The sequence below is a fragment of the Afipia sp. GW822-FHT04G07 genome (assembly GCF_058800765.1).
The window spans coordinates 2757961-2983725 of record NZ_JBXAMP010000001.1 but is presented as its reverse complement, the minus strand read 5'-3'; the positions used below and the strand labels follow the sequence as shown (position 1 = coordinate 2983725).

The following is a 225765-nucleotide window of genomic DNA, read 5'->3' as shown; positions in this document are numbered from 1 at the left end:
CGGTACGCTCGTCGTGGAAGTATTCGTAGCTGAGCTTGACCTTGGTGTCATCGCCACGGATCGTGACGGTCGGGTTGATCCCGTAGCGCTCGATGTCCCCATAGTTCCGGAACGTGCCGGACTTCTCGTACACGGCATTGATTCGGCCGGCGACATTCGCGTCCACAGCACCGCCAGTGTCGATCGAAACCCGCTTGTTGTCGAACGAACCGCCCTGAACCGTGACTTCGCGAATCGGAACCCCGTCCGCTTCCTTCTGCACGCGATTGATAACGCCGCCACCACCGCCGCGACCGAAGATCATCGCATTCGGCCCCTTCAGCACTTCGATGCTCTGTATATTGTAGAGATCGCGATAGTACTGAACGTCGTCCCGGATACCGTTGATAAAGAAATCCGCCGACGAGCTTTGCCCGCGAATGACCACCTGATCGCGATTACCTTCACCCTGATGCGGTATCACGCCGGGAACGTAGCGGATGGCATCACCAATGCTCTGAAAATTCTGATCCTTGATGAATTCCTTGGTCAGAACACTAACCGACTGAGGGACATTGATCAGCGGCGTGTCGGTCTTCGTGGCACTGGACGTTCTCGTCGCAAGGTAACCAATGGTGCCGTTCTTGTCGCCACCTGCGCCTTCAACGTCGATTGTTGGCAACGCTTCCTGGGCAACCGCCCCCGATGCAATAGCCGCCGAAGCCAACATCAATGCCACATAACTCACTGAAAGCCATGCCGTGCGCCCGGAGCAAAGCCCGGCTTCGCGTGAAGCGACTCCCTTCAAGGCAATTCCTGCAACACCCCGCATACGCCCATTCCCCAACTGCTCAATTGTCGCGCGTTCACACGAACGGCGAATTCAAGGCAGCGTTTAGGAAAGTGCGCGGCAGCAGGGCAACCCTTTGAGATTAGAACGTCTGCAAACTGAGCCCGTTCGCGGCTTTGGCAATTGCAGGGATATGCGCACTGCGATTAAAGAAATCGAACAAACGCGCTGTGCTTACGCGAATTTAGAATCACTCAAGAGTATCGAGCTTAGAACGATTCCAGATGACAGCATCTTCTCCGGCACGCCGCAGCGGTTTCCTGAAACGGCTTTGGCGCAACGTTCATCTGTGGCTTGGCATCGGCCTGTTCGTTTTGCTCGTGCCGGTCGCGCTGTCCGGCGCGATCCTCGTCTATCACGACGACATCGACGCGTTCATGCGCACGCCGCGGGACGCGGTCGCGCCGCAGACTCCGACCGATCTTGCTCTTGCCGCCGCCAATGCGCGCAAGGCTGCGGGCGAAGGCTTCACGCCGCTGTTCATCGACATTCCGAATGACGGCCGCACGCCGCTGACGATTGCGCTTCGCGGCCCGGCGCGCCAGGGCGAACGGCCCGTGCGACTGACGGCTTCCATCGACCGCACCGATGCGCGCGTGCTGAGTATCGTCAATTTCCGCGAGACGTTCTTTGGCTTCATGCATGTGTTCCACGAGAACCTGACGATTCCGGATTACGGCCGCAGCACGGTCGGATGGGTCGGCGTCGCAATGCTCACACTGTCGCTGACGGGTCTATATCTGTGGTGGCCGCGGCGCGGCCAGTGGCACCGCGCCTTCGTGTGGCGGCGTGCACCCGCGACATCGTCCAATCTGCATTACATGACCGGCTTCTGGATCTGTTTTCCGCTGGCGCTGATTTCGCTGACCGGCATTTATCTCGCATGGCCCCAGCAGGGCCGCTCGGTGCTGTCGTCGATGGCGCCGATGACAGTGCAGCAGCGCGGAGGCGGCGGACCCGGCGGTCAGGTCATGGCCAGTCCGCAACGCTCGCCATCGGATATCTATGCGCTCGCAGCCGCGCGGCCGAATTCGGCGGTCGATGCGATCTTCTACCCGAACCCGCAAACCGGCACATGGCGCGTCCGCTTGCGTGAAGACGGCAAGGCCGAACCGGTGACCATCACCGTCAACGACCGCAGCGGTGCGGTGACGGTACTCGAGCCACTGCAAGGCGACCGGATCGCGTCATGGATCCGCTGGCTGCATGAAGGCAGCCACTCCGGCGAAATCTGGCGCTTCGTCGTGTTCCTGAGCGGCATCATGCCGGCGGTGCTCGGCGTCACCGGCATTCTGGTCTGGCTGCGCCAGCGCCGTCAGCGCGTGCTGATGAAGAGAGCCGGGCCGAGCAAGGCGTCGAACCCCCTCGGCGAAGCTGCCCCGGCGGAATAGCCGCAGTTCGCAATCTCAGCGTTTGCGCTGATGGATCATCTGCGACACGGCATCACGACGGCGACGGTGTGATGCTGCGAGTACAGTTGAGCCAGCGATCTTCCGGCCAAGCCACTTCTGAAAAACCCGTCCTTCTGAAAAACTCAGCCTTATCGGCGCATCAATCTCAAACTCTTATTGCGAATAGTTCGCATTTGCATTACTAACAACCCGTGAGTGGCGTGGGTTGAGGGCGAAATGCGTTTGAAATCATGGGTTTCGGCAGCCGGGATGGCCTGTGTGTCGGCTGGTTTGGGGAGTGTAGGCCAAAGCCAGTCCCAGGAGGTGCTGCCCGAAATCGCCGTATCGGCCCCGGCGGATGCCGCGCCGACCACATCAGGTGACGGCTTGCAGCGCGGCCCGGTCACCATCACCGACACCACCTTTCAATCGACCACCGCCATCACCGGACGCGAGATCGAACGCAGCAATGCAGCTTCCCTCGCCGATCTCCTCTCCGGATTGCCGGGCGTCGCTTCATCGACATTCGCGCCGGGCGCGAGCCGTCCGAACATCCGCGGCCTCGATGATTATCGCGTGCGTGTGCAGGAGAACGGCATCGGCACACAGGACGCATCCGATTTCAGTCAGGACCACGCGGTGCCGATCGATCCGCTCGCCGCCGACAAGATCGAAGTCATCCGCGGACCGGCGACATTGCGTTACGGATCGCAGGCCATCGGCGGCGTGGTGAGCGCCACCAACAACCGCATTCCGGAAGCGCTGACACCCGGCGGGTTCAGCGCGCGCTTCAAGGGCGGCGCGTCGTCGGTCGACAACGGCCTCGACGGCGCGACCAGCGTGGACGCCAGCGGCAACAATGTCGCGATCCATGCCGATGCCTATGCGCGGCGCGCGGGCGACTACCGGATTCCCGGCGGCGTGCAGGCCAACACGCGGTTGCAATCGGAAGGACAATCCGTCGGCGGTTCGTACTTTTTCGACGGTGGCTATATCGGCACCGCGATCCAGCACATCACCAGCCTCTATCACATTCCCGGCGTGATCGACGCGCGGGAGAAAACGCGCATCGATCTCGAACAAACCAAGTGGACCAGCAAGGGCGAGTGGCGCGCGCCGACCGACGGCATCGATGCCGTGCGCTTCACCTTCGGCGCCAGCGATTACAAGCACAATGAACTCGGCATCGGCGCGGACGGCATCGACGGCGTGCAGAACACCATCAAGAACCGCGAACTCGAAGGGCGCTTTGAGGTGGACCACGCCTCGGTTGCAACCGCGCTCGGCGCATTGACGGGCACATGGGGCGCGCAGGTCGGACACCGCGAACTCGGCACCGTGGGAAATCTCGGCGGCCTGCTGTCGCCGACCAAGACCGATACCGCCGCCATTTTCGCGTTCGAGCAGATCCAGTTCACCGACACACTGAAGCTGCAGGCAGCGGGCCGCATCGAGAACCATCTGGTCAAGGGTCTCGCGCCGTCATTCCCGGCTGACTTCCTGCCACCGCCCGTTACGTTCGGTGAAGAACCCGGGCGGCGATCGTTCGCGCCGAAGAGCGCGAGTCTTGGTCTCCTGAAAAACCTGCCATGGGACATGGTGGCGACGCTGACGGCGCAGCGGGTGCAGCGCGCGCCGGCCGCGCCCGAACTTTATTCACGCGGCTCCGACGATGCGTCCGGAACATTCGTCATCGGAAATCCGAACCTGAAAATCGAAACCGCGAACACCGCCGAGATCGGGCTCAAGCGCGCCAAGGGGCAACTGCGGTTCGAGACCAGCCTCTACTACACGCGCTATCAGGATTTCATCTTCAAGCAGGTGACCGGCAACTTCTGCGTCGATCAATTTTTCACCTGCGGCGCGGCCGGCCCGCTGATTCAGGTTGCCTATGGCCAGCGCGACGCGATTTTCCGGGGCGCGGAACTCGCAGCTCAACTCGATGTCACACCACTCGGCAACGGCGTGTTCGGCGTCGACGGTCAGTACGACATCGTGCGCGCGACCTTCACCGATGGAACCAACGTGCCACGCATCGCGCCGATGCGGCTCGGCGGCGGCGTGTGGTGGCGCAGCGCCGAATGGTACGCGCGGGTCGGGCTACTGCACGCCTTCACGCAAAACGACGTGTCGCTCAACGAGACCCCGACCGACGGCTACAATTTGCTCAAGGCAGAGGTGAGCTACACGCATACGTTCAACCGGACCGACAGCGGACCGCGCGAAATCACCGTCGGACTCGCCGGCGACAACCTGCTCAACGAAGCCATTCGCAATCATATTTCGTTCAAGAAAGCGGAAGTGCTGCAGCCGGGCCTCGGCGTCCGGCTGTTCACAAATGTGAGATTCTGAGGCCGCGGAAAGACTGGAATCGTTCCAGTTTTGGCCAAATCCAGCTAACCAAGGGCGACAACGTCAGCCGCGTGCATTAAAACGACCGGGCCTTCAGTCGAACAGCGACAGACGCAGCGCCACGCTGCGGATTTCTTCGCCGAAGGTCTGGAACGAAAAGCAGGCTCGGCCATCTGACGTTGATAGTTCTGACGTTGATCATGATGTCGGCTGCGAATGCGATTTGAAGAAGCGGAGAGCATATGACCCCTTTCAAGAAGGCCGCCGGATCTCTGGTCTCGCTCGCCGCTGCCATCATGCTGATCGTGCCGGCTTTTGCGCAGACACCCGGCACGCCAACGCCGGGCACGCAACAACCCGCTGTTCAAGCACAGCCCGCGCCGACGCCCGCTGTGCAGGCTCCTCCCGTTCAGTTGCCGGCCGCCGCGGCTCCTGCTGCTCAGTCACCCGCCGCTCAATCGCCTGTCGCCCAAACACCGGCCGTTCAGGGAACGACCGCGCCGGCGAGGAACCCTGCGCTGCCGCACAACCTGTCCCCGTGGGGCATGTTCATGGGCGCAGACATCGTCGTTAAGATCGTGATGATCGGGCTGGCTTTCGCCTCGTTCGTCACCTGGACGATCTGCGTCGCGAAGCTGCTCGAACTGCGCAGCGAAACCTCGCGCGCGAAAAATCGCATCGAAATACTCGGCAACGACATTTCGCTGGCTGAAGCCGAGCGCGACGCCCGCGACGGCGACGACGCGGTCGCGCTGCTGGTGCAATCCGCCGCCGCGGAAGCGAGACTGTCAGACACTATCAACGACGAGGGCTTCAAGGAACGCATTGAACTGCGGCTCAGCCGCGTCGAGGCTGCGATGTCGCGGCGCATCGCTCGCGGCACCGGCATGCTCGCCACCATCGGCGCCACCGCGCCATTCGTCGGCCTGTTCGGCACGGTGTGGGGCATCATGAATTCCTTCATCGGCATTTCCGAAGCGCACACCACCAACCTCGCAGTTGTCGCTCCGGGTATCGCCGAGGCACTGCTCGCCACCGCGATGGGATTGATCGCGGCCATTCCTGCGGTCGTGATCTACAACCACCTCGCCCGCATGGTTGCGGCCTATCGCGCGCTGCTCGGCGACGCCTCCGCGCAGGTGATGCTGCTCATCAGCCGCGATCAGGGCCGCCGCTCACTGCGCGTCGCGCGCGCCGCGGAGTAACGTCATGGGCGCGAAACTGGGCGGCAAAGTCGCCGGCGCGGATGACGATCTGGCCGAAACGCATGAAATCAACGTCACGCCGTTCATCGACGTGATGCTGGTGCTTCTCATCATCTTCATGGTTGCAGCGCCGCTGGCGACCGTCGATCTCGGCGTCGAACTTCCCGCCTCCACCGCGACACCTCCGCCGCGTCCGGACAAGCCGGTCTTCGTCACGGTGAAGCCGGATCTGACGCTTGCGATCGGCGAGGACATCGTTCCGCGTCCGACACTCGCGAGCGCGCTCGATACCGCCATGAACGGCAAGAAGACCGATCCTGTTTACCTGCGCGCCGACAAGAGCGTGCCTTACGGCGATCTGATGGACGTGATGAACCTGCTGCGCAACGCCGGCTATCTCAAGATCGCGCTCGTCGGACTCGACGCAAGAAACTGAACAGAGCGGCAAGCAGCTGAAATGAACACGCTCGTCCTGCACGGCCCGCCCGACCAAACCGACGTCCGCCGCTGGGCGCTGTCGGCGGCGCTGGTCGTGGCCGTTCACGTCGGAGCGATTGCCGCGGGCCTGAACTGGTACACGCCGCCCGACGTGGCCGGCACCGCATCCGAGCCGATCATGCTCGATCTGGAATCGGCGCCGCCGACGCCGGAGCCGCAACAGCTCGATCTCGCGCCTGGCCCGCAGATGCAGGAGGCCGAACCGCCGCCGCCCGAGCCCGAGAAGCCGCAGGAAATCGTCGAGGAACAGGTCCCTCCGACTCCCATGCAGGAGAAGGCCGAGGTCGTGGCTCCTCCGGAAAAGCCGAAGCCTGAGCCGAAGCCGATCGTCAAGCCGAAGCCCAAGCCAATCGAGCGGCCGAAGAAGCCGACCGAAGCGCCCGCGCCGCGCACCACGGCGACGCCGCAGGCGGCGCAGGCCGCGCGCGCGAATTACAACGGCATCCTGTCGGCGCACCTTCAGCGCTACAAGCAATATCCGTCCGGCGCGAAAGCCGCCGGTGAACAGGGTGTGGCGATGCTGAGCTTCACCGTCAGCCGCGGCGGACAGGTGACGAGCGCACGGCTGGCGAAATCCTCAGGCTCCTCTGCGCTGGACGGCGAGACCATGGCGATGATCCATCGCGCACAGCCGCTGCCATCATTCCCACCGGAAATGACGCAAAGCTCGGCGAGCTTCACCGTGCCGGTACGCTTCTTCCTGCGCTGATAGCGCAGGGATTATTGATCGGCTTCCGCACCAAGGACCAAACGCCGCAGGCTTGATCGGATTCGAGCCATGCAACATTGCGCGCCGTGACCATTATCAACCCGCCAGCGAGCGTGCTATAGCATCTCCGGATTGAGCATGCCGGAGGCCCGCAATGTTCGACGGTTTCGACGCCATCACCCTGGCGCGCCTGCAATTTTCGTTCACGATGAGCTTTCACATCGTGTTTCCGGCCTTCTCCATCGGCCTCGCAAGCTATCTCGCCGTTCTCGAAGCGCTCTGGCTGTGGACCGGCCGCGAGGTCTTCATCAACCTGTTCAATTACTGGCTGAAGATCTTTGCCATCGCCTTCGGCATGGGCGTCGTCTCCGGGATCGTGATGTCGTACCAGTTCGGCACCAACTGGTCGGTGTTCTCCGACAAAACCGGCCCCATTATCGGGCCGCTGATGGCCTACGAGGTGCTGACAGCGTTTTTCCTTGAAGCCGGATTCCTCGGCGTCATGCTGTTCGGGCTGAAGCGCGTCGGCCACAAATTGCATTTCCTCGCCACGCTGATGGTCGCCATCGGCACGCTGATTTCCGCATTCTGGATTCTGTCGGCGAACTCCTGGATGCAAACGCCCGCCGGCTTTGCGATGAATCCCGCGGGACAGTTCGTCGCCGCGGACTGGTGGAAGGTGATCTTCAATCCATCCTTCCCCTATCGCCTCGTGCACATGGTGCTGGCGGCCTATCTCACCACCGCCTTCGTGGTCGGCGCTGTCGGCGCCTATCACCTGCTGCGGAATTCGAAGCTTGAAGGCGCCCGCGTGATGTTCTCGATGGCGATGTGGATGGCGGCGCTGGTGGCCCCGATCCAGATCTTCGCCGGCGATCAGCACGGCCTCAACACGCTGGAGCATCAGCCGGTCAAGGTGATGGCGATGGAAGGCCACTTCCAGAGCCATCCCAACGGCGCGCCGCTGATCCTGTTCGGCTGGCCCGATCAGGACGAGGCGAAAGTGAAATACGCGATCGAGATTCCGAAAGCGTCGTCGTTGATCCTCAAGCATTCGCTGGATGCGCCGCTGAAGGGTCTCGATACCGTACCGCGCGAGAATTGGCCGAAAGTGCCGATCGTGTTCTGGTCGTTCCGCATCATGGTCGGCATCGGCTTCCTGATGCTCGGCATCGGCATTCTCAGTCTGTGGGCGCGCTGGCGCGGCACGCTTTATGACTCGCAATTTCTGCATCGCTTTGCGCTCGCGATGGGACCGGCGGGATTCATCGCGGTGCTGGCGGGCTGGGTGACCACCGAGGTCGGACGTCAGCCGTTCACGGTCTACGGTCTGTTGCGCACGGTGGATTCAGCATCACCGCTCGACGCGCCCGCCGTCGCCACGTCGCTGATCGCCTTCATCATCGTCTACTTCATCGTGTTCGGCATGGGCGTGTTCTACATCCTGCGGCTGATGCACGAGCCGCCGCACCATGGCGAGCAGGGTCCGCGCGAGGATGTGCCGAGCCGCGCCGCAGGCATTACGCCCGCGCAGTCCGTTTCCATCACGCATGGACAAGGGTGAACGCCATGGCCGGAGAATTCTTCCATATCGCGACGCTCTGGGCCTTCATCATCGCCTTCGCCGTTTTCATGTACATCGTGATGGACGGCTTCGACCTCGGACTCGGCATGTTGTTTCCGATGTTCCCGAAGAAGGAAGACCGCGATGTGATGATGAACACCGTCGCGCCGGTGTGGGACGGCAACGAAACCTGGCTGGTGCTCGGCGGCGGCGGACTGATGGCGGCTTTTCCGCTGGCCTATGCGGTGCTGATGCCGGCGATCTATACGCCGATCATCGCGATGCTGATCGGGCTGATATTTCGCGGCGTGGCATTTGAATTCCGCTGGCGCACCCAGAGCGAACGCAACCGCTGGGACATCGCATTCGCCGGCGGCTCGCTGATCGCAGCACTGGCGCAAGGCATCGCGCTCGGTGCGATCCTGCAAGGCGTGCATGTCGAAGGCCGCGCCTATGCCGGGGGCTGGTGGGACTGGCTGACGCCGTTCAGCATTCTGACTGGCCTTGCCGTCGTCGCCGGTTATGGATTGCTCGGCGCGACCTGGCTGGTCATGAAGACCACCGGCGAACTGCGCGACCATGCCTATCGCCTCAGCCTGTGGCTGCTGGTCGCGACCTTGATCGCCATTGTCGCCGTCAGCCTCGCGACGCCATTCCTTCAGGCCGACTACTGGCGGCGCTGGTTTGAATGGCCGAACATCATTTTCACCGCGCCGATCCCGATCGCGGTGGCTGTCGTCACGCTGCTGCTCCTGAGAAGTATTGCGAACAAGCAGGACTACCGGCCATTCGTGCTGTCGCTCGCATTGTTCGGCTTGTCCTATGCGGGACTGGGCGTCAGCATGTATCCCTACATCGTGCCACAAAGCATCACGATCTGGCAGGCCGCCGCCCCCGCCAACAGCCTGAACTTCATGATCTGGGGCGTCGCGATCCTGGTGCCGATCATCCTCGGCTACACCGCATGGGCCTATTATGTCTTCCGCGGCAAGGTCGACGCGTCGAGCGGCTATCACTAGTCATGGCACCGCCGCCCGAACCACCCCGTCCGCTCGGACGACGCCTGTTGTGGTTCGTGGCGTTATGGCTGCTGGGCACCGGCTCGGTCGCCACGCTCGCCTACGTTTTGCGGCTCTGGATCAAGCCGCACTGACCGCGAAACCATCGCTAATTTCAGAGATATTTTAAGGATTTGCGACGCATGGTGCGCGCCTTGACGCGCGTATCACTTGCCAGCCGTGCATGGCTCAGGTTTGATGCGCGCAGGCACGGACCAACGCGGGATTCTCGACATGAACATCTTCCGGCTTTTGTCTCTGGCGACTCTGATTAGCGTCAGCCTGTTGGGCGCGGCATCACACGCCTTCGCGCAGGGACGCGAGATGAACATCGGCGACCAGCCGGGCTACATCCCAGACGACGAAGAACTCGCGCCGGAATTCAAGCGCACTGCCGTTTTCTACCGGACCACCGAAGCACCCGGCACCATCGTCATCAGCACGTCCGAACGCTTCCTCTATCTGATCCAGGGCAACGGCCGCGCGCTGCGCTACGGCATCGGCGTCGGCCGCGAAGGCTTCCAGTGGCAGGGATTGCAGAAGATCACCCGCAAGCAGGAATGGCCGGACTGGACGCCACCGCCGGAAATGATCGCACGCCAGCCTTATCTGCCGCGCTTCATGGCGGGTGGCCCGGGCAATCCGATGGGCGCACGCGCGCTGTATCTCGGCGCAACGGTGTACCGCATTCACGGCACCAACCAGCCGCAGACCATCGGCAGCGCCGTGTCGTCGGGCTGCTTCCGTCTGGTCAATGCCGACGTGACCGATCTTTATGATCGTATCCCGGTCGGCACCAAGGTCATTATCCGTCAGCGGCCGGAAATCTAGATCCGGACAGTCCACCTTTTGCTTCCACGCACGCATCACAGGCGGGATTATTTCATGGCTTTCTTTCCACGGACATTTAACACCGGCCTGTTGTTCGGTGCAGTCATCGCGGTCGCCGTCGCGGCCGCCGCGATCACCTATGAGCGCTACGACACTCGGACCCTGAAACGTACCGTGAAGCGCGACGCAGTGCTGTGCGGCGTCAACACTGGCCTGCCGGGCTTCTCGTTGCCCGACGACAAGGGCAACTGGACCGGCTTCGATGTCGATATCTGCCGCGCCGTAGCCGCCGCGATCTTCAACGACCCGACCAAGGTGAAATTCGTTCCGCTCGACGCCAGCGAACGCTTCAAGGAATTGCGCAATCGCAAAGTCGACATCCTGTCGCGTAACTCGACATGGAGCATGTCCCGCGAAACCGAATACGGACTGAACTTCGCGGCCATCGCCTATTACGACGGCGAGGGCTTCATGGTGCGCAAGTCGCGCAACGTCGAATCCGGCCTGGAACTCGACGGCAGCAAGGTCTGCGTTCAGGCCAACACCACGACGCAGCTCAATCTCGCGGACTACTTCCGCGCCAACAACATCAAGTATCAGGAACTGAATTTCGCGAAACTGGATGACGTCCTCAAGGCGTATGACGAAGGCACTTGTGACGTCCTGACCACCGACGTGTCGCAGCTCTATGCGCTGCGGCTGAGGCTGACCAAGCCCGGCGAACACAACATTCTTCCCGACGTGATCTCGAAGGAGCCGTTGGCGCCAGTGGTGCGGCAGCGCGACGACGAGTGGCTGCTGATCGTGAAATGGACGATCTACGCGATGCTCAACGCGGAAGAGCTCGGCGTCACCTCCAAGAATATCGACGAGGCTTTAAAGTCGAAGAAGCCTGACGTCATGCGCTTGGTCGGCACCGAAGGCGCCTATGGCGAGGAAATGGACCTGACGAAGGACTGGGCCGCGCGCATCATCCGCCATGTCGGAAACTACGGCGAAGTCTACGACCGCAATGTCGGCGAAGGCTCGAAGCTCGCGATCCCGCGCGGGCTGAACCAGTTGTGGAACGCCGGCGGCATCCAGTACGCTCCGCCGATCAGGTAGCGCGCCAGATTCTATGAACGCAAATGGCCGGGCTTTAAGCCCGGCCATTTTTATTTGGGGAACATCGTCGCTCAGTATCCTTTTAGCCGCGCCAGCTGATCGGCATGAAACGACGCATCGCCGAACAATTCCTGACACACCCGCGCGCGCTTCATGAAGAAGCCGATGTCGAATTCATCGGTCATGCCGACGCCGCCGTGCATCTGCACCGCTTCCTGCACCGCCAGCGTTGCGGTCGTGCCCGCCTTCGCCTTGGCCACCGCAACCGCGGCACCGGCCTTGTCAAAATTCGAATCCAGCGCCTGCAATGCCTTCATCACCGCCGCGCGCGTGATCTCGATCTCGGTATAGAGATGCGCGGCGCGGTGCTGCAAGGCCTGAAACTCGCCGATCAACTTGCCGAACTGCTTGCGCTCTTTCAGGTAGGTTACCGTGCGCGTGAAGGCCTCCTCGCTGAGGCCGACCATCTCCGCGGCCACCGCCGCGCGGCCCACATTGAGAATGCCGTCCAGCAGCGGCCCACCCTGATCGACTTCGCCGAGTACACTGTCTGCCGTCACATCGACATCGTTGAACACGATTCGCGCCGCGTTGTGGTTATCGACCATCGCGGTGCGTTCGATCTCGATGCCCTTGGATTTCGGATTGACCAGAAACAGCGTCAGGCCGTCGCGCGAGCCGGGTTCGCCGGCGGTGCGGGCCGCCGCGATCAGCAGATCCGAAACGTGACCGTCGACCACGAAGGCTTTCGCGCCCTTCAGCTTGAAGCCGTTGCCGGATCGCGTCGCTTTCATCGCGGTCTTGTACGGACGGTGCTTGGCGCCCTCGTCCACCGCAAGCGACACGATCAGGTCGCCCTTGGCGAGCTTCGTCAGATATTCCGACTTCTGCGCGGCGCTGCCGCCGCGCGTCAGCGCGGTTGCCGCCACCACACCGGTCGACAGAAACGGCGACGGCATCAGCGTGCGGCCGATTTCCTCCATCACCACGCCTGCCTCGACCGCGCCCAGCGCGCTGCCGCCGAACTCCTCCGGCACCAGAAGACCCGCAAAGCCCATCTCGGCGAATGTTTTCCATAACTCGCGCGAGAAGCCGGTCGCATCCTTGGTGTCGCGCAGCTTGCGCAGATGCGCGACCGGCGCCTTGTCGCTGATGAGGCTGCGCGCGCTGTCGCGCAGCATTGACTGTTCTTCGTTGAGGACGAGAGCCATTTTATGGAATCCAATGCAATGTGAGTTATGGGCGCGGCGCGATTACGCGCCCGGCAGATCGAGAATGCGCTTGGCGACGATGCCAAGCATCACCTCGCTGGTGCCGCCTTCGATCGAGTTGGCCTTGGTGCGCAACCACGAGCGCGCCGCCGCGCCCTCGCGCGAGCGTTCGCTTTCCCATTCGAGCGTATCGACGCCACCGGCCGACATCAGGATTTCATGACGGCGCTTGTTCAACTCGGTGCCATAATATTTCAGCGCCGATGACCAGGCTGGATGGCCCTGCCCTGCCTTGGCGAGATCGACCGCGCGTTCGGACGCGCAGGCGAGCGCGGCCTCATCGACCTCGAACGCGGCGATCTGCCCGCGCAACACCGCGTCGTCGAGCTGTCCGTTCGCATCGGCGCCGATGGAATTCGCCGCCACCTGGCCGAGCGGCCGCCCGGCGCTGCGATCGCCGAGACCGCTGATCATGGAGCGCTCGTGCTGCAGCAGGTATTTCGCCACATCCCAGCCGCGGTTGACGGTGCCCACCACATGGGATCGCGGCACGCGGACGTTGTCGAAGAAGGTTTCGCAGAACGGCGACTTGCCGGAGATCAAGAGGATCGGCTTAGTCGATACGCCCTTCGAGGCCATGTCGAACAGGATGAAGCTGATGCCGTCATGCTTCTTGGCCGAGAAATCCGTCCGCACCAGACAAAAGATCCAGTCGGCGAAATTGGCGTAGGACGTCCAGATTTTCTGCCCGTTGATGATGTAGTCGTCGCCATCAACATCCGCGCGCGTCTGCAGGGACGCGAGGTCCGACCCCGCGTTGGGTTCGGAATAACCCTGACACCAGCGAATCAATCCGGCGGCAATTTTTGGCAGATGCTCGCGCTTCTGCGCATCGGTGCCGTATTTCAGCAGCGCCGGCCCCAACATCCAGATGCCGAAGCTCGACAGCGGCAGCCGCGCGCCGATCGCCGCCATTTCCTGACGCAGGATTTTCGTCTGTTCTGCATCGAGGCCGCCGCCGCCATACTCCTTGGGCCATTCCGGCACGGTCCAGCCCTTGTCGCGCATCCGCTCGAACCAGACCTTTTGCGGCTCGGATGCAAATTTGGTATTGCGGCCGCCCCAGAACACATCGTTTTCGCTCGCCACCGGCTTGCGCATCTCGGGCGGACAATTGGCTTCCAGCCAGGCGCGCGTCTCCGCGCGGAATTTTTCGGACTCTGCCATCGATATTTCCTCGACCAGTTCGGCCCATGACGCAATTTGCCCGGCCACGGTTGAATTTCTCGGCCGGACTGTACTGTCCGCTTGGCGAATTTCAATATCTCCCATCCACGAAAGCCGCGCGGTGTGCGATATGGTAGCCATGCACGGCCCATCGGCATTCTCACGCCGAGCGCCGCAACGATTGAAAGAACAAGGGAAACCGTTATGCGCCTGAAAGACCTTTCGCCTAGCGAAATGAGCGACGACCAGAAGAGCATTTATGCGGAAGCTTCCGCCGGCAAGCGCGGCACCGTGGTGCCGCCGCTGCGCGCATGGATTCATGCTCCGGAGATGGCGCGGCACGCGAGCCGGCTCGGCGAATTCCTGCGCTACAATACTTCGCTCGGGCCGCGGCTGTCGGAACTCGCGATTCTCGTCACCGCGCGGCACTGGAGCGCGCATTACGAATGGTACGCGCACAAGAAGATTGCGCTCGCCGCCGGGCTTGAGCCCAAGATCGTCGATGCCATCAATCATCGCCGCGTTCCGGATTTCGACGATCCGAAGGCGCAACTGGTTTACGAATTCAGCGAGTCGATGCACGAGAACCACACCGTACCCAAGCTGCTTTACGACAAGGCCGTCGCGATGTTCGGCGAGAGCGGCACTGTCGAGCTGGTCGGCGTGCTCGGCTACTATTCGCTGATCTCCATGACCCTTAACGCCTTCGAGGTGGGACTGCCCGAGGGTGAGGTCTCGGACCTGGTGCCGTGACCAGAGAGAACGTCATTGCGAGCGAAGCGAAGCAACCCAGATCTAGGAACTGGATTGCTTCGTCGCTAGCGCTTCTCGCAATGACGGAGCACATGGCCGCTTGATTAACTCCGTTCGCTATCCATCTCTCCTATTCAGTATGGAAATCGGAGATTGATATGACCGAGACTGCGTCATCGTCTTTCAGGCCCATCGCCGCGGGCACGCGGATCGGCCACGTCCATCTTAAAGTGGCGGACCTCGACCGCGCGCTGGGATTTTATCAGGACGTGCTCGGCTTTGAGCTGATGCAGCGTTATGGCGATCAGGCCGCGTTCATTTCGGCGGGTGGCTATCACCACCACATCGGTTTGAACACATGGGAAAGCAAGGGCGGCAAGCCGCCCGCGCCGGGCACCACCGGATTGTTTCACACTGCCATCCTTTATCCGACGCGCGCGGCGCTGGCGGATGCATTGCATCGGGTGCTGTCCGCCGGGATTACGCTCGACGGCGCGAGCGATCACGGCGTCAGCGAGGCACTTTACCTGCGTGACCCCGACGAGAATGGCGTGGAATTGTATCGCGATCGGCCCGAAGCCGAATGGCCGCGCCATCCCGATGGAAGTCTTGCGATGTTCACGCGCCGGCTCGATGTCGAAGCGCTGCTGCGGGAACGGGAAGGTTGATTAAATAACCTGCGGTGTCTTCGCTCTGATCAAAACGATCACCGCGGCGATCAATTCCAGCGCGGCGCAGGCATAGAACGGCACGGTGTAGCTGCCGAAGATATCTCGCAGCAGGCCGACGATCCCCGGTCCGAACGCATAGGTGAACTGGCAGATCGCCGTCACCAGACTGACCAGCACGCCGAATGCCGCCGTGCTGAACTCGCGCTGCACGATCATCGACGGCAGCGTGATCATGTTGCCGACGGAAAATCCGAACAGCGCGCTTGCGGCGAACAGGGCGAATTCGTTCCGCGTGTTGATGATGACGAGCAGTGCAATGGCCTGGCTGACCGCCGAGACGCTGGACGCGATGCGCTGATCCATCCGGTCGACCACGATGCCGAACAGCACGCGCCCGATCACAGCCATCGCCGTCATCAGTGCAACCGCGATCCCGGCGCGCTCGCGGCCGATGATCGGTTCGAGAAACGAAATCTGATGCACGATGAAACCGACCTGCGCCACCAGCAGCAGCGAGAACGGCACGGTGATGGTCCAGAACGGCAGGCTGCCGAACGCCGCGCGGCGCATCTGGGCCGCCGACTGCGCGACAGGCGCCGGCGCTGGATCGAATGCATCCAGCGGCGGCAACGTGCGTTTCGGCGGCCGGCCGACCCAGATCACGACAGCCGGCACCACCAGCGCGAGCATCACCAGCGCCGCTCCGATCGAGGTTGCGGGGAAGCCGAACCTGCCGATGGCGGCAACCAGCAGCGGCACGCCGAGAATGCCGCCGCAGCTTGCGCCATTCAGCGCGAGACTGATCGCCATGCCGCGCTTCTTGTCGAACCACAGGCCGAGTGTGTTGTTGATCGCGGCGAGACTGGTGCCCGCCCAGCCGGTCGCGATCAGCGCGTAAGCCACATAAAGCTGCCACGGCGACGTGATCTGCCCGACCAGCGCGGTGCCCGCCGCCATGCTGACGATGCCCGCGATCAGAAGACGGCGCGGCCCCAGCACTCGGATCGCCTCGCTAACGAACACCACAAGCACGGCGCTGAACAGGTAATAGCAGGTCGTCGCGGTCGAGATCAGTGAGTTAGGCCAGCCATGCAGCCGATGCAGTTCGGCGAGATAGACCCCTTGCCCGTAAAACCCGGCGCCCCATGCAAACGTCGCGACCAGAAAGCAGACCGCGACGATGGGCCAGCCTTCATAGCGGATCGACGTCTCGTCGATCGTTTTCTCATCCCCGGCGGAGCCGGTGTGAGGCGAATTCATGAACTGGCGCTTCCTCGTGAGAGCTGATGCTCTTCTCGTTTTCGTCTGGCCGGACATCTGTCAGGACGCCGGTCACGGCGTCAAGCGAGACCTCGTCATTGCTCACATGAGGCTTAGTCATGCGGCGTGCGCGGGGATTTTCAGCCCTTCGCCGCGTTGTAGAAGAACCGCTCGCGGAACACCTTGTCGCCACGCCATTCCTGCATCGCGATTTCATCGACATGGCGGGTCTTGCCGTCGCGGCCTACCAGATCGAAATTCCAATGTATCATGACGTGGTCGCCTTCAACCACCGAGACCAGCGCTTTGGAGTGAACCTCTTTCATCATCGCGAGGATGCCGCGTTCATGCGCCACCAGCACCTCGCGGCCGACGCGCGGCGGCGACGTGTTTTCCTGCATGCTGGCATCTTCGGTGTAATAGCGCTCGATGGCGCCGGCGTGATCGCCGCCTTCGACCACGGCAATGAATTCATCAACACGCGCGCGTGTGGGCATCTGTGCTTCCCCGGTGAATATCTCTCGGGGAACACATAGCAACAGGAAACCCGAACCGCCACGGGGCGGCCAGTGCCTACTCGTATAAATAGCCGACCGGCTTGCCTTCGGTCCGCAAGGGACGGATGTCCCTTTGGGTGATGATTTGACCGGCGAGGCCGTCGATCTCGTCACGCTGCGTCGGCGTCCAACTGCGAAGCTTCTCCATCCCCTTCAGGAGGCCGAGCCGCAGCACCTGCGTGTTTTCGCCCACGCCTGTGAGCGTGATCGTGTTCTTGCTCGCGGTCACCACATCGCCGGTCGCAAGTTCAAACGTCTTGCCCGTGCTGTCCCTGAATTCGGACGTGCCGCGAATGACGCGGTAAATGACGACTTCGCCTTTTGCGAAAGAGTCCTCGTTCACCGATGCCGAAGTGCTTTTCGGCAGGAGCGAGTGCCCGTTCGGATCGGTTGCGATGATGTGGCCGGTGACGAGATGGCCACTCGGGACTTCGATACCAATGTCGCGCACGTAAACCGGCACCGCCGATTTGACGGCACCGCCGGCCAGCGGCTTGAAGAGCGCGTCCAGCGCCAGCGGGTCTTGAAGCCAGAAGCCGGCATCGGCGGGGCGGTCATGCAGCGGATGGGTCCAGGCCACACGCGGCGTTTCGGCCTCGTTGATTTGATCCGGACCGACAATCGTCGGATTTGGGAAAGTCGTCGGATCGGTGATGAAGGCTTCAAGAAACTTGCCGGAGTAGCCCATGGACATCGCGTCCGGCACCACCGTCTGCGGCGTCTTCAGATTCTCTTCGGTCGACAACCCTGACCATGTGTAAAAAAGCTGGCGATGCACGATCGCGCTTTGCAGCATCACCGCGCCGGGACCCACATTGTAGAAGCGCCCATCGTAATCGAAAGTGAACATCCCCGACGTCACCAGCACGAGTTGGAAACCACCCGGTGGAAGGTGAAGGTGGAAATCGGTGGGGCCGGTATCCGGGAGATAAATCGGCAGATTTGTTGCGACCTCATGGAGAAGGAAAGCTTCGTTGTTGGCATGAAAGCCTTCGTTCGCGCGGCTGTAGAGCGCCTGCGGGCGATAGGTCGGCTCGTATGTCGTATCCTTGTGGCGATCGATCGCCACAAAACTCTGGGTGTTCAGGCGGATGGGATCACCGTTCGGGTGAGTCAGACCCGGCGATTTTGAATCGACCGTGGCATGCACATTCATGGCATTCTCCACTCCGGGCGGGGCACCCGGCCAGTTGCTTCTGCAAAGGATCATGCGAATTCCACGCCAGCGACCGCATTAGGAACGCGCGTGACCTGAGGAATTTTTACGCAGCAAAAGATGTGGCTGAATCCGTGGGAGATTGGAGCGCGCGGACGACATGCCATGCCGCGCAACGACTCGCGATCGACTTAAGAAGCTCTGGCATCCCAGTCAGGCACGGTCACAGATCCGCGCAAGTGATGATATTGGGCCCAGCGATCAGGCAATTGCGCTGCGCCGCTGCCTAATATTCCACCTCAAGCTCCTCGATATCGGCGGGCTCCAGCCGTGCCGCCTCGATCCATTCCTGCATTTCAGGAAGGCTGATGATCCGTTTTGCATAGCTCGCCAGTGTCGGGCCGATCTGCACATCGTAGGTCAGGAAGCGCGTCACCACCGGCGCGTACATCGCGTCCGCCATCGAACGATGCCCGAACAGGAACGGCCCGCCGGATTTTTCCAGGCAGTCGCTCCAGATCGCGCAGATCCGGTCGATGTCCGCCTGCGCCCGCGACCAGATCTTGAAGCCGGGAAAATGCCCCTTGATGTTGACCGGCAGCGACGAGCGCAGGGTCGCGAAGCCGGAATGAATCTCGCCGCAGATCGAGCGGCAGTGCGCGCGGGGAATGCGCTCGGACGGCAATAAACCCGCATCGGGCATGAGATCGTTGAGATATTCGCCGATCGCCAGCGTATCCCAGACCGTCGCCCCGTCATGCCGCAGACACGGCACCAGGATCGACGACGACAGCAGCAGGATTTCCGCACGCGCCGATTGATCATCGGCGGCGGTGACGATCTCGTCGAACTCCAGCCCCGAAAATTTGGTGAGCAGCCAGCCGCGCAGCGACCATGACGAATAGTTCTTGCTGCTGATTGTCAAAGTGGCCTTGGCCATGGTCGCCCTCCTTACGCCTGCACATCAAAGAAGCGGTGCCGACAGCCCGCCGTTCGCCGAGCCTGCCTGTTGTTTAAGCGCCTGCTCCTTTTACACACAGCAAACGACATGCCAGTTCCTAAGGCCAATTGACGGCGCTCTGGCGTCATTGTTGCATGACGACAAAGCAGGGGAATGACGTGGATGTCGCCGATGATGTATCAGGCCTATCAGAACACCATGGATTTCGCCGCGCCGTTGCGCTCGGGCGCAGCCACGGCGATGGCGTATCTCAGGATGTTTCCGGAGGGCGTCTCCGACAAGGTGTTCGGACGGCTCGCGGCCGCGTTCGAGATGATCTCGCGGACGTCGCTGACCTACAAGCGGCCCGACTATGACATCAAGCCTGTTCTGGTCGGCAACCGCAAATGCGAGGTCATCGAGGAAATCCCGTTCGCGACGCCGTTCGGCTCACTGCTGCATTTCAAGAAGGAAGGCGCACCGGCGCAGCCGAAGGTCCTGCTGGTCGCGCCGATGTCGGGACACTTCGCGACGCTGCTGCGCGGCACGGTGCAGACACTGCTGCAGGATCACGACGTCTACATCACCGACTGGCATAACCCGCGCGACATTCCGCTCAATCAAGGCAAGTTCGGCCTCGACGAATATACCGAACATCTCATCACGTTCATGGATCAGATCGGCCCGAAGTCGCACATGGTCGCGATCTGCCAGCCGTCAGTGTCGGCGCTCGCCGCCTGCGCGATCATGTCAGAGGACAATCACCCCGCGCGCCCGGCGAGCCTCACCTTGATGGCGGGGCCGATCGACACCCGCATCGCGCCCACCAAGGTCAACGACTTCGCAAAATCAAAACCCTTGAAGTGGTTCGAGGACACCCTGATCCAGTACGTCCCGATGCAGTGCAAGGGCGCGTTCCGCAAAGTCTATCCGGGCTTCATCCAGGTCACGGCATTCGTGTCGATGAATCTCGATCGCCACCTCAAGTCGCACAAGGATTTGCTCGAGCATCTGGCAAAAGGCGAGACTGAGAAAGCCGACACCATCAAGACGTTCTACGACGAATACTTCGCGGTGATGGATCTGCCGGCTGATTTCTACATCGACACCATCCGCGACGTGTTTCAGGAACATCTGCTGCCGCAGGGCAAGCTCACCTACCACGGCCGTCCGGTGAACTGCGCCTCGATCAAGAAGATGGGCCTGATGACCGTGGAGGGCGAGAAGGACGACATCTGTTCGATCGGGCAGACCCTCGCAGCGCAGGACCTCTGCACCGGCGTGCGCGCCTACCGCAAGGTGCATCATATGCAGGCCGGCGTGGGACACTATGGGGTGTTCAGCGGCCGCAAGTGGAACAACGAAATCTATCCGCTGCTGCGGGACTTCATTCACGTCAATTCGTGACGGCGGCTCGCGATCGGGTCAAAAAAAGAGGCCACCTGCGAACAGGCGGCCTTCAGTTTGAGGAAGAATGGCCGTCCGCCAAATGACGGGCGGACCACTCTCAGACGACTTTCAATTTCTCACGATCTCTCTTTCGGCGACGCCCTCTCGTCGGAGTCGCGTTCCGCTCACTCATCCGCGCGACGGCTTGCCGCGCACGGCGAGCACCGGGACAGCGACGGCGCTGTATGCCGGTTTCATCGACGCCTGCCCGCGCGCAAGGCGGTGCGCGAGCCACGCCAGAAAAACGCGCAGGAATGGGATGCGCTCTTGCTTTCCGGTCTGCATGGTTTTGATCCCTCCGTTCGCCGCGGCAATCCGGGTTGGGTCCGGACGCCGCGGCGTCTTCCTGGCAGGTTCGGGGTTCGGTCTGCCTCACGTCCGGTAAATCTAGGCCTCTCTACGATTTTGGCAAACGAGAAATCCGGAGGCTTCAAATCGATTTTGTCGATATGACGCGCGAAGCGTCATTTACGCCGCCAGCGCCTTCATCTCGGCATAGAGATCGGACTTGCCCTCGAAGCCGATGCCCGGCAGATCCGGCATGGTGATGTGGCCGTTCTCGACGCGCACGCCGTCGGGGAAACCGCCGTAAGGCTGGAACAGGTCCGGATAGCTTTCGTTGCCGCCGAGGCCGAGGCCCGCCGCGATGTTCAGCGACATCTGATGCCCGCCATGCGGCACGCAACGCGACGGCAACCAGCCGTGCGCTTTCAAAACCTCAAGCGTGCGCTGATACTCGCAGAGGCCATACGACAAAGCGCAGTCGAACTGCAGCCAGTCGCGATCGGGCCGCATGCCGCCGTGTCGAATAAGATTGCGTGCATCCTGATGGCTGAAAAGATTTTCGCCCGTCGCCATCGGTCCCGGATAGAAATCCGCCATCGTCGCCTGCAATGCGAAGTCCAGCGGATCGCCGATCTCTTCATACCAGAACAGCGGATACTGACGCAGCATCTTGGCGTAGGCGATGGCGGTCTCCAGATCGAAGCGGCCATTGGCGTCGACCGCGAGCTGCGCCTGCGAGCCGATTTCCTTCAGCACAGCCTCGATGCGCCCCTGATCCTCCTTGAGCGACGCGCCGCCGATTTTCATCTTCACGACGTTGTAGCCGCGATCGAGATAGCCGCGCATTTCCTTGCAAAGCGCGGTGTTGTCCTTGCCGGGATAATAGTATCCGCCGGCGGCATAGACGAACACGCGCGGATTGGCTTCGCGCTTGTGACGCTCCGCCAGCAGGCGAAACAGCGGTTTGCCTGCGATCTTCGCCATCGCATCCCACACCGCCATGTCGAGCGTACCGACCGCGACCGAGCGCTCGCCGTGGCCGCCGGGCTTTTCATTGGACATCATCGCAGCCCAGACCTTGTCGGGATCGATGTTGCCGCCGGTTTCATCGAGCAGCGACTTCGGCTCGGCTTCGAGAATGCGCGGCGCGAAGCGTTCGCGGATCAACCCGCCCTGCCCGTAACGTCCGTTGGAGTTGAAGCCGTAGCCGACCACGCGCTTGCCGTCGCGCACGACGTCGGTCACCACCGCAACAAGGCTCGTCGTCATCTTGGTGAAGTCGATATAGGCATTGCGGATCGGGGACGAGATTGGCTTGGTGATCTCGCGGACATCGACGATGCGAACGGACATGGCGGCTCCTGCTTGTTGTTCTGTAATGTTTCTGGCGTCATATACCGAGCAGCGATGTCGCCCAAGGGCGTGAAAAGTTCAAGCGAAACCGCGGGTTTTTTGCGGCATTCCGCCTCTTTTCCGCTCATTGCCGCCTGTGGTAAAGAGCGGGCCGGAAATCCAGGAGATGCTTCCCTTGCGCACCGTGCTGCGATTTTTCCTGATCCTGTTTGCGATGCTGTCCGTGGCGCAGTTGACCGCGACCGCCGCGCGCGCCGACAAGCGTGTCGCTCTGGTGCTCGGCATTTCCGCCTATCAGCATGTCGCCAAACTGCCTAACCCGTCGAACGACGCCGACGCGATGGCGAACCTGTTCCGGAAATCGGGATTCGATGTAGTCGAAACCCGGCGCGATGTCGGCATCGCCGATCTGCGCCGAGCGGTCGGCGATTTCTCGGACAAGGCACAGGACGCCGATGTCGCCGTGGTGTTCTTCGCCGGCCACGGCATCGAGGTCGACGGCACCAACTATCTGGTGCCGGCAGATGCGAAACTGGCGCGCGATTTCGACATCGAGGACGAAGCGCTGTCGCTCGACCGGCTGCTGAAGGCGATCGAGCCCGCCAAGCGCCTGCGTCTCGTGATGCTGGATGCCTGCCGCGATAATCCGTTCGCCAAGACCATGAAGCGCACGGTGGCGTCGCGCTCGGTCGGACGCGGTCTCGCCAAGATCGAGCCGACGGTGTCCGACACACTGATCGCGTTCGCCGCCAAGGCGGGCTCGGTGGCGCTCGACGGCGACAACAGCAACAGCCCCTTCACCACCGCGCTGCTCGAACACATCGCGACGCCGGGCGTCGATCTGCGCATCGCATTCGGGCGCGTGCGCGACTCGGTGCTCTCCTCCACGAGCCGCAAGCAGGAGCCATATGTGTATGGCTCGCTCGGCGGCAACACGGTCGCCATCGTGGATGCACAGGCCGCAACGGCCAAAGCCGAGTCGAAGAAAACCGAGGACAAGCCCGCGCAGGTCGCGTCAGTCGATCCGGCCGCATCGGCCGCCGCGCGCGTACCGGTCAATGCAGCGCCGTCGCCGTCGTCCAACGAGATCGCGGAAGCCTGGCGCGCGGTGTCCGCAACCACGAGCGCCACTGTGCTCGAAGCCTTCGTGCGGCGCTTCGGCGACAGCATCTATGGCGACCTTGCCCGCGCCCGCCTGCAAGACCTGAAAACACAGGACACCAGGGTCGCAAGCGCGAAGCCGGACGAACGCTCACTGCATCCCGCGCAAAAAGCCGGCGAGCCTGCATCGCCTTCCGCGGTCACTGCCGCGGTGACCCCGTCCGCCAGCACCGCGACCACTCCAGCGGCGAACGGCTATCTCGGATGCTTCAAGGATGACAGCAAGCGCGATCTTGACGGCTACACCTTCTACGACGGCAAGATGACGACGCAACTGTGCGTCTCTACCTGTCGTGACAAAGGCTTCAGTCACGCCGGAACGCAATATGGCGGTCACTGTTTCTGCGGCAACAAGTTCGGCAAGTTCGGCGCGGCCGACAACTGCAACGCCAAATGCACCGGCAACCGCGAGGAGACGTGCGGCGGCACCTGGGCCAATACGATCTACAAGACCAACTGATCGTTTGAACGGGCGCGGACAACCTTCCGATAGCTGCCGCTTCTGGCGGATCGATCAGCCTATTCGCAGAACCGCTGGCCGTTTGTGACAAAGCAGAACGGCGAACGATCGGTCCCGGCGGTGATTTCCCTGGCGACATTCCGGCGATTCCAGAGCGCACGCCGCTGATACTTCGACAGGCGCGGTGCCGGCGTTACGCAGCGGCTGCTCAGTTTCTCATCCGTGACCGTGGTCCATGTGGCCTTCGTGCCGTCAGATGTGCAGGTCTGCATCATCGCCTTCTGCACGCAGACGGTCGCGCCCTCGCTGTAGCTCCGGCTGTTGTAGATGCAGACGAGCGCGGCGGGCTTTTGTTCAACCGGAGACTTCTGCTCAGGCGAGGATTTTTGTTCGGCCGAAGGCTTCTGCTCCGGCGGCGCTTGGGCGGCGGCGGGCAGGCCAAGCAAAAGAAGAAGGCACAGCGGGAGAATGCGGTTCATTCGCCATCTTAGCGCGGCGCGGCCGCTTCAAGAAGGCGACCTGCGCAAAAATGCTTAAGGAAAACAGCTTCAAATATCGTCAATTGAAAATCACCCATCATCCGGCCCTGCACAGCGCCGGACCGGATGGCGGGGTTCGGTATTACTTCGTCAGCGGACAGCCCGACTCCTTGGCGGACGGGAACGCCTTGTCGCCCGGCACCACCGCAAGCTCCTTGTAGTAATCCCAGGGCTTCTTGGACTCGGACGGCTTCTTGACCTCGAACAGATAGAGGTCGTGCACCATGCGGCCGTTTTCGAGAACCTTGCCGCCCTGCGCGAAGTCGTCGTCGACCGGCAGTTCCTTGAGCTTCTTGGCAACCGCCTCGGTGTCCTTGGTGCCCGCGGCCTTGACGGCTTTCAGGTACTGCAAGGTCGCCGAGTAAGTGCCGGCCTGGATCATGTTGGGCATCCGGCCGGTGCGCTTGAAGAACTTCTCGCCGAGATTGCGCGACCGCGCGTCGCGATCCCAGTAATAGCCCTCGGTCAGCACGAGACCCTGCGCGGCTTCAAGACCGAGGCCGTGGACTTCAGCCGCCGTCAGCAGCAGTCCAGCGAGCTTCTGGCCACCCTTGACGATGCCGAATTCCGCCGCCTGCTTGATCGAGTTGGTGGTGTCGAGACCGGCATTGGCGAGACCGATGATCTTCGCTTTCGAGCTTTGTGCCTGCAGCAGGAACGAGGAGAAGTCGGCGGTGTTCAAGGGAATGCGAACCGCGCCCACGACCTTGCCGCCCTGCTGGGTGACGAAGTCGCCGGTGTCTTTCTCCAGCGCATGACCGAACGCGTAATCGGCGGTCATGAAGAACCATGTATCGCCGCCGGCCTTCACCAGTGCACCGCCGGTACCGTAGGCAAGCGCGCGGGTGTCATACGCCCAGTGAAAGCCATAAGGCTGACATGCATCGCCGCTCAGACGCGAGGTTGCCGCGCCAACCACGATATCGATCTTCTTCATCTGCTTGGAGAGATCGTGGACTGCGAGCGCGACTGACGACGTGGTCAGTTCGGTGATCATGTCGACGTTCTCGACCTCGTACCAGCGGCGCGCGATGCTAACGCCAAGGTCCGGCTTGTTCTGGTGATCGGCGGAGATCACTTCGATCTTCTGGCCGAGCACCGTGCCACCGAAATCCTCGACCGCCATCTTGGCCGCCTCGAAGGACCACTTGCCGCCGTAGTCAGCGTAAACGCCGGACTGATCGTTGAGAATTCCAATCTTGACGCCTTGCGCAGCCGCCGGCAGCGCCGTCGTCAGGCTGAACGCCGCGACCGCGGCAGCCAGAAATTTCGATGTCATGCAAATCTCCCTGTTTTTTATTTTAGGACATCCTTATAGCGAAAATCGCACATGAGCAGGGTATTGAACTTTCGCCGTAAAGCCGCGCAGTTCTTGCAAGATCATATTGCGGCGCACCAAGAACCGCCTGGTGGACACCGTTGGCAACCGGTCTGGTTTCGGCTTTGATGCGCGGCGCGCCCGCCGGCGCCTGAGGCGCAATTCATGAGACATCTCGGGTTTGCCATCGCCATCGGCGCTCTTCTTTTCTCGGCATCGCAGGCCCCGGCGCAAGATTTTCCCTCCCGTATGGTCAAGATCATCGTGCCGTTCGGCGCTGGCGGACCGGCCGATGTCAACGCACGGCTGATCGGCAAGACGCTCCAGGAACGGTTCGGACAGCCGGTCGTGGTGGAGAACCGGCCGGGCGCAGGCGCCGTCATTGGAACGCTGGAAGCCGCGAAGGCTGTACCCGACGGCTATACGCTGCTGATGATGTCGAACGCGCAGACCGCGAACGAGTCGCTGCTGCCCAATCGAAACTACGAGCTGATGCGCGACTTCGTTCCCATCGCGCCGGTCAACACCTCGGACCTTGTCATTGTCGTTCACCCCTCGGTGCGGGCGAAGACGCTGGCGGAATTCATTGCGCTGGCGCGCGCGCAGCCCGGCAAGCTCAACTATGCATCGTCCGGCCAGGGCACGCCCTACCACATGGCGGGCGAGCTTTTTAAATCGATGACGGGCACCAACATCGTTCATGTCCCGCATCGCGGAAGCGGCGAGGCGCGCAGCAATGTGATCGGCGGGCAGATCGAAATGATGATCGACGCCGTCACCACCATGATGCCGAACATCACCGCGGGTCAGGTGCGCGCGCTGGCGACCACGGGACAGACGAGATCAAGCGTGCTGCCCTATATTCCGACCGTGGCCGAAGCCGGCGTACCCGGCTATGACGCAACCATCTGGCTCGGCATCATGGCGCCGGCTGGTACGCCACCGGCCGTGGTCGCGCAATTGAATGCCGCGATCAGCGACGCCGTCCGGCGTCCGGAGATCGTCTCGCTCTGGGCCGGTCAGGGCGCGAGCCCGATGGCGATGACGCCCGCGCAGTTCGATGCGTTCCTGCGCGGCGATATCGTGAAATGGGCCGCCGTGGTCAAGGCGATCGAGAGCAAGGCGCAGTAACAATAACAAGAAGACATCCTTTATGACCAAACTGAGAATTCTCAGCGGCGGCGCCGCGCAGGGGCTTGCCGATGCGCTTGCGCCAACATTCAAACAAGTTACGAGCTGGACCGTCGAAGGCGAGTTCGGCGCGGTCGGCACCATGGCCAGTAAATTGCGGGCGGGCGCACCTGCCGATGTGGTGGTGCTCACAACTGCGGTTCTCAACGCGCTCGCCGAGCAAAACCTTATCGATCCCTCCACAACAAGGAATGTGGGGCTTGTCGAAACCGCGGTCGCCGTGCGAACCGGCGATCCTATCGTTTCCATCGGCAACGCAGATGAGCTGCGCGCCGCCCTGCTCACGTCCGACGCCATCTTCGTGCCCGACACCAAATCCTCGACCGCGGGAATTCACGTCGCAACAATGCTTGAGGGGTTGGGGATCGCAGCGGAGGTCGCGGATCGAATCCGGGAGTTTCCCAACGGGGCGACGGCGATGCGAAACCTCGCGGCATCGGATGCAAAACGCCCCATCGGCTGCACGCAGACCACCGAAATTCTCAACACGCGCGACCTGACACTGATCGGAGCGCTGCCGCGCGGTTACGATCTCGCCACCATGTATGCCGCCGCGCTGACCGCGACGACAAAACATGCCGGAATGGGACAGGCATTTATCGACCTGCTCACGGCGACCGAGCATCGCGCGCTTCGGCAGCGCGCGGGATTTGTCGATCAAATTTGATGCTAGCGCCGAAACCGTCCAGCGGTGAGCTTGCGAAAGCGCACGCCCTTGCCGTCGGCAAGCCGCGTCGCCTCATAGCCGCCATCGCGGATCGCGTCACGCTGCGGCCGCGCGTTCTCAGGATTTCGCTCTTTCTCCCACCACGACGCGCGCTGCGAGGCGCGCGGCAGCGCGAAGCCAAGCATGTCCTCGATTTCCTCGAAAGTCAGAACGAGTTCAGGCAAATGCTGGCGCGACAGATATTCGCGAAGCGGATCATAGTCGCCCAATCCGGCACTCCGTTGCATTGAAAGTTGGTCCGTGAGCCGATAGGTACGTCGCATCAAAGCTTTTGAACAGGGCTATTCGTGAATCTGTTTGTCTTCGGCCTCGGTTTCAGCGGGCGGACCATCGCGGAGCGGCGCATCGCGCGCGGCGACAGTGTGAGTGGAACCGTGCGGTCGCGCGACAAGGCGCAGGCCTTGTCCGCTGCCGGACTGTCGGCGCTCGTGTTCGGGCCGGACGGCCGCGACGACACGATCGAGGGCGACCTCGCCGCCTGCGAGGCGCTGCTGATCTCCGTGCCGCCCGGCAAAGGCGATCCGGTACTTGCGAGCTACGCAACGCAGATCGCCGCCGCGCCGAAGCTGCGGTGGATCGGCTATCTCTCGACCATCGGCGTGTACGGCGATCACGGCGGCGCGTGGGTCGACGAACAGACGCCGGCGGCACCAACCAATGCGCGCTCGCGCGAACGCGCTGACGCCGAGCAGGCGTGGCTGACCTTCGGGGCCGCGAACAACATCCCGGTGCATGTTTTCCGTCTCGCGGGCATCTACGGCCCCGGCCAGAGCCAGCTCGTGCAACTGGCACGAGGGACGGCGCGGCGGATCGTCAAGCCGGGCCAGGTGTTCAACCGCATCCATGTCGAGGACATTGCGCGCACGATCGATGCTTCGCTTGAGCGGCCGCGCGCCGGTGCGACCTATAACGTCACCGACAACGAGCCCGCACCGCCGCAGGATGTGGTGACCTTCGCGGCACAACTCTGCGGCATCGAGCCGCCGCCCGAAATCAGCCTTGAAGACGCTGGCCTCACCGAGATGGGCCGTTCGTTCTACGCCGAGAGCAAGCGGGTGCGGAACAATCTGCTGCGCACCGAGCTCGGCATCACGCTGGCCTATCCGACCTACCGCGAGGGCCTCACGGCGCTCCGTGCGGCAGGTGAAGGGCCGCGCTGAACGAAACGCATCACGCCGCCTTGTCGCTTTTGGCGGCGCGAATCGCTTCCCAGATTTTCACCGGCGTCAGCGGCGTCTGCAATCCGGAGATACCGAGATCGCTCAGCGCATCCATCACGCCGTTAACGATGCAGGGCGGTCCGCCGATCGCGCCGGATTCACCACAGCCCTTTGCGCCCAGCGGATTGGTCACGCATGGCGCGGATTCGTCCAGCGTCACAATGATATCATGCGGCATGTCGCTGGCGCGCGGGATGCAATAGTCCTGATAGCTCGCAGTCAGCAACTGCCCCGACGAATCGTAGACCACGCCTTCATACAGCGCCTGGCCGATGCCCTGCGCGACACCGCCGTGGATCTGACCCGTCACCAGCATCGGATTGATGGCGACGCCGACATCATCGACCGTCGTGTAGCGCGCCACCCTGGTGACGCCGGTCTCCGGGTCGATTTCGACTTCGCAGATGTGCGTGCCGTTCGGCCAGGTCGGCCCGTCCACATCGCCTTGACTGTCGACACTGAGGCGCGCGTCTTTCTCGCTCTTCGCCAGATCGAACAGGCTGACGCGGCGGTCGGTGCCGACCACTGTGAGAAAGCCGTCGCTGTATTCGATATCGCCGACTGAGGCTTCGAGCGCGTGCGAGGCCTTCTCGCGTGCCTTCTGAATGAGATCGCCGGCCGACACAACCGCAGCCGTGCCGCCGACGAACAGCGAACGCGAACCGACGCTGCCACCGCCCGTGGCTTTGTCCGTGTCGCCCTGAACGACGTCGATGCGATCGAGCGGAATGCCGAGCGCAGCGGCGACCATCTGCGAATAGCTGGTCTGAAGTCCCTGCCCCATCGCCTGCGTGCCGGAATGCAATTCCACCCGGCCTGCCGCCGTGGCCTGCAGCGTCACCTTCTCGGTGTGAACACGCCCGCCGGTCCATTCGATGTAGCTGGTGAGGCCGCGTCCATACAGCAGACCCTTCTTTTTCGCGGCCTTCTTGCGAGCGGCAAAGCCGTCCCAGTCCGCGAGCGTCGAGGCGCGATCGAGCATGTGCGCGAAGGCGCCGCTGTCGTAAACCTGACCGACGGCGTTGGTGTAGGGAATCTGCGCGGGCTTGATGTAGTTGACCTTGCGGATCTGACGCGGATCCATACCGATCTGGCGCGCTGCGGCATCCATCAAACGCTCGACGATGAACACCGCTTCCGGCCGTCCGGCCCCGCGATAAGGTCCGGTCGGCGCTGTATTCGTCAGCACCGCCTTGATGTCGAAATGGACCAGCGGCAGGTCATAGACGCCGGTCGCGACGAACGGCCCGAGCACCAGCGGAATGATGACGCCCGCGCCGGTCAGATACGCCCCGGTACCGCCCAGCGAACGCACGCGGAAAGCCAGCACGCGGCCTTTCTCGTCGAGCGCAAACTCACCCATCGACGTGAGATCGCGGCCATGCGAGCCGCCGATGAAATCGTCGATGCGGTCGCCGCGCCAGCGCACGGTCCGCTTCAGCTTTGTAGCCGCATAGGCAACGATGCCGTCTTCCGGATAGAGATTGGTCTTGTGGCCGAAGCCGCCGCCGATGTCGCCGACCAGCACGTGAACGCTGTCCTTCGGCCGCTTCAGCACAACGTCCGCGAGAACGTCGCGGGTCGCCGTCGGTGTCTGGGTCTGGACGTGCAACGTGAGACGTCCGGTCTTTTTATCCACCTCCGCCATGGTGCTGCGTGGCTCCATGGCCGACGGCACCAGCCGCTGGCTCGCAAGATCGAGCGAGACAACGTGCTTCGCCCTGGCGAACGCCGCTTCGGTCGCCGCCGCATCGCCATAACTCATGGCGGCGGCGATATTGTCCGGCGCGTCGGGCCAGACCGCGGGTGCTCCAGCCGCCAACGCCTCGGTCGGGCTCACCACCGCAGGCAGAACGTCGTAATCGATGGCGATGGCTTCGGCCGCGGTCTGTGCATCGGCGCGCGACGACGCCAGCACGACGGCGACCGGCTCACCCGCGAAGCGCACGATCTCATGCGCGAGCAGCCGCCGCGGTGGCGCCGCCATCGGCGACCCGTCGGGTCGCTTGAAAATCGGCAAGGTCGGAATGGTCCCGATATTGTCCGCGACAAGATCGGCGCCGGTGTAAACGGCGGCGACTCCCGGCATGGCCAGCGCGGCACTGGTATCGATCGCCGTAATCCTCGCGTGGGCGTGCGGAGAACGCAGCACGTAAAGCCACAGCCCGCCGTCCTGCGGCTTGTCATCGATGAAATGTCCCTGCCCTGTGAGAAGCCGCTGATCCTCGAGACGCTTGACGGACTGACCCGCGCCAAAGCGCAGATTGGAGGGCAGAATGTTCATCGATATTCCTTCAAACGATGTGACGCGCATGATGCGACCGGGCGGGCGCGATTCCCTGCCCCGATGCGGGTTCCGCTTAGCACATTCGCGCAGGCAAGGTTGAGTCCGCCGGATGACTTTCCGCCATGCGCAGAACTCGGGCCTCCCAAGCGGGCAGCCACGCGGCTTGCATGTCCGGCTGCGCGGGCTAAGGTCCGGGCAATGAACCAGATGCTCCGCCCCAAGACCGTGCCCGTTCGGGTCGCTGCGACCGTCTGCCCGCACGATTGCCCCTCAACCTGCGCGCTGGAAGTCGATGTGCTCGATGAGCACACCATCGGCCGGGTGCGCGGCGCACGTGACAACGGTTACACCGCCGGCGTGATCTGCGCCAAGGTGGCGCGTTATGCCGAGCGCATTCACCATCCCGATCGCCTGACACAGCCGCTGGTCCGCACCGGCGCGAAAGGCTCCGGCACATTCGCGCCGATTTCGTGGGACGATGCGCTGGATCTGGTCGCCCGGAAATTTCAGGAAGCCGAGGCGCGTTACGGTTCGGAAGCCGTCTGGCCCTATCAGTATGCAGGCACCATGGGCCTCGTGATGCGCGACGGCATCAATCGCCTGCGCCACGCAAAGAAGTATTCCGGCTTTCATTCCACGATCTGCGTCAATCCCGCCTGGACCGGATTCATCGCCGGCACCGGCAAGCTCGCCGGTCCCGATCCGCGCGAGATGGCAAAATCCGATTGCGTCGTGATCTGGGGCACCAACGCGGTGAGCACGCAGGTCAACGTCATGACCCACGCGACCCGCGCGCGCAAGGAACGCGGCGCGAAGATCGTCGCGGTCGACATCTACATGAACGGCACCATGGAGCAGGCCGATCTCGCCGTCCTGTTGCGGCCGGGCACCGACGGCGCATTCGCTTGCGCCGTGATGCATTGCCTGTTCCGTGACGGAAAGGCCGACCGCGATTTCCTCGCGCAGTACACCGACGTTCCAGCCGAACTCGAACAGCATCTGCGCAGCCGCGATCCGCAATGGGCCTCACGCATCACCGGCTGTCCGGTCGAGACCATCGAGGAATTCGCGGCGCTGGTGGGCAACACGCCACGCACCTATTTCCGGCTCGGCTACGGCTTCTCGCGCTCGCGCAACGGCGCGGCCAACATGCACGCCGCAAGCTGCATCGCCGCGGTGACCGGCGCATGGCGTCACAAAGGCGGCGGCGCGTTTCACAACAACGGCGCGATCTATCACTGGGATCGCACGCTGATCGAAGGAACCGACGTCGTCGATCCGTCGGTGCGCTCGCTCGACCAGTCGCGTATCGGCGCGATCCTCTGTGGCGACGCCGACGCACTCTTCAACGGCCCGCCGGTGACGGCGATGCTGATCCAGAACACCAATCCGGTGTCGGTCGCGCCGGACCAGACCCGCGTCAAGCAAGGTTTCGCGCGCGACGACCTGTTCGTCTGCGTGCACGAGCAATTCATGACCGAGACGGCGAAGGCCGCCGATCTGGTGCTGCCCGCCACAATGTTCATGGAGCATGACGACGTCTATCAGGGCGGCGGCCATCAATACATTATCGCGGGCCCCAAGCTGATCGAGCCGCCGGGCCAATGCCGCTCGAACCACGACGTGATTGCGGGTCTCGCCAAGCGGCTCGGCGCGGAGCATCGCGGCTTCGACATGTCGCCGCGCCAGATCATCGACGAGACGCTGCAAATGTCCGGCTGGGGCACGCTGGAAAATCTGGAGCGCGAACGCTGGATCGACTGCCAGCCGGATTTCGACACCGCGCATTATACGAAAGGCTTCGCTTGGCCGGGCGGCAAGTTCCGCTTCAAGCCGGAATGGCCGACCGTGCCATTCCGCAGTCCCTGGCATTCCGGCCCGATCGAAGGGCTCCCGGTGCTCCCGGATCACTGGGAGGTCATCGAAGAAGCCGACGACCAGCACCGGTTCCGCCTCGCCACCTCTCCGGCGCGCAACTTTCTCAATTCGACGTTCAGCGAAACCCCCACGTCGCTCGGGCGCGAACAACGTCCCACCGTGATGATTCATCCCGACGATGCCGCAGCGCTGTCAATCGCCGACGGCGGCAAGGTGATTCTCGGCAATCAGCGCGGCGAAGTGCGCATTCACGCCAAACTGTTCGAAGGCGTGCGCCACGGCGTGCTGATCGCGGAATCGATCTGGCCAAACGACGCCTACGAGGACGGCCGCGGCATCAACACCCTGACCGGCGCCGATCCCATCGCGCCCTACGGCGGCGCGGCATTCCACGACAACCGGGTGTGGATCAGGCCGGCGAGCTAGGACTGTTACGCCGCGCCCTTCTTTTCCCAATAGGGATCGCGCAGCTTGCGCTTGAAGATCTTGCCGCTAGCCTCGCGCGGCAACTGGTCGAGGAAATTGACGTCCTTCGGCACCTTGAAGTTCGCCAGCCGCTTACGCAGATAGTCCTGCACCGCTTTCGGCGTCAGCGCCACGCCCGTTTCCGGCTCGATGCAGGCGCACAGCCGCTCACCGAATTCCTCGTCCGGAATGCCGAACACCGCGCAGTCGCGCACGCCGTCCATGCCGATCAGCACGTTCTCGATCTCAGCGGGATAGATGTTCACGCCGCCGGAGATCACCATGTCGCGCTTGCGGTCGCACAGGAACAGATAGCCGTCTTCATCCAGATAACCGACATCGCCGACACTAATGAGACCGTCGCGTCCGGCTTCGGCGCGCGCGCCGGCCTTGTGGTGATAATCGAAATCCGAGATCGCAGTCTGCCTCATGAAGATCTCGCCGATCTCGTTGACGCCGCAAGGCTCGCCGTTCGGCCCGAAGATTTTCACGATGCCGCCTTCGATGGCGCGACCGACGGTGCCTGGCTTCGCCAGCGCTTCCTGCGCGGAATGCCAGATCGGAATTCCGGTTTCGGTCGATCCGAAGTATTCGTGGACCACCGGCCCCCACCAGTCGATCATCGCCCGCTTCACCGGCGCGGGACACGGCGCAGCGCCATGCACGATAAAGCGCAGCGACGACAGATCGTATCGGGATTTCACATCGTCCGGCAGCCGCAACAGGCGCACGAACATGGTCGGCACCATGTGCATGTGCGTGACCTTGTGCCGCTCGACGAGTTGCAACAGGTCTTCCGGATCGAAGCGCGGCTCCAGCACGATGGTGCAGCCGTGACGGAACGCCATCATGCCGTAGGAGTTTGGCGCCGAGTGATACATCGGGCCGTTCATGAGAATGACCTGATCCTCATTCGGCTTCAGACCGTAAGTAATTGCGCCGACGCGCTCGGCGGCAAGCATCTGCTCCGGCTGCATCGGCTGACGTTTCACGCCTTTCGGACGTCCCGTGGTCCCCGAAGTGTAGAACATCGGCGACGCCCGGCCCGGCACATCCCGCGACGGCGCATGGCCATCACGCCAGGTGTCCCAATCGATATGCCCGTCGGGCACGCGCGCGGCTTCGAGCGACACGCCGAACGCAGCGGCAATTTCCGGCGGCGTTGTCACCACCAGCAACGGAAGCCGCTTCGGCAGGCCGCCCTTGATCTGCGGCAACAGGTCGGCATGACAGACCAGCAGATGCGCGCCGCTGTCGGCCAGAATGTAGGCGACCTCTTCGGCCTTCAAATGCCAGTTGATCGGCACCACCGGCGATCCGAGCATCGCAGCGGCCGCCGACGCTTCAAAGAACGCGAAGTCGTTGCGCAGCATCAATCCAACCGGCGCACCATCGCGCAAGCCAAGCGCCTTGAAACCATTGGCTGCCCGCGCGATGCGCTCTTGAATTTCAGGCGTGCTGATCTGGCGGTCGCCGCTGATAATCATGCTGTCGTTCCGGCTGAAAGGGAGGACAGGCGCGCCGCGTCCATCGGCGGCACGCCCGGACTGTGCTTACTGATCGTCCAGCACTTCGCCGAAACCAACCCAGCTCTTGCCGTCGAAGCGGCGCAGCAGAAGCTGCTGGAATGGCAGATAGTCGTCAGCCGCAGTCGTTACCGTAATGCCGGGTAACAGCAGCGGCAACTGGACGTCCTTGAGCGATGCGGCCTGACGCTTGATGTTCTCACTGCTGAAATCATCCTTGCAGGCCCTGAGAACCATCGCCAGCAAACCGACATAGTGGTATCCGGCGGCATAGTTGGAATTGTTCAGATCCGCGTTGGGCATGTACTGCTTCATGAACGCGAAGAATTCCTTCACGCCGGGATCGTTGGCCCATTGAACGTCGTTGACGTCTTTCTGGTTGCTCGACGAAATCATACCGACGGCATTTTCCAGCCCGGCCGGCGCCAGAAATGAAATCGACGCCGCCGACGTCGGCAGGAACGTCATGTCCGGCTTCCAGCCCAGTTCGGCGATGCCCTTGATCAACTGCGACGTGAACTTTCCGAGCACAACGCCGAACAGCACATTCGCATTGGACGCCTTCAGGGTCGCAAGCTGCGAACTGATGGTCGGCGCGCTGGTTTCATAGCTTGCCTCGGACACGATCATCGTCGCGGCTTTGGCGCCAAGCGCGCGCTTGAATCCGGCGACATAGTCGCGGCCGAAATCATCGTTCTGCGCCAGAATGGCGATCTTCGCATCGGGTTTGGTTTGCAGAATGTACTTGGCGTAGATCACGCCCTCGGATTCGTAGGCCGCCATTCCCGGCATGGTGTACGGAAAATTCTTCGGGTCGGCCCATTTGGTCGCGCCGCTCAGCACGAACAACTGAGGAATTTTCTTGCCATTGAGATACCGATGCACCGCATTGTTGGTGGCGGTTCCGAGCGAACCGAACATTACCTGCACCTCGTCCTGCTCGACCAGCTTGCGGGTGTGCTCGACAGTCTTCGGCGGCGAGTAGGCGTCATCCATGCTGATGAACTTCACCTGGCGGCCGTTGATGCCGCCCTCGGCATTGATCTTGGCGAAATATGCCTCCTGCACCCGGCCAATCGCGCCGAATCCGGACAGCGGCCCGCTGTAAGGCAGCGTTTGTCCGATGCGGATCTCGCCTTTGGTATCCGCACGAGTCTGCGTGATTCCGCAGGCGGCGAGCGCAAGCATGGCGGTCGCTATACGCGAGATTCTCATGGCATTCTCCCTTGGGTTTGTTGTTTTAGTCAGGCCGCGCTTGTGCGCGTGCTTGTCTCTCAGGCGCTGGCCCGCATCAGGAAATCTCCCCGCGCTTCGTTGAACTCGACCTTGAGCCGCTCGACCAGTTCCGCGACCGGCGGCGCATCGGTGATCTGGCCGATGCCCTGACCCGAGCCCCAGATGTCGCGCCACGCCTTGACCTTCATGTTGCCGCCGGACCCGAAGTTCATCTTGGTTTTGTCAGCGACCGGCAGATTGTCTGGGTCGAGACCGGCGGCGGCGATCGATGGGCCGAGATAGTTGCCGTGAACGCCCGTGAACAGGTTCGTGTAGACGGTGTCGTGCGCGGCGTAATCGGTCAGCGCTTTCTTGTAGGCCGGATCGGCATTGGCCTCGACGGTGGCGATGAAGCGGGTGCCCATGTAGGCCATGTCCGCGCCGAGCGCGAGCGCCGACGCAATGCCCCAGCCGTCGGAGATCGCGCCCGACAGCAGAATGGTGCCCTTGAACCACTGCTTCACCTCGCGTACCAGCGCGAACGGCGACAACGTTCCGGCGTGACCGCCGGCGCCCGCACAAACGAGAATAAGGCCGTCAACGCCCTGCTCCGCCGCCTTGCGCGCGTGCTTCACATTGATGACGTCGTGAAACACCACGCCGCCATAGGAATGCGCGGCATCGACGATTTCCGACGGCGGGCGCAGCGATGTGATGATGATCGGCACCTTGTGCTTCGTGCAAGTCTCCATGTCCTGCATCAGCCGGTCGTTGGAGGCGTGACAGATCTGGTTGACCGCGTAGGGCGCGACCTTCTTGTCCGGATTTTTCGCCTTGTAGTCGCCGAGCTCATCCTCGATCCGGGTCAGCCATTCACTGAGCACCGCGACCGGCCGCGCGTTCAATGCCGGAAACGAGCCGACGATGCCGGCCTTGCATTGCGCGATCACGAGTTCGGGGCCCGACACGAGAAAGAGCGGCGAGCCGAGAACGGGCAGTTCGAGCGTGCCGGTGAGTGAGGCTGGAAGCGGCATCGGATGTTCCTGTTGTGAATGTGAGCAACGGTAACATCCCGGATGGGCTTCTGTATGTTCAAGTATGAACAATTCTATTATCAATAATGTACGGACGAATGGAGCGCGCCATGGACTGGGATCTTTGCCGAACTTTCATCGCGGTAGCGGAATCCGGCAGCTATCTCGGCGCGGCGCGCCGGCTGCGCTCCAGCCATCCCACAGTAGGGCGGGAGATTGCAGCGCTGGAGACCCAGCTCGGGACCAAGCTGTTCGTCCGCTCCAATGATGGACTGGTGTTGACGGTTCAGGGTCGCCGCTTCCGCGAACATGCCGGGGCGATGGAAGCCGCAGCGCTGCGGGCCGAAGCCGCCGTCTCGGCCAAAGGTGCGAAAGCGCGGGGACTGGTGAAATTTTCCATCGGCCCGACGCTGGCGGCTTACTGGCTGATGCCGCACATGGCATCCTTCATCGAAAGCCATCCCGACGTTCAGATCGAATTCGTCACGCATCCGTTTCCGGTCAGCGTGCGCAAGCGCGAGGCCGACATCGTTTTGCGCATCTATCAAAGCGGCGACGAAAATCTTGTCGGCCGCAAGATCGCGCGGCTGGGCGTCGGTTTCTATGCATCGCGCGACTACGCCGCCCGCCATCCGCTGCCCGAGCATCGCGACGACTGGGGTCATCACAGCATCGTCGGCTTCGCGGACCGCGCCTCCAATGCAGAACTCGGGCGCTGGAGCGATCATGTCGCCAAGCATGCCTCGGTGGTGATGCGCTGCTCGTCGCAGGCCGACATGCTGGCGGCTGTCCGTGCCGGGGTCGGCATCTGTGCGATGTCCTGCATTGTCGGCGACGCTCACGACGATCTCATCCGGGTGGCGCCGCAGAAATTGGCCGGCCTCTCCGACATCTGGCTGCTGGCGCATCCCGATCTGATCGAACTGCCGCCCGTACGAGCCGTCATCGATTTCGTCACCCGCCGCTCGCGCGCCGACCGCGAACTTCTCAGTGGCGCCACAAGGATTTAGACACCGGGTTCCGCGATCCGCGCCCACTCCGCTTTTTTGTTGCCCAAGCAACTAATCCGTGACAGCATCTCCGCGGGGAGCCCGACAGAGCAGCAAATGCCGCGCCCCGCAGGGAGAGAACGATGGCTGACCGCGCTGGCGGTGAACGGCTTTACCGGGCATGCGCAAACGTCTTGGGACCGCGCAAGACGACCCGCCGCGATTCCACGATATCTGTTGTTTCAGGAATCGGCCTGAGCGCTGACGGCGCCAAGGTTGCTGTGAATCCGGCGCAGCAGATCGATCAGAACTTCACGTTCCTTGTCGTCGAGGCAGGACAGCAGCCGGCGTTCGCGTTCCAGCGCCGCGACCAAAACCGCGTCATGGGTCGCCTTACCCTTCGGCGTCAGCGAGATCGAATGTGTGCGGCCATCACGCGGATCGGTCTTGATCACGATAAGACCGCGCTCCTGCATCAGAGTCAGCGTGCGGCTGACCGGCCCCTTGTCGAAGCCGATGACATGGCAAATCCGCGATGCAGGAATGCCAGGCTCGATGGCGAGCAGCGAAATAATCCGCCATTCCGTAACGTTCACACCGAACTGCTTTTGATAAAACACCGTGGCGCTGCGCGACAGTTTGTTGCCGATAAACGTGATGAACGCCGGAACGTATCGCTCGAGGTCGAGCGTCTGGTCCGCCTTCGCGCCTTTCGGTTTCGCGGAACGCGATGCGGCCGATCTCTTGGTGCTCATCCGATTGTGCCCATCCGAAAATTCCTGACCTGCAAAGACTTCATAGTCAAGAAGCCCGATCCATTGAAACACGCGCGCGAAAAATCACAAGCCGCGGTTTGATGACAACGAACTCAGGGAGGCTCCCATGACCGAAACAAGTTCAGCGCATCCCGTTCTAGCTTTTGCATCGGGTGCACTCGGCGTCGATGGCCGCGCGCAGCTTCGCCCGCCGGGCCTCGATGTCGATCCATTCGCGATGGAATTTTTCGCGGACCCGTATCCGACCCATGAGTTGTTGCGCGAGACCGCCCCCGTCGTGCATCTCGAAAAATGGAATGTCTATGGCGTCGCGCGTTATGCCGAGGTCCATGCGGTGCTCAACGATCCGGCGACGTTCTGCTCCAGCCGCGGCGCGGGGCTCAGCGATTTCGCCAAGGAGAAGCCGTGGCGGCCGCCGAGCCTCATTCTAGAGGCTGACCCTCCGGAACACACGCGCACGCGCGCTGTTCTCAGCAAGGTGCTGTCGCCGGCCGTGATGAAGCAGATCCGCGATGGCTTCGCAGCTGCCGCCGAAGCCAAGGTCGATGAGTTGCTGGCGCGGCGGAATTTCGATGCGATCGCCGATCTCGCGGAAGCCTATCCGCTATCGGTATTTCCCGATGCTATGGGCCTGAAGCAGGAAGGGCGCGAACATCTGCTGCCCTATGCCGGCGTGGTGTTCAATGCGTTCGGACCGCCGAATGAATTGCGCCAGACCGCTATCGAACGTTCGATACCGCACCAGGCCTACGTGCAGGAACAATGTCAGCGCGACAACCTCACGCCCGGTGGATTCGGTGCCTGTATCCATGCCCGCGTCGATACCGGCGACATCACCGCCGCGGAAGCACCGATGCTGGTCCGCTCATTGCTGAGCGCCGGTATCGACACCACGGTGAATGGAATCGGCGCCGCGATCTATTGCCTTGCGCGGTTTCCGGACGAATTCGCCCGGCTGCGCAGCGACGTCAGCCTTGCTCGTAATGCGTTCGAGGAAGCGATCCGCTTCGAGAGCCCGGTCCAGACATTTTTCCGCACCACGACGACGGAGGTCGAGATTAGCGGCCATCATGTCGGCGAAGGCGAAAAGATCCTGATGTTCCTCGGCTCGGCCAATCGCGACCCGCGGCGATGGGACAATCCGGAGCACTACGACATCACACGCAAGACCAGCGGCCATGTCGGCTTCGGCTCCGGCATCCACATGTGCGTGGGTCAGCTGGTGGCGCGGCTCGAGGGCGAGGTGATGCTAGCCGCGCTCGCGCGCAAGGTTCGTTCCATTGCCATCACCGGCGACGTCAAACGCCGCTTCAACAACACCCTGCGCGGGCTGGAAAGCCTGCCGGTCACTCTCACGCCTGCCTGAGCGATTATCCATGCCAAGCGTTACATTCATCCACCCGGATAACCGCACCGAGAGCGTCGATGCCAATGACGGCGACAGCGCCATGCTGACCGCGCTGCGCCACGGCATCGACGGCATCGTCGGGGAATGCGGCGGCGGCGCCGTCTGCGCCACCTGCCACGTCTATGTCGACGACAACTGGATCGGTCGGCTCACCGAAGTCGGCCTCGACGAGGACGAACTGCTGGAAGGCGTCGCCACCGAACGGCTGCCGAACAGCCGCCTGTCCTGTCAGATCAAGATCACACCGGAGCTCGATGGTCTCGTGCTGCGGGTGCCGGAACGACAAGTCTAGAAAACCAACGCGGCCCGGGACGCCGGGACCGTGCAAACAAATTCAGAGGGGAAACACAATGAAAAATCTCAAGGGCTATCTCGCCATCGCCGCGTCATGCATCACACTCAGCGCGGCGCAGGCGGAAATTTCCGACGACGTGGTGCGCGTCGGCGTGCTGAACGACATTTCAGGCGTGTTTCAGGACACCAACGGCATGGGATCGGTGGAAGCCGCACGCATGGCCGCCGAAGATTTCAACGGCGGCGGCAAGAACATCAAGGTCGATATCGTTTATGCCGACCATCAGAACAAGGCGGATGTCGGATCGGGAATCGCGCGCAAATGGCTCGACATCGAAAAGGTCGATGCCATCGTCGACGTGCCGAATTCGTCGGTCGGCCTCGCCATCAACAATATCGCGCGCAACACGAAGATGACGTTTCTGGCGTCCTCCACGGCCACCTCCGACCTCACCGGCAAGGACTGTTCGCCGAACACCATTCAGTGGGTCAACGACGCCTGGGCTACCGGCAACACCACGGCTGCGGCGATGATGCAGCGCGGCGGCACCGACTGGTATTTCCTGACGGTCAACTACGCGTTGGGTCAAGGCATCGAAGCCGAAGCCACCAACTACATCCAGAAGCACGGCGGCAAGGTGCTGGGTTCGTCGCGGCATCCGCTCGGCACGTCGGATTTCGCCTCGATGCTGCTGCAGGCGCAGAACTCCAAGGCCAAGGTCGTGGGCCTTGCCAATGCCGGCGCCGACACCATCAACGCCGTGAAGCAGGCCGGCGAATTCGGCCTGAAGGAAAGCGGGCAGTCCATGGTGGCCTTCCTGATTTTCATCAACGACGTTCACGGCATGGGGCTGAAGGTGGCGCAGGGGCTGCTGCTGACGGAATCATTTTACTGGGACATGGATGACGATACCCGCGCCTTCGCCAAGCGCTTCGCAGCCCGGCCGGGCATGAACGGCAAGATGCCGAGCGGCAATCAGGCCGGCGTCTATGCCTCGACGCTCGCGTACCTCAATGCAGTCGCCGCCACCGGCAGCGACGACGCCAAGGATGCTGTGCCGCAGATGAAGAAGTTCAAAGGCAAGGACAAGCTGTTCGGCGACGTCACCATTCGCGCGGATGGGCGCGTGATCCATCCGGTCTATCTGTTCGAGATCAAGAAGCCCGCGGAGTCCAAGTATCCGTATGATTACTACAAGCTGCTGACCACGATCCCCGCCGAGCAGGCCTTCAGGCCGATGGCCGATGGCGGCTGCCCGATGATCAAGTGACGTCAGGGCCCCGATAGAACGACAAAGAAAAAAGGCCCCGGTTTTCCGGGGCCTTTTCAATTCGTCTCTGGAAAGTCTCAGTACTTCGCGACGACCGGGCCGCCCCAGTTGAAGTGATAGTTCACGCCAACCTTCACAGTGTGGAGGTCGTCCTTATAGGACAGCGCGCCCACAGGGGTCACAACAGTCGTGTTGTCGAAGTTGTAGTACTGGTATTCGATCTTCGCCGACCAAGCGGGGGCGAACATGTATTCCAGACCACCACCGACGGTGTAACCGGTCGATTCGCGGTTGGTGACAGCCGGCAGGAAGCCAGCGGTCGCAGCGAGACCGCTGTCGTCACGGAATGCAACACCGCCCTTGGCGTAGATCAGGCCCGGACCCCAGGTGTAGCCAAGACGGCCGGTGACCGAAGCGAGCCAATCCGAACGATCGCGGAGAACAGAAGCGCCGTTCGTGAAGGTGCGGTCGTTGTTCGACAGCGCGCTGATCTGGCCTTCGATACCGACCAGCCAGTTCGGCGAGAACTGGTAGTCAGCACCGATCTGACCGCCGCCGAGGAAGGCTGCGTCACGGCTGGTGCCGGTGAGGCCAACAATGCTGGTTGCGAATGCGTCATCACCACCGAAGGCAGCGCCGATGTGCGCACCGACGTAGATGCCGGTCCAGTTATAGATCGGCGCGGGCGCGTAAACCGGTGCCTTGGTGTAAGAACGAGGGCCCATATCGGCGGCGAATGATGCGGTCGAAGCGAGCAAGGTCGCGGACAGTGCCAGAAGTGCGGAACGGATGCGCATTGTTTTTCCCCAATGTTTGCGTTGGACGGACCCTATCGGCCCCCCAGTTAACGAAAAATGGACAGGAGGCCTGATGGTTCCGGCCGAATGGGCCAGCCGTGGCTTTCTCTTCAAGAGTGACAAAATAGACACGTTATCGGTCGAAATCGAAAGGTCCTGTTAAGCATGATGCGCCCGCAAGGCTGCCGGCAGCCAACCTTGCCGCCAGAGGAAATGAGAGGCGAGCTACTCCGCCTTGCCCGTCACGTTGAAAACTCGGATTTCTTGGCTTCTATTATTTCTGCAGAGATCGCCGAAAGGGCTTCATAATCTTGGTCAACGTCGGGCTTATCGCGCTGATTTCCTGGAAATGAATTTTTGAAAGCTTCCGCAGCCGTCGTTCACCTTCCCTGGTTAACTTGACCAGGGCACGCCGGCCATCATCGCTGTCGACCATTCTGCTGAGAAGGCCGAGTTTTGTCATCCTGTCCACCAGCTCGACAGCGGTGTGGTGTCGGATCAGCAAAAACCCCGCCAGTTCACCGATCGAGACGGAGCCGTGGCTTGAGAAGCCCTTGATGGTGAGAAGCGCTTGATGCTGTTGCGGTGTAAGGCCCTCTTTGTGAGCTGCCGCTTCGCTGAACGCCTGAAATTTCCGAAGCTCGAAGCGAAACCGGGCGAGCGCCTCGTAGTCCACCGCTGGCGTCTTGTTGTGGATTTCTGGTCTTGCGCCGGCACGACTTACGGCGGAACGTGGCTTTCGCGTCGAAAGGGTCATTCTCTTGTCCTGCGCACAAGCGCTTTCATCTGTTCGATGATAGCGCTATTGGCGGCCCGAATATACGTTACCCACCCGCGGAATCGCACACGATCAGGCGGTTGTCCCAATGCGTTTCGCCATGTCGCCGAGCCTCGAACAGGTCCCGATCAATGCAACGGCTTGGCGATGACGCTCCGATTACTCGCAGGATGAACTGAGCAGGCTCAAAAGAATGACCTGCAGCGCCAAAGGGACCTTCGTGCTTCTTCGCCGCACGGATCTTTCAAGCGCTTCGGTGATCTCAACCTTGGTCAGTTTGCCTTCGGCGAATCTTGTCTCGAGTTCACGCCACATCGCCGTGAGCGATTTGCCGGCATGGCGAATCGGCGGAATGGTCACGCCGCGCGATGCGGCCCACTTGACGATCTCCTCGGAGGTCTGCGGGCCGCAATTCCGGGCAGTTGCAAGATTCTTCATCGTGATCTTGCGCAGAAACACATCCCCGGGAATCCAGTGTCCGCGCGGCGGAATCTCTCCCGTGAGCTCCGGCGCCAGTAATTTCAGAACGTTGATCGCACGGCCACTGAGTTCGCTGGATATGTCTGCAGCGGTTGCCGCAATGAGGCTGCTGCTTACCAGTTGCGGCCCGGCTTTACGCACCGTCCCGAAGCGCGGGTCCGCTGCAAGCAGCGCGTTGCCTTTGCGTCGCGACGATTCGCTGCGGCGAACCAGCGAAGGGGCAGCTTTGCTTTTCATGCTCATCGCACCTGCCACTCGCGACGCCACATGCGGTGCGCCACCAAGGGTCGCCGCATCCCCGATCGTGCGCCGATAACGGGACGGCCATCCTGAGCATGCGAACGACCCCGACCGCAGCGCAACATGATTTTCGAATATATCGTAAACCGATGCATCCTCGCATCCTAGTACGGTAAGTCATGCGACGAAAGTGACATTGACAGTCAAGTCTATCGTAATGCGATATGAAATCTCACGCGGACTGACAAGTGATCTGCCGTCGTGAAGGCGATGACGCTGGAAAATCAAAAAGGGAGCATGAACGATCGCGGGTCGTCATGACGTTCCGCGAAATGCTGTCGTCCAGACCGGGCGCCTTTGCGGCCAACTTGAAGCGCGTATCACAACAATAAAATGCATTTTGGAGGATGACTGATGAAGAAGGTAATTCAGAATTTCGACATTCCGCTGTCGCGGCGCGCGATGCTCCAGACCGCGGCGGGCCTCGCAGCCGGAGCCATGCTGCCCGCCGGTATGATCGTCCCGGCGCTCGCAGAAGATCATCCAGCGCTCGGAACCTATCCGGCCGGATCGTCCGGATCCTCGGTATTTGTCGGTATTTCGGTGCCTCGCACAGGAACATATGCCGCGCCGGGCGAAGATCTCATCAAGGGCTATGAGCTTGCGATCGAGCATCTCAACGCGGGCAATCCCCTGATGAGCAAGATTTCCCCCAACATCAAAAAGGGCGTGCTCGGCAAGCAGATCAAGCATGGCATCGCGGACTCGGAAGCCAAGCCGAATACCGCCGTACAGAATTTTTCGAAATTCATCAGTCAGGATAAGGCCGTCGTCGTCACCGGCTCTGTGTCGAGCGCTGAAGCGGTCGCCATGAACAAGACCGGAGACCGCGAGAAGGTCATCTACCTGCCCGGCATTTCCGGCTCCAACGACACGACCGGCAAGGACTGCGTGCGTTACAGCTTCCGCGAATGTTTCCACGCGCAGACCGCAGCCAAGGCGATTGCGCCGTTCCTGATCAAGAATCTCGGCAAGAACAAGAAGATCGCCTTTCTCACTCCGGATTACACCTACGGCCACACCACGCGGCAGTCGATGGAAGACTATCTCAAGGAGGGTGGCTGGACGGTTGTCACAAACCAGATTTCACCGCTCGGCACCACGGACTACAGCTCTTATCTTCTCAATGTTGCCAATAGCGGCGCGGACGTGCTGATCAACATCAACTTCGGCCGTGACGCCGTGCTGTCGATCTCGCAGGCCAAGCAGTTCGGCATTCTCGGCAAGATGACGCTGGTGGTTCCCTACAACACGCCGTTTCTCGCCAAGGAGGTCGGCGCCGCGAACATGCAGGGCGTGTTCGCTGCCACCGATTACTGGTGGACGATGGAAGACAAGTATCCGCTCGCCAAGATGTTCAATGAGGCATTTCGCGCCAAGCACAAGAGCAACCCGGAATGGGGCGCGTGCACAGCGTACATGCAGCTTGCGATGTGGGCCGATGCGGTTGAGCGGGCAAAATCGTTCTACCCGCCGGACGTCATCAAAGCCTACGAAGCTGGCGCCAAGGTGCAGTCGATGGTGGGCGAAGTGCAATTCCGCGGCGCGGATCATCAGTTGATCCGTCCCGTGGTCATCACGCGCGGCAAAAAGCCGGGCGACATGAATAACCCGGACGACTTCTACGAGGTGGTCGAGGTTGTCGGCGGCGAGGGACTGTTGCAGACGCCGGATCACTACGGCTGCAAGCTCGGCGGCTACACCTGACGTCCGTATAACGCGCGTATTCCGTCGAACTCACTCGCGAGTGCAGCCGGAATACGCACCCTTTTGTCATACTCGAGCATTTTCCGGCAGCAGCCAGAATTTTTTGCCGGACGATGCTCTATTGCTAAGTGAGGCGTTCCGTTGATCAACTGGGCTAATCTTGTTTCGCAGATGTTCAATGGCTTGGTGCTGGGCGCGTTGCTCGCGCTGATCAGTTCGGGCCTGACCATTATCTACGGCACGCTGGGCGTGCTTAACCTTGCGCATGGCGCGATGTTCATGGTCGGCGGTTACGCCGGGTACGTCGTCTACAGCTACACCGAATCCTATGCCGCGGCGGTGATCGGCGGCTCGTTGTTCGTGCTGCTGGCAGGCGTGGTCATCGAACGCGTCATCATTCGTCATTTTTACAGCCGCCCCGACGAAGATCAAATTCTGGTCACGTTCGGCCTCGGCATCTGCTTCGTCGAACTGATCCGATTCTTCTTCGGCAGCCTGTCGAAGTCGATGCCCTCCCCGCCGTGGGCCTCAGGCATCACATCGCTCGGCTTCATGTTTTACCCGACTTATCGCCTCGCGGTCGTCGGCATCGTGGCGATGGCGCTGCTTGGGTTGTACCTCGTCCTGTACCGCACCCGGCTCGGCATGATCGTGCGCGCCGGCATTGAAGATTCGGTAATGGTCGATTCGCTCGGCATCAACGTGTACCGCATCTTCATGGTCGTGTTCGGCATTGGCGCGATGGCGGCCGGCTTCGCCGGCATCGTCAACCTGCCGGTGGCGCCTATCACACCGGATATCGGCGACGCCATTCTGGTGCAGGCCTTCGTCGTTGTTGTGATCGGCGGCGTCGGATCGTTCCCCGGTGCGGTGCTAGGCGGACTGATCGCCGGCGAAATCCTCAGCATCACATCGATGATCAACCCCGGTTATTCCTACGCCATGCTGTTCGCCGTGATGACGCTCGTTCTCGTGCTGCGTCCGCATGGTCTGCTCGGCAGTCAAGGGCGGAACTGAACATGACGATGACTCCTTTTTCTCCGCCTGCTTCCGGGCGGTCTCCTTGGGCGCGCCGCGTCTGGCTGCCGGATATCATTCTTGCCGCCGCACTCATCGTCGCGCCCTTCGTGCTGCCGTCGCTGGGCTTCGTTCCGAACACCATGAGCCGGATTCTGGTGATGGGTCTGTTCGGCATCGGTTTCGATCTGTTGTTCGGCTACACCGGCCTGCTGTCGTTCGGGCAATCCGCCTTTTTCGGTACCGGCGGCTTTGTCGCGGCGTATCTGCTCACGCGCACCGGCCTTTCCAGTGTCATGCTCGGCCTGTTCATCGGCACCGTTGCCGCCGCGGTCACCGGCTATCTGGTCGGTCTGGTGGCGCTGCGCCGCACCGGTATCTATTTCGCGATGATCACGGTGGCGATCGCGGAGGTGTTTTTCTTCATGGAGAACTCGCCACTGTCCGATTTCACCGGTGGCGAGAACGGCCTGCCCGGTGTGCCGTCGCCTGTTTTCAATTTCGGTTTCACCACCGTTTCGGTCAGCAGCGGCTGGACGATGTATGGCTTCCTGGCCGTCTGCTATCTGATCGGCATCATCATCGCGCGCCGCATCGTTCACTCGCCTGTCGGCCGCATTCTGGTGGCGATCCGCGATAATCCGCTGCGTGCCGCCGCCGTCGGCCATAACGTCCACGGTTACAAACTGCTCGTGTTCGTCGTGGCCGCCGCTTACGGCGGTCTCGCCGGCGGCCTGCTCGGCGTGTTGCAAGGCTACATGCCGCCGGACGCCTTCACATTCGACACCTCCGGCCAACTCGTCATGCAGACGGTTATCGGCGGTCTCGGCACGCTTTACGGGCCGCTGGTCGGCGCAGCGGTCTGGCTCTATCTGCGCGACTTTCTGCAGGACACCGCCGGTCTAGGCGCGGCATGGAAGCTCGCGCTCGGCGTTGTCTTCGTCCTGCTGGTCTGCTTCCTCCGTCGTGGCATTATCGGCGGTCTCAGGGATCTTTATGAGCTGACTTTCGCTCGCAAGACACCTGCCTCTGAACCCGTCGAAGCTGCACCGACGCCCGGCCTCACCGCCGAAGAAGAACAGAAAGCCGCAGAAGCCGCAGTTGCAAGAGAGCCGGCGGCAGCGCCGATGCCGCCGCGCCGCCGCGCGCTCGACGGCTACAAGGGTCCCATCCTGCAAGCCACCGGCCTGACCAAGCGTTACGGCGGTCTCGTGGCCAACAGCGATATCGATTTCACCGTACAGCATGGCGAATTGCGCGGCGTGATCGGACCCAACGGTGCCGGCAAGTCGACATTCTTCAAGATGCTGACCTGCGAAGTGGTCCCGACATCCGGCAAAATCGTGTTCGAAGGCGCCGACATCACCGGCAAGACCGTCACCGATGTCTGCCAGCTCGGATTGACCAAGAGTTATCAGGTCAACCAGCTCTTCTCCCGGCTGACGGTGCGTGAGAATCTCATCATCGCCGTACTTGCGGAGCTACGCGGCAAATTCCGCTTCGACCTGCTGCGACGGACTTACAATATCCCCGGGCTGATTGAGCAGGTCGAGCACACGCTCGCCATGGTCAATCTGGTCGAGCGCGCCGACGTGGCAGTGTCCTCGCTGGCCTACGGCGAAAAGCGGCGGCTGGAGATCGGTTTGGCGCTCGCGAATTCGCCGAGCCTTCTGTTGCTCGACGAGCCACTGGCCGGCATGAGTCCGCGTGAGCGGGTGGAAACCGTCAAATTGCTTAGATCCATCGCCCAGGGGCGCACCATGATCATCATCGATCACGACATGGACGCCTTGTTCGAACTGGCGGAGCGTATCACCGTGTTGCAGGAAGGCCGTGTGCTGGTTGAAGGTACGCCGGATGAAATCAAGAACAATCCAATCGTGCAGGAAGCCTATCTCGGGGGAGTGCTCGAATGAGTTTGCTCGAGGTCAGTGGACTCAATTCATATTATGGGGATTCCCACATTCTCTTCGACGTCTCGATGCGCGTGGAGCGCAACGAGGTGGTAGCGCTGCTCGGCCGCAATGGCGCGGGCAAAAGCACAACGCTGAAGAGCCTGATGGGTGTGGTGGCGCCGCGCCACGGCAAGGTCATGTTCAACGGCAAGGATCTGGCCGGGCAGCAGAGCCACACCATCGCGCAGGCCGGTATCCAGCTCGTGCATGAAGACCGCCGGATTTTCGGCAGCCTCAACGTCGAGGAAAACCTCGTTCTGGCCGGGATCACCGCACCGAAGCGCTGGCCGCTCGACCGGATTTACGAGATGTTCCCCCGGCTGAAGGAACGGCGCGGCAATCGCGGCACCGATCTGTCAGGAGGCGAGCAACAGATGCTTGCCATCGCACGCGCGCTGATCCGCGACCCGGAAATCATTCTGCTCGATGAACCGTTTGAAGGGCTCGCGCCCGTGATCGTTCGCGATCTGGTAAACGCATGCCGCGCGCTTGCGGCAGCAGGACAGACAATCGTGCTGGTCGAGCAAAATCTCGCCGCGACGCTGGCACTCGCGCAGCGCGTCTACATCATCAATAACGGCCATATCGTCCACGAAGGACCGGCGCTGGAAATAAAGAAGCAACCGGACGTGCTGCAGCGCTATCTCGGCGTTTAGTGAGGCTGGGCGGCCCGGACACGACAACAGCAATCGCTGTCGCGTGGAGGGTGGTCGCCCGCCGCGGCGATGCGGTTCGCTGACTAAGCCGATTGCTCTTTGAGAGCGGCTATCAGCTTTGCCGCGTTCTGTTCGAGGACCCTCGGATCTTCCCGGCGCGTTTGAGCCGGCAACAGATCGATCCCCTCGGTCATGGGCATCACGTGCATATGCATGTGCAGCACGACCTGGCCGCTGGCCGGCTCGCTGAACTGCTGAATGATCACGCCGCCCGCATCGAACGCCCTGACCGCCGCGACCGCGATGGTTCTGGCGGTGCGCGCCACTTCCGCAAAAGCGTCGGCCGAAATGTCGAGGATACCCCGCACAGGCCCCTTCGGGATCACCAGCGTATGCCCTGGCGAGCGCGGCATGATGTCGAGAAACGCGAACGTATGTTCGTTCTCGTAAACCTTGTACGAGGGAATCTCGCCACGAAGGACTTTCGCGAAGATGTTCTGATTGTCGTAGGTCGCCATCTTGCTCCCTGCCGCCGGCGGGAGACCGCCGGATTTCAGCGTTTTGAATGCCCACGCACAGGCAAAGATTCGCTGGCGGAGGGAGTGGGACTTAGTACAAACCCTCTCCACGTAAGCCATAGTAGAGCACTGTACCGGATGGGCCTCAAGAGTGGAGAAGTTCCCGAAAGTTTGCCAGCCGATCTCGAGTATCAAATGCCGAGCACCTTCTCAACAGAAGCCAATCGCCCAGGGCACTGTTTTACGCGGCAAGCTACGATCTGAAACAGGAGCGCTAATATCCATGTTGGCAATCTCCGGCGCGCCATTCGCTTTAGTCCGGTCAGTCAGGTAGCTAACGATGGAGGCGCGGAAGCATCCGCTGCTTGCTGCCATACGCAATGGCCTTGAACCGCGCTCAGTCAGGCTCGCCCAGCAGCTTCCCCTTTGATCTGTGAATGAAATGCAGCCGCGTGCAGGCAGAGCACAAGACAGCCTTGTACACCTGCTTCGCTTCGGGCTGCTCATCATCAGGTATCCATGCCTGCACGTTTAGACCCGTCTGAGGGCACCGGTAAATCAAGTTTGCCATCTCAAAACTGTGGAACAGGCAATCCGGCCCAAGTTTGATCTATCTCAAGCCCAACACCACCGATCAAACCGTCGGTTCAAGCAGGCGACGGCTGATCTGCATCAAGATTGAGTTCAGATCCCGGCCTAGATTGGAGATATGTGGCAAGACATATCAACCGCGCCGTCAGAGCAGTATCTCGCAGTTGCAACCATTGACGAGGGGGTGCACGCGATGATTTTTCCGTGCGTCCTGACGAACGACGGATGGCTGAACGCCGAGACGATGAAGCGGCTTGAAATCTTGCCAACGCATTGGCGTAAGTGGCCCGCCATGACCTATTTCTGCTGTTGCGGGTAACAGCGCTACGGTGCCAGGACCATCACTGGTACTGGCTCGGGTTCAGTTAATTCCAAAGACCGAATCTGCGCCACGCGTCGGATAGCGCCGCTACCAGCATGTCGATATGTTCATCGGTATGAAGTGGCGTGGGCGTGATGCGCAGCCGCTCAGTTCCGCGTGGGACTGTCGGATAGTTGATCGGCTGGATGTAGATGCTAAAATCACTGAGCAGGTAATCGCTGACGGCTTTGCATATTCTAGCGTCCCCGACAGGAACGGGCACGATATGCGATCCGTTACGCAGCTGCGGAAGTCCATTTGCATCCAGCATCGACTTCAGACGCGCGACGCGGTTCTGGTGCCGTGCTCTTTCTCGCCCCGACACCTTTAGATGCCGGATGGCCGCCGTCGCGGCCGCGGAAACAGCCGGCGGCAAAGCGGTTGTGAAGATAAACCCCGGCGCATGGGAGCGGACCGCATCGACGAGTGCAGCGGAGCCAGCAATGTATCCGCCGAGGCAGCCAAACGCTTTCGCCAGCGTCCCCTCGATCACATCGACGCGGTCGGATAATCCCATCTGTTCGCTGATGCCCCCGCCGCGCGAGCCATACATCCCGACGGCATGGACCTCGTCGCAATACGTCATCGCACCATAGCGCCCGGCCAGATCGCATATCTCCTCGATGGGAGCGATGTCTCCGTCCATCGAATAGAGACTTTCGAACACGATGAGCTTCGGCCGTTGCCTGCCCGCCGCCCTCAGAAGCTGTTCGAGATGATCGAGGTCGTTGTGACGGAATATCTGCTTCTCGCAACTCGACTGGTGAATCCCCTCGATCATGGAGTTGTGGTTGGACGCATCCGACAGGATCAGACAGCCGGGCAGCAGTTTTCCAATGGTCGAGATCCCCGTCTGATTGGAAACATAGCCCGATGTAAATACCAGGGCCGCCCCCTTTCCGTGCAGGTCGGCCAGTTCCGCCTCGAGTTCGACAAGCGGATGATTGGTCCCGCCGATATTTCGGGTGCCTCCGGCTCCGGTGCCCATGCGCTTCGCTGTCTCAATCATCGCTCCGACGACAGAAGCATTCTGGCTCATCCCGAGATAGTCATTCGAACACCACAGAACGATCTTGCGAGGCCCCGTTGCTGAATGCCAGATGGCGTGAGGATATTCGCCTGCGACACGCTCGATGTCGGCAAACACCCGGTAACGCTGCTCCTCGCGAAGCCGATGGAGCGACGCGTTGAAGAGAGCTTCATAATCGATCCCGACCTGTCTGACGGCATCGCAAAATCTAACAGGCGGCTGCACCTGCGGCTTCAGTGCAAACGCTGAATTTGCGAGCGGCATCGTTGTGACCTCTCTTGTGCTGAAATACAGGATGCCGCAACCCGGAGCCTGCCTGCTTGATGCACATCAAGGCCTTTCGAAGCCAATCAGCTCAACCTCCAACAAGGCTGCTTGCCGCAGCCGATTGTCATGGAGGCTATCGTATGTCGCGCAACGTGGGTATGGCGGATCGAATGGTCCGTATCGTGGTGGGGCTTGCACTGATCGCGTTCGCGCTTCGCAACGGCCTTCCGATCAAAGGCTGGGATTGGGCCGGGCTGATCGGATTCGTGCCGTTGCTTACGGGACTTTTTGCGACCTGCCCGGCTTACAGCCTGATCGGCTATTCAAGCTGCGAAAAGCGCAGGTAGCCCTCGAGCGATCTCACGGCTAAACCCGCTAACCCTTTATGAGGGCGGCAGAGGCGCCTCGTCGTCGGCAATCGCGCGCCATCCAGCGCCGTCGAGATCATCGTACTGTCCGCTCCTGAGCGACCACAGGAAACTCAGGAGACCGATGAGGCCGAGCGCGAGAGCGAGCGGCACGAGATAAGCGAGAACTTCCATCACGTCATCTCCGGCGCGACGCGGCGCGCGCGCAGTGAGTTCAGCATGACCAGGATCGACGATCCCGACATGGCCGCCGCTGCGACCAGCGGCGTTGCATATCCCGCGATCGCAATCGGGACAGCCAGAGCATTGTAGCCGATCGCCAGCGTCAGATTTTCCCGCATCAGCCGCAGCGCCTTGCGTGAGAAATCGATGGCCGAGAGCACCGGAACCAGATCCTTGCCGAGAAAGATCATGTCCGCAGCCGCCTGGCTGAGATGGGTCGCGCTCACCGGCGACATTGAGACCGACGCAGCCGCAAGCGCCGGCGCATCGTTCAGGCCATCGCCGACCATCATGACGTTGCGGCCGCGCCGCTTCAGGTCTTCGATGTGAGCAATCTTGTCTGCTGGCGTAAGGCCAGCACGCCACACAATGATCCCCAAGGCCGCCGCGGCATGTTTCACGGCAGGCTCTCGATCGCCGGAGAGAATCTCGACTGCGACGCCGCGTTTGACGAGGGTGCGTATCGTGGCCGCCGCATCCGGCCGAAGCTGCTGCCTTACCGCAAAAACGTATCGTTCCTGCCCACTGCTGAACGCGACCGCGGATATCTCCGGGTCCGTACCCAGAATCTCGTTCGCCATCCGGTCTGCATTGCAGAACGACGGCCTGCCGAGCCTGAGTTCGACTCCATCGATCAGACCTCTCACGCCCTGCCCCGGTTCTTCCACGATTCCTTCCAGCGGAGACGTCGTTTTCGAGGCGCGAGCGACCGCTGCGGCGACCGGATGATGGCTGGCCAGGGCCAGCCGCCCCGCAAGTTGAAGGACGTCGGCGGGAATGGCCACCACATTCACCACATCGAGCTCAGGCAAGGTCAGCGTGCCCGTTTTGTCGAAGACGACCGTATCGACGTCAGCGGCGCGCTCCACCGCATCGCCGGAATTAAGCAGAACACCCGCGCGAAACAGCGCGCCGGCCACAATCGTTTGCACCGTCGGGATCGCCAGGCCGAGCGCACATGGACAGGTAATGATAAGAACCGCGATCGCGGTGACGATCGCATCGTGCCAACTCGCGCCGAACGCAACCCATCCCAGCATTGTGAGCAGCGCTGTCGCGTGTACCACCGGCGCATAAAGCCGTGACGCCCGGTCCGCAAGTTGTACATAGCGCGAACGCGCCTGTAGCGCGTTTTCAAGCAGCCGGGAAATCTCTGACAGCAGCGTTCCTTCCGCTGCCGCCCCGACCCGGACGCGCAGCGTGCCTGAAATATTCATCGTCCCCGCATAAACCGCAGTGCCGGCCTCCGCCGCGACATACCGCGTCTCGCCCGTGATGAGGCTCTGGTCGATCTCCGATCGCCCATCGATGACCTTGCCGTCGATGGCGCATCGTTCGCCCGGCCGCAGAAGCACGATGTCGCCGGGAACGATGGCCGCAACAGGTACTTCGCTGATTTCAGTCGGAGATACGAATTTGGTCGCGGTCTCGGCCTTCAGCGCCGCAAGATTTCCAGCGACGGCTCGCGTGCGGCGGCGCATGTTCTGATCGAGATAACGGCCCGCGAGCAGAAAGGTGAGAAGCATGATGGCCGCATCGAAATACGCATGCTCGGCATGATGAATCGTCTCGACGATCGACATGCCGAGCGCGAGTACCACGCCGATACTGATGGGAACATCCATATTGACGCCGCGCGAACCAAGCGCGGTGAATGCCGAGCGGAAGAACGGCTGCCCGGCATAGGCTGCGGCTGGCAAGGCGATCAGGGCCGACAGCCAGTGAAAGAAATCACGCTGCTCCGGAATCATATCGGTGACGTTGCCCGACCACACCGGAATCGACAGCATCATCACATTCATGGTGGCGAAGGCCGCCACGCCCAGGCAGCGCAGCAGAAATCGCGACTGCTCGGCCTCAACCACTTCCGCCCGAACCGGTTCGAACGGATAAGCCTTGTATCCGAGCGCAGCGAGACGATCGACAAACAGCGCCGGATCGAGTTCGCCGCCCTTCTTCCACTCCACCGCCAGACGCCGGTCGGTCAGGTTGACCCGCGCGAGGGTCACGTCCGGGATGGCCGACAGTCCGCGCTCGATCTCCATCATGCAGCCGGCGCAACTGACGCCCTCAACCGCGAGATCGAGATGGGCAAGACCTGAGCCAAGATCCTTGACGTAGTACGAGAAGTCCCGGTTGAGAGCCATGACGTCTCCTCAATCGCTCAGTATGACGTGATTTCGCGACCTGAATACGCGCTTGCCGCCCGCGTCGCCCTCAAGCACGAGATTCCATTGACCCGTGAGAACTCCTTCGGCGCTTCCTCTATAGATGCCGGTTTCAACTTCCGTCAGGGCTATGGACCGGTCTGCCCGCTTGGCGGCGGGGCGCTCCAGACGAGCGGAAAAATCCAGCCCGGTCAGCGGCGCGCCCTTGCTGTCGTGCGCCACGATCCGGACGCTGGCGCTATTGGCGGGTCCGCGCGCGACATGCGCTTCGACCCGCCAACGGCGCGTATCCTGCTCGTGCGCGGTCTGAATTTCGCGTTCATAGGCAAGGCTTGCACGATACGCGCTGTCCACATCGGTTCCGGACATTGTATCGATCGCGAACCGCATCATCAGCAAGTTGACCCCGATCACCACCCCGAAGAAAGCGACGAGCATGACAAGCACAGTACGTCCGGTGAGAGGCTTTCCGACTGTGGTCGAGCTGTTCACAAAGCCATCCATTCGCGATTCATGGCGTGACAAAATTGTCCGTCGCAGACGCCGCCTCACCGAGGCCGATATCGGTGACGCGGAATGTCAACGGCGTTGATTTTGGAAGCTCGCTGGCCGGTTTGGCTGTGACGAGAACACGCAGCTCAGTCGTCTGATCGCGCCCCAGCACGATCGCCGGCCTGTCCAGTGTGATCGAATCCACCCCGACCACATGCGCCACCGCGCCGCTCACGCCCTCGACATCGATCGCGATCGTCCGATCGAAGCCACGCTTGTTCAGCAGGCGCACAGTGTACGCATTGCGGATCGAACCATCGCTCAGCTTGACGGCGATGGGATTGCGATCATGCAGCACGTTGATGTCGAGCAGCGAGCGCGTCAGAAGCGCGTACAGCATGACACTTCCGACACCGGCGATCAGGGCGGCATAGACAATGGTCCGCGGCCGAATGAGCTTGAACATCTCGGACTTTCCCGCGAGCCGACGCTGGATGTTGATATCGTTGTCATAGCCGATCAGGCGGGCCGGCCTGCCGATTTTCGTCATCACGGTATCGCATGCGTCGATGCAAAGACCGCACTGGATGCAACCCAGTTGCGCGCCGTCCCGAATGTCGATTCCGGTCGGGCACACTGCGACGCACTGCCGGCAATCGATGCAATCGCCGACTGTTTCTCCATGAGCCCGCCGTTCCAGCGCTTTCTTCAGCGACGTCCGCTCCTCGCCCCGGTCGTATTTGTAGGTGACGTTGAGCGCCCATTCGTCGGTCAGGGCCGCCTGAATTCGCGGCCACGGGCACATGTAGACGCAGACCTGCTCGCGCATAAAACCGGCCAGCACATAAGTCGTGAATGTCAGGATGACGATCCAGACATAGGCCAGCATCGGCGCCTGAAAGGTCGCGAGTTCCTTCACAAGCGTGGGAGCATCGTTAAAGTACAGGACCCAGGCTCCGCCGGTCCACCACGCGATCATGATCCAGATCGAATGCTTCAGCACGATTTCGGAACAACGCTGGAGCGTATAGCCCTCGGCGTCCTTTTTCATACGCTCGCGGCGATCTCCCTCGATGAGACGCTCGACCGCGTAAAACAGATCGGTCCAGACCGTTTGCGGGCACAGATAGCCGCACCAGATGCGACCGCCCACCGCGTTCATCAGAAAAAGCGTCAGGGCGGCGAGGATCAGAAGACCCGTGAAGTAGTAGACCTCCTGCGGCCACAGCTCGATGAAAAAGAAATAGAAGCGGCTGTTCGGCAAATCCACCAGCACCGCCTGGCTCGGTGCGCCCACGCCACGACTCCAGCGGATGAACGGCAGAAAGTAATAGATGCCGAGGCAAACAGCCATCAGCTTCCATTTGATGCTGCGGAACGTTCCCGAGACGCTTTGCGGATAGACCTTCTTATGAGCCGCATACAGCGGCCCATAATCGTCGGCTTCCAGATCGTCAGGTGTTGTGATCTTGTTCATGAAGGGTTGATCTCGTGTTATCACTCAGGATAGCCGTGACCACTCCAACGCTATTGATCCAACTCAACCCGGAGCTGGGACAGCCACGATGCGGCCAGAACGAATCACTTTCCCCCGCCGAGCGAGTGGACATAGACCGCCAAGGCCTTGATCGTTGCCGGATCGAGACGGCCAGTCCATGCCGGCATGACACCAGCCCGGCCGTTGGTGATGGTTTCGATAATGGTTTGCTCATCCGAGCCATACAGCCAGATCTTGTCGGTGAGATCCGGAGCGCCCTGCTCGATGTTGCCCTTTGCGTTATCGCCGTGACACGCTGCGCAATTTTCGGCGAAAATTTTCTGTCCAGTGCCGCTATCAAAGCCCCTTGGCGTAGACAGGCCCGACAGAGACCTCACATAGTTTGCGACCGTGAATATCTGGTCCTGCTTCAGGATGCCATCCTTGCCAAAAGCGAGCATTGCCCCTTCGTGCGACTTGGAATGGCCGGACCGCACGCCGAACTCGATGGTTTTACTTATCTGATCGAGCGATCCCCCCCATAGCCATTCATCGTCGTTGAGATTGGGATAGCCCTTTGCGCCGGCGCCGCCGCTGCCGTGACAGGGCGCACAATTGTCACCAAAGACCGCCTTGCCCCGTGCACGCGCCAACGCAAGCAGCGCCGGGTCTTTCTCGATATCCGCCAAAGGCGTGGCATTGAACGTGACCATCTTGCCGCCGCGAAGCTTCTCGAGGTTCGCAAGCTCGACGGCGACATCCGCGCGCGACGAATACCGGATGACACCCGTGGTGTAACTCTGAACAAGCGGCCATGCCGGGTAAACGATCCAATAGGCAACGGCCCATACGATGGTCGCGTAAAATGTGATGATCCACCACCGCGGCAGCGGGGTGTTCAACTCCTTGATCCCGTCCCACTGATGGCCGGTTGTTGCGGTGCCGGTTACGGAATCAATCTCGTCCCTGTGGTCGGTCATGAGCCGTCAATCCTCTCGCAACGGAAGTCTCGACGCCGCATCGAACATCGCCTTGTTGCGAGGCCACAATGCGTAGACGACGATGGCGAAAAAGATGCCGACGAATATGGGCGTCCACCAGGTCACGACGAAACCCGAGACGGCGTTCTGGACGGTAAGGATCGCTTTCATATCCCGGCTTCCTAGCGAAGGTTTGCTTTTTCGTCGTACAGCTTGAAATCCACAAGCGTCCCAAGCATCTGCAAATAGGCCACCAGCGCATCCATCTCTGTTGGATTCCCCGGCTTGCCGTCGAAATTTCTGGCGATTGCCTTGGGATAACGTTTGACCAGTGCGTCGACGTCACCGTTATCCGGATCGGCCTGCGCCTTGAGATCCGCGGCCGCATTGGCGATCTGATCGTCCGAATACGGCACGCCCACCGTGCGGTTGGCACGGAGATGACCGGCAATGGTCCCCGCGTCGATCTCGGTCTCCGATAGAAACGGATAGCCGGGCATCACCGACTGCGGCACGATGGCGCGCGGATTCACCAGATGCGTGACGTGCCACTCATCGGAATACTTTGCACCGACGCGCGCGAGATCCGGACCAGTCCGCTTGGAGCCCCACTGAAACGGATGATCGTACATGCTCTCAGCCGCGAGCGAATAATGCCCGTAGCGCTCGACTTCATCGCGCAGCGGCCGGATCATCTGCGAGTGGCAGAGATAACAACCTTCGCGGACGTAGATATTGCGCCCGGCCAGTTCGAGAGGGGTGTATGGCCGCATGCCTTCGACCTTCTCGATCGTGCTTTTCAGGTAGAACAACGGCGTTATCTCAACAAGACCGCCGATCGCGATGACCGCCAGAATGCCGATGATGAGGACGACAGAATTCTTCTCGAAGATCTGATGACGTTTCCAAAGGGACATGCGCTCGCTCCTCACTCAGCAGGCTGAAGAGCAGGCGTCGGTGCGGCTTCCGAAGCCTCGCCAACACGCACCGTCATCCAGAGATTGTAGGCCATGATCAGCGAACCGATCAGGAACAAGGCGCCGCCCGCGGCCCGGATGATGTAGAACGGGTGCATCGCCTCGACGGTTTCGATGAAGGAATACTCAAGGAAGCCGAGCGACGTATAGGCGCGCCACATCAGACCCTGAAGGATGCCCGACACCCACATCGCGGAGATGTACAAAACGATGCCGATCGTCGCGATCCAGAAGTGCCAGTTGACGAGTTTGAGGCTGTAGAGTCCCTTGCGGTTCCACAGCCAGGGCACGAGGCAGTAAAGCGCGCCGAACGAAACGAATCCGACCCAGCCGAGCGCGCCCGAATGCACGTGGCCGATGGTCCAGTCGGTGTAGTGGCTGAGCGAATTCACGACCTTGATCGACATCAGCGGCCCCTCAAACGTGGCCATGCCGTAGAAGGCAACGGAAACCACCAGCATTCGCAGAACGGGATCCGTTCGCAGCTTGTCCCAGGCGCCGGACAGGGTCATCAGACCGTTGATCATGCCGCCCCACGACGGCATCCACAGCATGATGGAGAACGTCATGCCGAGCGTCTGCGCCCAATCCGGCAACGCCGTGTAATGCAGGTGATGCGGGCCAGCCCAGATGTAGAGAAAAATGATCGCCCAGAAGTGGATGATCGAAAGGCGGTAGGAATAGACCGGCCGCTCCGCCCGTTTCGGAATGAAATAGTACATGATGGCGAGGAAGCCGGCCGTCAGGAAGAACCCGACCGCGTTGTGGCCATACCACCACTGGAACATCGCATCCTGCACGCCGCCCCAGGCGATGTACGATTTCGAACCGAACCATGAGACCGGCACACCGGGATTGTTGCCGAGATGAAGCACGGCGATCGTGACGATGAAGGCGAGATAGAACCAGTTCGCAACGAAGATGTGCGGCTCCTTGCGCTTGACCAGCGTCGCGACAAACACCAGCAAGTAGGTTACCCACACGACCGTTAACAGAAGGTCGGCGTACCACTCGGGCTCGGCATACTCCTTTGACTGGGTCACGCCGAGGAGATAGCCGGTCCCGGCGATCAGAATGAAGAAGTTGTATCCGAGCACGACGCACCAGGGAGCCAGATCTCCCGCAAGACGCACGCGGCACGTCTTCTGAACCACGTAGAGAGACGTCGCGATTAGAACATTGCCGCCGAAGGCGAAGATGACCGCCGACGTGTGTAACGGCCGGAGTCTTCCGAACGTTGTCCAAGGCAGATCAAAGTTCAATGCCGGCCATGCGAGCTGCGAAGCGATGAGAACGCCGACGGCAAATCCAGCAATGCCCCAGAATACCGCCATAACCGACGCAAACTTGATCGGCCCAAGATTGTAGTTCGGTCGTCCGCCAATCTCCTGCGGAGGTAATGATGTCGGCCTGTCGAAGTAACGATTGAGAATCGCGAATGTGGCAATCAGACTCGCCGCCATACTCAGGCTAGCATGGAATGCAAATGCCGTGTCCTCGGCGTCGGCGGCCGCGAACAAACAGACGAATACGGATAACGCAAAAAAAGCAGCGAGGCTGCTTTCTCCATACGTCATCCACTTTATCTCTTTTTGCACATTCATGATTGACGCTTCTCTGTGACTGTCCGCTCATCAATCATGGCTTTCCGATGAAAGCTTTGATCGAGATCAATCCGCGCAATCTGTCACGGTTAGTTCGACGGTCGAAAATGTGACCCGGCGTTCACGTCGCCCCTCACGCGAAGACCCTCTAAGGTATCCGTGTTGGGGCAATATTCTGAATGGCCTAGCTTGTTCTGCAGAAAATCGTTCGCGCATCGCTTCGCCGAAACGCAACTGGCACAAACACGATTCAGATCACGGAACTCAGTCGGGTGTTTGTTACGCACAAGTTCTTCAGACATACCCATTTCGGCGAGCCGCTGCATAAGAAGCTCCTGAACGCCGGCGCCGCGTTTCGACAGCGTCAAAAGTTCTGGCACGGAGATTCCAAAATCTCTGGCAATCCTGTTGATCTCTTCCGGATCCAGCTTTTGCAGCTCGTTTGACTGGTCGAATCGCAACGAGAGCTTCTTTGCCCATGAAATAATATGGCCAATCATTGGAACACTTTCGAGACGTCCGGGTCGCCACTCCATTGAGACCTCCTGCAACCAAGTGAATTCGTTCGCGGGCCGCGACATTTTTCAAAGCCGCTGGAAATTCCGCTAACCGGCCGTTCAGAACGCTCTTCGCCGGCGCTTTGTGACTTCGGGCTTCAGACGATGGGGTCTAGTCTGAAAGTCTGCCCACATCAGGACGGCACCGAACGCCACGAACATCACCAGAATGATCACGGACAGAATTATTGCATTGGTGGGCATAACCGCTCTCCCATTTTTGGCTGGGCGCAGCATGCAGTATCGGCTTGAGTGCGTCTTTGATGCGGATCAAATCCGTACAGACTATCGACATACTTTGCATTCCTGCGGCCAACCAAGATTGCGGGAGATCAAGCTGCCGCCAACGCTTCGGCTCGTCTCGTATCCATCAGACGAACGCCACCAGGAACGATAACGAGGACACCGTCGCGCTCAAGCTTTGTCAGTGTCCGGCTGACAGTCTCGACGGTCAGGCCAAGATAGTCCGCGATGTCCTGCCTACTCATGGGGAGGTAGACCGTCTTGGCGGCTCGGCCGATCTTCTGCAGCCGGTTCCGCCACCCCACGAGGAATACCGCGACTTTTTCTTCGGCAGATCTTCGTCCGAGCGAGACCATGTGGTCTTGAGCCGATATGAGCTCCTGCCGCGCAAATTCATTCATCCGCTGCAACATGCTCGGCTTGCTCTCCACGAAACGGGCGAAAGACCCCTTCACAAGTCGACATACCGCAACCGGCCCGATCGCATTCGCTGAGCAGCCGTAACAAGCGCCGGGCGCAATTCCGATGAAATCACCGGGAAGCGCGAACGCAATGATTTGACGCCGGCCATCAGGCAGCAACTTGGAAAGGCGGACCGCTCCTTCAAACACGTTGTAGGTCGCATCGGAATGATCGCCCTCAGAGAATAGCAGCGCCTTAGAACTCAAACGCACGCGCTGTGACAGCCTTGCCAGCTCCTGCAGTTCCTTTTCATCGAGCGCACCGCAGATGCTAAGCGAACGTATGGTGCACAGAGGGCAGCCCGCGGGGCCACTATCCAGATAACTCGAAGATACGCGATGACACATCTGTAAATCGTGCTTTCGCAACAGGTGTTTCGCTGAAGCGCAAAGCGGTCCTTTCACGACAGCACCATACCGACTTTGACGGTGGTGGATTGATCCAAGTCAATGCGGAATGACGCGAGCGTCGCAAAATCAGCAGTGCATACGTACCCCACGCTTCATACCGAAATATCGAACATGCGCTACCTTTACGGTTGCCTCGCAATCGCAATACTGGCGACACCGATCCAAGCTGCATCCCTTGGCGAGCAGCGGGGGTTTGTTTTTGCGAAGGCAAACTGTGCGCGCTGTCACGCTATCGACCGGTTCAGTCCGAGCCCGCTGAAGATAGCTCCTCCGTTCCGCGACCTTCATCGACGCTATAAAGTGGACACGCTCGCAGAAGCCTTCGCGGAAGGGATCTATACCTGACATCCAACGATGCCTGTATTTCAACTCGATCCGGATCAGATCGGCGACCTTATCTCATTCATGAAAAGCCTTGAGTAGAAGGCGCTGCTCTTACTCATCACCGCATACTATTGGGACGACAGATAGAAAGACCCGCGTCATGAACCAACCAACGCCCCGACCAATTTTGAACTCAAGCTTGCCACCGAGCTTTCGCCAGATCAGACTCGAACTCGCGCGGGAGCCTGGACACCCCTTTGGCGATCCGGGAATAGCTTACGTATTCATCGCCCCACTTGATCCCGAGGGCTGGCTCGATTTCAAGATGTGGAGAAGGCATCGCGAGGCCTGCCGGGTCGCGCGATTCCGACCCGGGAAACCCGATGATCTCGGTCACCTCGTTCATCGCGCCGGCGACCACTGGGCATTCCATTACGACATTGCAGGCAACCATGACGACGAGGCGGGATATCACTTATCGGACGAAAAATTCGTACCGGGGGAGTACGTCTCAATAGCAGACGAAGGGCGCACACACACCTACCGCGTTGTATCGGCTGTTCCGCTTTAGAGCTGACAATCTAGTTGTCTACGCCGGTACATCGCTTCAGCGACCTCATAATATCTTCCCTTGAAACGATGCCGATTAGCCTCTCCGCATCAATCACGGGAACACTTCTCAAGCGATGCTCGACCATGAGCTGCAAAACACGCGTGAGCTTTGTTTCCGAGCTAACATAGATGAACGTCGGTTGCATGACATCGGCGACGACTTTGCTCATGAGATCGTCGTAACGCGGCACCATTTGCGCGGGCGTGAAAGCGAAGCATCTTAGAAAATCCAGCTTGGTCACCAGTCCTACAGCATGGGCGCCTTCGACAACCGGATAGGCATTGAAATCGTCCCGCTCGAACAGCAACAGTAACGCTCGCATCGTCAGATCGCGCGTCACCGCCTTTACGGAGCGTGTCATGCAGCCGGCAACAGTTCCCTGAAGAAATTTGTACAAAGGCGTATCCTGCAAATGAACGACCAGAGCGATCAGGCACGGCCTGCGCTACTATCGGACATTTGACCGCACATTTCGGGAACGTCATTTGATCGGGATCAATAGTACCGCTGACGAGGAGTCTAACTGGCGTGATTCAGATCAATACGGATCATCATGGCGCGAGTTAGCGTTTCTCCAGTTGGGAGAAACCGTATGCACATCTCAGACATTGTTTGCGAGTGTTCACAGCGCTGCATGAAGCTCGCGCAAAACTGCTCGGACGAGAAGGTCGCCGTTGAACTCAATGCGATGGCTGTACAGCTCATGGTCGCAGTCGTAAGAGACGCCGAATTGCTTGTCGATTCAGTTTCCACAAAAAGGTCCGACAGTGAGCAAGCCTCCCGGCGGGCGCTCTTGCCGACAGCAAACTTACTGCCGCTTGATTTGCACGCTGACCGTCAGTCCTTTCGAGAATGAGTATTCCACATGCAGAAACCAGAGATGCCCATCTACCGTCGAGAAGAAGCGTCTGATTCGCAGAAACTGAATGATGTTTCATCGCAGCTAACCGAGATTGCCAGCCGGGGAACGCGGCTGGCCCTCGGCACACAGAAACTAGCACTGTACGAGCTTATACAGGCCAACCAGGACGCCCTGGAGCTTGCACGCTCCGGGATGAGCGTTGCGCAGGAGTTCACGTCAAGGATCGTTCAGGCGCATTCGGTCAAAGACCTGGCTGCCGCACTCCGGGATTCCGGTCACGAGCAGATGGAGCGCTTCCATCGAAGCTACGAGCATCTGTTTACGCACGGTCACGAAATCCTTGAAGCCTCGTACGGTCTCGTTATGACCGCGATTCATGGGGAAGGTTCGAACAAGCCGATCGCTTAAGACGGGTCTCGCGGCTGAAAAGAATGCCAGCGTGAACCGGCTATCGTGCCTTCAAACCACCCGAATGAGGGTTCGGACTTGAGCAATGCCTCCAACTGGGCCAATACTCCGCTAATGGGTTCTTGCCGCGATATCTCCCTGCAAGGCATGAGACCCGGCCCCGGGATCTAGAGGCGACGGATCTTGACCAAAACCGATGAGGCACCGTCCGACGGGCCCTTTCGTGACGAACATTTGTGGCTTGGTATCGACGGGTCCGGTATCGGCACTTGGAATCTCGATCTTTCAACCCGAAAAATGATCTGGTCGGCCGCGGCACGAAACCTGCTCGGCGTTTCAGACGATCAGCCTGTCAGCTATGCGGCTTTTCTCTCGCTGCTTGAACCGCAGGATCGCGAGCGCACCGAACTCGCGGTGCAGCGATCTGTCGAGACCGGGTGCAACCTGGATATTCAGTATCGGGTGCGCGGAACGCACGACCGTAGTCACTGGGTTCGCACCCGTGGCAGCGTCATCAAAGGCAACGACGGCACACCTATTCATCTGAGCGGTATTATTCTCGACATCGACGATCAAAAGCAGGTTGAAGAAACATTGAGGACGCGAGAGGGGCACCTTAGGTCCATCCTAGAGACGATTCCCGATGCGATGATTGTCATTGACGGCCGCGGCATCATGCAATTCTTCAGCAGCGCCGCCGAAAGGCAATTCGGCTACACCGAACGGGAGGCTATCGGCCAGAACGTCAGTGTGCTGATGCCCAACCCCGACAGGCGGCGTCACGATGGATACCTTGCCCGTTATCAATCGACGGGCGAGCGGCATATCATCGGGATAGGCCGAATCGTAACCGGCCAACGCAAGGACGGAACTACATTTCCGATGCATCTCTCCATCGGCGAAATGGAATCCAGCGGACAACCGTATTTCACTGGATTCGTCCGTGATCTGACCGAATATCAGCAAACGCAGGCACGACTTCAAGAACTTCAATCCGAAATTGCTCACGTCTCGCGCCTGAGCGCGATGGGAGAGATGGCATCTGCGCTCGCGCACGAACTGAACCAACCGCTGGCAGCCATCAGCAACTACATGAAGGGTTCACGACGCTTGCTGGCCTCAAGCGAAGATCCTAACCTCGCAAAAATCGCCACCGCTATGGATCGCGCGGCGGAGCAAGCTCTCCGCGCAGGACAAATTATTCGGCGGCTCCGCGATTTCGTGGCGCGCGGGGAATCCGAAAAGCGCGTCGAGAGCCTGTCAAAATTGGTCGAAGAAGCCGGTGCACTTGGCCTGACAGGTGCCAGAGAGCAAGGTATCCTGCTGCGCTTCAATCTTGACCCCGACTGCGATCTGGTGCTCGTCGATCGAGTCCAGATCCAACAGGTTCTAGTCAATCTGTTCCGAAATGCGCTTGAAGCTATGGCTAACACCAACCGGCGAGAACTGGTGGTGACCAATGCCAAGGCCTCCGAAGATATGATCGAAGTCGAGGTGTCCGACACGGGCCATGGATTCAGCGATGACGTCCAGACAAAGCTATTTCAGACGTTCTTTACGACCAAAGAAACAGGGATGGGCGTGGGGCTTTCAATCAGTCGGACGATCATAGAAGCACATGGTGGCCGCATGTCCGTTGAAAGCAACCCATCGGGTGGCGCTACATTTCATTTTACCCTACCGGCCGCCTCATCAAGCGAAGGTCTGGAGTAATGCCTAAAGGCAATGTGTATGTTATCGACGATGATCCTGCGATGCGGGATTCGCTCGATTTTCTGCTTGGCTCGGCCGGCTTCAATGTGACGCTTTTCGATAGCGCGCTAAAATTTCTTGAGAACATGCCGAGCTTAGCGTTTGGCTGCGTGGTCTCCGATGTGCGGATGCCTGGCATGGACGGGATTGACCTGCTGCGGCAGCTCAAGAAGGAGCCGAAGACGCTCCCCATCGTCATCATGACCGGGCACGGCGATATTCCTCTCGCTGTGGAAGCAATGAAGCTCGGCGCGATAGATTTTCTTGAGAAGCCATTCGAGGACGAGCGTCTCGTCACCATGATCAGTTCCGCTCTAAGCCAGGCAACCGATAATTCGAGGAACGAATCTATTAACGTGGACATCAATTCGCGGATTGCGTCGCTCAGTCCGCGGGAGAGACAGGTGATGGACGGCCTTGTTGCGGGACTCTCCAACAAGCTGATCGCACGCGACTACAACATCAGTCCCCGGACCATCGAGGTTTATCGGGCAAACGTCATGACGAAGATGCAGGCCAGCAGCATCTCCGAACTGGTCCGGTTGGCGATGCGTGGCGGAATCCTGAAGGATTGAGGCAGGTCAAGACTGCCTTTCGGCGCACCGCTATGTTAGGGCATGCGTTACTCGTACTCGCCAGGGCCCTTCACAATGGCCTCACCTCTCACAAAATCGCGGATCTGCGTGGTCGATGACGACCTCGACGTCCTCAGTTCGCTCCGGTTTCTTCTTGAAACGGAAGGTTTCGATGTCCAGACCTTCAAGAGCGGCACTGCGATGCTGGACGCCGCATCCACTGAGCAGTTCGATTGCTACGTTCTCGATTTCAAGATGCCCAACATGACCGGCATAGCCGTCGCAACCGGCCTGCGGGAGCGAAATGTATCCGTTCCGATTATTCTGATTACGGGATACCCGGACGAAAATATCCAGGCAAAGGCGGCTGGCGCTGGAATAAATCTGGTTCTGCTCAAACCGTATGCAGAGGAGAATCTGGCCTCCAAGATTCGGACCGCAGTCCAGCGAAACCGCCACGACAACCTCCGGTGAACTACTTAGGGTGCAGCCCTTAAGATATCGAGCGAAATATCCTGAGGTGCATCACCTCTTGTAGAAACAGCCATCTGCCGCCGAAGGAGATGGCCATGCTCATCCAATCCACCGATACAATCGTCAACAGCCAAGCGATAATCCACAGGGTGCCTGCCACAGATCAGTTCGGCCTTGTTGCCGGGCACGCCAACCTTGTTGCGACCGAATTCTGCTACGGGCGAGACGAGGAAATCTACGGAGAAGACGAGCCGGCGGATTACGTTTATCAGGTCGTCAGCGGCGCCGTACGCAGCTACAAGTTGCTGTCCGACGGCCGGCGTCAAATCGGCGCATTTCACCTGCCGGGCGACGTTTTCGGGCTGGTAGCCGGCAGCATCCATCGCCTGACTGCGGAGGCCATTGTTGATACGACGGTGCGCCTCATCAAACGGCGCGGCCTTGAACAAGCGGCAGCCACCGATGTTCATGTCGCTCGCAATCTCTGGACTATGACGGCAAGCGACCTGCGCCACGCCGAGGATCATATGCTGCTGCTCGGCAGAAAGACCGCGCTCGAGCGCGTTGCGACCTTCCTTCTCGAGATGGACCGTCGCCTCGCGGTGATTGGCACGATGGCTCTTCCGATGTGCCGGAGGGACATCGCTGATTATCTGGGCCTGACCCTGGAGACGATATCCCGCGCGTTGTCACAACTTCATAGCGAAGGCGTGCTGGATTTTTCCGGCGCGCGCCAGATCATCCTGCGCAATCGCCGCAAGCTGCACAGCATCGATATGTGAACTCGGATGAGGTCATGGATCGCAAGCCCGCTTCAATGAAAAAAAAACGCGCCGCGGTCAGACGCAAGATCCATAAAGCCGGATCGATCGTTGTCGGTAGCCGTTCGGTCATCTGCACGGTTCACAATCTTTCGACGACTGGTGCCGCGCTCAGCCTCAAACATTCTTCAGACCTGCCAGACGCGTTTGTTTTGATTCTTGAAATGGAACACCGGCGGCGTCCATGCCGGGTCGTCTGGCGCCGAGAAGACCAGATCGGCGTGACCTTTGAGCGCTGATAGCCTTCGTCAAGCTCGTCTCAATAAGAGTAGCTCTCGCTGCTAACCAGCGATGGCCGCCCAAGCCAACCACGCCGCCATCAGCGCCAGTATCGCCGAAAGCGCGCGCCGGACGATACAGCGCATATGGTTATTGGCGATCCATCGACCCGATTGATCAGCCGCGATCACGATGGCCGAATGCACCAATGAAGCCACAGCAACGGCGAGCGTGCCGAGTATTGCCAACTGGCCGTCGACAGACCGCGCGCTGGCCGGATCGATGAAGCCCGGCACGACCGACAAAAAGAACAGAATCGATTTCGGATTAAAGACGTTCGAGAGAAATCCGCGCCAGAAAAGAGATCCGGCGAAACCCGGAACAAACGGTCCTTTGGACAGAGTTTCTGGCACTGGCTGCCAACCTTCCCAAGCCAGGAAGACAAGATATGCAATGCCGGCCCACCGAACCGATTCATACAGGACAGGATAGCTTTGAATAGCAGCTCCCCCACCGAGCGCTACAAGCACGGCATGGGTGGCAAGGCCGAGAGCAATCCCTGCGGTCGCAATCAGACCAGCAACACGGCCGCGCGTTAACGACAACGCAGCAAGGTAGGCCATGTTCGGCCCGGGCGTTAGTTCCAGCAACAGTACGGTGAATACGAATTTGAGCAAGGATTTGGCCGTGAATTAGGCTTTCTGTATTGGGTCCGCCTACGACGCTTTCACCTGCACGGAAGGGTTCTCCATCTCTTCCTCGGGCGAAAGAAGGTAGATGCCGGACATCGGGTCGACCCACGCCAGGTGATCATGGACCTGTTCGACACCTGGGACATTTTCCGTCGCAACTATGATGGCCTGACGCACGTCTTCGTCGGTTATGACACCGCACAGATCGACGGCGCCATTCCGGACGATCGCATTAATACCGATCGGAGCCCAGTGATGATTTTCTATGGTCGCAAGGATGCGGCTGCGGAGATTGGTGTCGTCCGGCGTCACATCTGTCAGCCCCCGCGACAGACTCGAAACAGCTTGTACGAAGTTTTGCCTACTGACCATGCCCACAATTTTCTTTCCGCGCAGAATGGGAACGCGTTTGATGTTATGCTTTTCCATGAGCAAAACGATCTCGGCCAACGGAGTTTCTTCAGCCGCGGTGTAGAGATTCCGCGTCATAATTTCGCGAACCTTGCGGCCTGCTGTCTTCACATAATCCTCGGCCATGCGGCCAGGGCCCAAGATGAATTCAAGCCAACGCGGCCTCTTCCGCTGGGTATCGAGTTCCTGCCTGCGAAGAAAATCTCGCTCTGTCACGATGCCGACAAGCTCGCCTTTTGCGTCAACGACGGGCAAGCCGCTGAAGTGGTTGGCGAGCATGAGCCGAGCGGCGTCAGCGAGCGTCGCATCGGGGCCGATTGTAATGACATGATGGGTCATGATGTGATGGGCCTTCATTCGCTCCTCCTGAGGCTCGACGCCAAGATTGGACTGCCCAACAGACTATTCTTCTTGGAAGCGAAGCCTCTGATCCAGATCAACACGATTCACAGCCTTCCCCAGCATGATGTGCGAAAGGGAGAATCCGCCATGGCCATTCGTGATGTCTTTTTTCCGCTCCTCAACTATCCGGAGCCGACCGACGCAGCCGCCATCGGCGCGGTCGTGGATCTGGCGGAGAATTTGTCAAAGCCTTGCGACACTATCGGAACCCGTCGACAAATTCGCACGCGCCTCTCGGCCCTCGTTATGGAAACGGAGATCGAACCGGGATTGTATTTCGAGGGCGCTGATGTCGGAGAATTTCTCGAAGCCGAAGCAAGAAAAAGTGCAGCGAACGCCAAGGATCTCGCGAACACCTTCCGGAAAATCGCGATGGACCGCTCTGTTCTGACGAAGTGCAAAATCGAAAAGCGAACCCTTTATGAAAGCCTCCATCTCCTAGTGGAGGAGGCTCGTATTCATCACTTAACCGTCCTCCCTGTTCGCCGGGACGACAGCCTTCATCAGGAGATCGCCGAACATCTGATTTTCGATTCCGGCCGCCCGGTTCTGATATTTCCAGAGCGTCCGGTTCGTCATCTGGCAACATCCTTTGCGAATATCGCGGTTGCGTGGGATGGCAGCCGGCCCGCGGCCCGGGCCATCGGCGATGCCATGCCGTTTCTGCGCCGCGCGTCTCACGTTCGGATATTCTCAGCAATGGACGATAAGTCTATGCCGTCAGCTCCCCGCGGACGCGAGATCGCACAACAGCTCAATTCCGAAGGCATCGACACCGTCTACGAGGAAGTGAAGAAGACTGACCAGCATACAATCGGAAACTTCATCGAGAACTATGTTGCTGATCACAATTCCAATCTCCTCGTGATGGGTGCCTACGGACACTCGAAGCTACGGGAATTCATTCTCGGTGGCGCGACACGCTCCGTTCTGACAAATCCTCCCTGCTGGATCATGCTGTCGCACTAACGCAACTGAGTTCCGGACGATGTCACCATGACTATAGCCACCCGAGAGAGTCGACGAATGCTTGCCGCGGGGATGGCGTTGCTCTTCGCTGTGCTTGCAAAGGCAGACGGTATTAGCATGCTGGAATTTTGTAAGCGCTCGAACCGCGACATCGTGATTTCTTACGTGTCAGGGGCTTTGGAACGCGCAGATTTGGACGTTGACACAATCGTCACAACCCTAGAAGGCGCACTTGAGCGTGGTGACCCTGAAAAAGTCGGCTTGAAGAAGCCTTGGATTGAGGTCCGCAAATACTGCAGTCCTGGTGGAGACATAGCTTATCAAGCTACGGATATTCTCTGCGACTACTTAATCCCGGGGAGCGAAGGAAGGCCACAATAGTCACGGTGCTACCACGTTGAGCAGAGCCTGTTTGTCCGCTGCACGGGCGTCAAACGCGCGGTTAGCGGCCCTTCCCCATGTAGGAAGAATGCTCTGTAACGGCAAAACTGGTTGGCTTGATGTGGGAATTGTAACGAGGTCTGCTCACCGCGCCTGCGACCATTGGCAGTAAAATCCCGCAAACATGGGCTTTTTACAGCTATAGTTTCGACTGGGGATAGCTAAGCGAGGGGATGCTGGCGGAGGGAGTGGGATTCGAACCCACGGTACGGTTTCCCGCACACACGCTTTCCAAGCGTGCGCCTTAAGCCACTCGGCCATCCCTCCGGATGCGCTGTCATGAAGGGGCACGCGCCGTTTTGCAAGAGAGCGCGGGCGCTAGCGGCAAATATTCCGTAAATATCTGAAGTTCTATCGTTATTTGGCGACCAACCAGACGGGAAAACCACCGGTCCGCGTGGTCCGCGCTCAGTGATAGAGCCTGCTGCCGGCGGTACGTAGCGGCCGGACAACGGCGGACGGCAGGTTTGGCCCCGTCGCCAAATGCGTGTTCTCCAGCGCATCGATGAAATCCGCGAACCAGCTATGAACCGTGCTGGCGCGCAGCTTGACCATCATCGCTTCCCAGCGCATCCGCCGCTCGGTGGCAGGCATAGACAATGCAACAGCGATGGCGCGTGCCATGCCGTCGATGTCATGCGGATTGACCAGCAACGCAGTGTCGAGTTCGTTTGCCGCGCCGGCGAATTTCGAGAGCACGAGGACGCCCGGATCGATCGGATTTTGGGCTGCGACATATTCCTTGGCGACCAGATTCATGCCGTCGTGCAACGGCGTGACCACGCCGACTTGCGCGGCACGGTAGAATCCGGCCAGCACGGTCTGGCTGAAGCCCTTGCTGAGATAGCGGATCGGCGTCCAATCCACCTCGCCATGACGCCCGTTGACCTCGGTCACCTGCTTCGACAATTCGTCCTGCAGATTGCAGTAGGCCTCGATGCCGCCGCGCGACGGCGTTGCGATCTGAAGCAGCGAGACCGAGCGTTTCAACGACGGCTGCATCTCGAATAGCCGGTCGAACGCGCTGATGCGATTGACCAGACCCTTGGAGTAATCCACGCGATCGACGCCGATCGCCAGACGCTCGCCGTGCAGGCTCTTGCGCAGGCGCGACACGTCCGGATGCGACGATGCACGCTGGGCTTGCGCGGCAAATCCGTCAACATCGATACCGATGGGGAATGCAGCAATGCGCGAGGTACCGAATTGCGACGTGACAATTCCTCCCCTGTCGACCTGAAGACCGAGATCGCTGCGCAGATAAGTCGCGAAATTCTCGCAATCGTCCTCGGTCTGGAACCCGATCAGATCATAGGCCAGCATCGCCTCGATCAGCTCGCGATGATGCGGCACGCCGGAAATAATCCGCCGGGCGGGCCATGGCGTATGCAGGAAGAAGCCGAGCGGATTGCGGATGCCGAGAGCGCGCATCTCCGCGCCGAGGGCGAGGAAATGGTAATCCTGAATCCAGAACGCCGCGTTCGGCTTTTGAAACCTCATCAGCGCGCGCGCCATGAAGGCGTTCACTTCACGATAGGATTGATAATCGTCTTGCGAGACTCGAATAAGATCGGTGCGGGAATGCAGCGCGGGCCACAATGCGGAATTTGCGAAGCCCTCATAGTAACCGCCGTAGTGCGCGGCGGGGAGATCGAGAAGAGCCAACGCGCCAGCGCCCAGCGATTCGATCTGGGCGAACGAATCCTTGGTAGCGTTGTCACGAACGCGGCCGGAGGAACCGACCCAGATCGCACCAGATTTTTCAACAACAGGCAGCAGTGCGGCTGCCAATCCACCGGTCATCGGCTCATTTGCTTTTGCGCGCGCGACACGATTGGAAACAACGACGAGATCCACAGGGGCCCTCCCTAGTTTCGCAAGCGCAAAACTAACACCTGTTCATCAATATGGTTCCTTGCCATCCTTCAGACTGATTGACGTCGAATTTGGCTGACAATGAATGGAACCGGGTTCCATTCACGAAGGGTGGCTGATTAAAAACGCTTTGCATAGTCTTGACACATACGGAATCTCGCGGCGCGCATCGATTCAAAATACCGCTGAAATATCGCATTAACTGCGCCAATAGCGATCTTCCCAGTTCCGCGACAGTTTCATGCCGGTGAGAATCAAACCCGCCATCGAATAGGTCTGCGGGAAGTTTCCAAACAGCGCGCCCGTTTTCGGATCGATGTCTTCCGACAGCAAGCCGTAGCGATTGCGATGCGACAGCGCATCGATGAACGCTTCGCGCGCTTCCACGCGCCGTCCCTGCTGCCACCACGCATCGATCAGCCAGAACCGGCAGATCAGGAACGCAGTCGCGGGCAGTCCGAAATCATCTTCCGCCGCATAGCGCATGACGTGCTTCTCGCGCAGCAATTCGCGCTCCATTGCCGCCACGGTTTTGACGAAACGCGGGTCGTCGACCTCGCAAACGCCGAGATCCGGCAACAGCAGCACACTGGCGTCGAGGTCGTCGGAACCGAATGCCGCGGTAAAGGCTTCGCGCTTCGGATTCCACGCCTTCTCGACAAGCTCGTGATGAATGGGATCGGCGATGGAGTTCCAGTAGGCCGCACGATCATGCAGGCCAAGCTTCGCAGCGATGGATGCGAGCCGATTGACACCCGCCCAACACATCGCCGCCGAATGCGTATGCACGCGCTGCCGCCCTCGGTACTCCCAGATGCCGGCGTCAGGTTTCAGCGCCACCTGCGCCGCCTTTTCGCCGAGACCTTCCAGCAAACGGAACAGCTTTTCTCCGCCGGGTGTCGGCAGACGTTGGTCGAAGAACAGCGGAAGGGCTGCGAGAATCACGCTACCATAAGTATCGTGCTGGCTCTGTTCGACCGCAGCGTTGCCGATGCGAACCGGACCATCTCCGCGATAACCGTTGAGATCGGTCGTGATCCATTCGTCGAGCGGCAGGTTCGGCACCACACTATAGACCGGTTTCAGCGGCCCATCGGTATTGGTGGCAATCGACAGCGTGAAGCCGATGAAATCCTCCATCGTCTGCGTCGCCCCGACGCGGTTCAGCGCCTTCACCACGAAGTAGGCATCGCGCAACCAGCAATAGCGGTAATCCCACGTGCGTCCCGAGCCTGGGGCTTCGGGAATCGATGTCGTATGCGCGGCGATGATCCCGCCGGTCTCCTCGAAATTCGACAGCTTCAGGGTGATCGCAGCGCGGATGATCGCTTCCTGGAAGTCATAGGAGATATAAAGACGCCGCACCCAGTGCAGCCAGTACGACTTGGTTTGCTCGGCGAACGAGGTGGCGGTGGCGGCAAGATCGCCGGGATACGGTTCGTCATGGCCGAACACCATGTGGACAGGCCGCGTCAGCACGAACGGCGACTCGTGCTCGATCATGGAGATCGGCGCATCAGTGGTGACGCGAACGGTCGTCTCATCCTCGAAATAGCGAATGTGATTGCTGCCCAAGGCCCGGCGCGCCAGCGGCTTGCCGTAGGAATGGGTCGGCCGAACGCGGATGGTGACGCGCGGCAAGCCCGCAATCGGCTCGATGATGCGGAACAATTGCGGTGGACGGAACATCCGGCCGTACTGCCGGAAGCGCGGCGCGAAATCGGTGATCCGAATCGCAGCGCCGTTCTTGTCGGTCAGGATGGTCTCGACGATCGCGGTGTTGCGGACATAGTTCGAGCGATACTCGACCATCCCGTCCAGCACGACGTCGCTGAAGCCCTTCTCTTCATCCCCTGCAAGCAGACGGGAAAATACGGGATCGGCGTCGAAGCGCGGAAAACACCACCACACCAGCCGCGATGTCGGATCGACCAGCGCTGCCGTCTTGCAGTTTCCGATCACGGCCAGATCGAGACCGTGATCGATTTTACCAGCTTCGACCTGCGATGCAGTAATAGTCTTGGAAATGTTCATCGTGCCGCCATGGTTTCTTCGTCGAGCAAATGCGTGAGCCACGCGCGAACGTCCGTCGGCGACCTGAACTGGCCATCGACGCCATGGGCGCGGCGGCCCACCGAGAAGGAGATGCCCTTGAATGCGGGCATGATGGCAAACACAGACTCGTCGGTCACGTCGTCGCCGATAAAAACGGGGTTGCGGCCGGAGAACGGCGCATGGTTCATCAATTCGCGAACACCGGTCGCCTTCGTGAAACCCGCATGCTTGATCTCGCAGACGAACTTTCCAGGAAGAACGTCGATCGGCGCCTGCGGCAGGTCCGCCCGGATCGCAGACACGGCTTCGTAAATAGTGCGCTCGAACTGCGGCGCCAGCCGGTAATGCAGCGCGACGGAATAGCCCTTGTCCTCGTACAGGATGCCGGGGCTGAGGTGCGAGATCGCGATGAAGCGCTTTTTCAGGTCGTTATCCATCGGCGGCGCATGGGCTGCGACCGCCTCATTCTCGATCGACAGCCGCATCTCCGCGCCGTGACCGCCAACCGCGGGAAACTGCAATGGCGCGAAGATCACGTCGATATCGGTCAGGGATCGGCCGCTCACCAGCGCGAGCGCGCCGTCGAGACGGTCGTGCAGCGCCTGAAGCGTCGCGCCCAGTTTCGGCGGTACTATAATGTCGCGCGGCGTCGGCGCGAGTTCGATCAACGTGCCGTCGATATCGAGCAGCAGCGCGGTCTGATCGAGATCCGGCACAATTCCCGCCGGAGCCTGCAAAGCGTCTCTCGCAATCGTTGCAGCGGGCTCTTCAATCACACGATGATCCATTAGCTACTCTTGCGCGGCCAGGGGCCGCGCAACCTCCTCCAGTGACTTGCATTCCGCGTCGATACAATATCGCCACGCGATCAGCGCCGCGGCGATCATCAAGGCCGATCCGAGCAGATAACCGGCGAACACGCTGTTGCGTGAGCCGGTGTCGATGAGAACTCCAAACAAGGCCGGACCGGCAATGCCGCCGATACCGGTGCCGATCGCATAGAACGATGCTATGGCCAGAGCGCGAACCTCGAGCGGAAATGTTTCGCTCACGGTGAGATACGCAGCACTGGCCGCCGGCGACGCAAAGAAGAAGATCACCATCCAGGTGATCGTCTGGGTCTGCGCACTGAGTACGCCGATCGAAAACAGATAACCCGACACGGCGAGCAGAATGCCCGACATGCTGTAGGTGAACGCGATCATGGTACGCCGCCCGACCGTGTCGAACAGTGCGCCGAGCAGCAACGGCCCGAGAAAATTCCCAGCGGCGAATGGCAGGATGTACCAGCCGACATGGCTTGATGCGATACCGAAGAAATCTGTCAAAACCAAAGCATAGGTGAAGAAAATCGCGTTATAAAAGAACGCCTGCGCCACCATCAGCGACAATCCCACCAGCGAGCGGCTGCGATAGGTCCGCAACAATGTATCGACGACCTCGCGCAGCGGCGTGTGGGTTCGCATCTTCAATCTGATCTTCGGCCGGGGGCGATCGGGTTCGCGTCGGTTGGGCGTCACTGAACGTTCAATGTCGGCGACGATCTTCAGAGCGCGCGCGGGCTGGCCGTGAATCATCAGCCAGCGCGGGCTTTCGGGAATCCATAACCGCATCACGAATACGACCAGACCAAGGCCCGCGCCGGTCAGGAACGCCAGACGCCATCCCAGTTCCGGATTGATCACGTCCGGATCGAGCAAAATGATGGCGCTGACCGCGCCCAGCGCGGCACCGATCCAGAAGCTGCCGTTGACGATCAGATCGGTGCGGCCGCGATAGCGTGCAGGCACCAGCTCCTGAATTGTCGAATTGATCGCGGTGTATTCGCCGCCGATGCCGGCGCCAGTGAGAAAACGGAACAATGCGAAACTGGCGAGATTCCACGAGAATGCCGTCGCAGCGGTCGCGGTGAGATAGACCGCGAGCGTCACAAAAAACAGCTTCTTGCGACCAATGCGATCGGTCAGCCATCCGAACCCAAGGGCGCCGAGCACCGCGCCAGCGATATAGGCGCTGGTGGCGAGTCCGACGTCGGTGTTGGTGAACTTGAGAACCGGACTGTCCTTCAGCGCGCCCGATAACGCACCCGCCAGTGTGACCTCAAGTCCGTCGAGTATCCATGTGATGCCGAGCGCGGCGATGACACGGGTATGAAAACCACTCCAAGGCAAGGAATCCAGACGCGCTGGAATATCGGTTTCAACGGTCTCACGCGGGAGGGAACCGGAAGCCTCAACACCGGTCGTCGGTGAGATGCGTGCCGAGGGCGTTTGGGCCGGGGACATCTGGATGTTTGTCAAAGCTGACATCCCGCCGTCTCTTTCACCGGCCGCACCCTCGACCTTCGATGGACGCCGCGACCGGCGAAACAGATAGCAGGAGTTTGGGAACCAGCCTGAGTCCCCAAACGGCGAGTATTATCAATGGGAAAGGCCTCCGAACAGTGAATCCGAAGCCTTCCGCCGACAGAGGGTACGTCCGCCTCCGCTTCCCATAACAACCTGATCGCGAAAGGAAGGTTCCATATGGAACCGGTCATCCGAAAAATGGCTTTCCCGGACTTTTTGGCTCACGATATCCGGGTGGAAGCTCGCGCCGTCAGGCCGCGCGCGCGGGCGGCATCATGTCCTTGTAGCCGGGTGCGAGCTGCAGCTTCGGCTCGGTCAGCGACTGCAGTTTCTCGAGCGTCATGCCCGGAATCATCTCAATCACCAGGAGCCCTGCGGGCGTGACGTCGATCACCGCGAGATTGGTGTAGATACGCTTGACCACGCCCGCCGCCGTCAACGGATAGGTGCAGCGGTTCTTGATGCGCGGCTGGCCCTTCTTGTCGGTATGTTCCATCAGCACACGGATGGCCTTGGCGCCCACTGCAAGATCCATCGCGCCACCAACGCCCGGCGGAAACTCGGGGTCTTCCGTGGTCCAGTTGGCGAGATCGCCGCTCCCCGAAACTTCAAAGGCGCCCAGCAGGCTGACATCGAGATGGCCGCCGCGGATCATCAAAAATGCATCCGCGTGATGGACATAACAGCCGCCCGTGACCAGCGTGGTCAGATTCTTGCCGGCATCGGTCAATTCTTCATCTTCTTCGCCGGGCTTCGGCGGACCGCCCATGCCAAGCACGCCGTTCTCGCTGTGAAAGATCACCTCGCGCGTTTTCGGCACGAAGCCCGATGTCAGCGTCGGAATTCCAATGCCGAGATTGACGTAAGCACCCTCCGGCAGATCCTGCGCCGCTCGCCATGCCATTTGCTGGCGCGTCAGTGGAGTGTATTCGGTCACGATTCAGCTCCCGATCTTGAGCGGTTCGGCGACCACGATGCGATCGACGAAAATTCCCGGCGTCACCACGGCTTCCGGGTCAAGTGTCCCGAGATCGACCATGGTCTCGACCTCGACGATGGTCAGGTCCGCTGCCATAGCGCAGACCGGATTGAAATTGCGGGCGGACTTGCGGTAGGTGAGATTGCCCCATCGGTCGGCTTTGGCCGCCTTGACCAACGCGATATCGCCCCTCAGCGGTTTCTCGAACACGTGCAGCCTGCCGTCGATCTCACGCTGCTCCTTGCCTTCGGCAAGCTTGGTGCCAGCGGAAACCGGTGAGAAAAATCCGCCCAGGCCCGCAGCGGCACAGCGCATCCGCTCGCTGATCGTGCCTTGCGGCACCAGTTCGAGTTCAAGGCTTTTGGCGCGGTAGGCTTTCAAAAATGCACTGTAATCGCCGGAGCGCGGATAGGAGCAGATCACCTTGCGCACCCGCCCCGAGTTGATGAGCCGCGCCAGCCCGTGATCGCCATTGCCCGAGTTGTTGGCAACGATTGTCAACTCGCGCGCGCCTTGATCATGCAGGGCCTCGAGCAAATTGTCCGCGATCCCGACGGCGCCAAATCCCGGCACCAGCACAACGGCTCCATCCCGGACATCGGCGACCGCTTCGGCCAGCGAGCCCACGCGCTTGTCGATCACTCTTTCTATACTCCCTTGGCGACGTTCATTTTTAGGCCGCTCCGGCAAGCGTAAGCAAAAACCCTCCAGCTATCAAACGGCCCGTCTGCATCTATGGAATGCAGAAAGCGCCCTGCTCTCGCACTTGCGAGATACATCCAGACGACGGTGAACGGCCCGCCGGCGGAGCGCGGCGCCTGCGTTCACATGCAGATGATCGCGCGATGACAGCTACAACGAAAATCGAGTTGCAAAGTTTTGCGCGCCGGTTGTTAATTGGAACAATTACAAAAAGCACTTTTGGAAATCATCTGGGGAGGTCCCTTTGTCTGCAATCAAGTTGACCGTCAACGGTAAAGCGGTGTCCGCCGATGTCGAGGATCGCACGCTGCTCGTCCATCTGCTACGCGATCATCTCGGTCTGACCGGCACGCATGTCGGATGCGACACCAGCCAGTGCGGCGCCTGCATCGTTCATATCGATGGCCGCGCCGTGAAATCCTGCACCACGCTGGTCGGACAGGCCAACGGCGCCAATGTCACCACCATCGAAGGCATCTCGAAAGGGGACACGCTGCATCCGATGCAGGCGGCGTTCCGGGACAATCATGGCCTCCAGTGCGGCTATTGCACACCGGGCATGATCATGTCGGCTATCGACATCGTGACCCGCCACGGCGGCAATCTCGACGAGGCCACGGTGCGCCACGAGCTGGAAGGCAACATCTGCCGCTGCACAGGATACCACAACATCGTCAAGTCGGTGCTGGACGCCGCCGGACGCATGAAGGTTTCAGTCGCCGCGGAATAGTCCGCGACGATAGCTCACCAATCGGATTTGCAGTTGCCCGCGCTGCTCGCGCGACCAAGGCAACCCTTATGGAAAGGCCAGCATTATGAGTGAAGGTATCGGCGAGAGGGTTCTGCGCAAGGAAGACAAGCGATTCATCACCGGCAAGGGCAAGTACACCGACGATGTGCGCCTTCACGGCATGACCTATGCGTCGTTCGTCCGCAGCCCGCACGCCCACGCAAAAATCAAAAGTATCGATACCGCCGCCGCCAAGGCCATGCCGGGCGTGGTGGATGTCCTGACCGGGCAGCAACTCGTCGACGACAAGATCGGCAATCTGATCTGCGGCTGGATGATCCACTCCAAGGACGGCACGCCGATGAAAATGGGCGCATGGCCGGCGATGGCGCCGGAGATCGTGCGTTTTGTCGGCAATGCCGTGGCGGTCGTCATCGCCGAAACCCGCAACCAGGCGCGCGATGCCGCCGAAGCGGTCGTGGTGGACTACGAGGAATTGCCCGTCGCCGCCGATATTCGCGCAGCCATCGCACCCGGCGCGCCGCAGCTACATCCCGAAGCGCCCGGCAACGTCATCTACGACTGGACCATTGGTGACGAAGCCGCCACCAATGACGCCTTCTCAAAGGCCGCGAATGTCGTGGCGCTCGACATCACCAACAATCGTCTGTCGCCGAACGCGATGGAGCCGCGCGCTGCGGTCGCGGAATACGATTCCGCCGAAGAGCATTTCACGCTCTACACCACCTCGCAGAATCCGCATGTGGCGCGCCTCGTGCTTTCGGCGTTCTATAACGTCGCACAGGAACACAAGCTGCGCGTGATCGCGCCGGACGTCGGCGGCGGCTTCGGCTCCAAGATTTTCATCTACCCCGAAGAAATGGTGGCGCTGTGGGCCTCCAAGCGCACCGGCCGCCCGGTGAAGTGGACATCGGACCGCACCGAGGCATTCCTCAGCGACGCCCATGGCCGCGACCATCTCACCAAGGCGGAGATGGCCTTCGACAAGGACAATAAAATTATCGGCCTGCGGGTGAAAACCCACGCCAATCTCGGCGCCTACATGTCGCTGTTCTCGTCGTCGGTGCCGACTTATCTCTACGCGACGCTGCTGTCGGGCCAGTACAACATTCCGGCGATCTTCGCCGAGGTCATCAGCGTCTACACCAACACCGCGCCGGTGGATGCGTATCGCGGTGCGGGCCGCCCGGAAGCCTCCTTCGTCATGGAGCGGCTGATGGAAACCGCTGCGCGGCAGCTCAAGGTCGATCCGGCCGAACTGCGGCGCAAGAATTTCATCACGCAGTTTCCGCACCAGACGCCGGTTATCATGGCCTACGACATCGGTGACTTCGGTGCTTCGCTCGACGCCGCGCTGAAAGCCGCCGACTATGCCGGCTTCCCTGCCCGCAAGGAAAAGGCAAAGAAGGAAGGCAAGCTGCGCGGCATCGGCTTCTCCTGCTACATCGAGGCCTGCGGCATCGCGCCGTCGAAAGCCGTCGGCAGTCTCGGCGCCGGCGTCGGTCTATGGGAATCCTGCGAGGTGCGGGTCAACCCCGTTGGCACCATCGAGATCCTCACCGGCTCGCACAGCCACGGCCAGGGCCACGAAACAACCTTTGCACAGGTGGTCGCCGACCGGCTCGGCATTCCGACCAGTCAGGTCTCCATTCTCCACGGCGACACCGATAAGGTGCAGTTCGGCATGGGCACTTACGGCTCGCGTTCCGGCGCGGTGGGCATGTCTGCCATCGTCAAGGCGATGGAGAAGGTCGAAACCAAGGCAAAGAAAATTGTCGCGCATCAGCTGGAGGCATCGGAGAACGATATCGTCATCGAGAACGGTGAATTCAAAGTCACCGGCACCGACAAGTCGATCGCGCTGCCGATGGTGGCGCTTGCCGCCTACACCGCCCACAACCTGCCAGACGGCATGGAGCCGGGCCTGAAGGAAACCGCGTTCTACGATCCGACCAACTTCACCTTCCCGGCCGGAACTTATATCTGCGAGGTCGAGGTCGATCCCGGCACCGGCAAGACGGAGTTCGTCAGCTTCGTCGCGGCCGATGACTTTGGACGTCTCATCAACCCGATGATCGTCGAAGGCCAGGTGCATGGCGGGCTCGCGCAAGGCATCGGTCAAGCGTTGCTTGAACATGCGGTCTACGACAAGAGCGGCCAGCTCATCACGGCGTCGTTCATGGATTACGCCATGCCGCGCGCGGACGATCTGCCGTCGTTCAAGCTGTCGCACACCACGACGCTCTGCCCCGGCAATCCGCTCGGCATCAAGGGCTGCGGCGAAGCCGGCGCGATCGGCTCGACGCCGGCGGTGATCAACGCCATCACCGACGCGATCGGGCACGACCGGCTTGAGATGCCGGCCTCGCCCGACCGGGTGTGGCACGCCATTCATCAGAAACAGGCCGCAGAGTAAGGACGGGGAGACAAAGCCATGTACGAGACAACCTACCATCGCCCCGCCAGCGTCGATGACGCCGTCGCCCTGTTCAAGAAGGGGTCGGATTCGAAATATCTCGCCGGTGGCCACACGCTGCTGCCGGTGATGAAGCAGCGCCTTGCGCAACCATCGGACGTGATCGACCTCGCGCGGATACCCGCGCTGGTCGGCGTGTCGGCCACCGCCGACGCGCTCGTTATCAAGGCGGCAACTACCTATTACGACATCCTCACAAGTAAGGACGCGGAGAAGGCGATCCCCGCCATCGTACATCTGACCTCGGTGCTCGGCGATCCTGCTGTGCGTTATCGCGGCACCATCGGCGGCTCGATCGCCAACAACGATCCGGCCGCGGACTATCCCGCCGCCGTGGTCGCGCTCGACGCCACGGTGAAAACCAACAAGCGCAGCATCAAGGGCGAGGATTTCTTCAAGGGCCTGTTCACCACCGCGCTCGAAGACGGCGAGATCATCACCGAGATCTCGTTCCCGATTCCGGCGAAGGCGGCCTACTCGAAAATGCGTCACCCGGCGTCACGTTTCGCGCTCACCGCCGTATTCGTCGCCAAGACCAAATCCGGCGACGTGCGCGTTGCCGCCACCGGGGCTTCGCAGAACGGCGTGATGCGCGTGCCGGCCATCGAAGCCGCACTGAAAGCCAACTGGTCGGCGGGCGCCATCGACGCGGTGAAAGTCTCCGCCGACGGTCTGATGGAGGACATCCACGGTTCGGCGGCATACCGCGCCAACCTCATCAAGGTGATGGCGCAGCGCGCGGTGATCGAGGCGGGCTGAATTCTCCGTAATGGAAAAAGAAAAGGCCGCCCCTGAAGGGCGGCCTTTTTAGTTTCATATGAGTAGAAAAGTTACTCGACGATCTGCACCACGCGACGGGTGCGCGGATCAACCAGAACCGTGCGGTCGTTCACCACGGTGTAGCGATAGTCGCGAACACCATATTCCTGCGGAACGTCGTAGTAGGTCACGCCGTCCTCAGGAAGGACAACACCTACCGCGAGTTCATTCTGATAACGGTAAGAAGGACGACGTTGTTCGACCACGTAGTTGCGAAAGCGCGGACGCTGATCGACGCCGAGAACGCCGGCCACGCCGCCGACAACGCCACCTACAGTGCCGCCAACGATCGCGCCGACCGGTCCGCCTGCACGCTCGCCTTCACGCGCACCACGTTCGATACCGCCCGGCACGCCTTGCGCAGACGCAACCACCGGAATGAGGGCGCCGGTAGAAATCATCGCCAAGGCAATCAAAGTCCGCTTCATATCTAAAACTCCCGTTTATGAACTCGGGAAACACAAGTAAGCGGCGGCGGAATGGTTCCTCAAATCGGCAAAAACCCTTAAAAAGGCGCTTTTGCCGAACATTTGCGACAGTATTCATTGGCTCTTTTGCCAAAACTCGCCTAAAGCACGTGCAAACTTCACCAATCTCGCGAAGCTGCTGAAAGCGTCCGTATCCGGGCGCTTGTCCAATCCATTTGATTGCACCGTGGCGACAACGCCAACCAAGGTCTGACCGTGAAAACCCTATCTGCAAGTGCACCACTCGCCCGCGCTCTGGCCGAGCGCAACTATAATGACGCGACCCCTGTCCAGAAGGCGGTGCTCGCAAACGATGCCGCCGGCCGCGACCTGCTGGTGTCGGCGCAAACCGGCTCCGGCAAGACTGTCGCTTACGGCCTCGCTATGGCCGCCGATCTGCTGGGCGAAGCCGAGCGGCTGAATCGGGCCGCAGCTCCGCTGGCGCTGATCGTCGCGCCGACACGTGAACTGGCGTTGCAGGTGCATCGCGAACTCGAATGGCTTTACAAGCAGGCCGGCGCGCGTGTCGTCTCCTGCGTCGGCGGCATGGACCCGCAGCGCGAAAAACGCGAACTCGAAGCCGGCGCGCATATTGTGGTCGGCACGCCGGGTCGGCTGTGCGATCATATCCGCCGCAAGCGTCTCGATGTAACTGAACTGAAGGTCGTGGTTCTCGATGAAGCCGACGAGATGCTTGATCTCGGCTTTCGCGAGGACATGGAGTTCATTCTCAAGACCACGCCGGACACACGGCGCACGCTGCTGTTTTCGGCGACCCTGCCGCGCACGATTATCTCCATCACCAAGCAATATCAGAACGACCCTTTTCGCATCGAAGTCACGAGCAGCGGAAGCGGTCACGCCGATATCGAATATCGTGCGATCCGGATCGCGCCCGGCGACGTCGAACATGCCGTGGTCAATGTTCTCCGATTCTTCGAGTCCCCGAGCGCCATCGTGTTCTGCAACACCCGCAACGCGGTCAACCATCTCCAGGCAGCACTTCTGGAGCGCGGGTTTTCCGTGGTGGCGCTGTCCGGCGAGCTGACCCAGAACGAGCGTACCAAGGCGCTGCAATCCTTGCGTGACGGCCGCGCGCGAATCTGCGTCGCCACCGATGTCGCGGCACGCGGCCTCGATCTGCCAAGTCTGGGCCTCGTGATTCACGCCGACCTGCCGAACGATCCGGAAGTGCTGCAGCATCGTTCAGGCCGCACCGGCCGCGCCGGCAAGAAGGGCGTCAGCGTCATGCTGGTGATCCCCGCGCGCAAGCGCCGCGCCGAGCTGCTGCTCAACCAGGCCGGCATTGATGCGGTCTGGGGCACCGCGCCGACCGTGGAGGAGATCCGCAAGCTCGACCAGCAGCGCATGTTGCAGGACGCGCTGTTCGGCGAAGAAAACACCGAGGACGATCTGGTGCTGGCGCGGGCATTGCTCGCCGAGCGGCCGCCTGAGGACATCGCGGCGGCGCTGGCGCGGCTCTATCGGTCGCGCCTTCCATCGCCCGAAGATATTCTCGATCCGGGTCAGGGGCGTTCGCGTGACGATCGCCGGGCGCGCGAAGACCGCGGCACAAAACGATTCGAGCGCGACACACCCGGTGAAGAGCGCGCGCCGAGATCGAAACCAGCACGCGGCGGCATGTCCGAGGGCAGTGTGTGGTTTCGCGCCGCCATCGGCCGCAACAAGAACGCCGAAGCGCGCTGGCTGCTGCCGATGATCTGCCGCCGTGGCGGAATCGGCAAAGGCGACATCGGCGCCATCCGCATTTTCGACGCCACCACCGAGTTCGAGATTTCGGCGTCCGCTGCCGAGGAGTTCGCCGCGAAGATCAAGCGCCCGGACAAGGAAGACAATATCCGCCTCGAAGCATTGCCGAACGGACCGCAAGGCGACGCCCCGCCTGTACAGCGCAACGGCAAGCCGGATTACAAAGGCAAGAACAACGGCAAGCCGGCCTATCGGGAAAAGCCCGCGTATCAAGGCAAGCCGTCGTTTGACAGCAAGCCGCGCTACGAGAAGAAGTCACACGAGGCGAAGCCACAGCGCGACGAACGGCCCCGGTTCGAGGATGCGCCGCCACGCGCGAAGAAGCCGAAACACGCCGGCGGACCGGATCGTCAGAGCTGGCCTGATGTCGACAAGACGGCCTTTGCCAAGAAACCGAAGAAGAAGAAGCACCGCAAGGGCACGTAAATCATCGCTTCAGACGATTGCGGTTGCGGGCTTCGCAGATAGCCTAGGTTACTTTTTCAACCGCCCCGTGGGCTTGGCGCCGACGAGGATCGCGGCCACGATGCAGGGTTCGGTGCCGCGCACGCTCCAGGAGTGATTGGTGCCGCGCTGAATCAGGATGTCACCCTGCTTCAGCAGCGTCTCCTCCGTGTCCATGATGGCATAGATCTCGCCCCTGAGAACGATGATGTAGTCCACGGTCGCCGTGGTGTGGGTCATCGGATCGTCTGACGCATGGTCCGGCGCGCCGTCGGCGCCGATCGAAGCAAACGCCTTCTTGGCATCCGCGCTCTGACGCCAGGCGGTATCCGGCGGAAACTCGACAATGCGCAGGATCGTGCCTTCTGATGGCGGTTCGAGCTTGATCTGACCTTCTGCGGCGTCCGCATTGCCCTCGTTCGACGCTGGTGACGTAGCCGTCCGCCACAAGTCGGTCAGCGCAACGCCCGGCATCGACGCCATCTCGAGGATGTTCGGTGCCAACCCATCCATGACGATTTTGGACTTGCCGTTCTGATCGTGGCCGGTGACGACGCGGCGAATGCGATGGACCATGTGTTCTCTCCCTTACTTGTTTCTTGTCAGTCGCGGCGTAGCACGCGGTTGCGCAACACTCCGATGCCCTCGACCCCGAGTTCGACCACGTCGCCCGATTTCAAGAAGCGCATCGTCTCGAGGCCACAGCCACCGCCCACGGTGCCGGAGCCGAAAAATTCACCCGGATAGAGCGTTTCTCCGCGCGAGACATGCGCGATGCAATCCTCGAACTTCCAGCGCATCTCGCCGGTGTTGCCGCGCGCCCACTCCTCGCCGTTGACGCGCGCGATCATGGTCTTGGCGTAGGGATCGCCGAATTCATCGGCAGTCACAAGGCAAGGTCCCATCGCGTTGCCGCCGTCGAAATCCTTGCCCTTGCCTGGGCCGAGTTGGCCCGGCATCTCCCTGGTCTGCTCGTCGCGCGCGGAGAAGTCGTTGAAGATGGTGTAACCGAAGATGTGCGCTCGCGCGCCTGACGCAGCGATGTCGTTGCCCGATTTTCCGATGTAGCAACCGAACTCCAGTTCGAAATCCATCAGCGACGAATAGGCCGGCCACACCACGTCGGTGTCCGTGCCGATGACGTTGAGACGATTCGGATGATAAAAAATCGGCCGCTCGTACCACGTCGCTGGAACTGACAGGATGCCCTTCTGCTCCATCTCGCGCATCGCTGCCTCCGGGTCCGGAGACTGCTGCGCGCGGACGCGGCGCGCTTGCTCGAAAGCCTGCACGAGATGCTTCTCAAAACACAAAAAGTCGCGCATCTGCGGGGGACGCGGAATCGGCGCGTCGAGCTTGATTTCGCTTCGCGCCCGCCGCGCTCCCGACGGCGGCAGCTTCAGAAGCTCGGTCACGACATCGAGGCCGTTGGCGCCGGCCTCGGCGATTTCGAGCACGGTGGCGACCGGACCGGTGCCGCTCCACTTCTGCTGATAGGCCGCCGCGAGATCGATGACAGCGGCACCGTCCTCGACCAAGATGCCACTGCGCGGCCGGTCATTGCCATGACGGAACGTGACGAGTTTCATCGACGTCTCCTATTGCAGTTCCTGTTTAAGCTTGCGCAACGCATCCATGATGATGGCCGCGTCCTCGCTGAGCGCGACCATCCGCACACCTTGCGCCGCCCAGCGCTTTGCCGCTGCGACATTCGGCGCGAACACCGCCGTGCCGATGCCGCGCGCGGACGCCGTCGTGACCGTGTTCTTGATCGCTTCAATCACCTTGGGATGTTCGGGTTGCCCGCCAACCCCGAGCGACTGAGCCATGTCGACCGGACCGAGAAAGATGCCGTCGAGGCCGGGAACCGCGAGAATGTCACCGAGCGCGTCAAGACCTTCACGGCCCTCGATCATCACCATGACACTGACGTCGCGATTGGCATCCTGAAACCAGGTCGGGCCCGCGCCGTAATCGGCGGCGCGCACCCAAGGGTTGGTGCCACGCGCACCGTGCGGAGCAAATCTCGCTGCCTTCACAACCTCCAGCGCTGCGGCAGCACTGGTGACCTGAGGCACCAGCACACCGGCCGCGCCGGCATCAAGCACCGCGCCAATCAGCGAGGGCTCGTTCGCCCGCACCCTGACGATCGGATACATGTCGCGCACCTGCGCGGCCAGAATCAGCGGAATCACAGAATCGATCGAAAACGGACCATGTTCCATATCGATAATGACGGCTTCGAATCCAGCGACCCCGATCATCTCGATGACATGCGTTGAAGGAATGATCGCGAACACGGCGGTAAGCGCACCGCCTTCGCGCAGCCGCTGATTAAGCGAAGGTCTCGTTATCATCGCGCTGTCCTTAAGTCGCGGTGCAATGCGGCGGCGGCATCATCAACCGCGCGCTGCGCCGTAGCGATCATGGTGTTGAAACGGACGAAGCCATGATTGACCCCGGGATAGACCTTCAGATCGTTGGCGACGCCGACCGCGTCCAGCCGCGCCTTCAGGGCCCGGGCATCGTCAAGCAGTGGGTCGAGCGAGCCAATAATCTGTTGCACCGGCGGAAGCCCTTGCAAGTCGCCCGCCAGCGGAGCGGCACGCCAGTCGTTGCGCTGCTCCGGGCGCTCCAGATAGGTCGACCACACCCACTCCATCTGCGCCTGCGACAAGCCATAGGCTCCGGTCCCGAGCGTCTTCCAGCTTTCGCTGGCGGAATCGCCCGACGAGACGCAGTAGAACAGCAACAGCGATTTCAAAGCCTGTTCGCCGCGATCGCGCAGCGTCATGGCCGCAGCCAGCGCCAGATTTGCGCCCGCTGAATCGCCACCCGCCGCCAGACGCGCTGGGTCAACGCCCCACGCCGCGCCAGATTGACGGACGTGCTGAATTGCCGCGAGGGCATCCGACAGGCCGGCCGGGAATTTGTGTTCGGGCGCGAGACGATAGTCGACGTTGAGCACGGCGATATGGGCGCGATGCACGAGTTCGCGCATCAGCCCGTCCCAGCCCCGCGCGCTGCCATAGGCAAACCCGCCGCCGTGAAAATAGACCAGCAATGGCGGCGGCGCGCCGAGATCCGGCACATACAGACGACACGGAATGAGACCGCCCGGCCCCTCGATAGTCAGGTCACGTTCGGTTGCGACCGGCGTCACTTTATCGGCGAGGAATTTGCCGAGGCGATCCTGCCCGGCGCGAACATCGGCCATCGCCGCCGTTCGCGGATCTGGCGCAACCAGTCCGTTGTCCTTGAGGAATGCGCCGGTTGCAATCAGTTCAGGATCGACCGGATCGATCGCTGGTGCTGCTTCGCCCATAAGTCACCTCACAAACCGAGATACAGTTTCTTGACGAGATCGTTATCGCTCAGTTCGGCGCTCGTTCCGGAAACCGCAATCTCGCCATGCACGATGACGTATCCGCGGTCGGCGATCCGGATCGATTGCGTGAAGTTCTGCTCAGCCATCAGAACCGTCAGTTCCTGCTTCCGTTTCAATTCGCCGATCTTTTCGATGGTGCGCTTGACCATGATCGGCGCGAGGCCGACCGACGGCTCGTCGATAATGAGAATCGACGGGAGCGACATCATCGCACGGCCGATGGCCAGCATTTGCTGCTCGCCGCCGCTCATGCTGCCGGCAAGCTGCCGCCGGCGCTCACGCAGCACGGGAAACAGATCGAAGCACAGCCCTATTGTCTCCTTGAGCCTGGCCCGCGCCGACTTGCGAAAGGCGCCGAGCAGCAGGTTTTCCTCGACCGACAGGTTCGGGAATAGCCGGCGGCCTTCCGGCACCAGCGTGACGCCGAGAAGCACCAGTTCCTCGGTCGAGAGTGTGGACACGTCATGTGACCTGCCATCGATATTGATCAGCACGCGCCCGGCGGAAGGGCGCAATATTCCCATGATGCATTTGATCAGCGTGCTTTTGCCGTTCCCGTTAGTGCCGAGCAGCGCCGCCGTCTCGCCACGACTGACTTCGAGCGAGACATTGTTGAGCACGCGGACGCCGCCGTAGCCCGCATGAACGTTCTCAACGACGATGCTATTCGCCAAGATACGCCCTTTCGACATTCGGATCGCGCAACACCTGTTCGGTCGGGCCGTCGGCAATCTTGTTGCCTGCCACCAGCACAATGACGCGCTGGGAGAACTTGGTCACGGCGCGCATGATGTGCTCGATCATGATGATCGCGATGTTGCGCTCGTTAAGCCGGAACAGCAGCTCGAGAATTTCATCGACCTCGGTGGTCGACAGCCCCGCCAGCGCCTCGTCGGCGATCAAGAGTTTAGGATTGGAGGCAATCGCCTTGGCGAGCTCGAGCTTGCGCAGCTCGACCTGCGTCAAAGCGGTGGTCGACTGCGCGGCCTGATGAGCCAGGCCGACGAGTTCAAGCAACGCCATCGCCTCTTTCGCGACCGTCGTTTCATGCGACTTGTGATGTCCGCAATAGTCGAGCGGGATACGAATGTTATCAAGAACGCTGACGCTGAAGAACGGCTTCGGAATCTGGAACGTTCGCGCGAGCCCGGCGCGGGTTCGCAAATGCGCCGGTTTGCCGCGCAAGCTTTCCCCCGACAGCAGCACGTCGCCACCGTCGCTGCGCAAAGTGCCGGTGATGCAGTTGACGAGCGTGCTCTTGCCGGACCCGTTCGGCCCCAGCACGCCGATCCGCTCGCCGGGCTGAACTGCCAGCGACACATCGTTCAGCGCAATAAAGCCGCCGAAGCGCTTGCTCAGCCCTTTGACCTCGAGAAGCGCCGTCATGCCGGCCGCTCCGAAGCAGGAGACCGGTTACGGCGGAACAAACCCATCAGACCGTTGGGGGCGACGATAACGAAAAGCACGAGCAGCACACCGACGATCAGCGAACTCCATTGCGAGAACGCGGTCACCCCCGTGCCGACCTGAACGAGACTGAGCAGGACCGCCCCGATCACGGGGCCGACCCAGTTCGACGTTCCCCCGATCAGCGGCATTGCGAGCGTGTTGACTGCGAGCGCCAGACTGAATGTCGAGTACGGATCGACATAGCCGACATAAAGCGGATATGACGCGCCCGCCGCGCCCATCAGTGCGCCACTGAGGGTGGTGGCCATCAGCTTCAGCCGCAGGGTCGCGACTCCGGCACATTCGGCAGCCTGCTCATCGTCGCGCAGCGCGGCGAGCCCCCTTCCCATCCAGGAATGCTCGATCCAGCGAGCCAGCCATATCGCGATGACGGCAAGCGTCGTCATCGCAAAAAACAGATACTGCGTGTAATTGGAAAACAGCGACGGCGTCGCCGGCCGGACCAGCGTGAAACCACGTGCGCCGCCAACGAAATCCCAGTTCAGCACGACGGTTTGCAACACGACCGCGAGGCCCAGCGTCGCGATCGAAAAGAACACGCCGCGCAGCCGTAATGTCAGATACCCGGTCGCAAGGCCGGCAAGACCGGCGATCACCGCGGCAATCACCACATAGAGCGGCAGTGGCAGCGAGACCAGCTGACTCAGCGCCACTGTCGAATAGACGCCGATGCCGAAAAATCCTGCGATGCCGAAATTGACATAACCGGCATAGCCACCGAGCACGTTCCAGGCTGTCGCGAGCACGATGTATTGCGCTACGATGTAGGCTGCGAAGAAAGCGTAATCGTTGAGACCAATGCGCGTCGAGAGCGCTGCGGCGATCAAGACGAGAACACAGAAGAAGGTGAAGCGACTTGCACTCATTTCAGCGTCCCATCAGGCCGGACGGTTTGATCGCGAGAGCGGCAAGCATGATGCCGAATGCGACAGCCGGCGCCCATGACGGGCCGAAAAACGTGCCCATGATGCTTTCTGCAAGCCCGAGGATCAGAGCACCAAGCACGGTGCCGACCACGCTGCCGAGACCGCCCAGAACGCAAACCGCGAACACCCGGCCGATCAACTCCTGCCCTGTCGGCGGTGTCACCGGCTGCATCATGATCAGCATCGCGCCGGCGATCGCCGCGGTCACGAACGAAACGCCGAACGCAATCTGCCGCACTCGCGTCGGGTTGACGCCCATCAGCCGCAGCGCCAGCTGATCCTGCGCGCCAGCGAGCACGGCACGGCCAAAGAATGTCTTTGTCAGCGACAGATAGATCGCGCCGATGGTGACGACCGAAATGGCGGCCGGCACCAGCAGACGATAAGGCACGACGAAGTCGCCGAGCAGAAGAATGCCGCTGGCGTAAGGCACCTGCACGCTCCGCAGATCCACCCCGAACGTCAGCACCAGCGAGATCTCGACAATGAACATCAAGCCGAAGAAGAACGTCAGGCCGCGGAGCGCGTCCTTGCCCCGCCGCTCGAAACTCACATGGTAGACCGTGTAAATCGCGCAACCGAGCGCGAAGAACGGAATTGTTAGCAGAAATCCGATGAGCAGCGGGTCGAGCCCGAATATCTGGTTCAGCCAGTAGACGAAGAAGGACGACAGCACGATAAAGGCCGGATGCGCGATGTTGACCACGTCGAGCATTCCGAAGGCAATCGACACGCCGATTGCCATGGCGGCATAGAACGCGCCCAGCAGGACGCCAGACACCAGGGCGTCTGCCAGAAGTTGCGCGGAAAAATCCATCATCAGGACTCGTTGTCGGATTCGGCCATTACTGACCGGGTCCCGCGTAAGGATAGATCAGCTTGCCGGACTTCAGCGACGGCGGGTGCATGATGGCCTGAGTTCCGGGTTTGTAGAACTGGTCAATGCCATTGCCCTTGATGCCCTGATACTGAACGAGCAGCGGACGGGGCTTGGCCCATTCGCCGTTTTCGCCAAACCGGATTTTTCCGACGATGGTATCGAATTCGTCCTGACGGATGTGTTCCGCGATTTTGGCCTGATCGAGCGAACCGGTCGACGTGATCGCATTCTGCATGACTTGCGCGGCCGCATAGACGTAAGGCGGCACGTAGAAACCGAGTTGATCGATGCCTTCGGATTTCGCGGTCGCCTGATAGCGCTTCAGGAATTCCTGGATGCCGGGGAAATCCATCGTCGACTCGGGAGCGTAGAGTTCGTAGTTCACCACGCCGTTCAGCAACGGGCCGAGCTGGGTCTTCAGCGCGGCATATTGCACGCCGATCATGCCGCCGCCGATCATCTTCGGCTTGAAGTTGAGCTCGGTCGTGGCCTTGATGAAACCGACACTGTCGGTCGGGTAGGATGCGACAAAGACAAGATCCGGCTTGGTCACTTGGATCGCGCGGACAATCGGCGTCAGATCGACGACGTTCGCGGGATAGCTCTTGTCATAGACGACCTTGAGGCCGTGCTTCGCGGCGAGATCGCGCGCGCCGTCCATCGCGACCTTGCCATATTCAACGTCGACGCCTGTGATGGCGATCGTCGTCGGCTTTGGCTCCTGCGCCATCGCCACGTCGAAGAAGCCGCGAGGCACTTCCGTGCGCGGATCGGGGCCGAGCGGCGCGATCTGGAAGAAGCGATCGTACTTGAATTTCTCGTTCGGCGTCATACCGATCAGGCCCATCATCACCATGCCCTTCTGCATGGCTAGCGGGATCGCCGGGATCATCTGCGTGGTGCCGTAGCTTGAGATGATGAGATCGACCTTATCGACCTCGATCAACTTGGTGTACATGCCGGGAACCGCTGCCGGGCTGCTCTGATCGTCGTAATAGACCAGCTTCACCTCGCGTCCGAGCAGGCCGCCTTTGGCGTTAACGTCCTCGGACCACATCCTCAGCGCGAGCAGCGCGGCCTTGCCGTTGGCGGCAAGCGGTCCCGTCAAGGGCATGCTGAAGCCGAGCCGGATCGGATCGGCTGCACGCGCGTCCGACAATGCTCCGCACAAGACGACCGCGAGCGACACTGCCATTGCGAGTACGACGCGGCGTGACCACGCCCGGATTATCTGGGTCATCAACGGTTTCCCCTCATACTATTTGTTATTACGGCGCGCCCGTTTCGGGCGCGCCTTGATCCGAACTCAGCTTATTGCTCAGGCCGACTGCAGAATGCCGGCGCTGACGAGTTGGTCGCGCACTTCGGGCGCGTATTCGGCCGCAGGCTCGTCGCCGGTGATGATGCCGAGCAGTATGCCCTCGGTCTTGCCCGGCTCCGGCTCGACACAGATAAACCGGCGCTGCACACCGATCGGAAAGCAGATGAAGTCCTTCGGGCTGAGGATCACGTGTTCATCGCCTTCGGCGCCCTGCCATTCCAGACGCCATTTGCCTTCGACGACCATGAAGGTTTCATTCGTGTCATGGGTGTGCATAGGCGCGCCATGCCCGGGCGTGGCCTTCACGAAAGCGACGCCGAAGCCCGGCTTCATGTGATTGATCACCGGACGCACCGCGTTGCCGAAGGGCGAATACTGCTCGTCGCCGGTGGGCTGATCGAAACCGATCACGCTGTAGAAAGTGCGATGATATTCTTCAAGTTTCATGTCCGGAATGCCATCGGACACACCCTTGATCTTGTCGAAACGCGCGATGCACTTCTCAATTTCGGCGCGGCTGGGCTTTACGACGTCGATCGCCATGTGGACCTCCCTGTTTTTCGTTGTTGGAATGAGACTAGGTCCAAGTCGCAAAATTCAGCAAACCCTATTCGCTTATAACTCCTATTACGAATCCTTATTCTGCGCGCGCAACGCACGTGCAGCATCGCGGGCAACGCCGCGCAGCCAGGCATTTCCGGATTCGTGATGATGCCGCTCGTGCCAGACCATCGACAGCACGAAATCAGGCACGGGAAACGGCAACGGCAGGAATTTCACCTGCGGATGCCGCTGGTGATCGATCAATCGCACCGGAATTGTTGCTGCAAAGCCATGACGCGCAACAGCGTCGAGCATGGTGGTCATGCTCTGTGCGTGCAGTGCGATCTTGCGCTCTCCCCTCTTGAGGCTCAGCGCATGATCGGTATGGCGTTCCACTGTCGAACTACCGTTCTCCTCGGTGAAGAACACGACATGATTGAGCGCCATATATTCACCTAATCCGATCGATCGGCGTTTGCCGAACTCCGCACGCGGCAGGGCGCAAACCAGACGATCCCGAAACAAACCCACAGAACGCAGGGTCGGCGCAAGATTGGTAAAGAAGCCGATGGCAAGATCCACCGGGCCGCTCTCGAGATGGCGGTGCAGCCGGCTGAGGTCCGGCAGGGTCGCACGAATCGACGACTTCGGAGATTGAACGAGAAAGCGCTGCATCAGAACGGGAAAAAATACCGCCTGAATGTAGTCCGACGCCATGATCGAAAACAGCCGCGTCGCCTCTGCCGGGACGAATTTGCGCTCCTTCCAGAACGCGCCTTCAAGCAGATCGATCGCCTGCTCCGCGGTCTGCGTGAGATCAAGCGCGCGCGATGTCGGCAGCATTGCATTTGCGCCACGGACAAGCAGCGGATCGCCCGACAAGACACGCAGCCGCGCGAGCACCTGACTCATGGCGGGCTGACTGATGCCCATGCGCTTCGCTGCGGTCGAGACGTTGAGTTCCTTGACCAGTGCGACCAGGCACATCAGGGAAAAGAGGTCCAGTTGGCGATAGTCCCGTCGCGGAGGTTTGCTCATCGGTGGCTTTATAAACCGCTGGTTCCTGTTTTGAGCAGTAAATCACTCCAGCCGGATTGGCAGCAAAGAAACTGCGTATGTGAAGGCGGGGCCAGCCCTACGCCCTGCAAAGCCCAACACAATCAGATGCTTATATCGGGCCGCATCCCAATGCCGGGCGATCACGTTAGAGCAATCGTCGCGCGATATCACGTGCCGCAACGTAGCCGAATACGATCGCAGGACCCAACGTGATACCCGGACCGGGATAATTCCCGCCCATGACCGAATGCATATCATTGCCGCATGCATAGAGGCGCGCGATCGAGCTACCGTCCTTCCGCAACACCTGCGCGTTTTCGTTTGTTGTGAAGCCGGTGGCGGCTCCAATATCGCCGGGAAAAAGACGGACCGCATAAAACGGAGGCGTCTCCAGCACGCCCAGACAGGGGTTGGGACCATGACTGAGGTCTCCAGCGGTGATCCGCTGGTATTCCGTTGAACCACGTCCGAAATCGCTATCGACACCATCGCGAGCGAAGCCGTTGAATCGTTCGACAGTCGCCACGAGATTATCCGGATCGATACCAAGCTTCTTCGCCAGTTCGGGCAGACTCTTCGCGCGCGTCAGGTAACCGTCTTTCAGAAACGCACCGCGTCCCCAGCGACTGGGGCGAACCATTCCAAGACCGTACTTTCTGAGCGCGGCTTCGTCAGCGATGAGGTAAGCCGGAATGCTTGGCGAAGTCGCATGAGCGGCGAAGAGACCCTGCGTGAAGGGGTGATAGGACAGCGATTCGTTGACGAAGCGCCGGCCGGATTGGTTGACGGTTATGATTCCCGGCCGGCCTCGATCAAATATGAAATGTGGAAAGACTGCTTTGCTGCCATCGGCTCGCGCGCGAACTGAAACTGGAGACCAGAACGCGCTGTCGCGGTCGTCTTCGCCATAGTGGGCTCCTATATCGAACAACTGCTCGTGCAGGGAGCCCGTATGTCCCGGAGCGCCAGGGCAGAATTCCGCCACGGGCTCGCGCAGCATCCGCTTGCGCAGATCCGGATTGCGGTTGAAGCCGCCCGTGGCCGCGATCATCCCGCCCCGAAAGTCGATCCGATGTGTGATGCCATCTTGCTCGAGCGTAACGGCGCAAGGTCCATCGGCGTCGGAATGAATCTGCTTGACGGATGTGTTGAGCAGTATGGGCACGTCGCGATCGCGCAGCGAGATCAGAAAGCGCGCGATCAGCGCATTTCCCATCATCAGGCGTGTGCCACGCCGGTACGACAGGCGATCGACCGCATGCCGCGTCAGTATCTTCAAGGAATGCATCAGCGCCCGCAGCGAGCGGTTCGCCGCAAGCAGGTTCAGAACATCCTCTTGATTCACCATCATTCCGCCGAGGATGGTGAATTCGGGAATCGGTTCTCGAATGAGATCGAACAATGCTCCGAGTTTGCGTCCGTCGAACGGCACAGCCTCCAGGACCCGCCCCTTCAGGGTCGCTCCCGGCAGATCGCTGTTGTAGTCCGGATGTAGTTTTCGCGCCCGAAACTGGAGTTGGGAATGTTGCTCGAGTTGCTCGACGGCCTCCGGACCGCTCGACAGGAACGCCAGCCGGAGCGCTTCCGGCGACTCGTTGCCGACCGACGAGCGGAGATACAAAGCGGCATTCTCCAAGCTATCTTCGCCGCCGACCTGCGTTGCATGACGTGTATTCGGAATCCACGCACTGCCCGCCGAATAGGCGCTCGTCCCCCCGATCCGATCTGTGCTTTCAACGATCAGGGGCCTGAGGCCAAGTATCGCGGCCGAAAGCGCCGCCGAAAGACCGGCGGCCCCCGAACCGACCACGACGAGATCGAGTGGAGAGACGCTTGCGGCGTCACGCAACGAGTTAAGTATTTTAGCCTCCCTGCATCTGTGGCGGGCTCTCAGGCCTGTGATGCATCTGTCGGCAGCGGATCATCATCCACATGCTGGCATCTGCGGGCTTGGCCTAGATCTCGAACATGGCGCGAACGATCTGCTCCGGACGGACCGGCGTGGAATTGAATTCCACCCCGCGCTCCGAAAAGGCGTCCGACACAGCATTGGCGATCACAACCGGCGGCGCTATCGCGCTTCCTTCGCCAACGCCCTTAACGCCGAGCGGATTGAGCGGCGACGGAAAGTGCATGTGAATCAAATCGACATGCGGGACGTCGCTTGCGCCGGGGCACAGGTAGTCCATGAAAGAACCCGCAAGCAACTGCCCTTCGGAGTCGTAGCTGAACTCCTCGAGCATCGCGCCGCCCAAGCCTTGCACGAATCCGCCATGTATCTGTCCGTCGACGAGCATCGGATTCACGACTGTTCCGCAATCGTGGACGATGACGTACTTTTCAATCTCAAGCCGGCCAAGCGCCGTATCGATCTCGACGATCGCTGCATGCGTTGCATAAGCCCACGTGACGGTCGGAGGTTCGAAGTATGCCGTTTCTTCCAGACCTGCGCTCATCCCGACGGGCCGATTGTTGTCCCAGCCTGGGCGAGCCGCCTTTGCGATACTCGCTAACGTGATTTCCTTGCCCGGCACACCGAGTAACCCGACGGCGCCATTTCGCAGTTCGAGATCGTCGGGCGAGCACTCCAGGATGTTGGCGGCGATCGCGAGGACTTTCTTCAGCAGCGCTTCGCTTGCGGCATGTATAGCGCCGGAGAGCGTGACTGTGCTCCGGCTGGCGATGGTCCCAAATCCGATCGAGATCGAAGACGTGTCTGCGAGCGATACGACGACGTCTTTGGGCTCCACCTTCCAGGCATCGGCAACGATCTGCGAGAAGATCGTTTCCATGCCCTGGCCCTGCGCGCAGGCTCCACCCGCGAGATAGACCTTCCCGGTGGGATCGATCCTGATCGTGGCGCCCTCGAACGGCCCCACGCCCGTGCCTTCGACGTAGCAGCCCAGACCCAGTCCCAGATATCGTCCCTCGGCGTGGGCGGCCCGTTGCCGCTCACGGAATGCGTCCAGCCCGCCGATCGCCTCCAGCGCGAGACGAAGCGATTCGGGATAGTCGCCACTGTCGTAAACAATCGGCTCCCCATCGCGATAAGGGATGCCGAGGCTGTATGGCATCTCGGAATGCGGAATCATGTTCCGCATGCGCACGACTGCCGGATCCAGCTTCAGCTCTCGCGCGATGAGGTCCATCATCCGCTCCATCGCGAACGTGGCCTCCGGCCGGCCGGCTCCACGATAAGGTGCATTCGGCACCTTGTTGGTTGCCACGATGCGCGATCGAACCGAGAAGTGGTCGAATTTGTACGGGCCCGGCAAGTGCACGGCCGTGTTGTAGGCGATGCCCGATCCGATGGGGTTCCAGGCGCCGCAGTCGACGAAGAAGTCGTCTCGAAACGCGAGCAACCGGCCATCATCGTCGAAGCCGATCTCGACATCGTGGACCTGATCCCTCGAATGACACGCGCTCATGAAGTGCTCATGCCGATCCTCGACCCACTTTATCGGGCGGCCGATTTCACGCGCGAGATAAGGGATAAGAAGGTCTTCGGGATAAACGTGGCCCTTAACTCCGAAACCGCCGCCCACATCGAGCGCAAGGCTCCGGATCCGGGCTTCAGGCATGCCGAGCACCGTAGACGCCTCGCGTCTGAGCCAGTGCACGACCTGGCAGGCCGACCATATCGTGATGCTGTCCGTCCGTTTGTCGTAGGACGAAACCACACCGCGACATTCCATCGGCAGCGCGCCGTATCGATGATGATAGAAGCGCCGGCTCAAACGATGCGGCGCGGAATTCAGGGCAGCGTCGACATTCCCCTTGCCGACGGAGAAATCACCAATCAAGTTGGTTGCATATTGCTCGTGAAGGATCGCCGCTCCCTCCGAGATGCCCGCTTCCGGATCGACCACGGCATCGAGAGATTCGATGTCGACCGTTACCAGTTCGGCTGCATCCTCGCCTAGATACCGGCTCTCCGCGATGATCACCGCGATTGCTTCGCCGACATGGCGAACCTTGTCGTGCGCGAGCAATGGTTGTTGAGGATTCAGGAATTTGTGCTGAACGCGCGTTGTCCACTTCTTCGGCAGCGCGAGCTGCGCGTCCGGCACTGGCGTCAAAACCTTGGCGAGATCCGGACCGGCTATCGCGTAAACGACGCCCGGCGAGGACAACGCGCCGGAGAGATCGACGCTTCGGATTCGACCATGGGCAACCTGGCTACGAACGAAGACCGCATGCAGCATCCCCGGCAACTTAAGATCCGCAACGAATTGTCCCGATCCCGTCAGAAGCCGCTGATCTTCGCGGCGAAGAATGGACTTGCCGACAAAACCACTTCCCGCCTCAGACATGCGCCAACTCGCTCTTCATAGCATGCGTGTCCTCGCCTCGCATTTCGGCCGCCGCGGCCAACACGGCTTTCACGATGTTTTGGTAGCCGGTGCAGCGGCAGATAACGGACGACAAGGCCTCTCGCGCCTCTTCTTCGGTCGGTGAGGGATTGGTGCCCAGAAAATCTATGATGACGGCAAGCATCCCCGGCGTGCAGAAACCACACTGTAATGCGTGATTCTCGTGGAAGGCCTTTTGCACGGGATGAAACTTGCCGGCCTTTGCGATGCCTTCGATCGTGGTGATGCTTGCTCCGGAAGCTTGCACCGCGAGCATCAGGCACGATCGGACGGCCTGCCCGTTCACCACCACGGAGCAAACGCCGCACACACCATGCTCGCAACCAACATGCGTTCCGGTCAGATCGAGATTTTCGCGCAGAAAATCAGCCAGCAAGGTCCGCGGCTCGCAGACACCTTTCACGGTCTTGCCGTTGACCTCGCATTCAATTTCAACCTGCTTAATCAAAACTCTTCCTCCCGCGCTACGATCGATCTCGTCGGCGTCTTCTTCATCAACGACGCTTTAGTGCGCCGCGCGCTTCAAGACTCGCATCGTCAACGTCTTGGTCAGGTGGCGCCGATAGGCCTCACTCGCGTTGCGGTCAACCATGGGTTCAATAGCTGCAGCCGCCGCATCTCCAGCCTCGGCGATGGCGGCTGCATCGATGATCCGGCCCTCCAGCAGTCGCTCCGCCGAGGAAAGCCTGGTGGGCGTTGGCGAAACGCCAGCAGTCGCGAGACGCGCCGCCTTGCAGCGCAGGCCCTCAAACGTAAGAACAGCCGCAACAGCCGCGATGGCGAAGTCGCCGCGACGTCGCGAGAATTCATCCACGGCGAAACGCGCCGAGGACGGCATCACCGGGATCCGCACCTCGGTCAGGATTTCGTCCTCCTCCAGTGTCGTCACCATCGAGTCCACGAACAGGTCGCATGCCTTAATCGTGCGCTGCCCTTTGGCTCCCGTGACCAGGACCTCGCCTTCAAGCACCTGAAGTACCATCGGGAGCTCGGCCGCTGAGTCCGCGTTGGCAAGCGATCCTCCGATCGTCCCGCGCGACCGCGTGGGCAGATGCCCGACCATCTGAATGGCCTTGCTCAGCAGGGGTAGCTTCTCGGCAACGAGGGGCGAGAACTCAATCGATCTCTGACGCGTCATGGCGCCAATGCGCACCACATCGTCCGCGCATTCGATGAAATCGAGCTCTTCCACCCGGTTCAGATCGATGATGACGGAGGGCGCAGCCAGACGAAAGTTCATCATCGGCATTAGCGTTTGCCCACCGGCGAGCAGACGCGCATCTCCGCCGTATTGGTTCAGCAAATCTATCGCAGCCGATATGGTTTTCGGCGCGTAGTAATCGAAAGGTGCCGGCTTCATGGTGATCCTGGAGTTTTCCGGTGACGGCCGCGAACGAACGTCACCGCAAGTCTTAACTCTTACGGCTGCGTTGCGAGATATGCCATGGCAACGCCCAGTTCTCGACCGCCTCGACGATGTAAAACATCACCGTACCTATGACTCCGAGGAGAAGAATGGCTGCGAATGCACGAGCACTGTTGAACGATGCCTGGCTTGTCAGGATCACGGAACCGAGCCCCTTCTCGCCCGCGACAAACTCTCCGACGATCGCGCCGATGAGTGCAAAGGAAATACCTATCTTCGCACCCGCGAACAGACTCGGCAGCGCGTTGGGAAACCGGATCTTCAACATGATGTCACGCCGCGTAGCCCGTGCCGATAGCGCGAGATCGATCATGTCGTTATCGATCGCCCGTAATCCGACAGTCGTATTAATGACGATCGGAAAGATTGCGATGATCGCGGCAATCGCGAACTTCGGAGCACTTCCCGTGCCGAGCCAAATGACAAAGAGCGGCGCTAGTGCGACCTTCGGGACCGAATTGGTCGCAACAAGCAGCGTGTAGAAAGTCTTATCCAGAAATCTCGAGGATACGATCGCCGCGGCAAGGACAATGCCCCCGACCAGCGCGATCAGAAAGCCAACCAACGTGATATACGTGGTGTAGAGCGACTGCGCCGCGAAGAACGCGGGATTGTTGATGATGTCCACGATGACAACGGAAGGCGCGGGAAGGAGAAACGCTCTGATCCCGAATAGGTGAACAGCGGCCTCCCAAAGCACGATAAGGCTGACCATCACGAGGGTGATCGTCCGCGCGTGTTCCGTCTTGCGCCAGCGGGCCCGCAGGCTAGTCGGCTTTTGCGACGCCCATTGACGCGAAGATATGGCGGATGTGTTTGACATATTTTCCGAATTCCTCGGTTTGACGGATGCTGAGCGGTCGCGGCCGCGGAATATCGATCTCGACGATCTCGGCGATACGTCCGGGGTTTCTTGCCATGACCACGACGCGATCTGCGAGATAGACAGCCTCGTCGATACCATGCGTGATGAAAATGATCGTCTTTCGGGTTTCGTACCAGAGACGCTCAAGTTCGGCGTTCAAATCGTCCCGCGTCATCGCGTCAAGCGCGCCGAACGGCTCGTCCATAAGCAGCAGTTCCGGGTTCACGATCAACGCGCGACAAATCGCGACGCGCTGGCGCATTCCGCCGGAGAGCTCCCAGGGAAAGCGGTGCGCATAGCCGTCCAAGCCATACTTGCTCAACAATTCTATCGCGCGCTGCTCGTAGTCCTCCCGCCGTAATCCCCTGAACTCCACAAGTATCAGGACATTGTCGAGGACCGTTCTCCAATCGAGCAACACATCGCGCTGAAAAACAATCGCCATGTTGTCAGGCGGCGACAACACCTTCTTATCCTGGATTGCGATCTTGCCGGCGGTGATGTCCTGAAGGCCGGCCACGCATTTCAGCAGCGTGCTCTTGCCGCAGCCGGACGGCCCGACCACGCTGATGAACTCGCCCGGCGCGATATCGATGTTGATATCCTCGAGAGCAATAATCGGATTCCCATCGACTGCGTACGTTTTATCGACGCCGTCGATCACGATGTAAGGCTTCTGAGGAATGGTCTCTCTCGCTATTCGAGGACTAATCGAGATTACACTCATGTGATCAAGTTCGTGTAGTAAGCGGACGGCTTGGTCCCGTCCTTGATCTGACCTGTCTCGACCATAAGCGCGAGCGCGTCTTTCCAGTCATCCTCGGACTGCCAGCCGATCGGCTTTCCTTTTGTACTCGGCGTATCAAGAAACTCTTGCATCAGCGCGACCTGCTTCCGGATCACCGTCAGGTTGAGCTGCTTATCAGCGCGATTTGCGAGCGTAGCCTTGGCAGCTTCATCGATGTGCTCAGGCGCCGCGAAAGTATATTCCCAGGCCTTACGCTGGCTTGCTGCGAGCCTCGTGAGGACGTCCTTCTTCTTTTGCAATGTCTGCTCGGTCGCAATGAATCCGTAGCTGGGAATTGAGAGGCCAACATCAGTCGTGAGAAACGAATGGGTCGGTCTCGTGTCGTCAACATATGCCCCGAATTCCTTGAGCGACATGAATCCGTCAACGCCACCTGCCGCATAGGTCGGAACCATCGTCACCGGCGACACCATGACGACGTTGACCTGGTCCGGTCCCTCGCCGCGCGTCAACCCGATCCGCTTAATATAAGTGTCGATGTAAGGAGCCCACATGCTGCTCGCGAAGCAGGCGAGCTTCTTGCCAGCGAGTTCTTTCGGAGTTTTGGGGCCGGTCTTGGCATCAACCAGGACGGCGAGATCGCACCTTCGAAGGAAGCCGGCGAAGGATGTGATCGGCAATCCCTGACCGCGCGCGATCGCCATCGGACCAAGTTGCACAAGTCCAACATCCACCGATCCAGCGGCGACCAGGTTGATTGTATTGAGGGTACCCGTGCCATCCTGCAGGTCCACGGCAAGGTTTGCTTCCTTGAACCACCCCTTCGCGCGCGAAAGATGCAGCGGCGCATGAACACCCCACGGAGCGAAATCCACCCGAACGGACAAGGCATCGTCCGCGAATGCTTTTCCGCCGCGCAACACCAGCGGAGCGGCGACAGCTCCACTCAAGAAAGTTCGCCGAGACAGCGAACTGCCACGCTTTGACGCACTACACTTGTTTATCGGGATAGAGTTGTTCATTTTCATATCCACCGGTTTGCAGAAGACATATAATCTAGAACTAGACTAACTAGCTAGTCAGTTTTATGTCAAACACATTCCGCCGATCATCAGGCTTGCTCCTAACTTACTGCGGCAGTCGGGCAACGCGCACGCTTGCATTGCTCATTGGCTGATCTTTGAATGCTGTGTTTCTACGCACCTGCACCAATTATTCGGCATACGTTGCTGCGCCGCAACCGTGCATGGAAATCCGCCGCGCTTTCCCGGATTTGAGCGATTGCAGTGCGGCACCTCCCATATCCCAACTCCATATTTGCCTTGAAAACCGGGCTATGACCTCGTTGAAGTCGACGCTATTCCCATCGCGGGCACCCATCGTCAAAAAGGGGAAATGCAACGGAAAGCCGCACTCCTCCTCGTGCGGCGCGCGACATGTCGACGCGCCGGGAGGCGACATGAGATCGTCACAATGGGTTCGGGCGAACGATCACCGTTCGTGCATGGATCATCTCACAATAGGTGGCCATCGGCGATTCAGAGACGGAAACGGCCGCACTCGAGGGTCCGGCCAAGGGAGCTTTGAGCGACCGATCGCTTTCGTCATCAGGATTAATGGGATTGAAATTTGACTGACCAGTTAGTTAGTATTAGGATGCTGCAAAGGATCGCTCCGCGCATCGTCATCCGCAGGTCCGCGCGAGGCACCAGAGTGAGCGAGGAGGCACACGGTGGTTAGACGATTCAAAGGTGTTATTCCCTACTTGGTAACGCCCGTGGATGAGGATGGAAACGTATTAGGTGACGTGCTCGACCGGCTTTGTGTCGACCTGATCGAAAGCGGAGTACACGGTCTGACACCGCTGGGCAGCACAGGCGAATTTGCCTACCTCAATGACAGCCAACGCAGACGCGCTGTCGACATAACAGTATCCGCTGCGAACCGTCGCGTGCCGGTGATCGCTGGCGTTGCCGGGACATCAACGGCGCACGCTGTAGAACAAGCGAAAGCCTACCGGGCGTCCGGCGCTGACGGAATACTCGCGGTCCTGGAGACATATTTCCCGCTCAGCGACCGTGAGACAGAGGAGTACTTTCTGGCGATCGCCGACAGCACCGACCTCCCAGTCATCATCTATACCAATCCGAACTTTCAGCGCAGCAACCTAACGATCGAAGTGATTGCGCGGCTGAGCCAGCATCCCAACATCGTCGGCCTGAAGGACGCGTCAACCAACACCGGACGGCTTCTTTCCATCCGCAACCGTTGCGGCGATGCCATCGATATCTTCGCCGCGTCAGCGCACATTCCGGTCTGCGTGATGATGATCGGAGGTAAAGGCTGGTTTGCCGGCCCCGCATGCATTGTTCCGAAGCAAAGCGTCGCTCTCTACGAGCTTTGCATCCGCGAGGAATGGACCAAGGCCATGAGCCTGCAGACGCGCCTCTGGAGCATCAACGAAATGTTCGCCAAGTACAATCTTGCGGCGTGCATCAAGGTCGCCCTGCAGGAGCAGGGCTATCCGGTCGGAGACCCTATCAGGCCGCAGAGACGTTTAACCGACAGCGAGCGCGCATCGATCGCTTCTGCACTTAAGGAGATAAACGCCCGCCACGCTGCCTGATGTGCCGATCCGGAGAACAGCATTCATGGGACCCCTCAAATCCCTTGTGTTGACTATCTAGTCTGTCTAGTTTGTTGACCACTTGGTTAGTCGCTTGAGATTGGGCAAGTGGAGCGAAAGCCGACCTGAAGCGCCGTGTGCCAGGTAGCCTTTGAACGTTCACCTCGTTGCGAGCAACCGGTCTGCGCAGAGGCGAGATATCAACTCGCAAGAAAATTAACTCAGGAGACAAAAATGGGAATTGCCAGACATCCACGAGCCAAAGAACTTGAGAACATGTCTCTCGAGGAGATTAACGATCGCTACATCGCCCGTTTTAGAGATCGGAAACCTGATTGGGCGGCATTCGAGGACGCGAAAATCGAAGGGTTCAAACGGGCTCAACATCGCTTCATCGGCGCCGGAGGATCCGGCAAGCATGGTGCGAGCGGATTCATTCCCGCAGGCAACTTCACGCTCTCTATCATGTATGTCGAGCCTGGACAGGGCAACGCCGCACACACCCACGAAGTCGAAGAAGTGTTCTTCGTTCTGCAGGGCTTTCTCGATGTGTTCATTGAGGACGAGTCGGGCAAACGCATCACCACACGACTTGGTCCTTGGGAGTGCATCTCTGCACCCGCAGGCGTGATTCACGGATATGAGAATGCCAGCCTGGGACCGGTCTACTTCCAGGTGATGCTCGGACGCGGAAAACCAGAAACGATGGGATACGCGGACGATCGGCTGTTTCAGCGCCGCGCTGCGCATATCGAAGCTGGTGAGTCCGGCTCTGAGCAGGCCTGATAAGTTGTCCAAGCAATGAGGTTAGGGAGCAAGCGGATGACTTGCTCCTTTTACCTTCTGCATGACCAGGGCATCAGACAAGCGCAGCGGTTCTTCGCGTACAGGCAGCGCATGAGACTGGCACCCTACGCGTCACGCCCGCAGCTTTATCCTGCAATCATGCTCGGCGGCTCGGGAGGCAGTGACAGTTCGTGGAGAGTCTCGGCAGCTACGCTGCCGCGTGGCTTCCACTGGAAACGACAGCGCTGAATTTGGTGAAGAACTCGCTCGCGAGCTTCTTGGCCGTGGAGTCGATCAGGCGCCCGCCAAGCTGAGCCAGCTTTCCACCGATCTGCGAATCGACCTCGTAATGCAGAAGAGTCTCCTGCTCGCTGACTTCCTCGAGCCGGATGACCGCGCCGCCCTTTGCAAAGCCCGCGACTCCGCCGGATCCTTCCCCGATGATCCGATATCCGCTCGGCGGATCGAGGTCGGTTAAGGTGACTTTGCCGCCGAAGGTCGCCTTGACCGGCCCGATCTTGATAATGACTTTGGCGGTCATCTCCGTGGGCGACGTCATCTCGAGGGTTTGGCAGCCGGGAATGCATTGCCTCAAAACGTCGGGGTCATTCAGTGCGGCCCATACCGCCTGACGCGAAGCAGGAACACTTTGGCTGTCATTCATCTGCATCGATCTTATCTCCTGAGTCGGAATGCCGAGCCCATTAAGGACGAATGCCCACAAACTTGACTTGTGATAGTTCTTCCATCGCCGAGTGGACGCCCTCGCGACCAATGCCACTCTGCTTGACGCCTCCGAATGGGTACATGTCCAGCCTGAAGCGGCTCGCCTCATTGATCCAGAGCGATCCGACCTCGAAGTCGTCCGCAAAGCGGAAAGCGTTGGCGAGGGCTCGTGTAAAGACCGCTCCCTGCAGTCCGAAGTCCGAGTCATTTGCGAGTTCGAGCGCCTCATCCACTGTGTCGAATGGCGCAACCACGACGATCGGTCCGAAGACCTCTTCTTTCCACAGCCTGGCATCGCGAGGGACATCGACCAGGATGCCGGGCGAAACCTGTGCGCCCTTGCGCTGCGGAGCAAGAACGGCTCTCGCGCCTCTGTCGAGTGCGTCCTTCACCATCCCCATCACGCGTTCCGCCGCAGCTTGATGGACCATTGGACCAACGTCGGTCTTGGGATCCGAGACATCACCGACTTTGAGCGCCTCGGCAGCCTTGACGAACATCGGAAGAAACTCATCGAGTACGCTACGGTCGACGAGCACGCGCTGCGCTGAAATGCATTGCTGGCCGCTCGCCTCAAACCCTGCCGACGCAATCTTGGAGGCCGCCAGCGAAACATCAGCATCGGAGAGAACGATATTGGCAGCGTTTGATCCGAGTTCTGCCAGGAATTTGCGCGCTCCAGCGGCCCGGACGAGGTCATTTCCCGCAGCGGTACCGCCGGTAAACGAGACCGCAGCGATGTCGGGGTGAGCCACCAAGGCAAGCGCTGTGGCGCGGTCGCCCGTGACCACGTTGAACAGGCCGCTCGGCCAGCCGGCCGCTACATACATTTCGGCCAGCTTCAATGCGACGCGAGTCCCGGAGAGAGCCGGCTTTGCCACGATGCTGTTGCCGACCGCGATGGCGGGCATGACTTTTTGCAGCAGCAGATTCACGGGAGCGTTGAACGGCGTAATACCGGCAACGACTCCGTAGGGCACTCGGCGGGTCATACCGGTGAGGCCCGCTCCCGCTGCGGCCGCGTCCAGCGCCAGAACCTCGCCTTTGAGCTGCGGTACTGCGGCCGCGCATGCCTCGATAAAATCGATCCCTCGATTGACCTCAAAGCGCGCCATCCGGATCGGTTTGCCGACGTCTTCTGAAATCAGGACCGCGATCTCTTCCACCGAATCGCGCATCGCGGCCGCCGCGGCTTTCAGCCAGCCGATCCGGACGGACAAGGCGGTCTTCCGGTGTGCGAGAAAGGTCGCTCTCGCGCTTGCGACGGCCTCGGCGACGCCGTCCGCCCCTGCCTCCATGATTTGCCCGGTGACGGCATTGTCCTGGGGCCGGCGGAACTCGATGTAAGTTTTAGGCACCGGCTCGACGCCCGGAATGAAAGAAACCGCGTTGAACATCGCGCACCATACCTCTCGACACAGACTAACCATCTAGTTAGTCAAATTTCTCGAAAGTGGCAAGCCGGCGTGCGGCGCACACAAGCAGGCCCCAATTGACGATTAACCGGTTAGTTAGTGTAGTATCCCGTCCGCACGGGTGACGAAATGCCCATCGGGGCCACTTTGAGGACGCAAGGGTACATGACCTCTCACGAACAACGGCTTCCGGATATTCCCGAGGATCTTCTGGCCTTGATGCGCGACATCGGACCCAAATGGAGTACGAACGTAGCAGGGCATGTCGACCTGATGATCCAGCGTTTTTCCGAGGTATTGAAGGGCAGTCCGCGCGCTGGAGTGGTCGAACACCGGGACATCCCTTACGGCGATCATGAGCGTCAGGTCGTTGATGTCTTCATACCCGAAAATGTGCCGTCGCCGCCGGTAGTGGTATTTGTTCACGGCGGCGCCTTCGTGAGCGGTCACCGCAACCGCAGCTCTCAGATATATTCAAACGTTCTTATCTATCTCGCACGGCACGGCATCGCCGGAGTTAACGTCGGATATCGCCTTGCAAACGACACCAAGTATCCTGGCGCGACCGAGGATATCGCTCGGGTGATCTCGTGGATGAGCGCGTCGGCATCCCGCTATGGCTGGAATGCCGACAAAACCTTCCTGATGTCGCACTCGGCAGGAGGAGCTCACGCCGGGAGCTATGGATATGATCCGCAGTTTCGGTCTTCTGAGCGCGCGGATCTGGCGGGCTTAATCTTTATCAGCGGAAGGGTGCGGGCGGACAATCTTCCGGAAAACCCGAACGCCAGGAAGGTGGAACAGTACTACGGGACGGATTCTTCGAAGTACGAGGATTATTCCGCGGTCGCGCACATCGATGCCAAGAGTTTACCCACCTTCGTCGCATGGGCGGAATTCGAAAATCCACTTGTGGACGTCTATTGTGCGGAGCTGGTTTATCGACTGGCGAACGCCAAACGGAAAGCTCCGCCGTCAATGTGGCTGCCCGGTCACAATCATACGTCGGCGATCGCCCATATCGGAACGTCGGATGAGCGCCTTGGTCAGGCGATCGTCGATTTCGTACATAACCCACGATAGAAACGGATTGCTCAACATGAAGATTGCACTGATCGGCAACGGTGCCATCGGAAACTGGCTTTCGCACCGGCTTGATCCGAAGCCTCACATCGTCAGGCGCGGCGATAGTTTGCCGAGCGCGGACGTCGTCGTCGAGGCTGCGGGTCATGACGCTTTGAAGCAATACGGAGTTGCCGCGCTGGAGCAAGGTAGCGATCTGGTAATCGTATCGATAGGCGCGCTCGCTCACGACGATCTATGGCGAGACCTCCAGGCCGCAGCGAAGCGCAGCAAAATTTTCCTGCCGGCGGGAGCTGTTGCGGGAATCGACGCGCTCTCCGCGGCGCGGCGTGGAGGATTGGACGAAGTCCGCTATTCAGCGCGGAAGCCGCCAGCAAGTTTGTCGCAAGAACTCGCTACGGACAGAGAGACGGTGGTGTTCGAAGGGAATGCACGCGAAGCCGCATTGAAGTTTCCAAAGAACGCGAATGTAGCAGCCACAATCGCGCTGGCGGGAATTGGCTTCGACGCGACGCGTGTGCGTATCGTCGCCGATCCCAAGGTCACCGAGAACGTTCATGAATTGGAGGTGCGGGGCGCGTTCGGTTCATACACCATGAGCATCTCCGGACGCCCGCTTCCGAGCAATCCGAAAACCTCGAGCCTTTCTGCGATGAGCGTACTTCGCTGCATCGAAAACAGGCAGTCGGCAATCGTCATCTGATCGGAGGTTGAAGATCGATGATCGTACCGGATGAGCGGAGATCGCTTACTTCTTCCGCCGGGCGCCCTCGCGAAGGTAACCCACAATCAGATCTTCAATATGCAATATCCGCATGTTCTTATCAGTCTCTGTCGATAATTTACGGTCGAGAAGATAGGCCAAAGTGTATCTGTTCGACAGATAATGATAGGCCAAGGCAGAGATCGAAATGTACAATTCGACCGGATCGACTCCGGCTCTGAAATCTCCGGTCTTCTCGCCTTGCTTCAAAAGCTGCGAAAGTTTTTCAAGCAGGCCGGAGTAGCCTTCTTTGGTCAGCTTCGATTTTCGCAGATGCCGACCGCGATGGAGATTTTCGGAATTGAGAAGCCCGATGAATGCGGAGGATTTTTCCCAGTACTCGAAGGTGGAGCGCACAAGCTGGCGGATACCGTCGGCCGGCGAGGCTGCATCGATCGACCAGGTGCTGTGATAATCGTGCATTCCCTGATAGGCCGCCTCGAGTACCGCGATGAAAAGCCGCTCCTTGCTGCCAAAGTAGTGGTAGATCAAATTCTTGCTGACCTTGGCCAGGCGCATGATGTCATCCACCCTGGCGCCGTCGTAGCCTTTGGCCGAAAATTCCTGGGTCGCAACGTTCAAGATTCTTTGCCGCGTATCGGTACCCACGGCTGCGCGCCTTCGGGCCGGCGGGCGGGCGCTCCGGGTAGGGGGCGTGCGGGGCTTGGCCGATTGCTCATTGCTCGACCGACTGCGCGCAGTCGATCTATCCTTGCTCATATCCATGCTTTCCGCTTTCGCGCTGATACAGTCCGCTGCTCGAACCGCAAGGTAATACCCATCAACGTCGTTCGGCAATAACAGGTGACACGATTTGACGATGTCGCTCCTTCGGCTCTCCAATTGGAGCCCATTCCGAAGGCACTTGGGGCGCGCTCATCCGAGAGCTGCTCCAGAGGGAGAGCCGAGGATAATACAAATAGTTAACTAACCAGTCAAACAATCGCCATCGTGAGCGCGGCAGCGGGACTCGCTTCGACACCAGTGAAAATCAGGAACAACAGGTCATCATTTGAAGAGTCCAGCCGCGCCGGGCGATATCGCCGACATGCTCAGGAACGTCTATCGGCTTTAGAACTCATCGAAGGAACTGACCAAGCCACCATCGATCATGTGTTCGCTGTCACGATGCTCGGCTTCAATGAACCGCAGAAAGATCCAGTGACTTGCCTGAAGCGATCGCGAATGGTTCGAATGATCGCGAACCGTCCAAGCGTGGGTGACGCTTTCCGCAGACGATTGTTAGTCGCGGTTCATCGCATCAAAGATTCGGCGAGGTCGAAGCCGAGCCGCACAGTCCGGCACCAGCCATTGGCGAACATGATCGAGTGCTGCAAGGAGGTGCAGACCTCATCGGCTCACGGCATCACAGCGATTTGCTACGACCCGCTTCCGCAGTGAAGGACAAGTGTTCACGTTCGTGCGCGAGCGATCGCGTCCATTCGCGGTGATCCACAAATTCCATGGGCGGATTTGAATTACTGAAATTTATTCTTCAAAATCAAAGATATGCTTTGAGATTTGGCGGAGAGGGAGGGATTCGAACCCCCGATAGGCTTGCACCTATGCCGCATTTCGAGTGCGGTGCATTCGACCACTCTGCCACCTCTCCGGTACCAAAGCGGCGGTTTCCCGCCGGGTCGCGGGCGAGTTCTATGCGAGGACGCTCGCCCAGACAAGCGCTGACGGGCTTTTCGGGATCAGGAATGCCGGGATCGGGGCCATCCCGTAGGGTGCAGCTGGCAATATCGCAGATGATCTCCACCCGCCGCAGCCGCAGTCGGGAATAGGCGAGACCCGCCTAGCCTTTCTTCTTCTCCTTGGGACTGCGCATGGTGAAGCGCGCATTGCCCAGTCCGGTTCCGATAGTAAGGATTCCCCAGCGTTTGTAGTCCTGCATAAAGGGGATTTCGCTCAGGCCCTGCACCACCCCGTCGTTATGCATCAGCACCGCGGTGTCGTGATCGCGAATGGTCGGGATCGCTTCGATCAGACTGGCCGGCAAGTTGAATTTGCTGCTTTCCCAGTTGCCCGGCAGATTCTGCGCGCCCTTTTCGATGGAGCCATCGGAATCGATCGCGCCCGGACACGATACTCCAATAAAAGGCGCGAGCTTGAAGCCTTCCGCTTCGGCTTCCTTGAGCAGTCCTTTCAGCATTCCAGCGAGCTTTTTCACGGCACCTTCACGGGTCGGCTCGTCATCGGCGTGACGCCAGAGTTCGGACTTCCAGACGGACGCTTTTGACAGGTCCGGCGTCTTCTTCTGCCGTGTCTCCACCACACCACAACGGATGTTAGTGCCACCGATGTCGACGGCCAGCAGGCTGTCGTGACCCTCGAAAATCCACGACGGCGCGAGATGCGCGCAGCCGATCAATGCCGCCTCATCAGGATGAAAACGGATCGGGATCAGGCTGGCCTTATGGCCCTCCGCTTTCAGAATGATGCCGGCGCGCGCGATGGCCAGTTCACCGATCCGGCTCTGCCGAAAACCGCCGCCGACAATGATCGCCTCGGTTTTGTCCCACGCCTTCGTCTTGAGAAACCGAGCCGTGACGTAGGCCAGTTCCTGGGCGAATTCCTCGATGGCGCTGTGAACCAGGGCTGCCGCCTCGGCATCGTCGCCGCCTAGGATCTCGTCGAGCTGCTTCTTGCTGATATCTTCCGACGCCCTGCCGCCGAATGGGTCGTCGCCGTTTTTCTTGAGCGGTTTCCGCCACTTATCGAGAATGTTCTGAAACGCGCCCTTGCTGGCGCGGTCGCCCAGAAAACCGTCCTCGTCCTTGATCTCGATATTGTAGCTGTCGATATCGACCGACGGCAGGCGCGCCGCCCCGTGATTGCCAATGCCGGCGGTTGTCAGTGTGTCTTCAGCCATGTTCTGGTTGCCCCTGTAATTGCCGGGTATAACGGCAGGGGAACCGGATTGTTTCGCGGTCGGAGCGCCGCACCGTGCGGTCTCCCCCTAAAACCAGCAGAATCGGCCCAAATGGCTTATAAAGCGCTTGTTTTTGGGCCGCTTTTTCTTGACTCGCCGCTCGCCCCGGCTATAACACCCGCAACCCGGCGCGGGATTTCTCGCGCCGTTTGTTTTTGCGCAGCTCTGGCCAACGAGTCGTGGCGGCGCAGACAATTGAACCCATAGCGACTGAATAAGAAGCCGGCCCGGATTTCATCCGAGCGCCGGGATCGAACACGAAGGAAAAAAACGATGTTCGCAGTCATCAAAACGGGCGGCCGGCAGTTCCGGGTCGTTCCAAATGATGTGCTCGAGATTGGCAAGATCGCCGGCGATGTCGGAACGATCGTGCAGCTTGGCGAAGTAATGGTGGTTGGCGGAGACACGCCGGTCCTCGGATTCCCGTTTGTTTCGGGTGCGTCCGTGGCCGCCGAAGTGCTCGACCACAAGCGCGGCCCGAAGGTGATTTCCTTCAAGAAGCGCCGCCGCAAGAATTCGAAGCGCAAGCGTGGCTATCGCGACGAGATCACGGTGATCCGCGTCACCGAGATTTTGACCGACGGCAAGTCCCCGACCGTGGGGCCGCGCCCGAAGAAGGAAAAGAAGGTCGAGGCCGCGCCGGTTGACGGTGACGAGGCACCGGCCAAGGTCGCTAAAAAGGCTCCAGCCAAGAAGGCAGCTGCGAAAGCGCCAGCCAAGGCCGCTGCCAAGCCGAAGACCGCAGCCAAAAAGGCCGCGCCGAAGGCAAAGAGCGACAAAAAGTGAAATGATTCCGTCAAGGAATCGGCCTATACACTGAAGACAAGTTTGGAGACGGAGCCATGGCTCACAAAAAAGCAGGCGGTTCATCGCGCAACGGACGCGACTCGGCAGGCAAGCGCCTTGGGGTCAAGGCGTTCGGCGGCGAGCACGTGATTCCGGGCAACATCATTGCGCGTCAGCGCGGCACGACTTGGCATCCCGGCCTTAACGTCGGCATGGGTACGGATCACACCCTGTTCGCCAAGGTCGAAGGCAAAGTCGAATTCCGCGCCAAAGCCAACGGCCGCACCTTCGTCTCGGTTATTCCGACGGCGGAAGCGGCTGAATAAAACGGTAGACACATCGCGTCTGCCGGGTCTCGTTGAACCGGCAGGGCACTGGAAGGCTCGAAGGGGAGACGGGTAACCGGCCTCCCCTTTTGTTTTGCGCGTTCGCCGCCCGGGAAAGACCCGACAGCGGGACGCATCAGGAGCCATCCATGTTGCAGGAAACCCCAACCCTGACGCCATACGAGCTGAGAGCTGTCGTCCTCGAGACCGAGCGGCTGGTTCTTCGCCAACCGACACTCGCGGACGTTAAAGCCATTGCGCGTGTCGTTGGCGACAAGCGCGTGTCGATCAATTTACGCCGCGTCCCCCATCCCTATTCGGCCGACGATGCGATCAGCTTTGTGACCACCATCGCCGCCACTATCGATACCGTATTTCTGGTCGAGCACGAGCGTGCCGCGGTCGGGCTTGTCGGCGTGAGCTGGGAAAACGAAAACGCGCCCGAGCTCGGCTATTGTTTCGGCGTCGATCACTGGGGCAAAGGCTACGCGACAGAAGCCGCGCGTGCCGTCATCGATTATGCGTTCGAGGAATTCGCCATCGACCAGTTGCTGGCCGGCGCGCGGGTGTTGAACCCGGCATCACGCCACGTGCTGGAGAAGTGCGGCTTCCAGTGGACCGGCGTTGAACTGCACCGGTTTCTCGCGCTCGGATCATCGACCCCTGTCGATCGCTTCAAGCTGGAGCGCAGCGTGTGGGCGTCGCTGAGAAGCTGGAGCAACTCGACGCGGCGGTAAAATGGTCGATCAGACCACCGTCGGCGGATTGGGCTCCGGCTCGCGATGCATCACCGTGCGCTCGCGCAGGAAGATATAGATTCCCGCGCAGGCCACGATCCCCGCTCCTATCATGGTGTTCGGTGACGGAACGTCGCCGAACGCCAGAAACCCGAGCACGATGGCCCAGACGATCATCGTGTATTGAAACGGCGCAACCACGCTGGCGGGCGCCAGAATCAGCGACCGGTTGAGGCACAGCACGGCGGCGACATTGACCATGCCGCTGAGCAGCAGAAGCAGAACAAGGATCCATGTCGGCGGTACGAACAGGAACGCCGACACGATCCCTCCGAACACAAACGATCCGACCACCTGCGTCGTCGCCAGAAAGATGTTCGAAGTGCCCCGCACGTAACGGGTGACGATCATGAAAATCGACTGACACAGGCATCCAGCGAGCGCGATCAGCGCTGGCCAGGAAATGGTTGCGCCGGTCGGGCGCAGCGCAATGAGAACACCGATGAAGCCGACAATGACAGCGGTCCAGCGGCGCCAGCCGACCTGCTCGCGCAGAAAAATCGCCGAGAACGCGGTGACGAAGATCGGCGCCGCCAGATAGCAGGTCGTGGCATCTGCCAGCGGAATGTATTTGATCGCGGTGAAGAACAGCATTCCGTCGGAAACCGACAGCACCATGCGCAGCACCTGCAATCCGGGCCGCGGCACGTTGCGAGCGGCGGCGAAGTTGTCCCGCGCCAGAAACGGCAACAGCGTCGCAATCGCGCCGAAGCCCCGGATGAAGAACAGTTGCGCCGGCGGATAGGCCACCACCATCATCTTGCTGAAGACGTTGACCAGCGAAAAGATCGTCATCGCCGCCAGCATGAAAAGGATGCCGGAGAGCGCTGACGAGAGCGGCGTCGTGCGGCGCAATGATTTGAACGGACGATTCATCGGCAACAGGCTGGCGCGGAAAATGGCGGGATGAAACTTGTTTGAAACAGAAAACGTGCGCGTCGAATCGGCCGGACTTGACGCGATCGATCCTGCTTAGAAAGCAACAGATCACCGCGCAACCGCCAGAAACGCAGGCCATTTCGGGCGGCCATGCTTATCGCCAGGCGATGCTTCAGCCCGGCGGAGGCACCACCACCGGCTCGTCGCGCACCAGATCCCGCTCGCGCAGGAAGATGTAGAGACCGGCGACGATGATCACCGCCGCACCCGCAAGCATCGCCGCCGACGGGATGTCGCCGAAGACCACGTAGCCGAAGATCACGGCCCAGATAATCATGGTGTACTGGTACGGCACGACCACGCTCGCAGGCGCGAGCTTGAGCGAGCGGTTGACGCAGAGCGCGGCCGCGATGGAAATGCAACCGGCCAGCGCGAAAAGACCAAGATCGGGCAGTGGAGGCGTTATCCAGCCGAACGGCGCGACGATCAGACCGAACAGCAACGTCCCTGCGAATTGGGCGGACGTCAGCACGATGTCCGGCGTCCCCCGCAATGAGCGCGTGATGATCATGAGGGCTGCAAACGACGCGCTGCCGGCCAGCGCGATCATCGCCGGCCAGCTTATGGCCTGCGTGGACGGCCGCAGCGCGATCATGACGCCGATGAAGCCGACGATGATGGCGCTCCAGCGCCGCCAGCCGACATGTTCGCCCAGGAAGAGCGCGGACGCCGCCGTCACGAAAATCGGCGCGGCGAGGTAATAGGTGATGACATCCGCAAGCGGCAGGTAAACCGAAGCTGCGAAGAACGCCGCGACCTCCAGCGTCGAGAGCGCAACCCGGATCACTTGTAGACCCGGCCTTTGAATGGTCCGCAGCGCTGCGCGCTGACGCCAGATTGCAGGCGACATCACGATGAGACTTGCTGCGGCGCGCAGCAACAGCAGCTGCCCCACCGAATAGGTTGCAACGATGTATTTCCCCAGCGCATCGCCGAACGAGAACATCCAGACCGCCAGCAGCATCAGCGCGATGCCGGCGAGTGCGGCCGAGCGGTTGCCAGCGTCGGCGGAGATTTTTGCGAGCAGGGTCATGGGAGGTCGCCGGATAACGTTAATTCGACAAAATGTATGCCGAGAACGTCGTTTAGAAGGTGCCCGACGGTTCGGCAACCGCCGCAAATGCAGCCTTTCTGGCGTTATTGCGCATGAATGGGTTGCCGCTCCGGGACCTATGGCGCATATATCCGAGACGCGACAAGCCGCAAAAAGCCTGACTTTTGCCGATCGCGGCACAATGGAAAACCGATGAAATTTCTCGACGAAGCCAAGGTCTATATCCGCTCCGGCGACGGCGGAAACGGCTGCGTGGCATTTCGCCGCGAAAAATTCATCGAGTTCGGCGGACCGTCAGGCGGCAACGGCGGACGCGGCGGCGACATCATCATCGAAGTTGCCGACGGCCTCAACACGCTGATCGATTATCGCTATCAGCAGCACTTCAAGGCGCCGAAGGGCGTCAACGGCATGGGCTCGGACCGCCATGGCGCCAATGGCAAGCATATCGTGATGAAGGTGCCCCTCGGCACCCAGATTTTCGACGAGGACCGCGAGACGCTGATCCACGACTTCACCGAAGTCGGCGAGAAATTCGTGCTTGCGACCGGCGGCAATGGCGGCTTCGGCAACGCACATTTCAAGACCTCGACCAACCGCGCGCCGCGCAACGCCAATCCCGGTCAGCCTGGCGAGGAGCGCTGGATCTGGCTGCGGCTGAAATTGATCGCCGACGCTGGTCTCGTCGGATTGCCGAATGCCGGCAAGTCCACATTCCTGTCGGTCGTCAGCGCGGCGAAACCGAAGATCGCGGATTATCCGTTCACGACATTGCATCCGCAGCTCGGCGTCGTCGGCATCGACGGACGCGAATTCGTGCTGGCCGACATTCCCGGATTGATTGAAGGCGCTCATGAAGGCGCGGGTCTTGGCGACCGTTTTCTTGGGCACGTGGAGCGCTGCCGCGTGCTGCTGCATCTGGTAGACGCGACTTGCGAGCACGCCGGCAAGGCCTACAAGACCGTGCGCACCGAACTCGAGGCCTACGCTGACACGCTTGCCAACAAGATCGAGATCGTGGCGCTCAACAAGATAGACGCGGTTTCGCCGGAAGATCTCAAGGAGCAGAAAGCCCGGCTGAAGCGTGCGGCGAAGAAAACGCCGCTGCTGTTGTCGGGCGTGTCGCGCGAAGGCGTGCCGGAAGCATTGCGCGCACTGGTCGCGCTGATCGACGAAGCGCCGGTGTCAGCGAAGGCCAAGAGAGCCACCGAAAGTGTGATCGAAGCGGAGCCGGAGCCGGCAGGCTGGACGCCGCTCGGCCGCTGACGCACGTGCCTCCAATTCAAGTTATGCCCTCCAGACACTGATTTCCGATGTCGAACCCGAAGCTCAAGAATTTCCGCCGCATCGTTGTGAAGGTCGGATCGTCGCTGCTGATCGATGCCACCGCCGGCGAAGTGCGCGCGCACTGGCTTGCCGCACTCGCTGCCGACATCGCTAGACTCCACCGGGACGGGAAGGATGTACTGGTTGTGTCATCCGGCTCGATCGCGCTCGGACGCAGCCGCCTGAAACTTGCAACAGGCGCGCTCAAGCTTGAAGAGAGCCAGGCTGCCGCTGCCGTCGGCCAGATCGAACTGGCGCGGATCTGGTCGGAGGTGCTCGGGGCGCACGGCATCGGCGCGGGACAGATTCTCGTGACCTTGCAGGACACCGAGGAGCGGCGGCGTTATCTCAACGCACGCTCCACCATCACCAAGCTGCTCGAATGGCGCGCGGTGCCGGTCATCAACGAGAACGACACCGTCGCCACCAATGAAATCCGCTACGGCGACAATGACCGCCTCGCGGCGCGCGTCGCCACCATGACCAGCGCGGACCTGCTCATCCTGCTGTCCGACATCGACGGACTTTACACCGCGCCGCCTTCCGCCAATCCGAACGCAAAGCTCATTCCGGTCGTCGAATCCATCACCGCCGACGTCGAAGCGATGGCGGGCGCCGCCGAGTCCGAATTGTCGCGTGGCGGAATGCGCACCAAGATCGAGGCCGCGAAAATCGCGACCAGCGCCGGCACGCACATGCTGATTGCGTCGGGCAAGATCGAGCATCCGTTGCAGGCCATCGCCGATGGCGGACCATGCACATGGTTTCTGACGCCAGCCAATCCGGTCACCGCGCGCAAACGCTGGATCGCCGGATCGCTGGAGCCGAAGGGCACGCTCACCATCGACGCGGGCGCCGTCGCCGCGCTCCGCGCCGGCAAGAGCCTGCTGCCCGCTGGCGTGATCCGGGTGGACGGCCAGTTCGCCCGCGGCGACGCCGTGGTGGTGCGCGGACCGGACACCCACGAAATCGGACGCGGCCTCGTGGCCTATGACGCGGAGAACGCCGAACTGATCAAGGGACGCTCGTCTTCTGACGCGGCGCAGATCCTCGGCATCAGCGGACGGGCGGAAATGATCCATCGCGACGACCTGGTGGTCGGCGGCCCGCGCGGCACCGACAGCGCGAAATAGCGCGAGCGGCAAAGCCCAATTCAGCCAATGGCCTGGCGGCGAGCCGGGTAAGCCATTGGCCCATCTCGCCGGTCTGCCATGTTCCCGACACCTCGCCGGCCCGAAATATCTGTGCTACAGCATGGTCTTAGAGAAATTCGACACCAGATAGACCGATATGTCCGCTCCGCTCAAAGCTCTCGATAGCGCGACCGACCTGACCGCGCTGATGACCGGCCTTGGCGCTGGCGCAAAACGCGCTGCGCGCGTGCTGGCGCTCGCGTCGAGCACGCAAAAGGACGCCGCGCTCACCGCCATGGCCGCCGCGATCCGCGCCAGTGCGAAAGCGATTCTTGCGGCCAATGCCGAGGACGTCGCCGAAGCCAAAGCCAACGGATCGAGCAGCGCGTTTGTCGATCGTCTCGCGCTGAACGAACAACGCATCAATGCAATGGCTGACGGCATCGACGTGGTGCGCGGCATTCCCGATCCCGTCGGCATTGTCACCGAAACCTGGACGCGCCCCAACGGCATGACCATCGAGCGCGTTCGTGTGCCGCTCGGCGTCGTCGGTGTGATCTTCGAGAGTCGCCCCAACGTCGCGGCCGATGCCGGCGCGCTGTGTTTGAAATCCGGCAATGCCGTGATCCTGCGCGGCGGCTCGGACAGTTTCCGCTCCTGCCGCGCAATCCATCAGTGCCTCATCGAAGGCTTGCGCAAGGCAGGCCTGCCTGAAGAATCCATTTCACTGGTGCCGACCCGCGATCGCGCCGCCGTCGGTATGATGCTGTCGGGTCTCGATGGCGCAATCGACGTGATCGTGCCGCGCGGCGGCAAGAACCTCGTCGCCCGCGTGCAGGATGAAGCGCGCGTGCCGGTGTTCGCGCATCTCGAAGGCGTCAACCACGTCTATGTCGACAAGGCCGCCTCGCTCGACATGGCGAAAACGATTGTTCTGAACGCAAAGATGCGGCGTCCCGGCGTCTGCGGCGCGGCCGAAACGCTGCTGATCGACAAGGCGGTTGCCGATACGCAGCTCAAGCCGCTGGTGACGATGCTGCTGGATTCCGGCTGCGAGGTGCGCGGCGGCGACGATATCCGCCGTGCCGATGCGCGCGTAACGCCCGTGTCCGAAGACGACTGGGCCACCGAGTACGAGGACGCGATCATCTCGGCGAAGCTGGTGGACGGCGTCGATGACGCACTGGCGCATATCGCACGCTATGGCTCGCACCACACCGACGCCATCGTGACCGAGGATGCGAAGACCGCGCAAAAATTTCTCAACGAAGTGGACTCCGCCATCGTGCTGCATAACGCCTCGACGCAGTTCGCCGACGGCGGCGAGTTCGGCTTCGGCGCGGAAATCGGTATCGCCACCGGAAAATTCCACGCCCGTGGCCCGGTCGGCGCCGAACAACTGACCAGTTTCAAATATCGCGTGCACGGCACAGGCCAAACGCGCCCGTGAGCGACGCGCCCGATAGCCAGGAAAACGACGCCGTTCGTCTGCCGCGCGCGATTCCACAACATGCCGACGGGATGCGTATCGGGCTGCTCGGCGGATCGTTCAATCCGCCGCATGAAGCCCATCGCGCCATCAGCCTGTTCGCGATGAAGCGGCTGCGGCTCGACCGCGTCTGGTGGCTGGTGTCGCCGGGCAACCCGCTCAAGAACAACGGCTCGCTGCACGCCCTGCGCGACCGTATGCGCGCAGCCGAAAGGGTCGCACATCATCCGCGCATCGAGGTCAGTTGTCTCGAAACCGTCATCGGCACGCGCTACACTGCGGACACCATTTCATATTTGCGCCGCCGCTGTTCCGGCGTGCGTTTTGTCTGGATCATGGGCGCCGATAATCTCGCGCAGTTCAATCGCTGGGAAAGCTGGCGAAGTATCGCCGACATGGTGCCGATCGCCGTGGTCGACCGGCCGTCCGATAGCCTCCGCGCTCTATCGTCGGTTGCAGCACAGGCACTGATGCCCTATCGCATCGACGAGCGGGACGCTGGAAAGCTCGCGAGCCGCCGGGCCCCGGCCTGGACCTTTCTCACGGGCCTGAAATCGAGCCTGTCCTCGACCCGATTACGGAACCCGGACGGAAGCTGGAAGGATGCCGATCCACAATGACGCTTTCCGGCAACAGCAATCCGCAAATCATCGCACCGACATCTGGAACATTGAAACCGTTAACCCCACATGCCTAATATGATGGTGGGCGCCAGGATTCGGCGCTCGCGATACAGTGAAAGGAATGGTCCCTGACCACATCTGTATTGTCCAAGACTGCTTCGCCAAAGTCCGCTTCGACAAAGGCTGCTGCTTTATCCAAGCCTTCCACAAAGGCTTCCTCGACAAAGCCAGTCGCGTCGAAGACCCGCAGCAAAGCAACGTCCGTCTCCGTCGATCCCGTTCCCGCCTTGAAGGCGCGACCCGATGCCGATGGGACGCTGAACCTGATCCTCTCCCGCCTTGACGACATGAAGGCGGAAGAAACGGTCACCATCGACCTCCGCGGCAAATCCTCGATCTCCGACTACATGATCGTGACCTCCGGGCGGGCGAACCGCCACGTCGGCGCGATCGCGGAGAACGTCGCGAAAGGCCTCAAGGAAAGCGGCATTGCAGCCCCTCACGTCGAGGGCCTGCCCAATTGCGATTGGGTGCTGATCGATTCCGGCGATGTGATCGTTCATGTGTTCAGACCGGAGGTCCGCGAGTTCTACAATCTCGAAAAGATGTGGACCTCGGACAAGCCTACGGCGAAAGCGCGCTGAACGGAGCTTTGAGTGTGCGTGTTCATGTGCCTGCGCGCATGATAGTTTGCGCGTATGCGTATCGTCGTCATTGCCATTGGCCGCCTCAAGCAGGGTCCGGAACGGGACCTCGCCGAACGCTATCGCGAACGCTTCGACGATATCGGCCGTAAACTCGGATTTCGCGGCCTTGAGATTCATGAAATTCCGGAAAGCCGCGCCCGCGACGCTGCGGCGCGAATCGCCGAAGAGGCCGCCGCTATCTCGGCGCTCATTCCTGACAAATCGTCCATTGTCGCACTCGACGAGCGCGGCGAAGCCATCGACAGCGCCGCGTTCGCGCGGCATCTTGGGCGATGGCGGGACGAATCGGTTCCAAACGCCGTTTTTTTGATCGGCGGCGCGGACGGACTTTCGCCCGATTTGAGGCGCAAAGCGAAGCTGAGCGTTGCGTTTGGCAAGGCGACCTGGCCGCATCAGATGGTGCGCGTCATGCTGCTGGAACAGATTTACCGGGCCGCGACCATTTTGTCCGGCCACCCTTATCACCGCGCATAGGCACGATCCCGACCCGAAAGACCGCGTTAGCGAAGCGAAAAGTGGATACCGGTTTCGGACAAGATCATGCCCGCCCAAAGATCTCGAGAGATCGGCCTACGTGACTGACGCGACAGCCAACGCAACACTGCTGATGATACATCGCCTGACACGTGGCGCGGCGGTGTTGCCGTTGTCGATGGTGTTGTCAGCGATACAGATCGCAGGCGGAAGCATCCCGGCGCATGCGCAAGGCACCGTCAAACAAGTGAGCGCGCCCGATCCGGAAGCGATCAAACAGCGCACGCAGGAACTCGAAGACGCCCGCGAGCAGCAGAAGAAAGCGGCCGAGCTCGAGAAGAAACTCAAGGCCGACATCGCAGCCATCGGTCAGGACCGCACCAAGCTTAATCAGCAATTGATCGGCATCGCCGGACAGGTGCGCGACGTCGAAGGCAAGATGGCCGACACCGAAGGCCGGATCCGGCCGCTCGACGCACGCGAACTCCAGATCCGTGCTTCACTCGAATCCCGCCGCGATGAAATCGCCGAAGTGCTGGCGGCCCTGCAACGCGCCGGACGCCGTGCTCCTCCGGCGCTGTTTGTCAGACCCGAGGACGCGCTGAAATCGCTGCGCACCGCGATGCTGCTCGGCGCAGTGGTCCCGGAGATGCGCGTGCGCGCCGCCAAGCTCGCCAGCGATCTCGGCGAACTGGTCAGCCTGCGCAAGAACATCGCCGAGGAACGCGACCGGCTGGCCGTCGACCGAGATAAATTGAATGAAGACCGCGCGCGCCTCGCAGCCCTCGTGCAGGAACGCCAGAAAAAGCAGACCGACACCGAGAAGGACATGGAAGCCGAGCGGCAGCGCGCCGTCGCCCTGTCCAAACAGACCGAAACCCTTCAGGACCTGATCGCCAAGATGGAGCAGGACGTGAAGGCGGCGGCGAAAGCGGCGGCTACGGCGGAACTGAAGGGCACGCCGGCCTCGCTGAACGGCAAGCCCGACCTTGGCGCCCTGAAGGACCCCGCGCGGCTGAGTCCGGCGATCGCCTTTGCTTCCGCCAAGGGGCTTTTGCCGATTCCGGTTAACGGCACCCGGATCCGCAGTTTTGGCGGTTCCGATGGCAGCGGAGGCCAGGAAAAGGGCATTTCCCTTGCCACTAGGCCCGGGGCGCAGGTCACAACACCGTGTGATGGCTGGGTTGTTTACTCAGGCCCGTTCCGGAGCTACGGACAACTCTTGATCCTCAACGCTGGCGGCGGGTATCATGTCTTAATCGCCGGGATGGAACGTATTTCGGTCACGATCGGGCAGTTTGTTCTAACGGGAGAACCGGTCGCGACCATGGGGACCACGTCTCAGGTCGCGTCAATTCTGGCGGCAGCGTCAAGCCAGCCTGTGCTCTACATTGAGTTCCGTAAAGACGGCGCTCCAATCGATTCTGGTCCATGGTGGGCCGCAAGTGAAGGCCAAAAGGTTCGCGGATGATGCGCAAGACTTCCCTGGTTCTCCTCAGCGTCGCAGCCGGCGCGGCGGCAACACTCTTCCTCACCCAGCCACGTTCGGCGCTGGTGGGATCCACGGCGCGCGCCGCGTCGTCGGACACTTACCGGCAGCTCAACCTGTTTGGCGACGTGTTCGAGCGGGTCCGCAGCGACTACGTCGAAAAACCGGATGACAGCAAACTGGTCGAGACCGCCATCAGCGGTATGCTCACCGGTCTCGATCCACACTCCAGCTACATGGACGCGAAGAGTTTCCGCGACATGCAGGTGCAGACCCGCGGCGAGTTCGGCGGCCTCGGCATCGAAGTCACGATGGAAGACGGACTGATCAAGGTCGTGTCGCCGATCGACGAAACACCGGCGTCCAAGGCCGGCATCATGGCCAACGACATCATTTCAAATCTGGACGATGAACCGGTGCAGGGTCTGACCCTCAATCAGGCCGTCGAGAAGATGCGCGGCCCGGTCAACACCAAGATCAAACTCAAGATCATCCGCAAGGGCCAGGACAAGCCGATCGAAGTCACGCTGATGCGCGACAACATCCGCGTCCGTTCGGTGCGTGCGCGCGTCGAGAGCGACGACATCGCTTATATCCGCGTCACAACCTTCAACGAACAGACCACCGAAGGCCTGAAGCGCGAGATGGCCAACCTGACCACGCAGATCGGTCCGGACAAGATCAAGGGTTACATCCTCGACCTGCGCAACAATCCCGGCGGATTGCTCGAAGAAGCCGTGTCGGTGTCCGATGCGTTCCTCGACCGCGGCGAAATCGTTTCGACCCGCGGCCGCAACGCCGAGGAAACCCAGCGCCGCACCGCCAAGGCGGGCGATCTCGCCAAGGGCAAGCCGGTGATCGTGCTGATCAATGGCGGCTCCGCATCGGCCTCTGAAATCGTCGCCGGCGCGCTGCAGGATCACAAGCGCGCAACGTTGCTCGGCACCCGCTCGTTCGGCAAGGGTTCGGTGCAGACCATCATCCCGCTCGGCTCCGGCAACGGTGCGCTTCGTCTCACGACGGCGCGTTACTTTACGCCATCGGGCAAATCGATTCAGGCCAAGGGCATCATCCCGGACATCGAAGTGCAGCAGGATGTGCCTGACGAACTTAAGTCGAAGACCGACACCAAGGGCGAGGCGTCGCTGCGCGGTCACTTGAAGGCAGAGGGTCAGGAAGAAACCGGCTCGCAGTCCTATGTGCCGCCGGATGCCAAGGACGACAAGGCGCTGAAGATGGCCGCAGACCTCCTGCACGGCATCAAGCAGACCACGTCGGTCCCGACGCCCACCGACAAGGCCTCCAACAAGGCCGCGAACTGAACTTCAGTTCGGCCATCGCAAGTTCATCGATTTGGGCGGCTCTCGGGCCGCCCTCTTTCGTTGGGTCACAAGCCCACCCCTGACCACGCCGCCCGCATCCCTCCGGACGTCACGCCTTTGCGGCCCAGCCTTTGCGAACCATGGCTCGGACGCCGTGGTAAGATTCGGCAATTGATTCGCGAGGTTGACGGCAGTGACCACCGACGATCTGAGCGCACCGCTTGGACAGGATCGGCCGCGCAAGCGGCGATACCGGCTTCCGTTGACGCTTCCGCAGGCGATCGCAGGGCTGTTCGGGCTGTTTCTGGCGGTTTTCCTTGGGTTTGCGATTTTCAACACCAATCCGATGGGCGGAGAGCCGCTGGCCAGGGTCTCCTACGACCCTGCCACGCTGCCCGGCGAAAAGACTGCGCAACCGGCGAGCGCGGCATCCCCAATGCCCAAGGAGGCTTCCACAGGCACCAAGGAGGCTGCGCCGGGGCAGCAGACCGTAACCATTATCGACGGCTCCAGTGGGGCCCGTCAAAGTGTGATCGTCGGCGCGGGGGCGGAAGCCCCGGTGCAAACCGATGGTCCGCCGGCCGTGGTCGCCAGCATCAATCCGAAGCTGCTTGAGAGTTCACGTTACGGCATGATCCCCGTGGTGGCCGACGGGATAAAGCCGTTCCGCGCCTACGCTGCCGGCACCGATGCCGACCGCGCGACCCTCGGCAAGACCCCCGTCATCGCCATCGTGGTGTCCGGCCTCGGCGTCGGTGCTGCGAAAACCGCCGATGCGATTATCAAACTGCCCGGCGCGGTGACGCTCGCGTTCACGCCTTACGGCTCCGACCCCGGCAAACTGGTCGAACGCGCGCGCGCGCAGAAGCACGAAGTGCTCCTGCAGGTTCCTATGGAGCCGTTCGACTATCCCGACAACGATCCCGGCCCGCAGACACTGCTGACCACGCTGCCCGCCGATCAGAACGCCGATCGCTTCGCGTGGCACATGAGCCGGTTTCAGGGCTATGTCGGCATCGCCAATTTCATGGGCTCGCGCTTCGTCACAACCGATGCCGCGATGCAGCCGATCATCAAGGAAGCCGCCCGGCGCGGTCTCGCTTATCTTGACGACGGCAGTGCGGCGCGCAGCGTCGCCGGCGTGATCGCAGAAGGACAGGCGATGCCGTTCGCAAAAGCCGATGTGAGCATCGATACCGTGCCGACGCCGGCCGAGATCGACCGCGCACTGGCGCGGCTGGAGACATTGGCGAAGGAGCGCGGATCGGCGGTCGGCATCGCGTCCGCGCTTCCGATCTCGATCGACCGGATCGGAACCTGGGCGAAGCAACTTGAAAGCCGTGGTTTGAAGCTGGTGCCGTTGACAACAGCGATGCTGAAACCAAAATCTAGCTGAGCACGATCGTCAGGGCGGGAACCGAATGTCCCCGCGATGATGCGAACGAGAGAATTGAGCGCGATGGGCGCGCTCAGCAGACCAGTCGAAGACCAAGGGTTTTTAGCAGTATGCCGCGTTACGACGATCTGCCTTACCGGACCTGCGTCGGGATCATGCTGATCAATGCAGACGGGCTTGTCTTCATCGGCCGCCGCGTCGGCGGCCCGGAGCATGTCGATCAGACCCATGTATGGCAAATGCCCCAGGGCGGCGTCGACGCCGGCGAAGACACGTGGGCCGCAGCCAAGCGCGAGCTTTACGAGGAGACCAACGCGCGTTCGGTGGAAAAACTCGGCGAAGTGCCGGAGTGGCTTACCTACGACATTCCCCGCACGGTGGCCGGTCGCGCGTGGAAGGGCCGGTTTCGCGGCCAGAAGCAGAAATGGTACGCGCTGCGTTTCACCGGCAAGGACAGCGAGATCAACGTGGCCTCGCCCGCCGGACACAAGGCGGAGTTCATCGCCTGGCGGTGGGAGCCGATGAAAAACCTGCCGGAGTTGATCGTGCCGTTCAAACGTCCGGTCTACGAGCGCGTGGTCGAGGAATTCACCAAGTTCGCGGGAAAATAGAGCAGATCATCCTGAAACGAAAAAAGCCCTGCGGTTGCAGGGCTTTTTCAATTCAGTTGCGTGATGCGACTCAGTGCATCGCGGTGGAAACGATGTACTGCTGAATGACCTTGAAGTGGTCGAGGCGTTCGATGGCGCGGTCGAGCGCACTGCCTTCCTCTTCCTTCAATCCCTCTTCCATCTCCGCGATCTGGTTCGCGAACACTTCGCGATCGAGATCCTGCATCGAGGTCGCGGTATCGGCGAGCACGGTGAGGCCCTTCTCCGAAATTTCCGCAAGACCGCCGAGCACGATGATCTTCTCGTGCTTGCCGCCGACGGTCACGGTCATGATGCCGGGGCGAACGCTCGCCACCAGCGGCGCATGTCCGGCCATCACGCCGAAATCGCCTTCGACGCCGGGAATGTCGACCTGCTCGACTTCACCCGAGAAGGCGATCTTTTCCGGAGAAACCAGATCGAAGTGAAAGGTCGCCATGATGCTTACGCCGCTTCCGCTGCGAGCTTCTTGCCCTTCTCGACGGCTTCTTCGATGGTGCCGACCATGTAGAAAGCCGCTTCCGGCAGATGGTCGTATTTGCCTTCGCAAAGACCCTTGAAGCCCTTGATGGTGTCGGCGAGATCGACGAACTTGCCCGGCGAACCGGTGAAGACTTCAGCGACGAAGAACGGCTGCGACAGGAAGCGCTCGATCTTGCGGGCGCGAGCAACCGCGATCTTGTCCTCTTCCGACAGTTCGTCCATGCCGAGAATGGCGATGATGTCCTGCAACGATTTGTACTTCTGAAGGATTTGCTGGACCATACGTGCGGTCTGATAGTGCTCTTCGCCGACAATCAGCGGCGACAACATGCGCGAGGCCGACTCGAGCGGATCCACCGCCGGGTAGATGCCCTTTTCCGAGATCGCACGGTTGAGGTTGGTCGTCGCATCGAGATGGGCGAACGTCGTTGCGGGCGCCGGATCGGTGTAGTCGTCGGCCGGGACGTAAATCGCCTGAATTGAGGTGATCGAGCCCTTGGTGGTGGTGGTGATGCGCTCCTGCATCGCGCCCATGTCGGTCGCGAGCGTCGGCTGATAACCCACCGCCGAAGGAATACGGCCGAGCAGAGCGGACACTTCGGAGCCGGCCTGCGTGAAGCGGAAGATGTTGTCGACGAAGAACAGCACGTCCTGGCCCTGATCGCGGAAATGCTCGGCGACCGTCAGACCCGTGAGACCGACGCGCGCGCGCGCACCTGGAGGCTCGTTCATCTGGCCGTACACGAGGGCGCACTTGGAGCCTTCGCCGCCGCCCTTCTTGTTGACGCCGGATTCGATGAACTCGTGATAGAGGTCGTTGCCTTCGCGAGTTCGCTCGCCGACGCCCGCGAACACTGAGTAACCGCCGTGGGCTTTCGCAACGTTGTTGATCAGTTCCTGGATCAGCACGGTCTTGCCAACGCCGGCGCCGCCGAACAGGCCGATCTTGCCGCCCTTGGCGTAAGGCGCGAGCAGATCGACGACCTTGATGCCGGTGACGAGAATTTCAGCCTCGGTGGACTGGTCGGTGTAGAGCGGCGCTTCCTGGTGAATCGCGCGGGTGTCTTCGGCCTTGACCGGGCCGGCTTCGTCGATCGGCTCACCGATGACGTTGATAATGCGGCCGAGCGTGCCGACGCCGACCGGCACCATGATTGGGCTGCCGGTGTCCGTGACTTCCTGACCGCGCACCAGTCCCTCAGTGAGGTCCATCGCGATCGTGCGGACGGTGCTTTCGCCGAGATGCTGCGCGACTTCCAGCACCAGACGGTTGCCACCGTTAGTGGTTTCGAGCGCGTTGAGAATGGCGGGCAAATGGCCATCGAACTGCACGTCGACGACGGCGCCGATAACCTGCGAAATGCGTCCGGTCTGATTGGCGGGGGATGCCATGGGATAGTCTCCTTGAAACTCGTATACGGCGGTCGGCCTTAGATGGCTTCAGCGCCAGAGATGATTTCGATCAGTTCCTTGGTAATCATCGCCTGGCGGGTGCGGTTGTAGATCAGCGTCTGCTTGCGGATCATGTCGCCGGCGTTGCGGGTCGCATTGTCCATCGCGCTCATCTGCGCGCCGTAGAACGACGCGTTGTTTTCGAGCAACGCACGGAAAATCTGCACCGCGAGATTGCGCGGCAGCAGGCTCGAGAGAATTTCGTCCTCAGCCGGCTCGTAATCGTAAACCGACGCGGCGCCAGCCACGGCTTCCTTTTCTTCAAGCATCAGCGGAATGATCTGCTGCGCGGTCGGAATCTGCGAGATCACCGACTTGAAGCGCGAATAGAACAGCGTGCACACATCGAACTCGCCCGCCTCGAACATCGCAATGACCTTCTTGGCGATGTCTTCAGCGTTCTTGAAGCCGAGCACCTTCACCGAGCGCAATTCGACGTTGCCGACGATTTGCTTGTCGAACTGCCGGCGAAGCTGCTCGTAACCCTTGCGGCCGACGCAGAAAATCTTGACCTCTTTGCCCTGATTGATCAGCGAGAGGGCCCGCTCGCGCGCCAAGCGCACGATGGACGAGTTGAACGCGCCGGAGAGGCCTCGCTCGCCGGTGCAGACCAGCAGCAAATGAACATTGTCCTTGCCGGTGCCCGCCAGCAGCGCCGGCGCGGTGCCGGAGCCGGCGGCTGCGCCTGCGATATTGCTGATCACCGCATCCATGCGCTCGGCATAGGGACGCGCCGCTTCGGCCGCGGTCTGGGCACGGCGCAACTTCGACGCCGCAACCATCTGCATGGCCTTGGTGATCTTCTGCGTCGCCTTGGTCGAGGCGATGCGGACACGCATGTCCTTAAGAGACGCCATTCTTTATCTCACCCTGACGATCCAGCTTCACGCCGGAACGCAAACCCCGGTTTCGCCGCGCGCGTAAATCCGCGCGGCGACGATCCTTTTAAACGAATGTCTTGGTGTAGCTTTCGACAACGCCCTTGAGCTTGCCGGCGACGTCGTCTGACAGATCGCGAGAGTCGCGGATGGCATTCAGAATGTCGGCGTGCTTGCCGCGGAACAGCGACAGCAGACCGTCTTCGAACGCACGCACCTTGTTGACCGCAATGCCGTCGAGGTAGCCGTTGACGCCGGCGTAGATCACCACGACCTGCTCTTCCATCTTCAGCGGCGAGAACTGCGGCTGCTTCAGGAGTTCGGTCAGACGCGAACCGCGGGCGAGAAGGCGCTGCGTCGAGGCGTCGAGATCGGAGCCGAACTGCGCGAACGCCGCCATTTCGCGGTACTGCGCAAGCTCGCCCTTGATCTTGCCGGCGACCTTCTTCATCGCCTTGGTCTGCGCCGACGAACCGACGCGCGACACCGAAAGACCGACGTTAACCGCAGGACGGATGCCCTGGAAGAACAGATCAGACTCGAGGAAGATCTGGCCGTCGGTGATCGAAATCACGTTGGTCGGAATGTAGGCCGACACGTCGTTGGCCTGGGTTTCGATGATCGGCAGCGCCGTCAACGAGCCGTTGCCGTGCTCGTCGTTGAGCTTGGCGGCGCGCTCGAGCAGACGCGAATGCAGATAGAACACGTCGCCGGGATAGGCTTCGCGGCCCGGCGGGCGGCGCAGCAGCAGCGACATTTGGCGATAGGCGACGGCCTGCTTGGACAAATCGTCATAGATGATGACGGCGTGCATGCCGTTGTCGCGGAAGTATTCGCCCATCGTGCAGGCGGTGAACGGCGCGATGTACTGCATCGGCGCAGGATCGGACGCCGTCGCGGCGACGATGATCGAGTATTCCAGCGCGCCCTGCTCTTCGAGCACCTTCACGAACTGCGCGACGGTGGAACGCTTCTGGCCGATCGCGACGTACACGCAATACAGCTTCTGGCCCTCCGGCGCGCCGGCGACGTTCAGCGGCTTCTGGTTCAGGATGGTGTCGAGCGCAATCGCGGTCTTGCCGGTCTGACGGTCGCCGATGATCAGTTCGCGCTGGCCGCGGCCAACGGGGATCAGGGCGTCGACAGCCTTGAGGCCGGTGGCCATCGGCTCGTGCACAGACTTGCGCGGAATAATGCCGGGTGCCTTGACGTCGACGCGCTTGCGTTCAGTCGACTGGATCGGACCCTTGCCGTCGATCGGATTGCCGAGCGCGTCGACGACGCGGCCCAGAAGTCCCTTGCCGACCGGAGCGTCCACGATGGCGCGGGTGCGCTTGACGGTCTGGCCTTCCTTGATCTCGCGGTCAGCGCCGAAGATCACGATGCCGACGTTGTCGCTTTCGAGATTGAGCGCCATGCCGCGCGTGCCATTCTCGAACTCGACCATTTCACCGGCCTGAACATTGTCCAGACCGTAGACGCGGGCAATGCCGTCGCCAACCGAGAGAACCTGACCGACTTCCGAGACTTCGGCTTCCTGGCCGAAATTCTTGATCTGGTCCTTGAGGATTGCGGAAATTTCCGCGGCGCGGATGTCCATCAGCCTGCCTCTTTCATCGCGTGCTTGATCGAATTGAGTTTGGTGCGAAGCGAGCTGTCCACCATGCGGCTGCCGAGCTTGACGACAAGCCCGCCGATGATTGACGGATCGACCTTCACGTTGAGATCGACGTCCTTGCCCGACACTGTCTTCAGCGCGGCCTTGAGGGCGTCGAGATTCTTGTCGCTGAGCGGCTCTGCGACGATCACGTCAGCAGTCGCTTCGCCCTTGAACTTGGCGACCAGCGCGCGGAACGCCCTGATGACATCGGCGACGGCGAACAGCCGGCGATTGGCGGTCAGGACTTTCAGGAAATTCGCGGCGACGCCCCCGATGCCGGCCTTGGCCAGGACAGCGGAGAGAGCCTTGGTCTGCGCGTCGGCGGTGAACACCGGGCTGCGCACCAGCCGCAGAAGATCTGGGCTGTCGGCCAGCATGGCCGTAAATTTGTCGAGGTCAGCCTTGACGGCATCGACCGATTTCTGGTCGCGCGCCAGCTCAAAAAGGGCCGTCGCATAACGCCCGGACACGCCAGATACGGAGGGATCTTCAGCTGCCACAAAAATCTCTTTTTAGCTGTCGAACGACCAAGGACAAGGAAAAGACCATCGCTGCCAGTCTGGTGTCATGAGGACACCAAGCGATCTCAAGTCCTTGGAATTCAAGCGGGACTTCGATTTCTGGCCGGAGCAACCTACCCAGCAGCCCAAAATCGCGGTTTTGCTAACATAGCGCGCGCGCAGGTGCAACATGACGGCGATTGCTGATGCGCTTTTGACGGCGCCGGTTTGTCGCACGGGCACCGTTGTCTTGAGCGCGTCCTTGGTGCGTCGCCTTCCGATGGTTTGAGCGATTTGGCATCACAAATTGCCTGCCAAAAGCGACCACGGTCGCGGTCCATGCCACCTTGGCTTCGATACGCCGGTGGGCTGACACGGGGGCGTGATCGCTTCGCCGGCCGAGCCCTGATTCGCGGCAAATCCGGCCCCGCTCATCGCGTCGCAACAAATCTGCCCGCCTGAACCTCTTACCAACGTCCCGCTTCGCACATACCGTCATGAGAATATCGCATGACGGAAGTCAATTCGGCATTTTTGCGTTTACTTCCCGCAGCCAATAATTGCGAAATCTATAAAGTATTGATCAATGCAGTATTGTTTACCAGCTATCGACGTGAGTATTCATTGATGTAATCAGCTTGCATATAAATATTTTGAGGCATTTCGGAACCAAATCCCTCGCCGCCGTTATGCCTTATTACCGGATGATCTATCCCGCAACGCAAGCGCTGGCTCATTTAGCCATGCGCTGGATGGATTTACCAAAAGAGGGACAACTATATGATCGCCGCACTCAAGCGCATGCCGGGGCACCGCGCCGCGAATCGGAATACCTCGATCGCGTTGGTCGCTATCGGAATCCTGGCGCTTAGCGCTTCTGCGAGCGAAGCCGGACGCAAATCGTGGCGCGACGCCAATGCCTCGGTCGGCTCCAGCCGCAGTTTTTCGGGCAAGGCTTCTTTCTACGGCAACGAGTCCGGCAGCAAGACCGCTTCTGGCCAGCGCTTTAATCAGGAGGCCATGACCGCCGCTCACCGGACCTTGCCGTTCGGTACGCGCCTGAAGGTCACCCATGGCGGCCGCAGCGTGGTCGTCACCGTCAATGACCGTGGTCCGTTCATCAAGGGCCGTGTGCTCGATCTGTCGAAGGGCGCTGCCCGCGCGGTCGGTCTCACCAGCCGCGGCGTCGGCCACGTCGTTGCCGAAGTTCAGTAAGCGTTGCGTATGAGTTGAGTTGCGTAAAGTTGCGTTGAAAGGGCCGGTGCCGGTTGCACCGGCCTTTTTCATGCTCGACCGCTTCGCAATTATAGAAAGCTCTGCGGATCGATATCGATCTCGAGCTTGAGATTGCCCTTGGTCTTCGGCCCGGCCGCGAGCCAGTCGCGCATATAGGCCGACAGATCGATGCCGCGTACCGATTTCACCAGGATACGAAAACGATAGCGGCCCTTGATAACCGCGAGCGGCGCCTCCGCGGGACCGAGCACCTGAACGCGCTCGTCGCGCGGCGCCGTGGCGGCGAGCTTGCGCGCGAATCCTTCCGCCGTCGGACGATCCCCCGCTGAGATAATGAGAGACGCCAGCCGCCCGAACGGCGGATACAGCGCGCGTTCGCGCGCCTCGATCTCACTGGCGTAGAACGCTTCGCGGTCGCAGGCGACCAGCGCCTTCATCACCGGATGCTCGGGCTGATGGGTCTGCAGATAACCGACGCCGCGTCCTTGCTCGCGTCCCGCGCGGCCGATCACCTGATTGAGCAACTGGAACGTGCGCTCGGCCGCGCGCGGATCGCCATTACCCAATCCCAGATCCGCATCCACCACGCCGACCAGATTGAGGCGCGGAAAATTATGACCCTTCGCCACCAGTTGCGTGCCGATGATGATGTCGACCCGGCCCTCCGCAATCTCGTTCAGTTCCGAACGCATGGTTTCGATGTCGGTGATGAGATCGCTCGACAGCACCATGGTGCGCGCGTCGGGAAACAGCGCCGCCGCTTCTTCCTGCAAACGTTCCACGCCGGGGCCAATAGCCGCGAGCGATTCCTCAGCGGCGCAGTGCGGGCACTGATGCGGACGCGGCATCGAGAAGCCGCAGTGATGACAGACAAGGCGCTGGCGGAAGCGATGATCCACCAGCCACGCATCGCAGATGGTGCAGGCGAAACGATGCCCGCACGAACGGCACAACGTCAGCGGCGCGTAGCCGCGCCGGTTGAGGAACAGCAGCGCCTGCTCCTTGCGCTCCACCGCAATCTTGATTTCCTCCGCCAGTCGCGGCGAGATGAACCGGCCGCGCTGCGGGCCTTCGCGCTTGAGATCGATGGCTTCAATATGCGGCATGTGCTGGCCGCCAAAGCGCGACGGCAACACGACGCGCCTGTAGCGGCCCTTGCGGGCGTTGACTTCGGTCTCGACCGACGGCGTCGCCGAGCACAGCACGACGGGAATTTTCGCGATACTTCCACGCACCACCGCCATGTCGCGCGCGTGATAATGCGCGCCCTCGTCTTGCTTGTAGGCCTGATCGTGTTCTTCATCGACGATGATAAGCCCGAGATTGGCGTAAGGCAGAAACAGCGCGGAGCGCGCACCGACAATCACTTGCGCGTCACCCGAAGCAACCGCCGCCCAATTGCGCGCGCGTGTGCGCGGGGTCAGCTCGGAATGCCATTCGATCGGTCGCACCCCGAAGCGCGACGCGAACCGATCGAGAAACTGCCCGGTCAGCGCGATCTCCGGCATCAGGATCATGGTTTGCCGGCTGCGGCGAATGGCTTCCGCGACAGCCTCGAAATAGACTTCGGTCTTGCCCGAACCCGTCACGCCGTCGAGCAGCGCGACCTGATACTCATCCTTTGACGCCAGCTCTTTCATCGTGTCGGCGGCGGTGCGCTGCTCGGGTGAAAAATCCGGCTCGGCAAACGACGGATCGGGCACTGGCGGCGCAAGGTCGCGCGGCATCGGTTCGGTGACGAGCGTGCCTTCATCGACAAGACCGTCGATCACGCCCGGGCTGACGCCCGCTTCCTTTGCCGCTTCGGATTTCCCATGCAGCAAGCCGTCCGACAAAATCTCGATCAGACGATGGCGCGCGCTCGTCATGCGCTGCGGCGGCGCGCCCACCAGCCGCACGCCCATGCGCACGCGCTCGGGTCCGAGATGCTCGCCCATGCGCAGCGTCATGCGCAGCACCATGCCCCGCGCCGACAGTGTGTAGTTGGCGACCCAATCGACGAAGCTGCGCAGTTCCGTCTTCAGCGGCGGCACGTCGAGCTTCTCGCCGGTGTCTTTCAGGCGGTTGTGCAGCCGCGGATCGGGGTTCGGATTATCGGCCCAGACCACCGCCGTGACGTCGCGCGGTCCCAGCGGCACGCTGACCACGTCGCCCGGGTTCAGTTCGACGCCATCGGGAACGCGATAGGAATAGGTCTGGTTCAGGGCCACCGGGACAAGAACATCGACGACTCGTCTTGCCATGGTGAGAGGGGTCCAGATTAAGGGCTGAATAAGGAAAAGGGTGCGATAAACCGATTCCTGTCAAGGATCGCATCGGACATATGATGGTCAAAGCCGCTGCTGCAACCGAGGCCGAACCGGAAGGCGCGCCATTGACCTGCGCCGCGCCGGACCTTGCGGCCGAGATTACGCATTGGCTGTCGCATCTGCGCGCCGAGCGGCGGCTGTCGCCCAAGACGCTGGAAGCCTATGCGCGCGATCTGCGTCAATGCCTGGTGTTCCTGAGCGAGCACTGGGGCGGTCTCGTGACCCTCAAGCAATTCGCCGCCATCGAAGCGACCGATGTGCGCGCCTTCATGTCCGCGCGCCGCGCCGACGACATCGGCGGACGATCCCTGATGCGTGCACTCGCAGGGCTGCGCTCGTTCGGACGATTCCTCGAACGCTACGGCAAGGGTAAGGTCGGCGCGCTGTCCGCGATCCGCGCGCCAAAAATCGGCAAGAGCCTGCCGAAGCCCATCCAGATGTCATCCGCGCGGCAGATGACCGATGCGGACATTCGCGCCGGCGAAAATCGCGAGCCGTGGATCTGGGCGCGCGACGCCGCCGTGATGGCGCTGCTGTACGGATCGGGCCTGCGTATTTCCGAAGCGCTCGGTTTGATCCGGCGCGATGTTCCGCTGCCGGGCAAGGGCGACGTAATCACGGTCACCGGCAAGGGCAACAAGACGCGGATGGTGCCCGTACTGCAAAACGTGCTGGCGTTGGTGCAGGATTATGTCGCGATGTGTCCGCACGCGATTGCGCAGGATGGTCCAATTTTCGTCGGCGCGCGCGGCGGCCCTCTCAGCCCGCGTATCATCCAGTTGACAATGGAACGGCTGCGCGGCGCGCTTGGTCTTCCGGACAGCGCCACGCCACACGCGCTGCGTCATTCCTTTGCCACCCATCTGCTGACGCGCGGCGGCGACCTGCGCGCCATCCAGGAATTGCTCGGCCACGCCTCGCTGTCGACCACGCAGATCTACACCGGCGTCGACGCCGACCGCCTGCTCGATGTCTACAAGACGGCGCATCCAAGAGCCTAGCGATGGCCTGACATAAATTTGTCGTGCCGTAATTGCCCGCCAAATTTACCCATCCTGTCACCCGGCTGCCTCTTGCGGACGAACCACAGTTCGGTCAATCGTGGCGCTTGATTTTGACCGAAAGGGTATTTCGATGAGCGCACACGAAAGCATGGAGCACGCCGAGCACGCCGAGCATGCGTCCGGCTCCAACAAGAAGATTGCATTGCTGATCGCGGTGATCGCGCTGTTCCTTGCGTTATCTGAAACGCTCGGCAAGGGCGCCCAGACCGAATCCATCAGCAAGAACGTCGAAGCATCGAACCTGTGGGCCTTCTTCCAGGCCAAGAGCATCCGCCGCACGACGGTGCAGACGGTGGCGGAACACGCCAAGCTCAGCCTTGGGCTTTCGGGCGACGACGCGCAGAAGGCTGCGCTGACCAAGCAGATCGACGACTGGACCAAGACCGCGGCGCGTTATCGCTCCGAACCCGAAACCGGCGAAGGCTCCGAACAGCTCGCGGCGCGCGCCAAGGAAGCCGAGCACGCCCGCGATCTCGCGATGGCGCGCTATCATCATTACGAGGTGGCCTCAGCGGCGTTCCAGATCGGGATCGTGCTGGCGTCGGCGACCATCATCACCGGCATGATCGCGCTGGCATGGGTTTCGGGCCTGCTGGCATTGGCGGGGTTGGCGTTCACCGCAATCGGCCTGTTCGCGCCGCACGCCGTGCATCTGATGTAAAAGCGAAAAAGATCCGTCTGCTCAGGCCTTTGCGCAAAAATTTCGCGAGAGGTCCTTGCATAAGGCGAAGTGGTGAAAAACTTCGCTGCATAAGGCGACATTGCGGCCGACTGGCGATAACCGCTTTTGGAGGCCGGTCGCGCCGTTCATCTTACGGCGACGGGCGCGAGGCCTGCATCCGCCGGCGCAGCCGCCGGATGAATCCAGGCGACGCGCGGCGGCGGAAGCGCGCCATCCATTCCCGAACGGCGAGTTTGAACGGCGCGACGATTTCCGCGGCCCGCGCGCGCAGATCGAGAACGAACTCATAAAGTTTGCGGAACCAATTCATCCGCAGCAGCTTCTCGCGCGTCACGTCAAACACGAAGGCGACGATGCCGACGCCGAGAATCTTCTGAAGGATAATCAGCGCCGTCGCGCCCATAAAATATTTGTGCGCCAGCAGCCATGCCGCAACGAGATTGAGCGGCGTCAAAACAACGAACGGTACCGCAAACACCAGCAGCGTGAGACCAGGCGACAGATGCTCGACACGATCCGCGAGCCATTGCTTCAGCCGGGGCAGCGGGATCAGCGCGACGACGCGCGCGACAATGGGCTCGACGCGATCCCACAGCCACGCCTCGAGCAGAAAGATCAGCGCGAGAAGAACCCAGAGCGGACGAAGCAGCCGGCGCATGGCGGATTCTCATCCAGCATGACCGGCTGAATGCCGGTCAGGCCTTACATATGGATAGCGCGTTTTCCGACCGCAAGCGCGGCCTCCTTGACGGCTTCCGAACGGGTCGGATGCGCGTGGCAGGTGCGTGCGAGGTCTTCCGCGGAACCGCCGAACTCCATCAACACCGCGGCCTCGTGGATCATTTCGCCGGCTTCGGCGCCGACGATGTGAACGCCGAGCACGCGGTCGGTCTTCGCATCCGCAAGAATTTTCACGAAGCCATCCGTGGTCTGGTTGACCTTGGTGCGCGCATTCGCCGTGAACGGAAACTTGCCCGACGTATAGGCGATGCCCGCCTGCTTCAACTCTTCCTCGGTCTTGCCGACGGATGCAACTTCCGGGAACGTGTAGATCACGCTGGGAATGACATCGTAGTTGGTGTGACCGGCCTGGCCTGCGAGAATTTCCGCAATCGCGATGCCTTCGTCCTCGGCCTTGTGCGCGAGCATCGGCCCCGCAATCACGTCGCCGATGGCGTAGATGCCTTTCACGTTGGTTGCGAAATGTCCGTCGGTCTGGACACGGCCGCGCTGATCGAGTTCGACACCGGCTTCCTTCAGCCCGAGGCCTTCGGTGTAAGGCACGCGACCGATCGCGACCAGCACGACGTCTGCCTCGATGGTTTCAGCAGCGCCGCCCGCAGCCGGCTCAATGCTGGCCTTCAATTTCTTGCCGGAGCTATCGACACCGGTCACCTTGGAGCCGAGCTTGAACTCCACACCCTGCTTTTCAAGGATGCGCTGGAACGACTTCGCGACTTCGCCATCCATGCCGGGCAGGATGCGATCGAGGAATTCAACAACGGTGACCTGCGCGCCGAGACGCCGCCACACCGAACCCAGTTCGAGCCCGATCACGCCGGCGCCGATCACCAGCATCTTCTCCGGAACCTTGTCGAGCACCAGCGCGCCGGTCGAGGACACGATGCGCTTTTCGTCGATCTCGACGCCCTTCAGTTTCGTCACGTCCGAGCCGGTGGCAATGACGATGTTCTTTGTCTCGAGAACCTGCGTCTTGCCGTCGTTGCCCTTCACCTCGACCTTGCCGGCGGAGACGATGCGGCCGGTGCCTTCATAGGGATCGATCTTGTTCTTCTTGAACAGGAAGCCGACGCCCTTGACGTTGCCGTCGACGCCGTCGGTCTTGAACTTCATCATGGTCGCAAGATCGAGCTTCGGCTTGCCGACGCCGATGCCCATCTTGGGCAGCATGTGGGTGACTTCCTCGTAACGCTCCGACGCCTGCAACAGCGCCTTGGAGGGAATGCAGCCGACATTGAGGCAGGTGCCGCCGAAGGTCGGCCACTTCTCGACCACAGCAACCTTCATGCCGAGTTGCGCCGCACGGATCGCACAGACGTAACCGCCGGGACCGGTGCCGATAATAACGAGATCATAAGAGGCCATGATGTGATCCTGTACTCAGAGAGAGATTGAAATTAGCGGCCGCCCGATACATCGACGATCGTACCGGTGACGTATGACGCGTCGTCCGACATCAGCCAGACGACGGCGTTGGCGATTTCATCCGCAGTGCCGACGCGCTTCATCGGAACGGTGTGGGCCAGGCGATGCGCCCGGTCCGGCTCGCCGCCGCTCCCATGGATGTCGGTGTCGATCAGGCCCGGACGCAACGCAACGACGCGGATCCCTTCATCCGCGACTTCGCGGGCAAGCCCGACCGTGAACGTATCGATCGCGCCCTTCGAGGCCGCATAATCGACGTATTGCGTCGGCGATCCGAGTGTCGCCGCTACCGACGACAGATTGACGATAACGCCGCCGGACCCGCCGTGCCTGCTGGACATGCGCTTCACGGCTTCGCGCGCGCACAGAATGCTGCCGACGATATTGACGTTCATCATGCGGGTAAGCCGCTCGGCTGACATCTCGTCGACGCGCGCGGTCATGTCGACCACGCCGGCATTGTTGACCAGCACGCCGAGTTTGCCGAAGCCGTCGGCTTCCTTGAACAGCCTGAGAATGTCGGCCTCATTGCCGACATCGCATTTCACCGCGATGGCCTTGCCGTTGCTGGCTTCGATGGTTCCCACGACCTCATCGGCGGCCGCCTTGTTGCTGGCGTAGCCGACGACGACCTTGTAGCCGCGCTTCGCAGCGGCCAGCGCCGTCGCGCGGCCGATGCCGCGGCTCGCACCAGTAACGATGGCAACACGGTCCATGCCCGCCTCCGGGATCAGAGGTCGAGCACCAGCCGGGCCGGATCCTCAAGGCATTCCTTGACGCGGACGAGGAAGGTGACCGCTTCCTTGCCGTCGATGACGCGGTGATCGTAGGACAGCGCGAGGTACATCATCGGGCGGATCTCGATCTTGCCGCCGATGGCGACCGGCCGCTCCTGAATCTTGTGCATGCCGAGAATGCCGGCCTGCGGCGCGTTCAGGATCGGCGTCGACATCAGCGAGCCATAGACGCCGCCGTTCGAGATGGTGAAGGTGCCGCCCTGCATGTCTTCGATCTTGAGCTGGCCGTCGCGCGCCTTCTTGCCGTAGTCGGCGATGCCCTTCTCGATCTCGGCCAGCGACTTGTGATCGCATTCGCGCACCACCGGCACGACGAGGCCCTTGTCGGTGCCGACCGCGACGCCGATGTGGTAATAATTCTTGTAGACGAGGTCGGTGCCGTCGATCTCGGCGTTGACGGCGGGGACTTCCTTCAATGCCTGCACGCAGGCCTTCACGAAGAAGCCCATGAAGCCGAGCTTGGAGCCGTGCTTCTTCTCGAACAGTTCCTTGTAGTGGCTGCGCAGCGCCATCAGGTTCGTCATGTCGACCTCGTTGAAGGTCGTCAGCATCGCAGCGGTGTTCTGCACGTCCTTGAGGCGGCGGGCGATGGTCTGGCGCAGCCGGGTCATCTTCACGCGCTCTTCACGCGCGGCATCGTCGGCAGGCGACGGTGCGCGCACCTGAACGGCGGCGGCAGGCTGGTTGAGCGGCGTCGCAATGGCGGCGGCCTTCTCGATGGCGGCCAGCATGTCGCCCTTGGTGACGCGGCCATCCTTGCCGGAGCCCGGAACGGTCGAGGCATCGATGCCGGATTCGGCGGAAATCTTGCGCACGCTTGGAGCCTGCGGCGCGTCAGCCGGCGGCGACTTCTGGGCAGGCGCTGGTGCTGCGGCAGCGGGTGCGGCGGCCTTGGCGGGCGCAGGCTCAGCAGCCTTTGTAGCTGCTGGCGCAGCCTTCGCTCCGCCCCCGCCTTCGGTGATCTGGCCGAGCAGCGCGCCGACAGCAACCGTCTCGCCATCCTTGGCGACGATTTCGCCCAGCGTTCCCGCAAACGGCGCCGGCACTTCGATGGTCACCTTGTCGGTTTCAAGCTCAACCAAGGGCTCGTCGACGGCGACCGCATCGCCTGCCTTCTTGAACCAGCGGCCAATGGTGGCTTCGGTGACGGACTCGCCAAGTGTCGGAACGCGAATTTCAGCCATTTGTCTTTTCCTCTTGCGTCTTGAGCGGCGGGAGCCGTCAACGCCTCAATCAATCGTATTCAAAGATAAAGATGCCCGCGGCGCGCGGGCATCGATAGATCAGCCGAGAGCTTCGTCGAGAAACGCTTTCAGTTGCTGAAGGTGTTTCGACATCAGACCGGTGGCCGTGGCGGCCGCCGCCGCGCGTCCGGCATAACGCGGACGCTTGTGCGTGGCGCCGACCTGGTTGAGCACCCATTCCAGATAGGGCTCGATGAAGTGCCATGCGCCCATGTTGCGCGGCTCTTCCTGACACCAGACCACTTCGGCCTTCTTGAAACGCTCCATGACCTGCACCAGCGTCTTCAGCGGCACCGGATAGAGCTGCTCGACGCGCAGCAGATAGATGTCATCTATGCCGCGCTTCTCGCGATCCTCGTAAAGATCGTAATAGACCTTGCCCGAGCAGATCACGACGCGGCGGATCTTGGAGTCCGCGACAAGCTTGATATCGCCGCCCTTCTCCGCGTCGTCCAGCAGGACACGGTGGAACGACGTATCGGGGCCGAACTCCTCGAGCTTCGAGGTCGCACGCTTGTGACGCAGCAGCGATTTCGGCGTCATGATGATCAGCGGCTTGCGAATTTCGCGCTTCAACTGACGGCGCAACGCGTGGAACAGGTTCGCAGGCGTCGTGATATTGACGATCTGCATATTGTCTTCCGCGCACATCTGCAGGAAGCGCTCAAGGCGCGCCGACGAATGTTCCGGACCCTGGCCTTCATAGCCATGCGGCAGCATGCAGACGAGGCCCGACATGCGCAGCCACTTGCGTTCGCCCGACGAGATGAACTGGTCGAACAGCACCTGCGCGCCGTTGGCGAAATCGCCGAACTGCGCTTCCCAGATCGTCAGCGCATTCGGTTCGGCCAGCGAATAGCCGTACTCGAAACCAAGCACCGCTTCTTCCGACAGCAGCGAGTTGATGACTTCGTAGTGTCCTTGATTCTCGCCGATGTGGTTGAACGGCGTGTAGCGGCTTTCGTCTTCCTGATCGAACAGCACGGAGTGACGCTGCGAGAACGTGCCGCGCTCGGAATCCTGACCCGACAGGCGGACGTTGTGGCCTTCCTTCATCAGCGTGCAGAACGCCAGCCCTTCGCCGGTCGCCCAGTCGATCCCCTCGCCGTTCTCGATCGCCTTCATGCGCGCGTCGAGGAAGCGCTGCACGGTCCGGTGAAGCCGGAAGCCGTCGGGCACCTTGGTGATCTTGCGGCCGATGTCCTTCAGTTCATCGATGGCGACGCCGGTGTTGCCGCGACGCGGATCTTCACCGAGGTCGGCCGACTTGAAGCCCGCCCACTTGCCGTCGAGCCAGTCGGCCTTGTTCGGCTTGTAGCCCGAACCGGCCTCAAGCTCGGCATCGAGCCGCGCGCGCCAGTCGGCCTTCGCCTTGTCGATTTCGCCTTCGGTCATGACGCCGTCGGCGATCAGGCGCTTGGCGTAGATGTCGAGCGTGGTCGGATGGGTCGCGATCTTCTTGTACATCACCGGGTTGGTGAATGACGGCTCGTCGCCCTCGTTGTGACCGTGGCGGCGATAGCAGAACATGTCGATGACGACAGGCTTGTGGAATTTCTGCCGGTATTCGATCGCGACCTTGGCCGCGAACACCACGGCTTCCGGATCGTCGCCGTTCACATGGAAGATCGGCGCGTCGATCATCTTGGCGACGTCGGACGGATACGGCGACGAGCGCGAGTAGCGCGGATAGGTCGTGAAACCGATCTGGTTGTTGACGATGAAGTGCAGCGAACCGCCGGTGCGATAGCCCTTGAGGTCCGACAGCGCGAAGCATTCCGCCACCACGCCCTGGCCTGCGAACGCGGCATCGCCATGCAGCAGCAGCGGCAGCGCCGAGATGCGCTGGTCCGGCGGATCGCCGTTCTGGTCCTGCTTGGCGCGCACCTTTCCGAGCACCACCGGATCGGCGATTTCCAGATGTGACGGATTGGCAGTGAGCGAGAGATGGATCTTGTTGCCGTCGAACTCGCGGTCCGACGATGCGCCGAGATGATACTTCACGTCGCCCGAACCCTCGACCTCGTCGGGGTTGGCGGAGCCGCCCTTGAATTCGTGGAACAGCGCGCGATGCGGCTTGCCCATCACCTGCGTCAGCACGTTCAAACGTCCGCGATGCGGCATGCCCAGCACGATATCCTGCACGCCGAGATTGCCGCCGCGCTTGATGATCTGTTCGAGCGCGGGGATCAGCGATTCCGCGCCGTCGAGACCGAAGCGCTTGGTGCCGGTGAACTTGATGTCGCAGAATTTCTCGAAGCCTTCGGCTTCGACGAGCTTCATCAGGATGGCGCGGCGGCCTTCGCGGGTGAAGCTGATTTCCTTGTCCGGACCTTCGATGCGCTCCTGAATCCACGACTTCTGCGCCGGATTCGAGATGTGCATGAACTCGACGCCGAGCGTCTGGCAGTAGGTGCGCTGACAGATCGCAACGATCTCGCGCAGCGTCGCGGTCTCAAGACCGAGCACATGATCGAGGAAAATCTTGCGGTCGAGATCGGCGTCGGTGAAGCCATAGGAGCGCGGATCGAGTTCTTCGTGATCCTTCTGGCCTTCGATGCCGAGCGGATCGAGATTGGCGTGGAAGTGGCCGCGCATGCGATAGGCGCGGATCAGCATCAGTGCGCGCACAGAATCCCGCGTCGCCTGCTGCAGATCGGCCGAGGTCAGGTTACCGCCGCCGGGAGCCGCTGCCTGCGCCTTGGCGGCGAGCTTGCCGCCCACGACCTTCTCGACCTGCGCCCAGTTGCCGTCGAGCGCGGAGGTCAGATCGTCATTCGGCGTGGTGGGCCAGTTGGCCTTTTCCCAGGACGGGCCCTGCGCGTTCTTCTCAACGTCCGCAGGCTGGTCCTTCAGGGTCTTGAAGAAGGCCACCCAGTCCGGATCGACCGAAGACGGGTCCTTCTCGTAGCGCGCGTACAGTTCGTCGATGTAGGTGGCGTTGGCGCCGTCGAGGAAGGAAGTGAGAGCGAAATTGGCGTTCGCGTCCTGGCGAGACATGATTGCGTCCTGATTGATTGCATCGCGCGGAAAAATCGGGAGAATTCGCCCGATTTCGGTATCGGCGTCGTGTTTGGGCCGCACCTTTTACCCTATTTAGGGCAAAACTTCGCGCTGAAAAGAACCAAGAACTGAACTAGCCTTTCAATTTTTCGACAAGCGTCGTTCCGAGCCGCGCGGGCGACGGCGAGACGGTGATTCCGGCGGCTTCCATTGCCGAGATCTTGGATTCCGCATCACCCTTGCCGCCCGAGACGATTGCGCCGGCATGACCCATGCGGCGGCCCGGAGGCGCGGTGCGGCCGGCGATAAATCCGACCATCGGCTTCTTGCGGCCGCGCTTGGCTTCGTCCTTGAGGAACTGGGCGGCGTCTTCCTCGGCGGAACCGCCGATTTCGCCGATCATGATGATCGATTTGGTTTTCTCGTCGGCCAGGAACAGCTCAAGAATGTCGATGAACTCGGTGCCCTTGACCGGATCGCCGCCGATCCCGACCGCCGAGGTCTGGCCGAGGCCGGCCTGAGTGGTCTGGAACACCGCTTCGTAGGTCAATGTGCCGGAGCGCGACACGATGCCGACATTGCCGGGCTTGAAGATGTTGGCCGGCATGATGCCGATCTTGGATTCGCCGGCGGTGACGACGCCGGGGCAGTTCGGCCCGATCAGCCGCGACTTGGAGCCCGAGAGCGATCGCTTCACGCGCACCATGTCCAGCACCGGAATGCCTTCGGTGATGCAGATGATCAGAGGCACTTCCGCATCGATCGCCTCGCAGATCGCGTCAGCCGCGCCCGGCGGCGGCACATAGATCACGGATGCGTCGGCACCGGTTTTCTCGCGCGCTTCGGAGACGGTGTCGAACACCGGCAGGCCGAGATGCGTGGTGCCGCCTTTGCCCGGCGACGTGCCGCCGACCATCTTGGTGCCATAAGCGATCGCGCCCTCGGAATGAAAGGTGCCGTTCTTGCCGGTGAAGCCCTGGCAGATGACCTTCGTGTGTTTGTCGATCAGGATGGACATCGGCTTACTTTCCCTTCACGGCGTTGACGATCTTCTGCGCGGCGTCGTCGAGGTCGTCGGCGGGAAGCACGTTCAGGCCGGACTCGCGAATGATTTTCTTGCCTTCCTCGACATTGGTGCCTTCGAGGCGAACCACCAGAGGCACCTTGAGACCGACGGTCTTCACCGCGGCGACAACGCCGGCGGCGATGACGTCGCACTTCATGATGCCGCCGAAAATATTGACGAGAATGCCTTTCACGTTCGGATCGGCGGTGATGATCTTGAACGCCGCCGTAACCTTTTCTTCCGACGCGCCGCCGCCGACGTCGAGGAAGTTGGCCGGGCTTTCGCCGTAGAGCTTGATGATGTCCAGCGTGGCCATCGCGAGGCCCGCGCCGTTCACCATGCAGCCGATGGTGCCGTCGAGCGCGATGTAGGCGAGGTCATACTTCGAGGCTTCGATTTCCTTGGCGTCTTCTTCCGTGGTGTCGCGCAGCGCGACAATGTCCGGATGACGGTAAAGCGAGTTGGAATCGAACGACATCTTGGCGTCGAGGCACTTCAGCTCGCCCTGCTTGGAGACGATCAGCGGATTGATCTCCAGCATCTCCATGTCCTTGGCGAGGAACGCGGTATAGAGCTGCGCCACAAGCTTTTCCGCCTGCTTGGCGAGGTCGCCCTTGAGGCCGAGCGCCTGCGCGACGGTGCGGCCGTGATGGCCCATGACGCCGGTGGCGGGATCGACCGAGAACGTAATGATCTTCTCGGGCGTGTCGTGCGCCACCTTCTCGATGTCCATGCCGCCTTCGGTGGAAACCACGAAGGACACCCACGACGTTTCGCGATCGACCAGCAGCGAGAGATAGAATTCCTTCTCGATGTCGGAGCCGTCTTCGAGATAGAGGCGATTGACCTGCTTGCCCGCGGGACCGGTCTGGATCGTCACCAGCGTCGCGCCGAGCATCTGCGTGGTGAATTCCTTGACCTCATCGACCGACTTGGCGAGGCGCACGCCGCCCTTGTCGCCGGCCGAGGCTTCCTTGAACTTGCCCTTGCCGCGTCCGCCGGCATGGATCTGGCTCTTCACCACCCACAACGGGCCGCCGAGTTCTTTCGCGGCCGCTTCCGCTTCGGACGCCTTGAGGATCGGCACGCCGCGCGACACCGGCACGCCGAATTCCTTCAGCACCGCCTTGGCCTGATATTCGTGGATGTTCATGGAGAGCCCCAGACAACAAAGGAGAGAAAGGTAGGGAGACTTGAAAGGTAGGGAGACTTAGCGGCGATCCGGCGAACATGTCACCGGATCGCGCTCGATCGAGGTCGCGCGCTTACTTGCCGAGCAGGTCAGGCGCGATCTTCTTGCAGGCATCGACCAGACCCTGCACCGCGCCGACCGACTTGTCGAAGCCTTCGCGATCCTTGCCGGCCAGTTCGATCTCGACAATACGCTCGACACCCTTCGATCCGATAACAACCGGTACGCCGACATACATGTCCTTCACGCCGTATTCGCCGTTGAGGTAGGCGGCGCAGGGCAGCACGCGCTTCTTGTCGCGCAGATAGCTTTCCGCCATCGCAATCGCGGAGGCGGCAGGCGCGTAGAACGCCGAGCCGGTCTTGAGCAGGTTGACGATCTCGGCGCCGCCGTTGCGGGTGCGGTCGACGATCTCGTCGATGCGCGCCTGCGAGGTCCAGCCCATCTTGACGAGATCCGGCAGCGGAATGCCGGCCACCGTCGAATACTTCGTCAGCGGCACCATGGTGTCGCCGTGACCGCCGAGCACGAAGGCGGTGACGTCTTCCACCGAGACGTTGAACTCGTCGGCCAGGAAATAGCGGAAGCGCGAGGAATCCAGCACGCCGGCCATGCCGACGACCTTCTTGTGCGGTAGGCCGCAGGCCTTCTGCAGCGCCCAGACCATCGCATCGAGCGGATTGGTGATGCAGATCACGAACGCATCGGGGGCGTATTTCTTGATGCCCGCGCCGACCTGCTCCATGACCTTGAGATTGATGCTGAGAAGATCGTCGCGGCTCATGCCGGGCTTGCGCGGCACGCCGGCGGTCACGATCACGACGCTGGCGCCTTCGATCGCCTCGTAGGAATTGGCGCCGGTGAAGCTGGCGTCGAACCCGTCGACCGGAGAAGACTGCGCGATGTCGAGCGACTTGCCCTGCGGCACGCCTTCGGCGATGTCGAACATCACCACGTCGCCAAGTTCTTTCAGTCCGACGAGGTGGGCCAGTGTGCCGCCGATCTGACCTGAACCAATCAAAGCAATCTTGTCACGCGCCATGGGAAATCTATCCTTTGAGATCGACGGGAGAGGGTGGGAAAGCTCTGGACGGCTGGTTAGACCTTTCGCGGCAAGCGTTCAAGTCGCCGTTCGCCCAAGGAAGCGGCAAGGATGCGGCACTGCCTTTCGCCATGGCCCTCAAGCTTGGCCCTCAAGCGTCCTTCGCATCGAGGTTTCGCAGCCGCCAAAGGTGAAACATAAAGCGAACTCCGGACGGGACGATCAGGTTTCGACCAGACCCGTGGTCGAGCCGCTGGCGGAGGAGTCGCTGCGGCCGTGAGGCAGCGCCAGATAGGATTCCGACCCCATCTCGATCAGCCGCGACGAGGTGCGCTTGAACTCGTTGGCCTCGATGCCCTCGGTCACGCTGTAAAGCGACAGCGGGTCGGCGTCGGCCGAGGCCATCAGCTTCACGGCATTGTCGTATAGCGTATCGATCAGCGTGATGAAGCGCTTGGCGTAATTGCGATGCTCGTATGTCATCGCCGGAATCCGGTCGATGATGAGCGTGTGATAATCGTGCGCGAGGTGCAGATAGTCCGACGCGCCCAGCGGCTTCTCGCAAAGGTCCGCGAACGTGAATCGCGCAACGCCGTGCGCGGAATGCGGAACGTGCAAGACGCGCCCCTTGATCGTGATCTCGCGCGGCCGGTCGGCAGCGCCGCCCGTGAGTTTCATCCATGCCTTGTCGAGCGCGGCATCGGCGGCGGTATCGGCGGGCACCAGCCACATCTTGATGCCCGCGAGCTTTTCGAGCCGGAAATCGGTGCGCGCGTCGAGCCGCAGCACCTCCATCCGCTCCTTGAGTTGCGCCACGAACGGCAGAAACAGCGCGCGGTTGAGTCCGCCCTTGTAGAGATCGTCAGGCGCGACGTTCGACGTCGCCACCACCACCGTGCCGAGTTCGAACAGCCGGCTGAACAGCCGGCCGAGGATCATCGCGTCCGCGATGTCGGTGACGTGGAATTCGTCGAAGCACAGCAGCCACGCTTCCTCGAAGATCGACGCTGCGGTCAGCCGCACCGGATCGCTGTCGGGAATTTCCTGCCGCGCGATCTTCTGGCGGAAACCGTGAATCCGCTCGTGAACGTCGGCCATGAACTCATGAAAATGCGCGCGGCGCTTGTGCGCGACGGGACTTTCGTTGAAGAACAGGTCCATCAGCATGGTCTTGCCGCGTCCGACCTCGCCGTGGATGTAGAGGCCGCGCAGCGGGACCGCCTCCTTGTCCGCGAACAGGCGCTGCAGCAGACCGCCGCCACGTCCGGGACGGTATCCCGCCAGTCGCGTCTCCAGCATCGAGAAGGCTTCAACGGCCTTCGCCTGCGCCGGATCGGCCTCGATGGTGCCGGCGGCAACCAGCGCCTGATAGTGCCCTCTGAACGAGGTGCGGGACGGAGCGTTCATGCTCCGCTAACGGCCAGAACGGGCCGAAGAATGCAAGAGTACAATCGGCCTACGTGACGCGCATGATCCGCCACAGTGTTGACGGTTTCACGAGAACATCACTCACTCCGGCAGAATTCCGAGTGCATCGGGTGCTGATTACGGTCTATGCGCTCAACGCATAGGCGTCCTCGACAACGTAGGGCCCGCCGCCGACAGAGGCGCGCGACGAGAACAGCACGAACCGTGACGCCATGAAGCTGCGGGTCGGGAAATAACCGCGCACCGACAGATAATCCGCCACATCCTGATTGGACGCGTCCCGCAGCCGCGCCAGCGTGACATGCGGAATGAATTTGCGGCCCTCGGGATCGAACCCGAAACGCTGCATCAGCCGCTCCAGTTCGGCCTGCAAGTCCATCAGGGGGCGGCTTGGTACAACAGATGCCACCACGGCCCGAGGTTTCTTGCCGCCAAAGCTCGACAGGCCCTGCAACGCCACCTCGAACGGCTTGCGGTTGATCCGCTCCAGCGTCGAGGCGATCTCATTGGCCGCAGGGCCATCGATGTCGCCGATGAAACGCAATGTGACGTGATAATTTTGGGGATCGATCCAGCGCGCACCAGGTAATCCGCCGCGCAAACCCGAGAGCGTCTGGCCGATGTCCGGGGGAATTTCCAGCCCGGTGAACAAGCGAGGCATCACGAAACTCCTCGATGCAAGAGAGGATCACGAATCACCTGCCCCCTTTTTAGCGCAGCACGATGACAGTGCGAAGCGGCCATCTCGTGGCCGGCGCCAAAACCTCTCAGGGCTTGCTTATTTGCGCCGCACGATCCTTCAGAAACGCCTCAACCGTGGGCAAAATCCGCTCCACCACCACATCGACGCCCGCGGCGGTCGGATGCAGCCCGTCGGGCTGGGTCAGCTTCGCATCGGTGGCGACGCCGTCGAGAAAGAACGGATAAAGCGGGACTTTATGAGCCTTGGCGAGATCGGGATAAATGGCGTTGAACTTCGCCGTGTACTCCGCGCCGTAATTTGGCGGCGCATACATGCCGCACAATAAAACAGCGATGTTGCGCGCCTTCAGTTTGGTGAGAATATCGTCGAGCGCGCCGCGCGCCACGCCTGGATCGACGCCGCGCAGCGCGTCGTTGGCGCCGAGTTCGACGATCACGGCTTCGGTGCCGGGCGGGATCGACCACTCAAGCCGGTCGCGGCCGCCGCTCGTGGTGTCGCCCGACACGCCCGCATTGTGGATGTCGGTCGCGATACCCTTCTCGGCGAGAGCCTTTTGCAATCGCACCGGAAACGCCGCCGGGGCCGGCAGGCCGTAACCGGCGGTCAGGGAATCGCCCAGCACGGCAAGCTTGATCGTCTTCACATCTTTGACATCTGGTTTGACATCCGGCGTTTGCGCAAAGGCCGGCCCCGACATCGCCATGATTGCCCCCGCTGCTGCGATCATCACCGCTTTAACGATTGTGGCTTCGCGTTTGAATTTCATTCCGGAAGGCGCGGCAAAAAGGTGCGGGCCCCGGATTCGGGACATCAGCCCCTCGACCGCTGTACCGAAACCCCCATATGACAGATCCATGGACAGTCTCATCGAACCCTCGAAGCGTGCCGGTCTCGAACCGGACACCATTTCCATCTCGAACGTCAATCTCTCGCTGGGCTCTGGCGCCGCGCGGGTTCACATCCTCAAGGACGTGTCCTTGCGCGTCGCGCCCGGTGAGGCCGTCGGCCTGATCGGCCCATCAGGTTCGGGCAAGTCCACGCTGCTGATGGTGATGGCGGGATTGGAACGTCCTGACAGCGGAGAGGTGGTGGTGAACGGCGTCTCGTTCAATGCCCTCGACGAGGACGCGCTCGCACGATTCCGTGGCCGTCATGTCGGCATCGTGTTCCAGTCGTTTCATCTGATCCCGACCATGACCGCGCTGGAAAATGTCGCGGTGCCGCTCGAACTGGCGGGCCGCACCGACGCGACCGCGCGCGCAGCACACGAGCTCGAAGGCGTCGGCCTTGGCGAGCGGCTGCATCACTATCCCTCGCAACTTTCCGGCGGCGAGCAGCAGCGCGTCGCGCTTGCGCGCGCGATGGCGCCAGATCCCGCGATCCTCGTCGCCGATGAGCCGACCGGAAATCTCGACGAGGCCACCGGCAAGCAGATCGTCGATCTGTTGTTCGCCAAACACCTTGAGCGCGGCATGACGCTCGTTCTGGTGACTCACGATGTCGCGCTCGCACAGCGCTGCGACCGCGTGGTGCGGTTGCGCTCGGGCCGCGTCGACGGTCCGGCCACCGACCGGCACTGGGTCGAGACGGCATCGCGATGAGCACAGCCACGGACATGTCCCCGCGCGGCGGCACATTGTCGCTGGCGGTTCGCTATGCATTGCGCGAGTTGCGCAGCGGCCTTCGCGGCTTCTACGTTTTCATTGCCTGCATCGCGCTCGGCGTCATGGCGATCGCGGGCGTCGGCTCCGTCGCGGGCAGTCTCAGCGAAGGCCTCGACCATCAGGGCCGCACGCTGCTCGGCGGCGATATTTCTTTCGCGCTGATCCAGCGCGAAGCCAGCAAAGACGAGCGCGCGTTCCTCGACGCGCAAGGCAAGGTCTCGTCCGCGGCGATCATGCGCGGCATGGCGCGCTCGCAGAGCGGCGAGTTCGCGCTGGTCGATTTGAAAGCCGTCGACGGCAACTATCCGATGCTCGGCGAGGTGAAGCTCACGCCGCAAATGCCGATGACCGAACTGCTGGCGCAACGCGACGGCACGTTCGGCGCGGGCGCCGACGCCGTCCTGCTGGCGCGGCTCGGCCTCAAGGCCGGCGATCGCCTCACCGTCGGCAGCGCGGCTTTTGAAATTCGCGCCGTGGTCGATTCAGAGCCGGACAAGCTCGCGGGCGGCGTCGGTCTCGGGCCGCGCTTTCTTGTCAGCGAGGACGCGCTGCGCGCCACCGGCCTGCTGCAACCCGGCACGCTGGTGCGCTGGATCTATCGCCTGCAACTGCCCGGCGTGACGGTCGACGACAGCGCGACGCAAGCGGTCACGGACCGCGCGCAGAAGGCCCTGCCGGAGGCCGGATGGGAAGTCCGCAGCCGCGGCAACGCCTCGCCGCAGCTCGAGCGCAGCATCGAGCGCTTCACGCAATTTCTGACGCTGGTGGGATTAGCAGCATTGCTGGTCGGCGGCGTCGGTGTCGCCAACGCCATCAAGAGCCACCTCGACCAGCGGCGCGACGTGATCGCGACCTTCAAGGCGCTGGGCGCGACCGGCCGCGAGGTGTTCACGATCTACCTCACCCAGGTGATGGTGCTGGCGATTCTCGGATCGCTGATCGGGCTCGCCATCGGCGCGGCGCTGCCTTTTGTCATCGTCGGCGTGTTCGGAAAAATCCTGCCGCTGCCGGTGGAGGCGACATTCCATGCCGGCGAACTGGCGCTGTCGTTTCTCTACGGCTTGCTGACGGCGCTGGCCTTCGGATTGTGGCCGCTCGGCCGCGTCCATGACGTGCCGGTGGCCGCGCTGTTTCGCGAAGGTGTCTCGTCGGAGTTTCACTGGCCGCGCAAACGCTATCTCGCCCTGATGGCCGCGGTGATCGCGCTGCTGATCGCAGTCGCCATCGGTCTTGCGTATGACAAGCGCGTGGCCGCCGTGTTCGTCGCATCGAGCATCGCGGTGTTCGCCGTGCTGCGCGGCATCGCGTCGCTGCTGATGACTCTGGCGCGCAACCTGCCGCGCCCGCGCTTCACCATGCTGCGGCTGGCCATCGCCAACATCCATCGTCCCGGCGCGCTCACGCCGTCGGTCGTCATGTCGCTCGGTCTTGGGCTCGCCGTGCTGGTGACGATCACGCAGATCGACGGCAACCTGCGGCGGCAGTTCATGGCGGCGCTGCCCGACCGCGCGCCGTCGTTCTATTTCATCGACATCCCGGCCAACCAGGCGACCCGCTTCAGCGACTTCCTGAAACAGACCGCGCCGTCGGCGACGGTGGAGACCGTGCCGATGCTGCGCGGACGCATCGTCGCCGCGAAGAGCGTCAGGGCCGAAGACCTCAAGCCGTCGGCCGACACCGCATGGGTGCTGCAAAGCGACCGTGGCCTGACCTATACCGGCGAAGTCCCGCGCGGCTCAAAGGTCGTCGAAGGCACATGGTGGGATGCCGCCTACAACGGACCACCGCTGGTATCGCTGGAGAAGAAGATCGCCGACGGGCTCGGCATGAAGGTCGGTGACGAGATCACGGTGAATGTCCTCGGCCGCGACATCGTTGCGAAGATCAGCAACCTGCGGACGGTGGACTGGCAGAGCCTCGGCATCAATTTCGCCCTGGTGTTTTCGCCGACGGCCTTCGCCGGCGCACCGCATACCGACATCGCGACGCTCACCGAAACCACTTCGAGCGCCGCGAGCGATGCGAAGCTCATCAAGGAGGTCGCCGCCGCTTTCCCGATGGTGACCAGCGTGCGGGTCCGCGAGGCGCTCGATTCCATCGGAAAGGTCGTGACCAACCTCGTGCTGGCGATCCGGGGCGCCAGTTCCGTCACGCTCATATCGGCCATACTCGTTCTCGGCGGCGCGCTGGCCGCCGGGCACCGGCACCGGGTCTACGATGCGGTGATTCTCAAGACGCTGGGCGCGACGCGCGGCCGGCTGCTGGGCGCCTATGCGCTGGAGTACCTGCTGATCGGCTTTGCGACGGCGGTGTTCGGCGTGGCGGCGGGATCGATCGCCGCCTGGCAGATCGTCACCCGGCTGATGACCCTGAGCTTCGTCTGGCAGGCCGGCAGCGCGGCGATTGTGGTGCTGGCGGCCCTCGCCGTGACGGTCGGGCTGGGGCTGATGGGAACATTACTCGCGCTTAACCAAAAACCGGCTACCGTGCTGCGTAACTTATGACAATTTGTAGCAGCGAATAGCGGGTTTTGCGACACATCGCCGCGCGCCCGAGCTTGCGTTGAATGTGTTAGTTTCCCACATACCGAGCGGGTTCAGATTCCGTCTTGATGCCGTCGCTGGATGGTCTATCAAGTCGGTCCTCTGGGAAGAACTTATAGCTGGCGGCGCAGACCCTTCGCTTTCGCCAGTCAAACACGGGGTTTCGACAATGTCGGACTTGGACCGCAACTACGCTTCTCCCTTCGGCCGGGCCGCCGGGCGCGCTGACGCCGCCGCCGTCGATGCCGGTCTGCGCTCGTACATGCTCAAGATCTACAACTACATGTCGATCGGCCTGGCCATCACGGGTCTGGCCGCGCTCGGCGTGTACATGGGTGCGGTGACGCCTGACCAGACCGCTGCCGCTGGCCGGATCGGCAACCAGTACCTGACGTCGTTCGGCGTCGCGATGTTCGTGAGCCCCCTGAAGTGGGTGTTCATCCTCGCTCCGCTGGTGATGGTGTTCGCCATTTCGTTCGGCATCAATCGCCTCAGGCCGGCAACCGCCCAGCTTCTGTTCTGGGTGTTCGCAGCGCTGATGGGCATTTCGCTGTCGTCGATCTTCCTGGTCTACACGCACACCTCGATCGTGCGCGTGTTCTTCATCACGGCTGCCACGTTCGGTGCGCTGAGCCTGTACGGCTACACAACCAAGCGTGACATGACCGGCATGGGTTCGTTCCTGATGATGGGCCTGTTCGGCATCATCCTCGCGAGCCTGGTGAACCTGTTCCTCGCCAGCTCCATGCTGCAGTTCATCGTCTCGGTGGTCGGCGTGCTGGTGTTCGCGGGCCTCACCGCCTGGGATACCCAGCGCCTGAAGAACGACTACATCTACGGCTACGCCGCTCAGGGCGGAGACGTGGCGGATAAGGCCGCGATTACAGGCGCGCTGTCGCTCTACCTGAACTTCATCAACCTGTTCACGCTGCTGCTGCAGCTGCTGGGACAGCGCGACTGAAGACCGATCGTGGCTGATCGATAACTCCGAAAGCCCCGGCCAAAAGCCGGGGCTTTTGTTTGGGGTATCGTTGAGTTATGCGAGACGCCGAAACAGTTCCGGCAAGCCATGCCCCAGGTTCACATCAGAGCGGCCGCAGCCACCGACCTTCCCGCCATCACGGCGATTTACAGGCACGCGGTCCTTCACGGCACCGCGACCTTCGAACTCGAGCCTCCCGATCTCAACGAAATGACGCGGCGCTTTGAGGCGCTGACGGCAGGCGGTTTCCCGTATCTGGTGGCGATCATGGAGGATGTCGTTGTCGGCTATGCCTATGCCGGACCATACAGGCCGCGTCCGGCCTATCGCTTTACAGTCGAGAACTCCGTGTACCTCGATCCCGCGGCACAGGGGCGGCGGATCGGATCACGGCTCATGCAAGATCTGATTACGGCATCCGAACAACGCGGCTACCGGCAGATGATCGCGGTGATCGGCGATTCCGCCAACGCCGCCTCGATCGGCGTTCATGCCCGCGCGGGCTTCGAGATGATCGGCACGCATCCGAATGTCGGATTCAAGTTCGGCCGCTGGCTCGACACGGTGATGATGCAGCGCGCGCTCGGCGGCGGCGGCGCGACACTTCCAGAGAGCTAGACCAGCGCCAGCTTGCGGTCGATCACCAGCAGCACCCGCTCGAGGTCGTGGCCACGGCGGAGGATCTGACCGCTGGCTGCAATCACGCTGTAGACGCCTTGCTTGCGGGCCAGACGGGGGTCTTTCTCGATTCGATAGATCGGGACTTCCGAGGCGCGGCGGAAAATCGAGAACACCGCGCGGTCTTTCAGAAAGTCGATGGCGTAGTCGCGCCATTCGCCGTCGGCGACCATGCGCCCGTACAGATTGAGAATGCGATTAAGTTCGGCACGGTTGAAGGTGACGCTTTGAGGCGGGAGCGGCGCCGTGCTGCGCTCCGGCCCCCGGCTCTCGCTTGGATCCTTGTCGCCCGACACAGAACTCATCGGCGCCTCCCATGTCACTTGGATGACATGATCGCCCTGTCCGGCGGCCGCTGCAAGCGGGATTTCGGGTCTCCCCGATGCCTGATCATGCGGCAATTCCGCATCACGCTGACGTTAGTCGAAATCATAATGCCGCCTGAATTCGGTCAATTCGCCGCCGCGCTGGGCAACGATAAAAACGAAACTGCGTTGACCCGGTCCTTTCGGCACCGGATTCCTCAGCCCCCAGCCCCCCGGGGTCGTCAGGATCGGGTCTAACTCCCTGCAGTAAATGTCGACCCCAAATCTTCCGGTCAGCGCAAGCTGGCCGTTTTTGTTTCAGGAGATGCGGTCGCTCAAGTTGCAAGATGCGCGAGTGTGCAACACCCGAATCCCGGCACGCGCCTGCGGCTCGTCACATCAACAAGACGCGCTCTCAAGAGTTTTGAGATTGCAGACTGAAATCAGTTCAGCGACGTAAAGGCCGCGCCCAGCATCGGACCGGGCTTGTCGCGATTGCCGTCCTGAACGTAAACCACCGCCGCATCGATGCCGTCGCGGCTGATGTTTTCAAGCGGCACGGTCCAGCTTCCGGCCTTGCCGTTCCAGTCTCCGACCTTCAGCATGTTGCGCACCACGTTGTGATACGTGACCTGCTGCCCGCGATTCTCGCCGCGCGAGATGGTGATCGGCACCGCCTTCGACACCGCGCAGATCCAGATCTCGCCGCTTTTGCCGCCGGCATCGGCCACCGAGACTTTGATCTGCCCGCCCGATGTCGTCATCTTCACCGGCACGGACATCACACCCGAGGCGCTCTGCGTGCGATTCGCTGCACTCTCGATTCCGGCTCGGTCGCTGCCGAGAACATTGGTCGTCCCGTTGACGACGGCTTGCGGTGTGTAGACGCCGCGGTCGCCACGCATCTGCGAGTAAGCCTTCTGGCGGGCGCTGAAGCGCGAATCCGCCAGCGTGTCCTTCCAGCCGAGATAGTCCCAGTAGTCGATCGGCAGGCTGAGTGCGATCACGGTCGGATCCTGCGCGAGTTCACCGAGAACCTTGTCAGCCGGGGGGCACGACGAACAACCCTGCGAGGTAAAGAGCTCGACCACCGCGCGCGGATCGGCGCACACCGGAGTGATGACGGTGAAGATCGCGCAGACGCCGAGCGTGCGCGACAGCCGCGCTGCGAGGGTGCCGGCTGCTGCCGTTTTCGATGTTGGTAAATCAGACATCACGCCTGTCCCCACGATGTATGATGCCTTTCATCATGCCTTTTCATCAGCAAGAAGGCGGCCCATTGATAGGCCGCCCCCTGTGCGCTCGCCACTCACTTCGCAGTGAGCCTGTTCACGGATGCGTTTTCAGGCCGCGCGTCACGCGGCCAGCTTACGCAGCACATAGTGAAGAATGCCGCCGTTTCGGTAGTATTCAAGCTCATCGAGCGTGTCGATGCGGCACAGCAGCGAGATTCGCTTCACCGAGCCATCGCCGGACACGATCTCCGCCGTTAACTTTTGGCGCGGCTTGAGATCGCCCTGCAGGCCGCGAATCGTGACCTTTTCATCGCCCTTCAGACCGAGCGACTGCCATGATGCGCCGTCCTCGAAGGTCAGCGGCAGCACGCCCATGCCGACGAGGTTGGAGCGGTGGATGCGCTCGAAGCTCTGGGTGATCACCGCGCGCACGCCGAGCAGGCGCGTGCCCTTCGCGGCCCAGTCGCGCGACGAACCGTTGCCGTATTCGGCGCCCGCGAACACCACGAGCGGCACCTGTTCGGCCTGATACTTCATCGCCGCATCGTAGATCGACATCTGTTCGCCGTCGGGCCAGTGCTTGGTGAGACCGCCCTCCGGGACGTTGCCATCCGCGCCCTTCAGCATGAAGTTCTTGATGCGGATGTTGGCGAAGGTGCCGCGCATCATCACTTCGTGGTTGCCGCGCCGCGTGCCGTACTGGTTGAAGTCGGCGGGCCGCACCTGATGCTCCGACAGATACTTGCCGGCGGGCGAGGTCAGCTTGATCGCACCGGCCGGCGAGATGTGGTCGGTGGTGATCTTGTCGCCGAACATCGCAAGGATGCGCGCATCGAGAACGTCGGCAATGGGCTCGGGCTCCATCTTCATGCCTTCGAAGTACGGCGGGTTCTGCACGTAGGTCGAGCTCATGTTCCAGGCGTAGGTGTCGCTGGTCACGGTCTTGATCTTGCGCCAGTTGGTGTCGCCCTTGAACACGTCGGCATACTTCTTCTTGAAGATCGTGGAGGTCACGAACTTCTTGATCGTGGCGTTGATCTCCTTCGAGGTCGGCCAGATGTCCTTCAGGTACACCGGCTTGCCGTCTCGGCCGGTGCCGAGCGGCTCCTTGGCCAGATTGATGTTGACGCTGCCGGCCAGCGCATAGGCCACGACCAGCGGCGGCGACGCGAGATAGTTCGCCTGCACGTCCGGCGACACGCGCCCTTCGAAGTTGCGGTTGCCCGACAATACGGCTGCACCAATGATGCCGTTGTCGTTGATCGCCTTGGAAATTTCCTCCGGCAGCGGTCCCGAATTGCCGATGCAGGTGGTGCAGCCGAAGCCGACGAGATTGAAACCGACCTTGTCGAGATCCTTCTGCAATCCGGAATTCGCCAGATACTCGGCGACCACCTGACTGCCCGGCGCGAGCGAGGTCTTCACCCACGGCTTCGCGGTCAGACCCTTGGCGGCTGCGTTGCGGGCGAGAAGGCCCGCGCCGATCAGCACGTTCGGGTTCGAGGTGTTGGTGCAGGAGGTGATGGCGGCGATCACCACGTCACCATGGCCGAGATCGAAGTTGCGGCCTTCGACCGAGTAACGCGTGCCGTCCAGTGCTTTCTTGTAATCCGACGCCATCGCCGCGGCGAAACCTTCCGCGACGCCCGGCAGGGCCACGCGGCCCTCGGGACGCTTCGGGCCGGCGAGCGACGGCACGACGTCGCCGAGATCGAGCGTCAGCAATTCGGTGAATACCGGATCGGGTGAAGCCGAGGTGCGGAACAGGCCCTGCGCCTTGGCGTACTTCTCGACCAGCGCGACGCGCGCAGCCTTGCGGCCCGAGGTCTTGAGATAATCCAGCGCCGACTTGTCGACCGGGAAGAAGCCGCAGGTCGCGCCGTATTCCGGCGCCATGTTGGCGATGGTCGCCTTGTCGGCGACCGACATCGAATCCAGACCGGCGCCGAAGAACTCGACGAACTTGCCGACCACACCCTGCTTGCGCAGCATCTGGGTGACCGTCAGCACGAGATCGGTGGCGGTGACGCCTTCCTTGAGCTGGCCCTTGAGCTTGAAGCCGACAACATCCGGCAGCAGCATGGAGAGCGGTTGACCGAGCATGCAGGCTTCCGCCTCGATGCCGCCGACGCCCCAGCCGAGCACGGCAAGGCCGTTGACCATGGTGGTGTGCGAGTCGGTGCCGACCAGCGAATCCGGATAGGCGACTTCGAACGTGCCCTTCTTCTTGCCGACCGTCAGCTTCTCCTTGCGGGTCCAGACGGTCTGCGCGAGATATTCGAGATTGACCTGATGGCAGATGCCGGTGCCGGGCGGCACGACCGAGAAGTTCGAGAACGCCTTCTGGCCCCACTTCAGGAATTCGTAGCGCTCCTGGTTCTGCTTGTACTCTTCCGCGACGTTCTTGCCGAACGCCTTGTTGTCGCCGAAGAAGTTCACGATCACCGAGTGATCGATCACGAGATCGACGGGCACCAGCGGATTGATCTTTTCGGCATCGCCGCCGAGCGCCTTCATGGCGTTGCGCATCGCGGCGAGATCGACCACCGCCGGCACGCCGGTGAAGTCCTGCATCAGCACGCGCGCGGGGCGGAATGCGATTTCGTGTTCGAGGGTTTTCTTTCTCGCCCACTGCGAGAACGCGACGATGTCGGCCTTCTTGACCGTGCGATCGTCCTCGTTGCGCAGCATGTTCTCGAGCAGCACCTTCATCGAGTAAGGCAGCTTCGAAATGCCCTTGAGGCCGTTCTTTTCAGCGGCAGGCAGGCTGTAATAGACGTAGGTCTTGCCGCCGACCTTGAGGGTTTTCTGGCATTTGAAGCTGTCGAGTGAGGGCATATGAACGGTCCCAGTTCAGGAGTTGAAGATACCGGCAAAAAGGTATCGAAACACCGTCGGACGCGGGGAGAATCAGGGCTGACCGTGCTGCTTCCGGCGGCTGATTGTGTGCTGCACCAAGTTCCGGTTTTATAGAATCTTTCCAGTCTGTACACCACACCCGCTATGGATTGTCTGCCAATTATGCGCGCGACAACCGGAACAACGGCTCCCTGCCAAAGGCCATCGGTCAATCCATCATGAGACTTGCGGGTCACGGTCTGGGGTGCGTCAGGGGCGGGAGAAATATCTTCTCCGCTCTCGATTTTGAGGTCTCCGCAGGACAGGCGCTGGCCGTGACCGGCGTCAACGGGGCAGGAAAATCCTCCTTGCTGCGCATGATCGCGGGGCTGCTGCCCGCCGCAAGCGGCACGATCGCGCTTCAAGGCCCCGAAACGGACCTGACCCTCCCGGAGCAGGCGCACTATCTCGGCCATCGCGACGCGATGAAGCCCTCGCTCTCGGTGCTGGAGAATCTGGAATTCTGGCGGGCGTTTCTCGGCGGAGACGCCGCCGATGCAACGGACAGCCTCGCGGCGGTGGGTCTCGCTCACGCCATTCACCTGCCCGCCGGCTTTCTCTCGGCCGGCCAGCGGCGGCGGCTCTCGATCGCAAGGCTGCTCGCCGTCAGGCGGCCGGTCTGGCTGCTCGACGAGCCCACGTCGGCGCTCGACGCCAAAGGTCAAACCATGGTCGCCGCCCTGATGGCGGATCATCTGGCCGACGGTGGAATCATTCTCGCCGCGACCCATGGCCCGCTTGGAATTTCCGCGCAGGAATTGCGGATCGGCGGTGATGCGTGACCGCGCTCGCCGCTCTGATTTGCCGTGACCTCAAGGTCGCCCTGCGCGCCGGCGGCGGTGCGCTGATCGGCGTGCTGTTTTTTCTCAGCGTCGTTGTGGTGATGCCGTTCGCGCTCGGGCCGGACCTCGCGCTGCTCAAACGCATCGGCCCCGCCATCCTCTGGCTCGGTGCGATGCTCGCAAGCCTCCTGACTCTCGACCGGCTGTTCACCGCCGATCAGGATGACGGCTCGCTCGATGTGATCGCGATGAGCCGCACGCCGCTGGAACTGACGTGCGCGGCGAAAGCGCTGGCGCACTGGCTGGCCGCAGGCGTGCCGCTGATCGTGGCGACACCCATTATCGGCATCCTGCTCAACCTCGACGCGGCATCGACATTCGCGGTGGCCTTGACGCTGCTGGTGGGCACGCCCGCGCTGACATTCACCGGCATGATCGGCGCGGCGCTTGCGGTGACGCTGCGGCGTGGCGGCTTGCTGCTCGCCGTGGTGGTGCTGCCGCTGTCGATTCCTGTGCTGATTTTCGGTGTTGCCGCCTCGAACGCCGCCATCGACGGGCCGGTCTCGTTCGGCACGCCGTTTTCGATCCTGTGCGCACTGTCGCTTATAAGCTTTGTGGTCGGGCCGTTTGCGGCGGCGGCCAGCCTGCGGCAAGGGCTCGACTGATGCGGCAACACGCCCGATCAATTCTCACGGAAACGCTGCGTCACGCGGCCTGCGCGCATTGCCTCCCGCGCGCGCGGCCTTTATCAGGACCATCATGAGCCTTATCGACCTTGCCAATCCGACGCGGTTCCTTGCGCTCACCACGCGCGTGCTGCCATGGCTTGCCGCCACAACCGTGATCCTGCTCGCGGTCGGACTTTATCTGTCCGCGCTGGCGCCCGACGACTACCAGCAGGGCGCAACCGTGAAGATCATGTTCATCCACGTGCCGAACGCGTGGCTGTCGATGTTCGTCTGGGGCGTGATGAGCGTGGCCGCGCTCGGCACGCTGGTGTGGCGGCATCCACTGGCGGACGTCGCTGCGAAGGCCGCGGCACCGCTCGGCGCATCCTTCACATTTCTCGCGCTCGTGACCGGCTCGCTGTGGGGCCGCCCGATGTGGGGCACCTATTGGGAATGGGACGCGCGGCTGACATCGGTGCTGATTCTGTTTCTGATGTATCTCGGCATCATGGCGCTGTGGCGCGCGGTGGAAGATCCGTCGCGCGCGGCGCGGGCCGCCGCTATCCTGACGCTGGTCGGCGCGATCAACATTCCGATCATCAAATTCTCCGTCGACTGGTGGAACACGCTGCATCAGGGCGCATCGGTGATCCGCGCAGGCGGGCCGACTATGGACCGCGCGTTTCTGATTCCGCTGCTCGTCATGGCGATCGGATTTTCGCTGCTGTTCCTGACGCTGCATCTGGCCGCGATGCGCAACGAAGTGCTGCGGCGGCGGGTGCGCAGCTTGCAGATGATGCAAGCCAGCAAGCAGGCGGCGTAACCCGATGTCGCTCGGTCCTTACGCCTCCTTCATTGTCACCTCGTACCTGCTCGCAGGTCTTGTGATCGCAGTGCTGATCCTCTGGATCGCATTCGACTATCAAAACCAGCAGCGCGCCTTGCGCGATCTCGAAGCCCGCGGCGTGACGCGGCGCTCGGCGCAAAATCCCGGCAAGCCATCATGAGCGAGAACGGCGCGGCGCGGCCGCAACGTCGCTCACAGGGCCGCCGGCAGCGCCGGTCCTGGCTGGTGGCGCTGCCGTTGATCGCCTTTGCCGTGCTGGCCGGATTGTTCTGGTTCAGGCTCGGCGCCGGTGACCCGGCGCGCATCCCGTCGGCGCTGATCGGCCGCCCGGCGCCGCAGACGAAACTTCCGCCGCTGGACGGACTTGTCTCCAACGGCGCGCAAATCCCGGGGCTTGACCCCGCCGCATTCAAGGGCGCGGTCAGCGTCGTGAATGTCTGGGCATCATGGTGCGTACCGTGTCACGACGAAGCGCCGCTGCTGGTGCAGCTCGCGCAGGACAAGCGGATTCGCGTGATCGGCATCAACTACAAGGACACCCAGGACAACGCCCGCCGCTTCCTCGGACGCTACGGCAATCCGTTCAGCGCAGTCGGCGTCGACGCCAATGGCCGCGCCTCGATCGAGTGGGGGGTCTATGGCGTCCCGGAAACCTTCGTCGTCGGCCGCGACGGGGCCATCGCCTACAAGCTGATCGGGCCGATCACGCCCGAGAACATCGACCGCGTGCTGAAGGCCGAAATCGACAAGGCGCTGCGTTAACTATTCTCGCGGCGGCGCATCAAAAATAATTATGCGCTTTTATCTGCCGTTCATTTGACAGCCATGGCGCAGCCACGAATTCGAACATAACCTCCTTGTGTTGCAAACATCGTCCTGGAGGGACAACCCATGCGTTTTTCTAAATTTGCTTCGTTGACTGCGGCCATGCTCGCTGCCGGCCTGCTGAGTGCGTCGCCGTCGTTCGCCCAGGCGACACAGCCTGCAACCGGCGGCAAGATGGCGCCTCCGCCCGCCGCCACCGCGCCCAAGGCCGACTCGAAGATGGCCCCCGCTCCGGCGGCGAAAGCCGACACCAAGGCGGCGCCAGCGGCGAAGGCCGACACCAAGACCGAACTGCTCGACATCAACTCGGCGTCGGCGGATCAGCTCAAGGCGCTCAAGGGCATCGGCGACGCCTACTCGGCCGCGATCATCAAGGGCCGCCCGTACAAGGGCAAGGACGAACTCGTGCAGAAGAAGATCGTGCCCGAGAAGACCTATGCCGAGATCAAGGACAAGATCATCGCAAAGCAGAAGTAATTCTGTCTCCGCGATTTGAGTTCTTCAGAAACGCATCGGCGCTCCGCGCCGGTGCGTTTTTTGCGCCTAGCCTTTGGTAATGTCGCCGCGCTCGGCGTCGCTCGCAGCATCCGTTGCCGGCTCGATCCCGTAGCGCTTGATCAGCGAGGTCTGGAGCATCGCGAAGATTGCGGTGATCGGGATCACGCCGAACGCCTTGAACGACACCCAGAAATCCGTGGTCTGGGTGCGCCAGATGATTTCATTCAGCACCGCCATGCCGGCGAAAAAGATCGCCCAGCGGATGGTCAGCAGCCGCCAGCCTTCCGGCGTCAAATTAAACATCTGGTCGAACATGATCGCGATGAACGAACGCCCGAGCAGCAATCCGATCCCGAGTGTCGCCGCGAACAGCGCGTAGATGATGGTCGGCTTGATCTTGATGAAGGTCTCGTCGTGAAAGAACAGCGTCAATCCGCCGAACACCAGCACGATCACCGCCGTGACGATCGCCATCATCGGCACATGCCGCGTCACCACATAGGACGCGACGATCGCCGCCACGATGGCGACCATGAATGCGCCGGTGGCGACGAACAGCCCGAACTTCGCGTTCGCTCCGAAGAAGATCACCAGCGGGCCGAGCTCGGTCGCGAGCTTGAACAGCGGGTGCGGCGCGGGCTTGTCGGTGGCAGCCATCAGGTGTCCTGTCCTGCAATCGCGCGCGCGAAATCGCGCGCGGTGAACGGCGCGAGATCGTCGATCCCCTCGCCAACGCCGATGAAATGCACCGGCAACTTGTATTTCTCCGACAGCGCCACGAGGATGCCGCCGCGCGCGGTGCCGTCGAGCTTGGTCATCACCAGCCCGGTGACGCCTGCGGTTTTGTGAAATGCCTCGACCTGCGACAGCGCGTTCTGTCCGACAGTGGCATCTAGCACCAGCAACACCGCGTGCGGCGCGGAGGCATCGACCTTGCCGATCACGCGGCGCACTTTCTCAAGCTCGACCATCAGCTCGGTCTTGTTCTGCAAGCGCCCGGCGGTGTCGATCAGCAGCACATCCATGTCGGCCGCCTTCGCGGCCTCGACCGCCTCGAAGGCAAGGCTCGCCGAATCCGATCCCTGCGCACGCGCCACCACCGGAACCTTGTTGCGTTCGCCCCACACCTTCAACTGCTCGATGGCGGCGGCGCGGAAGGTATCGCCCGCGGCCAGCATCACCTTGCGGCCTTCTGCCGTCAGCTTCGATGCGAGCTTGCCGATGGTGGTGGTCTTGCCGGAGCCGTTGACGCCCACCACGAGAATGACGAACGGCTTTTGCGCCGTATCGATTTCCAGCGGCTTCGCCACCGGGCCGAGCACCTTCTCGACTTCGGTTGCGACAATCGCGGTGACATCGTCCGCCGACACGTCCTTGTCGTAGCGTCCCTTGCCGACGGCTTCCGCGATGCGCGCCGCGACTTCGGTTCCCAGATCCGCACGCAGCAGCACATCCTCGATGTCATCGAGCATGGCGCGGTCGAGCTTGCGCTTGGTCACCAATGCGGCGACCGCGCCGCCGATCGAACTGGACGTGCGCTTGAGGCCGGCGGAAAGCCTGCGCCACCAGCTTTGTTTGGGTTCCTGCGGACTGTCGTTCATGCGGGGGGTGTGTTACCCGGTTCGGGCTGCAAACGAAAGTCGTTCAGGAACAATGGATACGCCGCAACCGACACCGGAAGAAATGCAGGCCCGCGTGCTTCATCGCGACGGGCTGATGCTGGTGATCGATAAGCCGGCCGGTATCGCCGTGCATAAGGGGCCGAAAGGCGGCCCCAATCTGGAAGCCTCATTCGACGCGCTGCGCTACGGCCTGCCGCGCCCGCCGGTGCTGGCGCATCGTCTCGACCGCGATACATCCGGCTGTCTTGTGCTGGGACGCCATCGCAAGGCGACGGCCTCGCTCGGCCTGCTGTTCAAGCACGGCAAGATTTCCAAGACCTACTGGGCGGTGGTCGAAGGCGGCCCTGCGGCGGACGAGGGCGAAATCGACATTCCGCTGGGACGTTTGGACGCAGAGCGCGGCTGGTGGCAGAAGCCGGACCCGAACGGATTTCCGTCACTGAGCAAATGGAAAGTGCTCGGTCGCGGTGACGGCCTCACATGGCTTGCGATGGAACCGATCACCGGCCGTACCCATCAGCTGCGCGTCCATGCCGCCGCGAGCGGCTGGCCGATCGTCGGCGATAACATCTACGGCAACGGACCGCGGTTCGGCGAACCGACGCTGCATCTGCACGCACGTGAAATCGTCATCCCGCTGTCGAAAAACAAACCGCCGGTGCGCGTGGTCGCGCCCGCGCCCGCCCATCTGCATGAGCGGCTGCGCGCATGCGGATGGAACGGCGACGAAGCGACTGTTCCAGAGCTGATAAGTTCCGGCGAATAACCCGTGCTGGCTCGTCATTGCGAGCGAAGCGAAGCAATCCAGCTTTAGATTGGATTGCTTCGTCGCAAACGCTCCCCGCAATGACGGCGATCAAATCCATTGACTCGGCACTCACAAACAAAAAGGGCCCCGGAAATTCCGGAGCCCTGATTGGTTCAAGCGACGAGGCGCTTACTTGTCGCGCTTCTTGAGCGCGTTGCCGAGAATGTCGCCCAGCGTCGCACCCGAATCCGAAGATCCGTACTGCGCGATGGCTTCCTTCTCTTCAGCGACTTCAAGCGCCTTGATCGAGACCTGCACCTTGCGGGCCTTCTTGTCGAACTGGATGACGCGGGCGTCAACCTTTTCGCCGACAGCGAAGCGCTCGGCGCGCTGGTCGCCGCGATCGCGGGCGAGTTCAGAACGCTTGATGAAGGTGGTGAAGTCGGTGCCGGTGATCTGAACTTCGATACCGGCTTCCTTCACCTCGATGATCTCGCAGGTCACGACGGCACCCTTCTTGACGTCGCCTGGTTCTGCGAACGGGTCGCCCTCGAGCTGCTTCACGCCGAGCGAGATACGCTCCTTCTCGACATCCACATCGAGGACGATGGCCTTGACCATGTCGCCCTTCTTGAAGTTGTCGATGACCTGTTCGCCCGGCTGTTTCCAGTCGAGGTCGGACAGATGGACCATGCCGTCCACTTCGCCGTCGAGGCCCAGGAACAGACCGAACTCGGTCTTGTTCTTGACTTCGCCTTCGACAGTGGCGCCGACGGGATACTTCTCGACGAAGACTTCCCACGGATTGCGCATGGTCTGCTTGAGGCCGAGCGAGATGCGGCGCTTGGCCGAATCCACTTCAAGAACCTGCACTTCGACTTCCTGCGAGGTCGAAACGATCTTGCCGGGGTGCATGTTCTTCTTGGTCCACGACATTTCGGAGACGTGGATCAGGCCTTCAATGCCCGGCTCCAGTTCGACGAATGCGCCGTAGTCGGTGATGTTGGTGACGCGTCCGGTGAAGCGCGAGTTCAGCGGATACTTCGCCTCGATGCCCTGCCATGGATCGTCCAGCAGCTGCTTCATGCCGAGCGAAATACGGTGGGTCTCGTGGTTGATCTTGATGATCTTCACCTTGACCGTCTGGCCGATGGCCAGAACTTCGGTCGGGTGATTGACGCGGCGCCATGCGATGTCGGTGACATGCAGCAGGCCGTCGATGCCGCCGAGGTCAACGAACGCACCGTAGTCGGTGATGTTCTTGACGACGCCGTCGATGACCTGACCTTCTTCGAGGTTCTGCACCAGTTCCTGACGCTGTTCGGCGCGGGTCTCTTCGAGAACCGTGCGGCGCGACACCACGATGTTGCCGCGGCGGCGATCCATCTTGAGAATCTGGAACGGCTGCGAGTTGTTCATCAATGGCGCGACGTCGCGGATCGGACGAATGTCGACCTGCGAGCGCGGCAGGAAGGCGACAGCGCCGTCGAGATCGACGGTGAAGCCACCCTTGACCTGATTGAAGATAACGCCGTGAACCTTCTCGTTGTTGTTGAAGGCCTTCTCGAGCTTGCCCCAGCTTTCCTCGCGGCGCGCCTTGTCGCGCGACAGCACGGCTTCGCCGAGTGCGTTCTCGATCCGGTCGAGGAACACCTCGACTTCATCGCCGACCTTGAGGTCGGCTTCACGGCCGGGGCCGTTGAATTCGCGGAGAGCCACGCGGCCCTCGGTCTTCAGGCCGACGTCGATGACGGCCATGTCTTTCTCGATCGCAACAACAATGCCCTTGATGACGGAGCTTTCCTGCAGGTTGCCGCCTGCAAAGGACTCATCGAGCATCGCGGCGAAATCGTCGCGGGAAGGATTATAGGAAGTAGCAGTCGAAGCCATTTGTTCTCCAGATGCGGATGCCGGCAGCGGGGTTGAAGGCGTAACGCGCATCCAGTGCCAAAGGTCCGCTACCTTTGACGACCGCTTCCGCAAAAGCATTTGCGAAACCGGGCCGGCCTGTGCCTGCACGAGCGATACGATGCAAAAATTGGAATGACGCGCCTGGAAAGCGCGTGGTCTGCTGTCCGGAGCTGAGACGAAAATCGACCTCAAAGACCGGGAGCGGGCATTCCTCCAATGACGGCAGGGACTAAGCCCTCGACCGGCCCGCTCGGACGGCCTCGACAATGTCGATGGCAGCCCGGACGCCGCTTTCTATATCCAACTGGGAGTTATCCAGCAAGACCGCATCCGGAGCCGCTTTTAGCGGGGCCGCAGCCCGGTTCCGGTCGCGCTCGTCGCGCTTGAGGATGTCGGCCAGAACGGCGGCCTCGTCGGCCTGCTCGCCCCGCGCCAGCGCCTCCAGCGTCCGGCGGCGGGCCCGGACCTCGGGGTCCGCCACGACGAAAATCTTCACCTCGGCGTGCGGGCAGATCACGGTTCCAATATCGCGGCCGTCCAGAACGGCGCCCGGGGGGCCTGCCGCGAACTGCCGCTGAAAATCGATAAGTGCTTCTCTTACCTTTGGAATTGCCGAGACCACCGAGGCCGCGTCACCCACTTTCTGGGTTTTCAGGACCGGATTGCCGAACTTTTCAGGGTCGAGTTCCATGGCTACCGCCACCGCGAGGGCCTCGTTGGTCAGATCGGCCCCCATCTCCAGCAGCGCTTGGGCGACCGCGCGGTAGATCACGCCGGTGTCGAGATGGCGGAACCCGTAATGATGGGCCAGCCGCTTGCCGAGCGTGCCTTTTCCGGATGCGGCGGGTCCGTCGATGGCGATGATCATGAGAAGTCCGCTCCCAGCCCGCGCATCATCGGAATGAAATCCGGAAAGCTGGTGGCGATGAATCCGGTATCGTCGATCTTCACCGGCGCGTCTGACGCCGCACCCATCACCAGCGCCGACATGGCGATGCGGTGATCCATGTGCGTGGCGACAAGGCCGCCGCCCGGCACATGGCCCTTGCCGGTCACGATCAGATCGTCGCCGGAAATCTCGACCTGCACGCCGTTGACGCGCAGCATGTCCGCGGTCGCCGCGAGACGGTCGGATTCCTTGACGCGCAATTCCTGCAAGCCGCGCATTGTCGTGACGCCTTCCGCGAAACTCGCTGCGACGGCGAGCACGAGATATTCGTCGATCATCGAGGGCGCGCGTTCCGGCGGCACCGTCACGCCGCGCAACTGCGACGCGCGCACGCGGAATTGCGCCATCGGCTCGCCGGCATCGTTGCGCTGATGGCTCTCTTCGATGGAAGCGCCCATTTCGCGCAAGGTTGTGAAAAGCCCTGTCCGCAAAGGGTTTGTCATGATGTCGGTGAACGTCACATCGGATTCCGGCACGATCAGCGCGGCCACGATGGGGAATGCCGCCGACGACGGATCGGCCGGCACGACAACATTGGCGCCGTGCAATTCGGGCTGTCCGGTGAGCGCGATCTTGCGGCCGTGCGCGCCCTCTTTCGTCGTGACGACATGCGCGCCGAAATGCGTGAGCATCAGTTCGGTATGATCGCGGCTGGCTTCCTGTTCGATCACCGTGGTGACGCCCGGCGCGGACAATCCCGCCAGCAGCACCGCCGACTTGATCTGCGCCGACGCCACCGGCGTGCGGTAGACGATCGGCAGCGGATCGCGCGCGCCTTGCAGCGTCATCGGCAGCCGTCCGCCGTCCGCGCTCATTGAAACGCGCGCGCCCATCAGTTCCAGCGGGTCAAGGATTCTGCGCATCGGCCGGCTGCGCAAACTGGCGTCGCCGTCGAAGGTCGCAGCAATCGGGCATCCCGCCACCGCGCCCATGGCGAGACGGCATCCGGTGCCGCTGTTGCCAAAATCGAGCGGCGCATCGGGGGCGGCAAAGCCGCCGACGCCGACGCCGCGGACCGACCAAGCGCCCTCGCCGGTGCGCTCGACCCGTGCGCCCAAAGCGCGCATGGCCTTGGCGGTGTTGAGAACATCCTCGCCTTCCAAAAGCCCCGAAATCCGGGTCTCACCCACTGCCAGCGCACCGAGAATCAGGGCCCGATGCGAGATCGATTTATCGCCCGGGACGCGGACGCGGCCGCTGAGAGCGCCTGCGGGCCGCGATTCCAGCGGCGTGGGGTGGTCGGAATGGGTCAAAACGGCATTTTCCTTATGTAGGCGGCTCCTACCACGAGGTTTGCAGCACGTCACGACCCGGTCATTTATCCCCTAAACCGCTATTGACAGCGGCGGCGCAACTAGCCAAGTGAAGCACCGCTTTTTCAAGACATTCTCAGGACTATAAGCCGTGGCAAAAGCCGATCTCGGAACCAAGCGCATTTGCCCGACCACGGGCAAGAAGTTCTACGACCTCAACAAGACACCGGTGATTTCGCCGTACACCGGCGAAGTTGTGCCGATCGCGCCGATTCCGCCGCCACGCACGCGCGCCGACGCAGCCGCGCGCGCTGCGGCAGCCAGCGCCGCCAGCATCGTGCCGGAACCGGCCGAGTCGGAAGAATTGGTGTCGCTGGAAGAGGCCGACGCCGAGGAAAACACCGGCAAGGTCAAGGCCGTGGTGCCGGAGTCCGAGGACGATATCGAAGTCGACGACACCATTTCCGACGACGATGACGATGATTCGACCTTCATCGCCGAAGACGAGGAAGACGACGAAGACGTCACCGACATCATTGGCGACGTTTCCGGCGACGAAGAGACTTGAGATAAATTCTCAAGTGTGATTTTTCGGGACTTGCGCGTCGCCTGATCGACGCGCCGCTGAAATAACCCGCGCAGTCCCACCGCGCGGCGAGGTGTTCGGGGCCATAGCTCAGCTGGGAGAGCGCTTGCATGGCATGCAAGAGGTCGGCGGTTCGATCCCGCCTGGCTCCACCATCCTCCTTCAAAACTCCGCGATTGAGTCTTCTGACGCCTGAATTTCCGTTCGCTCACTGAACAACGCATTTGCGAAGACGCACGCATGGACGCATGACCGTCGCGATATTGACGGCGCTGTCCGAATTCTTTCAATGTGACGGCAGGCTGCAATGCTGCGGCACCATTTTCATTCTCCGTTGATCGAAGGCTGACTCAATGACATCCCAAACCGCGACCGGGGCAATGGCCGGACTGCGCGTCATCGATCTGACGCGCGTGCTCGGCGGTCCCTACTGCACGCAGATTCTCGCCGACCACGGCGCAGATGTCGTGAAGGTCGAACCTCCGGCGGGCGACGAGACCCGCGACTGGGGCCCTCCGTTCCACGACGATGACGCGGCCTATTACATCGGCACCAATCGCAACAAGCGTTCGATCGGCCTCGATCTCGCCTCGGAAGGCGGTCGCACGGTTCTGATGAAAATGCTCGAGACCGCCGACGTGCTGATCGAGAATTTCAAACCGGGCACGCTCGACAAGTGGGGCATCGGCAACGATTTCCTGCGCGCAAAATTCCCCGCATTGATCCACTGCCGCATTTCCGGCTTCGGCGGCGACGGCCCCCACGGCGGACACCCCGGCTACGACGCGATCATCCAGTCCATGGTCGGCCTGATGGCTTCGACCGGATCGCCGGAAAGCGGCCCGACCCGCATCGGCGTGGCGCTTGTCGACATGTCGACGGGACTTTACGCGGCGGTCGGTATCTTGATGGCGCTCGCGGAACGCGCGAGATCCGGCAAGGGCCAGTTCCTGGAGACGACACTCTACGAAACCGGCCTCGCGATCATGCATCCGCATACGGCCAATTACTTCATGCACGGCAAGCCGCCGGCGCTGACCGGCAACGAGCATCCGAATCTGGTGCCCTATGCGGTGTTCCCGGCGCGCGACGGCAACGTCTTCATGGGTGTCGGCAATGACGGCACTTTCCGCAAGCTGATGAAGGAACTTGGGCGACCTGAGCTCGGCACCGATCCGCGTTTCGCGCGCAACCGCGATCGCATCGCGCATCGCGACGAACTGCGCGACGTCCTTGTCGATATTCTCAAGGACCACGACAGCGAACCACTGTGCCGTCGCCTGCTCGCGGCGGGTCTGCCGGCAGGCCCGGTGCAGTCGATCGACAAGGCGCTGGCGAGCGACCACGTCAAGCACCGCGGCGATGTCATCGAGAAGGATTGGTACAAGGGCGTCGCCTCGCCGATCCGCTTCGACCGCACCAAGGCCAGCCTGCGTCGCGTGCCGCCGAAATTCAGCGAGCACTCAGACGAAATACTGGGTGAGTTCGGTTACTCGGCGAAGGAGATCGCCGAGCTTCACGCCAGCGGCATCGTGGCGGCAGAACGCAAGCGCTGAGTTTCCCTGGGAACACAGCAACGCATCAAAAGGGCGGCGGTCAGGCTTTGACCGTCGCCTTTTTTCTTCCCTTCGAAGATTCCGCACACGCACATCGTGCGCGACGCCACAATCGCCTGCACCCAAGGTTGGGCCACTAAGGTCTTGGCCATTTAGGGCTTCCCTCCGGCAACCCTCCCCGATTACCATCCCGCGTCAATTGCACGTCATCCGGCGCTGTTAGCGCGCAGCATTCAACGATGATGACGGCTTCAGGGAGAAACTCGATGAGGATTCGCCAGATCAGCTTTGGCTTCGCTGCCTCGACCATGATCGCACTTGCCATGCCCGCGCAAGCCGCCACCGAGATCCAGTGGTGGCACGCCATCACCGGCGGCAACAACGAGGTCGTGGTGAAGCTCGCTGAAGAGTTCAACGCGTCGCAGAGCGAGTACAAGGTCGTCCCGTCCTACAAGGGCAGCTATCCGGACACGATGAACGCCGGCATCGCCGCGTTCCGCGCCGGCAACGCGCCGCACATCATTCAGGTGTTCGAGGTCGGCACCGCGACCATGATGTCCGCGACCGGCGCCGTAAAGCCGGTGCACGTCCTGATGAAGGAAGCGGGCGAGAAATTCGATCCACAGGCTTACCTTCCGGCGATCACCGGCTACTATTCGACATCCAAGGGCGACATGCTGTCGTTCCCGTTCAATTCCTCGTCGATGGTGATGTGGATCAACAAGGACGCGCTGAAGAAGGCGAACATCGCCGAGATTCCGAAAACATGGCCGCAAGTCTTCGAGGACGCCAAGAAGCTGAAAGCCGCAGGCTACGCGACCTGCGGTTTCTCGACCGCGTGGGTGACATGGGCCAATCTCGAACAGCTGTCGTCGTGGCATAACGTGCCGCTGGCCTCAAAGGCCAACGGCCTCGACGGTTTCGACACCGTGCTCGAATTCAACGGACCGCTTCAGCTCAAGCATCTCCAGACGCTGATCGATCTTCAGAAGGACAAGACCTACGATTACTCCGGCCGCACCAACACCGGCGAAGGCCGCTTCACGTCGGGCGAGTGTCCGATCTTCCTGACGTCGTCCGGCTTCTTCGGGCAGGTGAAGGCGAACGCGAAGTTCGACTGGACCAACGCGCCGATGCCTTACTATCCTGACGCCAAGGGCGCGCCGCAGAACTCGATCATCGGCGGCGCATCGCTGTGGGTGATGGGCGGAAAGAAGCCCGAGGAATACAAGGGCGTCGCGAAATTCCTGGCCTTCCTGTCGGACACCGATCGTCAGGTCGCGATCCACAAGGCGTCAGGTTATCTGCCGATCACCAAGGCGGCTTATGCCAAAGCCAAGGCGGAAGGCTTCTACAAGAGCCAGCCCTATCTCGAAACGCCGCTGCTCGAACTGACCAACAAGGAGCCCACTGAAAATTCACGCGGCCTGCGGCTCGGCAACATGGTGCAACTGCGCGACATCTGGGCCGAGGAAATCGAGGGCGCGCTGGCGGGCAAGAAGACCGCCAAGGAAGCGCTCGATGCGTCCGTGACGCGCGGCAACGCGATGCTGCGCCAGTTCGAACGCACGGTCGCAAAGTGATCCGATCCAGCACTGCAACACCGGCTGAAACCGTCATGCCCGGCCTTGTGCCGGGCATCCACGTCTTCCTGAAGCGCCAAAAGTGAGACGTGGATGGCCGGGACAAGCCCGGCCATGACGAGCATAAACGACCCGGACGCATTGAGCCTTCATGCAAAAGCAAACGGTCTTTCACTCGCGCCTGTTGCCCTTTCTGCTGCTGATTCCACAGCTCGCGGTCGTGCTGGTGTTTTTCTACTGGCCCGCGGCACAGGCGGTCTGGCAGTCGTTCCTGCTGCAGGACGCGTTCGGTCTTTCGACAACGTTCGTCGCCTTCGAGAATTACGCCGAGCTGCTCAGCCAACCGGAATATTTCGCGACCATCCTGCGCACTTTCATTTTTTCCGCGATGATCGCCGGCGCGTCGCTGTCGCTCGCGCTGTTGCTGGCGGTGATGGCCGATAAACCGCTGCGCGGCGTCAACGTCTACCGCACGCTGCTGATCTGGCCCTACGCGGTCGCCCCCGCCGTCGCCGGCGTGCTGTGGATCTTCATGCTGCATCCCTCGCTCGGCGTGCTGGCGCGGGGCCTGCGCAACATGGGCATCGACTGGAATCCGCTGCTTAACGGCGATCACGCCGTCATCCTCGTGGTGCTGGCGGCGACGTGGAAACAGATTTCCTATAACTTCCTGTTCTTCCTGGCCGGACTTCAGGCCATTCCGAAAAGCGTGCTGGAGGCTGCCGCCATCGACGGCGCGAAGCCGATGCGCCGGTTCTGGACCGTGACGTTCCCGCTGCTGACACCCACCATCTTCTTCCTGATCGTGGTCAACATCGTCTACGCCTTCTTCGACACCTTCGGCATCATCGACGCCATGACCGGCGGCGGCCCCGCCAAGGCGACGGAAACCCTTGTCTACAAGGTTTATCTGGACGGCCTGCTCGGCGGCAATCTCGGCTCGTCGGCGGCGCAGTCGGTGATCCTGATGGTGATCGTGGTGGCATTGACCGCGATCCAGTTCCGTTTTGTCGAACGCAAGGTGACGTACTGATGGTCGAGCGCCAGGGCATCCGCCGCTACGTCGCGCATCTCATTTTATGGATAGGCATCGCCATCGTGGCGTTTCCGGTCTATCTCGCCATCGTGGCCTCGACGCAGGAGGCGTCGCTGATCGCCAACGGGCAAATGTCGCTGCTGCCCGGCGGGCATTTCCTCGAGAATTATTACAAGACGATCTTCATCGGCACATCGAGTTCGACCCGCGAGCCGGTCGGCGTGATGCTGTTCAATTCGCTGGTGATGGCGCTGTCGATCGCACTCGGCAAGATCGCGATCTCGATCCTGTCGGCCTACGCCATTGTCTATTTCCGTTTTCCGTTCCGGATGTGGCTGTTCTGGCTGATCTTCATAACGCTGATGCTGCCGGTGGAAGTGCGCATCTATCCGACCTACAAGATCGCCGCCGATCTCAGCCTGCTCGACAGCTATTCGGGGCTGACGCTGCCGCTGATCGCATCCGCCACCGCGACGTTGCTGTTCCGGCAATTCTTCATGACCGTGCCGGATGAGTTGCTGGAAGCCTCGCGCATCGACGGCGCGGGACCGTTTCGGTTTTTCAAGGATACGCTGCTGCCGCTGTCGCGCACCAACATGGCGGCGCTGTTCGTGATCCTCTTCATCTATGGCTGGAATCAGTATCTCTGGCCGCTGCTCATCACCACGCGCGACGACATGCAGACCATCGTCATCGGCATCCGCAAGATGATCACCACGTCCGACGCGCTGACCGAGTGGCCCATCGTGATGGCCACCGCGGTGCTGGCGATGCTGCCGCCGGTGGCCGTGGTCATCCTGATGCAGAAACTGTTCGTGCGCGGTCTGGTCGAGACAGAAAAGTAAAAATTTCGGAAGCAGGAAATCGAAATGGCAAACGTCGTTCTGCACGATGTCAGGAAAACCTATCCAGGCGGCGTCGATGCCATCAAGGGCATCGACCTCGAGGTCCCCGACGGGCAGTTCTGTGTTCTCGTGGGACCAAGCGGCTGCGGCAAGTCCACGCTGCTGCGCATGGTGGCGGGGCTCGAGACCATCACCGGCGGCACCATCGACATCGGCGGCCGCGTGGTCAACGAGATCGAGCCCGCCGAACGCGACATCGCCATGGTGTTCCAGAACTACGCGCTCTATCCGCACATGAGCGTCTACAACAACATGGCCTACGGCCTGCGAAACCGCGGGATGCCGAAGCCCGAAATCGACACCCGCGTGCGCGAGGCGGCGCAGATTCTCGAAATTACGCCAATGCTGGAGCGCAAGCCGCGGCAACTGTCCGGCGGCCAGCGTCAGCGCGTCGCCATGGGCCGCGCCATCGTGCGGCAACCGAAGGTGTTTCTGTTCGATGAGCCGCTGTCGAATCTCGACGCCAAGCTGCGTATCGCCATGCGCGTTGAAATCCGCAAGCTTCAGCGCCGCCTCAAGACCACATCGATCTATGTCACCCACGACCAGCTGGAAGCGATGACGCTCGCGGACATTCTGGTGGTGATGAACGGCGGCGTGGTGGAGCAGATCGGCAAGCCGCTCGACATCTACCGCAAGCCGGCCACCACCTTCGTCGCGTCCTTCATCGGCGCGCCGCCGATGAACCTGCTGCCAGTGCAGGCCAACGATCTCGGCGCGTTGCTCGACGGTCTTCAGATCAAAGTATCCGGCGACGCCATCCTCGGCGTACGCCCGGAAGATTTCGCACTGATCGACGGATCATCGCCAGCCGCGGGTCTGGCACTCGAACTCGTGGTCGACGCCATCGAGCGCGTCGGCGCAGAAACCTTTGTCTATGGCACCCGGGCGCACGAAGGCGCGGGTCCCACCGTCAGCGCGAAGCCAGGCGAACTGCCGCCGGGCGAAATCATCGTGCGGCTTCCGGGAGAAGCCGAGCCCGCCATCGGCCAGCGAATCAGGGTCACGGCCGCGCACGAGAAGCTGCACCTGTTCAGCCCCGACGGGCGCAGCCGGATCGGCGATCGGGCCTGAAATCGCTCGATTTTTCCTGTTGGGAGCCGGTTTTGGGGTTCTTGAACGGGGCCTGGAACATCGCCATATTGAGGTCATCCGGAAGGTGAAACCACTGGCCGGATAACGGGGTGCCGCAAGGGCCCTTAACGTCAAAGTCGCTTCGAGAGGACTTTGTGAATGTCTCGTGTTCCATCGCTATCGAGTCCGTTCCTTTTGGGATTCGACGAAATCGAGCGTGCGCTCGATCGCGTCGTGAAAGGCGCAGACGGTTATCCTCCTTACAATATCGAGCGGTGCGGCCGTGATGACGGCCAGCCCGAACGCCTGCGGATCACGCTGGCGGTCGCCGGATTTACCCGCGACCAACTCGATGTAACCACTGAGGAAAATCAGCTCGTGATCCGGGGCCGCCAACAGGACGACAAGACCCGGCAATACATCCATCGCGGCATTGCCGCGCGTCACTTCCAGCGCACCTTCGTGCTGGCGGACGGGATGTATGTCATCGGCGCCGACCTGAAGAACGGCCTGCTGTCGATCGATCTGGCTCGTCCCGAACCTGAACGGGTTGTTAAGACGATAGCCATCAATGAGCACGAATAATGGAACGAGTAGCGGACTCGACCGCTTAACAACTGCAAGGAGTCGAGACCATGACTGGTACTGTCATCTTTGAACCCGCCGTCTCGCTGGAGGCGCTGGCTACCTTGGGCGAAGGCCATATCGCCTACGTCAAACAGATTCGCTCGGAAGACGTGCCGGGACTTTTCCCGCAGGCGCCACAGATCGCGCCGGGCCTGAAGCTGTTCGCACTTCACGCCGCCGACGGCACACCGATCATGCTGACCGACAGCCGCGAAGCGGCGATCGCGAATGCATGGAGCAACGAGTTGGAAACCGTCAGCGTCCACTGACGCGCGGCGTACAGCACGACGAGCACCGTACGAACGGCAGCGCATCGCGCTGCCGTTCGTGTTTGTACTCGCCCCAACCCACCAACTAACCCGAAGCCGCGATAGTCTTCTGGAGTTGCGAAGAACCGATGGACAAAGGAAGGATCTCGCCGGCTAGTTTCGCCAACGCGTCCTGCTCTTCGGATAACCTTTTCAGAATAAAGCAACGCTCAATCTCAGTGAGCTCTGTCTTCAGCAAACGACGGTATCGCCGAATATTACTGTTCCGCACTCGTATGCGGGCAAGTTTTTCATCAACCATCATCGTCGACACGACGGTCCTCCATCTTTCCTTTCGTTTGACGAAGCGGCACCCCGCCGGCTCAAGCCAGCAGGGTGCACATTTGGAACCAAAGGCGGGCCGGAATTATGCGGCGGCCTTCGAGTCGATTTGTTGAACGTTTGATACGCCGTTAATGGCGATCTGCCGAGGCTTCATCGCTTCCGGGATCTCCCGGACCAGTTCAACGCGCAGAAGCCCGTTATCGAAGGATGCGTTCCTTACCTGCACGTAGTCTGCGAGGTTGAACTGCCGACGGAAATGGCGCTCGGAAATCCCCTGGTAGAGATACTCGCGCTTTTCGTCCGTCTTGCGTCCTTCAATTGTGAGCACATTCTGCTCAGCCGTAACATTGATCTCGTCAGGCCGGAATCCCGCCAACGCCAGCGATATCTGGTATCGGTCGTCTCCAAGCCTCTCGATGTTATACGGCGGATAATGAGCCTCAGCTTGCTGCTGCGCAGCATCAACGAGGTCAAACAGACGGTCGAAGCCGATGGATGACCGCCAGAACGGGGTGAAGTCATAAGACGTTCTCATAGCCAAATCCTCCATTGAGCAAGTTGGATATAAGCGAGCATCGAACACCTCTGATGCCCGTCTCCTCCGGACCCCTAAAGGGCGCCCGGGCCTGTAAACGGCAAAGAAAAAACTAAAAAAAAGCCGATAGGTTTCAAGACCCTCTCAAAAAAATTTTGAAGCTTGTGCGCTGAAAAAAACATCCCGCCGCGTGGACAAGAAAATAATTTGGCGCCTTGAAGAGCGTGTCAGGCGCTCTAAATTTTTCGGCGCCCTCTTGAACAGAAAGGAGCAATGGAGGCGACCATGAACATTCGTGGAACCGATTTCGACATTCATGCAAATTCACTTCTGGCCGCAACTTTCAGTCATCCGTCGGAGGTTCTTAAGAGCCCTGTTCTCTCGTCTGCGGAGAAGCGCTGCGTTCTCGCGGCATGGGCATCGGATGCATTCGCCGTCAGGGATAATCCCTGGCTTCGCCGGTTACCCGGCTCGCCCGACGCGATCCCGTTGAAAGACATCCTCGGCGCTCTGCGCCGACTTGACGACGAAGGCGACGAACCGCCTCCGATCCATGGAGGGGCGGCTTTGCGCCCGCCGCGGGTCGAACAGATGGCTGAAGCCGTAGGATTTTGACAACGGCTTTGCCACGCGCTGGGCCGCCTGTACCGGGGCTCTATTTCTCAGGCCGCAGTCGCCGGCGGCAGCGCCAGCACCGAATACAGCGCCTCCGCGTCCTTCGACGCGCGCAGTTTCTTGGCGATGTCCTGGTCGCGCAACAGCCGCGCGATGCGCGCCAGCGCCTTCAGATGGTCCGCACCGGCGCCTTCGGGAGCCAGCAACAGGAATACGAGATCGACCGGCTGGCCATCCATCGCCTCGAAATCGATGGGGCGATCCAGCCGCGCGAACAGGCCCGACAGCTTGTCGAGCTTCGGCAGCTTGCCGTGAGGAATCGCCACGCCGTAGCCGACAGCGGTGGTTCCCAGCTTTTCGCGCTGAAGGAGCACCTCGAAAATCGACCGTTCATTTTGTCCGGTCAGGACGGCCGCGCGCGCGGAGAGTTCCTGAAGCGCCTGCTTCTTGCTGTTGACCTTCAAAGCAGGAAGAATCGCCTCGGGTGCGACCAGGTCGGTAATCGTCATAGAACGTTCCGAGGGTGAGGTTAAGCCGTTGGTGGACTTGTTAAATCGGTCAGCGACCGGGCGGCGTCAAGGCCATTCGAACCAGACTCTGGCCCGCAATCCTGAAAGGTCGCGGACCATAGTTAGGCACGCTCAAGGCGTCAATGGCGAACCGGCTCGCCGACGGTCGGGGGATCGACCCAGCCCACATTGCCGTCCGGCCGGCGGTAGATGACATTCACCCGGCCACTCGAGCCGTGCTGAAAAACCATCACAGCCGCGCCGGTCAGATCGAGTTCCATGACCGCTTCGCTGACCGAAAACCGTTTCAGCGACGTCACCGCTTCCGCGATGATCACGGGATTGAAGTCCGCGCCCTCGTCGTGATCGCCGGACGGAGCCTCGATCACGTAGCTCGGCGCGTCGAGACCGGGTCCGTTGAATCCCGCCCCGTTGATCTCCGCTGTGGCCGCGGCGTAGGCCTTGCGCGCGGAGCGATCCTTCAGGCGGCTCTTGTAACGACGCAGACGCTTCTCGATCATCAGCAGCGCCTGATCGGCGCTGGCGTAGGCATCGGCAGCCATCGCGTCTGCTTCGAGCGTGATGCCCGAATCAAGATGAAGCGCGCAATCGGTGCGGAAGCCGAAGCCATCCTTGCTGAGAGTGATGTGGCCCGAATAGTTACCGTCGAAATATTTTCGAAGAACTTCATCCGTTCGTTCATTGACGCGATCACGCAGGGCTTCACCGACGCTGATGCTTTTTCCAGAGATCCGGAGTGTCATGTCGTTCCTCACTTGCCGCTTCGAATTGTCGAACAGTTCGGAGATTACGTATCGGAGCGTTCCGCTTCTTGGCGGCGCAGTCAAGCGGTTGCTGTGTCGCGGGACCTGTCTACGGCCGGAGCAGCCGAGGTCAGCGCGGTGCCGAGCATGCTCTGCTTGTCGCGGCGTCGCTGCACGGACGAGGGAATACGCATGGCTTCACGATATTTCGCAACCGTGCGCCGGGCAATATCAATGCCGTCGGCGCGCAATCGTTCCACGATGGTGTCGTCGGACAGGATCGCGGCAGCGCTTTCCGCGTCGATCAGGAGTTTGATGCGGTGCCGCACAGCTTCCGCGGAATGCGCGTCACCGCCGTCCGCCGACGCGATGGAGGCGGTAAAGAAATATTTTAGCTCAAAGGTGCCCCGATTGGTCGCCATGTACTTGTTCGCGGTGACGCGCGAAACGGTCGATTCGTGCATCTGGATCGCGTCGGCGACGGCTTTCAGGTTCAGCGGCCGCAGATGCGCCACGCCTTGCGTGAAGAAGCCGTCCTGCTGGCGGACGATTTCGGTGGCGACTTTCAGGATCGTCCGCGCACGCTGATCAAGGGCGCGCACCAGCCAGGTCGCGTTTTGCAGGCAATCGGTGAAGTAGGATTTGTCGCCGTCCTTGCGGATCGTCTTCGACAGCTGCGTATAGTAGACTTGATTGACCAGCACCTTCGGCAGGGTGTCGCTGTTGAGTTCGACATGCCAGCCGCCATCCGGTCCCGGGCGAACGTAAACGTCCGGCACGACGCTCTGCGTCCTGGCCGACCCGAACTTCAGGCCGGGCTTGGGATTGAGGTGGCGAATTTCTCCGATCATGTCGGCGATGTCTTCATCATCGACGCCGCAGATTTTTCTTAAAGAGGCGATGTCGCGCTTCGCCAGCAGATCGAGGTTTTCGACAAGCGCCTGCATCGCAGGATCGTAACGATCACTCTCGCGCAACTGGATCGCGAGGCATTCGCTCAAGTTGCGCGCGCAGACGCCGGGCGGATCGAATTTCTGCAGAACCGCAAGCACCGCCTCGACCTCGCCGCGCGAGGTGCCGAGCTTCTCATGCGCATCGCCGAGATCGGCGGGCACGTAGCCGGCATCGTCCACGAGATCGATCAGGTACTGCCCGATCATGCGGCGCATCGGATCCGGAAACGCCACCGCCAGTTGTTCGGCGAGATGACCGCTGAGCGTGAGTTCTGCGGCGACAAAAGCCTCGAGATTGTAGTCGTCGTCGTTCGATGCCCCCCCGCCCCACTCCGTGTAGGCGCTTGGAGCCGCGTCCTGGGCTGCGCGCGCTGCGGCATCCGCAGGCTCTTCGGGAAAAACGTTTTCCATTCCGGTGTCGAGGGTCTGCTCGATCTCGGTGCGCGTTCCGAGATCGGGCGCCATCCATTCCTCGGTGCCGGGCTCGAACGCATCCGCGGAGCGTTCCCCGTCACCGGCGTGATCGTGACCTTGCGTGAATCCGCTGTCCTCACCTTCGGAAAATTCGGTCTGGGCGGCGGGCTCCTGCCCGCGATCTGGCGCGCCGTCCTGATCGGCCCGCTCGAGCAGCGGATTGCGCTCAAGCTCATCCTCGACGAAGGCCACGAGATCGAGATTCGACAGTTGCAGCAGCTTGATCGCCTGCATCAGCTGCGGCGTCATCACCAGCGACTGCGACTGGCGGAACTCTAATCTCTGCGTCAGAGCCATAAAAACCCAGATTCGGTCCAAAAGTGGTCCGTTTCTTGCTTAAACCTTTCCTGAAGGCTTGTACACGGCTTGACGTTTTGAAAATTCGGAGTAGGGCGCGCCGCGCTGCAGCATGGACCGCCCGGCAGCGGACCTAGAGCCGGAATTCCTCGCCGAGATACAGGCGGCGCACGTCGGGATCGTTGACGATCTCGTCCGGGCTGCCTTCGGTCAGAACCTCACCTGCATAGACGATATAAGCGCGGTCGGTGAGACCCAGCGTCTCGCGCACGTTGTGATCGGTGATCAGGACCCCGATCCCGCGCTGGGTGAGATGCCGCACCAGTTCCTGAATGTCGCCGACCGCAATCGGATCGATGCCCGCGAACGGTTCGTCGAGCAGCATGTAACTCGGACGCGACGCCAGCGCGCGCGCGATTTCGACGCGCCGCCGCTCGCCGCCGGACAGCGCGATGGATGGCGATTTCCGCAGGCGCGTGATGTTGAATTCCTCAAGCAGGGAATCCAGCTCGCGTTCGCGCTTGCGCTTGTCGGGCTCGACCACTTCCAGCACCGCGCGAATGTTGTTCTCGACCGAAAGCCCGCGAAAGATCGAGGCTTCCTGCGGCAGATAACCGATGCCGAGCCGCGCGCGCTGATACATCGGCAATTGCGTGACATCGTGGCCGTCGAGTTCGACCCGACCGCGATCCGGCTTGATGAGGCCGGTGATCATGTAGAACACCGTGGTTTTGCCGGCGCCGTTCGGTCCCAGAATGCCGACGGCTTCGCCACGCCGGACATAGATGCTGACGCCATGCACGATCTTGCGCGTGCCGAAACTTTTCTCGACGCCGTGGATCGCGAGATAACCGGAGTGCTGCGCGCGTTGCGGCGATGCGCCGTTGTTGCCGGCGCGCGCACGCGGCGCATTCTCGCGCGGCTGTTCCTTGGAAACATCCCGCGGCAGGTTGCGCGGAATCGGCGGCGCATTGTGCGTGAACGAATCCTGAGGTGCGAGCGTCGGAGGGTCGCGGGGAATCGCGGCTGCGACGGCCTCACGCTTGGCCGGGGTGCTCTGGCTGGCCGCTAACGGCTTCTCGCCGGCGGCAGGCCGGAAGATGTCGCCCATCCGCGCAGCCAATGAGGTGATGTCCTGCGGCGCGTCGTCCTGACGCGAACGTGCGAACCCCTGCCGTCCACGCACCGGGCCTCGACGACGAAAGATGCGCAGGAGATCCACCATGCCCGCTTCAAGTCAGCCTTTTCAAATCAGCCTTGAGATTGCCTGAGCATGAGGGAGCGAGGGCGTATTGCCCATCCCCAATGTTCCGGGGCTGGGTGATACAGGCTCGCGGCATCGGGTTCAACCGCTGCGCTTCGGCGTAGCCGGCAAGCTATTGAGCTTAAGCGGCTTTCCAGGCGCCGCCGGTGCCGGCGCAGATGTCGTGCCGGTCGGGCTTGCGCCTTGCGGCGACGCGCTGGGCGAGGCCTGGAATACGCCCTGGACGCGCTTGTTGTCCGCTTCGACGCGAGAAATGCCGGTGGTGAGATCGACGATAAGCCGGTCCCCGCGCAGCACATTCTTGTCCTTGGTGAGCAGCACATTGCCATGCATCGTCACCGTGTTGGCGCGCATGTCGAACACGCCGCGATCGCCGGTGACCGTCTGCTCTTTCTGGGTGACGACGACGCCGCCCTTCGCTTCCAGTTTGCGGATCGACGAACTGCCGGTCGGCCCCGGCGTCGACGTCTTCATCGCAGGCTTGGCGCCGGCCGTCTGATCGTTGTCGTAAAAGACGACGAGCGTCTTGCACAGCATGGTAGTGTCGCCCTGCACGACCTTCACGTTGCCGCTGAATGTCGCCGCCTTGTCCTTGTCGCGCATCTCGAGCGAGGCCGCATCGATCTGGATCGGCTTGTCGCGATTCTGCGAGAAGCCCTGCATCGCATTAGGAACACCCGTCGCCGAGCTTTGCGCGCGCGCCTCGGGCCCTGCGCACAAGGCGATCGCGACCGCCGCCACCGACAGCGTGCGCGCGATCGCGCGCGTCAAGCCGCGGGCCTCAGGACCTTTGTCGATTGTCGTCATGCAACTCGTCATCTTGCGGCGGCATCCTGCGCCGGAGCTTCACTGCTCGCAGCCGCATCTTTCGCCGGCTCTTCCGGAATCAGGATCATCGAGACGCCGCCTTCAAAGCGCACCAGCGCACCGCCTTCCGTGATCCTCAGACGCTTGGCGTCGAGCGTACCATTCAGAAGCTTCACCGCCACCGGCTCGTCCGACGACACCGTGCCGGCGCCCATATCGACCGCCGCCTGTGTCAATCGCGCTTCGTAGCCGGTCGTCGATTGCAGGAAGATCCTGTCCTTCAGATCGAGTAGCTGGGTTTTCGTATCGAACAGACCGCTGCGCGCGTCCATGGTGATGCCTGTCTTGTCTTCCATCTGCACCTTCGCGCGCAATTCGTGCAACTCGACGTTGTTCGGAGTCGTCACGTCCTGTACCGCCGACTTGGCCCAGAGTTCATAGGGACGCTGATCCGGGGTGAAGCCCGCGAGATGCGGCGCATCCATCGTGATCTTGGTGCCCGAGACTCCGAGCTTGCCGATGTCGATCGGCAGCTTTGAAAGAATCCTGAACGGGTTGAACAGCGACGCGCCCACGATCATGACCATCGCCGCGGCCACCAGCACAGGAACCGCCAGCCGCATCTGGCGCACACGGCGGCTGTGACGCTTCGCCTGGGCGTAGCGCGCATCCGCGGTCACCTGATAGCTCTGGCCCTGAATCGAATACAAATTCCGCTCCGAAGCGTCATCGCGCCGAGGTTACTCTACGCGACAAGGCCACTTTTTGCAGCCCGCCACTTTGTCCCGCCACGCCAGAGACTTGGACCTGGGCTTAGGTCTGAAATGGACCAGACACCGTGCAAAGAGCGGAAAAGTGGCCGAAACCGGGCGAAATCCGCTGCGAAGGCCGGAATCAGGAATGGGCGAAAATGTCGTCGTTTTCCCATCCATCGAGGTCGAGCCGGGCGCGGGTCGGCAGGAACTCGAAACACGCCTTCGCAAGTTCCTCGCGGCTTTCCCGCGCCAGCATGGCGTCGAGCTTTTCGCGCAGCGCATGGAGGTGCAACACGTCGGACGCGGCATACGCCAGTTGCGCATCGGTCAATGTCGCAGCGCCCCAGTCGCTCGACTGCTGCTGCTTCGACAGATCGACGCCGAGCACTTCACGCACCAGATCCTTCAGACCATGCCGATCGGTGTAGGTGCGAACCAGCCGCGACACGATCTTGGTGCAATACACCGGCTGCGGCATCACGCCGAAAGCATGAAACAGCACCGCGAGATCGAACCGCGCGAAGTGAAAAATCTTGGTGACCTTCGGATCGCCGAGCAGCTTTTTCAAATTCGGCGCATCGGTGTGGCCTGCGGGAATCTGCACGACGTCCGCAGTGCCGTCGCCGTTCGACAACTGGATCACGCACAGCCGGTCGCGGTGCGGATTGAGGCCGAGCGTCTCGGTGTCGATCGCCACCGACTGCGTGTAGCGCGAAAGGTCCGGCAAGTCGCCGCGATGCAGGCGGATGGTCATGGTCTGCAAAACTCTCGGTTTCGGATGTGATCGAATCGATGGAGCTAAACTACCGCTCAATACCCCGGGAGACGAGAGGGATCGGCAGCCTCACCGCCACAACCCCAGGGCCGCCCACTTCGATTCCGGGATCAGCTCGCCGATCTTGTAACTGAACGACAGCACTTTCATGTGGTCGGGCGAGCCCTTGCACTCGAAGGAAAACGAATACCAGCGGCCCTTGCTGCGAAATGCCCCGCCGGAGCCTTTCACCGTGTCGCCGGTGTGCTTCGGGTGGGACACGACATCGGTCTTTGCGCGATCCGGATGATAAGGATTGGCGTCGCGGTCGATCCGGCTCATGGCTTCGAGATCGCAAACCTGCTCCAGCCGGGTCTGGGGATCGAGTTTCTTGAGGCTCGCCGCGAACCGGGCATCCATCGCAACGGCCGGCGCGGCCGAGAACAGCACGGCCATCAGGATAACGGCTGGATTTTTCACGAAAGCTCCGCCGAGAACGTTGGATTGAGTCAATCGGATGGAGGGTACCGTCCGGAAGACTGACCTCCGGGGAGGAAGCCGTCGTACCATCGAGTGGTGCCCAGGAAAGGACTCGAACCTTCACGGCCGTTAAGCCACTGGCACCTGAAGCCAGCGCGTCTACCAATTCCGCCACCTGGGCATTGGGCCGGTTACTATTGATCGTCCGCGCGGTTGTCAAATAGCTCCGGCCTTGACGCGTTTTCTTGACGCGAACCCGGTATCCACTCCGCTCAAAACGCTACGGATGCCGCCGGAATGGCCTGTACAGCACAGGAATGATGGCGTATCGCGGAAATCGGCGGGACGGTCGTCCCGTATCCAACATTTACGCAGGAACCCACGCATGTCAGCCCCCATCGATACGCTCGTCACGGTCTTCGGAGGATCGGGTTTTCTGGGGCGGCACGTGATCCGGGCGCTCTGCAAGCGCGATTACCGCATCAGGGTCGGCGTCCGCCGCCCCGATCTCGCCGGGCATCTCCAGCCCGTCGGCAAGGTCGGCCAGATTCACGCGGTGCAGGCCAATCTGCGTTATCCGGCGTCGGTGCAGGCCGCCGCCCGCGGCGCCAGCGTGATCGTCAATCTGGTGGGGATTCTGTCCGAGAGCGGCGCGCAGACCTTCGACGCCGTGCAGGCGCAGGGCGCGGAAGCCGTGGCGCGCGCGGCAAGCGAGACCGGGGCGCGGGTGGTGCATGTCTCGGCCATCGGCGCGGATGCGAACTCGACCTCGCACTACGCCCGCGCCAAGGCGGCGGGCGAGGCGGCAGTGCTGGCAGCAGTCCCCGAAGCCACGATCATCCGCCCCTCGGTGGTGTTCGGCCCGGAAGATCATTTCACCAACCGCTTTGCAGGTCTGGCGCGCATCTCGCCGGTGCTGCCGCTGATCGGCGGGGGCCTCACGAAATTGCAGCCGGTCTATGTCGGCGACGTCGCCACCGCCATCGCCGACGCCGTGGACGGCAAGACAAAGCCGGGCGCGACCTACGAGATCGGCGGGCCTGAGGTGATGACGATGCGCGAGGTTCTCGAAGCCATTCTGCGCGTCACCGAACGCAACAGCGCGCTGGTGTCGCTGCCGTTTGCGCTGGCGCGGCTCCAGGCATTCTTCCTGCAATTCGCGCCGGGCGATCTGAAGCTGACGCCGGATCAGGTCGAGCTGCTGCGCAGCGACAACGTGGTATCGGAAGCGGCGAAGGCCGCCGGGCTGACGCTGGAAGGCCTCGGCATCGCGCCGGATTCGCTGGAGGCCATTACGCCGTCGTATCTCTGGCGCTACCGGAAAACCGGCCAGTTCGCGCACAAGGGCGCGTGAAGCCTTTTACTTGCCCAGCGCGAGCGCGATCAATCCCAGCGAGCCGACGATGACGCGCCACCACGCGAACAGCGCGAAGCCGCGTCGCGTGACATAATCCAGAAACGTCTTCACCACGATGATCGCGGTGATGAATGACACCACGAAACCGACGGCGATGACCAGACCATGGTCCATCGTCATGTCGGCGCGGCTCTTGTAAAAATCATAGACGAACGCGCCGACCATGGTCGGGATCGCGAGAAAGAACGAAAACTCGGCGGCCGCGCGCTTGTCCGCGCCGAACAGCATCGCCGCGACGATCGACGCGCCGGAGCGCGACACGCCGGGAATCATCGCCGCGCATTGCGCGATGCCGATGCCGAGATACATCGGCAGCGAAAATGTCGTGGCGTCGTGATAGCGCGGATTGAGATCCTGCTGGTCGACCCACAGCAACACCGCGCCGCCGGCGATCAGCGAGAAACACACCACCCACGGATTGAACAGCACGCTCTTGATGAAGCCGCCGAAAATCAGCCCGAGCACCACCGCCGGGAAAAATGCCAGCAGCACGCCGATGACGAAGCGCCGCGCCGCCGGATCGGAGAACATCCCGACCGCAATGCGCCACAATCTGCCGAAATAGATCACCAGGATGGCGAGAATCGCGCCGAGTTGAATCATCACCGCGAAGGTCTTCCAGAAATTGTCGCGATCGAGATCCATGAACCGCTCCACCAGCAGCAAGTGGCCTGTGGATGAAACGGGAAGAAATTCGGTCACACCCTCAACGATGCCGAGGATGACGGCCTTCAGGAGATCAGCGAGCATCGGGAGTTTTCCGGAACAGTGGAGGGGTTCGCAAACCGCGTTCTTGTCGCTCATCCACCGTGTTGCCGCAACGGCAAATCCGTGAAATTGAGGGAGGGTTCCTGTCGGCCAGCCGGCGTTCCGGCCTATCCTGCCGGTTGCTTCGGCCCTGCGCGTTAACCGCCCTTCGAGACCTTTTGTTAAACCTAACCGGACTATCAAAAATCACATGTTCACACTCTTTCATCACCCGTTTTGTCCGCGGTCGCGCTTCGTGCGGCTGGCGCTCGGCGAGCACGGCCTCGACACGCGGCTGGTAGAGGAACTGGCATGGGACCGGCGCGAAGCCTTCCTCGCGCTCAATCCGGCGGGGGATACGCCGGTGCTGGTGACCGAGGGCACGCCCGCGATGCCGGGAGCCGGCCTGGTCGCCGAGTTTCTCGATGAAATCCACGGCGCGCCGCTTGGCGAGCATCGGCTGCTGCCGCGGGCGATGAACGACCGCATCGAGGTGCGGCGTCTGATGACATGGTTCAACGACAAGTTTTTTGAGGAAGCCAGCAATCCGCTGGTCAGCGAGCGCATCTACAAGCGCTTCATGAAACCCGAGCAAGGCGGCGGGCCGCCATCGACCGATGTTCTGCGCGCGGCGCGCGCCAATGTGCGCTATCATCTGGCCTATATCGGCTGGCTGGCGCGGACGAGAAACTTTCTGGCCGGCGACCAGCTCACTTTTGCCGACCTTGCCGCCGCAGCGCATCTGTCGGCGCTGGACTATCTGGGCGATGTGCCATGGAACGAGGACGACGCAGCCAAGGCATGGTACGTGCGGATCAAATCCCGCCCGTCGTTCCGCCCGTTGCTGAGCGAATGGATGGCGGGCGTTCCGGCGTCGGCGCATTACGTGGATCTCGACTTCTGACGCAGAACTCTCCGGCTGATGCGTCCGCGGTCAAGGCCGCGCTGACCATCGAGGCGCGCGCCCTCGGCTTCAGCGCCGTCGGCATCGCCGATCCCGATTCCATCGCGGGCGCGCGTGACAGACTGCAAACCTTTCTCGATGCCGGGTCGCATGGCGACATGGACTGGCTCGCCAACGATCCGCCGCGCCGCGCCAGTCCGCGCGTGCTGTGGAGCGAGGTGCGCTCCGTCGTGATGCTGGGCATGAACTACGGGCCGGATGAAAATCCGCTGGCGCTTCTCGAACAGAGAACGCGCGGCGCGATTTCGGTCTATGCGCGCGGCGACGACTATCACGACCTGATCAAGAAGCGGCTGAAGACGCTGGCGCGCTGGCTGCTGGCGACAGCAGGCGGCGACGTCAAAGTGTTCGTCGACACCGCTGCCGTGATGGAAAAGCCGCTCGCGCAGCAGGCCGGTCTCGGCTGGCAGGGCAAGCACACCAATCTCGTGTCGCGTGAATACGGCTCGTGGCTGTTCCTCGGCGCGATCTTCACCACGCTCGACCTGCCGCGCGACGACGCCGACATCGACCACTGCGGGTCGTGTCAGGCCTGCCTCGACATCTGTCCGACCAATGCGTTTCCAGCACCTTATCGGCTGGATGCGCGCAAGTGCATCTCGTACCTCACCATCGAACACAAGGGTCCGATCCCGCGCGAGCACCGCGAGGCCATCGGCAATCGCATCTACGGCTGCGACGATTGCCTGAGCGTGTGCCCGTGGAACAAGTTCGCGCAGGCGGGCCATGAAGCGAAGCTCGCAGCCCGCGATGAACTGCGGGCGCCATCGCTGGCCGATCTGGCGCGGCTCGACGACACGTCATTCCGCGCGATGTTCACCAAGTCCCCGGTCAAGCGAATCGGCCGTGCAAGGTTTTTGCGCAACGTGCTGACCGCGATCGGCAACAGCAGGGATGTTTCACTCGCGACCGAAGCGCGCCGCCTGCTCGGCGACGAGAGCGCCATGGTGCGGGGCGCTGCGGTGTGGGCGCTGTCGCGGCTGTTGCCGCGCGAGGAATTCGCGGCACTTGCCGAGACGGCGAACGATAATGACGAAAGCGTGCGGGACGAGTGGACGGCGGCACTGGTCTAACGCATCATTGCCCAGAATTCACTGCGCCAGATGCCGCTTCATCTCGGGGCGAGCCTTGAGTGCCGCGCCCTGCTTCGCCAGAATCTTCGCAATGCGTTCCGGCGCGAACTTCAGATCGACGAACGCCGGCGCGGTGTTGGCGACCTCGTGATACTCGGCGATCTTGCCGTCGCGCAGCGTCATGATCGCAACACCCTCGAACATCGCCCGCGCGCCATCCGCTTCCGGCAATATCGACGTGTAGCTGAACGTGTACCGCGCATAGAGCGTTTTGCCGTCGCTGACCGGATCGTGCATCACCCAGCGAAAATCCTTCGCGGTTCGATAGAACCAGTCGTCGATCATCTGCGTGATGTTCTCGCGGCCCTTAAACGCGCCGTAGAATACATCGTGGTAAACGCCGTCGTCGGTGAACAGCGCCGCAAAGCCCTTGCCGTCGCGCTGTTCGACGGCGCGGCAGAAATCATGAAGCAGCGTGTCGGTTTTCATGACGGTCTCCTAGGATCAATGATTTTGTTTGGGCGTGATCTGATCCGAAAACCGGTTCCCACTTTTCGGGATCACGCCGCCGATAACTCACTGACCGCGCCCAGCATACGCGCGATGTCCTGCGGCCGCGACAGGCGATGATCGCCGTCCTGAACCAGCGTCAGCACAACGTCGTCGCTCGGCAGGCAATGCGTCAGCGCGAACGCGTGCCGCCACGGCACGTCGGGGTCCTGCGCGCCTTGCAGAATGCGAACCGGACAGCCGACATCGATGGTGCCGCCGAGCAGCAGATGGTTGCGGCCCTCCTCGATCAGCCTGCGCGTGATCGGATAGGCGTCCTCGCCATAGGCGGACGGACGATGCCACAGGCCCTTGGTCATGATCTCGTCGCGGACCTCCTGCGAGAAACCCTTCCACATCAGGTCCTCGGTGAAATCCGGTGCGGGCGCGATCAGCACCAGTCCCCTGAGCGTCGCACCCGCCGCCGCGCCACGCCTCGCCAGCGCGCGCGCCAGCAGCAGCGCCATCCAACCGCCCATCGACGAGCCGACCACGATCTGCGGCCCTTCGCAAAAGGTGTCGAACACCTTGAGGCTTTCCTCGTGCCATTGCCCGATGGTGCCGTCGGCGAACGCGCCGCCGGATTCGCCGTGTCCGGAGTAATCGAAACGGATGCAGCCGCGCCCCTGCTCGGCGGCCCATGCGTCGAGCGCCTGCGCCTTGGTTCCCTTCATGTCGGAATGAAAGCCGCCCAGCCAGAACACCCCGGGCGAGACGCCGGGACGTTTGCGGACCGCGATGCGCCGCCTAGCCTCGCCCTCCCCCACGTCGATGAAGGCGGGCTCCGGCCCCGCGGAACTGTCAGATGAATGCGTCATGGAAGATGCCCCGTCTTGGCTGTTATGGAGGTCCACGGCACAATCCGTCAACGCGAACGGAACAACCGTCATCCGGCTGACTTTCACTCCGGCCTACTCGGCCGGACCGTGGGTTCGACGGCCGTGCGGCGCTTGCGGAAGCGGCGCTGTGCCTCTATGTGGAGCGGACTCGCCGAAAAGCGCCAGGGAAAGCACCAGGGCTGGTTATTTTGTCGGGCATTTTACGGTTTTATGGCTGATCCCGCTTTTCAGGGCGGCTCCGGAAAATGCGCGCAGCGACCCTGTCGCGCTTGCCCGGCGGACCTTATTCCTTCAAACTCAAGACCTCGTTCACAACATCGGAGATTTACCCATTCGCCGTCCCAACAGAGCCCCGCCCACCGCATCGAAAGATGGGCCGCGCACCAACGATGAAATTCGCAATCTCGAAATCCAGCTGATCGATCAGAACGGCACCAACGTCGGTACCACCGAAACCGCGGTCGCCATCAAGATGGCGATGGAGGCCGGCATGGATCTCGTCGAGATTTCGCCGAACACCACGCCTCCCGTTTGCAAGATCATGGACTACGGGAAGTTCAAGTATTCGGCGCAGAAGAAAGCCGCAGAAGCCCGCAAGAAGCAGAAGATCGTCGAGATCAAGGAGATCAAGCTCCGGCCGATGATCGACGATCACGATTACGACGTGAAGATGCGGGCGATGCTTCGCTTTTTTGAAGAAGGCGACAAGGTCAAGATCACGCTGCGCTATCGCGGCCGTGAAATGGCGCATCAGGAAATCGGCACCAAGCTTCTCGACAAGGTGAAGAGCGACGTCGCCGAGATCGCCAAGGTCGAGCAGGACGCACGCTTCGAGGGCCGTCAGGTGGTCATGGTTCTCGCGCCGCGCTAAGGGCATGATCCCGAAAAGTGGGAACCGGTTTTCGGAAAAGATCATGCCCAACGAAAGATAAGCGCCGAACCGATTTTCTTATCGATACGAAAAATGGCGCCGCTCACTGCGGCGCCATTTTCATGTCTACTGATCGATGATCCGCGCCGTTACGAGCGGCGGCTGGCTTCCCACCGTCCGGAGCATTCCATGCTCGAGGATTTGCCGCTCCACTGACCGGAGCCGGAATTGGCCGACAGCTTGCCGCTGGCGCTGGCCTTCTGGTCGCCGCGCGCGATCGCGACGCTGACCGCGCCGGCATCGCCAACACGGCCGGAAATATCGAAGCTGCCGTCGCCGGAATAGCTGACCCGGCCGTCCTCGACCTTCACGGGATAGCTGTAGGCCGGATCGCAATTGCCGGCCTGGGTGATGATGGTGACCTTCCATGCGCCGTCAAACGACCCGGCAGCTTTGGTGGACGCCGGCGGCACAACGGCAGCCAGGACCGCGCCCACGATCATCAAGGCCATGGGATTTGAGAACAAGGTGGTCGTCGCGCTGCGCATGACTGTTGGCATTCCTTCGATTTATGAGTTGGGGCGGGTATAGGGATTATCCGCAGGATCTCATAGTGCAATGCAGCATAGACGCCATGAACCCAGCGGAGGGGTAGCCCGGTGCGGCGGCTTTCCCGGCTCGGCAGGCTGCGAAAAGCCCCGCTTAATCGTTGCCAATTCGCACTTCGTCTGCCATAAGCCCAACCTTCGTCGCCCGGCTGATTAAGGGCTGCCGTGGCGACGCCAATGCTGACTTTCTCCACACGGGATTAAGTTGAGCATTATCAACGCTCTAACGAGCATTTTAGCCGCCAAAGCGCCTCTCGGGGCGGATTTTTGCTGCGGCCACAGGAGAGCCAAATGCCCAAGCTGAAGACCAAGTCGGGCGCCAAAAAGCGCTTCAAAGTGACCGGCACCGGAAAGGTGATGTCCGCCCATGCAGGCAAACGCCACGGCATGATCAAGCGGACCAAAAAGCAGATTCGTCAGCTGCGTGGCACGCGAGTGCTGTTCAAGACCGACGGCGACAACATCAAGAAGTACTTCTTGCCGAACGCCTGAGTCTGAATGCCGCGCACGCGCGGCGCATCTCACTAATCCCGTTTTCACTTTTCCAGATGAAGGACATTCATCATGTCTCGCGTTAAACGCGGCGTCACAGCTCACGCCAAGCACAAGAAAGTCTACAAGGCCGCCAAGGGTTTCCGTGGCCGCCGCAAGAACACCATTCGCGCCGCCAAGGCCGCCGTCGACAAGGCCGGCCAGTATGCCTTCCGCGCGCGCAAGCTGAAGAAGCGCACGTTCCGCGCGCTCTGGATCCAGCGCCTCAACGCGGCTGTGCGTCCGTTCGGCATGACCTACAGCGTGTTTATCAACGGCCTCGCCAAGTCGGGCGTCGTTGTGGATCGCAAGGTGCTGTCGGATCTCGCGATCCACGAACCGGCGGCGTTCCAGGCGATTGCTGAAAAGGCCAAAGCCGCACTCGCGGCGTAAGCTTTGCCCCTCTTGCACGAGGCCGACACGACCGGAGCGTAACAACGCTCCGCTGCGTTCGGCTGGGTGACATGATCCCCGCCGGACGGTTCAACCGAAACCGTTCCGCTGGGGCTTGCAATGTCCGACCTCGTTAAACTCGAAACCGAAATTCTCGGCGCCATCGCCGCCGCCTCCGATGAGGCCGCGCTTGAAGCCGTGCGCGTCGGCGCACTCGGCAAGAAGGGCTCGATCTCAGCGCTGCTCGCGACACTCGGCAAGATGTCGCCGGACGAGCGCAAGACCGAAGGCGCGAAGATCAATCTCGCCAAGGACAAGGTGACCGAAGCGCTGACCGCGCGCCGCGACATTCTCAAGAACGCAGCACTCGATGTCCGGCTCGCGTCGGAAACCATCGACGTCACGCTGCCGACTCGCGAGACGCCCGCCGAGCAGGGCCGCATTCATCCACTCACCCAGGTGATGGACGAACTCACCGCGATCTTCGCCGACATGGGCTTCTCGATCGCCGAAGGTCCGGACATCGAGACCGACGATTACAATTTCACCAAGCTGAATTTCCCCGAAGGCCATCCGGCGCGGGAAATGCACGACACGTTCTTCTTCAATCGCAAGGAAGACGGCTCGCGGCCGCTGCTGCGCACCCATACCTCGCCGGTGCAGGTCCGCACCATGCTGTCGCAGAAGCCGCCGATTCGCGTGATCTGTCCGGGGCGCACCTATCGCATCGACAGCGACGCGACGCATACGCCGCAATTCCATCAGGTCGAAGGGCTTGTGATCGACAAGGGCTCGCATCTCGGCCACCTGAAATGGATTCTCGCAGAATTCTGCAAGGCGTTCTTCGAAGTCGATCACGTCAACATGAAATTCCGTCCGTCGTTCTTCCCGTTCACCGAGCCGTCGCTGGAAGTCGATATCCAGTGCCGTCGCGACAAGGGCGAGATTCGTTTCGGCGAAGGCGAGGACTGGCTGGAGATTCTCGGCTGCGGCATGGTGCATCCGAATGTGCTGCGCGCCTGCGGCATCGATCCTGACGTCTATCAGGGCTTCGCCTGGGGCATGGGCATCGATCGTATCGCGATGTTGAAATACGGCATCAACGATCTGCGCCAGATGTTCGAGTCCGATACGCGCTGGATCAATCACTACGGCTTCAAGCCGCTTGATGTCCCGACGCTGGCGGGAGGGTTGTCGTCGTGAAATTCACCTTCTCCTGGCTGAAAGAGCATCTCGACACCGACGAGCCGCTCGAGAAAATCGCCGACAAGCTCACCATGATCGGGCTCGAGGTCGAACATCTCGACAACAAGGCGAAAGCGCTCAAGCCGTTCACCATCGCCCGCGTGATTTCCGCCGAGCAGCATCCCAATGCCGACCGCCTGCGCGTGTGCATGGTGGATACCGGTGATGGTGGCGCGCCTGTGCAAGTCGTCTGCGGCGCACCGAACGCGCGCGCGGGGCTTGTGAGCGTGTTCTCGCCGCCCGGCACCTACATTCCGGGCAAGGACATCACGCTCGGCATCGGCACCATTCGCGGCGTCGAGAGCCGCGGCATGCTATGTTCCGCCGCCGAACTACAGCTCTCGGAAGATCACGACGGCATCATGGAACTGCCCGCCGATGCGCCGCTTGGCGCGCCTTACGCGGAATGGGCCGGTCTCGGCGACGCGGTGATCGAAATCAATCTCACGCCGAACCGGCAGGACTGCACCGGCGTGCACGGCATCGCGCGCGATCTCGCCGCCGCCGACATGGGCAAGTTCAAGAATCAGGCCCCGAAGCAGATCAAGGGCGAGTTCGCCTCGCCCGTGCAGGTGACCATCGAAGACGCATCGCTATGTCCGGGCTTCGCGCTGCGCCTGGTGCGCGGCGTCAAGAACGGCCCCTCGCCCGAATGGCTGCAACAGCGCCTCACCTCGATCGGCCTTCGCCCGATCAACGCGCTGGTCGACATCACCAACTTCATGACCTTCGACCGCGCGCGCCCGCTGCATGTGTTCGACGCGAAAAAGGTGACGGGCAACCTCACCGTGCGCCGCGCCAAGGCTGGCGAGACGCTGCTGGCGCTCGACGGCAAGACCTACACGCTCGATGAAAGCATCTGCGTGATTGCCGACGAGCATGGTGTGGAATCGCTGGCCGGCATCATGGGCGGCGAAGCCTCGGGCTGCGACGAGACCACCACCGACGTGCTGATCGAATCGGCGCTGTGGAACGAAATCAACATCGCCCAGACCGGCCGCAAGCTCGGCATCAACTCCGACGCCCGTTATCGCTTCGAGCGCGGCGTCGATCCGGCCTTCATGGTGCCGGGCCTTGAGATGGCGACCAAACTTGTGATGGATCTCTGCGGCGGCACGCCGTCGGAAGTCGTCGTCGCGGGCGCAACGCATGGCGATGATCGGATCATCGAATTTCCGGTCGCGGAAGTGAAGCGTCTGGCCGGCATCGAAGTGCCGTTTCCGGAGATGAAGCGCATCCTGAGCCATCTCGGATTCATGATCGCGGGCACCAGTCCCGTGGTGAAGGTCGCGGTGCCGTCGTGGCGCAGCGACGTTCATGGCAAGGCCGACATCGTCGAAGAAATCGTACGCATTGTCGGCGTGGACAGCGTGCCGCTGACGCCGTTCGAGCGTGGCGACGCGCCGCGCAAACCGGTGCTGACCCAGTTGCAGTTGCGCACCCGCCGCGCCAAGCGCGCGCTCGCGGCCCGCGGACTTGTCGAAGCCGTGACGTGGTCGTTTGTCTCCAAGCAGCAGGCCGAGCTGTTCGGCGGCGGTAGCGCTGCCCTCACGCTCGCCAATCCGATCGCGGCGGACCTCTCCGACATGCGGCCTTCGCTGATCACGGGCCTCGTCGCGGCGGCGCAGGCCAACGCGGATCGCGGCTTCTCGGACGTGGCACTGTTCGAGGTCGGGCAGATCTTCAAGGGCGACAGGCCCGAGGATCAGTTCATGGCCGCGAGCGGCGTGCGCCGTGGGTTGGCGTCCTCCAAAGGTATCGGACGTCAGTGGTCCGGCAGCTTCACCGTCGACGCACTCGACGCCAAGGCCGACGCGCTGGCTGTGCTCGCCGCCGCAGGCGCGCCGATGCAGGCGTTGCAGATCGTCTCGGCCGCTGAGTCGAAAAACTTTCCGGCGTGGCTGCATCCCGGCCGCTCCGGCGCGATCCAGGTTGGGCCGCAGAATGTGCTGGGATATTTTGGCGAGCTGCATCCGCGCACGCTCGAAGCGCTGAAGGCCGACGGCCCGCTGGTGGCGTTCGAAATCATCCTTGAGCGGATTCCCGACGCCAAGGCGAAGCCGACCCGCGCCAAGCCGCTGCTCGAACTGTCGCCGTTCCAGCCGGTGTCGCGCGATTTCGCCTTCATCGTGGACCGCAGCGTCAAGGCGGGCGACATCGTCCGCACAGCGCAGGCCGTGGACAAGAAGCTGATTACCGGCGTAACCGTGTTCGACGTCTACGAGGGCAAGGGCATCGACGAGAGCAAGAAGTCCATCGCCATCGCTGTGACGTTGCAACCGCGAGAGAAGACGCTGACCGATCAGGAGATCGACGCGGTGGCTTCAAAAATCATCGCGGACGTCACGAAGAAGACCGGCGGCGTGCTGCGGGGTTAATCGCCCGTCAGCGCGGCCAGACCATCCCGCGCCCGCTCGGCAGCGGCTCCGCCGTCGCGCGTGATTGACTGCGCTTCGGCTTCTTCTTCGTCTGCTCCGCCACCGGCGAATCCTTCAGCGCGCCGATCTTGCGCAGCGCAGCGTCCGCAGCGCGCTCGCCGGACTCCCATGCGCCACCGACGGTGCCCCACTGGGTTTCGTGCGCGGCCTCACCTGCGAAAAACAAACTGCCCAGCGGCTCCATCAAAATCTTCCGCGCCGGCTGGCCGCCGGGCGATGCCGCAGACATGGCGCCGAACACATAAGGCATGTCGTTCCACCGCGTCGCGGTGGTGCGCTTGACGATGTTCTTGATGTCCGCGCCGAACAGTTTGGTCAGCCATTCCGTCGCGAACGCCACCATCGCCGCCTCGCCCCGCGCCGACAATTCCGCGCCGAACGAACCCGCGACATCGACCTGACACAGCGACGAGCCGCCGAGATTGGCCAATAGAAAACCCGTGCTGCGGTCGGTACTCTGTTCGATCACGATGTCGTCGCGCGACAGCCCCAGCGGATTGCCCGGCAATTCGAGCGCGATGTGATCGTAGCTGCCGAGCGTGAGTTTCGAGGCGGCGTCCTGCTGGCGCTTCGGCAGGTCAGGCGCGAACCTGATCTTGCCCGAGAGCAGCGCGTTGGTGGACGCCGTCATGATGACGGCTTTCACGGTGAGCGTGCCCGCCGCGGTCTCAAGCTGCGCGTCGCGGCCGCTCCAGACGATGCGCGTCACCGGCGTGGACAGAACGACCGGCAGCGTCTCGCCGAGTTTCGCGATCAGCGCGCCCAATCCCTGACGGCAAGCCGACGGCCCGTCACGCTGCGCCATGGTCACCAGATCGAGCGCGGAGAGATCCCTCAGATCCTTGCCGGTAGCCATCGCGCCGAGCAGAAAATCCGTCGCGCCCGCCCACACGCCCAGTTCCTTCGGCAGGCCGGCGGCGGCCGGCATATCCGCCTTGCCGCGCACGGCATCGCCCATGGCCCGATTGGCGCGCACGAGCGTGGCGAGAAAATCCTCGGCCTCTCCGGCGCGCGCATTGCGGCGGCCGATCCGCATGCGCTGGCCGCGCGGGGCGGGATACATTTCCATGCCGACGCTGCGCGCGAGCTTTGCCGCCGGACTGGTCTCGGCGTTGTAAAGCCAGCGCGCGCCCCGGTCGAACGGCGCGTCGAACGAGGTCGCGTCGGTGACGCAGCGGCCGCCGAGAAGGGACGCAGCCTCGATCACCACGACCTTGCGGCCTGCGGCGGCAATACGGCGCGCAGCGGCGATACCGGCCACGCCTGCGCCGATCACGGCGATCTCGGCATCGCGCGGCAACGGGGCCGCCAGCGCGCTTCGCCCGAAAGGCGAAAACGCCAGCGCCGCCGAACCGGCTAGGAGATCGCGCCGGGAAATTCTCATGTCATGGTTTCCGAAATTCGACCGAAAGTGGGAACTTGAAGCGAACTTGCCGCATCAAAGGCTTCGCGGCAACGGTCATGGTGAACGTTTGATTATTTCGCCGTCCTGTGCATGAACTAAATTGAAATCGCTTCCGACAACAATACGAGGCGGGAAAAGCAGCCAGAAACGTGCCGCGACCTCGGGAGACATTCATGGGCTTCGTGCTCGATACCGTCGGCAAGGTCATCGCCAGGTACCTTCAGAAGGAGGTGCCGGGTTACGAACCCTTCACGCCGAGCGATCCGGAACGGTTGCGCGGGCTGATCGAGCCCGGTGACGTGCTGCTGGTCGAAGGCAACAACCGCGTTTCCGGCATCATCAAGTATCTCACGCAATCGACGTGGTCTCATGCCGCACTCTATGTCGGCCCAATCGACGGCGCGGTTGAGCCCGACGGCGAACCGCATGTCCTGATCGAGGCCAATATCGGCGAAGGCGTCACCTCCGCGCCGCTCTCGAAATATTATCCCTATCACACCCGCCTCTGCCGTCCGGTGGGTCTGTCGTATGAGGACCGCACCACGGTCTGCCGCTACGCCATCAACCGCATCGGCTTCGGCTACGACACCAAGAACATTCTCGATCTGATGCGCTACCTCATCCCGCTGCCGGTGCCGCAGCGCTGGCGGCGGCGCATGATTTCGTTAGGGTCGGGCGATCCGACCAAAATCATCTGCTCGGCGCTGATCGCACAGGCATTCGGCGTGGTGCGCTATCCGATCCTGCCGAAGATCACGCAGGCCGCAAGCCGTCAGGCGCGGCGTGAAATCCTGCACATCCGCGATTCGTCGCTCTACATGCCGCGCGACTTCGACATCTCGCCGTATTTCGAGATCGTCAAGCCGACCATCGTCCGCGGTTTCGATTACACTGCGCTGCACTGGGCCGATACGACCAAGCCGTCCCCGGAGGTGACGGACGAAGCTGATCCCTTTCCAGAGGGAATCTTCGAAACGCCAGAAGCGCCGCTCGCGCCTGTTGCGGCGTTTGAGCAGGCTTCGCAGGAACGGGAACCGGCGCACGAACGCGCCGCGTGATCCTGAATCCGATCTCGAGCGAAGCGGGTAAATCCGCGCCGCATCATTGCGCGAAGCACTTGCGACGAAGCAATCCCGTTCTTGCCGGCTCAAGGATGGATCGCCTTGCTTCGCTCGCCAGGACGCAGTTGCCACTTGCCAGACACCTTCCCCGTACTTAACTCTCGCCAGATTCTTTGGAGGAAGGCCCATGTTTGACGCCGCGCTCAAGGCGTTGTCCCAGATCCTGTCGCCGCCGATGCGCTCCATCCTGTGGAAGTCGGTCGGCCTCGCCTTGGTGCTGATCGTCGCAGCAGCAGTCGCGCTGCAACGAGCACTGAGCTGGCTCGCCGGATCGGGAGAGGTCTGGGCCGAGACCATGATCGGGTCGGACTATCATACCCTTATCAATGTTCTGGCGTGGATCGTCTCGATTGCCGCGGGGCTCGGCATTGTGGTCGGCGCTGTGTTCCTGATGCCTGCGATTACATCGCTGGTCGCCAGCGTGTTCGTCGATGACGTCGCCGACATTGTCGAGCGTGAACACTATCCCGCCGAGCGTCCCGGCGTCGCGCTGCCGGTCGGACGCGCGATCACCGAAGGCTCGAAGACGGCGCTGCTGACGATTCTGGTCTATCTGATCGCGCTGCCATTCGTGCTGGTCGCTGGTGCTGGCTTCATCGTGTTCTTCATCGCCACCGCCTGGCTGCTCGGCCGCGAGTATTTCGAACTCGCCGCCATGCGCTTCCGCACGCCGGAAGAAGCCAAGCTGATGCGCAAGCAAAACAGCGCGATTGTCTTCACGGCAGGGCTGTTCATTGCCGCCTTCGTGTCGATCCCGATCGTGAATCTGGCGACGCCGCTGTTCGGCATGGCGTTCATGGTTCACATGCACAAGCGGCTGTCAGGCCCACGGCCCGAACTGATCGAGCCAGCGCGCAAATCCAGCGTGCCGGTCTAGGCGCCCGTGTAGAGCGACTTTTCAGGCCATTTGCACAGGTCGTTTATAATGCACTTGCCGCAAAACGGCTTGCGCGCGACGCAGGTGTAGCGGCCGTGCAGGATCAGCCAGTGATGGGCGTGGCGCGCGAATTCCGCCGGCACGATCTTGAGCAAGCCCAGTTCGACCTCGAGCGGATTTTTCCCCGGCGCAAGGCCCGTGCGATTGCCGACACGAAACAGATGGGTGTCCACGGCAATCGTCGACTCGCCGAACGCGATGTTAAGCACGACGTTCGCGGTCTTGCGGCCGACGCCGGGCAACGCCTCCAGCGCCTCGCGGCTGCGCGGCACTTCGCTCCCGTGCAGCGCGATCAACTGCTCTGACAGAGCGATGACGTTCTTCGCTTTGGTGCGATAGAGACCGATGGTCTTGATATAATCGCGAACCGTCTCCTCGCCGAGCGCCACCATTTTTTCCGGCGTGTCGGCGACCGGAAACAGATGCCGCGTCGCCTTGTTGACGCCGACATCGGTCGCCTGCGCCGACAGCGCCACCGCGACCAGCAGCGTGTAGGGATTGAGATGTTCGAGTTCACCCTTCGGCTCGGGATTGGCGCTGCGAAAGCGGCTGAAGGCCTCGATCACTTCCGCCTGCGTCCAGGGCTTCGTTCTGGATTTCTGCCTGGATTTTGACTTAACGGCTTTCGATGGCTGCTTGACCGCCTTGGCGACGCGCGCTTGCGGCTTTGGTTTTGAACGGGACGTGATCGCCTTTTTCGCCATGATTTTGGTATAGTAACTCCCGATGGACGACCGCAACGACTTTGATGCTGTGCATGACGCGGACACACCGTTGTTTTCCGCGCGCCTGACGCCGCACCGCTCGCTCAGCCGCGGCGGATTTCTGGCGCTGATGGGAGTTATCACCGTCGTCAGTTTCGCCGCCGGCGTGATGTTTCTGCTGATGGGCGCGTGGCCGGTGCTCGGTTTCTTCTGCCTCGACGTGCTCATCATCTACGGGGCGTTCCGGCTGAACTTCCGCCGCGCCGCCGCGACCGAAGACATCGTGGTGACGCCATATGAAATTCGCGTGCGCCGGGTCAGCCATCGCGGCCATGTGGTCGAGTGGACACTCAATCCGCTCTGGGTTCGGATCGAGCGCAAGGAGCATGCCGAATTCGGCATCGAGAAACTTTATCTGGTGTCGCGCGGACGGCGGCTGTCGATCGGCAGCTTTCTCGGATCCGAGGAAAAAGCCAGTTTTGCCAGTGCGTTACAGATCGCCCTGATCGCCGCGAAACGCGGGCCGACGCTTAATCCGGTCAGCTAGAGCGCGAGCAGAAATCGGGTGGTTGCGCGGCGGCAGGCGGCCTACATCCGGGTCATGATGCATACAGACGCAACGGATGCCGCCATGATGACCGCCACCATGAAATCCTTGCCTGCCGATCTGAAACTCGCAAAGCCCTCGAAGCAGGGCGCTGCATTGCGCGATTATGATTCCGTTCGCCGCGCCATCGGATTCATCTCGGAGCAGTGGCGTACGCAGCCGACCATCGAGGCGATGGCCGATGCCGCGCATCTGACGCCCGACGAACTGCATCATCTGTTCCGGCGCTGGGCAGGCCTTACGCCGAAGGACTTCATGCAGGCGCTGACCCTCGACAACGCGAAAAGGCTGCTGCGCGATTCCGCCAGCGTGCTCGATGCCGCGTATGACTCCGGCCTCTCCGGTCCGGGGCGGCTGCACGATCTGTTCGTCACCCATGAAGCGATGTCGCCGGGCGAATGGAAAAAGGGCGGCGCGGGCATGACGCTGCGCTATGGCTTCCACCCCTCGCAGTTCGGCATGGCCGTGGTGATCGCCAGCGAACGCGGCCTTGCGGGCCTTGCGTTCGCCGACGAGGGCGAGGAGATGGCGGCACTGGCCGACATGCAGCGGCGCTGGCCGCTGGCGACCTATATCGAATCCTTCGCCGAAACCGCGCCGTTCGCCAAACGCATTTTCGATTCCTCGCAATGGCGCGAAGACCAGCCGCTGCGCGTGGTGCTGATCGGCACCGATTTCGAGGTGCGGGTCTGGGAGACGCTGCTCAAGATTCCAATGGGCCGCGCCACCACCTATGGGGATGTCGCGTGCAAGATCTCAAAGCCGAAAGCCTCGCGCGCGGTCGGTGCCGCGGTCGGCCGGAATCCGATCTCGTTCGTGGTGCCGTGCCATCGCGTGATCGGCAAAAGCGGCGCGCTCACCGGCTATCACTGGGGCATCACGCGCAAACGCGCGATGCTCGGATGGGAAAGCGGACAGGCGGCGGGACTCGTCGCCTAGTTCGTTACGCCAGGTCCTTCACCGACGCCACCGTGGCATCGGCGTTCAAGCGATAGACCACCGGCGCGCCGGTGCCGAGCTCGCGTTTCAGGATCTGCTCCGGCGTCAGCTTTTCCAGCACCATGATCAGTGCACGCAGCGAATTACCATGCGCCGCCACCAGCGTGCGTTCACCACGCAGCACGGCCGGCAGGATTTCCTGCACGTAGTAAGGCAGCGTGCGCGCCAGCGTGTCTTTCAGGCTTTCGCCGCCGGGCGGCGGCACGTCATAGGAACGTCGCCACACCAGCACCTGCTCCTCGCCCCACTTGGCGCGCGCATCATCCTTGTTCAGCCCGGACAGATCACCGTAGTCGCGTTCGTTCAACGCGAGATTCCTTGTAACCGGAATTCCGGTCTGGCCCATTTCCTTGAGTGCGAGGTCGAGCGTGCGCTGCGCGCGCGTCAGCACCGACGTGAACGCCACGTCGAAGGTCAGTCCTTCATCCTTCAGCTTGCGCCCGGCGGCGACGGCTTCCTTGACGCCGAGTTCAGTGAGGTCGGGATCTTTCCAGCCGGTGAACAGATTTTTCAGATTCCATTCGCTCTGGCCATGACGCACAAGCACGAGAAGACGGTCGCTCATTCTTTCAATTCCGATTTTGACAATGGGTTCAAAAGGCGCCGATGCCGAGCACGTCGGCCATGGTGTAGAAGCCGGGCTTCTTGCCCTGCGCCCACATCGCCGCCTTGAGCGCGCCGCGCGCGAAGATCATCCGGTCCTCCGACTTGTGCGCAAGCTCGATGCGCTCGTAAGGACCGGCAAAGATCACCGTGTGGTCGCCGGTCGCGGTGCCGCCGCGCAGCGTCGCGAATCCGATGTCGCCCGCGTTGCGCGCGCCGGTATGGCCATCACGCGCGCGCACCGAGTGCTGTTCGAGATTGATGCCGCGGCCGTCCGCCGCCGCCTGCCCCAGCAGATAGGCCGTGCCCGACGGCGCGTCGATTTTCGCCTTGTGGTGCATTTCGAGAATTTCGATGTCGAAATCCTCATCCAGCGACTTCGCGACCTGCTTGACCAGCGCCGCCAGCAGATTGACGCCGAGACTCATGTTGCCGGACTGGACCACGATGGCCTGCGACGTCACGCTGCGGATCACGGCGTTGTCGGATGACGACAGCCCCGTGGTGCCGATGACATGGACCAGACCGCGCTGGGCGGCGATGGCGACATTGGCGATGGTGGCGGCCGGCACGGTGAAATCCAGGATGCCGTCGGCGTTCTTCGACAGCGACCAGAGATCGCAGGACAGTTCGACGCCGTTGGCGGGGAGCCCCGCCAGCACGCCTGAGTCCTGACCCAGCAGCTCGGAGCCCGGCGCTTCCAGCGCGCCGGCCAGCACCGCACCCGGGGTCTCGTCGATGGCGCGGATCAGCGTTCGGCCCATGCGGCCTCCGGCTCCGGCAACGATCAGGCGCATATCGGCCATTTCCAGCCCTCAAAACTCGTTTTAAAACCTGTTCTTGCGGTATAGCGGCGCCGGGGCGCGGCGGCAACCATGGGGTCACGCAAGCGTCATACGGACATCCTAACGCTCCATGTCAGACTGACCGAGGGACAACCTCCATGCGCCTGCTGTTTGCCGCATCCGCCGCGATGCTCGCGATGATCGCTTTGCTCCCATCCGCTGGTGCCGCCGAGCGCATCGGCGGTGACAACGCCTTCTCGTTCGTGGCGCTCGGCGACATGCCCTACAATCTTCCGGACGATTACGCGAAGTTCGACCGGCTGATAGCTGCGGTCAACGCGCTGAAGCCCGCCTTCACCCTGCATGTGGGCGATATCAAATCCGGCGCGCTTCCGTGCAGCGACGACGTGCTGAAAAAATCCTACGACCAGATCCAGACCTTCGAGGGCGCGCTGGTCTACACCATCGGCGATAACGAGTGGATCGACTGCCACCGCAAGGCTGCCGGAAGCTTCGATCCGCGCGAGCGGCTGGCCAAGCTGCGCGAGATGTTTTTCGCCGTGCCGGGAAAATCGCTCGGCAAGACGCCGCTCGACGTTGAAAGCCAGGCATCGGTAATGCCGGAATTTTCAACCTATGTGGAGAACACGCGTTTCGCCAAGAACGGCGTGATGTTCCTGAGTGCGCATGTGCCAGGCTCCAACAACGGCTTCGAGGCGCAGGACCTCGAGGGCGTGAAAGAGTTTTTCGCCCGCGACAAGGCTAACGTCGCATGGATCGAGGCGAGCTTCGCCAAGGCCCAGGCGGACAACGCCAAGGCTGTGGTGATGTTCGTGCAGGCGGAATTCAACGAGGCGCGGTTTCCAAACGGCGCGATGCCGCGCCAGTCCGGCTTCACCAACACGCTCGACGCCATCGAAGCCGGCGCGACGCGCTTCGGAAAGCCGGTGCTGCTGATCCACGGCGACGAGCATTATTTTTCCATCGCGCCACTGCGCAACAGCAAGGGCAGGCCGATTCCCGGCGTCAACAAGCTGATGGTCTATGGCGATACGCTGGTTCACGCGGTCCGCGTGATCGTCGATCCCGACAGTCCCAACGTGTTCGGGTTCGTGCCGCTGATCGTTCCGGAAAACGGGATGGGAAAATAACTTTCAAGGCTGCTCGCCGTCATAGCCCTCGATGATGACGATCTCGCCGCTGGAATGCGGCGCCCGAGCCTTCACAAGATCCGCATATTCCGGCGATTTGTAGCAGGCCAGCGCGGTCGCGTAGTCCTTGAACTCAAGCACGACATTGCGCGAACGGGCCGGGCCTTCATGCGCTTCGTGGGTGCCGCCGCGCACCAGAAACTTCGCGCCGTATTTCTTGAACACCGCGCCGTTGTGAGCGACGTAATCCCGCTTGTAGCCGTCGAGGTCATGCACATCGATGCGTGCGATCCAGTAACCCTTGGCCATTTTGTCTCCCTTGTTCTGATTGAGCCTTGTTCGGTCAGCCGGCCGCCTGAGCAATTTCCGCGGCGATGGCATCCGCCGCCGCTTTCGGATCGGACGCTTCCACGATGGGCCGCCCGACCACCAGATAGTTCGCGCCTGCGGCAATGGCGCGACCCGGCGTCATGATGCGCTTCTGGTCGCCCACGGCGCTGCCGGCGGGGCGAATTCCCGGCGTCACCAGCGCCATCTGCGGGCCGACGATACCGCGCACGGTGGCCGCCTCCTCGCCGGAACACACCAGCCCGTCGATGCCTAGCGCCTGCGCCTGCAACGCCCGCGCCTTTACAAGCTCGGACACACCGAACCGCGATCCCGTCGCGTGCAGATCGTCGTCGTCGTAGGAGGTCAGCACCGTCACCGCGAGGATCTTCAGCGACGATCCGCGCGCCTCGACCGCCGCCTTCATCGTCTGCGGATAGGCATGGACCGTGAGGAACGTCGCGCCGAGCTTCACGATGTTCTCGACGCCCTTCCCGACCGTGTTGCCGATGTCGTGCAGCTTGAGATCGACGAAAACCTTCTTGCCGCGATCCGCGAGTTTCGGAACCAGTGAAAGGCCTCCGGCATAGGCGAGCTGATAGCCCACCTTGTAGAAGGTCACGCTGTCTCCGAGCCGCGTGATCAGCGCCTCGGCGGCCTCGACGCTGGAGAGATCGAGCGCGAGGATCAGTCGGTCGCGGGCGTCAATCGTGTGTGCTTGCATCATGCGGCCTCACATCATCTGTTGGGCGACATCGATCAGCTGGCGCAGTGTTCCGCGCAACTGTTCGGCGTCGCCGGGTTCCTTGAGGCGATCCATGTCGTCGAACGCGTGACCGGCGAAGGACAGCGCCATCTGTTTCGGGATCACCGTCGCGCCGCAGCCCAGCGCCAGAATCTGGCGCAGCGCCATCAGAACACGAAGGCCGCCGAATTTTCCGTCGGATGCGGCGCCGATCGCAAAGGCGCGCTCGCGAAACACCTGACCGAACGTCTCGCCGCGATCGCGCACCCGCGTCGTCCAGTCGATGGCGTTCTTCAGAAGCGGCGGCACCGATGAATTGTATTCGGGGCTGACAATGAACACGCCGTGATGCGCGCCGATCATGCGCTTGAGATTGACCGCGTTGGCCGGCACGCCTGACTTCGCCTCGAGGTCGCCGTCATAGATCGGCAGCGGATAGTCGGCGAGCGAGATCAGCGTCACCTCGACATCGAGCAGCGCCAGTTCCCTGACCACCACGGCGGCGAGCCGTGCATTGAACGAGCCGGTGCGCAGCGAGCCCGGAATGACGAGAATTTTCAGCGCGGCCATGATGTCAGGACTAAAACGTTTTCCGGCGCAGGGAAAGCCGGTTCACCGTCTTCCTCCACCCCTCCGTCGGGGAGAGGTCGGCGCACAGCGCCTGTTAGCCCTTGCGATAGACCCAGACGCGGGCCGGGGGCAGATTCATCCAGATCCGCTCGGAGGCCTGGGTCTGAATACCGGGCAGCGATTTCGGGATCGGCGGCGCCACCGAATAGGTGAACTGGATGAAAGGCGCGCCGGCTTCCATTTTCAGGAACGCATCGCGCATCAGCTTCATGCGGATCATCATCGGCTTGGTGACAAGCGGCAGGCCCGACACCATCGCAGCGGCGGGCTCTTTCAATTCAGATAGCGTCTGGTCGAGATTGTAGGCGTCGCCCTGAATCACGGTCGCCTGCGGGTAGCGCTCGCTCAGCAGCGCGCAAAACCCCGGATCGAATTCCACCAGCAGCAGGCGCTTCTCGGCCACACCGTGCGCGATCAGCGCATCGGTAATCGCGCCGGTGCCGGGGCCAAGTTCGATGACAGGTCCATCGGAATGAATATCGACGTATCGGGCAACCGCGCGGGCCAGCACCTTGCTGGAGGGCATCACCGCGCCCATGCGAAGCGGCTTTTCAATCCATGAGCGGAGAAAACGAACTTCGTCATCGAGACGAAGCGGTTTCTTCAACGCACGCACGGAGGGCTGGGGGGCCATGTCACTTCCAACGGAGCCCGGGGCCGGGCGGGGCGTCAAATTTCCTTCACAAATGGATACAAGCGCAAGCAAAAAGCGTCAAGAAGGAGCGCTTATGGCGTATTGGCGCGGGTCCCGAAGAAGTCCTTGACCATCTTGAAGAAACCGGCGGCTTCGGGCTGGGTTTCCCCGGACGACAGTTTCTCGAACTCGGCCAGCAGTTCTTTCTGCTTTTTGGTCAGATTCTGCGGGGTTTCAACCACAACCTGCACATACATGTCGCCCATCTGCCGGGAACGCAGCACAGGCATTCCCTTTCCGGCGACGCGGAAGCGGCGGCCGGACTGGGTGCCCGAGGGCACCTTCACCCTGGTCTTGCCGCTGTCGATGGTCGGAACCTCGAACTCGCCGCCCATCGCCGCCGTCACCATCGACACCGGTACGCGACAGTGCAGATCCGCGCCGTCGCGCTGGAAGAACTTGTGCGAGGCCAGCGACAGGAAAATGTAGAGATCGCCCGCAGGACCGCCCTGCACGCCCGCCTCGCCTTCGCTGGCAAGGCGAATACGCGTGCCGTCCTCGACGCCCGCCGGAATGTTGACCGACAGCGAGCGATCCTTGGTGACGCGACCCGAACCCGAACACGATGCGCACGGCGTTTCGATCATCTGGCCGCGGCCCTGGCAGCCCGGGCAGGTGCGCTCCAGCGTGAAGAAACCCTGCGCCTGACGCACGCGGCCTGCGCCGCCGCACATCGAGCAGATCTTCGGCTTGGTGCCGGCCTTGGCCCCGGTGCCCGAACACGGTTCGCAGGTCACCGCGACCGGAATGTCGATCTGTGCGGTCTTGCCGGAGAACGCTTCCTCCAGCGTGATTTCCATATTGTAGCGCAGGTCCGCGCCGCGCTCGCGGCCGCCACGGCCGCCGCGCTGTCCGGCCATGCCGAACAGGTCTTCAAAAATATCGGAGAATGACGACGCAAAGCCCGCGCCAAACCCGGCGCCATGACCGCCGCCATTGCCCTGCTCGAACGCGGCATGGCCATAGCGGTCGTAGGCGGCGCGCTTGTTGCCGTCCTTGAGGACCTCGTAGGCCTCGGAGATTTCCTTGAACTTGTGCTCGCAGGCTGGATCGCCCGGATTCTTGTCCGGGTGCCATTTCATCGCGAGCTTGCGGAAGGCCGACTTCAGTCCGGCTTCGTCGATGGAGCGTTCGACTTCCAGTGTCTCGTAATAGCAGGTCTTAGACATTGCTAATCTGGGTCATGCGAGTCTGGATCTGTAAGCGGTTCGGTTCACCGTGAAAAGCCTCCCCTTGAGGGGGAGGCTGATCATGAGCGGGTTACGCGGACTTCTTGTTGGTCTTGTCGTCGTCGACTTCCGTGAACTCGGCGTCGACGACATCGTCCTTTGCAGCGTCCTTCTTGGCGTCGGCCTCGGCCTGCTGCGTGTACATCGCCTCGCCGAGCTTCATCGAAGCCTGCGCCAGCGTATTCGATTTGGTCTTGATGCCTTCGGCATCGTCGCCCTTCAGCGCTTCCTTCAGATCGGCGAGCGCATCTTCGATCGCCTTGCGCTCGGGCTCGCCCACCTTGTCGCCATGCTCGGCCAGCGCCTTCTCGGTGGAATGCACCAGCGCGTCGGCATGGTTCTTGGCGTCGACCGCCTCGCGGCGCTTCTTGTCCTCGGCCGCGTTGGCCTCGGCGTCCTTGACCATCTTCTCGATGTCGCTGTCAGACAGTCCACCGGACGCCTGAATGCGAATCTGCTGTTCCTTGTTGGTCGCCTTGTCCTTCGCCGACACATTGACGATGCCGTTGGCGTCGATGTCGAACGTGACCTCGATCTGCGGCATGCCGCGCGGCGCCGGCGGAATTCCCATCAGGTCGAACTGACCGAGAATCTTGTTGTCGGCCGCCATCTCGCGTTCACCCTGGAACACGCGAATGGTCACCGCGCCCTGATTGTCCTCGGCGGTCGAGAACACCTGGCTCTTCTTGGTCGGGATCGTGGTGTTACGCTCGATGATGCGGGTGAAGACACCGCCCAGCGTCTCGATGCCGAGCGACAGCGGCGTCACGTCGAGCAGCAGCACGTCCTTGACGTCGCCCTGCAAAACGCCGGCCTGAATCGCAGCACCGATGGCGACGACCTCGTCCGGGTTGACGCCCTTGTGCGGCTCCTTGCCGAACAGCTGCTTCACGATTTCCTGCACCTTCGGCATGCGCGACATGCCGCCGACCAGAACAACCTCGTTGATCTCGGCAGCCGACAGGCCGGCGTCCTTCAACGCCTTGCGGCAAGGCTCGACGGTTTTCTGAATCAGATCATCGACCAGCGCTTCAAACTTCGCGCGGGTCAGCTTCATGGTCAGATGCTTCGGACCGGAGGCATCCGCCGTGATGAACGGCAGGTTGATTTCGGTCTGGGTCGTCGACGACAGTTCGATCTTCGCCTTTTCAGCGGCCTCTTTCAGGCGCTGCAGGGCGAGCTTGTCGTTGCGCAGGTTGATGCCCTGCTCCTTCTGGAATTCGTCAGCGAGATAGCCGACCAGACGCATGTCGAAGTCTTCGCCGCCGAGGAAGGTGTCGCCGTTGGTGGACTTCACTTCGAACACGCCGTCGCCGATCTCCAGGATCGACACGTCGAACGTGCCGCCGCCGAGATCGTAAACCGCGATAGTGCCCTGCTTGGTCTTGTCGAGGCCGTAGGCGAGCGCAGCCGCCGTCGGCTCGTTGATGATGCGCAGTACTTCAAGGCCGGCGATCTTGCCGGCGTCCTTGGTGGCCTGACGCTGGGCGTCGTTGAAATAGGCTGGAACGGTGATGACCGCCTGATCGACCTTCTGGCCGAGATGGGCTTCGGCGGTCTCTTTCATCTTCTGCAGAATGAACGCGGAGACCTGCGACGGCGAGTAGGTCTGGCCATCGGCCTCGACCCAAGCGTCGCCGTTACCGGCCTTCACGATTTTATAGGGGACGAGCTTCTTGTCCTTTTCGACCGTCGGATCGTCGTAACGGCGGCCGATGAGGCGCTTGACGGCGAAGATGGTCTTTTCAGGATTGGTGACAGCCTGGCGCTTGGCGGGCTGACCGACGAGGCGCTCGCCGTCGTCAGTGAAGGCGACGATGGACGGGGTCGTCCTCATGCCCTCGGCATTCTCGATAACTTTCGGCGTTTTGCCATCCATTACGGCAACGCACGAATTGGTGGTGCCGAGATCGATCCCAATGACCTTTCCCATGGTCCTCATATCCTTCTTTTTGCGGCAGGTTGGCTGGGCCCATCAGGCGCACCAATCCAAACCCCCAATATCAAATATTCGCGACGTCGCGACGCTCCGCCTCATATAGGAGGGGGGCATGGCCCCGCAAGGACCGGCCCTTGTAAACAGGCAGGAAAATGAATTTTCACGAGCGCAAAACCGAGCCCGCCGGGGCGCGCGGACGGCGGCCAATGCGTCAATTTGCAACGAATCGGGCCTTGATCTGTTGGTCCGGCACGGAAACAGTTGGCGCTCGCGACCTCACCCCGAACCAGCCCGGAGCGGTGGACCGAAGCCAGATCCGAAATACAGATCAGAGAATACCGGGCCGTGATCCGGAGCCTCTGGTCTGGCGCGATTCCGACCATCGAACGGCCTCAATACGACATCAGTCAGGTTTCATGAAAACGATCGCACGCGTTCTCGCCTTTGCCGCCCTTGTCTCCGCGGGCCAACCCGCCCTTGCAGCCGAGCCCGTGTTCCCGCCCGGCGCGCGCGTCGGACTGGTGCCGGCCGAAGGTCTCGCCGTCGCCAAGGAGTTTCTGGGTTTCGAATCCGCCGACCAGAAGATCAAGGTCGGCATCGCAGAAATTCCGGCCGCCGCGTTCACCACGGTCGAAACCGCGGTGAGCGAGGGCAAATCCACCGGGCAAGGTTCCAAGCCCGAGGCCTTCGAAGCCGCGGGGGGCAAGGCTTACATCACCTCCGATACCGGCAAGGACGGAAGCACGGCGATCCGGATGTATTCGCTGATTGTGTCGGGCGGCGACAAGTTCACCGGCTACGCCATTGTTCAGGTGCGCGACGATGCCGCCAAGCCGCTGTCCGACGAGGCCGTGCGCAAGATGCTGGCGTCAACGACGCTGCGCAAGGAAGTCCCCGTCGAGGAACAACTCGGCCTGATGCCTTTCAAGATCGGCGAACTCAGCGAGTTCAAGACGGTGCGCACGCTGGCGCCGCGCTCATCGATCCTGCTGACGGACGGCACCGAAGACACCACGCTCGACGGCGCGCCCTACATGGTGATCGGCATGGTTGGCGGCGGCCCTGAAAAACCGGACGATCGCGGGCGCTTCGCGCAGCAGGCCGCGGCGACAATTCCCGGACTGCGCAATGCGCGCATCACGGCGAACGAACCGATGCGGATTGAAGGAACGCCCGGCTATGAGACGCGGATCGATGCCGTCGCCGGCAAGGACGACACGCCAGTCACGGTGGTCCAGTGGCTGAGATTCGGCGGCGGTTCGTCGCTGCGAATCATCGCAAGCGCGACGCGCGAGGAATGGCCGAAAGCCTTTCCGCGATTCCGCGCGGTTCGTGACGGCATCAACGCGCGCTAGGAATCATTCCTGCGCGGCTGCCGGTGCAGCCTTCGCGCCGCCCTTGGCCACCGCCACCAGCGCCGGCCGCAGCACCCGCTCGCCGATCGTGTACCCGCCCTGCACAACCTGCACGACGGTGCCCGACGGCACGGAGGAATCCGGCACTTCGTACATCGCCTGATGGAAATTCGGATCGAATTTCTCACCGAGCGGATCGAGCTTCTGCACGCCGTTTTTCTCCAGCGTCTTGTGCAGCGACCGCTCCGTCAATTCGACGCCCTCGATCAGCGCCTTCAACCCGGGATCGGCGGCTTCACGTGCTTCCATCGGAACGGCATCGAGCGCGCGCTGCAGGTTGTCCGCGATGTCGAGCACGTCGCGCGCAAAGGCCGTGATGCCGTAGGTCCGCGCGTCCGCGACTTCGCGCTGGGTCCGCTTGCGCAGATTTTCCATCTCGGCGAGCGTCCGCAACGTCCGGTCCTTGGCGTCCGCGACTTCCTTCGTGAGCGCCTCAACCGAGCCCTCTTCAGGATCGTCGGGCATCACGTACGGCTTTGAGACCACAGGTTCCTTGTCCGCTGCGGCATTCGCCGTGTCCGGCGCGGACGTGCCCTGCGGCTCCTTCTGCCCATTGGAATTCGCCATAACTCACCTTTTCAGAAAATCGTCGTCGTGAATGCGGGATTGTTAACCCCGCATATCGTGGTTTAGGCGCGGAAAATCAAGCGCTTTGGATTACTGACCGATCAGACGGCTGACAATCCGGGCCGCGTAATCGACCATCGGAATGACCCGCGCGTAGTTCAGCCGGGTCGGGCCGATCACGCCCAGCACGCCGACGATGTGTCCGGCGCCGTCGCGATAGGGCGCGATGATGGTGGAGGAACCGGACAGCGAGAACAGCTTGTTCTCGGAGCCGATGAAGATGCGCACGCCATCGGCGCGCTCGGCGCGGCCGAGCAGATCGATCACACCTTTCTTCGCTTCGAGATCGTCGAACAGCAGGCGCACCCGCTCGAGATCTTCCATCGCATGAAGATCTTCCAGCAAATTGGCATGGCCGCGAACGATGAGCTGCCGCTCGTCGCTGGCGCCGCCGGACCAGCTTGCGATTCCGGCGGTGATGACCTTCTGCGTCAGCTGATCGAGTTCGGAACGGCTCTCGGCCAGCGCCGCTTCAAGTTCGATGCGCGCCTCTGCCAGCGTACGTCCGCGAATCCGCGCGTTGAGAAAATTGGAGGCCTCGGTCAGCGCCGATGTCGGCACGCCCGGCTGCAACGGCAGCACGCGATTTTCCACCTGTCCGTCTTCGGCAACCAGGACCACCAGCGCCTGCGTCGGCTCCAGCCGCACGAATTCGATATGCTTCAGCCGCACATTCGACTTCGCGGTGAGCACGACGGCTGCGGCACGTGTGAGCCCCGACAATCGCGTCAAGGCATCGCTCAGCGCCGCCTCGACCGATTGCCCTCCGGCCGATTTGAGCTGGCTTTCGATCGACTGCCGTTCCGGCTCGGTCAGATCGCCGACCTGCATCAACGCATCGACGAAGAAGCGCAATCCCAGTTCGGTCGGCAGCCGCCCGGCGGATGTATGCGGCGCATAGATCAATCCGAGTTGCTCAAGATCCGACATCACGTTGCGCACCGACGCGGGCGACAGCGGAACCGTAATCAGACGCGAGATGTTGCGCGATCCGACCGGCTCGCCGGTCGCAAGATAACTCTCGACGATTTGACGAAAGATATCCCGGGAGCGCTCGTTGAGCTGGGCCAGCCCGGCGTTCGGTGTAATCAGGTGGCTGATCGGGTCGTGGTGGGCCAATTCGGGCTCCAAACGGGTTGTTCTCGCTACAATTGTCCATCGCGGGGCAACATGACAAGCGTCATTCTCCGACATGCTCTTCGGCCCGTTATCTTCCCTTGCCGCTGCGGTCCCGACCCCCTAAAAGCAGCGCCAAATCAAGGTTTCCCGAATTTCAGGAGGTTTTTCATGCGGCCAAGCCGTCGCGCGCCCGACGAACTGCGCCCCGTCACGCTCGAACGCGGCGTGGTCAAATACGCCGAGGGTTCCTGCATGGTGAAATTCGGCGACACCCATGTGCTGGTGACCGCCACCCTGGAAGACCGGCTGCCGCCGTGGCTCAAGGGTCAGGGCCGCGGCTGGGTCACCGCCGAATACGGCATGCTGCCCCGCGCCACCCATGAACGCATGCGCCGCGAATCCGCCGCCGGAAAACAAAGCGGCCGCACCGTCGAGATTCAGCGCCTGATCGGGCGCTCGCTGCGCACCACCGTCGATCTCGTGGCGCTGGGCGAACGCCAGATCACCGTGGACTGCGACGTCATCCAGGCCGACGGCGGCACACGCACGGCGTCGATCACCGGCGCATGGGTCGCGCTGGCGGATTGCCTGTCGTGGATGAAGGCACGCAACATGCTGAAGAACGACAATGTGCTGCGCGACAACGTTGCCGCGATCTCGTGCGGAATCTACAACGGCACGCCGGTGCTCGATCTCGACTACGCGGAAGACTCTGAAGCCGAGACCGATGCGAATTTCGTCATGACCGGCGACGGCCGCATCATCGAAGTGCAGGGCACCGCCGAAAAAACGCCGTTCTCGCAGGACGAGTTCCTTGCGCTGATGGCACTCGCCAAGAAGGGCATTGCCCGTCTGGTAGACCTGCAAAAAATGGCGGCGGCGTAATTTCCCGCTTCCCACCGTTCTCCTCCCGGATAACCATTGCGCATGAGTGATCATCGCCGAATCAGCGGCCGCCTTGTGATCGCGACCCACAATCCCGGCAAGCTCGCCGAGATGCGCGAACTGCTTGCGCCTTACGGGGTTGAAGCGGTGTCGGCGGCGGAGCTCGGCCTGGCCGAACCGGATGAGACCGGCACGACCTTTCAGGCCAATGCCCGTATCAAGGCGATGGCGGCCGCGAACGCCACAAAACTTCCTGCATTCGCCGACGACTCAGGCCTGGCGGTCGATGCGCTCGACGGCCAGCCCGGAATCTATTCGGCGCGCTGGGCCGGCGAAGACAAGAATTTTCTCGCAGCCATGTCTCAGATCGAACGCCTGTTGCAGGAGCGCGGCGCAAAAGAGCCCGCGCAACGCAGTGCGCATTTCGTCTCGGCGCTGTGCGTCGCCTGGCCCGACGGACATCTGGAAGAGGTCGAGGCCCGCGTCGACGGCACGCTGGTGTGGCCGCCGCGCGGCACCGCGGGTTTCGGTTACGATCCGGCTTTCCTGCCGGACGGTCATGCGCGAACCTTCGGCGAAATGACCAGCATCGAGAAACATGGTTTGCCGCCGCACGGGATGGGACTGTCCCATCGCGCAAAAGCGTTCGTGAAACTCGCGGAGATGTGCCTTGGCAAAAGCTGACGCACAGCCAGCCTTCGGCGTTTACGTGCACTGGCCGTTTTGCCTGTCGAAGTGCCCGTATTGCGACTTCAACAGCCATGTGCGTCACGCGCCGATCGATGAGTTTCGTTTCGCGCGCGCCTTCGAGCGCGAGATCGAGACCACCGCCGCGCGCACGCCCGGCCGCGAGGTCACATCGATCTTCCTCGGCGGCGGCACGCCGTCGCTGATGCAGCCGCAAACCGTCGGCGCCATTCTCAACGCCATCGCCAAGCACTGGTCTGTTGCAAGCGATGTCGAAGTGACGCTGGAAGCCAATCCGACCAGCGTCGAGGCGACACGTTTCAAGGGTTATCGCACCGCCGGCGTCAATCGCGTGTCGCTCGGCGTGCAGGCGCTGGACGATGCATCGCTGAAAGCGCTGGGACGTCTGCACACCGCGCGCGAGGCGCTTGATGCGGTGGCCATCGCACGCTCGGCGTTCGATCGCTACTCGTTCGACCTGATCTACGCACGGCCCGACCAGACGCCGAAAATGTGGGAAGACGAACTGAAGCTCGCAGTCGCGGAAGCCGCCGAGCATCTGTCATTGTACCAGCTCACCATCGAACCGGAGACGCCGTTCTTCGGCCTTCACGCCGCGGGCAAACTCAAGATTCCCGACGAGGACGTCGCGCGCGCGCTGTACGACGTGACTCAGGACATTTGCGCGAAGCTCGGCCTGCCGTCCTACGAGATTTCCAATCACGCGCGGCCGGGCGCGGAGTGCAAGCACAATCTGGTTTACTGGCGCGGACAGGACTATGCCGGCATCGGTCCGGGCGCGCATGGCCGTCTCGACATCGACGGCATCCGCCACGCCATCGCCACCGAGAAACGTCCCGAGACCTGGCTGATGCGCGTCGAGGCGCAGGGCCACGGCGTGATCAGCGACGAACTGCTCAACAGTGAAGAACGCGCCGACGAGTACCTGCTGATGGGGCTTCGTCTTGCGGAAGGCATCGATCCTGCGCGCTACAAGGCGCTGTCCGGACGTTCGCTCGATCCGAGGCGCATCGAAATCCTGCGCGATGAAGGCGCGATCGTCGTCGATCCGGACGGCCGCGTGCGCGTGACGATGCAAGGCTTTCCCGTGCTGGACGCCGTGGTCGCGGATCTGGCGGCTTAGAAAGTTATTACGCCCCGAAACTCTTCGGCGATCCGGCGACGGTCTGCCCACCGCCCGGCGTCACCCGCATCACCGCAAGGCCGCGCTCGTTGGTGCCGTCGCTGCGGAAACGAAACAGTCCGTCGATGCCCGCGAAACCCGACGAATTGGTCAGTACATCCGGCGAAAACCGCTGCCCGCCCTGCGTCCGCGCCAGTGCCGCGACCAGCGCAACGCCGTCATAGGCCAGCGTCGCGGTGCGTACCGGATCTCCGCCGTACTTGGCGCGATAGCGGGTTGAAAAACTTCGGAAGCCCGACGGGTCCGGCGCTGCATAAAGCCCGCCACGCAGATTGGCGTTGGCGAACACGCGCGGATTGTCCCACAGGCCGGTGCCCAGCAATTGCAGGCGTTTGAGATCGGCGCCGTTTGCCGCAAGCGCATCGGCAACGCCGACAACGGAATCGCCGTCGTCGGCAAGCAGCAGCGAATCCGCGGCTGTCAATGACGCGCCGAACGTGCGCGCGGAGGCCGCGGGATCGCCGCTGTATTTTTCGAACGCGACGATACGGCCACCCTTGCGGGCCACCGCCTGCTTGAAGGCCGCCTCCACCACGTTGCCGTAGGCATTCTCAGGCAGGAACGCGGCGAAGGATCGCTTGCCGGTGCTTGCCGCGTAATCGACGATGCGGTTGACGTCGGATTCCGGCAGGAAGCTCAAAAGATAAACGCCACGACCCGCGACACTCGAATCGGTCGAGAACGCGATCAGGGATACACCCTTGGTCCGCGTCAGTTGTGCTGCGGCAGGAACCGACGGCGCGAACAATGGCCCCAGAACGATCTCGGCGCCTTCGTCGAGCGCCTGCTGTGCGCCTTGCTGCGCCCCCTGCGCCGTGCCGGCATCATCCTTGATGAGAAGCTGGATGTTGGGATTCTGGAATTCGGCGAGTGCCAGTTCCGCCGCGTTGCGCATCGACTGCGCGGCGACCCCCGCATTGCCCGATGCGGACAACGGCAACAGCAAGCCGACCTTGACCTGACCAGAACCGACGGCCGATGGCTGTTGCTGCGGCCCCGCAGGCTGCTCGCCGCCGGAAAACGGCGACCCAGCACAGCCCGCGATAAGCGGCGCACCCAGAATGAGGCCGACAGCGCTCCGGCGGGTCGCGCCGGTGCGTGGAGGCTTTGAATTGAACGGCGCAACCATCGTATTTCTTCCGTCAGGTCCGTCCGGAGGAGCCCGGGTCTTCGTCCTCAGGATCGTCTGGAAGGGGATTCAGGCATATTGTCGGCCATAAGTTAACTAAAACAAAAGCATTTCCGCGAGGACCGGTAAGGAAAGACCGCGATTGTATAGTTTGCAGTTGCGAACAAGACGAAGCGATCCATCGGCGCTAGATTGTCCGGATGCGCGCCAAGAATGTTCCCACCTCCTCGCCCGACCGATCTCCCGACAGTCCCGTTCGCACCTTCACGGTCGCCGGGCAACTCGTGAACGCGCCGAAAGCCGCTCCGGGCCTTTATCTGGTCGCAACGCCGATCGGCAATCTCGGCGACATCACATTGCGCGCACTGGAAACGCTCGCGGGCGTCGACGTGGTCGCCTGCGAGGACACCCGCATCACGCGGCGGCTGATCGAACGATTCTCCATCGCGGCATCCCTGATTCAGTATCACGAACACAACGCGGCGGTGGCGCGGCCGAAGATTCTGGAGAAGCTCGCGCAAGGCGCATCCATCGCGCTGGTATCCGACGCCGGCACGCCGCTGATTTCGGATCCCGGATTCAAACTGGTGCGCGAGGTCAGCGCGGCGGGCTTCAACGTCATCGCGTTGCCCGGGCCGTCGTCGGTGCTGGCGGCGCTTTCGGTCGCGGCGCTGCCGACCGACCGGTTTTTCTTCGAGGGATTCCTGCCGTCGAAACAAGTCGCCCGCCGCACACGCCTCACCGAACTGGCGCGCATCGACGCCACGCTGGTGATGTTTGAGAGCGGCGCCCGGGTGCAGGATTCCCTGCACGATCTCGCAAGTATCATGGGCGAGCGCGAAGCCGCGATCTGCCGCGAGATGACCAAGCTGCATGAGGAGGTGCGTCGCGCGACGGTCACCGAACTCGCGGCGGTGGCGGACGAGCTTGAGACGCGCGGCGAATTCGTGCTGGTGATCGGTCCGCCCGCGGCCGACGCCGGGCTGATGACCGACGACGCGCTCGACGACCTGTTGCGATCGTCGCTGGCGCGCGGCAGCGTCAAGGACGCCGTCGCTCATGCCGTCGAAGTCTCCGGACGGCCGCGCCGCGAGATTTATGCGCGTGCGCTCGAATTCGCGAAAGAAAAGCGGAGCGGCGATGACGACTGACGATCCGCCATCACCGGCTTCGCGAACACTCAAACGCCGTGGCACCATCGCGCCAACGGGTTCAGCGCCCGAGGATCGCACCGCAAAGACTCCTTCGCCCGCGCGCGTCGCGGCGTTTCAGACTGGAATTTCCGCCGAAAGCAAAGCCTGCGTCTACCTGATCGCCAAGGGCTACCGTATTCTGGCGCGGCGATTTCGCACGCCCTACGGCGAGATCGACGTCGTGGCGCGACGGCGCGGCCTACTGGCCTTTATCGAGGTGAAGGCGCGCGCCACGCTCGATGACGCCGCCTATTCGGTGACGCCGCGACAGCAGCAGCGCATCATCGCGGCGGCGCAAGCCTGGCTGATGACGCATCCCGAACACGCCGATTTCGACATACGGTTCGACGCCGTCTTGATTGCACCGAAACATCTGCCAAGGCATCTGATGGCGGCATTCGACGCCAGCACGTGACCAGCAGGGTTGCGTGGATTTGTTCTGGAAAGATACCTCCAAATCGACCAGATTGCCGCCGCAAGTCAACAAACGGAATTAGAGCATGAAGCTGAAAGTCGCCGTCCAGATGGACCCCATCGCGCGGATCAACATTCGCGGCGACTCGACGTTTGCCCTGTTGCTTGAAGCGCAAAAGCGCGGCCATGCGCTGTCGTATTACACGCCTGAAAAACTGTCCCTGAAGGGCAAGCAACTGGTCGCGAGCGTACAGCCGCTGACGGTTCGCGATCAGGAAGGCGATCACTTTACCCTGGGTGACGCCAGCCGCGTCGATCTGGAATCCTTCGACGTGGTTTTGCTGCGGCAGGATCCGCCGTTCGACCTCGCCTATATCACCACCACGCATTACCTTGAGCGCATCCATCCGAAAACGCTCGTGGTGAACAATCCGGCCAGCGTGCGCAACGCCCCCGAAAAGATTTTCGTGATGGAGTTCGCCGACCTGATGCCGCCGACTCTCATTTCGCGTGACAAGGACGAGATCAACGCATTCCGCGCCGAGCAAGGCGACGTGGTGATGAAGCCGCTTTACGGCCATGGCGGCGCGGCGGTGTTTCGCGTCACGCCGCAGGACATGAATTTCGGCTCGCTCTACGACATGTTCGCGGTGACGTTCCGCGAGCCGTGGGTGATCCAGCGCTTCCTTCCTGAAGTGAAGCACGGCGACAAGCGCATCATTCTGGTCGATGGTGAATTCGCGGGCGCCGTCAATCGCGTGCCGGCGGCGGACGATCTGCGGTCCAACATGGTGCGCGGCGGGGCCGCAAAGGCGACCGACTTGTCGCCGCGCGAGCGCGAAATCTGCGAGCGGCTGAAGCCCGCCCTGCGCGAACGCGGCCTGCTGTTCGTCGGCATCGACGTGATTGACGGCCATCTGACGGAAATCAACGTCACCTCGCCGACCGGCATCCGCGCCATCGCAAAGCTCGGCGGCCCCGATGTGGCAGCGAAAATCTGGGATGTCATCGCAGCCAAGCGTGCGTGATGCGAGCCTGTCATTTAATCAATTGCTGACCACTTTCTGCCAATTTGATTGACGGACCCGGATCCGCGGCTGATCAAACTGCGGTTTTGCACCGGACGGTTGCTTGAATGGCGCTTGAAGTTTTCAACGGCACATCGATTCCACGCGAGCTGGCGACAGCCGCGATGGAATTTCTGTGGGCGAAGTGGAAAACTCTCAACGATACCAACGAATTGACGGTCCAGCGCCTGACCGAGGAATGCAGCTACAGGCTGCGCGCCAACTCCATCCACATGGTGAGTGTCGGCGACGACTTTGCCTATATCTACGTCGGCGAAGCCATCCAGGCCGCCTCGCCCGAGAAGCTCGGGGGCTGCCTGCTCTCGCAACTGACCAATCCTCTCAAGGATGAGTTCGGCGAGGTCTATCGCCAGGTTGCCAGGCGCATGGCTCCTTCCTTTATCCGTTACACGGGCGGGCGCTCGCAGAGCGGCCAGGTCTGGCAGCGGCTGGTGCTGCCGATCAGGATCACCGAAAGCACCGTGATGCTGGTGATCTATTCGGAATTGATCAGCTATCAGCTCGAAGTCTATGAGCATTTGTTCCGCACCGCGCCGGACGCCATGGTGATCGCGTCGCCGATTACGAATGATGTCGGCCATGCGGTCGACGGCTGGGTCGTGATGATGAACGATCGCGCCCGGCAGCTTCTGAATTTCGACGGCAGTATCGGCAACTTGCGCCTGACCCAACTTCCGCAATTTTCCGGCGTCGATATCTGGGGCCGACTCTACGCACCGAAATCGGCCGCCGCGGTGACGCCGGTGACCACCGCAGAATTCGACGTCGAGATTATGCGTTTTCCGCATGTGTTCGGGCTGCGCCTCTCGCCCAAGCCCGGCAGGCTCGACGCAAACGAAGCGACGCTGGTTCCGGACAGCCGCATCCACGCCCACGCCCGTCAGGATTGATTTCTCTTAGATATCAACTCGAGGCGTCGTCATGCTGCAAACGCATCGCGCGCAAGCGCCCGCTGTTGCGCCGCTCCTTGCCAGCTCGTGGATACCGGCTTCATAATCCGGCCACTGCAGGCGACGAACAACAAAAGCCAATGGAGGAACGCATGACGATCGATGTTTCGCGACGATCTCTCCTTGCTCTCGGTGCCGGACTTACTGCAACGATGATGAGCCGTGACGCGCTGGCGCGTGCGCCAAAGCTCGGTACGCAGGCTCCCTACTTTCATCGCTTCAAGCTCGGCGGCGCGGAGGTGACGGTGGTGTCCGACGGGCCGCTTCCGCTCGGTGATCCGTCCGGCACGTTCGTCGGCGTGCCCAAGGAAGACGTACAGAAGATGCTGGCGGATAATTTTCTCAGCACCAGCAACGTCATTCTCGAACAGAACGCGCCGATCGTGAATTTCGGAGACCGGGTAGTTCTGTTCGACACCGGCATGGGCACGTCGAAGCTGTTCGGGCCGACGACTGGACGCCTGCAGAAGAGCATCACAGAAGCCGGACTCAAGCCGGAAGACGTCGACGCCATTGTTTGCTCGCATGCCCATATCGATCATATCGGCGGCATCGTCGACGAAGGCGGCAAGCCGCTGTTCCCGAACGCGCAGGTTTACATCAGCCAGGCCGATCTGGACTTCTGGACCGATGAAAAGAAGATGGACGGCCCGCTGAAGGACTTCATCGTTCACGCCCGGAAAAACCTGATGCCGGTGCGCGACCGCATCGTGTTCTTCAAGGACGATCAGGAATTCCTGCCCGGCGTGACCGCCATCGCGGCGCCCGGCCACACCTTCGGCCACCACATGTTCATGATCCAGTCGGAGGGAAAATCGTTCGCCTTCCTCGGCGACCTCACCCACCATCAAGTGCTGCTGCTGGAACGTCCGCGGATGGAGTTCGCCTACGATTCCGATCCCAAGATGGCGGCGGCGACAAGGGTCAAGATGCTCGACATGCTCGCGGCCAACAAGACGGCTGTGATGTCGTATCACTTCGCGTGGCCCGGATACGGCCATGTGGTGAAGACCGGCGACGGCTTCCGCTACATCGCCGAGCCAATGATCATGAACCTCTGAAGATAAAAGCGGCAGCGGGCAAACTGCTCGCTGCCGCGATCCCTCAGTCGAGCCGCACGCAGCTCTCAGCGCGACATCACGCGCACCCCGACAGGCCACATCCGCTCGCCGTCGATCGGACTTGCGCCGATCTCCCACCCGGCACCTCCCCAGACGGCATCGACGGCGCCGAGCAGACCTGAACTGTCGCGCACATAAAAAATATTCGGGAGCGCATCGGTCAGGAGCGTTCCGGGTTCGCCGCTGGCCTGGATTTTCAGCAGACACCACAGATCGGCGAGACGGGTCTCATGCCGATCTTCGAGTTCAGCAATGATGTGGTGATCGCGCGACGGCCGGAGCAGCGTGTGAAACTGAAGCACCGTTTCGCCGTCCGCATCTTCGATCTTGATGACAAAGCGGCGCATGAAGGTCGCACCGAGCCATGCGATCCTGACGTCGGCAGAGGGCGCGATATTTTCCTTGAAGTGCTCGCCCGCCGAAAATTTTTGCGCGCGCGACAATGAAGACGTGGTCGGAGGATCGAGCGGCTCCGCAGCCGGCGCAGGACGCGGACAGTTCACCCTCGCGCCATGGATCAGCCGCTGAGGCCGATGCGCCCTGTTGCTGTGAGCGACCTCGGGATCGTCCGTCCCGGCGACCGCAGCCGATCGGGGGGAAAAATCGTTCGCCAGTATCGCCAGCAGCAACAACAACGTCAGAGGCAGAAACCGGCGAAACAGGCTGGTCATTTTCTTGTTCCTTGAATTCGGGCTACGAAAACAAGGTAAATAGAATTCGGCGCTAGTATATCTATGTATTAATCCTTGGTTAAGGATAAAAGGAAAACTAAAATTGGCAAATATATTCTGATTTATTTTAATCAATACAATTTATACTTGGACGAA

General features: G+C 61.5%; 223 protein-coding genes, 4 tRNA genes and 1 pseudogene (1 of these 228 only partly in view). 105 read left to right on the top strand and 123 right to left on the bottom strand.

What is annotated here, in order from left to right:
• Window positions 1–787: the beginning of a TonB-dependent receptor gene (locus AC1RKJ_RS14605; protein ID WP_492791655.1), read on the bottom strand. It extends 1376 nt beyond the left edge of the window; 787 of the gene's 2163 nt are visible here — the first part of the coding sequence; its start codon is at window positions 785–787; the stop codon falls past the left edge of the window.
• Window positions 788–1053: 266 nt separating this feature from the next.
• Between AC1RKJ_RS14605 and AC1RKJ_RS14600 the strand changes: the two genes are divergently transcribed.
• The 10 genes from AC1RKJ_RS14600 (at window position 1054) to AC1RKJ_RS14555 (ending at window position 11541) form a co-directional block, all read left to right on the top strand.
• On the top strand, window positions 1054–2220 hold the full coding sequence (locus AC1RKJ_RS14600; RefSeq protein WP_492791654.1) for a PepSY-associated TM helix domain-containing protein: 1167 nt from the start codon (window positions 1054–1056) through the stop codon (window positions 2218–2220).
• Between the two features lie 237 nt (window positions 2221–2457).
• The gene (locus tag AC1RKJ_RS14595) at window positions 2458–4572 is read left to right on the top strand and encodes a TonB-dependent receptor (protein ID WP_492791653.1); all 2115 of its coding nucleotides are present in this window, start codon (window positions 2458–2460) and stop codon (window positions 4570–4572) included.
• A gap of 242 nt (window positions 4573–4814) precedes the next feature.
• Window positions 4815–5777 carry a tonB-system energizer ExbB gene (exbB, locus tag AC1RKJ_RS14590; RefSeq protein WP_492791652.1) on the top strand — a complete coding sequence of 321 codons (963 nt, stop codon included), beginning with the start codon at window positions 4815–4817 and terminating at the stop codon, window positions 5775–5777.
• Window positions 5778–5781: 4 nt separating this feature from the next.
• Window positions 5782–6213 (top strand): TonB system transport protein ExbD, encoded by a 432-nt coding sequence (gene exbD / locus AC1RKJ_RS14585; RefSeq protein WP_492791651.1) that lies wholly within the window; start codon window positions 5782–5784, stop codon window positions 6211–6213.
• Between the two features lie 21 nt (window positions 6214–6234).
• Window positions 6235–6984 carry an energy transducer TonB family protein gene (locus tag AC1RKJ_RS14580; protein WP_492791650.1) on the top strand — a complete coding sequence of 250 codons (750 nt, stop codon included), beginning with the start codon at window positions 6235–6237 and terminating at the stop codon, window positions 6982–6984.
• Window positions 6985–7138: 154 nt separating this feature from the next.
• On the top strand, window positions 7139–8548 hold the full coding sequence (locus AC1RKJ_RS14575) for a cytochrome ubiquinol oxidase subunit I (RefSeq protein WP_492791649.1): 1410 nt from the start codon (window positions 7139–7141) through the stop codon (window positions 8546–8548).
• Between the two features lie 5 nt (window positions 8549–8553).
• Window positions 8554–9567, top strand: a complete 1014-nt coding sequence (gene cydB / locus AC1RKJ_RS14570) for a cytochrome d ubiquinol oxidase subunit II (RefSeq protein ID WP_492791648.1) — start codon at window positions 8554–8556, stop codon at window positions 9565–9567.
• A 2-nt stretch (window positions 9568–9569) separates the two neighbouring features.
• Window positions 9570–9701, top strand: a complete 132-nt coding sequence (locus AC1RKJ_RS14565; protein ID WP_492791647.1) for a DUF2474 domain-containing protein — start codon at window positions 9570–9572, stop codon at window positions 9699–9701.
• A gap of 139 nt (window positions 9702–9840) precedes the next feature.
• Window positions 9841–10437, top strand: a complete 597-nt coding sequence (locus tag AC1RKJ_RS14560) for a L,D-transpeptidase (RefSeq protein ID WP_492791646.1) — start codon at window positions 9841–9843, stop codon at window positions 10435–10437.
• Window positions 10438–10491: 54 nt separating this feature from the next.
• Window positions 10492–11541, top strand: a complete 1050-nt coding sequence (locus AC1RKJ_RS14555) for an amino acid ABC transporter substrate-binding protein (RefSeq protein ID WP_492791645.1) — start codon at window positions 10492–10494, stop codon at window positions 11539–11541.
• Between the two features lie 71 nt (window positions 11542–11612).
• On the opposite strand, the gene AC1RKJ_RS14550 is transcribed toward AC1RKJ_RS14555, so the two are convergent.
• Together AC1RKJ_RS14550 and AC1RKJ_RS14545 are read right to left on the bottom strand one after the other, a co-directional pair.
• Complete coding sequence (locus AC1RKJ_RS14550) at window positions 11613–12752, bottom strand: acyl-CoA dehydrogenase family protein (protein WP_492791644.1); 1140 nt, start codon at window positions 12750–12752, stop codon at window positions 11613–11615.
• Window positions 12753–12794: 42 nt separating this feature from the next.
• A complete protein-coding gene (locus AC1RKJ_RS14545; protein ID WP_492792753.1) occupies window positions 12795–13979 on the bottom strand; it encodes an acyl-CoA dehydrogenase family protein in 1185 nt (394 codons plus the stop codon).
• Window positions 13980–14183: 204 nt separating this feature from the next.
• Here AC1RKJ_RS14545 and AC1RKJ_RS14540 point away from each other — a divergent pair, with 204 nt between their 5' ends.
• On the top strand, window positions 14184–14732 hold the full coding sequence (locus tag AC1RKJ_RS14540; protein WP_492791643.1) for a carboxymuconolactone decarboxylase family protein: 549 nt from the start codon (window positions 14184–14186) through the stop codon (window positions 14730–14732).
• Window positions 14733–14890: 158 nt separating this feature from the next.
• Window positions 14891–15400, top strand: a complete 510-nt coding sequence (locus AC1RKJ_RS14535; protein ID WP_492791642.1) for a VOC family protein — start codon at window positions 14891–14893, stop codon at window positions 15398–15400.
• Here the strand turns inward: AC1RKJ_RS14535 and AC1RKJ_RS14530 are convergent, their stop codons facing one another.
• The 4 genes from AC1RKJ_RS14530 to AC1RKJ_RS14515 form a co-directional block, all read right to left on the bottom strand.
• Window positions 15401–16663, bottom strand: coding sequence for an MFS transporter (locus tag AC1RKJ_RS14530; RefSeq protein ID WP_492791641.1), 1263 nt, complete (start codon window positions 16661–16663; stop codon window positions 15401–15403).
• Window positions 16664–16803: 140 nt separating this feature from the next.
• On the bottom strand, window positions 16804–17160 hold the full coding sequence (locus AC1RKJ_RS14525) for a nuclear transport factor 2 family protein (RefSeq protein ID WP_492791640.1): 357 nt from the start codon (window positions 17158–17160) through the stop codon (window positions 16804–16806).
• 76 nt (window positions 17161–17236) lie between these two features.
• Window positions 17237–18376, bottom strand: coding sequence for a hypothetical protein (locus AC1RKJ_RS14520; protein WP_492791639.1), 1140 nt, complete (start codon window positions 18374–18376; stop codon window positions 17237–17239).
• A gap of 286 nt (window positions 18377–18662) precedes the next feature.
• Window positions 18663–19316: a glutathione S-transferase family protein gene (locus AC1RKJ_RS14515; RefSeq protein WP_492791638.1), complete on the bottom strand. Its 654-nt coding sequence runs from the start codon at window positions 19314–19316 to the stop codon at window positions 18663–18665.
• 183 nt (window positions 19317–19499) lie between these two features.
• Between AC1RKJ_RS14515 and AC1RKJ_RS14510 the strand changes: the two genes are divergently transcribed.
• The gene (locus AC1RKJ_RS14510) at window positions 19500–20723 is read left to right on the top strand and encodes a polyhydroxyalkanoate depolymerase (RefSeq protein WP_492791637.1); all 1224 of its coding nucleotides are present in this window, start codon (window positions 19500–19502) and stop codon (window positions 20721–20723) included.
• A 171-nt stretch (window positions 20724–20894) separates the two neighbouring features.
• On the opposite strand, the gene AC1RKJ_RS14505 is transcribed toward AC1RKJ_RS14510, so the two are convergent.
• Complete coding sequence (locus tag AC1RKJ_RS14505) at window positions 20895–21050, bottom strand: hypothetical protein (protein ID WP_492791636.1); 156 nt, start codon at window positions 21048–21050, stop codon at window positions 20895–20897.
• Window positions 21051–21233: 183 nt separating this feature from the next.
• On the bottom strand, window positions 21234–22403 hold the full coding sequence (locus tag AC1RKJ_RS14500; protein WP_492791635.1) for a mandelate racemase/muconate lactonizing enzyme family protein: 1170 nt from the start codon (window positions 22401–22403) through the stop codon (window positions 21234–21236).
• 166 nt (window positions 22404–22569) lie between these two features.
• Between AC1RKJ_RS14500 and AC1RKJ_RS14495 the strand changes: the two genes are divergently transcribed.
• A complete protein-coding gene (locus AC1RKJ_RS14495; RefSeq protein WP_492791634.1) occupies window positions 22570–24024 on the top strand; it encodes a caspase family protein in 1455 nt (484 codons plus the stop codon).
• Window positions 24025–24083: 59 nt separating this feature from the next.
• On the opposite strand, the gene AC1RKJ_RS14490 is transcribed toward AC1RKJ_RS14495, so the two are convergent.
• Both AC1RKJ_RS14490 and AC1RKJ_RS14485 read right to left on the bottom strand, forming a co-directional pair.
• Window positions 24084–24503 carry a DUF1496 domain-containing protein gene (locus tag AC1RKJ_RS14490; protein WP_492791633.1) on the bottom strand — a complete coding sequence of 140 codons (420 nt, stop codon included), beginning with the start codon at window positions 24501–24503 and terminating at the stop codon, window positions 24084–24086.
• A 142-nt stretch (window positions 24504–24645) separates the two neighbouring features.
• Window positions 24646–25842 (bottom strand): ABC transporter substrate-binding protein, encoded by a 1197-nt coding sequence (locus tag AC1RKJ_RS14485; RefSeq protein WP_492791632.1) that lies wholly within the window; start codon window positions 25840–25842, stop codon window positions 24646–24648.
• A gap of 204 nt (window positions 25843–26046) precedes the next feature.
• Here AC1RKJ_RS14485 and AC1RKJ_RS14480 point away from each other — a divergent pair, with 204 nt between their 5' ends.
• Window positions 26047–27012 carry a tripartite tricarboxylate transporter substrate binding protein gene (locus AC1RKJ_RS14480; RefSeq protein WP_492791631.1) on the top strand — a complete coding sequence of 322 codons (966 nt, stop codon included), beginning with the start codon at window positions 26047–26049 and terminating at the stop codon, window positions 27010–27012.
• 22 nt (window positions 27013–27034) lie between these two features.
• Window positions 27035–27739: a molybdate ABC transporter substrate-binding protein gene (locus AC1RKJ_RS14475; protein WP_492791630.1), complete on the top strand. Its 705-nt coding sequence runs from the start codon at window positions 27035–27037 to the stop codon at window positions 27737–27739.
• 2 nt (window positions 27740–27741) lie between these two features.
• Here the strand turns inward: AC1RKJ_RS14475 and AC1RKJ_RS14470 are convergent, their stop codons facing one another.
• The gene (locus AC1RKJ_RS14470; protein WP_492791629.1) at window positions 27742–28008 is read right to left on the bottom strand and encodes a DUF7662 domain-containing protein; all 267 of its coding nucleotides are present in this window, start codon (window positions 28006–28008) and stop codon (window positions 27742–27744) included.
• 78 nt (window positions 28009–28086) lie between these two features.
• Here AC1RKJ_RS14470 and AC1RKJ_RS14465 point away from each other — a divergent pair, with 78 nt between their 5' ends.
• Window positions 28087–28959, top strand: a complete 873-nt coding sequence (locus AC1RKJ_RS14465; protein WP_492791628.1) for an SDR family oxidoreductase — start codon at window positions 28087–28089, stop codon at window positions 28957–28959.
• 10 nt (window positions 28960–28969) lie between these two features.
• On the opposite strand, the gene AC1RKJ_RS14460 is transcribed toward AC1RKJ_RS14465, so the two are convergent.
• Window positions 28970–31303 carry a xanthine dehydrogenase family protein molybdopterin-binding subunit gene (locus tag AC1RKJ_RS14460; RefSeq protein ID WP_492791627.1) on the bottom strand — a complete coding sequence of 778 codons (2334 nt, stop codon included), beginning with the start codon at window positions 31301–31303 and terminating at the stop codon, window positions 28970–28972.
• Between the two features lie 201 nt (window positions 31304–31504).
• On the opposite strand from AC1RKJ_RS14460, the gene AC1RKJ_RS14455 reads away from it, so the two are divergent.
• Window positions 31505–33610 carry a molybdopterin-containing oxidoreductase family protein gene (locus AC1RKJ_RS14455; RefSeq protein WP_492791626.1) on the top strand — a complete coding sequence of 702 codons (2106 nt, stop codon included), beginning with the start codon at window positions 31505–31507 and terminating at the stop codon, window positions 33608–33610.
• A 5-nt stretch (window positions 33611–33615) separates the two neighbouring features.
• On the opposite strand, the gene AC1RKJ_RS14450 is transcribed toward AC1RKJ_RS14455, so the two are convergent.
• The 3 genes from AC1RKJ_RS14450 to AC1RKJ_RS14440 all read right to left on the bottom strand — a co-directional run bounded on the left by AC1RKJ_RS14450 (window position 33616) and on the right by AC1RKJ_RS14440 (window position 37424).
• The gene (locus tag AC1RKJ_RS14450; protein ID WP_492791625.1) at window positions 33616–35136 is read right to left on the bottom strand and encodes an acyl-CoA synthetase; all 1521 of its coding nucleotides are present in this window, start codon (window positions 35134–35136) and stop codon (window positions 33616–33618) included.
• A 66-nt stretch (window positions 35137–35202) separates the two neighbouring features.
• A complete protein-coding gene (locus AC1RKJ_RS14445) occupies window positions 35203–36363 on the bottom strand; it encodes an ABC transporter substrate-binding protein (RefSeq protein ID WP_492792752.1) in 1161 nt (386 codons plus the stop codon).
• A gap of 86 nt (window positions 36364–36449) precedes the next feature.
• A complete protein-coding gene (locus AC1RKJ_RS14440; protein ID WP_492791624.1) occupies window positions 36450–37424 on the bottom strand; it encodes an NAD(P)H-dependent flavin oxidoreductase in 975 nt (324 codons plus the stop codon).
• Between the two features lie 110 nt (window positions 37425–37534).
• On the opposite strand from AC1RKJ_RS14440, the gene AC1RKJ_RS14435 reads away from it, so the two are divergent.
• The gene (locus AC1RKJ_RS14435; protein WP_492791623.1) at window positions 37535–38434 is read left to right on the top strand and encodes a LysR family transcriptional regulator; all 900 of its coding nucleotides are present in this window, start codon (window positions 37535–37537) and stop codon (window positions 38432–38434) included.
• A gap of 221 nt (window positions 38435–38655) precedes the next feature.
• On the opposite strand, the gene AC1RKJ_RS14430 is transcribed toward AC1RKJ_RS14435, so the two are convergent.
• Window positions 38656–39168, bottom strand: a complete 513-nt coding sequence (locus tag AC1RKJ_RS14430) for a MarR family winged helix-turn-helix transcriptional regulator (RefSeq protein ID WP_492791622.1) — start codon at window positions 39166–39168, stop codon at window positions 38656–38658.
• Window positions 39169–39406: 238 nt separating this feature from the next.
• Here AC1RKJ_RS14430 and AC1RKJ_RS14425 point away from each other — a divergent pair, with 238 nt between their 5' ends.
• From AC1RKJ_RS14425 to AC1RKJ_RS14415, 3 genes are read left to right on the top strand one after another with little or no spacing between them, the layout of a single operon-like run.
• Window positions 39407–40555, top strand: a complete 1149-nt coding sequence (locus AC1RKJ_RS14425; protein WP_492792751.1) for a cytochrome P450 — start codon at window positions 39407–39409, stop codon at window positions 40553–40555.
• 10 nt (window positions 40556–40565) lie between these two features.
• The gene (locus AC1RKJ_RS14420; RefSeq protein ID WP_492791621.1) at window positions 40566–40889 is read left to right on the top strand and encodes a 2Fe-2S iron-sulfur cluster-binding protein; all 324 of its coding nucleotides are present in this window, start codon (window positions 40566–40568) and stop codon (window positions 40887–40889) included.
• Between the two features lie 58 nt (window positions 40890–40947).
• Window positions 40948–42162 carry an ABC transporter substrate-binding protein gene (locus AC1RKJ_RS14415; protein ID WP_492791620.1) on the top strand — a complete coding sequence of 405 codons (1215 nt, stop codon included), beginning with the start codon at window positions 40948–40950 and terminating at the stop codon, window positions 42160–42162.
• A gap of 77 nt (window positions 42163–42239) precedes the next feature.
• Here the strand turns inward: AC1RKJ_RS14415 and AC1RKJ_RS14410 are convergent, their stop codons facing one another.
• The 3 genes from AC1RKJ_RS14410 to AC1RKJ_RS14400 all read right to left on the bottom strand — a co-directional run bounded on the left by AC1RKJ_RS14410 (window position 42240) and on the right by AC1RKJ_RS14400 (window position 44454).
• Entirely contained in the window at window positions 42240–42959 is a 720-nt protein-coding gene (locus AC1RKJ_RS14410) for an outer membrane protein (RefSeq protein ID WP_492791619.1), read from the bottom strand.
• 274 nt (window positions 42960–43233) lie between these two features.
• A complete protein-coding gene (locus AC1RKJ_RS14405; RefSeq protein ID WP_492791618.1) occupies window positions 43234–43716 on the bottom strand; it encodes a MarR family winged helix-turn-helix transcriptional regulator in 483 nt (160 codons plus the stop codon).
• 180 nt (window positions 43717–43896) lie between these two features.
• Entirely contained in the window at window positions 43897–44454 is a 558-nt protein-coding gene (locus AC1RKJ_RS14400) for a hypothetical protein (RefSeq protein WP_492791617.1), read from the bottom strand.
• Between the two features lie 417 nt (window positions 44455–44871).
• On the opposite strand from AC1RKJ_RS14400, the gene AC1RKJ_RS14395 reads away from it, so the two are divergent.
• The 4 genes from AC1RKJ_RS14395 (at window position 44872) to AC1RKJ_RS14380 (ending at window position 49852) form a co-directional block, all read left to right on the top strand.
• Window positions 44872–46224, top strand: a complete 1353-nt coding sequence (locus AC1RKJ_RS14395) for a substrate-binding protein (protein ID WP_492791616.1) — start codon at window positions 44872–44874, stop codon at window positions 46222–46224.
• Window positions 46225–46365: 141 nt separating this feature from the next.
• On the top strand, window positions 46366–47241 hold the full coding sequence (locus AC1RKJ_RS14390) for a branched-chain amino acid ABC transporter permease (RefSeq protein WP_492791615.1): 876 nt from the start codon (window positions 46366–46368) through the stop codon (window positions 47239–47241).
• A gap of 143 nt (window positions 47242–47384) precedes the next feature.
• Complete coding sequence (locus tag AC1RKJ_RS14385) at window positions 47385–49157, top strand: branched-chain amino acid ABC transporter ATP-binding protein/permease (RefSeq protein ID WP_492792750.1); 1773 nt, start codon at window positions 47385–47387, stop codon at window positions 49155–49157.
• On the top strand, window positions 49154–49852 hold the full coding sequence (locus AC1RKJ_RS14380; protein ID WP_492791614.1) for an ABC transporter ATP-binding protein: 699 nt from the start codon (window positions 49154–49156) through the stop codon (window positions 49850–49852). The genes AC1RKJ_RS14385 and AC1RKJ_RS14380 overlap by 4 nt, the downstream gene beginning before the upstream one ends.
• An 83-nt stretch (window positions 49853–49935) precedes the next feature.
• On the opposite strand, the gene AC1RKJ_RS14375 is transcribed toward AC1RKJ_RS14380, so the two are convergent.
• Window positions 49936–50370: an HIT family protein gene (locus AC1RKJ_RS14375; protein WP_492791613.1), complete on the bottom strand. Its 435-nt coding sequence runs from the start codon at window positions 50368–50370 to the stop codon at window positions 49936–49938.
• A gap of 956 nt (window positions 50371–51326) precedes the next feature.
• Window positions 51327–52532: a 5-aminolevulinate synthase gene (gene hemA / locus AC1RKJ_RS14370; RefSeq protein ID WP_492792749.1), complete on the bottom strand. Its 1206-nt coding sequence runs from the start codon at window positions 52530–52532 to the stop codon at window positions 51327–51329.
• Between the two features lie 227 nt (window positions 52533–52759).
• Between hemA and AC1RKJ_RS14365 the strand changes: the two genes are divergently transcribed.
• Entirely contained in the window at window positions 52760–52966 is a 207-nt protein-coding gene (locus AC1RKJ_RS14365) for a YgaP family membrane protein (RefSeq protein ID WP_024576617.1), read from the top strand.
• A gap of 36 nt (window positions 52967–53002) precedes the next feature.
• Here AC1RKJ_RS14365 and ccoS read toward each other — a convergent pair whose 3' ends face one another.
• The 10 genes from ccoS to AC1RKJ_RS14315 all read right to left on the bottom strand — a co-directional run bounded on the left by ccoS (window position 53003) and on the right by AC1RKJ_RS14315 (window position 62516).
• On the bottom strand, window positions 53003–53161 hold the full coding sequence (gene ccoS, locus AC1RKJ_RS14360) for a cbb3-type cytochrome oxidase assembly protein CcoS (protein WP_492792748.1): 159 nt from the start codon (window positions 53159–53161) through the stop codon (window positions 53003–53005).
• Complete coding sequence (locus AC1RKJ_RS14355) at window positions 53161–55356, bottom strand: heavy metal translocating P-type ATPase (RefSeq protein WP_492791612.1); 2196 nt, start codon at window positions 55354–55356, stop codon at window positions 53161–53163. The genes ccoS and AC1RKJ_RS14355 overlap by 1 nt, the downstream gene beginning before the upstream one ends.
• Before the next feature lie 9 nt (window positions 55357–55365).
• Window positions 55366–55881, bottom strand: coding sequence for a FixH family protein (locus tag AC1RKJ_RS14350; RefSeq protein ID WP_492791611.1), 516 nt, complete (start codon window positions 55879–55881; stop codon window positions 55366–55368).
• Between the two features lie 7 nt (window positions 55882–55888).
• Window positions 55889–57346: a cytochrome c oxidase accessory protein CcoG gene (ccoG, locus tag AC1RKJ_RS14345; protein WP_492791610.1), complete on the bottom strand. Its 1458-nt coding sequence runs from the start codon at window positions 57344–57346 to the stop codon at window positions 55889–55891.
• Between the two features lie 104 nt (window positions 57347–57450).
• Entirely contained in the window at window positions 57451–58326 is an 876-nt protein-coding gene (ccoP, locus tag AC1RKJ_RS14340; protein ID WP_492791609.1) for a cytochrome-c oxidase, cbb3-type subunit III, read from the bottom strand.
• Between the two features lie 6 nt (window positions 58327–58332).
• Entirely contained in the window at window positions 58333–58497 is a 165-nt protein-coding gene (locus tag AC1RKJ_RS14335; RefSeq protein ID WP_024576623.1) for a cbb3-type cytochrome c oxidase subunit 3, read from the bottom strand.
• 11 nt (window positions 58498–58508) lie between these two features.
• On the bottom strand, window positions 58509–59243 hold the full coding sequence (gene ccoO / locus AC1RKJ_RS14330) for a cytochrome-c oxidase, cbb3-type subunit II (protein WP_492791608.1): 735 nt from the start codon (window positions 59241–59243) through the stop codon (window positions 58509–58511).
• Window positions 59244–59254: 11 nt separating this feature from the next.
• Window positions 59255–60880, bottom strand: a complete 1626-nt coding sequence (gene ccoN, locus AC1RKJ_RS14325; protein ID WP_492791607.1) for a cytochrome-c oxidase, cbb3-type subunit I — start codon at window positions 60878–60880, stop codon at window positions 59255–59257.
• 116 nt (window positions 60881–60996) lie between these two features.
• Window positions 60997–61443 (bottom strand): hypothetical protein, encoded by a 447-nt coding sequence (locus tag AC1RKJ_RS14320; protein ID WP_492791606.1) that lies wholly within the window; start codon window positions 61441–61443, stop codon window positions 60997–60999.
• 353 nt (window positions 61444–61796) lie between these two features.
• Window positions 61797–62516 carry a helix-turn-helix domain-containing protein gene (locus AC1RKJ_RS14315; protein WP_492792747.1) on the bottom strand — a complete coding sequence of 240 codons (720 nt, stop codon included), beginning with the start codon at window positions 62514–62516 and terminating at the stop codon, window positions 61797–61799.
• Between the two features lie 174 nt (window positions 62517–62690).
• Between AC1RKJ_RS14315 and AC1RKJ_RS14310 the strand changes: the two are divergent.
• Window positions 62691–63002 (top strand): annotated as a pseudogene (locus AC1RKJ_RS14310) (c-type cytochrome).
• A 61-nt stretch (window positions 63003–63063) separates the two neighbouring features.
• The gene (locus AC1RKJ_RS14305; protein WP_492791605.1) at window positions 63064–63474 is read left to right on the top strand and encodes a hypothetical protein; all 411 of its coding nucleotides are present in this window, start codon (window positions 63064–63066) and stop codon (window positions 63472–63474) included.
• A gap of 10 nt (window positions 63475–63484) precedes the next feature.
• Here AC1RKJ_RS14305 and AC1RKJ_RS14300 read toward each other — a convergent pair whose 3' ends face one another.
• Entirely contained in the window at window positions 63485–63913 is a 429-nt protein-coding gene (locus AC1RKJ_RS14300; RefSeq protein ID WP_492791604.1) for a CBS domain-containing protein, read from the bottom strand.
• A gap of 195 nt (window positions 63914–64108) precedes the next feature.
• Here AC1RKJ_RS14300 and AC1RKJ_RS14295 point away from each other — a divergent pair, with 195 nt between their 5' ends.
• The 7 genes from AC1RKJ_RS14295 (at window position 64109) to AC1RKJ_RS14265 (ending at window position 68647) form a co-directional block, all read left to right on the top strand.
• Window positions 64109–64372: a hypothetical protein gene (locus AC1RKJ_RS14295; protein WP_492791603.1), complete on the top strand. Its 264-nt coding sequence runs from the start codon at window positions 64109–64111 to the stop codon at window positions 64370–64372.
• A gap of 9 nt (window positions 64373–64381) precedes the next feature.
• Entirely contained in the window at window positions 64382–64786 is a 405-nt protein-coding gene (locus AC1RKJ_RS14290) for a hypothetical protein (RefSeq protein ID WP_492791602.1), read from the top strand.
• Between the two features lie 183 nt (window positions 64787–64969).
• Window positions 64970–66499 carry a sensor protein FixL gene (gene fixL / locus AC1RKJ_RS14285; RefSeq protein ID WP_492791601.1) on the top strand — a complete coding sequence of 510 codons (1530 nt, stop codon included), beginning with the start codon at window positions 64970–64972 and terminating at the stop codon, window positions 66497–66499.
• Complete coding sequence (gene fixJ / locus AC1RKJ_RS14280) at window positions 66499–67113, top strand: response regulator FixJ (RefSeq protein ID WP_492791600.1); 615 nt, start codon at window positions 66499–66501, stop codon at window positions 67111–67113. The genes fixL and fixJ overlap by 1 nt, the downstream gene beginning before the upstream one ends.
• Window positions 67114–67155: 42 nt before the next feature.
• A complete protein-coding gene (locus AC1RKJ_RS14275; protein ID WP_492791599.1) occupies window positions 67156–67587 on the top strand; it encodes a response regulator in 432 nt (143 codons plus the stop codon).
• A 95-nt stretch (window positions 67588–67682) separates the two neighbouring features.
• Window positions 67683–68369, top strand: a complete 687-nt coding sequence (locus AC1RKJ_RS14270; protein WP_492791598.1) for a helix-turn-helix domain-containing protein — start codon at window positions 67683–67685, stop codon at window positions 68367–68369.
• A gap of 14 nt (window positions 68370–68383) precedes the next feature.
• The gene (locus AC1RKJ_RS14265) at window positions 68384–68647 is read left to right on the top strand and encodes a PilZ domain-containing protein (protein WP_492791597.1); all 264 of its coding nucleotides are present in this window, start codon (window positions 68384–68386) and stop codon (window positions 68645–68647) included.
• 42 nt (window positions 68648–68689) lie between these two features.
• Here AC1RKJ_RS14265 and AC1RKJ_RS14260 read toward each other — a convergent pair whose 3' ends face one another.
• Together AC1RKJ_RS14260 and AC1RKJ_RS14255 are read right to left on the bottom strand one after the other, a co-directional pair.
• Window positions 68690–69304: a LysE family translocator gene (locus tag AC1RKJ_RS14260; RefSeq protein ID WP_492791596.1), complete on the bottom strand. Its 615-nt coding sequence runs from the start codon at window positions 69302–69304 to the stop codon at window positions 68690–68692.
• A gap of 39 nt (window positions 69305–69343) precedes the next feature.
• Window positions 69344–70087 carry a CBS domain-containing protein gene (locus tag AC1RKJ_RS14255; protein ID WP_492791595.1) on the bottom strand — a complete coding sequence of 248 codons (744 nt, stop codon included), beginning with the start codon at window positions 70085–70087 and terminating at the stop codon, window positions 69344–69346.
• A gap of 132 nt (window positions 70088–70219) precedes the next feature.
• Here AC1RKJ_RS14255 and AC1RKJ_RS14250 point away from each other — a divergent pair, with 132 nt between their 5' ends.
• Together AC1RKJ_RS14250 and AC1RKJ_RS14245 are read left to right on the top strand one after the other, a co-directional pair.
• A complete protein-coding gene (locus AC1RKJ_RS14250) occupies window positions 70220–71101 on the top strand; it encodes a universal stress protein (RefSeq protein ID WP_492791594.1) in 882 nt (293 codons plus the stop codon).
• Between the two features lie 27 nt (window positions 71102–71128).
• Window positions 71129–71482 carry a hypothetical protein gene (locus AC1RKJ_RS14245; protein ID WP_492791593.1) on the top strand — a complete coding sequence of 118 codons (354 nt, stop codon included), beginning with the start codon at window positions 71129–71131 and terminating at the stop codon, window positions 71480–71482.
• Between the two features lie 237 nt (window positions 71483–71719).
• Here the strand turns inward: AC1RKJ_RS14245 and AC1RKJ_RS14240 are convergent.
• From AC1RKJ_RS14240 to AC1RKJ_RS14210, 7 genes are all read right to left on the bottom strand, one after another.
• Window positions 71720–71809 (bottom strand) — tRNA-Ser (locus tag AC1RKJ_RS14240).
• 141 nt (window positions 71810–71950) lie between these two features.
• Window positions 71951–73399 carry an alpha,alpha-trehalose-phosphate synthase (UDP-forming) gene (locus tag AC1RKJ_RS14235; RefSeq protein ID WP_492791592.1) on the bottom strand — a complete coding sequence of 483 codons (1449 nt, stop codon included), beginning with the start codon at window positions 73397–73399 and terminating at the stop codon, window positions 71951–71953.
• A 216-nt stretch (window positions 73400–73615) separates the two neighbouring features.
• Window positions 73616–75451 (bottom strand): glycoside hydrolase family 15 protein, encoded by a 1836-nt coding sequence (locus AC1RKJ_RS14230; RefSeq protein WP_492791591.1) that lies wholly within the window; start codon window positions 75449–75451, stop codon window positions 73616–73618.
• Window positions 75448–76260, bottom strand: coding sequence for a trehalose-phosphatase (gene otsB, locus AC1RKJ_RS14225; RefSeq protein WP_492791590.1), 813 nt, complete (start codon window positions 76258–76260; stop codon window positions 75448–75450). The genes AC1RKJ_RS14230 and otsB overlap by 4 nt, the downstream gene beginning before the upstream one ends.
• Before the next feature lie 3 nt (window positions 76261–76263).
• Window positions 76264–77781 (bottom strand): MFS transporter, encoded by a 1518-nt coding sequence (locus AC1RKJ_RS14220; RefSeq protein ID WP_492791589.1) that lies wholly within the window; start codon window positions 77779–77781, stop codon window positions 76264–76266.
• 289 nt (window positions 77782–78070) lie between these two features.
• A complete protein-coding gene (locus AC1RKJ_RS14215) occupies window positions 78071–78724 on the bottom strand; it encodes a 3-oxoacid CoA-transferase subunit B (protein ID WP_492792746.1) in 654 nt (217 codons plus the stop codon).
• A gap of 36 nt (window positions 78725–78760) precedes the next feature.
• Window positions 78761–79438, bottom strand: a complete 678-nt coding sequence (locus tag AC1RKJ_RS14210) for a 3-oxoacid CoA-transferase subunit A (protein WP_492792745.1) — start codon at window positions 79436–79438, stop codon at window positions 78761–78763.
• A gap of 307 nt (window positions 79439–79745) precedes the next feature.
• Here AC1RKJ_RS14210 and AC1RKJ_RS14205 point away from each other — a divergent pair, with 307 nt between their 5' ends.
• The 3 genes from AC1RKJ_RS14205 (at window position 79746) to AC1RKJ_RS14195 (ending at window position 83487) form a co-directional block, all read left to right on the top strand.
• Window positions 79746–80231 carry a (2Fe-2S)-binding protein gene (locus AC1RKJ_RS14205; RefSeq protein ID WP_492791588.1) on the top strand — a complete coding sequence of 162 codons (486 nt, stop codon included), beginning with the start codon at window positions 79746–79748 and terminating at the stop codon, window positions 80229–80231.
• A gap of 85 nt (window positions 80232–80316) precedes the next feature.
• Complete coding sequence (locus AC1RKJ_RS14200; RefSeq protein ID WP_492791587.1) at window positions 80317–82668, top strand: xanthine dehydrogenase family protein molybdopterin-binding subunit; 2352 nt, start codon at window positions 80317–80319, stop codon at window positions 82666–82668.
• A gap of 18 nt (window positions 82669–82686) precedes the next feature.
• Entirely contained in the window at window positions 82687–83487 is an 801-nt protein-coding gene (locus AC1RKJ_RS14195) for an FAD binding domain-containing protein (protein ID WP_492791586.1), read from the top strand.
• A 71-nt stretch (window positions 83488–83558) separates the two neighbouring features.
• Here AC1RKJ_RS14195 and AC1RKJ_RS14190 read toward each other — a convergent pair whose 3' ends face one another.
• Window positions 83559–83975 (bottom strand): DUF1236 domain-containing protein, encoded by a 417-nt coding sequence (locus tag AC1RKJ_RS14190; protein ID WP_492791585.1) that lies wholly within the window; start codon window positions 83973–83975, stop codon window positions 83559–83561.
• Between the two features lie 255 nt (window positions 83976–84230).
• On the opposite strand from AC1RKJ_RS14190, the gene AC1RKJ_RS14185 reads away from it, so the two are divergent.
• Window positions 84231–86210, top strand: a complete 1980-nt coding sequence (locus AC1RKJ_RS14185) for a DEAD/DEAH box helicase (protein WP_492791584.1) — start codon at window positions 84231–84233, stop codon at window positions 86208–86210.
• A gap of 48 nt (window positions 86211–86258) precedes the next feature.
• On the opposite strand, the gene AC1RKJ_RS14180 is transcribed toward AC1RKJ_RS14185, so the two are convergent.
• The 18 genes from AC1RKJ_RS14180 to AC1RKJ_RS14095 all read right to left on the bottom strand — a co-directional run bounded on the left by AC1RKJ_RS14180 (window position 86259) and on the right by AC1RKJ_RS14095 (window position 104177).
• Complete coding sequence (locus AC1RKJ_RS14180) at window positions 86259–86804, bottom strand: cupin domain-containing protein (protein ID WP_492791583.1); 546 nt, start codon at window positions 86802–86804, stop codon at window positions 86259–86261.
• A gap of 26 nt (window positions 86805–86830) precedes the next feature.
• Window positions 86831–87817, bottom strand: a complete 987-nt coding sequence (locus AC1RKJ_RS14175) for a fumarylacetoacetate hydrolase family protein (protein WP_492791582.1) — start codon at window positions 87815–87817, stop codon at window positions 86831–86833.
• Between the two features lie 9 nt (window positions 87818–87826).
• Window positions 87827–88585: an HpcH/HpaI aldolase family protein gene (locus AC1RKJ_RS14170; RefSeq protein ID WP_492791581.1), complete on the bottom strand. Its 759-nt coding sequence runs from the start codon at window positions 88583–88585 to the stop codon at window positions 87827–87829.
• Window positions 88582–89553: an alpha/beta hydrolase gene (locus AC1RKJ_RS14165; protein ID WP_492791580.1), complete on the bottom strand. Its 972-nt coding sequence runs from the start codon at window positions 89551–89553 to the stop codon at window positions 88582–88584. The genes AC1RKJ_RS14170 and AC1RKJ_RS14165 overlap by 4 nt, the downstream gene beginning before the upstream one ends.
• A gap of 8 nt (window positions 89554–89561) precedes the next feature.
• A complete protein-coding gene (locus tag AC1RKJ_RS14160) occupies window positions 89562–90290 on the bottom strand; it encodes an ABC transporter ATP-binding protein (RefSeq protein WP_492791579.1) in 729 nt (242 codons plus the stop codon).
• Window positions 90280–91002: an ABC transporter ATP-binding protein gene (locus AC1RKJ_RS14155; RefSeq protein WP_492791578.1), complete on the bottom strand. Its 723-nt coding sequence runs from the start codon at window positions 91000–91002 to the stop codon at window positions 90280–90282. The genes AC1RKJ_RS14160 and AC1RKJ_RS14155 overlap by 11 nt, the downstream gene beginning before the upstream one ends.
• On the bottom strand, window positions 90999–91952 hold the full coding sequence (locus tag AC1RKJ_RS14150) for a branched-chain amino acid ABC transporter permease (RefSeq protein ID WP_492791577.1): 954 nt from the start codon (window positions 91950–91952) through the stop codon (window positions 90999–91001). Before AC1RKJ_RS14150 ends, AC1RKJ_RS14155 begins: the two co-directional genes overlap by 4 nt.
• Before the next feature lies 1 nt (window position 91953).
• Window positions 91954–92832, bottom strand: a complete 879-nt coding sequence (locus AC1RKJ_RS14145) for a branched-chain amino acid ABC transporter permease (protein ID WP_492791576.1) — start codon at window positions 92830–92832, stop codon at window positions 91954–91956.
• 25 nt (window positions 92833–92857) lie between these two features.
• A complete protein-coding gene (locus AC1RKJ_RS14140; protein WP_492791575.1) occupies window positions 92858–94132 on the bottom strand; it encodes an amino acid ABC transporter substrate-binding protein in 1275 nt (424 codons plus the stop codon).
• Window positions 94133–94210: 78 nt separating this feature from the next.
• Window positions 94211–94756, bottom strand: coding sequence for a cupin domain-containing protein (locus AC1RKJ_RS14135; protein ID WP_492791574.1), 546 nt, complete (start codon window positions 94754–94756; stop codon window positions 94211–94213).
• 84 nt (window positions 94757–94840) lie between these two features.
• Complete coding sequence (locus tag AC1RKJ_RS14130; RefSeq protein ID WP_492791573.1) at window positions 94841–95794, bottom strand: LysR family transcriptional regulator; 954 nt, start codon at window positions 95792–95794, stop codon at window positions 94841–94843.
• A 166-nt stretch (window positions 95795–95960) separates the two neighbouring features.
• Window positions 95961–97664, bottom strand: a complete 1704-nt coding sequence (locus AC1RKJ_RS14125) for an FAD-dependent oxidoreductase (protein ID WP_492791572.1) — start codon at window positions 97662–97664, stop codon at window positions 95961–95963.
• A gap of 106 nt (window positions 97665–97770) precedes the next feature.
• On the bottom strand, window positions 97771–100128 hold the full coding sequence (locus AC1RKJ_RS14120) for a xanthine dehydrogenase family protein molybdopterin-binding subunit (protein ID WP_492791571.1): 2358 nt from the start codon (window positions 100126–100128) through the stop codon (window positions 97771–97773).
• A complete protein-coding gene (locus AC1RKJ_RS14115) occupies window positions 100121–100633 on the bottom strand; it encodes a (2Fe-2S)-binding protein (protein WP_492792744.1) in 513 nt (170 codons plus the stop codon). The genes AC1RKJ_RS14120 and AC1RKJ_RS14115 overlap by 8 nt, the downstream gene beginning before the upstream one ends.
• A gap of 60 nt (window positions 100634–100693) precedes the next feature.
• Entirely contained in the window at window positions 100694–101548 is an 855-nt protein-coding gene (locus AC1RKJ_RS14110) for an FAD binding domain-containing protein (RefSeq protein ID WP_492791570.1), read from the bottom strand.
• 52 nt (window positions 101549–101600) lie between these two features.
• On the bottom strand, window positions 101601–102329 hold the full coding sequence (locus AC1RKJ_RS14105) for an ABC transporter permease (RefSeq protein ID WP_492792743.1): 729 nt from the start codon (window positions 102327–102329) through the stop codon (window positions 101601–101603).
• 52 nt (window positions 102330–102381) lie between these two features.
• Window positions 102382–103143 (bottom strand): ABC transporter ATP-binding protein, encoded by a 762-nt coding sequence (locus AC1RKJ_RS14100; RefSeq protein WP_492791569.1) that lies wholly within the window; start codon window positions 103141–103143, stop codon window positions 102382–102384.
• A 59-nt stretch (window positions 103144–103202) separates the two neighbouring features.
• Window positions 103203–104177 carry an ABC transporter substrate-binding protein gene (locus AC1RKJ_RS14095; RefSeq protein WP_492791568.1) on the bottom strand — a complete coding sequence of 325 codons (975 nt, stop codon included), beginning with the start codon at window positions 104175–104177 and terminating at the stop codon, window positions 103203–103205.
• 782 nt (window positions 104178–104959) lie between these two features.
• On the opposite strand from AC1RKJ_RS14095, the gene AC1RKJ_RS14090 reads away from it, so the two are divergent.
• Together AC1RKJ_RS14090 and AC1RKJ_RS14085 are read left to right on the top strand one after the other, a co-directional pair.
• Entirely contained in the window at window positions 104960–105853 is an 894-nt protein-coding gene (locus AC1RKJ_RS14090; protein WP_492791567.1) for a dihydrodipicolinate synthase family protein, read from the top strand.
• Between the two features lie 234 nt (window positions 105854–106087).
• Entirely contained in the window at window positions 106088–106639 is a 552-nt protein-coding gene (locus AC1RKJ_RS14085; RefSeq protein WP_492791566.1) for a cupin domain-containing protein, read from the top strand.
• A 208-nt stretch (window positions 106640–106847) separates the two neighbouring features.
• Here the strand turns inward: AC1RKJ_RS14085 and AC1RKJ_RS14080 are convergent, their stop codons facing one another.
• Together AC1RKJ_RS14080 and AC1RKJ_RS14075 are read right to left on the bottom strand one after the other, a co-directional pair.
• Complete coding sequence (locus AC1RKJ_RS14080; RefSeq protein ID WP_492791565.1) at window positions 106848–107303, bottom strand: SRPBCC family protein; 456 nt, start codon at window positions 107301–107303, stop codon at window positions 106848–106850.
• 40 nt (window positions 107304–107343) lie between these two features.
• Window positions 107344–108762, bottom strand: a complete 1419-nt coding sequence (locus AC1RKJ_RS14075; protein WP_492791564.1) for an aldehyde dehydrogenase family protein — start codon at window positions 108760–108762, stop codon at window positions 107344–107346.
• A gap of 183 nt (window positions 108763–108945) precedes the next feature.
• On the opposite strand from AC1RKJ_RS14075, the gene AC1RKJ_RS14070 reads away from it, so the two are divergent.
• Together AC1RKJ_RS14070 and AC1RKJ_RS14065 are read left to right on the top strand one after the other, a co-directional pair.
• Entirely contained in the window at window positions 108946–109863 is a 918-nt protein-coding gene (locus AC1RKJ_RS14070; RefSeq protein ID WP_492791563.1) for an alpha/beta hydrolase, read from the top strand.
• Window positions 109864–109879: 16 nt separating this feature from the next.
• Window positions 109880–110566, top strand: coding sequence for an aspartate dehydrogenase (locus AC1RKJ_RS14065; RefSeq protein WP_492791562.1), 687 nt, complete (start codon window positions 109880–109882; stop codon window positions 110564–110566).
• 45 nt (window positions 110567–110611) lie between these two features.
• On the opposite strand, the gene AC1RKJ_RS14060 is transcribed toward AC1RKJ_RS14065, so the two are convergent.
• The 3 genes from AC1RKJ_RS14060 to AC1RKJ_RS14050 form a co-directional block, all read right to left on the bottom strand.
• Window positions 110612–111235 carry a TetR/AcrR family transcriptional regulator gene (locus AC1RKJ_RS14060; RefSeq protein WP_492791561.1) on the bottom strand — a complete coding sequence of 208 codons (624 nt, stop codon included), beginning with the start codon at window positions 111233–111235 and terminating at the stop codon, window positions 110612–110614.
• Between the two features lie 913 nt (window positions 111236–112148).
• Window positions 112149–112238, bottom strand: a tRNA-Ser gene (locus tag AC1RKJ_RS14055).
• A gap of 189 nt (window positions 112239–112427) precedes the next feature.
• The gene (locus tag AC1RKJ_RS14050) at window positions 112428–113504 is read right to left on the bottom strand and encodes an ROK family protein (protein WP_492791560.1); all 1077 of its coding nucleotides are present in this window, start codon (window positions 113502–113504) and stop codon (window positions 112428–112430) included.
• Between the two features lie 333 nt (window positions 113505–113837).
• Between AC1RKJ_RS14050 and rplU the strand changes: the two genes are divergently transcribed.
• The 3 genes from rplU to AC1RKJ_RS14035 all read left to right on the top strand — a co-directional run bounded on the left by rplU (window position 113838) and on the right by AC1RKJ_RS14035 (window position 115413).
• A complete protein-coding gene (gene rplU / locus AC1RKJ_RS14045) occupies window positions 113838–114350 on the top strand; it encodes a 50S ribosomal protein L21 (RefSeq protein ID WP_492791559.1) in 513 nt (170 codons plus the stop codon).
• A 56-nt stretch (window positions 114351–114406) separates the two neighbouring features.
• Entirely contained in the window at window positions 114407–114676 is a 270-nt protein-coding gene (gene rpmA, locus AC1RKJ_RS14040) for a 50S ribosomal protein L27 (RefSeq protein ID WP_492791558.1), read from the top strand.
• 149 nt (window positions 114677–114825) lie between these two features.
• Window positions 114826–115413 carry a GNAT family N-acetyltransferase gene (locus tag AC1RKJ_RS14035; protein ID WP_492791557.1) on the top strand — a complete coding sequence of 196 codons (588 nt, stop codon included), beginning with the start codon at window positions 114826–114828 and terminating at the stop codon, window positions 115411–115413.
• Window positions 115414–115422: 9 nt separating this feature from the next.
• On the opposite strand, the gene AC1RKJ_RS14030 is transcribed toward AC1RKJ_RS14035, so the two are convergent.
• Window positions 115423–116349 (bottom strand): DMT family transporter, encoded by a 927-nt coding sequence (locus AC1RKJ_RS14030; protein ID WP_492791556.1) that lies wholly within the window; start codon window positions 116347–116349, stop codon window positions 115423–115425.
• A 175-nt stretch (window positions 116350–116524) separates the two neighbouring features.
• On the bottom strand, window positions 116525–117445 hold the full coding sequence (locus AC1RKJ_RS14025; RefSeq protein WP_492791555.1) for a DMT family transporter: 921 nt from the start codon (window positions 117443–117445) through the stop codon (window positions 116525–116527).
• A gap of 213 nt (window positions 117446–117658) precedes the next feature.
• Here AC1RKJ_RS14025 and obgE point away from each other — a divergent pair, with 213 nt between their 5' ends.
• The 10 genes from obgE to AC1RKJ_RS13975 all read left to right on the top strand — a co-directional run bounded on the left by obgE (window position 117659) and on the right by AC1RKJ_RS13975 (window position 128036).
• Window positions 117659–118732, top strand: coding sequence for a GTPase ObgE (gene obgE, locus AC1RKJ_RS14020; protein WP_492791554.1), 1074 nt, complete (start codon window positions 117659–117661; stop codon window positions 118730–118732).
• A gap of 47 nt (window positions 118733–118779) precedes the next feature.
• Window positions 118780–119925, top strand: a complete 1146-nt coding sequence (gene proB / locus AC1RKJ_RS14015) for a glutamate 5-kinase (protein WP_492791553.1) — start codon at window positions 118780–118782, stop codon at window positions 119923–119925.
• 157 nt (window positions 119926–120082) lie between these two features.
• Window positions 120083–121375, top strand: a complete 1293-nt coding sequence (locus AC1RKJ_RS14010; protein WP_492791552.1) for a glutamate-5-semialdehyde dehydrogenase — start codon at window positions 120083–120085, stop codon at window positions 121373–121375.
• A 38-nt stretch (window positions 121376–121413) separates the two neighbouring features.
• The gene (locus AC1RKJ_RS14005; RefSeq protein ID WP_492792742.1) at window positions 121414–122034 is read left to right on the top strand and encodes a nicotinate-nucleotide adenylyltransferase; all 621 of its coding nucleotides are present in this window, start codon (window positions 121414–121416) and stop codon (window positions 122032–122034) included.
• Between the two features lie 290 nt (window positions 122035–122324).
• Window positions 122325–122681, top strand: coding sequence for a ribosome silencing factor (gene rsfS, locus AC1RKJ_RS14000; protein ID WP_492791551.1), 357 nt, complete (start codon window positions 122325–122327; stop codon window positions 122679–122681).
• A 54-nt stretch (window positions 122682–122735) separates the two neighbouring features.
• Window positions 122736–123218, top strand: coding sequence for a 23S rRNA (pseudouridine(1915)-N(3))-methyltransferase RlmH (gene rlmH, locus AC1RKJ_RS13995; RefSeq protein WP_492791550.1), 483 nt, complete (start codon window positions 122736–122738; stop codon window positions 123216–123218).
• A gap of 133 nt (window positions 123219–123351) precedes the next feature.
• Entirely contained in the window at window positions 123352–124689 is a 1338-nt protein-coding gene (locus AC1RKJ_RS13990) for a murein hydrolase activator EnvC family protein (protein WP_492792741.1), read from the top strand.
• The gene (locus AC1RKJ_RS13985) at window positions 124686–126029 is read left to right on the top strand and encodes a S41 family peptidase (protein WP_492791549.1); all 1344 of its coding nucleotides are present in this window, start codon (window positions 124686–124688) and stop codon (window positions 126027–126029) included. Before AC1RKJ_RS13990 ends, AC1RKJ_RS13985 begins: the two co-directional genes overlap by 4 nt.
• A gap of 193 nt (window positions 126030–126222) precedes the next feature.
• Window positions 126223–127425 carry a divergent polysaccharide deacetylase family protein gene (locus AC1RKJ_RS13980; RefSeq protein ID WP_492791548.1) on the top strand — a complete coding sequence of 401 codons (1203 nt, stop codon included), beginning with the start codon at window positions 126223–126225 and terminating at the stop codon, window positions 127423–127425.
• 110 nt (window positions 127426–127535) lie between these two features.
• Entirely contained in the window at window positions 127536–128036 is a 501-nt protein-coding gene (locus AC1RKJ_RS13975; RefSeq protein WP_492791547.1) for an RNA pyrophosphohydrolase, read from the top strand.
• A gap of 70 nt (window positions 128037–128106) precedes the next feature.
• Here the strand turns inward: AC1RKJ_RS13975 and AC1RKJ_RS13970 are convergent, their stop codons facing one another.
• The 5 genes from AC1RKJ_RS13970 to AC1RKJ_RS13950 all read right to left on the bottom strand — a co-directional run bounded on the left by AC1RKJ_RS13970 (window position 128107) and on the right by AC1RKJ_RS13950 (window position 133048).
• A complete protein-coding gene (locus AC1RKJ_RS13970; protein ID WP_492791546.1) occupies window positions 128107–128514 on the bottom strand; it encodes a F0F1 ATP synthase subunit epsilon in 408 nt (135 codons plus the stop codon).
• A gap of 5 nt (window positions 128515–128519) precedes the next feature.
• Entirely contained in the window at window positions 128520–129950 is a 1431-nt protein-coding gene (gene atpD / locus AC1RKJ_RS13965) for a F0F1 ATP synthase subunit beta (protein ID WP_492791545.1), read from the bottom strand.
• A gap of 38 nt (window positions 129951–129988) precedes the next feature.
• On the bottom strand, window positions 129989–130867 hold the full coding sequence (locus AC1RKJ_RS13960) for a F0F1 ATP synthase subunit gamma (protein WP_492791544.1): 879 nt from the start codon (window positions 130865–130867) through the stop codon (window positions 129989–129991).
• Between the two features lie 88 nt (window positions 130868–130955).
• Window positions 130956–132488, bottom strand: a complete 1533-nt coding sequence (gene atpA / locus AC1RKJ_RS13955; RefSeq protein ID WP_492791543.1) for a F0F1 ATP synthase subunit alpha — start codon at window positions 132486–132488, stop codon at window positions 130956–130958.
• A complete protein-coding gene (locus AC1RKJ_RS13950; protein ID WP_492791542.1) occupies window positions 132488–133048 on the bottom strand; it encodes a F0F1 ATP synthase subunit delta in 561 nt (186 codons plus the stop codon). The genes atpA and AC1RKJ_RS13950 overlap by 1 nt, the downstream gene beginning before the upstream one ends.
• Window positions 133049–133828: 780 nt before the next feature.
• Between AC1RKJ_RS13950 and AC1RKJ_RS13945 the strand changes: the two genes are divergently transcribed.
• Window positions 133829–134263, top strand: a complete 435-nt coding sequence (locus tag AC1RKJ_RS13945; RefSeq protein WP_492791541.1) for a septal ring lytic transglycosylase RlpA family protein — start codon at window positions 133829–133831, stop codon at window positions 134261–134263.
• An 89-nt stretch (window positions 134264–134352) separates the two neighbouring features.
• Here AC1RKJ_RS13945 and AC1RKJ_RS13940 read toward each other — a convergent pair whose 3' ends face one another.
• Window positions 134353–136527 carry a primosomal protein N' gene (locus tag AC1RKJ_RS13940; protein WP_492791540.1) on the bottom strand — a complete coding sequence of 725 codons (2175 nt, stop codon included), beginning with the start codon at window positions 136525–136527 and terminating at the stop codon, window positions 134353–134355.
• 80 nt (window positions 136528–136607) lie between these two features.
• Between AC1RKJ_RS13940 and AC1RKJ_RS13935 the strand changes: the two genes are divergently transcribed.
• Together AC1RKJ_RS13935 and AC1RKJ_RS13930 are read left to right on the top strand one after the other, a co-directional pair.
• Window positions 136608–137594: a tyrosine recombinase XerC gene (locus AC1RKJ_RS13935; protein WP_492791539.1), complete on the top strand. Its 987-nt coding sequence runs from the start codon at window positions 136608–136610 to the stop codon at window positions 137592–137594.
• Window positions 137595–137727: 133 nt separating this feature from the next.
• Window positions 137728–138318, top strand: a complete 591-nt coding sequence (locus AC1RKJ_RS13930) for a DUF4337 domain-containing protein (protein ID WP_492791538.1) — start codon at window positions 137728–137730, stop codon at window positions 138316–138318.
• A 151-nt stretch (window positions 138319–138469) separates the two neighbouring features.
• Here AC1RKJ_RS13930 and AC1RKJ_RS13925 read toward each other — a convergent pair whose 3' ends face one another.
• From AC1RKJ_RS13925 to AC1RKJ_RS13875, 11 genes are all read right to left on the bottom strand, one after another.
• The gene (locus AC1RKJ_RS13925; protein ID WP_492791537.1) at window positions 138470–138997 is read right to left on the bottom strand and encodes a hypothetical protein; all 528 of its coding nucleotides are present in this window, start codon (window positions 138995–138997) and stop codon (window positions 138470–138472) included.
• A 44-nt stretch (window positions 138998–139041) separates the two neighbouring features.
• A complete protein-coding gene (lpdA, locus tag AC1RKJ_RS13920) occupies window positions 139042–140445 on the bottom strand; it encodes a dihydrolipoyl dehydrogenase (protein WP_492791536.1) in 1404 nt (467 codons plus the stop codon).
• A 32-nt stretch (window positions 140446–140477) separates the two neighbouring features.
• On the bottom strand, window positions 140478–141221 hold the full coding sequence (locus AC1RKJ_RS13915; RefSeq protein WP_492791535.1) for an SDR family oxidoreductase: 744 nt from the start codon (window positions 141219–141221) through the stop codon (window positions 140478–140480).
• A gap of 14 nt (window positions 141222–141235) precedes the next feature.
• A complete protein-coding gene (odhB, locus tag AC1RKJ_RS13910) occupies window positions 141236–142486 on the bottom strand; it encodes a 2-oxoglutarate dehydrogenase complex dihydrolipoyllysine-residue succinyltransferase (RefSeq protein ID WP_492791534.1) in 1251 nt (416 codons plus the stop codon).
• Window positions 142487–142585: 99 nt separating this feature from the next.
• Window positions 142586–145546: a 2-oxoglutarate dehydrogenase E1 component gene (locus tag AC1RKJ_RS13905; protein WP_492791533.1), complete on the bottom strand. Its 2961-nt coding sequence runs from the start codon at window positions 145544–145546 to the stop codon at window positions 142586–142588.
• Window positions 145547–145682: 136 nt separating this feature from the next.
• Complete coding sequence (sucD, locus tag AC1RKJ_RS13900) at window positions 145683–146567, bottom strand: succinate--CoA ligase subunit alpha (RefSeq protein WP_492791532.1); 885 nt, start codon at window positions 146565–146567, stop codon at window positions 145683–145685.
• Window positions 146568–146571: 4 nt separating this feature from the next.
• Window positions 146572–147768: an ADP-forming succinate--CoA ligase subunit beta gene (sucC, locus tag AC1RKJ_RS13895; protein WP_492791531.1), complete on the bottom strand. Its 1197-nt coding sequence runs from the start codon at window positions 147766–147768 to the stop codon at window positions 146572–146574.
• Between the two features lie 112 nt (window positions 147769–147880).
• The gene (gene mdh, locus AC1RKJ_RS13890) at window positions 147881–148849 is read right to left on the bottom strand and encodes a malate dehydrogenase (protein ID WP_492791530.1); all 969 of its coding nucleotides are present in this window, start codon (window positions 148847–148849) and stop codon (window positions 147881–147883) included.
• A 222-nt stretch (window positions 148850–149071) separates the two neighbouring features.
• On the bottom strand, window positions 149072–150256 hold the full coding sequence (gene zapE / locus AC1RKJ_RS13885) for a cell division protein ZapE (protein WP_492791529.1): 1185 nt from the start codon (window positions 150254–150256) through the stop codon (window positions 149072–149074).
• A 145-nt stretch (window positions 150257–150401) separates the two neighbouring features.
• Entirely contained in the window at window positions 150402–150938 is a 537-nt protein-coding gene (gene thpR, locus AC1RKJ_RS13880; RefSeq protein WP_492791528.1) for an RNA 2',3'-cyclic phosphodiesterase, read from the bottom strand.
• A gap of 106 nt (window positions 150939–151044) precedes the next feature.
• Window positions 151045–151683, bottom strand: coding sequence for an arylesterase (locus tag AC1RKJ_RS13875; RefSeq protein WP_492792740.1), 639 nt, complete (start codon window positions 151681–151683; stop codon window positions 151045–151047).
• 151 nt (window positions 151684–151834) lie between these two features.
• On the opposite strand from AC1RKJ_RS13875, the gene AC1RKJ_RS13870 reads away from it, so the two are divergent.
• The 4 genes from AC1RKJ_RS13870 to AC1RKJ_RS13855 all read left to right on the top strand — a co-directional run bounded on the left by AC1RKJ_RS13870 (window position 151835) and on the right by AC1RKJ_RS13855 (window position 156787).
• Window positions 151835–152581, top strand: a complete 747-nt coding sequence (locus AC1RKJ_RS13870; protein ID WP_492791527.1) for an ABC transporter ATP-binding protein — start codon at window positions 151835–151837, stop codon at window positions 152579–152581.
• On the top strand, window positions 152578–155148 hold the full coding sequence (locus tag AC1RKJ_RS13865) for an ABC transporter permease (protein ID WP_492791526.1): 2571 nt from the start codon (window positions 152578–152580) through the stop codon (window positions 155146–155148). Before AC1RKJ_RS13870 ends, AC1RKJ_RS13865 begins: the two co-directional genes overlap by 4 nt.
• A gap of 208 nt (window positions 155149–155356) precedes the next feature.
• A complete protein-coding gene (locus tag AC1RKJ_RS13860) occupies window positions 155357–156148 on the top strand; it encodes a Bax inhibitor-1/YccA family protein (RefSeq protein WP_492791525.1) in 792 nt (263 codons plus the stop codon).
• 108 nt (window positions 156149–156256) lie between these two features.
• On the top strand, window positions 156257–156787 hold the full coding sequence (locus AC1RKJ_RS13855) for a GNAT family N-acetyltransferase (RefSeq protein WP_492791524.1): 531 nt from the start codon (window positions 156257–156259) through the stop codon (window positions 156785–156787).
• On the opposite strand, the gene AC1RKJ_RS13850 is transcribed toward AC1RKJ_RS13855, so the two are convergent.
• The 3 genes from AC1RKJ_RS13850 to acnA form a co-directional block, all read right to left on the bottom strand.
• The gene (locus AC1RKJ_RS13850) at window positions 156784–157152 is read right to left on the bottom strand and encodes a DUF2794 domain-containing protein (RefSeq protein WP_492791523.1); all 369 of its coding nucleotides are present in this window, start codon (window positions 157150–157152) and stop codon (window positions 156784–156786) included. The genes AC1RKJ_RS13855 and AC1RKJ_RS13850 overlap by 4 nt on opposite strands.
• Before the next feature lie 443 nt (window positions 157153–157595).
• On the bottom strand, window positions 157596–158366 hold the full coding sequence (locus tag AC1RKJ_RS13845) for a DUF1223 domain-containing protein (protein ID WP_492791522.1): 771 nt from the start codon (window positions 158364–158366) through the stop codon (window positions 157596–157598).
• A gap of 141 nt (window positions 158367–158507) precedes the next feature.
• Window positions 158508–161225 (bottom strand): aconitate hydratase AcnA, encoded by a 2718-nt coding sequence (gene acnA / locus AC1RKJ_RS13840; RefSeq protein ID WP_492791521.1) that lies wholly within the window; start codon window positions 161223–161225, stop codon window positions 158508–158510.
• A gap of 239 nt (window positions 161226–161464) precedes the next feature.
• On the opposite strand from acnA, the gene ccmA reads away from it, so the two are divergent.
• From ccmA to AC1RKJ_RS13810, 6 genes are all read left to right on the top strand, one after another.
• Complete coding sequence (ccmA, locus tag AC1RKJ_RS13835) at window positions 161465–162067, top strand: heme ABC exporter ATP-binding protein CcmA (protein ID WP_492791520.1); 603 nt, start codon at window positions 161465–161467, stop codon at window positions 162065–162067.
• Complete coding sequence (gene ccmB / locus AC1RKJ_RS13830) at window positions 162064–162732, top strand: heme exporter protein CcmB (RefSeq protein WP_492791519.1); 669 nt, start codon at window positions 162064–162066, stop codon at window positions 162730–162732. Before ccmA ends, ccmB begins: the two co-directional genes overlap by 4 nt.
• A gap of 94 nt (window positions 162733–162826) precedes the next feature.
• Window positions 162827–163558 (top strand): heme ABC transporter permease, encoded by a 732-nt coding sequence (locus AC1RKJ_RS13825; RefSeq protein WP_492791518.1) that lies wholly within the window; start codon window positions 162827–162829, stop codon window positions 163556–163558.
• A 4-nt stretch (window positions 163559–163562) separates the two neighbouring features.
• Entirely contained in the window at window positions 163563–163742 is a 180-nt protein-coding gene (gene ccmD, locus AC1RKJ_RS13820; protein ID WP_492791517.1) for a heme exporter protein CcmD, read from the top strand.
• Window positions 163739–164344, top strand: coding sequence for a DsbE family thiol:disulfide interchange protein (locus AC1RKJ_RS13815; RefSeq protein ID WP_492791516.1), 606 nt, complete (start codon window positions 163739–163741; stop codon window positions 164342–164344). Before ccmD ends, AC1RKJ_RS13815 begins: the two co-directional genes overlap by 4 nt.
• Before the next feature lie 129 nt (window positions 164345–164473).
• Window positions 164474–164884 carry a ComEA family DNA-binding protein gene (locus AC1RKJ_RS13810; protein ID WP_492791515.1) on the top strand — a complete coding sequence of 137 codons (411 nt, stop codon included), beginning with the start codon at window positions 164474–164476 and terminating at the stop codon, window positions 164882–164884.
• 66 nt (window positions 164885–164950) lie between these two features.
• On the opposite strand, the gene AC1RKJ_RS13805 is transcribed toward AC1RKJ_RS13810, so the two are convergent.
• Window positions 164951–165562, bottom strand: coding sequence for a septation protein A (locus AC1RKJ_RS13805; RefSeq protein WP_492791514.1), 612 nt, complete (start codon window positions 165560–165562; stop codon window positions 164951–164953).
• Window positions 165562–166506, bottom strand: coding sequence for a signal recognition particle-docking protein FtsY (ftsY, locus tag AC1RKJ_RS13800; protein WP_492791513.1), 945 nt, complete (start codon window positions 166504–166506; stop codon window positions 165562–165564). Before ftsY ends, AC1RKJ_RS13805 begins: the two co-directional genes overlap by 1 nt.
• Window positions 166507–166558: 52 nt before the next feature.
• Here ftsY and AC1RKJ_RS13795 point away from each other — a divergent pair, with 52 nt between their 5' ends.
• The gene (locus tag AC1RKJ_RS13795) at window positions 166559–167293 is read left to right on the top strand and encodes an RluA family pseudouridine synthase (protein WP_492791512.1); all 735 of its coding nucleotides are present in this window, start codon (window positions 166559–166561) and stop codon (window positions 167291–167293) included.
• A gap of 171 nt (window positions 167294–167464) precedes the next feature.
• On the opposite strand, the gene rpsA is transcribed toward AC1RKJ_RS13795, so the two are convergent.
• The 3 genes from rpsA to aroA all read right to left on the bottom strand — a co-directional run bounded on the left by rpsA (window position 167465) and on the right by aroA (window position 171388).
• The gene (gene rpsA / locus AC1RKJ_RS13790; RefSeq protein WP_492791511.1) at window positions 167465–169165 is read right to left on the bottom strand and encodes a 30S ribosomal protein S1; all 1701 of its coding nucleotides are present in this window, start codon (window positions 169163–169165) and stop codon (window positions 167465–167467) included.
• 250 nt (window positions 169166–169415) lie between these two features.
• Entirely contained in the window at window positions 169416–170054 is a 639-nt protein-coding gene (cmk, locus tag AC1RKJ_RS13785; protein WP_492791510.1) for a (d)CMP kinase, read from the bottom strand.
• Window positions 170051–171388 (bottom strand): 3-phosphoshikimate 1-carboxyvinyltransferase, encoded by a 1338-nt coding sequence (aroA, locus tag AC1RKJ_RS13780; protein ID WP_492791509.1) that lies wholly within the window; start codon window positions 171386–171388, stop codon window positions 170051–170053. Before aroA ends, cmk begins: the two co-directional genes overlap by 4 nt.
• 151 nt (window positions 171389–171539) lie before the next feature.
• Here aroA and AC1RKJ_RS13775 point away from each other — a divergent pair, with 151 nt between their 5' ends.
• The 3 genes from AC1RKJ_RS13775 to AC1RKJ_RS13765 all read left to right on the top strand — a co-directional run bounded on the left by AC1RKJ_RS13775 (window position 171540) and on the right by AC1RKJ_RS13765 (window position 173530).
• Window positions 171540–171956, top strand: a complete 417-nt coding sequence (locus AC1RKJ_RS13775; protein ID WP_492791508.1) for a TIGR02300 family protein — start codon at window positions 171540–171542, stop codon at window positions 171954–171956.
• Window positions 171957–172053: 97 nt separating this feature from the next.
• Window positions 172054–172129: transfer RNA gene (locus AC1RKJ_RS13770), tRNA-Ala, on the top strand.
• Between the two features lie 198 nt (window positions 172130–172327).
• Complete coding sequence (locus AC1RKJ_RS13765) at window positions 172328–173530, top strand: CaiB/BaiF CoA transferase family protein (protein ID WP_492791507.1); 1203 nt, start codon at window positions 172328–172330, stop codon at window positions 173528–173530.
• On the opposite strand, the gene AC1RKJ_RS13760 is transcribed toward AC1RKJ_RS13765, so the two are convergent.
• On the bottom strand, window positions 173491–173682 hold the full coding sequence (locus AC1RKJ_RS13760; protein ID WP_492791506.1) for a hypothetical protein: 192 nt from the start codon (window positions 173680–173682) through the stop codon (window positions 173491–173493). The genes AC1RKJ_RS13765 and AC1RKJ_RS13760 overlap by 40 nt on opposite strands.
• A 114-nt stretch (window positions 173683–173796) precedes the next feature.
• Between AC1RKJ_RS13760 and ugpB the strand changes: the two genes are divergently transcribed.
• From ugpB to AC1RKJ_RS13730, 6 genes are all read left to right on the top strand, one after another.
• Window positions 173797–175113: a sn-glycerol-3-phosphate ABC transporter substrate-binding protein UgpB gene (gene ugpB, locus AC1RKJ_RS13755; RefSeq protein WP_492791505.1), complete on the top strand. Its 1317-nt coding sequence runs from the start codon at window positions 173797–173799 to the stop codon at window positions 175111–175113.
• Between the two features lie 151 nt (window positions 175114–175264).
• Entirely contained in the window at window positions 175265–176146 is an 882-nt protein-coding gene (gene ugpA, locus AC1RKJ_RS13750) for a sn-glycerol-3-phosphate ABC transporter permease UgpA (protein WP_492791504.1), read from the top strand.
• Window positions 176146–176994, top strand: a complete 849-nt coding sequence (gene ugpE, locus AC1RKJ_RS13745; RefSeq protein ID WP_492791503.1) for a sn-glycerol-3-phosphate ABC transporter permease UgpE — start codon at window positions 176146–176148, stop codon at window positions 176992–176994. Before ugpA ends, ugpE begins: the two co-directional genes overlap by 1 nt.
• Before the next feature lie 24 nt (window positions 176995–177018).
• Window positions 177019–178128: a sn-glycerol-3-phosphate import ATP-binding protein UgpC gene (locus AC1RKJ_RS13740; protein WP_492791502.1), complete on the top strand. Its 1110-nt coding sequence runs from the start codon at window positions 177019–177021 to the stop codon at window positions 178126–178128.
• Window positions 178129–178287: 159 nt separating this feature from the next.
• Window positions 178288–178713, top strand: a complete 426-nt coding sequence (locus AC1RKJ_RS13735) for an Hsp20 family protein (protein WP_006023255.1) — start codon at window positions 178288–178290, stop codon at window positions 178711–178713.
• A gap of 50 nt (window positions 178714–178763) precedes the next feature.
• Window positions 178764–179024 carry a BQ00720 family protein gene (locus AC1RKJ_RS13730; RefSeq protein ID WP_492791501.1) on the top strand — a complete coding sequence of 87 codons (261 nt, stop codon included), beginning with the start codon at window positions 178764–178766 and terminating at the stop codon, window positions 179022–179024.
• A gap of 85 nt (window positions 179025–179109) precedes the next feature.
• On the opposite strand, the gene AC1RKJ_RS13725 is transcribed toward AC1RKJ_RS13730, so the two are convergent.
• A complete protein-coding gene (locus AC1RKJ_RS13725; RefSeq protein WP_492792739.1) occupies window positions 179110–179328 on the bottom strand; it encodes a hypothetical protein in 219 nt (72 codons plus the stop codon).
• Window positions 179329–179430: 102 nt separating this feature from the next.
• Window positions 179431–179883 carry an Hsp20 family protein gene (locus AC1RKJ_RS13720; protein ID WP_492791500.1) on the bottom strand — a complete coding sequence of 151 codons (453 nt, stop codon included), beginning with the start codon at window positions 179881–179883 and terminating at the stop codon, window positions 179431–179433.
• A gap of 285 nt (window positions 179884–180168) precedes the next feature.
• Here AC1RKJ_RS13720 and AC1RKJ_RS13715 point away from each other — a divergent pair, with 285 nt between their 5' ends.
• Window positions 180169–180498, top strand: a complete 330-nt coding sequence (locus tag AC1RKJ_RS13715; RefSeq protein WP_492791499.1) for a hypothetical protein — start codon at window positions 180169–180171, stop codon at window positions 180496–180498.
• A 47-nt stretch (window positions 180499–180545) separates the two neighbouring features.
• On the opposite strand, the gene ptsN is transcribed toward AC1RKJ_RS13715, so the two are convergent.
• The 9 genes from ptsN to AC1RKJ_RS13670 form a co-directional block, all read right to left on the bottom strand.
• Window positions 180546–181007, bottom strand: coding sequence for a PTS IIA-like nitrogen regulatory protein PtsN (gene ptsN, locus AC1RKJ_RS13710; RefSeq protein WP_492791498.1), 462 nt, complete (start codon window positions 181005–181007; stop codon window positions 180546–180548).
• Between the two features lie 140 nt (window positions 181008–181147).
• Entirely contained in the window at window positions 181148–181771 is a 624-nt protein-coding gene (gene hpf / locus AC1RKJ_RS13705; RefSeq protein ID WP_492791497.1) for a ribosome hibernation-promoting factor, HPF/YfiA family, read from the bottom strand.
• Window positions 181772–181851: 80 nt separating this feature from the next.
• The gene (gene rpoN / locus AC1RKJ_RS13700; protein WP_492791496.1) at window positions 181852–183495 is read right to left on the bottom strand and encodes an RNA polymerase factor sigma-54; all 1644 of its coding nucleotides are present in this window, start codon (window positions 183493–183495) and stop codon (window positions 181852–181854) included.
• A gap of 133 nt (window positions 183496–183628) precedes the next feature.
• A complete protein-coding gene (gene lptB / locus AC1RKJ_RS13695) occupies window positions 183629–184720 on the bottom strand; it encodes an LPS export ABC transporter ATP-binding protein (protein ID WP_492791495.1) in 1092 nt (363 codons plus the stop codon).
• A 120-nt stretch (window positions 184721–184840) separates the two neighbouring features.
• On the bottom strand, window positions 184841–185566 hold the full coding sequence (locus AC1RKJ_RS13690; protein WP_492791494.1) for an LptA/OstA family protein: 726 nt from the start codon (window positions 185564–185566) through the stop codon (window positions 184841–184843).
• Between the two features lie 8 nt (window positions 185567–185574).
• Window positions 185575–186276: an LPS export ABC transporter periplasmic protein LptC gene (lptC, locus tag AC1RKJ_RS13685; protein WP_492791493.1), complete on the bottom strand. Its 702-nt coding sequence runs from the start codon at window positions 186274–186276 to the stop codon at window positions 185575–185577.
• 184 nt (window positions 186277–186460) lie between these two features.
• A complete protein-coding gene (locus AC1RKJ_RS13680; RefSeq protein ID WP_492791492.1) occupies window positions 186461–187075 on the bottom strand; it encodes a ribonuclease D in 615 nt (204 codons plus the stop codon).
• Window positions 187076–187165: 90 nt separating this feature from the next.
• A complete protein-coding gene (locus AC1RKJ_RS13675; RefSeq protein WP_492792738.1) occupies window positions 187166–187531 on the bottom strand; it encodes a DUF930 domain-containing protein in 366 nt (121 codons plus the stop codon).
• Window positions 187532–187649: 118 nt separating this feature from the next.
• A tRNA-Leu gene (locus AC1RKJ_RS13670) sits at window positions 187650–187736 on the bottom strand.
• A 204-nt stretch (window positions 187737–187940) separates the two neighbouring features.
• Between AC1RKJ_RS13670 and AC1RKJ_RS13665 the strand changes: the two genes are divergently transcribed.
• Complete coding sequence (locus AC1RKJ_RS13665; RefSeq protein WP_492791491.1) at window positions 187941–188909, top strand: complex I NDUFA9 subunit family protein; 969 nt, start codon at window positions 187941–187943, stop codon at window positions 188907–188909.
• A 6-nt stretch (window positions 188910–188915) separates the two neighbouring features.
• Here the strand turns inward: AC1RKJ_RS13665 and AC1RKJ_RS13660 are convergent, their stop codons facing one another.
• Complete coding sequence (locus AC1RKJ_RS13660; RefSeq protein WP_492791490.1) at window positions 188916–189722, bottom strand: undecaprenyl-diphosphate phosphatase; 807 nt, start codon at window positions 189720–189722, stop codon at window positions 188916–188918.
• 208 nt (window positions 189723–189930) lie between these two features.
• Between AC1RKJ_RS13660 and AC1RKJ_RS13655 the strand changes: the two genes are divergently transcribed.
• Window positions 189931–190623 carry a glutathione S-transferase family protein gene (locus tag AC1RKJ_RS13655; RefSeq protein WP_492791489.1) on the top strand — a complete coding sequence of 231 codons (693 nt, stop codon included), beginning with the start codon at window positions 189931–189933 and terminating at the stop codon, window positions 190621–190623.
• A complete protein-coding gene (gene queG / locus AC1RKJ_RS13650; protein ID WP_492791488.1) occupies window positions 190572–191756 on the top strand; it encodes a tRNA epoxyqueuosine(34) reductase QueG in 1185 nt (394 codons plus the stop codon). Before AC1RKJ_RS13655 ends, queG begins: the two co-directional genes overlap by 52 nt.
• Before the next feature lie 18 nt (window positions 191757–191774).
• Here queG and AC1RKJ_RS13645 read toward each other — a convergent pair whose 3' ends face one another.
• Window positions 191775–192245 carry a nuclear transport factor 2 family protein gene (locus tag AC1RKJ_RS13645; RefSeq protein WP_492791487.1) on the bottom strand — a complete coding sequence of 157 codons (471 nt, stop codon included), beginning with the start codon at window positions 192243–192245 and terminating at the stop codon, window positions 191775–191777.
• A 71-nt stretch (window positions 192246–192316) separates the two neighbouring features.
• Complete coding sequence (locus tag AC1RKJ_RS13640; protein ID WP_492791486.1) at window positions 192317–193123, bottom strand: alpha/beta hydrolase; 807 nt, start codon at window positions 193121–193123, stop codon at window positions 192317–192319.
• 352 nt (window positions 193124–193475) lie between these two features.
• Between AC1RKJ_RS13640 and infC the strand changes: the two genes are divergently transcribed.
• Window positions 193476–194015 carry a translation initiation factor IF-3 gene (gene infC / locus AC1RKJ_RS13635; protein WP_492792737.1) on the top strand — a complete coding sequence of 180 codons (540 nt, stop codon included), beginning with the start codon at window positions 193476–193478 and terminating at the stop codon, window positions 194013–194015.
• Window positions 194016–194164: 149 nt separating this feature from the next.
• Here the strand turns inward: infC and AC1RKJ_RS13630 are convergent, their stop codons facing one another.
• On the bottom strand, window positions 194165–194563 hold the full coding sequence (locus AC1RKJ_RS13630) for a hypothetical protein (RefSeq protein WP_492791485.1): 399 nt from the start codon (window positions 194561–194563) through the stop codon (window positions 194165–194167).
• Window positions 194564–194914: 351 nt separating this feature from the next.
• Between AC1RKJ_RS13630 and rpmI the strand changes: the two genes are divergently transcribed.
• The 4 genes from rpmI to pheT all read left to right on the top strand — a co-directional run bounded on the left by rpmI (window position 194915) and on the right by pheT (window position 199170).
• A complete protein-coding gene (gene rpmI / locus AC1RKJ_RS13625) occupies window positions 194915–195115 on the top strand; it encodes a 50S ribosomal protein L35 (protein WP_044405954.1) in 201 nt (66 codons plus the stop codon).
• 72 nt (window positions 195116–195187) lie between these two features.
• Complete coding sequence (gene rplT / locus AC1RKJ_RS13620) at window positions 195188–195547, top strand: 50S ribosomal protein L20 (protein ID WP_492791484.1); 360 nt, start codon at window positions 195188–195190, stop codon at window positions 195545–195547.
• 120 nt (window positions 195548–195667) lie between these two features.
• Window positions 195668–196750, top strand: a complete 1083-nt coding sequence (pheS, locus tag AC1RKJ_RS13615; RefSeq protein WP_492791483.1) for a phenylalanine--tRNA ligase subunit alpha — start codon at window positions 195668–195670, stop codon at window positions 196748–196750.
• Entirely contained in the window at window positions 196747–199170 is a 2424-nt protein-coding gene (gene pheT, locus AC1RKJ_RS13610) for a phenylalanine--tRNA ligase subunit beta (protein WP_492791482.1), read from the top strand. Before pheS ends, pheT begins: the two co-directional genes overlap by 4 nt.
• Window positions 199171–199177: 7 nt before the next feature.
• Here pheT and AC1RKJ_RS13605 read toward each other — a convergent pair whose 3' ends face one another.
• A complete protein-coding gene (locus tag AC1RKJ_RS13605) occupies window positions 199178–200614 on the bottom strand; it encodes a flavin monoamine oxidase family protein (protein WP_492791481.1) in 1437 nt (478 codons plus the stop codon).
• Window positions 200615–200808: 194 nt separating this feature from the next.
• Between AC1RKJ_RS13605 and AC1RKJ_RS13600 the strand changes: the two genes are divergently transcribed.
• Window positions 200809–201693 (top strand): YiiX/YebB-like N1pC/P60 family cysteine hydrolase, encoded by an 885-nt coding sequence (locus AC1RKJ_RS13600; protein ID WP_492791480.1) that lies wholly within the window; start codon window positions 200809–200811, stop codon window positions 201691–201693.
• Window positions 201694–201883: 190 nt separating this feature from the next.
• The gene (locus AC1RKJ_RS13595) at window positions 201884–202633 is read left to right on the top strand and encodes a sulfate transporter family protein (RefSeq protein WP_492791479.1); all 750 of its coding nucleotides are present in this window, start codon (window positions 201884–201886) and stop codon (window positions 202631–202633) included.
• Here AC1RKJ_RS13595 and nth read toward each other — a convergent pair.
• Complete coding sequence (gene nth, locus AC1RKJ_RS13590) at window positions 202630–203397, bottom strand: endonuclease III (protein ID WP_492791478.1); 768 nt, start codon at window positions 203395–203397, stop codon at window positions 202630–202632. The genes AC1RKJ_RS13595 and nth overlap by 4 nt on opposite strands.
• A gap of 22 nt (window positions 203398–203419) precedes the next feature.
• On the opposite strand from nth, the gene AC1RKJ_RS13585 reads away from it, so the two are divergent.
• On the top strand, window positions 203420–203944 hold the full coding sequence (locus AC1RKJ_RS13585) for a DUF2244 domain-containing protein (RefSeq protein WP_492791477.1): 525 nt from the start codon (window positions 203420–203422) through the stop codon (window positions 203942–203944).
• 84 nt (window positions 203945–204028) lie between these two features.
• On the top strand, window positions 204029–204943 hold the full coding sequence (locus AC1RKJ_RS13580; RefSeq protein WP_492791476.1) for a methylated-DNA--[protein]-cysteine S-methyltransferase: 915 nt from the start codon (window positions 204029–204031) through the stop codon (window positions 204941–204943).
• 4 nt (window positions 204944–204947) lie between these two features.
• Here the strand turns inward: AC1RKJ_RS13580 and AC1RKJ_RS13575 are convergent, their stop codons facing one another.
• Window positions 204948–205568, bottom strand: coding sequence for a 2,3-bisphosphoglycerate-dependent phosphoglycerate mutase (locus tag AC1RKJ_RS13575; protein WP_492791475.1), 621 nt, complete (start codon window positions 205566–205568; stop codon window positions 204948–204950).
• Window positions 205569–205596: 28 nt separating this feature from the next.
• Complete coding sequence (gene dapB, locus AC1RKJ_RS13570) at window positions 205597–206412, bottom strand: 4-hydroxy-tetrahydrodipicolinate reductase (protein WP_492791474.1); 816 nt, start codon at window positions 206410–206412, stop codon at window positions 205597–205599.
• A 137-nt stretch (window positions 206413–206549) separates the two neighbouring features.
• On the opposite strand from dapB, the gene AC1RKJ_RS13565 reads away from it, so the two are divergent.
• Entirely contained in the window at window positions 206550–207542 is a 993-nt protein-coding gene (locus AC1RKJ_RS13565) for a hypothetical protein (RefSeq protein ID WP_492791473.1), read from the top strand.
• Window positions 207543–207545: 3 nt separating this feature from the next.
• Here the strand turns inward: AC1RKJ_RS13565 and AC1RKJ_RS13560 are convergent, their stop codons facing one another.
• The 6 genes from AC1RKJ_RS13560 to dnaK all read right to left on the bottom strand — a co-directional run bounded on the left by AC1RKJ_RS13560 (window position 207546) and on the right by dnaK (window position 213100).
• Window positions 207546–207851 carry a DUF1330 domain-containing protein gene (locus tag AC1RKJ_RS13560; RefSeq protein WP_492791472.1) on the bottom strand — a complete coding sequence of 102 codons (306 nt, stop codon included), beginning with the start codon at window positions 207849–207851 and terminating at the stop codon, window positions 207546–207548.
• A 34-nt stretch (window positions 207852–207885) separates the two neighbouring features.
• Window positions 207886–208596 (bottom strand): orotidine-5'-phosphate decarboxylase, encoded by a 711-nt coding sequence (pyrF, locus tag AC1RKJ_RS13555; RefSeq protein WP_492791471.1) that lies wholly within the window; start codon window positions 208594–208596, stop codon window positions 207886–207888.
• A 6-nt stretch (window positions 208597–208602) separates the two neighbouring features.
• A complete protein-coding gene (locus AC1RKJ_RS13550) occupies window positions 208603–209184 on the bottom strand; it encodes an NADPH-dependent FMN reductase (RefSeq protein WP_492791470.1) in 582 nt (193 codons plus the stop codon).
• A 94-nt stretch (window positions 209185–209278) separates the two neighbouring features.
• A complete protein-coding gene (locus AC1RKJ_RS13545; RefSeq protein ID WP_492791469.1) occupies window positions 209279–209878 on the bottom strand; it encodes a class I SAM-dependent methyltransferase in 600 nt (199 codons plus the stop codon).
• A gap of 92 nt (window positions 209879–209970) precedes the next feature.
• On the bottom strand, window positions 209971–211107 hold the full coding sequence (gene dnaJ, locus AC1RKJ_RS13540) for a molecular chaperone DnaJ (protein ID WP_492791468.1): 1137 nt from the start codon (window positions 211105–211107) through the stop codon (window positions 209971–209973).
• Window positions 211108–211198: 91 nt separating this feature from the next.
• On the bottom strand, window positions 211199–213100 hold the full coding sequence (gene dnaK, locus AC1RKJ_RS13535; RefSeq protein WP_492791467.1) for a molecular chaperone DnaK: 1902 nt from the start codon (window positions 213098–213100) through the stop codon (window positions 211199–211201).
• 422 nt (window positions 213101–213522) lie between these two features.
• On the opposite strand from dnaK, the gene AC1RKJ_RS13530 reads away from it, so the two are divergent.
• Window positions 213523–214461 carry a hypothetical protein gene (locus AC1RKJ_RS13530; RefSeq protein ID WP_492791466.1) on the top strand — a complete coding sequence of 313 codons (939 nt, stop codon included), beginning with the start codon at window positions 213523–213525 and terminating at the stop codon, window positions 214459–214461.
• Between the two features lie 3 nt (window positions 214462–214464).
• Here the strand turns inward: AC1RKJ_RS13530 and grpE are convergent, their stop codons facing one another.
• Together grpE and hrcA are read right to left on the bottom strand one after the other, a co-directional pair.
• Complete coding sequence (gene grpE, locus AC1RKJ_RS13525; protein ID WP_492791465.1) at window positions 214465–215088, bottom strand: nucleotide exchange factor GrpE; 624 nt, start codon at window positions 215086–215088, stop codon at window positions 214465–214467.
• 90 nt (window positions 215089–215178) lie between these two features.
• Window positions 215179–216267: a heat-inducible transcriptional repressor HrcA gene (hrcA, locus tag AC1RKJ_RS13520; protein WP_492791464.1), complete on the bottom strand. Its 1089-nt coding sequence runs from the start codon at window positions 216265–216267 to the stop codon at window positions 215179–215181.
• 168 nt (window positions 216268–216435) lie between these two features.
• Here hrcA and rph point away from each other — a divergent pair, with 168 nt between their 5' ends.
• Genes rph through hemW form a run of 3 tightly spaced genes read left to right on the top strand, consistent with a single transcriptional unit; the run spans window position 216436 to window position 218983 of the window.
• Window positions 216436–217152, top strand: coding sequence for a ribonuclease PH (gene rph, locus AC1RKJ_RS13515; RefSeq protein WP_492791463.1), 717 nt, complete (start codon window positions 216436–216438; stop codon window positions 217150–217152).
• A 42-nt stretch (window positions 217153–217194) separates the two neighbouring features.
• Window positions 217195–217836, top strand: coding sequence for an RdgB/HAM1 family non-canonical purine NTP pyrophosphatase (gene rdgB, locus AC1RKJ_RS13510; RefSeq protein ID WP_492791462.1), 642 nt, complete (start codon window positions 217195–217197; stop codon window positions 217834–217836).
• Entirely contained in the window at window positions 217823–218983 is a 1161-nt protein-coding gene (hemW, locus tag AC1RKJ_RS13505) for a radical SAM family heme chaperone HemW (RefSeq protein WP_492791461.1), read from the top strand. Before rdgB ends, hemW begins: the two co-directional genes overlap by 14 nt.
• A gap of 7 nt (window positions 218984–218990) precedes the next feature.
• On the opposite strand, the gene AC1RKJ_RS13500 is transcribed toward hemW, so the two are convergent.
• On the bottom strand, window positions 218991–220172 hold the full coding sequence (locus AC1RKJ_RS13500) for a penicillin-binding protein activator (protein WP_492791460.1): 1182 nt from the start codon (window positions 220170–220172) through the stop codon (window positions 218991–218993).
• Between the two features lie 200 nt (window positions 220173–220372).
• Between AC1RKJ_RS13500 and rsmI the strand changes: the two genes are divergently transcribed.
• From rsmI to AC1RKJ_RS13475, 5 genes are all read left to right on the top strand, one after another.
• Window positions 220373–221323 carry a 16S rRNA (cytidine(1402)-2'-O)-methyltransferase gene (gene rsmI, locus AC1RKJ_RS13495; RefSeq protein ID WP_492791459.1) on the top strand — a complete coding sequence of 317 codons (951 nt, stop codon included), beginning with the start codon at window positions 220373–220375 and terminating at the stop codon, window positions 221321–221323.
• Entirely contained in the window at window positions 221313–221780 is a 468-nt protein-coding gene (locus AC1RKJ_RS13490) for a YraN family protein (protein WP_492791458.1), read from the top strand. The genes rsmI and AC1RKJ_RS13490 overlap by 11 nt, the downstream gene beginning before the upstream one ends.
• A gap of 85 nt (window positions 221781–221865) precedes the next feature.
• Window positions 221866–222807 carry a glutathione synthase gene (gene gshB / locus AC1RKJ_RS13485; RefSeq protein ID WP_492791457.1) on the top strand — a complete coding sequence of 314 codons (942 nt, stop codon included), beginning with the start codon at window positions 221866–221868 and terminating at the stop codon, window positions 222805–222807.
• Between the two features lie 107 nt (window positions 222808–222914).
• The gene (locus AC1RKJ_RS13480) at window positions 222915–223757 is read left to right on the top strand and encodes a hypothetical protein (protein ID WP_492791456.1); all 843 of its coding nucleotides are present in this window, start codon (window positions 222915–222917) and stop codon (window positions 223755–223757) included.
• A gap of 152 nt (window positions 223758–223909) precedes the next feature.
• Window positions 223910–224878, top strand: coding sequence for an MBL fold metallo-hydrolase (locus tag AC1RKJ_RS13475; RefSeq protein WP_492791455.1), 969 nt, complete (start codon window positions 223910–223912; stop codon window positions 224876–224878).
• Between the two features lie 65 nt (window positions 224879–224943).
• Here the strand turns inward: AC1RKJ_RS13475 and AC1RKJ_RS13470 are convergent, their stop codons facing one another.
• Complete coding sequence (locus tag AC1RKJ_RS13470) at window positions 224944–225609, bottom strand: hypothetical protein (RefSeq protein ID WP_492791454.1); 666 nt, start codon at window positions 225607–225609, stop codon at window positions 224944–224946.
• Window positions 225610–225765: the final 156 nt, after the last annotated feature.

What these genes read in the sequence shown, in the direction of transcription:
- AC1RKJ_RS14600 (WP_492791654.1), top strand. Translation starts at nt 1,054, where the DNA reads ATGACAGCATCTTCTCCGGCACGCCGCAGCGGTTTCCTGAAACGGCTT.
- AC1RKJ_RS14595 (WP_492791653.1), top strand. Translation starts at nt 2,458, where the DNA reads ATGCGTTTGAAATCATGGGTTTCGGCAGCCGGGATGGCCTGTGTGTCG.
- exbB (WP_492791652.1), top strand. Translation starts at nt 4,815, where the DNA reads ATGACCCCTTTCAAGAAGGCCGCCGGATCTCTGGTCTCGCTCGCCGCT.
- exbD (WP_492791651.1), top strand. Translation starts at nt 5,782, where the DNA reads ATGGGCGCGAAACTGGGCGGCAAAGTCGCCGGCGCGGATGACGATCTG.
- AC1RKJ_RS14580 (WP_492791650.1), top strand. Translation starts at nt 6,235, where the DNA reads ATGAACACGCTCGTCCTGCACGGCCCGCCCGACCAAACCGACGTCCGC.
- AC1RKJ_RS14575 (WP_492791649.1), top strand. Translation starts at nt 7,139, where the DNA reads ATGTTCGACGGTTTCGACGCCATCACCCTGGCGCGCCTGCAATTTTCG.
- cydB (WP_492791648.1), top strand. Translation starts at nt 8,554, where the DNA reads ATGGCCGGAGAATTCTTCCATATCGCGACGCTCTGGGCCTTCATCATC.
- AC1RKJ_RS14565 (WP_492791647.1), top strand. Translation starts at nt 9,570, where the DNA reads ATGGCACCGCCGCCCGAACCACCCCGTCCGCTCGGACGACGCCTGTTG.
- AC1RKJ_RS14560 (WP_492791646.1), top strand. Translation starts at nt 9,841, where the DNA reads ATGAACATCTTCCGGCTTTTGTCTCTGGCGACTCTGATTAGCGTCAGC.
- AC1RKJ_RS14555 (WP_492791645.1), top strand. Translation starts at nt 10,492, where the DNA reads ATGGCTTTCTTTCCACGGACATTTAACACCGGCCTGTTGTTCGGTGCA.
- AC1RKJ_RS14550 (WP_492791644.1), bottom strand. Translation starts at nt 12,752, where the DNA reads ATGGCTCTCGTCCTCAACGAAGAACAGTCAATGCTGCGCGACAGCGCG.
- AC1RKJ_RS14545 (WP_492792753.1), bottom strand. Translation starts at nt 13,979, where the DNA reads ATGGCAGAGTCCGAAAAATTCCGCGCGGAGACGCGCGCCTGGCTGGAA.
- AC1RKJ_RS14540 (WP_492791643.1), top strand. Translation starts at nt 14,184, where the DNA reads ATGCGCCTGAAAGACCTTTCGCCTAGCGAAATGAGCGACGACCAGAAG.
- AC1RKJ_RS14535 (WP_492791642.1), top strand. Translation starts at nt 14,891, where the DNA reads ATGACCGAGACTGCGTCATCGTCTTTCAGGCCCATCGCCGCGGGCACG.
- AC1RKJ_RS14530 (WP_492791641.1), bottom strand. Translation starts at nt 16,663, where the DNA reads ATGAATTCGCCTCACACCGGCTCCGCCGGGGATGAGAAAACGATCGAC.
- AC1RKJ_RS14525 (WP_492791640.1), bottom strand. Translation starts at nt 17,160, where the DNA reads ATGCCCACACGCGCGCGTGTTGATGAATTCATTGCCGTGGTCGAAGGC.
- AC1RKJ_RS14520 (WP_492791639.1), bottom strand. Translation starts at nt 18,376, where the DNA reads ATGAATGTGCATGCCACGGTCGATTCAAAATCGCCGGGTCTGACTCAC.
- AC1RKJ_RS14515 (WP_492791638.1), bottom strand. Translation starts at nt 19,316, where the DNA reads ATGGCCAAGGCCACTTTGACAATCAGCAGCAAGAACTATTCGTCATGG.
- AC1RKJ_RS14510 (WP_492791637.1), top strand. Translation starts at nt 19,500, where the DNA reads ATGTCGCCGATGATGTATCAGGCCTATCAGAACACCATGGATTTCGCC.
- AC1RKJ_RS14505 (WP_492791636.1), bottom strand. Translation starts at nt 21,050, where the DNA reads ATGCAGACCGGAAAGCAAGAGCGCATCCCATTCCTGCGCGTTTTTCTG.
- AC1RKJ_RS14500 (WP_492791635.1), bottom strand. Translation starts at nt 22,403, where the DNA reads ATGTCCGTTCGCATCGTCGATGTCCGCGAGATCACCAAGCCAATCTCG.
- AC1RKJ_RS14495 (WP_492791634.1), top strand. Translation starts at nt 22,570, where the DNA reads ATGCTTCCCTTGCGCACCGTGCTGCGATTTTTCCTGATCCTGTTTGCG.
- AC1RKJ_RS14490 (WP_492791633.1), bottom strand. Translation starts at nt 24,503, where the DNA reads ATGAACCGCATTCTCCCGCTGTGCCTTCTTCTTTTGCTTGGCCTGCCC.
- AC1RKJ_RS14485 (WP_492791632.1), bottom strand. Translation starts at nt 25,842, where the DNA reads ATGACATCGAAATTTCTGGCTGCCGCGGTCGCGGCGTTCAGCCTGACG.
- AC1RKJ_RS14480 (WP_492791631.1), top strand. Translation starts at nt 26,047, where the DNA reads ATGAGACATCTCGGGTTTGCCATCGCCATCGGCGCTCTTCTTTTCTCG.
- AC1RKJ_RS14475 (WP_492791630.1), top strand. Translation starts at nt 27,035, where the DNA reads ATGACCAAACTGAGAATTCTCAGCGGCGGCGCCGCGCAGGGGCTTGCC.
- AC1RKJ_RS14460 (WP_492791627.1), bottom strand. Translation starts at nt 31,303, where the DNA reads ATGAACATTCTGCCCTCCAATCTGCGCTTTGGCGCGGGTCAGTCCGTC.
- AC1RKJ_RS14455 (WP_492791626.1), top strand. Translation starts at nt 31,505, where the DNA reads ATGAACCAGATGCTCCGCCCCAAGACCGTGCCCGTTCGGGTCGCTGCG.
- AC1RKJ_RS14450 (WP_492791625.1), bottom strand. Translation starts at nt 35,136, where the DNA reads ATGATTATCAGCGGCGACCGCCAGATCAGCACGCCTGAAATTCAAGAG.
- AC1RKJ_RS14445 (WP_492792752.1), bottom strand. Translation starts at nt 36,363, where the DNA reads ATGCTTGCGCTCGCCGCCTGCGGAATCACGCAGACTCGTGCGGATACC.
- AC1RKJ_RS14440 (WP_492791624.1), bottom strand. Translation starts at nt 37,424, where the DNA reads ATGCCGCTTCCAGCCTCACTCACCGGCACGCTCGAACTGCCCGTTCTC.
- AC1RKJ_RS14435 (WP_492791623.1), top strand. Translation starts at nt 37,535, where the DNA reads ATGGACTGGGATCTTTGCCGAACTTTCATCGCGGTAGCGGAATCCGGC.
- AC1RKJ_RS14430 (WP_492791622.1), bottom strand. Translation starts at nt 39,168, where the DNA reads ATGAGCACCAAGAGATCGGCCGCATCGCGTTCCGCGAAACCGAAAGGC.
- AC1RKJ_RS14425 (WP_492792751.1), top strand. Translation starts at nt 39,407, where the DNA reads ATGGAATTTTTCGCGGACCCGTATCCGACCCATGAGTTGTTGCGCGAG.
- AC1RKJ_RS14420 (WP_492791621.1), top strand. Translation starts at nt 40,566, where the DNA reads ATGCCAAGCGTTACATTCATCCACCCGGATAACCGCACCGAGAGCGTC.
- AC1RKJ_RS14415 (WP_492791620.1), top strand. Translation starts at nt 40,948, where the DNA reads ATGAAAAATCTCAAGGGCTATCTCGCCATCGCCGCGTCATGCATCACA.
- AC1RKJ_RS14410 (WP_492791619.1), bottom strand. Translation starts at nt 42,959, where the DNA reads ATGCGCATCCGTTCCGCACTTCTGGCACTGTCCGCGACCTTGCTCGCT.
- AC1RKJ_RS14405 (WP_492791618.1), bottom strand. Translation starts at nt 43,716, where the DNA reads ATGACCCTTTCGACGCGAAAGCCACGTTCCGCCGTAAGTCGTGCCGGC.
- AC1RKJ_RS14400 (WP_492791617.1), bottom strand. Translation starts at nt 44,454, where the DNA reads ATGAAAAGCAAAGCTGCCCCTTCGCTGGTTCGCCGCAGCGAATCGTCG.
- AC1RKJ_RS14395 (WP_492791616.1), top strand. Translation starts at nt 44,872, where the DNA reads ATGAAGAAGGTAATTCAGAATTTCGACATTCCGCTGTCGCGGCGCGCG.
- AC1RKJ_RS14385 (WP_492792750.1), top strand. Translation starts at nt 47,385, where the DNA reads ATGAGCCGGATTCTGGTGATGGGTCTGTTCGGCATCGGTTTCGATCTG.
- AC1RKJ_RS14380 (WP_492791614.1), top strand. Translation starts at nt 49,154, where the DNA reads ATGAGTTTGCTCGAGGTCAGTGGACTCAATTCATATTATGGGGATTCC.
- AC1RKJ_RS14375 (WP_492791613.1), bottom strand. Translation starts at nt 50,370, where the DNA reads ATGGCGACCTACGACAATCAGAACATCTTCGCGAAAGTCCTTCGTGGC.
- AC1RKJ_RS14365 (WP_024576617.1), top strand. Translation starts at nt 52,760, where the DNA reads ATGTCGCGCAACGTGGGTATGGCGGATCGAATGGTCCGTATCGTGGTG.
- ccoS (WP_492792748.1), bottom strand. Translation starts at nt 53,161, where the DNA reads ATGGAAGTTCTCGCTTATCTCGTGCCGCTCGCTCTCGCGCTCGGCCTC.
- AC1RKJ_RS14355 (WP_492791612.1), bottom strand. Translation starts at nt 55,356, where the DNA reads ATGGCTCTCAACCGGGACTTCTCGTACTACGTCAAGGATCTTGGCTCA.
- AC1RKJ_RS14350 (WP_492791611.1), bottom strand. Translation starts at nt 55,881, where the DNA reads ATGGATGGCTTTGTGAACAGCTCGACCACAGTCGGAAAGCCTCTCACC.
- ccoG (WP_492791610.1), bottom strand. Translation starts at nt 57,346, where the DNA reads ATGAACAAGATCACAACACCTGACGATCTGGAAGCCGACGATTATGGG.
- ccoP (WP_492791609.1), bottom strand. Translation starts at nt 58,326, where the DNA reads ATGACCGACCACAGGGACGAGATTGATTCCGTAACCGGCACCGCAACA.
- AC1RKJ_RS14335 (WP_024576623.1), bottom strand. Translation starts at nt 58,497, where the DNA reads ATGAAAGCGATCCTTACCGTCCAGAACGCCGTCTCGGGTTTCGTCGTG.
- ccoO (WP_492791608.1), bottom strand. Translation starts at nt 59,243, where the DNA reads ATGTCCCTTTGGAAACGTCATCAGATCTTCGAGAAGAATTCTGTCGTC.
- ccoN (WP_492791607.1), bottom strand. Translation starts at nt 60,880, where the DNA reads ATGACGTATGGAGAAAGCAGCCTCGCTGCTTTTTTTGCGTTATCCGTA.
- AC1RKJ_RS14320 (WP_492791606.1), bottom strand. Translation starts at nt 61,443, where the DNA reads ATGGAGTGGCGACCCGGACGTCTCGAAAGTGTTCCAATGATTGGCCAT.
- AC1RKJ_RS14315 (WP_492792747.1), bottom strand. Translation starts at nt 62,516, where the DNA reads ATGTGTCATCGCGTATCTTCGAGTTATCTGGATAGTGGCCCCGCGGGC.
- AC1RKJ_RS14305 (WP_492791605.1), top strand. Translation starts at nt 63,064, where the DNA reads ATGAACCAACCAACGCCCCGACCAATTTTGAACTCAAGCTTGCCACCG.
- AC1RKJ_RS14295 (WP_492791603.1), top strand. Translation starts at nt 64,109, where the DNA reads ATGCACATCTCAGACATTGTTTGCGAGTGTTCACAGCGCTGCATGAAG.
- AC1RKJ_RS14290 (WP_492791602.1), top strand. Translation starts at nt 64,382, where the DNA reads ATGCAGAAACCAGAGATGCCCATCTACCGTCGAGAAGAAGCGTCTGAT.
- fixJ (WP_492791600.1), top strand. Translation starts at nt 66,499, where the DNA reads ATGCCTAAAGGCAATGTGTATGTTATCGACGATGATCCTGCGATGCGG.
- AC1RKJ_RS14275 (WP_492791599.1), top strand. Translation starts at nt 67,156, where the DNA reads ATGCGTTACTCGTACTCGCCAGGGCCCTTCACAATGGCCTCACCTCTC.
- AC1RKJ_RS14270 (WP_492791598.1), top strand. Translation starts at nt 67,683, where the DNA reads ATGCTCATCCAATCCACCGATACAATCGTCAACAGCCAAGCGATAATC.
- AC1RKJ_RS14265 (WP_492791597.1), top strand. Translation starts at nt 68,384, where the DNA reads ATGGATCGCAAGCCCGCTTCAATGAAAAAAAAACGCGCCGCGGTCAGA.
- AC1RKJ_RS14255 (WP_492791595.1), bottom strand. Translation starts at nt 70,087, where the DNA reads ATGAAGGCCCATCACATCATGACCCATCATGTCATTACAATCGGCCCC.
- AC1RKJ_RS14250 (WP_492791594.1), top strand. Translation starts at nt 70,220, where the DNA reads ATGGCCATTCGTGATGTCTTTTTTCCGCTCCTCAACTATCCGGAGCCG.
- AC1RKJ_RS14245 (WP_492791593.1), top strand. Translation starts at nt 71,129, where the DNA reads ATGACTATAGCCACCCGAGAGAGTCGACGAATGCTTGCCGCGGGGATG.
- AC1RKJ_RS14230 (WP_492791591.1), bottom strand. Translation starts at nt 75,451, where the DNA reads ATGAACATTTCCAAGACTATTACTGCATCGCAGGTCGAAGCTGGTAAA.
- otsB (WP_492791590.1), bottom strand. Translation starts at nt 76,260, where the DNA reads ATGGATCATCGTGTGATTGAAGAGCCCGCTGCAACGATTGCGAGAGAC.
- AC1RKJ_RS14220 (WP_492791589.1), bottom strand. Translation starts at nt 77,781, where the DNA reads ATGTCAGCTTTGACAAACATCCAGATGTCCCCGGCCCAAACGCCCTCG.
- AC1RKJ_RS14215 (WP_492792746.1), bottom strand. Translation starts at nt 78,724, where the DNA reads ATGGCATGGCGAGCGGCGCAGGATCTGCCGGAGGGTGCTTACGTCAAT.
- AC1RKJ_RS14200 (WP_492791587.1), top strand. Translation starts at nt 80,317, where the DNA reads ATGAGTGAAGGTATCGGCGAGAGGGTTCTGCGCAAGGAAGACAAGCGA.
- AC1RKJ_RS14195 (WP_492791586.1), top strand. Translation starts at nt 82,687, where the DNA reads ATGTACGAGACAACCTACCATCGCCCCGCCAGCGTCGATGACGCCGTC.
- AC1RKJ_RS14190 (WP_492791585.1), bottom strand. Translation starts at nt 83,975, where the DNA reads ATGAAGCGGACTTTGATTGCCTTGGCGATGATTTCTACCGGCGCCCTC.
- AC1RKJ_RS14180 (WP_492791583.1), bottom strand. Translation starts at nt 86,804, where the DNA reads ATGGTCCATCGCATTCGCCGCGTCGTCACCGGCCACGATCAGAACGGC.
- AC1RKJ_RS14175 (WP_492791582.1), bottom strand. Translation starts at nt 87,817, where the DNA reads ATGAAACTCGTCACGTTCCGTCATGGCAATGACCGGCCGCGCAGTGGC.
- AC1RKJ_RS14170 (WP_492791581.1), bottom strand. Translation starts at nt 88,585, where the DNA reads ATGATAACGAGACCTTCGCTTAATCAGCGGCTGCGCGAAGGCGGTGCG.
- AC1RKJ_RS14165 (WP_492791580.1), bottom strand. Translation starts at nt 89,553, where the DNA reads ATGGGCGAAGCAGCACCAGCGATCGATCCGGTCGATCCTGAACTGATT.
- AC1RKJ_RS14155 (WP_492791578.1), bottom strand. Translation starts at nt 91,002, where the DNA reads ATGACGGCGCTTCTCGAGGTCAAAGGGCTGAGCAAGCGCTTCGGCGGC.
- AC1RKJ_RS14150 (WP_492791577.1), bottom strand. Translation starts at nt 91,952, where the DNA reads ATGAGTGCAAGTCGCTTCACCTTCTTCTGTGTTCTCGTCTTGATCGCC.
- AC1RKJ_RS14145 (WP_492791576.1), bottom strand. Translation starts at nt 92,832, where the DNA reads ATGATGGATTTTTCCGCGCAACTTCTGGCAGACGCCCTGGTGTCTGGC.
- AC1RKJ_RS14140 (WP_492791575.1), bottom strand. Translation starts at nt 94,132, where the DNA reads ATGACCCAGATAATCCGGGCGTGGTCACGCCGCGTCGTACTCGCAATG.
- AC1RKJ_RS14135 (WP_492791574.1), bottom strand. Translation starts at nt 94,756, where the DNA reads ATGGCGATCGACGTCGTAAAGCCCAGCCGCGCCGAAATTGAGAAGTGC.
- AC1RKJ_RS14130 (WP_492791573.1), bottom strand. Translation starts at nt 95,794, where the DNA reads ATGAGCAAACCTCCGCGACGGGACTATCGCCAACTGGACCTCTTTTCC.
- AC1RKJ_RS14120 (WP_492791571.1), bottom strand. Translation starts at nt 100,128, where the DNA reads ATGTCTGAGGCGGGAAGTGGTTTTGTCGGCAAGTCCATTCTTCGCCGC.
- AC1RKJ_RS14110 (WP_492791570.1), bottom strand. Translation starts at nt 101,548, where the DNA reads ATGAAGCCGGCACCTTTCGATTACTACGCGCCGAAAACCATATCGGCT.
- AC1RKJ_RS14105 (WP_492792743.1), bottom strand. Translation starts at nt 102,329, where the DNA reads ATGGTCAGCCTTATCGTGCTTTGGGAGGCCGCTGTTCACCTATTCGGG.
- AC1RKJ_RS14085 (WP_492791566.1), top strand. Translation starts at nt 106,088, where the DNA reads ATGGGAATTGCCAGACATCCACGAGCCAAAGAACTTGAGAACATGTCT.
- AC1RKJ_RS14080 (WP_492791565.1), bottom strand. Translation starts at nt 107,303, where the DNA reads ATGAATGACAGCCAAAGTGTTCCTGCTTCGCGTCAGGCGGTATGGGCC.
- AC1RKJ_RS14075 (WP_492791564.1), bottom strand. Translation starts at nt 108,762, where the DNA reads ATGTTCAACGCGGTTTCTTTCATTCCGGGCGTCGAGCCGGTGCCTAAA.
- AC1RKJ_RS14070 (WP_492791563.1), top strand. Translation starts at nt 108,946, where the DNA reads ATGACCTCTCACGAACAACGGCTTCCGGATATTCCCGAGGATCTTCTG.
- AC1RKJ_RS14065 (WP_492791562.1), top strand. Translation starts at nt 109,880, where the DNA reads ATGAAGATTGCACTGATCGGCAACGGTGCCATCGGAAACTGGCTTTCG.
- AC1RKJ_RS14050 (WP_492791560.1), bottom strand. Translation starts at nt 113,504, where the DNA reads ATGGCTGAAGACACACTGACAACCGCCGGCATTGGCAATCACGGGGCG.
- rplU (WP_492791559.1), top strand. Translation starts at nt 113,838, where the DNA reads ATGTTCGCAGTCATCAAAACGGGCGGCCGGCAGTTCCGGGTCGTTCCA.
- rpmA (WP_492791558.1), top strand. Translation starts at nt 114,407, where the DNA reads ATGGCTCACAAAAAAGCAGGCGGTTCATCGCGCAACGGACGCGACTCG.
- AC1RKJ_RS14035 (WP_492791557.1), top strand. Translation starts at nt 114,826, where the DNA reads ATGTTGCAGGAAACCCCAACCCTGACGCCATACGAGCTGAGAGCTGTC.
- AC1RKJ_RS14030 (WP_492791556.1), bottom strand. Translation starts at nt 116,349, where the DNA reads ATGAATCGTCCGTTCAAATCATTGCGCCGCACGACGCCGCTCTCGTCA.
- AC1RKJ_RS14025 (WP_492791555.1), bottom strand. Translation starts at nt 117,445, where the DNA reads ATGACCCTGCTCGCAAAAATCTCCGCCGACGCTGGCAACCGCTCGGCC.
- obgE (WP_492791554.1), top strand. Translation starts at nt 117,659, where the DNA reads ATGAAATTTCTCGACGAAGCCAAGGTCTATATCCGCTCCGGCGACGGC.
- proB (WP_492791553.1), top strand. Translation starts at nt 118,780, where the DNA reads ATGTCGAACCCGAAGCTCAAGAATTTCCGCCGCATCGTTGTGAAGGTC.
- AC1RKJ_RS14010 (WP_492791552.1), top strand. Translation starts at nt 120,083, where the DNA reads ATGTCCGCTCCGCTCAAAGCTCTCGATAGCGCGACCGACCTGACCGCG.
- rlmH (WP_492791550.1), top strand. Translation starts at nt 122,736, where the DNA reads ATGCGTATCGTCGTCATTGCCATTGGCCGCCTCAAGCAGGGTCCGGAA.
- AC1RKJ_RS13990 (WP_492792741.1), top strand. Translation starts at nt 123,352, where the DNA reads ATGATACATCGCCTGACACGTGGCGCGGCGGTGTTGCCGTTGTCGATG.
- AC1RKJ_RS13985 (WP_492791549.1), top strand. Translation starts at nt 124,686, where the DNA reads ATGATGCGCAAGACTTCCCTGGTTCTCCTCAGCGTCGCAGCCGGCGCG.
- AC1RKJ_RS13975 (WP_492791547.1), top strand. Translation starts at nt 127,536, where the DNA reads ATGCCGCGTTACGACGATCTGCCTTACCGGACCTGCGTCGGGATCATG.
- AC1RKJ_RS13970 (WP_492791546.1), bottom strand. Translation starts at nt 128,514, where the DNA reads ATGGCGACCTTTCACTTCGATCTGGTTTCTCCGGAAAAGATCGCCTTC.
- atpD (WP_492791545.1), bottom strand. Translation starts at nt 129,950, where the DNA reads ATGGCATCCCCCGCCAATCAGACCGGACGCATTTCGCAGGTTATCGGC.
- AC1RKJ_RS13960 (WP_492791544.1), bottom strand. Translation starts at nt 130,867, where the DNA reads ATGGCGTCTCTTAAGGACATGCGTGTCCGCATCGCCTCGACCAAGGCG.
- atpA (WP_492791543.1), bottom strand. Translation starts at nt 132,488, where the DNA reads ATGGACATCCGCGCCGCGGAAATTTCCGCAATCCTCAAGGACCAGATC.
- AC1RKJ_RS13945 (WP_492791541.1), top strand. Translation starts at nt 133,829, where the DNA reads ATGATCGCCGCACTCAAGCGCATGCCGGGGCACCGCGCCGCGAATCGG.
- AC1RKJ_RS13940 (WP_492791540.1), bottom strand. Translation starts at nt 136,527, where the DNA reads ATGGCAAGACGAGTCGTCGATGTTCTTGTCCCGGTGGCCCTGAACCAG.
- AC1RKJ_RS13935 (WP_492791539.1), top strand. Translation starts at nt 136,608, where the DNA reads ATGATGGTCAAAGCCGCTGCTGCAACCGAGGCCGAACCGGAAGGCGCG.
- AC1RKJ_RS13930 (WP_492791538.1), top strand. Translation starts at nt 137,728, where the DNA reads ATGAGCGCACACGAAAGCATGGAGCACGCCGAGCACGCCGAGCATGCG.
- AC1RKJ_RS13925 (WP_492791537.1), bottom strand. Translation starts at nt 138,997, where the DNA reads ATGCGCCGGCTGCTTCGTCCGCTCTGGGTTCTTCTCGCGCTGATCTTT.
- lpdA (WP_492791536.1), bottom strand. Translation starts at nt 140,445, where the DNA reads ATGGCCTCTTATGATCTCGTTATTATCGGCACCGGTCCCGGCGGTTAC.
- AC1RKJ_RS13915 (WP_492791535.1), bottom strand. Translation starts at nt 141,221, where the DNA reads ATGGACCGTGTTGCCATCGTTACTGGTGCGAGCCGCGGCATCGGCCGC.
- odhB (WP_492791534.1), bottom strand. Translation starts at nt 142,486, where the DNA reads ATGGCTGAAATTCGCGTTCCGACACTTGGCGAGTCCGTCACCGAAGCC.
- AC1RKJ_RS13905 (WP_492791533.1), bottom strand. Translation starts at nt 145,546, where the DNA reads ATGTCTCGCCAGGACGCGAACGCCAATTTCGCTCTCACTTCCTTCCTC.
- sucD (WP_492791532.1), bottom strand. Translation starts at nt 146,567, where the DNA reads ATGTCCATCCTGATCGACAAACACACGAAGGTCATCTGCCAGGGCTTC.
- sucC (WP_492791531.1), bottom strand. Translation starts at nt 147,768, where the DNA reads ATGAACATCCACGAATATCAGGCCAAGGCGGTGCTGAAGGAATTCGGC.
- mdh (WP_492791530.1), bottom strand. Translation starts at nt 148,849, where the DNA reads ATGGCGCGTGACAAGATTGCTTTGATTGGTTCAGGTCAGATCGGCGGC.
- zapE (WP_492791529.1), bottom strand. Translation starts at nt 150,256, where the DNA reads ATGAACGCTCCGTCCCGCACCTCGTTCAGAGGGCACTATCAGGCGCTG.
- thpR (WP_492791528.1), bottom strand. Translation starts at nt 150,938, where the DNA reads ATGCCTCGCTTGTTCACCGGGCTGGAAATTCCCCCGGACATCGGCCAG.
- AC1RKJ_RS13875 (WP_492792740.1), bottom strand. Translation starts at nt 151,683, where the DNA reads ATGGCGATGTCGGGGCCGGCCTTTGCGCAAACGCCGGATGTCAAACCA.
- AC1RKJ_RS13870 (WP_492791527.1), top strand. Translation starts at nt 151,835, where the DNA reads ATGGACAGTCTCATCGAACCCTCGAAGCGTGCCGGTCTCGAACCGGAC.
- AC1RKJ_RS13865 (WP_492791526.1), top strand. Translation starts at nt 152,578, where the DNA reads ATGAGCACAGCCACGGACATGTCCCCGCGCGGCGGCACATTGTCGCTG.
- AC1RKJ_RS13860 (WP_492791525.1), top strand. Translation starts at nt 155,357, where the DNA reads ATGTCGGACTTGGACCGCAACTACGCTTCTCCCTTCGGCCGGGCCGCC.
- AC1RKJ_RS13855 (WP_492791524.1), top strand. Translation starts at nt 156,257, where the DNA reads ATGCCCCAGGTTCACATCAGAGCGGCCGCAGCCACCGACCTTCCCGCC.
- AC1RKJ_RS13850 (WP_492791523.1), bottom strand. Translation starts at nt 157,152, where the DNA reads ATGAGTTCTGTGTCGGGCGACAAGGATCCAAGCGAGAGCCGGGGGCCG.
- AC1RKJ_RS13845 (WP_492791522.1), bottom strand. Translation starts at nt 158,366, where the DNA reads ATGTCTGATTTACCAACATCGAAAACGGCAGCAGCCGGCACCCTCGCA.
- acnA (WP_492791521.1), bottom strand. Translation starts at nt 161,225, where the DNA reads ATGCCCTCACTCGACAGCTTCAAATGCCAGAAAACCCTCAAGGTCGGC.
- ccmA (WP_492791520.1), top strand. Translation starts at nt 161,465, where the DNA reads ATGAGACTTGCGGGTCACGGTCTGGGGTGCGTCAGGGGCGGGAGAAAT.
- AC1RKJ_RS13825 (WP_492791518.1), top strand. Translation starts at nt 162,827, where the DNA reads ATGAGCCTTATCGACCTTGCCAATCCGACGCGGTTCCTTGCGCTCACC.
- ccmD (WP_492791517.1), top strand. Translation starts at nt 163,563, where the DNA reads ATGTCGCTCGGTCCTTACGCCTCCTTCATTGTCACCTCGTACCTGCTC.
- AC1RKJ_RS13815 (WP_492791516.1), top strand. Translation starts at nt 163,739, where the DNA reads ATGAGCGAGAACGGCGCGGCGCGGCCGCAACGTCGCTCACAGGGCCGC.
- AC1RKJ_RS13810 (WP_492791515.1), top strand. Translation starts at nt 164,474, where the DNA reads ATGCGTTTTTCTAAATTTGCTTCGTTGACTGCGGCCATGCTCGCTGCC.
- AC1RKJ_RS13805 (WP_492791514.1), bottom strand. Translation starts at nt 165,562, where the DNA reads ATGGCTGCCACCGACAAGCCCGCGCCGCACCCGCTGTTCAAGCTCGCG.
- ftsY (WP_492791513.1), bottom strand. Translation starts at nt 166,506, where the DNA reads ATGAACGACAGTCCGCAGGAACCCAAACAAAGCTGGTGGCGCAGGCTT.
- AC1RKJ_RS13795 (WP_492791512.1), top strand. Translation starts at nt 166,559, where the DNA reads ATGGATACGCCGCAACCGACACCGGAAGAAATGCAGGCCCGCGTGCTT.
- rpsA (WP_492791511.1), bottom strand. Translation starts at nt 169,165, where the DNA reads ATGGCTTCGACTGCTACTTCCTATAATCCTTCCCGCGACGATTTCGCC.
- cmk (WP_492791510.1), bottom strand. Translation starts at nt 170,054, where the DNA reads ATGATCATCGCCATCGACGGACCCGCCGCATCCGGAAAAGGCACGCTC.
- AC1RKJ_RS13765 (WP_492791507.1), top strand. Translation starts at nt 172,328, where the DNA reads ATGACATCCCAAACCGCGACCGGGGCAATGGCCGGACTGCGCGTCATC.
- AC1RKJ_RS13760 (WP_492791506.1), bottom strand. Translation starts at nt 173,682, where the DNA reads ATGGCCAAGACCTTAGTGGCCCAACCTTGGGTGCAGGCGATTGTGGCG.
- ugpB (WP_492791505.1), top strand. Translation starts at nt 173,797, where the DNA reads ATGAGGATTCGCCAGATCAGCTTTGGCTTCGCTGCCTCGACCATGATC.
- ugpA (WP_492791504.1), top strand. Translation starts at nt 175,265, where the DNA reads ATGCAAAAGCAAACGGTCTTTCACTCGCGCCTGTTGCCCTTTCTGCTG.
- ugpE (WP_492791503.1), top strand. Translation starts at nt 176,146, where the DNA reads ATGGTCGAGCGCCAGGGCATCCGCCGCTACGTCGCGCATCTCATTTTA.
- AC1RKJ_RS13740 (WP_492791502.1), top strand. Translation starts at nt 177,019, where the DNA reads ATGGCAAACGTCGTTCTGCACGATGTCAGGAAAACCTATCCAGGCGGC.
- AC1RKJ_RS13735 (WP_006023255.1), top strand. Translation starts at nt 178,288, where the DNA reads ATGTCTCGTGTTCCATCGCTATCGAGTCCGTTCCTTTTGGGATTCGAC.
- AC1RKJ_RS13730 (WP_492791501.1), top strand. Translation starts at nt 178,764, where the DNA reads ATGACTGGTACTGTCATCTTTGAACCCGCCGTCTCGCTGGAGGCGCTG.
- AC1RKJ_RS13725 (WP_492792739.1), bottom strand. Translation starts at nt 179,328, where the DNA reads ATGATGGTTGATGAAAAACTTGCCCGCATACGAGTGCGGAACAGTAAT.
- AC1RKJ_RS13720 (WP_492791500.1), bottom strand. Translation starts at nt 179,883, where the DNA reads ATGAGAACGTCTTATGACTTCACCCCGTTCTGGCGGTCATCCATCGGC.
- AC1RKJ_RS13715 (WP_492791499.1), top strand. Translation starts at nt 180,169, where the DNA reads ATGAACATTCGTGGAACCGATTTCGACATTCATGCAAATTCACTTCTG.
- ptsN (WP_492791498.1), bottom strand. Translation starts at nt 181,007, where the DNA reads ATGACGATTACCGACCTGGTCGCACCCGAGGCGATTCTTCCTGCTTTG.
- hpf (WP_492791497.1), bottom strand. Translation starts at nt 181,771, where the DNA reads ATGACACTCCGGATCTCTGGAAAAAGCATCAGCGTCGGTGAAGCCCTG.
- rpoN (WP_492791496.1), bottom strand. Translation starts at nt 183,495, where the DNA reads ATGGCTCTGACGCAGAGATTAGAGTTCCGCCAGTCGCAGTCGCTGGTG.
- lptB (WP_492791495.1), bottom strand. Translation starts at nt 184,720, where the DNA reads ATGGTGGATCTCCTGCGCATCTTTCGTCGTCGAGGCCCGGTGCGTGGA.
- AC1RKJ_RS13690 (WP_492791494.1), bottom strand. Translation starts at nt 185,566, where the DNA reads ATGACGACAATCGACAAAGGTCCTGAGGCCCGCGGCTTGACGCGCGCG.
- AC1RKJ_RS13680 (WP_492791492.1), bottom strand. Translation starts at nt 187,075, where the DNA reads ATGACCATCCGCCTGCATCGCGGCGACTTGCCGGACCTTTCGCGCTAC.
- AC1RKJ_RS13675 (WP_492792738.1), bottom strand. Translation starts at nt 187,531, where the DNA reads ATGGCCGTGCTGTTCTCGGCCGCGCCGGCCGTTGCGATGGATGCCCGG.
- AC1RKJ_RS13665 (WP_492791491.1), top strand. Translation starts at nt 187,941, where the DNA reads ATGTCAGCCCCCATCGATACGCTCGTCACGGTCTTCGGAGGATCGGGT.
- AC1RKJ_RS13660 (WP_492791490.1), bottom strand. Translation starts at nt 189,722, where the DNA reads ATGCTCGCTGATCTCCTGAAGGCCGTCATCCTCGGCATCGTTGAGGGT.
- AC1RKJ_RS13655 (WP_492791489.1), top strand. Translation starts at nt 189,931, where the DNA reads ATGTTCACACTCTTTCATCACCCGTTTTGTCCGCGGTCGCGCTTCGTG.
- queG (WP_492791488.1), top strand. Translation starts at nt 190,572, where the DNA reads ATGGATGGCGGGCGTTCCGGCGTCGGCGCATTACGTGGATCTCGACTT.
- AC1RKJ_RS13645 (WP_492791487.1), bottom strand. Translation starts at nt 192,245, where the DNA reads ATGAAAACCGACACGCTGCTTCATGATTTCTGCCGCGCCGTCGAACAG.
- AC1RKJ_RS13640 (WP_492791486.1), bottom strand. Translation starts at nt 193,123, where the DNA reads ATGACGCATTCATCTGACAGTTCCGCGGGGCCGGAGCCCGCCTTCATC.
- AC1RKJ_RS13630 (WP_492791485.1), bottom strand. Translation starts at nt 194,563, where the DNA reads ATGCGCAGCGCGACGACCACCTTGTTCTCAAATCCCATGGCCTTGATG.
- rpmI (WP_044405954.1), top strand. Translation starts at nt 194,915, where the DNA reads ATGCCCAAGCTGAAGACCAAGTCGGGCGCCAAAAAGCGCTTCAAAGTG.
- rplT (WP_492791484.1), top strand. Translation starts at nt 195,188, where the DNA reads ATGTCTCGCGTTAAACGCGGCGTCACAGCTCACGCCAAGCACAAGAAA.
- pheS (WP_492791483.1), top strand. Translation starts at nt 195,668, where the DNA reads ATGTCCGACCTCGTTAAACTCGAAACCGAAATTCTCGGCGCCATCGCC.
- AC1RKJ_RS13605 (WP_492791481.1), bottom strand. Translation starts at nt 200,614, where the DNA reads ATGAGAATTTCCCGGCGCGATCTCCTAGCCGGTTCGGCGGCGCTGGCG.
- AC1RKJ_RS13600 (WP_492791480.1), top strand. Translation starts at nt 200,809, where the DNA reads ATGGGCTTCGTGCTCGATACCGTCGGCAAGGTCATCGCCAGGTACCTT.
- AC1RKJ_RS13595 (WP_492791479.1), top strand. Translation starts at nt 201,884, where the DNA reads ATGTTTGACGCCGCGCTCAAGGCGTTGTCCCAGATCCTGTCGCCGCCG.
- nth (WP_492791478.1), bottom strand. Translation starts at nt 203,397, where the DNA reads ATGGCGAAAAAGGCGATCACGTCCCGTTCAAAACCAAAGCCGCAAGCG.
- AC1RKJ_RS13585 (WP_492791477.1), top strand. Translation starts at nt 203,420, where the DNA reads ATGGACGACCGCAACGACTTTGATGCTGTGCATGACGCGGACACACCG.
- AC1RKJ_RS13580 (WP_492791476.1), top strand. Translation starts at nt 204,029, where the DNA reads ATGATGACCGCCACCATGAAATCCTTGCCTGCCGATCTGAAACTCGCA.
- AC1RKJ_RS13575 (WP_492791475.1), bottom strand. Translation starts at nt 205,568, where the DNA reads ATGAGCGACCGTCTTCTCGTGCTTGTGCGTCATGGCCAGAGCGAATGG.
- dapB (WP_492791474.1), bottom strand. Translation starts at nt 206,412, where the DNA reads ATGGCCGATATGCGCCTGATCGTTGCCGGAGCCGGAGGCCGCATGGGC.
- AC1RKJ_RS13565 (WP_492791473.1), top strand. Translation starts at nt 206,550, where the DNA reads ATGCGCCTGCTGTTTGCCGCATCCGCCGCGATGCTCGCGATGATCGCT.
- AC1RKJ_RS13560 (WP_492791472.1), bottom strand. Translation starts at nt 207,851, where the DNA reads ATGGCCAAGGGTTACTGGATCGCACGCATCGATGTGCATGACCTCGAC.
- pyrF (WP_492791471.1), bottom strand. Translation starts at nt 208,596, where the DNA reads ATGATGCAAGCACACACGATTGACGCCCGCGACCGACTGATCCTCGCG.
- AC1RKJ_RS13550 (WP_492791470.1), bottom strand. Translation starts at nt 209,184, where the DNA reads ATGGCCGCGCTGAAAATTCTCGTCATTCCGGGCTCGCTGCGCACCGGC.
- AC1RKJ_RS13545 (WP_492791469.1), bottom strand. Translation starts at nt 209,878, where the DNA reads ATGGCCCCCCAGCCCTCCGTGCGTGCGTTGAAGAAACCGCTTCGTCTC.
- dnaJ (WP_492791468.1), bottom strand. Translation starts at nt 211,107, where the DNA reads ATGTCTAAGACCTGCTATTACGAGACACTGGAAGTCGAACGCTCCATC.
- dnaK (WP_492791467.1), bottom strand. Translation starts at nt 213,100, where the DNA reads ATGGGAAAGGTCATTGGGATCGATCTCGGCACCACCAATTCGTGCGTT.
- AC1RKJ_RS13530 (WP_492791466.1), top strand. Translation starts at nt 213,523, where the DNA reads ATGAAAACGATCGCACGCGTTCTCGCCTTTGCCGCCCTTGTCTCCGCG.
- grpE (WP_492791465.1), bottom strand. Translation starts at nt 215,088, where the DNA reads ATGGCGAATTCCAATGGGCAGAAGGAGCCGCAGGGCACGTCCGCGCCG.
- rph (WP_492791463.1), top strand. Translation starts at nt 216,436, where the DNA reads ATGCGGCCAAGCCGTCGCGCGCCCGACGAACTGCGCCCCGTCACGCTC.
- rdgB (WP_492791462.1), top strand. Translation starts at nt 217,195, where the DNA reads ATGAGTGATCATCGCCGAATCAGCGGCCGCCTTGTGATCGCGACCCAC.
- AC1RKJ_RS13500 (WP_492791460.1), bottom strand. Translation starts at nt 220,172, where the DNA reads ATGGTTGCGCCGTTCAATTCAAAGCCTCCACGCACCGGCGCGACCCGC.
- rsmI (WP_492791459.1), top strand. Translation starts at nt 220,373, where the DNA reads ATGCGCGCCAAGAATGTTCCCACCTCCTCGCCCGACCGATCTCCCGAC.
- AC1RKJ_RS13490 (WP_492791458.1), top strand. Translation starts at nt 221,313, where the DNA reads ATGACGACTGACGATCCGCCATCACCGGCTTCGCGAACACTCAAACGC.
- gshB (WP_492791457.1), top strand. Translation starts at nt 221,866, where the DNA reads ATGAAGCTGAAAGTCGCCGTCCAGATGGACCCCATCGCGCGGATCAAC.
- AC1RKJ_RS13480 (WP_492791456.1), top strand. Translation starts at nt 222,915, where the DNA reads ATGGCGCTTGAAGTTTTCAACGGCACATCGATTCCACGCGAGCTGGCG.
- AC1RKJ_RS13475 (WP_492791455.1), top strand. Translation starts at nt 223,910, where the DNA reads ATGACGATCGATGTTTCGCGACGATCTCTCCTTGCTCTCGGTGCCGGA.
- AC1RKJ_RS13470 (WP_492791454.1), bottom strand. Translation starts at nt 225,609, where the DNA reads ATGACCAGCCTGTTTCGCCGGTTTCTGCCTCTGACGTTGTTGTTGCTG.